The organism is Nonomuraea mangrovi (assembly GCF_042681425.1).
Taxonomy (GTDB): Bacteria; Actinomycetota; Actinomycetes; order Streptosporangiales; family Streptosporangiaceae; genus Nonomuraea; species Nonomuraea mangrovi.
This window is the reverse complement of sequence record NZ_JBHUFV010000061.1, coordinates 334,891-559,700: the sequence shown is the minus strand read 5'-3', so window position 1 is coordinate 559,700 and position 224,810 is coordinate 334,891. Positions and strand designations below refer to the sequence as shown.

General features: G+C 70.9%; 214 protein-coding genes and 3 riboswitches (1 of these 217 running past the window's edge). Of the genes, 132 read left to right on the top strand and 82 right to left on the bottom strand.

Annotated features, from left to right (window positions below):
* Positions 1-92: 92 nt before the first annotated feature.
* On the top strand, positions 93-740 hold the full coding sequence (locus ACFSKW_RS41575) for a nitroreductase family protein (RefSeq protein WP_379579638.1): 648 nt from the start codon (positions 93-95) through the stop codon (positions 738-740).
* Position 741: 1 nt separating this feature from the next.
* Here ACFSKW_RS41575 and ACFSKW_RS41570 read toward each other — a convergent pair whose 3' ends face one another.
* Complete coding sequence (locus tag ACFSKW_RS41570) at positions 742-987, bottom strand: sulfurtransferase TusA family protein (protein ID WP_379579636.1); 246 nt, start codon at positions 985-987, stop codon at positions 742-744.
* Positions 988-1,051: 64 nt separating this feature from the next.
* Positions 1,052-2,185 (bottom strand): cysteine desulfurase family protein, encoded by a 1,134-nt coding sequence (locus ACFSKW_RS41565; protein WP_379579634.1) that lies wholly within the window; start codon positions 2,183-2,185, stop codon positions 1,052-1,054.
* 197 nt (positions 2,186-2,382) lie between these two features.
* On the opposite strand from ACFSKW_RS41565, the gene ctaC reads away from it, so the two are divergent.
* The 4 genes from ctaC (at position 2,383) to ACFSKW_RS41545 (ending at position 6,518) form a co-directional block, all read left to right on the top strand.
* Entirely contained in the window at positions 2,383-3,141 is a 759-nt protein-coding gene (ctaC, locus tag ACFSKW_RS41560; protein ID WP_379579631.1) for an aa3-type cytochrome oxidase subunit II, read from the top strand.
* On the top strand, positions 3,138-4,796 hold the full coding sequence (gene ctaD, locus ACFSKW_RS41555; RefSeq protein ID WP_379579629.1) for an aa3-type cytochrome oxidase subunit I: 1,659 nt from the start codon (positions 3,138-3,140) through the stop codon (positions 4,794-4,796). The genes ctaC and ctaD overlap by 4 nt, the downstream gene beginning before the upstream one ends.
* Positions 4,793-5,188 carry a cytochrome c oxidase subunit 4 gene (locus tag ACFSKW_RS41550; RefSeq protein WP_379579627.1) on the top strand — a complete coding sequence of 132 codons (396 nt, stop codon included), beginning with the start codon at positions 4,793-4,795 and terminating at the stop codon, positions 5,186-5,188. Before ctaD ends, ACFSKW_RS41550 begins: the two co-directional genes overlap by 4 nt.
* 145 nt (positions 5,189-5,333) lie before the next feature.
* Positions 5,334-6,518: a L,D-transpeptidase gene (locus ACFSKW_RS41545; protein ID WP_379580262.1), complete on the top strand. Its 1,185-nt coding sequence runs from the start codon at positions 5,334-5,336 to the stop codon at positions 6,516-6,518.
* Between the two features lie 21 nt (positions 6,519-6,539).
* Here the strand turns inward: ACFSKW_RS41545 and ACFSKW_RS41540 are convergent, their stop codons facing one another.
* Positions 6,540-7,232 (bottom strand): sensor histidine kinase, encoded by a 693-nt coding sequence (locus ACFSKW_RS41540; RefSeq protein ID WP_379579625.1) that lies wholly within the window; start codon positions 7,230-7,232, stop codon positions 6,540-6,542.
* Between the two features lie 214 nt (positions 7,233-7,446).
* Between ACFSKW_RS41540 and ACFSKW_RS41535 the strand changes: the two genes are divergently transcribed.
* The gene (locus tag ACFSKW_RS41535; protein WP_379579623.1) at positions 7,447-7,983 is read left to right on the top strand and encodes a TlpA family protein disulfide reductase; all 537 of its coding nucleotides are present in this window, start codon (positions 7,447-7,449) and stop codon (positions 7,981-7,983) included.
* A gap of 30 nt (positions 7,984-8,013) precedes the next feature.
* Complete coding sequence (locus ACFSKW_RS41530; RefSeq protein WP_379579621.1) at positions 8,014-8,862, top strand: cytochrome c biogenesis CcdA family protein; 849 nt, start codon at positions 8,014-8,016, stop codon at positions 8,860-8,862.
* A gap of 55 nt (positions 8,863-8,917) precedes the next feature.
* On the opposite strand, the gene ACFSKW_RS41525 is transcribed toward ACFSKW_RS41530, so the two are convergent.
* From ACFSKW_RS41525 to ACFSKW_RS41515, 3 genes are all read right to left on the bottom strand, one after another.
* Positions 8,918-9,145, bottom strand: coding sequence for a hypothetical protein (locus tag ACFSKW_RS41525; RefSeq protein WP_379579619.1), 228 nt, complete (start codon positions 9,143-9,145; stop codon positions 8,918-8,920).
* A 438-nt stretch (positions 9,146-9,583) separates the two neighbouring features.
* A complete protein-coding gene (trpD, locus tag ACFSKW_RS41520) occupies positions 9,584-10,630 on the bottom strand; it encodes an anthranilate phosphoribosyltransferase (RefSeq protein ID WP_379579618.1) in 1,047 nt (348 codons plus the stop codon).
* A 7-nt stretch (positions 10,631-10,637) separates the two neighbouring features.
* Positions 10,638-11,036 (bottom strand): hypothetical protein, encoded by a 399-nt coding sequence (locus ACFSKW_RS41515; RefSeq protein ID WP_358124718.1) that lies wholly within the window; start codon positions 11,034-11,036, stop codon positions 10,638-10,640.
* A 188-nt stretch (positions 11,037-11,224) separates the two neighbouring features.
* Here ACFSKW_RS41515 and ctaE point away from each other — a divergent pair, with 188 nt between their 5' ends.
* Genes ctaE through qcrB form a run of 4 tightly spaced genes read left to right on the top strand, consistent with a single transcriptional unit; the run spans position 11,225 to position 15,420 of the window.
* A complete protein-coding gene (gene ctaE, locus ACFSKW_RS41510) occupies positions 11,225-11,839 on the top strand; it encodes an aa3-type cytochrome oxidase subunit III (protein WP_379579616.1) in 615 nt (204 codons plus the stop codon).
* Positions 11,840-11,855: 16 nt separating this feature from the next.
* Positions 11,856-12,665: a cytochrome bc1 complex diheme cytochrome c subunit gene (qcrC, locus tag ACFSKW_RS41505; protein ID WP_379579614.1), complete on the top strand. Its 810-nt coding sequence runs from the start codon at positions 11,856-11,858 to the stop codon at positions 12,663-12,665.
* Complete coding sequence (gene qcrA / locus ACFSKW_RS41500) at positions 12,662-13,771, top strand: cytochrome bc1 complex Rieske iron-sulfur subunit (protein ID WP_379579612.1); 1,110 nt, start codon at positions 12,662-12,664, stop codon at positions 13,769-13,771. Before qcrC ends, qcrA begins: the two co-directional genes overlap by 4 nt.
* Positions 13,768-15,420, top strand: coding sequence for a cytochrome bc1 complex cytochrome b subunit (qcrB, locus tag ACFSKW_RS41495; RefSeq protein WP_379579610.1), 1,653 nt, complete (start codon positions 13,768-13,770; stop codon positions 15,418-15,420). Before qcrA ends, qcrB begins: the two co-directional genes overlap by 4 nt.
* A gap of 158 nt (positions 15,421-15,578) precedes the next feature.
* Here qcrB and ACFSKW_RS41490 read toward each other — a convergent pair whose 3' ends face one another.
* The 3 genes from ACFSKW_RS41490 to ACFSKW_RS41480 form a co-directional block, all read right to left on the bottom strand.
* A complete protein-coding gene (locus ACFSKW_RS41490; protein ID WP_379579608.1) occupies positions 15,579-15,701 on the bottom strand; it encodes a hypothetical protein in 123 nt (40 codons plus the stop codon).
* 402 nt (positions 15,702-16,103) lie between these two features.
* A complete protein-coding gene (locus ACFSKW_RS41485) occupies positions 16,104-16,391 on the bottom strand; it encodes an Lrp/AsnC family transcriptional regulator (protein ID WP_358123825.1) in 288 nt (95 codons plus the stop codon).
* 17 nt (positions 16,392-16,408) lie between these two features.
* Entirely contained in the window at positions 16,409-18,145 is a 1,737-nt protein-coding gene (locus ACFSKW_RS41480; protein ID WP_379579606.1) for a DEDD exonuclease domain-containing protein, read from the bottom strand.
* A 128-nt stretch (positions 18,146-18,273) separates the two neighbouring features.
* Here ACFSKW_RS41480 and ACFSKW_RS41475 point away from each other — a divergent pair, with 128 nt between their 5' ends.
* The 3 genes from ACFSKW_RS41475 to ACFSKW_RS41465 are packed head-to-tail and all read left to right on the top strand — an operon-like array spanning position 18,274 to position 22,809.
* Positions 18,274-19,797 carry a serine/threonine-protein kinase gene (locus tag ACFSKW_RS41475; protein ID WP_379579605.1) on the top strand — a complete coding sequence of 508 codons (1,524 nt, stop codon included), beginning with the start codon at positions 18,274-18,276 and terminating at the stop codon, positions 19,795-19,797.
* Positions 19,798-19,810: 13 nt separating this feature from the next.
* Positions 19,811-21,229 (top strand): serine/threonine-protein kinase, encoded by a 1,419-nt coding sequence (locus ACFSKW_RS41470; RefSeq protein ID WP_379579603.1) that lies wholly within the window; start codon positions 19,811-19,813, stop codon positions 21,227-21,229.
* A 44-nt stretch (positions 21,230-21,273) separates the two neighbouring features.
* A complete protein-coding gene (locus ACFSKW_RS41465) occupies positions 21,274-22,809 on the top strand; it encodes a hypothetical protein (protein WP_379579601.1) in 1,536 nt (511 codons plus the stop codon).
* A gap of 147 nt (positions 22,810-22,956) precedes the next feature.
* Here the strand turns inward: ACFSKW_RS41465 and ACFSKW_RS41460 are convergent, their stop codons facing one another.
* From ACFSKW_RS41460 to ACFSKW_RS41450, 3 genes are read right to left on the bottom strand one after another with little or no spacing between them, the layout of a single operon-like run.
* On the bottom strand, positions 22,957-24,846 hold the full coding sequence (locus ACFSKW_RS41460; RefSeq protein WP_379579599.1) for a PH domain-containing protein: 1,890 nt from the start codon (positions 24,844-24,846) through the stop codon (positions 22,957-22,959).
* A complete protein-coding gene (locus ACFSKW_RS41455) occupies positions 24,843-25,334 on the bottom strand; it encodes a PH domain-containing protein (protein ID WP_379579597.1) in 492 nt (163 codons plus the stop codon). Before ACFSKW_RS41455 ends, ACFSKW_RS41460 begins: the two co-directional genes overlap by 4 nt.
* A 3-nt stretch (positions 25,335-25,337) precedes the next feature.
* A complete protein-coding gene (locus ACFSKW_RS41450) occupies positions 25,338-25,562 on the bottom strand; it encodes a hypothetical protein (RefSeq protein ID WP_379579595.1) in 225 nt (74 codons plus the stop codon).
* A gap of 111 nt (positions 25,563-25,673) precedes the next feature.
* Here ACFSKW_RS41450 and ACFSKW_RS41445 point away from each other — a divergent pair, with 111 nt between their 5' ends.
* Together ACFSKW_RS41445 and ACFSKW_RS41440 are read left to right on the top strand one after the other, a co-directional pair.
* Positions 25,674-26,840, top strand: a complete 1,167-nt coding sequence (locus ACFSKW_RS41445) for a sensor histidine kinase (protein ID WP_379579593.1) — start codon at positions 25,674-25,676, stop codon at positions 26,838-26,840.
* Positions 26,837-27,487 (top strand): response regulator, encoded by a 651-nt coding sequence (locus ACFSKW_RS41440; RefSeq protein ID WP_379579591.1) that lies wholly within the window; start codon positions 26,837-26,839, stop codon positions 27,485-27,487. The genes ACFSKW_RS41445 and ACFSKW_RS41440 overlap by 4 nt, the downstream gene beginning before the upstream one ends.
* Here ACFSKW_RS41440 and ACFSKW_RS41435 read toward each other — a convergent pair.
* Positions 27,482-28,510, bottom strand: a complete 1,029-nt coding sequence (locus ACFSKW_RS41435; RefSeq protein WP_379579589.1) for a phosphotransferase family protein — start codon at positions 28,508-28,510, stop codon at positions 27,482-27,484. The two genes, ACFSKW_RS41440 and ACFSKW_RS41435, sit on opposite strands and share 6 nt — an antisense overlap.
* A gap of 180 nt (positions 28,511-28,690) precedes the next feature.
* Here ACFSKW_RS41435 and ACFSKW_RS41430 point away from each other — a divergent pair, with 180 nt between their 5' ends.
* On the top strand, positions 28,691-29,956 hold the full coding sequence (locus ACFSKW_RS41430; RefSeq protein WP_379579587.1) for an NYN domain-containing protein: 1,266 nt from the start codon (positions 28,691-28,693) through the stop codon (positions 29,954-29,956).
* Between the two features lie 107 nt (positions 29,957-30,063).
* Positions 30,064-31,014, top strand: coding sequence for a C40 family peptidase (locus tag ACFSKW_RS41425; protein WP_379579585.1), 951 nt, complete (start codon positions 30,064-30,066; stop codon positions 31,012-31,014).
* Here the strand turns inward: ACFSKW_RS41425 and ACFSKW_RS41420 are convergent.
* Positions 30,978-31,883 (bottom strand): LysR family transcriptional regulator, encoded by a 906-nt coding sequence (locus ACFSKW_RS41420; RefSeq protein WP_379579583.1) that lies wholly within the window; start codon positions 31,881-31,883, stop codon positions 30,978-30,980. The genes ACFSKW_RS41425 and ACFSKW_RS41420 overlap by 37 nt on opposite strands.
* A 343-nt stretch (positions 31,884-32,226) precedes the next feature.
* Positions 32,227-32,369, top strand: a riboswitch (cyclic di-AMP (ydaO/yuaA leader).
* A gap of 130 nt (positions 32,370-32,499) precedes the next feature.
* Here ACFSKW_RS41420 and ACFSKW_RS41415 point away from each other — a divergent pair.
* The 4 genes from ACFSKW_RS41415 (at position 32,500) to ACFSKW_RS41400 (ending at position 36,270) form a co-directional block, all read left to right on the top strand.
* Entirely contained in the window at positions 32,500-32,949 is a 450-nt protein-coding gene (locus ACFSKW_RS41415) for a C40 family peptidase (protein ID WP_379579581.1), read from the top strand.
* A gap of 69 nt (positions 32,950-33,018) precedes the next feature.
* The gene (locus tag ACFSKW_RS41410; protein WP_379579580.1) at positions 33,019-33,834 is read left to right on the top strand and encodes a hypothetical protein; all 816 of its coding nucleotides are present in this window, start codon (positions 33,019-33,021) and stop codon (positions 33,832-33,834) included.
* Entirely contained in the window at positions 33,831-35,054 is a 1,224-nt protein-coding gene (locus tag ACFSKW_RS41405) for a M48 family metallopeptidase (protein WP_379579578.1), read from the top strand. Before ACFSKW_RS41410 ends, ACFSKW_RS41405 begins: the two co-directional genes overlap by 4 nt.
* Before the next feature lie 127 nt (positions 35,055-35,181).
* Positions 35,182-36,270 carry a glycosyltransferase family 4 protein gene (locus ACFSKW_RS41400; protein ID WP_379579576.1) on the top strand — a complete coding sequence of 363 codons (1,089 nt, stop codon included), beginning with the start codon at positions 35,182-35,184 and terminating at the stop codon, positions 36,268-36,270.
* Between the two features lie 120 nt (positions 36,271-36,390).
* On the opposite strand, the gene ACFSKW_RS41395 is transcribed toward ACFSKW_RS41400, so the two are convergent.
* The gene (locus ACFSKW_RS41395) at positions 36,391-37,758 is read right to left on the bottom strand and encodes an FAD-binding oxidoreductase (protein ID WP_379579574.1); all 1,368 of its coding nucleotides are present in this window, start codon (positions 37,756-37,758) and stop codon (positions 36,391-36,393) included.
* Between the two features lie 160 nt (positions 37,759-37,918).
* On the opposite strand from ACFSKW_RS41395, the gene ACFSKW_RS41390 reads away from it, so the two are divergent.
* Entirely contained in the window at positions 37,919-38,641 is a 723-nt protein-coding gene (locus ACFSKW_RS41390) for a winged helix-turn-helix transcriptional regulator (protein WP_379579572.1), read from the top strand.
* Between the two features lie 710 nt (positions 38,642-39,351).
* On the opposite strand, the gene ACFSKW_RS41385 is transcribed toward ACFSKW_RS41390, so the two are convergent.
* From ACFSKW_RS41385 to ACFSKW_RS41360, 6 genes are all read right to left on the bottom strand, one after another.
* Positions 39,352-39,555: a hypothetical protein gene (locus ACFSKW_RS41385; RefSeq protein WP_379579570.1), complete on the bottom strand. Its 204-nt coding sequence runs from the start codon at positions 39,553-39,555 to the stop codon at positions 39,352-39,354.
* Entirely contained in the window at positions 39,552-40,346 is a 795-nt protein-coding gene (locus tag ACFSKW_RS41380; RefSeq protein ID WP_379579567.1) for a DUF4097 family beta strand repeat-containing protein, read from the bottom strand. The genes ACFSKW_RS41385 and ACFSKW_RS41380 overlap by 4 nt, the downstream gene beginning before the upstream one ends.
* 57 nt (positions 40,347-40,403) lie before the next feature.
* Positions 40,404-40,952 carry a toxin-antitoxin system HicB family antitoxin gene (locus ACFSKW_RS41375; protein WP_379579565.1) on the bottom strand — a complete coding sequence of 183 codons (549 nt, stop codon included), beginning with the start codon at positions 40,950-40,952 and terminating at the stop codon, positions 40,404-40,406.
* A 371-nt stretch (positions 40,953-41,323) separates the two neighbouring features.
* On the bottom strand, positions 41,324-42,238 hold the full coding sequence (locus tag ACFSKW_RS41370) for a carbohydrate ABC transporter permease (RefSeq protein WP_379579563.1): 915 nt from the start codon (positions 42,236-42,238) through the stop codon (positions 41,324-41,326).
* Entirely contained in the window at positions 42,235-43,101 is an 867-nt protein-coding gene (locus tag ACFSKW_RS41365) for a carbohydrate ABC transporter permease (RefSeq protein WP_379579561.1), read from the bottom strand. The genes ACFSKW_RS41370 and ACFSKW_RS41365 overlap by 4 nt, the downstream gene beginning before the upstream one ends.
* A complete protein-coding gene (locus ACFSKW_RS41360) occupies positions 43,101-44,387 on the bottom strand; it encodes an ABC transporter substrate-binding protein (protein WP_379579559.1) in 1,287 nt (428 codons plus the stop codon). The genes ACFSKW_RS41365 and ACFSKW_RS41360 overlap by 1 nt, the downstream gene beginning before the upstream one ends.
* A gap of 235 nt (positions 44,388-44,622) precedes the next feature.
* Here ACFSKW_RS41360 and ACFSKW_RS41355 point away from each other — a divergent pair, with 235 nt between their 5' ends.
* From ACFSKW_RS41355 to ACFSKW_RS41345, 3 genes are read left to right on the top strand one after another with little or no spacing between them, the layout of a single operon-like run.
* Positions 44,623-45,228: a PadR family transcriptional regulator gene (locus ACFSKW_RS41355; RefSeq protein WP_379579557.1), complete on the top strand. Its 606-nt coding sequence runs from the start codon at positions 44,623-44,625 to the stop codon at positions 45,226-45,228.
* Complete coding sequence (locus ACFSKW_RS41350) at positions 45,215-46,426, top strand: FAD-dependent oxidoreductase (protein WP_379579556.1); 1,212 nt, start codon at positions 45,215-45,217, stop codon at positions 46,424-46,426. Before ACFSKW_RS41355 ends, ACFSKW_RS41350 begins: the two co-directional genes overlap by 14 nt.
* 60 nt (positions 46,427-46,486) lie before the next feature.
* Positions 46,487-47,638, top strand: coding sequence for a serine hydrolase domain-containing protein (locus tag ACFSKW_RS41345; RefSeq protein WP_379579554.1), 1,152 nt, complete (start codon positions 46,487-46,489; stop codon positions 47,636-47,638).
* Positions 47,639-47,747: 109 nt separating this feature from the next.
* Here ACFSKW_RS41345 and ACFSKW_RS41340 read toward each other — a convergent pair whose 3' ends face one another.
* Entirely contained in the window at positions 47,748-49,502 is a 1,755-nt protein-coding gene (locus ACFSKW_RS41340) for an AMP-dependent synthetase/ligase (RefSeq protein ID WP_379579552.1), read from the bottom strand.
* Positions 49,503-49,670: 168 nt separating this feature from the next.
* On the opposite strand from ACFSKW_RS41340, the gene ACFSKW_RS41335 reads away from it, so the two are divergent.
* Genes ACFSKW_RS41335 through ACFSKW_RS41305 form a run of 7 tightly spaced genes read left to right on the top strand, consistent with a single transcriptional unit; the run spans position 49,671 to position 55,243 of the window.
* Positions 49,671-50,438: a metallophosphoesterase family protein gene (locus ACFSKW_RS41335; protein ID WP_379579550.1), complete on the top strand. Its 768-nt coding sequence runs from the start codon at positions 49,671-49,673 to the stop codon at positions 50,436-50,438.
* Between the two features lie 21 nt (positions 50,439-50,459).
* Entirely contained in the window at positions 50,460-50,897 is a 438-nt protein-coding gene (locus ACFSKW_RS41330; protein WP_379579548.1) for an SRPBCC family protein, read from the top strand.
* Positions 50,894-52,057, top strand: a complete 1,164-nt coding sequence (locus tag ACFSKW_RS41325; RefSeq protein WP_379579546.1) for an ArsA family ATPase — start codon at positions 50,894-50,896, stop codon at positions 52,055-52,057. Before ACFSKW_RS41330 ends, ACFSKW_RS41325 begins: the two co-directional genes overlap by 4 nt.
* Positions 52,050-52,442 carry a hypothetical protein gene (locus ACFSKW_RS41320; RefSeq protein ID WP_379579544.1) on the top strand — a complete coding sequence of 131 codons (393 nt, stop codon included), beginning with the start codon at positions 52,050-52,052 and terminating at the stop codon, positions 52,440-52,442. Before ACFSKW_RS41325 ends, ACFSKW_RS41320 begins: the two co-directional genes overlap by 8 nt.
* Positions 52,443-52,471: 29 nt before the next feature.
* Complete coding sequence (locus ACFSKW_RS41315) at positions 52,472-53,404, top strand: ROK family glucokinase (protein WP_379579541.1); 933 nt, start codon at positions 52,472-52,474, stop codon at positions 53,402-53,404.
* Positions 53,405-53,413: 9 nt separating this feature from the next.
* Positions 53,414-54,106 carry an endonuclease/exonuclease/phosphatase family protein gene (locus ACFSKW_RS41310; RefSeq protein ID WP_379579539.1) on the top strand — a complete coding sequence of 231 codons (693 nt, stop codon included), beginning with the start codon at positions 53,414-53,416 and terminating at the stop codon, positions 54,104-54,106.
* A gap of 36 nt (positions 54,107-54,142) precedes the next feature.
* On the top strand, positions 54,143-55,243 hold the full coding sequence (locus ACFSKW_RS41305) for a hypothetical protein (protein ID WP_379579537.1): 1,101 nt from the start codon (positions 54,143-54,145) through the stop codon (positions 55,241-55,243).
* Here ACFSKW_RS41305 and ACFSKW_RS41300 read toward each other — a convergent pair.
* Positions 55,236-55,688 carry a hypothetical protein gene (locus tag ACFSKW_RS41300; RefSeq protein ID WP_379579535.1) on the bottom strand — a complete coding sequence of 151 codons (453 nt, stop codon included), beginning with the start codon at positions 55,686-55,688 and terminating at the stop codon, positions 55,236-55,238. The two genes, ACFSKW_RS41305 and ACFSKW_RS41300, sit on opposite strands and share 8 nt — an antisense overlap.
* A gap of 42 nt (positions 55,689-55,730) precedes the next feature.
* Positions 55,731-56,489, bottom strand: coding sequence for an alpha/beta hydrolase (locus tag ACFSKW_RS41295; protein WP_379579533.1), 759 nt, complete (start codon positions 56,487-56,489; stop codon positions 55,731-55,733).
* A gap of 200 nt (positions 56,490-56,689) precedes the next feature.
* Here ACFSKW_RS41295 and ACFSKW_RS41290 point away from each other — a divergent pair, with 200 nt between their 5' ends.
* Positions 56,690-57,391 carry a lysophospholipid acyltransferase family protein gene (locus ACFSKW_RS41290; protein ID WP_379579531.1) on the top strand — a complete coding sequence of 234 codons (702 nt, stop codon included), beginning with the start codon at positions 56,690-56,692 and terminating at the stop codon, positions 57,389-57,391.
* 38 nt (positions 57,392-57,429) lie between these two features.
* Here the strand turns inward: ACFSKW_RS41290 and ACFSKW_RS41285 are convergent, their stop codons facing one another.
* A complete protein-coding gene (locus ACFSKW_RS41285; protein WP_379579530.1) occupies positions 57,430-58,341 on the bottom strand; it encodes a LysR family transcriptional regulator in 912 nt (303 codons plus the stop codon).
* 93 nt (positions 58,342-58,434) lie between these two features.
* Between ACFSKW_RS41285 and ACFSKW_RS41280 the strand changes: the two genes are divergently transcribed.
* The gene (locus tag ACFSKW_RS41280; RefSeq protein ID WP_379579529.1) at positions 58,435-59,784 is read left to right on the top strand and encodes an MFS transporter; all 1,350 of its coding nucleotides are present in this window, start codon (positions 58,435-58,437) and stop codon (positions 59,782-59,784) included.
* Here ACFSKW_RS41280 and mmuM read toward each other — a convergent pair.
* The 3 genes from mmuM to ACFSKW_RS41265 form a co-directional block, all read right to left on the bottom strand.
* On the bottom strand, positions 59,717-60,583 hold the full coding sequence (mmuM, locus tag ACFSKW_RS41275; RefSeq protein ID WP_379579527.1) for a homocysteine S-methyltransferase: 867 nt from the start codon (positions 60,581-60,583) through the stop codon (positions 59,717-59,719). The two genes, ACFSKW_RS41280 and mmuM, sit on opposite strands and share 68 nt — an antisense overlap.
* 191 nt (positions 60,584-60,774) lie before the next feature.
* Entirely contained in the window at positions 60,775-63,333 is a 2,559-nt protein-coding gene (locus ACFSKW_RS41270; protein WP_379579525.1) for a VIT domain-containing protein, read from the bottom strand.
* Positions 63,330-64,241, bottom strand: coding sequence for a helix-turn-helix domain-containing protein (locus ACFSKW_RS41265; protein ID WP_379579523.1), 912 nt, complete (start codon positions 64,239-64,241; stop codon positions 63,330-63,332). Before ACFSKW_RS41265 ends, ACFSKW_RS41270 begins: the two co-directional genes overlap by 4 nt.
* A gap of 113 nt (positions 64,242-64,354) precedes the next feature.
* On the opposite strand from ACFSKW_RS41265, the gene ACFSKW_RS41260 reads away from it, so the two are divergent.
* Positions 64,355-64,822 carry a Dps family protein gene (locus tag ACFSKW_RS41260; RefSeq protein WP_379579521.1) on the top strand — a complete coding sequence of 156 codons (468 nt, stop codon included), beginning with the start codon at positions 64,355-64,357 and terminating at the stop codon, positions 64,820-64,822.
* Positions 64,823-64,830: 8 nt separating this feature from the next.
* Here the strand turns inward: ACFSKW_RS41260 and ACFSKW_RS41255 are convergent, their stop codons facing one another.
* Positions 64,831-67,533, bottom strand: a complete 2,703-nt coding sequence (locus ACFSKW_RS41255) for a KAP family P-loop NTPase fold protein (protein ID WP_379579519.1) — start codon at positions 67,531-67,533, stop codon at positions 64,831-64,833.
* 140 nt (positions 67,534-67,673) lie between these two features.
* Between ACFSKW_RS41255 and ACFSKW_RS41250 the strand changes: the two genes are divergently transcribed.
* Positions 67,674-68,771, top strand: a complete 1,098-nt coding sequence (locus ACFSKW_RS41250; protein ID WP_379579517.1) for an alkaline phosphatase PhoX — start codon at positions 67,674-67,676, stop codon at positions 68,769-68,771.
* On the opposite strand, the gene ACFSKW_RS41245 is transcribed toward ACFSKW_RS41250, so the two are convergent.
* Positions 68,753-69,331 (bottom strand): TetR/AcrR family transcriptional regulator, encoded by a 579-nt coding sequence (locus tag ACFSKW_RS41245; protein ID WP_379579515.1) that lies wholly within the window; start codon positions 69,329-69,331, stop codon positions 68,753-68,755. The genes ACFSKW_RS41250 and ACFSKW_RS41245 overlap by 19 nt on opposite strands.
* Positions 69,332-69,340: 9 nt before the next feature.
* Positions 69,341-69,970, bottom strand: coding sequence for a GNAT family N-acetyltransferase (locus ACFSKW_RS41240; protein WP_379579513.1), 630 nt, complete (start codon positions 69,968-69,970; stop codon positions 69,341-69,343).
* Between the two features lie 27 nt (positions 69,971-69,997).
* Between ACFSKW_RS41240 and ACFSKW_RS41235 the strand changes: the two genes are divergently transcribed.
* Complete coding sequence (locus ACFSKW_RS41235) at positions 69,998-70,357, top strand: YciI family protein (RefSeq protein WP_379579511.1); 360 nt, start codon at positions 69,998-70,000, stop codon at positions 70,355-70,357.
* Positions 70,354-71,529: an RNA polymerase sigma factor gene (locus ACFSKW_RS41230; protein WP_379579509.1), complete on the top strand. Its 1,176-nt coding sequence runs from the start codon at positions 70,354-70,356 to the stop codon at positions 71,527-71,529. The genes ACFSKW_RS41235 and ACFSKW_RS41230 overlap by 4 nt, the downstream gene beginning before the upstream one ends.
* Positions 71,530-71,559: 30 nt before the next feature.
* On the opposite strand, the gene ACFSKW_RS41225 is transcribed toward ACFSKW_RS41230, so the two are convergent.
* On the bottom strand, positions 71,560-72,483 hold the full coding sequence (locus ACFSKW_RS41225; protein ID WP_379579507.1) for a bifunctional helix-turn-helix transcriptional regulator/GNAT family N-acetyltransferase: 924 nt from the start codon (positions 72,481-72,483) through the stop codon (positions 71,560-71,562).
* A gap of 31 nt (positions 72,484-72,514) precedes the next feature.
* On the opposite strand from ACFSKW_RS41225, the gene ACFSKW_RS41220 reads away from it, so the two are divergent.
* Positions 72,515-73,441 carry a lactonase family protein gene (locus tag ACFSKW_RS41220; protein WP_379579505.1) on the top strand — a complete coding sequence of 309 codons (927 nt, stop codon included), beginning with the start codon at positions 72,515-72,517 and terminating at the stop codon, positions 73,439-73,441.
* On the opposite strand, the gene ACFSKW_RS41215 is transcribed toward ACFSKW_RS41220, so the two are convergent.
* Both ACFSKW_RS41215 and glpK read right to left on the bottom strand, forming a co-directional pair.
* Positions 73,438-74,142 (bottom strand): Clp protease N-terminal domain-containing protein, encoded by a 705-nt coding sequence (locus ACFSKW_RS41215; protein ID WP_379579503.1) that lies wholly within the window; start codon positions 74,140-74,142, stop codon positions 73,438-73,440. The two genes, ACFSKW_RS41220 and ACFSKW_RS41215, sit on opposite strands and share 4 nt — an antisense overlap.
* A gap of 31 nt (positions 74,143-74,173) precedes the next feature.
* Positions 74,174-75,628, bottom strand: coding sequence for a glycerol kinase GlpK (gene glpK, locus ACFSKW_RS41210; protein WP_379579501.1), 1,455 nt, complete (start codon positions 75,626-75,628; stop codon positions 74,174-74,176).
* A gap of 121 nt (positions 75,629-75,749) precedes the next feature.
* Between glpK and ACFSKW_RS41205 the strand changes: the two genes are divergently transcribed.
* Positions 75,750-76,775, top strand: coding sequence for a 6-phosphofructokinase (locus ACFSKW_RS41205; protein ID WP_379579499.1), 1,026 nt, complete (start codon positions 75,750-75,752; stop codon positions 76,773-76,775).
* Between the two features lie 181 nt (positions 76,776-76,956).
* Here the strand turns inward: ACFSKW_RS41205 and ACFSKW_RS41200 are convergent, their stop codons facing one another.
* Positions 76,957-77,991 carry an MHYT domain-containing protein gene (locus ACFSKW_RS41200; RefSeq protein WP_379579497.1) on the bottom strand — a complete coding sequence of 345 codons (1,035 nt, stop codon included), beginning with the start codon at positions 77,989-77,991 and terminating at the stop codon, positions 76,957-76,959.
* A 115-nt stretch (positions 77,992-78,106) separates the two neighbouring features.
* Here ACFSKW_RS41200 and macS point away from each other — a divergent pair, with 115 nt between their 5' ends.
* The 3 genes from macS to thiI all read left to right on the top strand — a co-directional run bounded on the left by macS (position 78,107) and on the right by thiI (position 81,543).
* Complete coding sequence (gene macS, locus ACFSKW_RS41195; protein WP_379579495.1) at positions 78,107-79,207, top strand: MacS family sensor histidine kinase; 1,101 nt, start codon at positions 78,107-78,109, stop codon at positions 79,205-79,207.
* Positions 79,208-79,238: 31 nt separating this feature from the next.
* Positions 79,239-79,874: a response regulator gene (locus ACFSKW_RS41190; RefSeq protein ID WP_379579493.1), complete on the top strand. Its 636-nt coding sequence runs from the start codon at positions 79,239-79,241 to the stop codon at positions 79,872-79,874.
* Between the two features lie 472 nt (positions 79,875-80,346).
* Complete coding sequence (gene thiI / locus ACFSKW_RS41185; protein ID WP_379579491.1) at positions 80,347-81,543, top strand: tRNA uracil 4-sulfurtransferase ThiI; 1,197 nt, start codon at positions 80,347-80,349, stop codon at positions 81,541-81,543.
* A 36-nt stretch (positions 81,544-81,579) separates the two neighbouring features.
* Here the strand turns inward: thiI and ACFSKW_RS41180 are convergent, their stop codons facing one another.
* Both ACFSKW_RS41180 and ACFSKW_RS41175 read right to left on the bottom strand, forming a co-directional pair.
* Positions 81,580-82,701, bottom strand: coding sequence for a hypothetical protein (locus ACFSKW_RS41180; protein WP_379579489.1), 1,122 nt, complete (start codon positions 82,699-82,701; stop codon positions 81,580-81,582).
* Entirely contained in the window at positions 82,694-83,299 is a 606-nt protein-coding gene (locus ACFSKW_RS41175) for an RNA polymerase sigma factor (protein ID WP_379579488.1), read from the bottom strand. Before ACFSKW_RS41175 ends, ACFSKW_RS41180 begins: the two co-directional genes overlap by 8 nt.
* Before the next feature lie 457 nt (positions 83,300-83,756).
* On the opposite strand from ACFSKW_RS41175, the gene ACFSKW_RS41170 reads away from it, so the two are divergent.
* Entirely contained in the window at positions 83,757-85,100 is a 1,344-nt protein-coding gene (locus ACFSKW_RS41170) for an MFS transporter (RefSeq protein ID WP_379579487.1), read from the top strand.
* Positions 85,101-85,116: 16 nt separating this feature from the next.
* Here the strand turns inward: ACFSKW_RS41170 and ACFSKW_RS41165 are convergent, their stop codons facing one another.
* Together ACFSKW_RS41165 and aroF are read right to left on the bottom strand one after the other, a co-directional pair.
* Complete coding sequence (locus ACFSKW_RS41165) at positions 85,117-85,407, bottom strand: YiaA/YiaB family inner membrane protein (RefSeq protein WP_379579485.1); 291 nt, start codon at positions 85,405-85,407, stop codon at positions 85,117-85,119.
* A 126-nt stretch (positions 85,408-85,533) separates the two neighbouring features.
* Positions 85,534-86,568: a 3-deoxy-7-phosphoheptulonate synthase gene (gene aroF, locus ACFSKW_RS41160; RefSeq protein ID WP_379579483.1), complete on the bottom strand. Its 1,035-nt coding sequence runs from the start codon at positions 86,566-86,568 to the stop codon at positions 85,534-85,536.
* A 218-nt stretch (positions 86,569-86,786) separates the two neighbouring features.
* Between aroF and ACFSKW_RS41155 the strand changes: the two genes are divergently transcribed.
* The 5 genes from ACFSKW_RS41155 to ACFSKW_RS41135 all read left to right on the top strand — a co-directional run bounded on the left by ACFSKW_RS41155 (position 86,787) and on the right by ACFSKW_RS41135 (position 91,235).
* Positions 86,787-87,419, top strand: a complete 633-nt coding sequence (locus ACFSKW_RS41155) for a molybdopterin-dependent oxidoreductase (protein ID WP_379579481.1) — start codon at positions 86,787-86,789, stop codon at positions 87,417-87,419.
* Positions 87,420-87,472: 53 nt separating this feature from the next.
* Entirely contained in the window at positions 87,473-88,609 is a 1,137-nt protein-coding gene (locus ACFSKW_RS41150; protein ID WP_379579479.1) for a sensor histidine kinase, read from the top strand.
* 66 nt (positions 88,610-88,675) lie between these two features.
* Positions 88,676-89,413 carry a LytR/AlgR family response regulator transcription factor gene (locus ACFSKW_RS41145; protein WP_379579477.1) on the top strand — a complete coding sequence of 246 codons (738 nt, stop codon included), beginning with the start codon at positions 88,676-88,678 and terminating at the stop codon, positions 89,411-89,413.
* Positions 89,410-89,700 carry a hypothetical protein gene (locus ACFSKW_RS41140; protein ID WP_379579476.1) on the top strand — a complete coding sequence of 97 codons (291 nt, stop codon included), beginning with the start codon at positions 89,410-89,412 and terminating at the stop codon, positions 89,698-89,700. Before ACFSKW_RS41145 ends, ACFSKW_RS41140 begins: the two co-directional genes overlap by 4 nt.
* Positions 89,697-91,235, top strand: a complete 1,539-nt coding sequence (locus ACFSKW_RS41135) for a sodium:solute symporter family transporter (RefSeq protein ID WP_379579474.1) — start codon at positions 89,697-89,699, stop codon at positions 91,233-91,235. The genes ACFSKW_RS41140 and ACFSKW_RS41135 overlap by 4 nt, the downstream gene beginning before the upstream one ends.
* 320 nt (positions 91,236-91,555) lie before the next feature.
* Here ACFSKW_RS41135 and ACFSKW_RS41130 read toward each other — a convergent pair whose 3' ends face one another.
* The 3 genes from ACFSKW_RS41130 to ACFSKW_RS41120 are packed head-to-tail and all read right to left on the bottom strand — an operon-like array spanning position 91,556 to position 95,510.
* Positions 91,556-92,395 (bottom strand): deoxyribonuclease IV, encoded by an 840-nt coding sequence (locus ACFSKW_RS41130; RefSeq protein WP_379579473.1) that lies wholly within the window; start codon positions 92,393-92,395, stop codon positions 91,556-91,558.
* 44 nt (positions 92,396-92,439) lie between these two features.
* The gene (locus ACFSKW_RS41125) at positions 92,440-93,924 is read right to left on the bottom strand and encodes a beta-N-acetylhexosaminidase (protein WP_379579471.1); all 1,485 of its coding nucleotides are present in this window, start codon (positions 93,922-93,924) and stop codon (positions 92,440-92,442) included.
* Positions 93,925-93,962: 38 nt separating this feature from the next.
* Entirely contained in the window at positions 93,963-95,510 is a 1,548-nt protein-coding gene (locus ACFSKW_RS41120; protein WP_379579469.1) for a PucR family transcriptional regulator, read from the bottom strand.
* A 133-nt stretch (positions 95,511-95,643) separates the two neighbouring features.
* Here ACFSKW_RS41120 and uraD point away from each other — a divergent pair, with 133 nt between their 5' ends.
* The 9 genes from uraD (at position 95,644) to ACFSKW_RS41075 (ending at position 104,897) form a co-directional block, all read left to right on the top strand.
* On the top strand, positions 95,644-96,117 hold the full coding sequence (gene uraD, locus ACFSKW_RS41115; protein WP_379579467.1) for a 2-oxo-4-hydroxy-4-carboxy-5-ureidoimidazoline decarboxylase: 474 nt from the start codon (positions 95,644-95,646) through the stop codon (positions 96,115-96,117).
* On the top strand, positions 96,114-96,413 hold the full coding sequence (gene uraH / locus ACFSKW_RS41110) for a hydroxyisourate hydrolase (protein WP_379579465.1): 300 nt from the start codon (positions 96,114-96,116) through the stop codon (positions 96,411-96,413). The genes uraD and uraH overlap by 4 nt, the downstream gene beginning before the upstream one ends.
* Entirely contained in the window at positions 96,414-97,277 is an 864-nt protein-coding gene (gene pucL / locus ACFSKW_RS41105) for a factor-independent urate hydroxylase (protein WP_379579463.1), read from the top strand.
* A gap of 3 nt (positions 97,278-97,280) precedes the next feature.
* Entirely contained in the window at positions 97,281-98,141 is an 861-nt protein-coding gene (locus ACFSKW_RS41100) for an FAD binding domain-containing protein (protein WP_379579461.1), read from the top strand.
* Positions 98,141-98,614: a (2Fe-2S)-binding protein gene (locus ACFSKW_RS41095; RefSeq protein WP_379580259.1), complete on the top strand. Its 474-nt coding sequence runs from the start codon at positions 98,141-98,143 to the stop codon at positions 98,612-98,614. The genes ACFSKW_RS41100 and ACFSKW_RS41095 overlap by 1 nt, the downstream gene beginning before the upstream one ends.
* Positions 98,615-98,616: 2 nt before the next feature.
* The gene (locus ACFSKW_RS41090; RefSeq protein WP_379580257.1) at positions 98,617-99,999 is read left to right on the top strand and encodes an 8-oxoguanine deaminase; all 1,383 of its coding nucleotides are present in this window, start codon (positions 98,617-98,619) and stop codon (positions 99,997-99,999) included.
* Positions 99,996-102,317 (top strand): xanthine dehydrogenase family protein molybdopterin-binding subunit, encoded by a 2,322-nt coding sequence (locus ACFSKW_RS41085; RefSeq protein ID WP_379579459.1) that lies wholly within the window; start codon positions 99,996-99,998, stop codon positions 102,315-102,317. The genes ACFSKW_RS41090 and ACFSKW_RS41085 overlap by 4 nt, the downstream gene beginning before the upstream one ends.
* A gap of 106 nt (positions 102,318-102,423) precedes the next feature.
* Positions 102,424-103,821: an NCS2 family permease gene (locus ACFSKW_RS41080; protein ID WP_379579457.1), complete on the top strand. Its 1,398-nt coding sequence runs from the start codon at positions 102,424-102,426 to the stop codon at positions 103,819-103,821.
* Positions 103,821-104,897 (top strand): XdhC family protein, encoded by a 1,077-nt coding sequence (locus ACFSKW_RS41075; protein WP_379579455.1) that lies wholly within the window; start codon positions 103,821-103,823, stop codon positions 104,895-104,897. Before ACFSKW_RS41080 ends, ACFSKW_RS41075 begins: the two co-directional genes overlap by 1 nt.
* On the opposite strand, the gene ACFSKW_RS41070 is transcribed toward ACFSKW_RS41075, so the two are convergent.
* On the bottom strand, positions 104,894-106,042 hold the full coding sequence (locus ACFSKW_RS41070) for a winged helix DNA-binding domain-containing protein (protein WP_379579453.1): 1,149 nt from the start codon (positions 106,040-106,042) through the stop codon (positions 104,894-104,896). The genes ACFSKW_RS41075 and ACFSKW_RS41070 overlap by 4 nt on opposite strands.
* Positions 106,043-106,216: 174 nt before the next feature.
* Here ACFSKW_RS41070 and ACFSKW_RS41065 point away from each other — a divergent pair, with 174 nt between their 5' ends.
* From ACFSKW_RS41065 to alc, 7 genes are all read left to right on the top strand, one after another.
* A complete protein-coding gene (locus ACFSKW_RS41065; RefSeq protein ID WP_358123664.1) occupies positions 106,217-106,579 on the top strand; it encodes an allophanate hydrolase-related protein in 363 nt (120 codons plus the stop codon).
* Positions 106,576-107,343, top strand: a complete 768-nt coding sequence (locus ACFSKW_RS41060) for a TIM barrel protein (RefSeq protein ID WP_379579450.1) — start codon at positions 106,576-106,578, stop codon at positions 107,341-107,343. Before ACFSKW_RS41065 ends, ACFSKW_RS41060 begins: the two co-directional genes overlap by 4 nt.
* The gene (locus ACFSKW_RS41055) at positions 107,340-108,164 is read left to right on the top strand and encodes an NAD(P)-dependent oxidoreductase (protein ID WP_379579449.1); all 825 of its coding nucleotides are present in this window, start codon (positions 107,340-107,342) and stop codon (positions 108,162-108,164) included. Before ACFSKW_RS41060 ends, ACFSKW_RS41055 begins: the two co-directional genes overlap by 4 nt.
* Positions 108,165-108,166: 2 nt before the next feature.
* A complete protein-coding gene (gene gcl, locus ACFSKW_RS41050; protein WP_379580255.1) occupies positions 108,167-109,864 on the top strand; it encodes a glyoxylate carboligase in 1,698 nt (565 codons plus the stop codon).
* Between the two features lie 93 nt (positions 109,865-109,957).
* A complete protein-coding gene (locus ACFSKW_RS41045; protein WP_379579447.1) occupies positions 109,958-111,133 on the top strand; it encodes a glycerate kinase in 1,176 nt (391 codons plus the stop codon).
* Positions 111,134-111,161: 28 nt separating this feature from the next.
* Positions 111,162-112,466 (top strand): allantoinase AllB, encoded by a 1,305-nt coding sequence (allB, locus tag ACFSKW_RS41040; protein WP_379579445.1) that lies wholly within the window; start codon positions 111,162-111,164, stop codon positions 112,464-112,466.
* Positions 112,467-112,521: 55 nt separating this feature from the next.
* Complete coding sequence (gene alc, locus ACFSKW_RS41035) at positions 112,522-113,469, top strand: allantoicase (protein WP_379579443.1); 948 nt, start codon at positions 112,522-112,524, stop codon at positions 113,467-113,469.
* 70 nt (positions 113,470-113,539) lie between these two features.
* Here the strand turns inward: alc and ACFSKW_RS41030 are convergent, their stop codons facing one another.
* From ACFSKW_RS41030 to thiO, 6 genes are all read right to left on the bottom strand, one after another.
* Entirely contained in the window at positions 113,540-114,415 is an 876-nt protein-coding gene (locus ACFSKW_RS41030; RefSeq protein WP_379579441.1) for a CAP domain-containing protein, read from the bottom strand.
* Positions 114,416-114,577: 162 nt separating this feature from the next.
* Complete coding sequence (locus tag ACFSKW_RS41025) at positions 114,578-115,804, bottom strand: hypothetical protein (protein ID WP_379579439.1); 1,227 nt, start codon at positions 115,802-115,804, stop codon at positions 114,578-114,580.
* Positions 115,805-115,845: 41 nt separating this feature from the next.
* The gene (pknB, locus tag ACFSKW_RS41020) at positions 115,846-117,798 is read right to left on the bottom strand and encodes a Stk1 family PASTA domain-containing Ser/Thr kinase (protein WP_379579437.1); all 1,953 of its coding nucleotides are present in this window, start codon (positions 117,796-117,798) and stop codon (positions 115,846-115,848) included.
* Between the two features lie 333 nt (positions 117,799-118,131).
* Positions 118,132-118,887 (bottom strand): thiazole synthase, encoded by a 756-nt coding sequence (locus ACFSKW_RS41015; protein ID WP_379579435.1) that lies wholly within the window; start codon positions 118,885-118,887, stop codon positions 118,132-118,134.
* Positions 118,880-119,080 carry a sulfur carrier protein ThiS gene (gene thiS, locus ACFSKW_RS41010; protein WP_379579433.1) on the bottom strand — a complete coding sequence of 67 codons (201 nt, stop codon included), beginning with the start codon at positions 119,078-119,080 and terminating at the stop codon, positions 118,880-118,882. The genes ACFSKW_RS41015 and thiS overlap by 8 nt, the downstream gene beginning before the upstream one ends.
* Complete coding sequence (gene thiO / locus ACFSKW_RS41005) at positions 119,080-120,192, bottom strand: glycine oxidase ThiO (RefSeq protein WP_379579431.1); 1,113 nt, start codon at positions 120,190-120,192, stop codon at positions 119,080-119,082. Before thiO ends, thiS begins: the two co-directional genes overlap by 1 nt.
* Positions 120,181-120,296, bottom strand: a riboswitch (TPP riboswitch). Its footprint overlaps the gene before it by 12 nt.
* A gap of 57 nt (positions 120,297-120,353) precedes the next feature.
* Between thiO and ACFSKW_RS41000 the strand changes: the two genes are divergently transcribed.
* From ACFSKW_RS41000 to thiE, 3 genes are read left to right on the top strand one after another with little or no spacing between them, the layout of a single operon-like run.
* Positions 120,354-121,523 (top strand): NAD(P)/FAD-dependent oxidoreductase, encoded by a 1,170-nt coding sequence (locus ACFSKW_RS41000; protein ID WP_379579429.1) that lies wholly within the window; start codon positions 120,354-120,356, stop codon positions 121,521-121,523.
* Between the two features lie 30 nt (positions 121,524-121,553).
* Positions 121,554-121,928 carry an Rv2175c family DNA-binding protein gene (locus ACFSKW_RS40995; protein WP_379579427.1) on the top strand — a complete coding sequence of 125 codons (375 nt, stop codon included), beginning with the start codon at positions 121,554-121,556 and terminating at the stop codon, positions 121,926-121,928.
* Entirely contained in the window at positions 121,906-122,538 is a 633-nt protein-coding gene (gene thiE / locus ACFSKW_RS40990; protein WP_379579425.1) for a thiamine phosphate synthase, read from the top strand. Before ACFSKW_RS40995 ends, thiE begins: the two co-directional genes overlap by 23 nt.
* Before the next feature lie 9 nt (positions 122,539-122,547).
* Here thiE and ACFSKW_RS40985 read toward each other — a convergent pair whose 3' ends face one another.
* Positions 122,548-123,594, bottom strand: coding sequence for a polyprenyl synthetase family protein (locus ACFSKW_RS40985; protein ID WP_379579423.1), 1,047 nt, complete (start codon positions 123,592-123,594; stop codon positions 122,548-122,550).
* A 98-nt stretch (positions 123,595-123,692) separates the two neighbouring features.
* Between ACFSKW_RS40985 and metF the strand changes: the two genes are divergently transcribed.
* A complete protein-coding gene (gene metF / locus ACFSKW_RS40980) occupies positions 123,693-124,613 on the top strand; it encodes a methylenetetrahydrofolate reductase [NAD(P)H] (RefSeq protein WP_379579421.1) in 921 nt (306 codons plus the stop codon).
* A gap of 36 nt (positions 124,614-124,649) precedes the next feature.
* Here the strand turns inward: metF and ACFSKW_RS40975 are convergent, their stop codons facing one another.
* Both ACFSKW_RS40975 and ACFSKW_RS40970 read right to left on the bottom strand, forming a co-directional pair.
* A complete protein-coding gene (locus ACFSKW_RS40975) occupies positions 124,650-125,195 on the bottom strand; it encodes a GNAT family N-acetyltransferase (protein WP_379579419.1) in 546 nt (181 codons plus the stop codon).
* On the bottom strand, positions 125,192-125,671 hold the full coding sequence (locus ACFSKW_RS40970) for a YbaK/EbsC family protein (protein WP_379579417.1): 480 nt from the start codon (positions 125,669-125,671) through the stop codon (positions 125,192-125,194). Before ACFSKW_RS40970 ends, ACFSKW_RS40975 begins: the two co-directional genes overlap by 4 nt.
* Positions 125,672-125,768: 97 nt before the next feature.
* Here ACFSKW_RS40970 and ACFSKW_RS40965 point away from each other — a divergent pair, with 97 nt between their 5' ends.
* Positions 125,769-126,584 carry a L,D-transpeptidase family protein gene (locus ACFSKW_RS40965; protein ID WP_379579415.1) on the top strand — a complete coding sequence of 272 codons (816 nt, stop codon included), beginning with the start codon at positions 125,769-125,771 and terminating at the stop codon, positions 126,582-126,584.
* Between the two features lie 388 nt (positions 126,585-126,972).
* Here ACFSKW_RS40965 and ACFSKW_RS40960 read toward each other — a convergent pair whose 3' ends face one another.
* Positions 126,973-127,599: a TetR/AcrR family transcriptional regulator gene (locus tag ACFSKW_RS40960; protein ID WP_379579413.1), complete on the bottom strand. Its 627-nt coding sequence runs from the start codon at positions 127,597-127,599 to the stop codon at positions 126,973-126,975.
* Positions 127,600-127,679: 80 nt separating this feature from the next.
* Between ACFSKW_RS40960 and ACFSKW_RS40955 the strand changes: the two genes are divergently transcribed.
* The 3 genes from ACFSKW_RS40955 (at position 127,680) to ACFSKW_RS40945 (ending at position 129,939) form a co-directional block, all read left to right on the top strand.
* A complete protein-coding gene (locus tag ACFSKW_RS40955) occupies positions 127,680-128,843 on the top strand; it encodes a cytochrome P450 (protein ID WP_379579411.1) in 1,164 nt (387 codons plus the stop codon).
* Entirely contained in the window at positions 128,840-129,043 is a 204-nt protein-coding gene (locus tag ACFSKW_RS40950; RefSeq protein ID WP_379579409.1) for a ferredoxin, read from the top strand. Before ACFSKW_RS40955 ends, ACFSKW_RS40950 begins: the two co-directional genes overlap by 4 nt.
* Positions 129,044-129,492: 449 nt before the next feature.
* Positions 129,493-129,939 (top strand): SAV_6107 family HEPN domain-containing protein, encoded by a 447-nt coding sequence (locus ACFSKW_RS40945; RefSeq protein ID WP_379579407.1) that lies wholly within the window; start codon positions 129,493-129,495, stop codon positions 129,937-129,939.
* A 676-nt stretch (positions 129,940-130,615) separates the two neighbouring features.
* Here the strand turns inward: ACFSKW_RS40945 and ACFSKW_RS40940 are convergent.
* Complete coding sequence (locus tag ACFSKW_RS40940; protein WP_379579405.1) at positions 130,616-130,999, bottom strand: MerR family transcriptional regulator; 384 nt, start codon at positions 130,997-130,999, stop codon at positions 130,616-130,618.
* 51 nt (positions 131,000-131,050) lie between these two features.
* On the opposite strand from ACFSKW_RS40940, the gene ACFSKW_RS40935 reads away from it, so the two are divergent.
* Positions 131,051-131,866: an MBL fold metallo-hydrolase gene (locus ACFSKW_RS40935; protein ID WP_379579403.1), complete on the top strand. Its 816-nt coding sequence runs from the start codon at positions 131,051-131,053 to the stop codon at positions 131,864-131,866.
* A gap of 227 nt (positions 131,867-132,093) precedes the next feature.
* Here ACFSKW_RS40935 and bldD read toward each other — a convergent pair whose 3' ends face one another.
* The 8 genes from bldD to ACFSKW_RS40895 all read right to left on the bottom strand — a co-directional run bounded on the left by bldD (position 132,094) and on the right by ACFSKW_RS40895 (position 140,108).
* Positions 132,094-132,588 carry a transcriptional regulator BldD gene (gene bldD, locus ACFSKW_RS40930; RefSeq protein ID WP_026214021.1) on the bottom strand — a complete coding sequence of 165 codons (495 nt, stop codon included), beginning with the start codon at positions 132,586-132,588 and terminating at the stop codon, positions 132,094-132,096.
* A gap of 264 nt (positions 132,589-132,852) precedes the next feature.
* The gene (locus ACFSKW_RS40925) at positions 132,853-133,737 is read right to left on the bottom strand and encodes a universal stress protein (protein ID WP_379579401.1); all 885 of its coding nucleotides are present in this window, start codon (positions 133,735-133,737) and stop codon (positions 132,853-132,855) included.
* Positions 133,734-135,155, bottom strand: coding sequence for an amino acid permease (locus tag ACFSKW_RS40920; protein ID WP_379579399.1), 1,422 nt, complete (start codon positions 135,153-135,155; stop codon positions 133,734-133,736). Before ACFSKW_RS40920 ends, ACFSKW_RS40925 begins: the two co-directional genes overlap by 4 nt.
* A gap of 10 nt (positions 135,156-135,165) precedes the next feature.
* Positions 135,166-136,101, bottom strand: a complete 936-nt coding sequence (gene arcC / locus ACFSKW_RS40915) for a carbamate kinase (RefSeq protein WP_379579397.1) — start codon at positions 136,099-136,101, stop codon at positions 135,166-135,168.
* Between the two features lies 1 nt (position 136,102).
* A complete protein-coding gene (gene argF / locus ACFSKW_RS40910; protein ID WP_379579395.1) occupies positions 136,103-137,107 on the bottom strand; it encodes an ornithine carbamoyltransferase in 1,005 nt (334 codons plus the stop codon).
* Positions 137,108-137,109: 2 nt separating this feature from the next.
* Positions 137,110-138,339 carry an arginine deiminase gene (locus ACFSKW_RS40905; protein ID WP_379579393.1) on the bottom strand — a complete coding sequence of 410 codons (1,230 nt, stop codon included), beginning with the start codon at positions 138,337-138,339 and terminating at the stop codon, positions 137,110-137,112.
* Between the two features lie 16 nt (positions 138,340-138,355).
* Positions 138,356-139,753: an amino acid permease gene (locus ACFSKW_RS40900; RefSeq protein ID WP_379579391.1), complete on the bottom strand. Its 1,398-nt coding sequence runs from the start codon at positions 139,751-139,753 to the stop codon at positions 138,356-138,358.
* Between the two features lie 118 nt (positions 139,754-139,871).
* Complete coding sequence (locus ACFSKW_RS40895; protein ID WP_379579389.1) at positions 139,872-140,108, bottom strand: DUF3040 domain-containing protein; 237 nt, start codon at positions 140,106-140,108, stop codon at positions 139,872-139,874.
* A 234-nt stretch (positions 140,109-140,342) separates the two neighbouring features.
* On the opposite strand from ACFSKW_RS40895, the gene pyrR reads away from it, so the two are divergent.
* From pyrR to ACFSKW_RS40795, 20 genes are all read left to right on the top strand, one after another.
* On the top strand, positions 140,343-140,876 hold the full coding sequence (gene pyrR / locus ACFSKW_RS40890) for a bifunctional pyr operon transcriptional regulator/uracil phosphoribosyltransferase PyrR (RefSeq protein WP_379579387.1): 534 nt from the start codon (positions 140,343-140,345) through the stop codon (positions 140,874-140,876).
* Positions 140,873-141,787: an aspartate carbamoyltransferase catalytic subunit gene (locus ACFSKW_RS40885; RefSeq protein ID WP_379579385.1), complete on the top strand. Its 915-nt coding sequence runs from the start codon at positions 140,873-140,875 to the stop codon at positions 141,785-141,787. Before pyrR ends, ACFSKW_RS40885 begins: the two co-directional genes overlap by 4 nt.
* Positions 141,787-143,085 carry a dihydroorotase gene (locus ACFSKW_RS40880; protein WP_379579383.1) on the top strand — a complete coding sequence of 433 codons (1,299 nt, stop codon included), beginning with the start codon at positions 141,787-141,789 and terminating at the stop codon, positions 143,083-143,085. Before ACFSKW_RS40885 ends, ACFSKW_RS40880 begins: the two co-directional genes overlap by 1 nt.
* On the top strand, positions 143,082-144,185 hold the full coding sequence (gene carA / locus ACFSKW_RS40875) for a glutamine-hydrolyzing carbamoyl-phosphate synthase small subunit (protein ID WP_379579381.1): 1,104 nt from the start codon (positions 143,082-143,084) through the stop codon (positions 144,183-144,185). Before ACFSKW_RS40880 ends, carA begins: the two co-directional genes overlap by 4 nt.
* A gap of 135 nt (positions 144,186-144,320) precedes the next feature.
* The gene (carB, locus tag ACFSKW_RS40870; protein ID WP_379579379.1) at positions 144,321-147,608 is read left to right on the top strand and encodes a carbamoyl-phosphate synthase large subunit; all 3,288 of its coding nucleotides are present in this window, start codon (positions 144,321-144,323) and stop codon (positions 147,606-147,608) included.
* A 6-nt stretch (positions 147,609-147,614) separates the two neighbouring features.
* On the top strand, positions 147,615-148,481 hold the full coding sequence (locus tag ACFSKW_RS40865) for a dihydroorotate dehydrogenase electron transfer subunit (RefSeq protein ID WP_379580253.1): 867 nt from the start codon (positions 147,615-147,617) through the stop codon (positions 148,479-148,481).
* The gene (locus ACFSKW_RS40860) at positions 148,471-149,448 is read left to right on the top strand and encodes a dihydroorotate dehydrogenase (RefSeq protein WP_379579377.1); all 978 of its coding nucleotides are present in this window, start codon (positions 148,471-148,473) and stop codon (positions 149,446-149,448) included. The genes ACFSKW_RS40865 and ACFSKW_RS40860 overlap by 11 nt, the downstream gene beginning before the upstream one ends.
* The gene (pyrF, locus tag ACFSKW_RS40855) at positions 149,445-150,134 is read left to right on the top strand and encodes an orotidine-5'-phosphate decarboxylase (protein ID WP_379579375.1); all 690 of its coding nucleotides are present in this window, start codon (positions 149,445-149,447) and stop codon (positions 150,132-150,134) included. Before ACFSKW_RS40860 ends, pyrF begins: the two co-directional genes overlap by 4 nt.
* A gap of 571 nt (positions 150,135-150,705) precedes the next feature.
* Positions 150,706-151,029, top strand: coding sequence for an integration host factor, actinobacterial type (gene mihF, locus ACFSKW_RS40850; RefSeq protein ID WP_183658973.1), 324 nt, complete (start codon positions 150,706-150,708; stop codon positions 151,027-151,029).
* A gap of 139 nt (positions 151,030-151,168) precedes the next feature.
* On the top strand, positions 151,169-151,705 hold the full coding sequence (gene gmk, locus ACFSKW_RS40845) for a guanylate kinase (protein WP_379579373.1): 537 nt from the start codon (positions 151,169-151,171) through the stop codon (positions 151,703-151,705).
* Positions 151,706-151,729: 24 nt separating this feature from the next.
* On the top strand, positions 151,730-151,999 hold the full coding sequence (rpoZ, locus tag ACFSKW_RS40840; RefSeq protein WP_358123574.1) for a DNA-directed RNA polymerase subunit omega: 270 nt from the start codon (positions 151,730-151,732) through the stop codon (positions 151,997-151,999).
* A 7-nt stretch (positions 152,000-152,006) separates the two neighbouring features.
* Positions 152,007-153,209, top strand: coding sequence for a bifunctional phosphopantothenoylcysteine decarboxylase/phosphopantothenate--cysteine ligase CoaBC (coaBC, locus tag ACFSKW_RS40835; protein WP_379579371.1), 1,203 nt, complete (start codon positions 152,007-152,009; stop codon positions 153,207-153,209).
* A gap of 213 nt (positions 153,210-153,422) precedes the next feature.
* The gene (locus ACFSKW_RS40830; RefSeq protein WP_379579369.1) at positions 153,423-153,791 is read left to right on the top strand and encodes a hypothetical protein; all 369 of its coding nucleotides are present in this window, start codon (positions 153,423-153,425) and stop codon (positions 153,789-153,791) included.
* Between the two features lie 129 nt (positions 153,792-153,920).
* Positions 153,921-155,108: a methionine adenosyltransferase gene (gene metK / locus ACFSKW_RS40825; protein ID WP_379579367.1), complete on the top strand. Its 1,188-nt coding sequence runs from the start codon at positions 153,921-153,923 to the stop codon at positions 155,106-155,108.
* 118 nt (positions 155,109-155,226) lie between these two features.
* The gene (locus ACFSKW_RS40820; RefSeq protein WP_379579365.1) at positions 155,227-157,287 is read left to right on the top strand and encodes a primosomal protein N'; all 2,061 of its coding nucleotides are present in this window, start codon (positions 155,227-155,229) and stop codon (positions 157,285-157,287) included.
* 49 nt (positions 157,288-157,336) lie between these two features.
* Entirely contained in the window at positions 157,337-158,935 is a 1,599-nt protein-coding gene (locus ACFSKW_RS40815; RefSeq protein ID WP_379579364.1) for a hypothetical protein, read from the top strand.
* A 23-nt stretch (positions 158,936-158,958) separates the two neighbouring features.
* Positions 158,959-160,278, top strand: coding sequence for a hypothetical protein (locus ACFSKW_RS40810; RefSeq protein WP_379579362.1), 1,320 nt, complete (start codon positions 158,959-158,961; stop codon positions 160,276-160,278).
* 195 nt (positions 160,279-160,473) lie between these two features.
* Entirely contained in the window at positions 160,474-161,022 is a 549-nt protein-coding gene (gene def, locus ACFSKW_RS40805) for a peptide deformylase (RefSeq protein WP_183658990.1), read from the top strand.
* Positions 161,023-161,024: 2 nt separating this feature from the next.
* Positions 161,025-161,957, top strand: a complete 933-nt coding sequence (gene fmt, locus ACFSKW_RS40800) for a methionyl-tRNA formyltransferase (RefSeq protein ID WP_379579360.1) — start codon at positions 161,025-161,027, stop codon at positions 161,955-161,957.
* On the top strand, positions 161,957-163,441 hold the full coding sequence (locus tag ACFSKW_RS40795; protein WP_379579358.1) for an RsmB/NOP family class I SAM-dependent RNA methyltransferase: 1,485 nt from the start codon (positions 161,957-161,959) through the stop codon (positions 163,439-163,441). Before fmt ends, ACFSKW_RS40795 begins: the two co-directional genes overlap by 1 nt.
* Before the next feature lie 5 nt (positions 163,442-163,446).
* Here ACFSKW_RS40795 and ACFSKW_RS40790 read toward each other — a convergent pair whose 3' ends face one another.
* Complete coding sequence (locus tag ACFSKW_RS40790) at positions 163,447-163,863, bottom strand: VOC family protein (protein WP_379579356.1); 417 nt, start codon at positions 163,861-163,863, stop codon at positions 163,447-163,449.
* A 95-nt stretch (positions 163,864-163,958) separates the two neighbouring features.
* Between ACFSKW_RS40790 and ACFSKW_RS40785 the strand changes: the two genes are divergently transcribed.
* Positions 163,959-164,930, top strand: coding sequence for a helix-turn-helix transcriptional regulator (locus tag ACFSKW_RS40785; RefSeq protein WP_379579354.1), 972 nt, complete (start codon positions 163,959-163,961; stop codon positions 164,928-164,930).
* Between the two features lie 48 nt (positions 164,931-164,978).
* Entirely contained in the window at positions 164,979-165,641 is a 663-nt protein-coding gene (gene rpe / locus ACFSKW_RS40780; protein ID WP_379579352.1) for a ribulose-phosphate 3-epimerase, read from the top strand.
* A 122-nt stretch (positions 165,642-165,763) separates the two neighbouring features.
* Here the strand turns inward: rpe and ACFSKW_RS40775 are convergent, their stop codons facing one another.
* From ACFSKW_RS40775 to ACFSKW_RS40755, 5 genes are read right to left on the bottom strand one after another with little or no spacing between them, the layout of a single operon-like run.
* On the bottom strand, positions 165,764-166,765 hold the full coding sequence (locus ACFSKW_RS40775; protein ID WP_379579351.1) for an ABC transporter ATP-binding protein: 1,002 nt from the start codon (positions 166,763-166,765) through the stop codon (positions 165,764-165,766).
* The gene (locus tag ACFSKW_RS40770) at positions 166,762-167,742 is read right to left on the bottom strand and encodes an ABC transporter ATP-binding protein (protein WP_379579349.1); all 981 of its coding nucleotides are present in this window, start codon (positions 167,740-167,742) and stop codon (positions 166,762-166,764) included. The genes ACFSKW_RS40775 and ACFSKW_RS40770 overlap by 4 nt, the downstream gene beginning before the upstream one ends.
* Positions 167,743-167,753: 11 nt before the next feature.
* Positions 167,754-168,734, bottom strand: a complete 981-nt coding sequence (locus ACFSKW_RS40765; protein ID WP_379579347.1) for an ABC transporter permease — start codon at positions 168,732-168,734, stop codon at positions 167,754-167,756.
* A 54-nt stretch (positions 168,735-168,788) separates the two neighbouring features.
* Positions 168,789-170,561 carry an ABC transporter substrate-binding protein gene (locus ACFSKW_RS40760; RefSeq protein WP_379579345.1) on the bottom strand — a complete coding sequence of 591 codons (1,773 nt, stop codon included), beginning with the start codon at positions 170,559-170,561 and terminating at the stop codon, positions 168,789-168,791.
* 7 nt (positions 170,562-170,568) lie between these two features.
* The gene (locus ACFSKW_RS40755; RefSeq protein WP_379579343.1) at positions 170,569-171,561 is read right to left on the bottom strand and encodes an ABC transporter permease; all 993 of its coding nucleotides are present in this window, start codon (positions 171,559-171,561) and stop codon (positions 170,569-170,571) included.
* Positions 171,562-171,808: 247 nt separating this feature from the next.
* Between ACFSKW_RS40755 and ACFSKW_RS40750 the strand changes: the two genes are divergently transcribed.
* The 7 genes from ACFSKW_RS40750 to ACFSKW_RS40720 all read left to right on the top strand — a co-directional run bounded on the left by ACFSKW_RS40750 (position 171,809) and on the right by ACFSKW_RS40720 (position 177,727).
* Positions 171,809-172,618, top strand: coding sequence for an oxygenase MpaB family protein (locus ACFSKW_RS40750; RefSeq protein WP_379579341.1), 810 nt, complete (start codon positions 171,809-171,811; stop codon positions 172,616-172,618).
* Positions 172,619-172,872: 254 nt separating this feature from the next.
* Positions 172,873-173,003, top strand: a riboswitch (FMN riboswitch).
* 106 nt (positions 173,004-173,109) lie between these two features.
* Positions 173,110-174,354, top strand: coding sequence for a bifunctional diaminohydroxyphosphoribosylaminopyrimidine deaminase/5-amino-6-(5-phosphoribosylamino)uracil reductase RibD (gene ribD, locus ACFSKW_RS40745; RefSeq protein ID WP_379579339.1), 1,245 nt, complete (start codon positions 173,110-173,112; stop codon positions 174,352-174,354).
* Positions 174,354-174,944, top strand: coding sequence for a riboflavin synthase (locus ACFSKW_RS40740; protein WP_379579336.1), 591 nt, complete (start codon positions 174,354-174,356; stop codon positions 174,942-174,944). Before ribD ends, ACFSKW_RS40740 begins: the two co-directional genes overlap by 1 nt.
* The gene (gene pnuC, locus ACFSKW_RS40735) at positions 174,941-175,570 is read left to right on the top strand and encodes a nicotinamide riboside transporter PnuC (RefSeq protein ID WP_379579334.1); all 630 of its coding nucleotides are present in this window, start codon (positions 174,941-174,943) and stop codon (positions 175,568-175,570) included. Before ACFSKW_RS40740 ends, pnuC begins: the two co-directional genes overlap by 4 nt.
* On the top strand, positions 175,567-176,769 hold the full coding sequence (locus tag ACFSKW_RS40730) for a bifunctional 3,4-dihydroxy-2-butanone-4-phosphate synthase/GTP cyclohydrolase II (RefSeq protein WP_379579332.1): 1,203 nt from the start codon (positions 175,567-175,569) through the stop codon (positions 176,767-176,769). The genes pnuC and ACFSKW_RS40730 overlap by 4 nt, the downstream gene beginning before the upstream one ends.
* On the top strand, positions 176,766-177,233 hold the full coding sequence (gene ribH / locus ACFSKW_RS40725; protein ID WP_379579330.1) for a 6,7-dimethyl-8-ribityllumazine synthase: 468 nt from the start codon (positions 176,766-176,768) through the stop codon (positions 177,231-177,233). Before ACFSKW_RS40730 ends, ribH begins: the two co-directional genes overlap by 4 nt.
* 44 nt (positions 177,234-177,277) lie before the next feature.
* Positions 177,278-177,727, top strand: coding sequence for a PH domain-containing protein (locus ACFSKW_RS40720; protein ID WP_379579328.1), 450 nt, complete (start codon positions 177,278-177,280; stop codon positions 177,725-177,727).
* A 92-nt stretch (positions 177,728-177,819) separates the two neighbouring features.
* Here ACFSKW_RS40720 and ACFSKW_RS40715 read toward each other — a convergent pair whose 3' ends face one another.
* The 4 genes from ACFSKW_RS40715 to ACFSKW_RS40700 all read right to left on the bottom strand — a co-directional run bounded on the left by ACFSKW_RS40715 (position 177,820) and on the right by ACFSKW_RS40700 (position 183,203).
* Positions 177,820-179,280, bottom strand: coding sequence for a hypothetical protein (locus ACFSKW_RS40715; protein ID WP_379579326.1), 1,461 nt, complete (start codon positions 179,278-179,280; stop codon positions 177,820-177,822).
* 155 nt (positions 179,281-179,435) lie between these two features.
* Entirely contained in the window at positions 179,436-180,725 is a 1,290-nt protein-coding gene (locus ACFSKW_RS40710; protein ID WP_379579324.1) for a dicarboxylate/amino acid:cation symporter, read from the bottom strand.
* Between the two features lie 94 nt (positions 180,726-180,819).
* Positions 180,820-180,882, bottom strand: coding sequence for a putative leader peptide (locus ACFSKW_RS40705; RefSeq protein ID WP_350655493.1), 63 nt, complete (start codon positions 180,880-180,882; stop codon positions 180,820-180,822).
* A 212-nt stretch (positions 180,883-181,094) separates the two neighbouring features.
* Entirely contained in the window at positions 181,095-183,203 is a 2,109-nt protein-coding gene (locus ACFSKW_RS40700) for a glycosyltransferase family 4 protein (RefSeq protein WP_379579322.1), read from the bottom strand.
* 285 nt (positions 183,204-183,488) lie between these two features.
* On the opposite strand from ACFSKW_RS40700, the gene ACFSKW_RS40695 reads away from it, so the two are divergent.
* On the top strand, positions 183,489-184,808 hold the full coding sequence (locus ACFSKW_RS40695) for a ricin-type beta-trefoil lectin domain protein (protein WP_379579320.1): 1,320 nt from the start codon (positions 183,489-183,491) through the stop codon (positions 184,806-184,808).
* On the opposite strand, the gene ACFSKW_RS40690 is transcribed toward ACFSKW_RS40695, so the two are convergent.
* Positions 184,805-185,845, bottom strand: coding sequence for an LLM class F420-dependent oxidoreductase (locus ACFSKW_RS40690; RefSeq protein WP_379579318.1), 1,041 nt, complete (start codon positions 185,843-185,845; stop codon positions 184,805-184,807). The genes ACFSKW_RS40695 and ACFSKW_RS40690 overlap by 4 nt on opposite strands.
* Before the next feature lie 104 nt (positions 185,846-185,949).
* Between ACFSKW_RS40690 and ACFSKW_RS40685 the strand changes: the two genes are divergently transcribed.
* Positions 185,950-186,837, top strand: coding sequence for an endonuclease/exonuclease/phosphatase family protein (locus tag ACFSKW_RS40685; RefSeq protein ID WP_379579316.1), 888 nt, complete (start codon positions 185,950-185,952; stop codon positions 186,835-186,837).
* A gap of 88 nt (positions 186,838-186,925) precedes the next feature.
* Here the strand turns inward: ACFSKW_RS40685 and ACFSKW_RS40680 are convergent, their stop codons facing one another.
* Genes ACFSKW_RS40680 through ACFSKW_RS40665 form a run of 4 tightly spaced genes read right to left on the bottom strand, consistent with a single transcriptional unit; the run spans position 186,926 to position 190,493 of the window.
* A complete protein-coding gene (locus ACFSKW_RS40680; protein ID WP_379579314.1) occupies positions 186,926-187,486 on the bottom strand; it encodes a nucleotidyltransferase family protein in 561 nt (186 codons plus the stop codon).
* Positions 187,486-188,574, bottom strand: coding sequence for an XdhC family protein (locus ACFSKW_RS40675; RefSeq protein ID WP_379579312.1), 1,089 nt, complete (start codon positions 188,572-188,574; stop codon positions 187,486-187,488). The genes ACFSKW_RS40680 and ACFSKW_RS40675 overlap by 1 nt, the downstream gene beginning before the upstream one ends.
* Positions 188,555-189,634, bottom strand: coding sequence for a vWA domain-containing protein (locus ACFSKW_RS40670; protein WP_379579310.1), 1,080 nt, complete (start codon positions 189,632-189,634; stop codon positions 188,555-188,557). Before ACFSKW_RS40670 ends, ACFSKW_RS40675 begins: the two co-directional genes overlap by 20 nt.
* Positions 189,627-190,493, bottom strand: a complete 867-nt coding sequence (locus tag ACFSKW_RS40665; RefSeq protein WP_379579308.1) for an AAA family ATPase — start codon at positions 190,491-190,493, stop codon at positions 189,627-189,629. The genes ACFSKW_RS40670 and ACFSKW_RS40665 overlap by 8 nt, the downstream gene beginning before the upstream one ends.
* Before the next feature lie 276 nt (positions 190,494-190,769).
* On the opposite strand from ACFSKW_RS40665, the gene ACFSKW_RS40660 reads away from it, so the two are divergent.
* The gene (locus ACFSKW_RS40660; RefSeq protein WP_379579306.1) at positions 190,770-191,567 is read left to right on the top strand and encodes an SAM-dependent methyltransferase; all 798 of its coding nucleotides are present in this window, start codon (positions 190,770-190,772) and stop codon (positions 191,565-191,567) included.
* Positions 191,568-191,623: 56 nt separating this feature from the next.
* On the opposite strand, the gene ACFSKW_RS40655 is transcribed toward ACFSKW_RS40660, so the two are convergent.
* Complete coding sequence (locus ACFSKW_RS40655) at positions 191,624-193,396, bottom strand: glycoside hydrolase family 9 protein (protein WP_379579304.1); 1,773 nt, start codon at positions 193,394-193,396, stop codon at positions 191,624-191,626.
* Between the two features lie 84 nt (positions 193,397-193,480).
* Here ACFSKW_RS40655 and ACFSKW_RS40650 point away from each other — a divergent pair, with 84 nt between their 5' ends.
* The 4 genes from ACFSKW_RS40650 to ACFSKW_RS40635 all read left to right on the top strand — a co-directional run bounded on the left by ACFSKW_RS40650 (position 193,481) and on the right by ACFSKW_RS40635 (position 195,987).
* Complete coding sequence (locus tag ACFSKW_RS40650; RefSeq protein ID WP_379579302.1) at positions 193,481-194,512, top strand: M24 family metallopeptidase; 1,032 nt, start codon at positions 193,481-193,483, stop codon at positions 194,510-194,512.
* Between the two features lie 25 nt (positions 194,513-194,537).
* Positions 194,538-195,098: an elongation factor P gene (gene efp / locus ACFSKW_RS40645; RefSeq protein ID WP_379579300.1), complete on the top strand. Its 561-nt coding sequence runs from the start codon at positions 194,538-194,540 to the stop codon at positions 195,096-195,098.
* Positions 195,099-195,509 (top strand): transcription antitermination factor NusB, encoded by a 411-nt coding sequence (gene nusB / locus ACFSKW_RS40640; RefSeq protein ID WP_379579298.1) that lies wholly within the window; start codon positions 195,099-195,101, stop codon positions 195,507-195,509.
* A gap of 139 nt (positions 195,510-195,648) precedes the next feature.
* The gene (locus ACFSKW_RS40635) at positions 195,649-195,987 is read left to right on the top strand and encodes an MmcQ/YjbR family DNA-binding protein (protein ID WP_379579296.1); all 339 of its coding nucleotides are present in this window, start codon (positions 195,649-195,651) and stop codon (positions 195,985-195,987) included.
* Here the strand turns inward: ACFSKW_RS40635 and ACFSKW_RS40630 are convergent.
* Complete coding sequence (locus ACFSKW_RS40630) at positions 195,984-196,895, bottom strand: cation diffusion facilitator family transporter (RefSeq protein WP_379579294.1); 912 nt, start codon at positions 196,893-196,895, stop codon at positions 195,984-195,986. The genes ACFSKW_RS40635 and ACFSKW_RS40630 overlap by 4 nt on opposite strands.
* Before the next feature lie 177 nt (positions 196,896-197,072).
* Here ACFSKW_RS40630 and ACFSKW_RS40625 point away from each other — a divergent pair, with 177 nt between their 5' ends.
* From ACFSKW_RS40625 to ACFSKW_RS40615, 3 genes are all read left to right on the top strand, one after another.
* On the top strand, positions 197,073-197,828 hold the full coding sequence (locus ACFSKW_RS40625; RefSeq protein WP_379579292.1) for a methyltransferase: 756 nt from the start codon (positions 197,073-197,075) through the stop codon (positions 197,826-197,828).
* A gap of 98 nt (positions 197,829-197,926) precedes the next feature.
* Complete coding sequence (gene dinB / locus ACFSKW_RS40620) at positions 197,927-199,168, top strand: DNA polymerase IV (protein ID WP_379579290.1); 1,242 nt, start codon at positions 197,927-197,929, stop codon at positions 199,166-199,168.
* Between the two features lie 205 nt (positions 199,169-199,373).
* Entirely contained in the window at positions 199,374-199,775 is a 402-nt protein-coding gene (locus tag ACFSKW_RS40615; RefSeq protein ID WP_379579288.1) for a DUF3040 domain-containing protein, read from the top strand.
* A 54-nt stretch (positions 199,776-199,829) separates the two neighbouring features.
* Here ACFSKW_RS40615 and ACFSKW_RS40610 read toward each other — a convergent pair whose 3' ends face one another.
* The 3 genes from ACFSKW_RS40610 to ACFSKW_RS40600 are packed head-to-tail and all read right to left on the bottom strand — an operon-like array spanning position 199,830 to position 204,462.
* On the bottom strand, positions 199,830-202,238 hold the full coding sequence (locus ACFSKW_RS40610) for a transglutaminase TgpA family protein (RefSeq protein ID WP_379579286.1): 2,409 nt from the start codon (positions 202,236-202,238) through the stop codon (positions 199,830-199,832).
* The gene (locus ACFSKW_RS40605) at positions 202,235-203,485 is read right to left on the bottom strand and encodes a DUF58 domain-containing protein (protein ID WP_379580251.1); all 1,251 of its coding nucleotides are present in this window, start codon (positions 203,483-203,485) and stop codon (positions 202,235-202,237) included. Before ACFSKW_RS40605 ends, ACFSKW_RS40610 begins: the two co-directional genes overlap by 4 nt.
* On the bottom strand, positions 203,485-204,462 hold the full coding sequence (locus ACFSKW_RS40600) for an AAA family ATPase (RefSeq protein WP_379579284.1): 978 nt from the start codon (positions 204,460-204,462) through the stop codon (positions 203,485-203,487). The genes ACFSKW_RS40605 and ACFSKW_RS40600 overlap by 1 nt, the downstream gene beginning before the upstream one ends.
* Before the next feature lie 462 nt (positions 204,463-204,924).
* On the opposite strand from ACFSKW_RS40600, the gene mraZ reads away from it, so the two are divergent.
* The 18 genes from mraZ to ACFSKW_RS40510 all read left to right on the top strand — a co-directional run.
* On the top strand, positions 204,925-205,356 hold the full coding sequence (gene mraZ, locus ACFSKW_RS40595; RefSeq protein ID WP_379579282.1) for a division/cell wall cluster transcriptional repressor MraZ: 432 nt from the start codon (positions 204,925-204,927) through the stop codon (positions 205,354-205,356).
* Between the two features lie 279 nt (positions 205,357-205,635).
* Complete coding sequence (gene rsmH / locus ACFSKW_RS40590; RefSeq protein WP_379579280.1) at positions 205,636-206,565, top strand: 16S rRNA (cytosine(1402)-N(4))-methyltransferase RsmH; 930 nt, start codon at positions 205,636-205,638, stop codon at positions 206,563-206,565.
* Entirely contained in the window at positions 206,552-207,049 is a 498-nt protein-coding gene (gene ftsL, locus ACFSKW_RS40585) for a cell division protein FtsL (protein WP_379579278.1), read from the top strand. The genes rsmH and ftsL overlap by 14 nt, the downstream gene beginning before the upstream one ends.
* A gap of 632 nt (positions 207,050-207,681) precedes the next feature.
* On the top strand, positions 207,682-209,424 hold the full coding sequence (locus ACFSKW_RS40580; RefSeq protein WP_431893281.1) for a peptidoglycan D,D-transpeptidase FtsI family protein: 1,743 nt from the start codon (positions 207,682-207,684) through the stop codon (positions 209,422-209,424).
* Between the two features lie 40 nt (positions 209,425-209,464).
* The gene (locus tag ACFSKW_RS40575) at positions 209,465-210,997 is read left to right on the top strand and encodes a UDP-N-acetylmuramoyl-L-alanyl-D-glutamate--2,6-diaminopimelate ligase (protein ID WP_379579274.1); all 1,533 of its coding nucleotides are present in this window, start codon (positions 209,465-209,467) and stop codon (positions 210,995-210,997) included.
* Complete coding sequence (locus tag ACFSKW_RS40570; RefSeq protein WP_379579272.1) at positions 210,994-212,406, top strand: UDP-N-acetylmuramoyl-tripeptide--D-alanyl-D-alanine ligase; 1,413 nt, start codon at positions 210,994-210,996, stop codon at positions 212,404-212,406. Before ACFSKW_RS40575 ends, ACFSKW_RS40570 begins: the two co-directional genes overlap by 4 nt.
* A complete protein-coding gene (gene mraY / locus ACFSKW_RS40565) occupies positions 212,403-213,461 on the top strand; it encodes a phospho-N-acetylmuramoyl-pentapeptide-transferase (protein WP_379579270.1) in 1,059 nt (352 codons plus the stop codon). The genes ACFSKW_RS40570 and mraY overlap by 4 nt, the downstream gene beginning before the upstream one ends.
* The gene (gene murD, locus ACFSKW_RS40560) at positions 213,458-214,816 is read left to right on the top strand and encodes a UDP-N-acetylmuramoyl-L-alanine--D-glutamate ligase (protein ID WP_379579268.1); all 1,359 of its coding nucleotides are present in this window, start codon (positions 213,458-213,460) and stop codon (positions 214,814-214,816) included. Before mraY ends, murD begins: the two co-directional genes overlap by 4 nt.
* A complete protein-coding gene (ftsW, locus tag ACFSKW_RS40555) occupies positions 214,813-216,129 on the top strand; it encodes a putative lipid II flippase FtsW (protein WP_379579266.1) in 1,317 nt (438 codons plus the stop codon). Before murD ends, ftsW begins: the two co-directional genes overlap by 4 nt.
* 35 nt (positions 216,130-216,164) lie before the next feature.
* Positions 216,165-217,250: an undecaprenyldiphospho-muramoylpentapeptide beta-N-acetylglucosaminyltransferase gene (murG, locus tag ACFSKW_RS40550; RefSeq protein ID WP_379579264.1), complete on the top strand. Its 1,086-nt coding sequence runs from the start codon at positions 216,165-216,167 to the stop codon at positions 217,248-217,250.
* Entirely contained in the window at positions 217,247-218,653 is a 1,407-nt protein-coding gene (gene murC, locus ACFSKW_RS40545) for a UDP-N-acetylmuramate--L-alanine ligase (protein WP_379579262.1), read from the top strand. Before murG ends, murC begins: the two co-directional genes overlap by 4 nt.
* Positions 218,650-219,312 carry a cell division protein FtsQ/DivIB gene (locus ACFSKW_RS40540; protein ID WP_379579260.1) on the top strand — a complete coding sequence of 221 codons (663 nt, stop codon included), beginning with the start codon at positions 218,650-218,652 and terminating at the stop codon, positions 219,310-219,312. Before murC ends, ACFSKW_RS40540 begins: the two co-directional genes overlap by 4 nt.
* Before the next feature lie 194 nt (positions 219,313-219,506).
* Positions 219,507-220,925 (top strand): cell division protein FtsZ, encoded by a 1,419-nt coding sequence (gene ftsZ / locus ACFSKW_RS40535; protein WP_379579258.1) that lies wholly within the window; start codon positions 219,507-219,509, stop codon positions 220,923-220,925.
* Positions 220,926-221,083: 158 nt separating this feature from the next.
* Positions 221,084-221,785 (top strand): YggS family pyridoxal phosphate-dependent enzyme, encoded by a 702-nt coding sequence (locus ACFSKW_RS40530; protein WP_379579256.1) that lies wholly within the window; start codon positions 221,084-221,086, stop codon positions 221,783-221,785.
* Positions 221,786-221,942: 157 nt separating this feature from the next.
* Positions 221,943-222,446, top strand: a complete 504-nt coding sequence (locus ACFSKW_RS40525; RefSeq protein WP_379579254.1) for a cell division protein SepF — start codon at positions 221,943-221,945, stop codon at positions 222,444-222,446.
* Between the two features lie 80 nt (positions 222,447-222,526).
* Positions 222,527-222,811, top strand: coding sequence for a YggT family protein (locus ACFSKW_RS40520; RefSeq protein ID WP_183659086.1), 285 nt, complete (start codon positions 222,527-222,529; stop codon positions 222,809-222,811).
* Positions 222,812-222,866: 55 nt separating this feature from the next.
* Entirely contained in the window at positions 222,867-223,739 is an 873-nt protein-coding gene (locus ACFSKW_RS40515) for a DivIVA domain-containing protein (protein ID WP_379579252.1), read from the top strand.
* Between the two features lie 57 nt (positions 223,740-223,796).
* Positions 223,797-224,810, top strand: partial view of a hypothetical protein gene (locus ACFSKW_RS40510; protein WP_379579250.1) — the 5' portion only. The gene runs 912 nt beyond the window's last position; 1,014 of the gene's 1,926 nt are visible here — the first part of the coding sequence; the start codon lies at positions 223,797-223,799; its stop codon lies off the right edge, out of view.

The following is a 224,810-nucleotide window of genomic DNA, read 5'->3' as shown; positions in this document are numbered from 1 at the left end:
CTCCTTATTCTGCAGGGTCAGCCTACCACTCTTTGTTTGACATCAGATCGTCTGTTCTCATACGTTCTGGCTAGAGATTGTCTGATGACAAGATGGAGTTCGCGATGACACCCGACGAGCTGCTGTCCACCACCCGCGCCGTGCGCAAGCGTCTCGATCTCACCAGGCCGGTGCCTCGCGAGCTGATCGAGGAATGCGTCGACCTGGCCACCCAGGCGCCGACCGGGCGTAACCGCCAGCGCTGGCACTTCCTGGTCGTCACGGACGAGGAGCGGCGGGCGCTCGTGGGAGACCTCTTCCGGCGCGCGCTCGAGACCGGAGGCGGGCGCCCGGTCAACGAGCGGGACCTGCGCCGCATGTACGCGCACCCCGGTTCCATGGAGCGCATCTCAGACGGGCTGCGCCACCTCTATGACAACATCCACCGCGTCCCCGCGTTCGTCATCCCCGCGGTGGAGGGGCGCACCGACGGCGCCTCGGCACTCGACCAGTCCATGACGTGGGGATCGATCCTGCCCGCCGTGTGGAGCTTCATGCTCGCCGCCAGGGCCAGGGGGCTCGGCACCGTGTGGACCACCGCCCACGCACCGCTCGAACGGGAGCTGGCGGCGGTGCTCGGCGTGCCGTACGACGAGGTGATGCTGGCCGCGTTCGTGCCCCTGGCGTTCACGATCGGCACGGACTTCAGGCCGGCGCGCAGGATCCCACGCGAGGAGGTCCTGCACTGGGAGCGCTGGTAGGTCAGTAGTTGCGCCGGACGTGGATCTCCCAGCCGCCCCCCGGCAGCTCGTAGGTGCCCACGTGCGGGTGCGACTTGAGCCTGCACCAGGCGGGCACGTCGGTGTAGGCGGCGGGGTCGTCGGCGAGGACGGCGACGATGGCGTTCAGCGGCACGAAGTTGATCTGCTCGGCGAGCATGATGATCGGGATCGGGCACTTCTTGCCGAGTGCGTCGATGGTCAGAGTCGGCTGAGCTGCGACGGTCACGAGGCCCCCTTCGTCGGTCTCATGACCACCGTGCCGCGTCTCTGGACGACCTCAACGAGCCTGGTCATACGACCCCTGCGTCTTGACGGATCCGGCGCACCGTCTCGGGGAGGACGGCGAGAAACCTGTCCACCTCGGCCGCGGAAGCGCCCCTGGGCAGCGATACCCGGACGTTTCCATGCGTAAGCACGCCCATCGCCTCCAAAACATGCGATGGACGAAGCGTACTAGCCGTGCACGAACTACCGGAGGATACCGCGAAACCCGCCTTGTCCAGTTCGGTCAGCAGCGCCTCTCCGTCGACGTACAGGCAGGAGAAGGTGACGATGTGCGGCGCCCTGTCGACGGGGTCGCCGATCACCTCCACGTCGGGGACGAGCTGGGGGACCCGCTCCCTGATCGTGTCGATGAGCGCGGACAGCCGGGCGTTCTCCTGTGCCGCCTCCTCCCTCATCGCCTTCAGCGCGGCCGCGGCGGCGACGATCGAGGGGATGTTCTCGAACCCCGGCACCCTGCGGCGCTCGCGCTCGTCCTCCGGCAGGAAGGAGCGGAAGCGCGTGCCCTTCCTGACCGCCAGCACCCCCACCCCCGCAGGACCGCCCCACTTGTGCGCGCTCGCCGTCAGCACCGACCAGCCCTGCGGCACCGGCAGCCGGCCCGCGCTCTGGGCGGCGTCGACCAGCAGCGGAACCCCGTGCTCCCGGCACGCCGCGGCCGCCTCGGCGACCGGCTGCAGAGTGCCGACCTCGTGGTTGGCCGTCTGGAGGCAGGCCAGCGCGGTGCCCTCGGCCGAGACGGCCGTCGTGAAGGCGCCGAGATCCACCCGTCCCGCCAGGTCGACGCCCACGCTGGTGACCGTGCCGCCCTCGGCCTCGTGCACCGCGGCGGCGTGCAGGACGCTGGAGTGCTCCACCGCGCTGGTGACGAGGTGACGCCCTGCCCTTCGCCTGCCGTGTAGGGTGCCGAGCACGCCGAGATGCACGGCCTGGGTGCCGGAAGAGGTGAACGAGACCTCGTCCGGCCTGGCACCGAGCGCCTCGGCCACCTCCGTGCGCGCCTGTTCGAGAAGCAGGTGAGCACGGCGGGCCTGGCCGTACAACCGCGCGGGGTCGGCCCAGCCCGCGTCCAGGGTCGCGATGAGCGCCTCACGCGCCCGGGGATGCAGGGGCTCGGTCGATGCCGCGTCGAAGTAAGGCACATCGAGACATTAACGGGGGTGAGCGGGGAGCCGACCACCCCCCACGCTAATGTGTCTGCAATCAGCTGTGCATATGGAAATACGAGCGCCCAGGAGAGACTCCTGGGCTTCATCTGTGGGGTAGGCGATCCGTGAGTCCGACCCGCCGTACTGAGCGGCGTCCGTTGGGCCGGCGCAGAGTGTCGAGCGCCGCCGGTTTGGCGTTGCTGCTGGCCTCCGCGACGGCCTGTGCAAATGACGTGCCCGAGGCCAACTGGTCGCGTGGACTCCTTCCCGAGGGGGTCACCGAGCAGGCTGACGTCGTCACGAACTTGTGGAATGGGGCCTGGATCGCGGCGCTGGCCACGGGACTCGTCGTCATCGTCCTGATCATCTGGGCGTGCATCTTCCATCGCAAGCGAAAGAGCTCGGCCGAGCTTCCTCCGCAGGTTCGCTACAACCTGCCGATCGAGATCCTCTACACGGTCGTGCCGCTCGTCATGGTCTCGGTGTTCTTCTTCTTCACCGCGCGCGACGAGACGAAGCTCATGAGCGTCTCGGCGCAGCCCGACGTGACGGTCCACGTGGAGGGCTTCCAGTGGAGCTGGCGGTTCACCACCGACGCCGGTGGCAAGACCGCCAAGGTCGTCGGCATGCCGGTCAGCGACTACAAGGCCCCCCAGTCGCCCGAGCTGGTGCTTCCCGTGAACAAGAAGGTCCTGTTCAAGCTGGACGCCGACGACGTGATCCACTCGTTCTGGGTTCCCGCCTTCATGTTCAAGCGTGACGTGATCCCCGGCATCTCCGGCGAGAAGAACAAGTTCGAGATCACCACACTGAACAAGCCGGGCGTCTACGCGGGCCGCTGCGCCGAGCTGTGCGGCGTCGACCACAGCCGCATGCTCTTCAGGGTCAAGCTCGTTTCGCAGGCTGAGTTCGACCAGTACATGACGACCCAGGCTGGGAGAGCCCAGTGACCGCCATCCAAGCACCCTCAGTCACGGCGCAGCCGACCCGTAAGGGCCTGGTGATCGCGAAGTGGCTGTCCTCCACCGATCACAAGATCATCGGGCACCTGTACCTGATCACGTCGTTCGTGTTCTTCCTCATCGGCGGCGTGATGGCGCTCATCATGCGAGCCGAGCTGGCCCAGCCGGGGCTGCAGGTCACCACGAACGAGCAGTTCAACCAGCTGTTCACCATGCACGGCACGATCATGCTGCTGATGTTCGCGACGCCGCTGTTCGCCGGCTTCGCCAACGAGCTCATGCCGCTGCAGATCGGCGCGCCCGACGTGGCGTTCCCCCGCCTCAACATGGTCAGCTACTGGCTCTACCTGTTCGGCAGCATCATCGCGGTCAGCGGCTTCCTGACCCCGAACGGCGCAGCGAGCTTCGGCTGGTTCGCCTACACCCCGCTGTCGAACGCGATCAGCTCGCCCGGCGTCGGCGGCGACCTGTGGATCATGGGTCTGGCCCTGTCCGGTCTGGGCACCATCCTCGGCTCGGTGAACTTCATCACCACGATCATCTGCATGCGCGCGCCCGGCATGACGATGTTCCGGATGCCGATGTTCACCTGGAACATCCTGCTCACCAGCATGCTCGTGCTGATGGCCTTCCCTGTGCTGGCCGCCGCGCTGCTGGCGCTGGAGGCCGACCGCAAGCTCGGCACGCACATCTTCGCCCCCGAGACCGGTGGCGCGATGCTGTGGCAGCACCTGTTCTGGTTCTTCGGCCACCCCGAGGTCTACATCATCGCGCTGCCGTTCTTCGGCATCGTGACCGAGATCATCCCGGTCTTCAGCCGCAAGCCGATCTTCGGTTACATCAGCCTCGTGGCCGCCACCATCTCGATCGCCGGTCTGTCGATCACCGTGTGGGCGCACCACATGTTCGCCACCGGCCAGGTCCTGCTGCCGTTCTTCTCGTTCATGACGTTCCTCATCGCGGTGCCGACGGGCGTGAAGTTCTTCAACTGGATCGGCACCATGTGGCGAGGCCATCTGAGCTTCGAGTCGCCGATGCTGTTCTCGGTGGGCTTCCTGATCACCTTCCTCCTCGGCGGTCTGACCGGCGTCATCCTGGCCTCCCCGCCGCTGGACTTCCAGATCAGCGACAGCTACTTCGTCGTCGCCCACTTCCACTACGTGGTCTTCGGCACCGTCGTGTTCGCGATGTTCGCGGGCTTCTACTTCTGGTGGCCCAAGTTCACCGGCCGGATGCTCAACGACAAGCTGGGCAAGGTCCACTTCTGGCTGCTGTTCATCGGCTTCCACACCACGTTCCTCGTGCAGCACTGGCTGGGCATGGTGGGCTTCCCCCGGCGCTACGCCGACTACGCGCCGACCGACGGCTTCACCGACCTGAACATGATCTCGTCGGTGGGCGCCTTCATCCTCGGCGCCTCGACGCTGCCGTTCTTCTACAACGTCTGGAAGACCTGGCGCAGCGCGCCGAAGGTCACCGTCGACGACCCCTGGGGCTACGGCGGCTCGCTCGAGTGGGCGACCTCCTGCCCGCCGCCGCGGCACAACTTCACCTCGCTGCCGCGCATCAGGTCCGAGCGCCCCGCGTTCGACCTCCACTACCCGCACGTGTCGGCCAAGCCCGAGGAGGTTGAGGCCCGATGAAGGTTCAGGGTTGGCTGTTCCTGCTCTGCGGACTGTTCTTCGCGGGCGTGGACGTCGTCTACTGGTTCTGGTCCAAGGAGCCGGTCGGCACCACGGCCATGGCCATCTCCGTCGGCTTCGCGTTCATGATCGGCTACTACCTGATGTTCACGGCTCGTCGCATCGGCGACCAGCCGGAGGACAACAAGACGGCCGAGATCAGCGACGGCGCCGGTGAGATCGGATTCTTCAGCCCGAGCAGCTGGTGGCCGCTGTTCGTCTGCCTCGCGGCGGCGTTCGCGTTCGTCGGTTTCGTGATCGGCCTGTGGATGTTCCTGATCGGCGTCTTCCTGGTGATCATGGCGATGGTCGGATTCGTCTTCCAGTACTACCGGGGCAACTTCTCTCACTGACCCCACCCCATACCGAAGCGGGTGCCCTGTCCGAGGGCGCCCGCTTTTGGCGTTTTTTACTTCCCGCCGAATGTGGCGAAACGATCACCGAGGGTAGTAAGGGGACGTTAGGGGTTCGAAGAAGAGGAGAGTACCCGTGGGGCGGATGACCCAAGGTTCGGCTGGAGCGCTTGCCCTCGCCGTACTCACAGCGTGTTCGGCGGGGACGCCCGTGGGGATCGCCTCGCCCAGCGCGGGGCCACCACCCGCCAGCGTGGCGATCATCCCCGCGGACAAGACGGGCAACGTGCCCACCGACCAGACGGTCCTGGTCTCCGCGCGCGGCGGCACGCTCAGGAGCGTCAGCATCACCGGCGCGTCCGGCGGCCTGACCGGCGAGCTCAGCGCCGACCGGACGCAGTGGCGCAGCAAGCGCTATGCCCGGCCCGGCACCTCCTACACCGTCACCGCGCTCGTCGCCAACTCCGCGGGCCAGACGACCAAGACCACCAGCACCTTCACCACGGTCAAGGCGACCAGCTCCTTCAGCATCGAGCAGCTGGCGCCCCACAAGTACGACACGGGCCTCACCGTCGGCGTCGGCATGCCCATCATGATCACCTTCGACAAGGACATCACGGACCGCGTGTCCGTCGAGCGCAACCTCGTCGTCAAGACCTCCAAGCCGGTCGAGGGCGCCTGGCACTGGTTCGACTCGAGGCACGTGGACTTCAGGCCGAAGGTCTACTGGCCCGCGCGCACCAAGGTGCGTCTCGAGGCGCGCCTGACGGGCGTGCGGGGCGGCGCCGGCATGTACGGCAAGCGCGACCACACCCTCGACTTCACCATCGGCAGGGAGCAGATCACCTCCGGCACCACCGGCAATCACCACCTGAAGGTGAAGCGGGACGGCAAGGTCATCAGGAACATGCCGATGAGCGCCGGCCAGGGAGGGGTGTGGAAGTACCACACGACCTCCGGCATCCACCTGGCGATGTCCAGGGAGCCGGTGACGGTCATGACCTCGCCGGGGATCGGCCCAGGACAGGCCGGCTACTACCAGCTGACCGTCTACAACACCGTGAGGATCTCCAACTCGGGCGAGTACGTGCACAGCGCGCCATGGTCGGTCGGGTCGCAGGGCTACGCCAACGTGAGCCACGGCTGCGTGAACATCAGCCCGACGAACGCGTCGTGGTTCATCAAGAACACGCTGATCGGCGACCCGATCATCATCACGGGCTCGCCACGGCCACTGGAGCCGACCAACGGGTGGGGGCACTGGCAGGAGAACTGGAAGGAGTGGCTCAAGTGGAGCTCGCTGAAGTCCTCCACCACCGAGGCGCTGTAGCCGCCGTCCGCCGCCGGCGGGTCAGCGGAGGGGGAGGCGCGCGTGCACCGCGCCTCCTTCGATCGTGACGGTGCCGCCCACGAGGGCGGCCCGCTCGCGCATCAGCCAGCCCTCAGGCCTGGAAGGGCCGTCACCGCTCACCAGGACCTCCAGGAAGCCCTGTCGCCACCTCAGGGTCACACTGGCCCTGGAAGCGCCCTCGGCGTCTCTGAGGGCCTCCTGGACGATGCGAAAAGCGGACAACTCCACCCCAGGGGCGGCCGGCACCGGTGTGCCGTCCTGGGTGAAGTCCACCTGGAGACCGCCCGTGCGGGCCTCGTGGAGCAGGTCGGGCAGGTCGTCGAGGAGGGGCTGCGGGGTTCGCGAAGGCGGGACGCCCGTGACCGCGCTCAGGATGCCCAGCATGCGCTGGAGCTCGCCGAGCGCCTGGCGGCCCGACTCCTCCGCGTCCCTGAGGGTGTCGGCGGCCCTGCGGGGGTCCTTGCCCATGGTCATCCTGCCCGCGCCGATGCCGAGGGTCATGACACTCACCCGATGCGCCACGACCTCGTGCAGCTCCTGGACGATCAGGACGCGCCTCAGGGTCTCCTCCCGAGCCGTCCGCTCGGCGGCCAGGTCGGCCGTCACGCGGGCGCGGAGCCGGAGCAGGAGCAGGACGGTCGGGCACAGGACTACCGTGGTCACGGCGGCCAGCCATGACAGGAGAGGCGGCATGGCCCGGAGCGTAGGCGCGGGCTGCCCGGTACGCATCCGCTTGGCGGCGGATCTCCACTCCGCCCCCGAGCGTAGGGCCCCGGCGCTGCCCGCTGCCTGCCACGACGGCCGGCGCGGGCACTTTTCTGCCCCGGAGCCGCTGCCCGCTCACGGCCGCTCTCGTCGTGGGTGCCGCCGCCCGTTCGGCAGGAGGGGCCGGGGTTATGCTGGAGCGATGGTGGGGACCCGTACGGCGGCGGTCCTCATGATCGCCGCGTTGCTGACGGCCGCGTGCGGAGTGCAGGGGGAGGGCTCAGCCGGCGCGCTTCGCGGCAAGCCGTTGTCCTCCGCCGCCACCGCGAGCGTTCCCGACGCGCTGAGGTTCACCGCCAGGACCCTGGACGGCAAGGAGTTCAAGGGCGAGAGCCTGGCGGGAAAGCACGTGGTCTTCTGGTTCTGGGCGCCGTGGTGCGTCGACTGCCACGACGAGGCGCCGGCGGTCAGGGCGGCCTCGGCCAAGTTCCGTGACGTCGCCTTCATCGGTGTCGCGGGCCTCGACACCGAGGCGGCGATGAAGGAGTTCGTCCAGCGCACCCGCACCGGCACCATCGTGCAGCTGTCCGACGACAAGGGCGTGGTCTGGACCAAGCTGGGGGTCAGCGAGCAGTCCACCTTCGTGTTCATGAGGCCGGACGGCTCGAACAGGATGGAATGGGGGCCGCTCACCACCCAGGAGCTGAGCGGTTATGTCCAGCAGTTGCTCGCCGGCTAGCCCGACGCCCCCGCCGGGACCCCGACGGTGGTGAGCGCCGACCTGCCGCTCGCGCTGGCGCTCACCGCGGGCACCCTGGCCGCGTTCAACCCGTGCGGTTTCGCGCTGCTGCCCGCCTACCTGACCATGCTCCTCGCCGACGACACGGGCGCTCCCTCCGGCGCCGTGCCGCGGGCGCTCAAACTCTCGGCCGCGATGACGGGCGGGTTCGTCACCGTCTTCGGCCTCGCCGGTCTGGTCCTCACGCCGCTGGCCGTATCCGTGGGGGAGTACCTGCCCTGGCTGACGATCGTGATCGGCGTCGCCCTCGCCGCCATGGGGCTGTGGCTGCTGAGCGGCAGAGAACTGTCGCCGCGCACGCCGAGGCTCGCCGCAGGCCGTCCGGCGATGTCGGTGCGGTCGCTGTACGGGTACGGGCTGTCCTACGCGGTGGCCTCGCTGTCGTGCACGATCGGCCCGTTCCTCGCCGTCGTCTCCGCCGCCCTGGTCGGCGGCGGGGTGCTCGGCGGGCTGGCGGTCTTCGTGGCCTACGCGGTCGGCATGGGGCTGGTCGTCGCCCTGCTGTCGCTGGCCGTCGCGCTGGCCAGAGGCGCGGTCGTGGGACGGCTGCGGCGGATCCTGCCGTACGTCTCACGGATCGGCGGCGGGCTGCTCCTGCTCGCCGGGCTGTACGTCGCCTACTACGGCTGGTACCAGCTGCGCGTCTTCGCGGGCGCCTCGACCCGCGATCCGATCGTCGGCGTCATGAGAGCCGTGCAGCGCACGGTGGCGGGATGGGTCGCGGTCATGGGCGCGGGCTGGATCGCCCTCGTGCTGGCCGTGGCCTTGGCCGCCGCGTTCGGGCTGTGGCGGAGCCGTACCGGATCACGCGGGAGATGAGCGCGGCACGCCCGGGAGAACCGGCGGCCTCGCGAGTCGGAGAGCCGACCGTTGTTCACATGAGGTGGTGGATGTGGGTGACCGCCCAGAACAGGACCGCGGCCACGAGCCCCACCTTGAGCAGCGTGCGAACGCCCCGCCACGCGTCCTTGCGCATGCCCGGCAGGGCCGCCTTGGTGCCCCGCCACCTCCGCCACAGGTCCAGCATCTGCTGAAAGCGGCGGCCGACGATGTACGCGGCGAACGCCACGACGATGAACAACACCACTCGTCCGTCTGTCACGTATGGCTCCCGTTGGTGAGAGGTCACCGTCCGGCCCGTCGACCAGACCCGGGCGGCTGTCACTCCTGGGAACCTCGGGGGGCACGAGCGAACGTGGAACTCACCTGACCCATCGTCATCAGGGCCACCAAACGTTACCGACCGCTATGGATTCGTGACTCACTGTAGATCGCTACTGGTGGGCGGCTCGGCCGCCGACCTGTCCGTGGGCGGCCCTCCAGGACGCACACCGAAGCCGGCCGCCGAGCGCACGCTCGGGGAGGGCGGCTCGCCCCCGAGGGCCGGCCGTAACCGCCTGGACGCGGGCGTGCCCGGTCGTCGGAGCGGTCCCAGTGTCGGGCCGCGCGGAAGCCGTCTCTGCGCCTGGCGGAGACCGGCGCTCTCGTGCGGAGCCGCGAAGTCGGGTCGCGCCGGTGCTCTCCGGTGACGGGGGAGCGGTCAGGCGGGGCTGAGGGTGCGGCTGACCTCGATCCACCGGTCGAGCGTCTCCGCGGCGCGACCGGAGTCGACCGCCTGTACGGCACGCGCGTACCCGTCGATCATCGCCGAGTCGAGGTCGTCGCCCGGGCCGTCGGCCGCCACCAGCGCCGCCGCCGCGTTGAGCAGTACCGCGTCGCGCACGGGACCGCTCTTCCCGCGCAGCAGGTCGTGCACCGCCTGCGCGTTGAAGGCCACGTCGCCGCCGCGCAGCGCGCCGACCTCGGCGCGCGGGATGCCCAGCACCGCGGGGTCGAAGACGGTCTGCGTCGCCGTGCCCTCGCGTACCACCCACACCGTCGAGGTGGTGGCGATGGTCAGTTCGTCGAGTCCGTCGTCGCCGCGGAAGACCAGCGCGGAGACGCCGCGCTCGGCGAAGACGCCGGCCAGGACGGGCAGCATGCGGGCGTCGTAGACGCCGATGGCCTGCGCGGAAGGCCGGGCCGGGTTGGTCAGGGGGCCGAGGAAGTTGAAGATCGTCGGGATGCCCAGTTCCTTGCGCGGCGGCCCGGCGAAGCGCAGCGCGGGGTGGTAGACGGGCGCGAAGCAGAACGCGATGCCGGCCTCGGCCGCCACTCGCGCGGTCGACTCGGGCGGCAGGTCGAGCCTGATGCCGAGGTACTCCAGGACGTCGGCCGCGCCGCAGGAAGAGGAGGCGGCCCTGTTGCCGTGCTTGACCACGCGCGCACCGGCGGCCGCGGCGACGATGGCCGCCATCGTGGAGACGTTGACCGTGTGGGCGCGGTCGCCTCCCGTGCCGACGATGTCGAGGACGGGCCCTTCCACCTTCAGCGGGGTCGCGAGCTCCAGCATCGTCCGCGCCAGGCCCGTCACCTCGGCGACGGTCTCGCCCTTGGCGCGAAGCGCGACCGCGAACCCGGCGATCTGCGCGGGGGTGGCGGAGCCCGACATGATCTCCCGCATCGCCCACGCCGTCTCGTCGGCGGTCAGGTGTTCCCCCGCCAGGAGGGCTGACAGCAGCGCGGGCCAGGTGGTGCGAGCGTCCATGGCGAACCTACTTCGCGTTGAGTCGGGTGGCGGAGCGCTGGCGCATGAGGGTGGCGACGGCGTCGGCCACGGCGATCGGCTCCAGCGGCTGCGGGACGACGGCGTCGGCGCGCGACCAGTTGGCCAGCCAGCGGTCGTCCTTGCGGGCGACCAGCAGCAGGATCGGCGGGCAGTCGTAGACCTCGTCCTTGGCCTGCTTGCTGACACCCATGCCGCCCGCGGGCTGGGTCTCGCCGTCGAGCACGGCCACGTCGATCGTGCCGGAGTCGAGCAACTGCAGGACCTTGGGCTGGGTGGCGCACTCCACGATCTCCACCAGCGGGACGTCGGCTGCGGGACGGCGCCCGATGGCCTGCCGTACCTGGTCGCGGGTCCTGGCGTCGTCGCTGTAGACGAGGACCCTCATGGTGTCGTCGGTGCTCACGGTCGCAGCTCACTATCGGTGGTAGCAGTATGGTCACCTGGGATCGTACCGGTGCCTTCAGGCGGAAACCCAGGCCGCCGGGCGTTTTGCACTAATTGTCCCAGGCTGTGGGCGTGTTCGGGTCCACTAACGGGGGGTCGTGCGGCGACCCGACCACCAGAGCCGCAATAATGCTGCCCGTGGCGACAGCATCCGCAATTACGACGACGACGGCTCACTCGTCCCGCCGGCCGAATCTGGTCAGCGTGGGGACGATCGTGTGGCTGTCCTCTGAGCTCATGTTCTTCGCGGCGCTGTTCGCGATGTACTTCACCATCCGGTCAGTGAGTCTCGGCGAGGGCAAGGCCTGGCCCGAGGCAGAGCTGAACATTCCGTTCTCTACGGTCAACACGATCATTCTGGTCCTGTCGAGTGTGACGTGTCAGCTTGGCGTGTGGGCCGCGGAAAAGGGTCAGGTCGGCAAGCTCCGCTTCTGGTACCTCGTCAGCTTCCTCATGGGCGCCGTCTTCGTCGGCGGCCAGATCTACGAGTACATGCAGCTCGCCCACGAGGGTGCGACGCTTTCCGCGAACGCCTACACCTCGGTGTTCTATCTGACCACGGGCTTCCACGGCCTCCACGTGACCGGTGGACTGATCGCGTTCCTGTTCATGCTGGGACGCACGTACGCCGCGAAGCGCTTCACACATGAGCAGGCGACCAGCGCGATCGTCGTGTCCTACTACTGGCACTTCGTTGACGTTGTCTGGATCGGCCTTTTCGCGACCATCTACATCATCCAGTAAGGAAACGGGGATCTCTGTGACTAGGATCACCGCTCGGCGGCGGCATCCGCTCGCGAGATACGCCGTCCTGCTTTTCGCGTTGGCGCTGGTCGGGGGGGTGTACACCCTCATCACGCCGGCCAGCAGGCCGGCTGACGCCGCTCTGGCGTCCGGCAAGGCCGACGACGTCGCCGAAGGCAAGAGCCTGTTCCAGGCGCACTGCTCGAGCTGCCACGGCCTCAACGCCGAGGGGACAGCCTCCGGACCCACGCTCGTCGGCGTGGGCGCGGCGGCGGTCGACTTCCAGGTGAGCAGCGGCCGCATGCCCGCGGCCAACCCTGGCGCCCAGGCACCGCGCAAGCCCACCCCCGAGTGGGTCAACGAGGACACCACCCGCCAGCTGGCCGCCTACGTGCAGTCGCTCGGCGGCGGACCCGTCGTCCCCGACAAGAACGCGGTCGACCCCGCGCAGGGCGACGTGGCCAGGGGCGGTGAGCTCTTCCGCGCCAACTGCATCCAGTGCCACAACTGGACCGGTGCCGGCGGCGCTCTCACCCAGGGCAAGTACGCGCCGAACCTGAACGAGGCGACGCCCACGCAGATCTACGAGGCGATGGCCACCGGCCCGCAGGCGATGCCGGTCTTCAACGACTCCACGATCACGCCCAAGGAGAAGCGCGACATGATCGCGTACATCACCGATGTGCGCGAGCAGAAGGACCCCGGAGGCTTCGGTCTCGGCCGCATCGGCCCGGTCACCGAGGGCCTCGTGGCGTGGCTCGTGGGCATCAGCGCCCTCGTACTGGCCGCCATCTGGATCACCGCTAAGAAGCGACAGGCGTCATGACAGACAACGGACATGAGATCGAGCAGCCGGACGAGCGCGTCCCCAAGCGCGTCATCGGCACTCCTCCGCACGGCAAGACGTTGATCCCGGCGGAGCAGAAGCCGGACGACGTGGAGGTTCCCGGCGTCTACTACCCCGACGAGGGCAAGGCCCGCAAGGGCGAGAGGATCGTGGCGCTCTGCTTCACGGTCACCTTCATCGCCGCCCTCGTGTTCATCGTCAACTACGTGGTCTTCCAGGTGGGCGACGTCGACAGCACGGCGGTCTCCAACCTGGCACTCGGCGCGCCGCTGACGGTGGCGCTGCTCGGCCTCGCGGCCGGCATCGTGGTCTGGGTCCGCCAGGTCATGCCGAAGTACACGCTGGTCCAGGAGCGCCACGCGATGGCCTCCGACGGCGAGACCAGGAACTACGTCTCCGAGACGTTCCTGCAGGGTGCCAAGGAGAGCGGCTTCGTCAAGCGGCCGCTGCTGCGCCGTACGCTGCTGCTGGCCTCGGCCCCCCTGGGGCTGATCCCGCTGGTGCTGCTGCGCGACCTCGACAACTCCAAGATGCCCGCCTCCGCCTTCCACAAGGAGCTCCGCCACACGGTGTGGGGCACCAAGAACAAGGAGGGCAAGCCGCTCAAGCTCGTCGTCGAGGGCACGGGTCAGCCGATCCGCGCCGCCGACTTCAACTCGCCCGGCGGCATCCTGTCGGTGGTCCCCGAGGGCTACGAGCACGACCTCAACGCCCTGGCGAAGGCCACGCTGATCCTGATCAAGTTCCGCCCCGAGGAGATCAAGTCGGGCGTGAACCTGAACTGGACCCACGACGGCATCGTCGCCTACTCCAAGATCTGCACGCACGTCGGCTGCCCCGCCGCCCTCTACGAGCAGACCACGCACCACATCCTGTGCCCCTGCCACCAGTCGACGTTCGACGCCGCTGACGGTGCCAAGGTCATCTTCGGCCCGGCCGCGAGGCCGCTGCCGCAGCTGCCCATCGCGGTCGACGAGCAGGGCTACCTCATCGCCAAGGGAGACTTCGCGGTGCCCGTCGGCCCCAGCTTCTGGGAGCGCGGCGACGCCGAGGCGAAGGTCCGGTCCGAGGGAGGCCACGCATGAGCGAGCTGACGACGGTTCCCAAGGCCATCGGCGGCCCCTCGACCTACCTCGACGACCGGCTCGGCGCGGGCAGCTTCCTCCAGCGCAACCTGCGCAAGGTCTTCCCCGACCACTGGTCGTTCCTGCTCGGCGAGATCGCGCTCTACTCGTTCGTCATCCTGCTGCTGAGCGGCACGTTCCTGACGTTCTTCTTCAAACCCAGCATGATGCACGTCGTCTACGACGGCTCGTACGAGCCGCTCAAGGGCGTCATGATGTCGGAGGCCTACGCCTCCGCGCTGGAGATCAGCTTCGAGGTCCGCGGCGGCCTGCTCATGCGGCAGATCCACCACTGGGCCGCCCTGCTGTTCGTGGCCGGCATGATGGTGCACATGCTCCGCGTGTTCTTCACGGGTGCATACCGCAAGCCGCGCGAGCTCAACTGGGTGATCGGTGTCCTGCTGCTGACGCTGGCGCTGGCCGAGGGCCTGACCGGCTACTCGCTGCCGGACGACCTGCTGTCCGGCGCGGGCCTGCGCATCACCGAGGGCGTGGCGATCTCGCTGCCGCTGGTCGGCACCTACATCACCTTCTTCCTGTTCGGCGGTGAGTACCCGGGCGAGGACGTCATCTCCCGGTTCTACTCGCTGCACATCCTGCTGATCCCCGGCATCCTGCTGGCGCTGATCTCGGCGCACATGGTGCTCATGTGGGTGCAGAAGCACACCCAGATGCCCGGCAAGGGTCGCGACAACCACAACGTGGTCGGCGCGCCGTTCTACCCCGCGTTCATGCTCAAGGCCGGGGCGTACTTCCTGTTCACCTTCGCGATGGTCGCGGGACTGGCGACGTTCGCGCAGATCAACCCGATCTGGGCGTTCGGCCCCTACACCCCCGCCGACATCTCGGCCGGCTCGCAGCCCGACTTCTACATGGGCTTCCTCGAAGGCTCCCTGCGGTTGATGCCGCCATGGGAGATCAACATCTTCGGGTCCAGCGAGTTCGGCACGCTGCCGTTGAGCGTGATCATCCCGGCGCTCGTGCCGATGGGCATCGTGATGACAGGACTGGCGCTGTACCCGTTCCTGGAGCGGTGGATCACCGGCGACAACCGCGAGCACCACATCGCCGACCGTCCCCGCAACAACCCGCACCGCACCTCGATCGGCATGGCCGCCATCACGTTCTACGGCGTGCTGTGGCTGCTCGGCGCGAACGACGAACTGTCGGCCAACTTCTACATCAGCCTGAACTGGACGACCTACATCGGCCGCGTGGCGGTGATCATCGGTCCGGTGATCGCCTACATCATCACCTACCGCATCTGCCTGGGCCTGCAGCGTTCCGACGCCGCCGTCATCGGGCACGGCGTGGAGTCGGGTGTGATCAAGCGGCTGCCGCACGGCGAGTTCATCGAGATCCACACGCCGCCGGCGGAGGACATCGAGGCGCACATGCGGGGCAAGGAGGCCATCCAGCAGGTCGACGTCGACGTCGACAGCGAGGGCATCCCGCCCAAGGGCATGCGCGGCCCGCTGGGCAAGCTGCGCGGGCGGATGTCGAAGGCGTACGGCGGGGAGAAGATCCCGCTGGACGACGGTCACGGCCACGGTCACGGCGACGAGCACGCCGAGATCACCAGCGGCGACGACCGCAGCCTGACGCACTAGCTCCCAAGCGAAACGCCCCGGCCCGGACACCATCCGTCCGAGCCGGGGCGTTTCCGCGTCCCCGGCGACCTTTCTCACGGGACGGCAGGCCCTGCGGTCGGTCTTCGAGGTGGGCGTCTTCGTGGAAGGCCGAAGGTGGTCCCGGGCGAGTGCGGTCGTCAGGTCCCGATGTGGTCGTTGGCGGGCGTCCTGGTGAGGCCGACGGCGGTCTCGGGCGGACGCCTTCCCGTCATGCCCGGGTGGTCCAGGGCGGGCGTGGACCCGGCCTGTACGGCAGGCACGCCAAGCCGCCACCCCCGTCACGGGGCGGGCGTCTGTCCAGGGATACGCGTCACCGAGCGCGCGTGGCGGGGGAGGGCGACGGACAGGGCCTCACGGGCGACGTGACGGCGGCCCGCCGGAGTCCTGCTGGAGTGGCGTGATGGACGGGCCCCGGCCCCGCGCCCCGCGGTGGGCCGAACCCGGCTTGCCGTAGGGGCCGATGGCCCCGGGCGGAAACGGATGGCCCTGCGGTAGGCGGATGGCCCGGCGGAAGTTGGATGGTCCCGCGGAAGTTGGATGGTGCCGTGGAGTACGGACGGCGGAAGGACGCGGATCCGGCTCAGGGGCGATGGGCCCCGCGGGAGACCGGCGGCCCCGGAGGGCCGGCGGGGGCCCGAAGACGGGTGCCGAGGGGCGCCGGGTCAGTCGGATTCGGTGAGGCCGATGGAGAAGGCGGCGTCGAGGTCGTGCTTGGAGTACGTGCGGAACGCGATGTGCGTCGAGGTGTTGAGCACGCCCGGCACCTTGTTGAGCCGGCCGGGGATGACCTCGGCGATCTGCTCGTAGGCGGCGACGCGCACCATGGCCATCAGGTCGTATTCGCCGGTGATCGAGTAGACCTCGCTGACGCCGTCGATCTCGGCGATCGTCTGCGCGATCTCCGGGATCCGGTCCACCTCGGCGTTGATGTGAACGATTGCCGTGACCATGCCCCAACTGTATCGGGTTACCGCAATGGCCGTCCCTCGCGCCTGCTGCGGTGGTCGAGGCGCTGGTAGGCCAGGTCGATGCGGGCCTTGTGGCGGGCGGCGCCGTGCGCGGGCAACGCCCACTCGCCGTCGACCTCGACCAGCCGCACGCCCGGCCCCTCCAGCCACCGCAGGATGCACTCGGTCTCCTCGGCGCTGGCGGCGGGGATGGGACCGGCGCCGGGAGCGACGGTTTCGGAGGTGGCGACGAGCGCCTCGACGAAGGGGGTGGGGTGGGCGCCGCGTGGCATGTGGCCGGCGGCGGCGAGCCTGCCGTACCGGACGACGTGGATCTCCCATCCGCCGTCGAAGGCGGGGCTGGCGGCCACCATCTGCGGGATGCGGGTCAGGGAGGTGAGGCGCTGCATGCGGGCGGCGGTGCGGACGTAGGCGGCGAGCCGGTCACGGTCGACGGACGCCTCCTCGTAGCGCTGCTCGACGGACAGGCGCTCCATGCGGGCCTCGAGGGCGGCGAAGACGAGGGAGACGTCGGTGGCCATGGCCTTGCGGGCGCTGTCGACGTGGAGGGAGTAGTCGGCGGGCGTCTCCTTGCCCTCGCAGGGGGCGCCGCACCTGCCCATCTCGTGCAGCACGCAGGCGGGTCGCCAGGTCCTGAGGGTGAGGCGTTCGGTGCACTGGCGCAGCGGCACGGCCTCGTGGAGGGCGGTGCGGGCGTCGTCGGCGGCCTTGGCGCTGGTGAAGGGGCCGAGATAGGCGGCGCCGTCGTCCTTCAGCTCGCGGACGATGGACAGCCGGGGGAAGGCCTCGTCGGTCAGCTTGAGCCAGACGACCTTCTCGGGGAAGCGGGACCTGCGGTTGTAGCGGGGCTTGGTGCCGCCGATCAGGCGCAGCTCCCTGACCTCGGCCTCCAGCGGGGTGGCGCAGACGATGTGGCGGACCTGCTCGGCGATGCCGATCATCTCGCGGATGCGGGGCCTGGTCTCGCTCGCGGTGAAGTAGGAGCGGACGCGGTTGCGCAGGTTGGTGGACTTGCCGATGTAGAGGACCTCGCCGCGGGCGTCCTCGAACAGGTAGACGCCTGGGGCGTGGGGCACCGTCTCGGCGAGGTGGCGCTTGCGCTGCTGCTCGGGCGTGGGGGCGCGGACGAACGACTTGAGCTCTTCGAGCGTGTGCACCTGGAACGAGCCGGCGCGGGCGATCAGGCCGTGGAGGACGTCGACGGTCGCCCTGGCGTCCTGCAGGGCCCGGTGGCACGGTTCGACGGGGCTGTGGAAGAACCTGGCGAGCGTGGAGAGCTTGGCGTTGGGGATCTCGTCGCGGGTCAGGACCCTGCGCGCCAGGTCGACGGTGTCGACGACCGGGTTGACGGGCGGAGGGTAGCCCTGCGCGGCGCAGGCGGCCTTGATGAAGCCGGTGTCGAAGGCGGCGTTGTGGGCGACCAGCGTGGCGCCGGAGATGAACTCGAGAAAGCTGGGCAGCACCGACTCGACGCGCGGGGCCGCCATCACCATCGAGTCGGTGATGCCGGTCAGCACGGAGATGAACGGCGGGATCGGTCCACCGGGGTCCACGAGGGTGGCGAACTCGCCGATCACCTCGCCCGCGCGCACCTTGACCGCGCCGATCTCGGTGATCGCGTGCTCGTGCGCCGAGCCGCCGGTGGTCTCCAGGTCGAAAACGACGAAGGTGACCTCGCTCAGCGGGGTGCCGAGCTCGTCGAGAGTGCCTTGAACCGCGTCCACGTCCAAGACCATAGAGACGTCGACCGACAGTTATTCGGGCGACCCGGCGAAGACCGGGCTGACCTGCGGGCCTCAGGTGAGGGGTCGCGGGCGAGGCGGCCGGACCTCACGGGGGGAGATTATTCGTTACTCTCCCCTTTATGTCCGGGGGACGACTCGCCGGCCGCTACACCCTGATCAGGCCGCTGGGCAGCGGCGGGATGGGCAAGGTCTGGCTGGCCAGAGACGAGATGCTTGACCGCGAGGTGGCGGTCAAGGAGCTCACGCTGCCCGAAGGCCTCGACGAGCAGGGCAGGGCCGAGGCCGTCGCGAGGGCGGTGCGGGAGGCGCAGGCCACCGCGCAGCTGCGCCATCCCGGCGTGGTGGCGCTCCACGACGTCATCGTCGAGTACGGCAGGCCATGGCTGATCATGGAGCTGCTGCGCGGCCGTACGCTCGGCGAGGCCATCACGCAGGAGGGCGCGCTGCCGCCCGCGACGGTCGCCAGGATCGGCGCGGACGTGCTGGAGGCGCTGACCGCCGCCCATTCGCGCGGCCTGCAGCACCGCGACGTCAAGCCGGGCAACGTCTTCCTCACCGACAGCGGGCGGGTCGTGCTGACCGACTTCGGCATCGCCAGGCAGGAGGGCCAGGCGACGCTGACCCAGGCCGGCCTGATGATCGGCTCGCCGGGATTCATCGCGCCCGAGCGTCTGGAAGGGGAGGCCGGTGGGCCGCCGAGTGACCTGTGGTCGCTGGGCGCGACGCTGTTCGCCGCGGCTGAGGGCGTCTCCGCCTACGAGGGCACGGCGATGGAGCGCATCCAGGCGACGCTGACCATGCCGCCCAGGCCTCCGCACCGTTCGGGCCCGCTGGCACCCGTGCTGAGCGCGATGATGGCCAGGCATCCCGCCGCGCGTCCCGACCCGTGGAGCACCGTCCACGCGCTGCGCCAGGTCGCCGTGGGCCAGTCCGCTCCGCCGCTGGCGCGCCAGGACCCGACCGTCCCCGGCGTGATCGCGCGGCCGCGGTCGCGGCGCCGGTGGTGGCTGTGGCTCGTCCCCGCGGGCGCCGTGGTCGTCGCGGGCGCGGTCGCCGCGGCCCTGGTGTTCTCGCGGGGCGGTACGGCCGCGCCCACCGCGTTCACGCTTCCCGTCGACATGTGCGGGCTGCTGACCCCCTCCCAGGTCGGTGAGGTGCTCGGCACGGGCCAGCCGCCCAAGGGCGTGCAGAGCGTCGCGGACAGCGACGACAGGCTCGGCGTGTCCTGCGACTGGACGGTCAGCGGCAGGGGAGTGTCGGTGGTGGCGCAGCGCGACTCCGACACCCCGCAGCCGTGGTCGATGACCACCGAGTCGGCGCGCAGGCTGATGGAGAGCCAGCGGGTGTGGATCGGCAAGTACCAGGAGCTGCAGTGGTCGTGGAAGGAGATCGGCGCGAAGGGGCCGTTCACCGCCAAGGTCAGCAAGGCCCAGCCGCTGCAGGGCGTCGGTGAGGAGGGCTACACCTACGAGCTGAGCGCCCAGGGCAGGGTCCACACCGCCGTGGTGATGTACCGCGTGGCCAACCTGGTGATCCAGGTGGAGTTCACCACGCTGGCGAGCAGGCCCACAGACGACCAGGTCAAGCGGACCGCGCTCACTGTCGCCCGGCAGAGCGAGCAGGCGCTGCGGAGCGGGGGCTAGCGACGTGGAGTACGTGCTCGCCGGTCGGTACCGGCTGGCCGAACGGCTCGGCGAGGGCGGTGCGGGCACCGTGTGGCGCGCCCGCGACGAACGGCTCGGCCGCGACGTCGCCGTCAAGCAGGTCCGCATCCCCCAGCAGCTCGACGCGGCGGGGCGGGCGGCCTTCGTCGAGCAGGCCATCCACGAGGCCCGGTCGGCGGGCAGGCTGCGCGACCCGTCGATCGTCATGGTCCACGACGTGGTGCTCGACCAGGGGCTGCCCTGGATCATCATGGATCTGGCGACGGGGCGCTCCCTCGACAAGATCATCAAGGAGAGCGGGCCGCTGCCGCCGCACATCGTGGCCCGCATCGGCCTCCAGGTGCTGTCGGCGCTGGAAGTGGCGCACGCGCACGGGATCCTCCACCAGGACGTCAAGCCCGCCAACATCCTGCTCGACGCCGACGGCAGCGCCATGCTCACCGACTTCGGCGTGGCGGCTCCCGTGGGCGGCGTCGGCGGAGGGGGCTCGCCCGGCTACATGCCGCCCGAACGGCTGAACGGCCTGCCCGCGGGCCCCGCCTCCGACCTGTTCTCGCTGGGCGCCAGCCTCTACACCGCGGTCGAGGGCCGCGCGCCCTTCCACAGGGAGATGCAGGCGGCGGTGGCCGCCGCCGTCCTGCTGCACGATCCGCCGCCGCCGGAGCGGGCGGGCAGGGAACTGGGCAGGCTGATCCTCGACCTGCTGGCCAAGCAGCCCGAACGGCGGCCGCATCCGCGGGAGGCGCGGCAGCGGCTCACCGGCTCGACGAACACCACGCCCGTCGCCTTCCGCCCTCGTCGCAGATGGAAGCTGCCCGCCGCGCTGGCGGTCGCGGCGGTGGCCGTCGTGGGCGGCGTGACCTACGCCTTCGCCGTACCGGGGGAGGGGGATCAGGGCAGATTCGCCGACCTGCCCGACGCCTGCACGCTGCTCACCGACGCCCAGGCCGGCGCCCTGCTGGGCGGCGGCGATGTGCGCAGGGACAAGCCGATGCCGGGCAGGTGCGCGTGGCAGGTCTGGAAGGGGTCGCGCGCCGACCGCTCGATCAGCCTGCGGCTGGCCGTGCACCGGCCGCAGGGCGGCCACGACGGGCCGCAGGTGGCGAAGCTGGTGTTCGACAACGACCGGTCGGCCGCCGCCTCCTCCGACGGCTCGATCTTCAGGAAGTCCACCTACAAGATCAGGGACGTCCAGAGCGTGGGAGAGGCCGCCTTCGCCCAGGACTCGTACGAGATCTACCAGATAGGCACGGGCGACACGGGCCAGGCGCGGTACCGCGTGGCGCTGCGCGACAGCAACCTCACCGCGGAGGTCGTCTACCACACCCTGGAGGTGAAGGGCGTGGACGCGGCGGGGCAGCGGGTGGCGGTGGAGGCGGCGCGGCAGGTCACATCCTCGCTTCGAGGTTGACCAGTGCAAGTCAATTGCAATCACAGCGGCTAGCATCCATGCCCATGTCTTGGAGTCAGGACGATCCCCCTCCCACCAACCCGTACCGTGCACCGGACTGGCAGTTCCAGCAGGTGCCGACCATGCCGTCGGCGCCGCCGCCCCCACCGCCGAAGCGCCGCTCGTGGGTGCTGCCGACAGTGGCGGCAGGGGCCGCGGTCGTGCTGATCGCCGCAGGCGCGGGCGCCTTCCTCCTGTACGCCAGGCCCACCGCCGCCGACCAGCCCGCCACGCCCACCTCCAAGGCCACCCCCGTCGAGACGGCTTCGCCCTCCGACGTCCCGTCCGCGGCACCTGCGCTGGACGTCTGCGCCATGCTCCCCGCCGCGGAGACCGAGCGCCTGGTGCCCGCGGCGACCGTGGACAAGCGCTCTCGCGACGCCGACCACGCCGTCTACTCCTCCTGCGACTGGACCAACCGCCGCATCTCCTACGGCGAGTTCTGGCGCAGCCGCGAGATCAAGGTCTCCATCGCCCAGCACAAGCCCGACGGGCCGAAGACCGGCAGAACGCAGGCGCAGCAGTCGCACGACGCGGAGCGCGGCTTCTTCGCCTACAAGGCGAACAATCCGAAGAAGGACGACGCCAAACCAGGGGAGAAGGACTACTACTCGCCCGTCAAGGAGTACGCAGGGGTGGGCGACGGCGCTTTCGGCCAGTACACGTGGCGGCGCGACAAGCTGCTCTGGTACTCCTTCGGCGAGGGCAGGGCTCGCGTCGACGACCTGATCATCGAGGTGCGCTACGAGGCCAGCCAGCAGCGCAAGGACACCAAGATCCTCTCGAACGAGAGCACGCAGTCCGTCAGCGAGGAGAACGCGCTGCGCGAGGTCGGCATCCTGCTGACCCATCTGGCCAAGTCCGCCGCGGAGTGGAAGCGGGCCCACCCGGATCAGCTCGCCAAGGCCGAGCCGAGCTCGTCGCCGTCCGGGCCCCCCAAGCCGACGCCGTCCTCCACGCCCACGGTGGTGGCTCAGCTGCCCCCGGCGTGCAAGCGGATGTCGCCCGCGATGACGAAGCTCGTTCCCGGCGCCACCGAGCGCGCCAGGGCCAACGATGTCGCGGGCGTGAAGGAGAGCGAGTGCCGCTGGCTCAACCTGAACGCGTCCGCAGGTGAGGGCAGGCGCAGGATCCGCAGCGCGCTCCTCACGATCCAGGTGTTCAGCAACCGCGCGGGCGCGGGCGATCCGACCGCCGCGCTGAGCCGCTTCTCCACCAAGATCGGCAACGCCAGGTCGACGGAGGGAAGCTCGTTCGGCGGCGTCACCTGGGGCAAGATCGAGAAGGTGAAGGGGCTCGGCGACGACGCCTACATCCAGTACTGGGTCGACAAGAAGAACGCCGTGTTCAACGGCAGCGCCGACGTCGTGGTCAGGCTCGGCCCCACGGTCATCCATGCCTCGTTCGCGGGGGCGGACCTCGGGGCCGACGAGCCGACCAACTCGCCCAAGGTCAAGGTGCTGGGCGAGAAGGAGGCCCGTGACGGCGCCATGATCATCGCGAAGGAGATCCTCGCCTCGCTCGCCCAGCCGGGGTCGTAGGGAGACTCGCTCGTCCGGCTGGGGTTGTGGGGAGACTCGCTCGTCCAGCGGGGTCGTAGGAGAACGGACGGGGCCGGGCGGGCCCGCCGTCGACGGCGGCCGGCCCGCTCCTCGACGGCGACAGGGCTGACCGCCGCCGTCGGCGGGTCAGCCCTGTCGGCGCGTGCCGGTGCTCTGGACGAGGAACGGGCCCAGCAGCCCCGGCACGGCACGGGCCGCCAGGTCGAGCCCCTCGGCGGTGCCCACGTCGAGCACGTCGTAGTGGCCGTCGCCCGCCGCGGTCGTGGCGGCCACGGTGATGAGTCCGAGGCGGCGCTGGAAGAAGGACTGCCTGATCCGCCAGCCGACGATGCCGCCCGTGTCGAGCGCGACCGTGGTGCGCCCCGCCGAACCCGCCCTGGTGAGCAGGTGGCCGCCGCTGAGCCGGTGCCCGAGCCCCCTGTAGGCGTCGGCGGCCAGGGCCAGGGCGGCGGGGAGGGCCAGGGCGGGCAGCGCCCACGCGGCGAGCGGGATCCAGCCGGTCAGCCACTCGGTGATTCCCATGGCGGCGGCGAGCACGGCGACCATGAGGAGCGCCTGACGCGTGCGCCGCCCTCTGGCCGCTCGCGGGTGGGGCGCCAACTGCCCCCACCCCACCTCTCCCACGGCCTCCCCAGGGACGGAGGCCGCGTGCCCACGGCTTCCATCGCTCCCAGGGCTCCCCAAGCTCCCAGGGCTCCCCACGCTCCCAGGGCTCTCAGGGCTCCCAAGGCGAGTATGAGCACTATGGCCTGACGCAGACGCAGACGCAGACGCGGACGCAGGCGTTGGCGTCGGCGCGAGAGCCGGCGCTGGTGTGGGGTGGGTGGCAGGAGCCGGGGTGGACGCGGCGTGCAGGACGTGGGAGGCGACGCGGAAGGCCTCCGCGCGGGGGACCGGCGGGGTCAGCGCGGACACCTCCTCGCTCTCCTGCCCCTCGGCCTTGCGCAGCCCGACCGCCACCACTCTGACCTTGGCGCCCCCGCCCAGCCTCAGCAGCAGCGGCTCGGCCACCGTCACGCCGCGCAGCCTGCGTGTCTCCATGGTGAGCGAGCGGGTGGTGAGCAGCCCTCTGCGGACCCGCAGCGTCCTGGCCTCCTGCTCCAGGCGATAGTTCCCCCACGACTCGGCGAACAGGCCCACCGCGCCGACGAGCCCGACCAGCAGGCTGACGGCCAGGACGACCGGTATCGCGACCCACGGGTTGCCGACCAGCCACTCCCAGGCCACCTTGGCGGCCGAGGTGCTGAACAGGTCGATGCCGACCACGTCGAGCACCTTCTTGATCGCCCCGATCGCGATCGCGCCGCCGACGAACACCCAGATGGACAGCGGCGCGTACCTGATCCAGCTCCACCGCAGCGTGGCCACGGCCTGCCCGCTCTCCTCGTGCTCGGCGCCGGCCGCGAAAGGCGGGCCGGGCGCGGCGAGCGTGGAAGGCCCGGCGAGCGTGGAAGGCGCGGAGGGCACGGTGAGCGTGGAAGGCGCGGCGAGCGCGGGCGAAAAGGCGGCATGGCCGGGCGTGGCCGCACCCGCCCCCGTCAGGAGGGTGCGGCGCAGCGCCTCGGCGTCGGGCGCGGCCATCGCGTTCAGGGTGAGCTCGGTGTGCTCGCCCGTGGTGTGCTCGCCGGTGCCGACCTTGACGACGGCCAGGCCCAGTGCCCGCCGTACGACATCGGCCTTGACGTCGACGCTGCGCACGCGGTCACGGGGGATCGAGCGGTGCTGGCGCACCAGGATCCCCGCCCGCAGTTCGAGCCGGTCGGGGGTGAGCCTGAAGCGGGTGGTGCGCAGCCGGGCCACCCCGTAGACGTAGCCGGCGACCAGCACCAGGGCCACGGTGCCCGCTGCACAGGCGATGACCAGCTCGCGGGCGATGTCCTTATCGAGGAGGAAGCGCGTCAGGGCGAACGCGGCGGGCGCGGCGACCGTCGTGGACAGGGCCGCGTTGGCGAGGGGGATCCTATGGTGCAGCGTGCTCCACCTGACGCCGCTCTCGGTCCCCTGGTGGGTGGTCACGTGGCGTCTCCCAGTGTGGCCTGCGTGATCGCGGTGAGCCTGGCGGCCAGTTCCGCGGCGAGCTCGTGGTCCAGCCCCTCGATCTTGATGGCGCCGGCGGCGGACGCGGTCGTCACCGTGACGTCGGCGAGCCCGAACATCCGCTGCACGGGGCCGCGCGCGGTGTCGACCGTCTGGATGCGTGACATCGGCGCCACCCTCCAGGTGTGGGTGATCCAGCCTGAGCGGACGTAGACGGCCTCGTCGGTGATCTCCCATCGCTGGACCCGGTAGTAGGCGCGCGGCGCGACCGCGGCCAGCAGCACGCAGGCCAGCGAGACGGCCACGGCCGCTGTGCCGAGCGCGACCGGGTGCGGCGTGAAGAACCAGTACGCCACGGCGATGGCCACCACCAGGGGAAGGGCCAGCATGAACGCCTGCACGGTCCACCAGGTGGCGGCGCGGGGGTCGGCCAGATTGCGGGGTGGGCGAAGGGCGAGCTCGGCCATGGTTCAGCTCGTCTCCTTCTTCTTCATGGAGTTGGCCGCCGCCAGCAGCGCGAAACCGAGGACGCCGAGCGCGATGCCGGCGAACACCTCGTAGCCGTCGAGGAACGGCAGGCGGTTGATGATCAGGAAGTCGTGCGCCCAGCCCCACCAGCCGAGGACGGTGTTGATCACACCGCCGACGCCCTGGATGAGGAGCACGGTTCCGACCACTTCGACGATTCCCTTCATGCCGTCAAGCCTCCGGCTCGGACGGGGGCCGGGGCGTCGGCCGGAGGTTGAGAACGGCATCGACTTTGGTCGCTGTCGTCGTGCCGAAGGGAGCACCTAACGTGAGGGACCATGAAGTTGGAGTACCGGTGGCTGCTGCCTTCGGTCCTGCTCGGCGATCCCGACGAGGGACGGCCTGTGCGCCGCTCGACGCGAGACTGGATCGTCGACATCGTCGTCTTCGTGGCCGCCTGCGGGCTGGCGGTGCTGACGCTGCCCGACCTGGACGGCCTGGCCAGGCCGTTGCGGATCAGCGAGCAGGTGTTCGGCGCGCTCGCGTGCGCGTCGGTGTGGCTGCGCCGCCGGTGGCCGGTCACGCTGTCCGTCGTGCTGACGCTGCTGTCGGCCGTCTTCGTCATGGTGGGGGGCGGGGCGGCGTTGGCGCTGTTCACCGTCGCCGTGCACCGCCCCTTCAAGATCTCCGGCATCGTCCTCGGGCTCAACCTCCTCACGGTCTTCCCGCTGGCCTGGTGGCGGCCCGACGAGCTCGGTCCCCTGTGGACGGCGGGCGTCATGGTCCTGATCGTGCTGCTGGTGTTCGGCTGGGGGATCGTGGTCAGGTCGAGGCGGCAGCTGGTCTACTCGCTCAGGGAGCAGGCGAAGGTGGCGGGGCGCGAGGCCAGACGGCTCGAACGTGAGCGCATCGCCCGCGAGATGCACGACGTGCTTGCCCACCGGATCTCCATCCTCAGCCTGCACGCGGGCGCGCTGGAGTTCAGGCCCGACGCGCCGGCCGAGCAGATCGCCAAGGCGGCGGGCGCGATCAGGGAGAGCGCCCACCAGGCGCTGCAGGATCTGCGCGAGGTCATCGGCGTGCTGCGCCAGCCTGGCGAGCAGGGGGAGCTCCTGCCCGAGCGGCCGCAGCCCACGCTGGCAGACCTGCCGAGCCTGGTGGAGGAGTCGCGGGAAGCGGGCATGGAAGTGGAGCTCCGGCTGGACGTCGAGCAGGCGCCGGAGAGCCTCGGCCGCAACGCCTACCGGATCGTCCAGGAGGCGCTCACCAACGCCCGCAAGCACGCCCCTGGCGCACTCGTCAGGGTCGGTATGGAGGGCGGGCGGGGCGAGGGGCTGACCATCGCGGTGCGCAACAAGATCGGCTGGCCGTCCGCCATCCCGGGCACGGGCACGGGTCTGATCGGGCTGGCCGAGCGGGCCGAGCTGGCGGGCGGACGGCTGGAGCATCGCCGTACCCCTGAGGGTGATTTCGTTCTGGAAGCATGGTTGCCGTGGCAGACATGAAGATTCGCGTGCTGATCGTCGACGACGACGCGCTCGTCAGGGCGGGGCTGTCGATGATCCTCGGCGGCACGGGCGACATCGAGGTGGTGGGAGAGGCCGCCGACGGAGACCAGGTGCCGAAGATGGTCGCCCAGCACCGCCCCGACGTGGTGCTCATGGACATCCGCATGCCGCGCGTCGACGGGCTGTCGGCGACGGAGGTGCTGCGCGCCACGACGGGCTCGCCCGAGGTGGTGGTGCTGACCACCTTCCACGCCGACGCGCAGGTGCTGCGGGCGCTGCGGGCCGGCGCGGCGGGGTTCCTGCTGAAGGACATCCCGCCCGCGGACCTGGTCGCCGCCATCCGCAGGGTCGCGTCGGGCGAGCCGATCCTGTCGCCCGCCGTCACCAGACAGCTCATCTCGCACGTGGCCGACGGCGGGGCGGGCGGGCGCAGGGACTCCGCGCGCGTCCTGCTGGCACGGCTGAGCGAGCGCGAGCGCGAGGTGGCGGTGGCGGTCGGGCAGGGCAGGTCCAACGCCGAGATCGGCGGCGAGCTCTACATGAGTGTCGCGACCGTCAAGGCGCACGTCTCGCGCATCCTGACCAAGCTGGGCCTCAACAACAGGGTGCAGATCGCGCTGCTGGTCCACGACTCGGAGTCATGACAGCATCCGCTCCAGCAGGGCGCGGTGCAGTATCAGGTCGTCGGGGTCGTCGGGCGCGGGCTGCTCGCCGAAGTGGATACGGCGCTGCCAGACACGGGCCATGACGATCCCGTGCCTGAGCGCGGCGTACGCCTCGTAGAAGTCCATGTCGCGCGGCTGGTGGCCGGTAAGGTCGCGGTAGACGGCGCAGACGTCGGCGCGGCGCATGAAGTCCGGCAGTCCCCGCAGTTCGAACACCTCGGCGAGATCCTGGAAGAAGCGGTGCAGGAAGATCATCCAGGCCAGGTCGAGCTCACGCGGACCCACCGCCGCCATCTCCCAGTCGAGCACCGCCACAGGGGTGTAGTCCCTGTACATGACGTTCCCGATCCTGGCGTCGCCCCAGGTGAGCACGTCGGGACCTGGCTCGTCCGGCCAGTGGTCCTCCAGCCAGTCGAAGGCCCGCTCCAGCAGCGGGATGCGCGTCGGCCCGCGCATCCACTCGTAGTAGGCGCGCTGGGCGTCGACGTGGGCCCGCAGCCCGCGCCCGCCGAGCGGCGCCAGCTCGGCGTCGCTGAACTCGGTGCCGTGCAATCTCGCGGCGACGGCGACCGTGGCGTCCTGCAGCCGCCGCCGGTCGCCGGGCTCGGCCTCCAGCAGCCAGCCCTCGAAGGTGTACGGCGGCACGTCGGGCGGCACCTCGCCCTCCTCCCGCTCCATCACGAAGAACGGCGTGCCGAGCGGCTCGGCCGACGGTTCGAACCGCAGGGTCCTCGGCGCGGGCACCCCCGCCCGCTCCCTGGCCAGCCGCATCACCTCGAACTGCGTGCCGAGGTCGTAGGTGGGGAAGACGGGCACCGCCTCGTGGGCGGGCGCGAGGCGGGCCACGCACCTGCTCGTCCCCGCGGTGAAGAACAGCGTCTCGCTGGACATCCCGTTGGCGGACGGGCGCGACAGCTGGGAGACGTCGTCGCCCAGCCAGGCGCTCAGCCGCTCGCGCAGGTCATCGAGATCCCTGGTGGAGGTACGCATCGGCTCGGTCACGCCCCTGTCGTACATCTCCAACCAAGCGCTTGTCCATATGTGAGTCACGACACGGACATGTGCGTGACAGCCTTACCCTTGGTGAGTAGGACAATCGCGAAGGGTCAGTTGAGAGGCAGTGGGATGAGCTCAGCCGGTGAAGGCCTGTCTCGTCCACTCCCTGAGCAGGTGCGGCTCAACGTGGTGGATTTGGCGGCGCAGCTGCTCGGCACGATGCCGGCCACTGCCGTCCCACCGCCGCTGCGCGGCATCGCGAAGTTCGACCCGCGCAAACGCGCCAAACTCGGTAGCGCCCCCATCGCCGCCCAGCTGGAGAACGACAAGAAGTTCCGCGAGGCCGTCGCCGAGTCGATCGAGAAGGGCTGGCCCGAACTGGTCGCGTCGCTGGCCGAGGGCAATGCGCCACCCGCCGCTGACCCCGTGCTGGTCGCGGCGGCAGCCTATCTGACCAGGCCGCCCGGGTGGGCGGAAATGGTGGAGATGGCGCGAGTCGACCTGGAGCAGTCGGCGGTCGCGGCCGAGGGCTCGGCCCAGGAGGCGACGGTCACGCGGCTGCGCGAGCAGCTGGCCGCCCAGAAGACCGCCGCGAAGGAAGAGAGCGAACGGCTGCGCGAGCAGCTCAAGGCATCCAGGGCCGAGAACTCCGACCTGCGCCGCAAGCTCCACGACGCCAGGGAGCGGCTCAAAGCCGCCGACCGGCGCGCCGACGAGATGGCGCATGCCGCTGAGGAGGCCAAGCTGGCCGCGTCCACGGCGGGCAGCGCCGGCGAGTCGGAGCTGCGACGGTTGAAGGAGCGCCTGGCCGACGTCGAGCGGCAGCTCGAAGCCTCACGCAGGGCCGCCCGCGAGGGCCGCAGCGTCGAGGACAGCAGGATCAGAGTGCTGCTCGACGCCCTCCAGGACGCCTCCGCGGGGCTGCGCAGGGAGCTGGCCCTGCCCACCACGATCAGCAGGCCCGCCGACTCGGTCGCCGCCGTCGCCCCCGGCGTGCCCACCGTGCGGGGAGTGCCCGCCAGAGCGCTGGCCGACGACGACCCGCAGCTGCTCGACCAGCTGCTGGCACTGCCGCAGGTGCACCTGATCATCGACGGCTACAACGTGACCAAGACCGGGTACGGCACGCTCACGCTCGCCGACCAGCGCAACCGGCTGATGACCGGCCTCGGCGGCCTGGTCGCGCAGACCAGGGTCGAGGTGACCGTGGTCTTCGACGGCGCGGAGCTCAACGCGCCGGTGCAGGTCGTCGCGCCGCGCGGGGTGCGGGTGATGTTCAGCGCGCCCGGCGAGATCGCCGACGACCTGATCCGCCAGCTCGTCAGGGCCGAGCCGCAGGGCAGGGCGATCGCGGTGGTCTCCTCCGACCGCGAGGTGGCCGAGTCGGTGCGCAGGATGGGCGCGCGCCCCGTGCAGTCGGCGCTGCTCCTGCGCCGTCTTGGCCGGGCCTAGGTCACAAATTGGGCGACATTTTGAGCTGCTAGGCGACGCTTCTGTACTATTTCGCCCCAGGCGTGATCACTGGGAGGCGTGTCGCTGTGAGGTTTGGCCGGGTACCGGTGGCTGCGGGTCTCGTGATCGGGGCTCTTCTCCTGCCTCTGGACGGCGCGGTCGCCGATCCCAAACCGACGATCGCGCAGGCGAAGGCCAAGCTCGAGAAGCTCAACGACAAGGCCGACAAGGTCGTCGACAAGTACAACACCGCCACCGAGAAGTACAAGAAGGCCAAGAAGACCTTCACCGGCCTCAACAACCGGTACAAGAGCAAGGTGGCCAAGGTGGCCGGCCTGCGGGCCGAGGTCGTCGGCATGGCGGTCAACGCCTACCAGGGCGCCGACATGACCTCGTGGACCACGATGCTGAGCGACGCCGACCCCACGGCGACCCTCGGCAGCATGGCGCTCATGGACCAGATGACGAACGAGCGGGCGCAGGTGCTCGCCGTCTTCGACCAGGAGAACCGCCAGCTCAAGGCCGACAAGGAGCAGGCCAAGGGCGCGCTCACCGAGGCGGACAAGCTGCGCGACGAGGTCAAGTCGGAGAAGGACAAGGTCCTCGAGCTGATCAAGGAGCAGGAGAAGCTGCTGCGAAAGCTCGGCGCCTACAAGGTCGGCAACCCGAACAGCACCGGCATCAAGTACACCGGTTCGGCCTCCGGCAACGCGGCCTCCGTGCTCAGCTTCGCCTTCGCCCAGGTCGGCAAGCCCTACCAGTACGGCGGGACCGGGCCCGGCGGCTGGGACTGCTCGGGCCTGACCCAGGCCTCGTGGCGGGCGGGCGGCGTGTCGCTGCCGCGGACGACGTGGGAGCAGTGGGCGTGGGGCGCCAAGCGCAGGGTCTCGCTCGACGCCCTGCAGCCCGGCGACCTGATCTTCAGCGAGGGCCTCGGGCACGTGAGCATCTACGCGGGCGACGGCAAGATCGTGCACGCCCCCCAGACGGGTGACGTGGTGAAGGTCGTCCCCCTGTCCGCCTACGGCAGGCGGCTCGTCGGCGCCATCCGCCCGTAGGCCTCGCCCATCTCGCGCAACACCTCCAGATAGGCGCTCACCGCGGGCGGGCGTCCACGCGCAGGCAGGAAGACGGCGCTGATCCGCCTGGCGGGCAGCCGCGGCGAGGGCTCCACCAGCCTAATGTCGGCGCGTACGGCCCTGCCCGCGATCGACGGGTAGAGCATCACCCCGACCCCCGCCGCCACCAGGCCCTGGCGGCCGTTCCAGTCGTCGCACAGGTGGCTGATCCTCGGCGCGCGGCCCATCGCGGCCGCCAGCTCCGCGATGGGGCCCAGGCAGTCGGGGTGGGTGCCGTCGATCCACGGCTCGTCGGCCAGGTCGGCCAGCCGTACGCGCTCGGCCGCCGCCAGCGGGTGCTCGGCGGGCAGGGCGACCAGCAGCTCGTCCTCGAACAGGTCGAGCACCTCGAGCCCGGGTTCGGGAGCGGCGTCCCATGAGGTGCGCAGGTCGACGTCGATCGCGCCTTCCATCAAGCCCTCCCCGCCGACGGTGAGGGAGAGTTCGACGGCGGGGCGGGCAGCGGCGAAACGGCGGAAGCTCTCGGGGACGAACCTGGTGGCCGCGCTGGGGAAGGCCGCGACCCTGACCGTGCCGGCCTCGGCCGTGGTGAAGGCCCGCAACCTGGTCTCGAACAGGCTCATCCCGTTGAGCACGGCCTCGGCCTGCTCGATGGCCGCCAGGCCCGCCTCGGTGGGCTGGACGCCTCTCGGACGGCGGTGGAAGAGCGTGACGCCGGTGCGGCGTTCGAGGGTGGCGATCTGTCTCGAGACGGCCGGCTGGGTCATCGACAGGGCCTCGGCCGCTCCCGAGAAGGAGCCGCGCCGTCCGACCTCCAGCAGCACGCGAAGCGACCACGTATCAAGCATGCCGAGAGCTTATGGGTAGGGCGTAAGCCCTCGCTTCCGGCTCATGTTACTGGTGTGACATATGTGACAAATGGGACCTGACAAGTCGTCATTGGTACAAGTGTGACAAGGGTCACTTTCGCCCGACGAAGGGCTCTGTGGAGCAGCGGATCCGGTCCTGACAAGTGCCGGTCGGTGATCTTGACATCTTTACTTCGGCTTTGCCTGCCGTTGGGCATCCAGGTACCTTCTCGCATCGCGGCGACCAAGCCATGGCGCCGGCAACGTCCACCGGCCCGCGAAGTGGCCGGTGTGCGCGCAAAAGATCCGCTGGTCGCCGCGCCGAGGCCGCTGAGAGGCGTGCGCGGTCGACCTGCCGAATCCGTGCGGCATGGAGCACGGAGCCGGGGACCCACGTACCTGGGGTGAATCCGGCCTTCGGGCCGGAAGGGCGACTTCCACGCCCGAACCCGTCAGCTAACCCGGTAGGCATTCGTGGAAGTCCCGAGGAGACGTTCTGTCTACCCCCTTGAAGAAAACCCGTCTGTCCTGCCTTGCCCTGAGTGGCGTCGTGGCGGCGATGGGAGGAGTCGTCCTCCACGCACCCACGGCACAGGCGACCGTGACCGCTGAGGCGGTGAGCACCCTGAAGACGGTGAGCACCGCGCAGACGGCCGCGGCGTCGACGTCCAAGGCGAAGCAGCAGACCAAGGCCGCTCGGCAGAAGGTGAAGGCCGCCAAGGCCGTCGCCATGGCGAAGAAGCAGGTCGGCGACCCGTATCGCTTCGGCGGCACGGGACCGGGTGCCTTCGACTGCTCAGGACTGGTCCAGTACGCCTGGGCCAAGGCCGGCATCAAGATCCCGCGCGTGACGTACAGCCAGTACTCGCGCATCAGGAAGAAGGTCACATGGAGCAACCTCAAGCCAGGTGACCTGATGTTCTTCCGCGGGAAAGGCCACGTGGGCATGTTCGTCGGCCACGGCCGGATGATCCACTCGCCGAGCACAGGCAAGACCGTGCGGATCGAGAAGCTCAGCGGCTGGCGCAAGGCCTCCTTCGCCGGCGCGGTCCGCCCCGGCGCCTAGCCGGACGTCCAGAACCCCGTCCACCCCCCTCGGACGGGGTTCTGGCCTGTCCGGGCTAGCATCGCAGCCGTGGTGACCCGCAGAACGCTGCTGGCGGCCGCGCTGGCCTGCCCCGCGATCTGCACGGTGGCGGGGTCGGCGGGGCGTCGGCTGCCGCCCGAGGCCAGAGGGCTGTGGGCGGCCGGCGTCACCGTGGCGTACGGCACGCGCTCGCTCGTCGTGGGCCACGACGCCGAGGCCGCGCTCCTCCGCGACCTCGCCTCCAGAGCCGACGCGGCCGCGCTCACCGTCTCCGCCGTCCTGCGGCGCGCCGTACGGCCGTTGGTGCTGGTGCCCAGGACCTCCGCGGAGGCCGCCGCGCTCGCGGGCACGGGAGCCGTGGAAGGACTGGCCGCGCTGGCCTCGCAGGGACGGGTGATCGTCCTGCCCGGCGCGTTCGCGCGGCTGACGCCCGTCGGCCGCGACGTCGTCCTCGCCCACGAGCTCACCCACGTGGCCGCCGGCACCGAAGGACGGCCCGTGTGGCTGCGGGAGGGCTTCGCCGACTACGTCGGCTACCTGCGCTCGGGCCTCCCCACGCGGGTGGCGGCGGCGGAGCTGGCGGCCGAGGCGCGCGCGGGACTGCTCCCTTCCGCGCTGCCCGCCGACGCCGACTTCGCGCCGGGCTCGCCGCGGCTCGCGCAGGTCTACCAGGAGGCGTGGCTGGCCTGCCGGCTGGTCGCCACCGTGTACGGCGAGCATGCGCTCGTCGACCTCTACCATCGGGCTGCCGGACAGGATCTCGACCACGCGCTGGAGCCGCTGGGCCTGTCGGTCCGCGCGCTCGTCACGCGTTGGCGGGAGTATGTCCGGGACGAGCTGACCGGCGCGAAGGGAAACGGATGAGGCGGCTGGACCGGCAGGCGGGCATCGCGCTGGTGGTGCTCGGGGCGGCGATCCTCGCGGTCGTGGCGTTCACCACGCCGTGGGACCTCCTGCGGGGGGCGCCCTCCGTACCGCCCGATCCCGCGCGGGACTTCACCGCCGCCGAGATCGCCCGAGCCCGAGCCTTCGACGCGGCCACCAGCGTGCCGGCCTACCTGTCACTCGGGCTGACCGTCGTGTTCGCGGGACTGCTCGTGGCCACGCCACTCGGCGCGCGCCTGCTCGGCAGGCTCAGAGGGCCGTGGTGGCTGCGCGTCGTCCTCGGTGTCGTCGTGCTGACCGCCGTCGTCGAGCTGCTGCGCTGGCCGCTCGGCATGTGGTTCGAGACCGAGCTGCGCGCCTTCGGGCTCTCCACCCAGAACTGGGGGAGCTGGACGGGTGACAGGTTGAAGTCCATCGGCGTGCGCGTCGTGCTGCTGTCCGTCATGGTGCTGGCGATCGTCGGCCTGGCCAGGCGCTTCAAGCGGTGGTGGGTGCCCGCGGCCGCCGGTGCGTTCGTGCTGACGGTGGGGGCCTCCTTCATCTACCCCGTCGTCTTCGAGCCGCTCTTCAACGACTTCACCCCGATGCCCGCGGGACAGCCGCGCACCCGGCTGCTCGGCCTGGCCGAGCGGGCCGACGTGCCCGTCGAGGATGTGCTCGTCGCCGACGCCTCCCGCAGGACCACCGCGCTCAACGCCTACGTGTCCGGGTTCGGCGCGACGCGCAGGATCGTCGTCTACGACACGCTGCTTGCCGCGCCGGAGAAGGAGGTGGAGCTGATCATCGCGCACGAGCTGGGACACGCCAAGTACAACGACGTGCTCCACGGCACGCTGGTGGGCGGGCTCGGCGCGGCCTTCGGGGCGGTGCTGCTGTTCTGTGTGGCCCCGCTGTGGCGGCGGCCGCTCTCGGATCCGCTGGCGGTGGGCGCCGTCATGGGATTCCTCTCGCTGGCGACCGTGCTGTCGGGGCCTGCCCAGAACGTCGTCAGCCGTCACGTCGAGGCCAGAGCCGACCTGCACGCGCTCGACCTCACCCGTGACCCTGAGACGTTCATCTCCATGCAAAAGCGGCTTGCCATTACCAACATTTCGGACTTGTCGCCGGATGTCGTGGAATATGTGCTCTATGCCTCGCACCCGACCGCACCACAGCGCATCGCCATGGCCCGCTCATGGGAGCTCATGAACATCCCGTGAGCACGGGCCTGCCCATGACCGCGGCCCGTCCCGCGATCATGGCTCTCTCCGTGGCCGCGGCCCGTCCCGCGACCACGGCCCTCCCTGTGACCGCGGCCCGTCCCGCGACCACGGTCCGGGGGCGCCCATGACCCGGGTCCTCATCGTCACGAACGACTTCCCGCCCCGGCCGGGCGGCATCCAGTCGTTCGTGCACGGGCTCGCGCTCCGGACCCCCTCCGTCCTCGTCTACGCCTCACGATGGCGCGGCTGCGAGGAGTTCGACCGGCGGCAGCCGTACCCCGTCGTCAGGCATCCCACCTCGCTCATGCTCCCCACGGTGGCCGCGGCGCGAAGGGCGGCAGGGCTCGTGGCCGACCATCGCGCCGACACCGTCGTCTTCGGCGCGGCTGCCCCGCTCGGGCTCCTCGCGCCCCGACTGCGCGCCGCGGGCGCGCGCAGGATCGTCATGCTCACCCACGGGCACGAGTCCTCGCCGCTGTTCCGCCCGCTGATGCGGCGGATCGGTGACCACGCGGACGTGGTGACCTACCTGGGGTCCTACACCCACGCCAGGCTCGCGGGCGTGGTGCCCGCCGCCAAGCTCGTCCGGCTCGCGCCGGGCGTCGACCCGGTCCTCTTCCACCCGTCGGTGGAGGCCGCCGACCTGCGACGCTCGCTCGGGCTCGACGGCAGGCCGGTCGCGGTGTGCGTGTCGAGGCTCGTCCCCCGCAAAGGGCAGGACCAGCTGATCAGGGCGTGGCCTCTGGTGCTGCGGGCCGTCCCCTCCGCGGTGCTCCTCATCGTCGGCGGCGGGCCCGACCGCCGGCGCCTCATCCGCATGGCGGCGCCCCTCGGCCAGTCGGTACGGTTCACCGGGATCGTGCCTTCTTCGCTGCTTCCTTCGTACTACGCGGTGGGCGACGTCTTCGCCATGCCGTGCAGGACACGGCTCGGCGGGATCGACGTCGAGGGGCTGGGGATCGTGTTCCTCGAGGCGTCCGCGACCGGGCTGCCCGTCGTCGCGGGGGCGTCCGGCGGGGCTCCCGACGCGGTACGGCACGGCGAGACCGGGCTCGTCGTGGACGGCAGGTCGGTGGACGAGGTGGCGGGCGCGCTGATCGACCTGCTGGCGGATCCCGAACGGGCACGGAAGATGGGCGAGCGGGGCAGGGAGTGGGTGTCGGGCGAATGGGACTGGGAGCACGTCGCCGCCCGCTTCCACACCCTCCTGTGACCGCGTGCGCGATGCCGCCGGCCCTCATGCCGCTCACGGTGAACCACGGGCCTCCTGGGCACGCCGTCTGAGGGCAACCGAGACCGACCGGCTGCCCTCAGCATCGCCGCCGGCCACCGCTCAACCGGGGTGGATGTTCTTGTTGTGGTGGAAGGCGTTGTCGGGGTCGTACTTGGCCTTGACCTCGGCGAGTCGCCGGTAGGTGTGATCGCCGTAGGCTTCCCGCACGCGGCTTGAGTCGTCGTCGGAATCCAGGAAGTTGACGTAGACGCCGGCGCGGTGCGGCTGAAGGGCCTCAAGGAACCCCCGGGCCCAGGCGGTCTCGGCCGCGGCCCGCTCCCCGGACTCGTCGGGGAGCCACACGGCGTCGATGACGATGTTGCGTTCCACGTCGCGACCGGTGTAGGCGGTAGCGTCGTCGGGGACCCGTGCGACGGCGCCGCCCATGTGGAACATCGCCGCGTATGTCCGGGGTGAGCCTGCGGTGTAGGCGTGATCGGCGATGGTGTCGATGGCCCCGTCGGAGAGGCCCGCGAGGTTCGTGGCCTTCCAGTAGTAGTGCCACCCGTGGGGGACGGAGTCGTCCAGGCCGCTCTGGTGGGCCACGTATGGGGTGGGGGCGAGCAGGTCCACGAGCGGCGTCCCGAACCGCCGCAGGGCCCGCACCGCACGTTCGCCGTCCTCGACGGCGCCGGCGTAGCAGCAGGCGACGGCGAGGGCCGGCCGATAGTGCAGGCCCTCGGGGATGACCGGCAGCGGGGGGACGGTGCCGAGCCTGACGACGGTGCCGAGCTCGTCGGGCGCCGCGGCGGTGAAGTCCCGGTAGAAGCGCAGCACGTCGGCGGTGTCGTCGGCCGCCCAGAAGACCGGTCCGGCCATCACGGTCGGGCCGACGGGGTGCAGCGCGAAGCGGAACGAGGTGACGACACCGAAGTTGCCGCCGCCGCCTCGCAGCGCCCAGAACAGATCAGGGTGTTCGTCCGCGGACGCCCGGACGATGCCGCCCTCGGCGGTGACCACCTCGGCGGCCAGCAGGTTGTCGACGGCGAGCCCGTGTTTGCGCATGAGGAAGCCGATGCCGCCGCCGAGCGTGAGCCCGGCGACCCCGGTGTGGCTCACGATGCCGCCGGTAGTGGCCAGACCGTGGGTCTGCGTCTCATGGTCGACGTCGCCCCACAGAGCGCCACCCTGGACCCGAGCTGTGCGGCCGGCGGGGTCGACCCACACGGCCCGCATCGCCGAGAGGTCGATGACGATCCCGTCGTCGCACGCCGCGGTGCCGGCCACGTTGTGACCCCCGCCCCGGACGGCGATCTCCAGGTCGTGGTCGCGGGCGAAGCGCATGGCCGCGGCCACGTCGGCGGTCCCGCCGCATCGTGCGATCACCCGGGGGCGCCGGTCGACGGCACCGTTCCACACGGCTCGGGCGGTGTCGTAGTCGGTGTGGTCAGCGGTGATGAGCCGGCCCCGGAATCCATCGATCTTCATCGCGGTTGCCTCCTTCTTGCTCAAGCGGCCGACTTGCTCAATAGTCGGTGTCGTCATCGGTCCTCCTCTCGCGACAGCTCCATCGCACCACCGTGGACCGAGGCAGTGAAGTCAACAATCTGGACTTCACAGCCGAAAGCGGACGTTCGACACTGGTGTCATGCGGACGTATGGCCAGTACTGCCCCATCGCCCGTGGGGCCGAGATCTTCGCCGAGCGCTGGACGCCACTGATCATCCGCAACCTGCACCTGGGCTGCGGAAGTTTCGGTGAGATCCTGGCGGGCGCGCCGGGGCTCTCTCGTACCCTGCTCTCGCAACGGCTCAAGCAGCTCGAACGGTTCGGCATCGTCGAGTCGGTGCTCAAGCCCGCAGGGCGCGGGCGCCATTACGAGCTCACGCCCGCGGGTCATGACCTTTTCAAGGTCTGCGTGTCGCTCGGCGAATGGGGTGCCGCCTGGCTCGAGATCGCCCCCGAGCACCTCGATCCCTTCGTGGCTCTGTGGTCGATGTGCAACGCGCTCCGCAGGGACCGGCTCCCGGATCGACGCGTCGTCATCCGCTTCGACTTCGTCGGCCGCCGGCACCGCGAGCGGTTCTGGCTGCTGATCGAGCACGGAGACACCGAGATCTGCAAGGTGTACCCCGGCATCGATGAGGACCTCTACATCACGGCGGAAGCCGAAGCCTTCGTCAAATGGCATGCCGGCCAACTCTCCTGGGCCGAAGCCACCGGTGACCGCCGCATCCAACTCCACGGCCCCGCGTGGCTCGTACGAGCCTTCCCCACCTGGAACGCCCGCAGCATGTTCGCCCGCATCAAGCCGGTCTCCCATACCGTGGCGAGCTCGGCGGGCTCCATGGCGGTGTCAGGCTGGCGGTGACCGGCCTGATCCTTCTCCAGCCTGATCGGCCCGACAGGCGTCAGCCCGTGGCCTCGGCTTCCACGTCGGCGTCGTCTTCGGCAGCGGTCAGCGGTAGTCGGACGGGCAGGCCGGACGTGGCCCGCCCTCGGGCGTTACGCGTTGCCGAGCCTGTTCGTCGAGCCGGCGAGGGTCCGTCACGGTGATGTCGAGCAGCCGGCCCTTGCCGTAAGGGTGGTTGCCGACGGTCTCGGGGTCGTGGATGGCCGAGGCGCACTTCCGCTCACCGGCGTGCGGAGCTCGATGACACCGTCGACCCACTCGACGTTGCCGATCACCGCATTGACCTTGTGGGTCGCGCCCGGCTTGGGCAGCTCGATGAGCTGGGGGAACGCTCAGCTCGGCGTCGGAGGTTGCGCCGAGCGCCGGGCTCGTCCCAGGGCTTCCGGTCCGGAGCACGCGCTTGGACGAGGCCTTCCTCACCCGCTGCGGCCTGCGAAGACGTTCCGCTGTGGGGCTCATCGCGCACCCGGGCGGCGGGCCGGGCGGGGCGGTGGCGCTCACCGGAGGAGTGGTGCCGCTTGTCGGGAAGGGGCGGTGCCGCTCACCGGAGGGGTGGTGCCGCTGGTCGGGAAGGGGCGGTGCCGTTCACCGGAGGAGTGATGACGCTCAGCGGGGGGCGGTGAGGCCCGGCAGGGCTGCTGACGCTCACCGGGAGGGCGCGGTGAGGGTCAGCGGGAGGGGGAGGGGTGGGCGTGGGTCGGGCGGGATGAGTCGATGGAGTCGGCCAGGCGGTGCAGGCCGAGCGCCAGCGCGTGACGGACGGCGCCCCGGTGGCCTGGGCGACGCGGACGCAGGACGGCCATGCGCTCGGCCTCCGCGACGCGGTCGCGGTGCACGGACTCGGCGTACAGCTGGAACAGCTGGTCGTTCATCGGGAACCCTCCGCCCTGACGATGGAGATGTCGCCGCTCAGCGTGCGCGCGCGCACCTCGACGGTGCCGACACCCTCGGCCGGCTCGCCTGACTGCCGCAGCTCGGACTTGACCCGCCCGGACAGCGACGAGACGTCGAGCCAGGCGGCGGACCCTTCGGCGATCGCGATCGTGACGTCACCGGAGGCGGTCTTCGCGGTCACGTTGCCGCGCCCGATGCTCCTGACGACGAGGTCGCCCGACGCGCTACGGCTGCCGACGTCGCCGCCCGCGTGACCGATGACGGTGTCGCCGGAGGCGGTGACGACCGTCGTGGTGCCGTGGACCGCGCCGAGCCGGACGGCCCCCGAGGTGGCGTCGATGACCGCCTCGCCGTCGATGACGTCACAACTGACGTCGCCCGAGGCGGCCTTGACGTCGAACCTGGCCGCGTGCTCCACGGTGACGTCACCGGAGGCGCACTTGACCCTGACCTCGCCCAGCTGCCCTGTGGTCGTGACGTCGGCCGCGGCCGTGGTCGCGCGCAGGTCGGAGCCGGTGGGCAGGGAGATGGTGACGTCGAGCGCGGGCGTCCTCCTGAGTCGTGGACTCTCGGGAGCCTTGACGGTGATCATCCCGTCGGCGTGCTCGACGAGGACGTTCTGGGCGTACTCGACGTCGGACGCGCTGCGGGGGTCGGCCGGCCGTACCTCGACGTCGGTGTCATCGCGTTCGGACGCGATGACGCGGAGCCGGCCCGCGGGGAAGTCGACGCGGACGGAGACGGGCTCGGGCGTGGGAAAGACAGGCATGACGGAACTCCATCGGTGTTCGGAGAGTGAGAAGAGAAAGAGAAAGAGAGGAGAGCGTCAGCTCACCCAGCCGCTGATACGGCGGCCGACGGTGGGTGGACGGCTCTGCGACGAGGGCTCGGACGCCGCGCCGGACACTGCGCCGGACAGTGCCTTGACCAGCCACGCGTTGACCGAGACGCCCGAGGTGGCCGCGGCCCGCTCGATGCGGGCCTTGAGCGCCTCGGGCAGGCGGAGCGTCATCCTGGCCGTGCCCTGGTCGGCGTCACCCGGCGGGACGGGCGGCTCGGGCGGCGCGGGTGGAAAAGGCGGGTAGGGCGCGCCGGGCGGCGTGGGAGCGCCAGACGGGCCCGCGTGCCAGGTGCTCGGCATGGTCACCACGAACTCCGGCTGCCTGCCGCGGATGCGCACGTCGACGACACCAGGTTCGATCTCCCTGGTCAACTCGTCAGCGGCCTCGGAGAGCACCTCGATCAGGGTGAGCCGCAGCGCCGAATCGAGCAGCCCGGTGAGCCGGTCGGCCGTGGCGCGGGCCTCGGGGCCCGCGGCCTCGGCCGCGTCGCCGAACTCGCGTCGCAGGTTCTCGATGTACTGCGTCAGATCCATGATGTCATCATGGCATCAAGGTGACGTCACCGCAAGAGGGGTGACGTCAAGGAGTGTGGCCTTCGTCGTCGAGGTAGTCGCGCCCCGAGCGTTCAGGCGTCCAGCCGGGCAGCCTGACGGCCTTGTCGCTGGAGATCCCGAGGCGTCGACGCGGGCGTGCGGGCGCACCTCGACCGCGTCGCCGTACCACCGGGAGGCCGGAGCGCGCGGGTCGCGGCCACCGGCGTTGTCGGGGGAGGTGTCGGACCCGGCTGACGCACCGCAGGTCGGAGCCGCGCACACCCCTTCCTTTCGTACGGCCCTGCCCCCGGGAGACCCGGGGGCCAGGCGCCGGGGCGGGCTCGACGGCCTCCATGGGAGAGGTGGTCCGGTCAGCCCTTCGTGGAGCCCAGGGTGAGACCGGAGACGAACTGCTTGTGCAGCAGCTGGAAGACGATCAACGTCGGCAGCGCCACCAGCAGCGACCCCGCGGCCAGCAGGTTGTAGTCGGTGAAGAACTGCCCGCGTAGGTTGTTCAGCGCCGACGTCACCGGCAGCTTGTCGCCCGATGACATCAGCACCAGCGCCCACAGGAAGTCGTTGTACATCCAGGTGAACTGCAGCGTCGACAACGCCGCGAGCGCGGGACGGCACAGCGGGAGCGTCAGCTGCCAGTACCGCCGCCACACGCTCGCCCCGTCCACGAGCGCCGCCTCGGAGATCTCCTCGGGGATGGTCCGCATGAAGTTGGCCAGCACGAACACGCAGAACCCGAACTGGAACGCCACGTGCACGAGGATCAGCCCGAGATACGAGTCGTACAGCGACAGCGAGTCGGACAGCCACCACGGCAGTGGGATCAGCGTGTACAGCGTGTACAGCGGTGTGATCAGCACCTGTGGCGGCAGCAGGTTGCCCGCCGTGAACACCACCAGCAGCACCTTGCGCCCGGGGATGCGCAGCCGCGCGATGGCGAAGGCGGTGAAGGAGGCCATCAGCAGCGTGAGGATCACGCCGGGCACGACGATGATGAGCGTGTTGAGGTAGTACTTCGGCAGGTCGGCCTGGTCCCACGCCTGCGTGTAGTAGTCGAGCGTGAGCGTGCGCGGCAGCGAGAGGTAGCCGAGCTCCGCCGTCTCCTCGTACGGCCGCAGCGAGGCGTAGACGGCCAGCAGCAGCGGCAGCAGCCAGCCCAGCGCCACCAGCCCGAGGAAGGCGTGCAGCAGCACGCGCAGCGGGCGGAAGGGGCGCCTGGCCGGCCCGCGTCCGGGTTCGACGGCGGCGGGGCGGGCGGCGGTCAGCGTCACCTGTGGTCCTCCTTGAACAGCTGCGTCAGGTAGGTGACGATGAACCCCATCGAGATCACCAGCAGGATCACCGCGATGGCCGAGCCGAACCCGATCCTGCTCGCCTCGCCCACGATGTTCTCGGTGACCAGCACCGACAGCAGTTCGAGCCCGTTCCTGCCCTTGTTGACGGCGTAGACGATGTCGAAGGCGCGCAAGGCCTCGATCACCGTGATCACCAGCACGATGACGTTGATCGGCCGAAGGGTCGGGAACACGACGCGGAAGAAGGACTGCGCCTCGTTGGCCCCGTCGATCGCCGCGGCCTCCTTCAGCGCGGGGTCGACCGCCTTCAGCCCGGCCAGGTAAATGATCATCACGTAACCGACATGCCGCCAGGCCGCGGCGATCATGATGACCCAGATGTTGATGCTGCTGTCGCCGAGCCAGTCGGTGGTCAGCCCGGTCACCGCGTTCAGCACGCCGTAGTCGGAGGAGTAGACGAGCTGCGCGATGAAGCCGACGACGGCCAGCGACAGCACGACGGGCAGGTAGAGCGCGCTCTGGTAGACCCGCGACAGCCGCAGCCGCCGGTCGAGCAGCACCGCGCAGAACAGCCCGAACGGCGTCGCGATCAGGCCGAGGAAGCCCAGCCACAGCACGTTGTTGCGGACCGCCGACCAGAACGGCGGGTACTCGCCCGCCAGGTCTCCGTAGTTGCGCGTCCCGATCCAGCGCAGCTCGGAGATGCCGTTCCAGTCGGTGCCCGACAGCGCGATCGAGGCCAGCGTGGGTCCCCAGATGAGAGCCACGTTGACCAGGATGGCCGTCCCGAGCCCGAGGCTCAGGACGGCGACGTCCCTGCGGGAGTAGCGGCGGCTCATCAACGGAAGATGTTGGCCTTCTGCGCCTCGATGTCCTTGAGCAGCGAGTCGATGTCGTCGGGCTTGCCGACGAACCGCTGCAGCGCGGGGATCATCACGGTCGAGGCGAAGTCGGGCCTGGTGTCGCGGTCGAGGAACTGGGCGATGTGCGTGGCCTGCGAGACCAGCTCGGCGCCGCGTTTCTGCAGCGCGCTGTAGCCGCTGGTGTCGGCCTTGGAGCTGGAGGCCAGCGTGCCGGGGTCGAGCTTGGTGGCCGCGTTCTGGGAGGTCGCCTGGGCGAAGTGCTTGAGCAGCGCCTTGGCTCCGTCCACGTTCTTGGCCTTGGCCGAGATCATGTAGCCGTCGATGGGCGCGTCGATGGAGTCGGTGCCGAACTGCGGGTTGATCTCGGGGAAGGTGAAGAAGTCGATGTCGTCGCGATCGGCTTCGGGGAACTGCTGTGCGACGAACATGCCCAGCAGGTACATGCCGGTCTTCTTCTGGGCGAGCGACTGCCCGGCCTCCTGCCAGGTACGGCCCAGCGCCGCGGGCTGGTGGAACTCCATGAGGCCCCGCCAGGTGTCGAAGACCTGCCTGACCTTCGGGTCGGTCCACGCCTCCTTGCCCGCCATGAGCGAGATGTGGAAGTCGTAGCCGTTCGTTCGCATGTTGAGGATGTCGAAGGTGCCCATCGCCGGCCAGCCGTCCTTGTCGGCGAAGGCGATCGGGATGAGCCCGTCGGTCTTCATCTTCCTGGCCAGCGCGGTTAACTCGTCCAGCGTCTTGGGCGGCTGGTATCCCTTCTCCTCCCACAGGCTCTTGCGATAGAAGACCGCCCATGGGTAGTAGGTGAACGGGACGAAGTACTGCTTGCCGTCCGAGCCGGTCGAGGCCGCCTTGAACGCGGGGGTGTAGTCCGCGCCGATCTCCTGCCACACGTCCGAGATGTCGGTGGCGAGCCCTTGCTCGGCGAAGAACTGCATGCGGTAACCGGCGAACCAGGTGAACACGTCGTCGGGCGTGCCCTTCAGGTAGCGGTTGATGTTCTCCTGGAAGGTGTTGTGGTCGACCGTGTTGATCCTGACGTCGGCCTGCGTGAAGGCCTTGATCACGGTTTCGAGTGATTTCTTGGGAATCTCGTCGGACGCGTTGGATCCGATGGTGATCGTGCCGCGCGCCGCGGAGCCGCTCGCGCCGGGGGTTCGTCGATCGTTGGGGTTGCCGCATCCCGCGAGGATCGCGGGGACTCCGAAGGCCGCTGCGCCGAGCAGCAGGTTTCGGCGGGTGATCGGCAGTCGTTGGGTCATGGTGGGTTCCTCCTTGACCGACCCTCAGATTCCCCCGATATCCCGCAAATCTCCACAGAATCAGCACGAATGTCAACGTAACTTTCCTAACGATTACAGGGGTCGGCCCGCGCGAATGGCGGGCTCCGGCCGGGCGCTCGGGGTCGGCGCGGGCGTGATCGGGGGAGAACTGATCAATTGATAGTTGACATCAACTAGCCGGATATGGATAGTTGATATCAACTAAGGAGGTGCGGTGGATAACCGTCGCAAGGTGTCCAACCCGTTGGCGTTGGCGGTGCTGGCGTTCCTGTTGATGGAGCCGATGCATCCGTACGAGCTCGGGCGGCGGCTGCAGGAGACCGACAAGGACCGCAGCTTCAAGTACAACAGGGGCTCGCTGTACATGGTGGTCAAGCAGCTGGCGAAGGCGGGCTTCATCGTCGAGCGGGAGACGGTGCGCGACACCGAGCGGCCCGAGCGCACGCTCTACGCGCTCACCGACGAGGGCAGGCACGAGCTCTACGACTGGCTGCGCGAACTGGTCGCCATGCCCGCCGAGGAGTATCCGAACTTCGGGGCCGCGCTCTCCCTGCTCAGCGTCCTCAACCCCACCGAGGCGGTCGACCTGCTGCGACGGCGCACGGCCGCGCTCGAGGCGCGGACGCTCGAGATCCGCGAAGGCGTGCGCGCGGCGACCGACGGCGGCGTCGCGTGGGTCTTCCTCGTCGAGGAGGAGTATCGGCTCGCCGTTCTGGAGGCCGAGCTCCGCTTCGTCACCCGGCTCATCGAGTCGCTCCAGCAACCCGACTACATCACGACATGGCACACGGTCTTCGGGAGTCAGCATGACAGCGATTAGGACAGCGTTGGTGATCGGCGGCGGCATCGCCGGGCCCGTGACCGCGATGGCACTGCGCCGCGCGGGCATCGAGGCGAGCGTCTACGAGGCGTACACGGGCAGCGCGGACGGCATCGGCGGCACGCTCACCATCGCTCCGAACGGGCTCGACGCGTTACGGGTCGTCGGAGCCGACACGCCCGTCAAGGCCGTGGGGCAGCCCGTGACGCGCACGGTGATCACCGACGGTGCCGGCAGGCGCATCGGCGAGTTCTCCGGGCTGGCCGACCTCGAGCCCAGCCAGGCGATGTGGCGCTCCGACCTGTACCGCGCGGTGCACGAGCACGCCGTCGCCTCGGGCGTCCCCATCGAGCACGGCAGGCGCCTGGTCGATGCCGAGGAGAGCCCCACCGGCGTCACCGCCAGGTTCGCCGACGGGGGCAGCGCGACCGCCGACATCCTCGTCGGCGCCGACGGCATCAACTCCGTCGTCCGCACGCTCATCGACCCTGCCGCGCCGGGCCCGCGCCACGTCCCCCTCCTCAACTTCGGCGGCCTGGCCGACATCGCGCTGCCCGCGCGCACCGACGCCGCCTCCTTCGTCTTCGGCAGGCGCGGCTTCCTCGGCTACTGGGTGCAGCCCGACGGCAGGACCGCCTGGTTCGCCAACCTCCCCCACGAGGCGCCGATGACGGCGGCCCAGGCGAGGCAGGTGCCCGCGGGCGAGTGGCTGCGCAGGCTGCGCGAGATCTACGCCCACGACGTGCCTGGACCTGATCTGCTGCGCCACACCGGCGAAGAGGCGCTGGTCACGCTCGGCACGGTCGCGATCATGCCGAGCGTGCCGCGCTGGCACAGCGACAGGATGGTGCTGGTCGGCGACTCCGTCCACGCGCCGTCGCCCAGCTCGGGGCAGGGCGCGTCACTGGCGGCCGAGAGCGCGGTCCAGCTCGCCCGTTGCCTGCGCGACCTGCCCGACGCGCCCAGCGCCTTCTCCGCCTACGTACGGCTGCGCCGCGACAGGGTCGAGAAGGTCGCCGCCAGGGCGTCCAGGACCAACAACAGCAAGGCGCTCGGGCCGTTCGCCATCGCGATGATGCGCCTGATGATGCCGTTGGCGACGCGCACCTTCCTCGCCCCCGAGCGCGCCCTCGGTCCTGAGCAACGCCACCACGTGGAGTGGGACACCCCGGTCCCCGCCCTCGCCGCCGCGCTGTAGGCGTCTTGAAGGCGGTGGGCGCTATCCCTTGGGGAAAGGCCCTCTGCTCAGGAGACCCTGATGAACCAGCATCCGCAGGACGGGGCAGGCCGCGCGATGACCGCTCGCGCCAGGCGATTCGTGACGCTCGCCCTCGCGGCGGCGATGGCGATCGGCATGTCCCCGGCGGCCCACGCCGGTGCCCGGCAGTCCACCCTCCCGCGGTCCGCCGTCCAGGGATCCACCGTCCAGGGATCCACCGTCCAGGGATCCACCGTCCAGGGATCCACCGTCCAGGACCGCGTCAACGCCGCCCTTCGCGCATGGATGCCCGCCAACGGGGTCGGCAACGCCGGCCTCGCCGTGATGCGCGACAACGAACTCGTCGGTTCCTACGGCTACAACGAGATGTCGGCCGAGACGCCCACCCCCGTGGCCTCGCTGTCGAAGTCGATCACAGCGGTGTGCGTCATGTCGCTCATCGACGACGGCAGGCTCCGGTTCAACACGCCGCTCTACTCGCTGCCCCCGAGCTTCAGGAAGATGACCGGGCGATGGGCGAGCAGGGCGGTCGGGAACATCACCGTCGAACAGTTGCTGCGGCACACGAGCAGGATCACCTTCGATCCCTCCCAGGCCGGACTGGCCGGCATCCCCAACGCCGCCTCCTCCGACAGGATCCTCGTCCGCCGCGCGCTGGCGCAGCCGCTCAGCACCATGCCCAGGAGCGAGGTCTACAACAACATCAACTACGCCGTTCTCGGGCTCGTCATCCAGGCGGTCACGCGCGAGCCCTACGAGTCCTACTGCCGCCGCATGGCGCTGGCTCCGCGGGGCGCCGCCCAGGCCAGGATCGGCGCAGGCATCCGCGCCATGGGCGCCTTCGGCGGCTGGGAGATCTCGGCGGTCGACTACGCGATGTTCGCCCGCGCCTACGACCCCCGCTCCCGGCTGCTGAGCCCGGCGGCGCACCGGTTCATCGACGCCCTGTCCAACCCGCGCAAGCCGACCGCGTCGCTGGGGATGTTCGTGGTGCGCACGTCGTCGGGCCGCAACCTCTTCCATCACGGTAGCTGGCAGTCGTCGGCGACCACCCCGCGGCAGTTCAGCTCCTTCTTCGCCATGTGGGACAACGGGATCTCGGTGGTCGTCACCTATGACAGGAACCTGACGGACGCCGCCCGCGGGGCGCTCGACGACACGCTGCGCCAGGCGGCCTACAGCCGGGGCTAGCCGCCCGCGGCGGCGTGACCCGCGGCACGCGGGGCGATGGCGGCCGACGTGACCCGAGGCCGATCCCGCCGGCGCTCGCGAAGAGCGCCGGCGGCGGAGGCCGTCGCCGTCACCTGGTGTACAGGGCGTCGATGTCGGAGGCGAAGTCCCGCATCACCAGGTTGCGCTTGACCTTGAGAGTCGGCGTCAGGTGGCCGCTCTCCTCCGTGAGGTCCGCGTCGAGGATGACGAACTTCTTGATCTGCTCGGCCTTGGACACGCTCCCGTTGGCCGCGTCGACCGCCGACTGGACCTCCGCCAGCACCGCGGTGTCCTGCTTGGCCTGCTTGGCGGACAGCCCGCGCTGAGCCAGCGCCTCGGGGTCGAGCGTGATGAGGGCCGCCGCGAACGGGCGGCCGTCGCCGACGATCATGGCCTGGGAGATCAGCGGGTGCGCCCTGATCGCGTCCTCCAGCGGCGCGGGCGCGATGTTCTTGCCCGCGGCCGTGACCAGCAGCTCCTTCTTGCGCCCGGTGATCAGCACGTACCCGTCGCCGTCCAGCTCGCCGACGTCGCCCGTGTGGTACCAGCCGTCGGAGTCGATCGCGGCCGCGGTGGCCTCGTCGTTGTTCCAGTAGCCGTGGAAGACGTGGCGGCCCCTGGTGAGGATCTCGCCGTCCTCGTCGATCCTGACGCTCGCGCCGGGGATCGGCTTGCCGACGGTGCCGATCTTGTTGGCGCCCGGCATGTTGACGGAGATGGGCGCGGTGGTCTCCGTCAGGCCGTACCCCTCGAACACCTCGATGCCCACGCCGGTGAAGAAGTGGCCGAGCCGCTCGCCGAGCGCGCCGCCGCCGGAGACGGCCGCGGTCAGGCGGCCGCCGGTGGCCTGACGGAGCTTGCCGTACACGAGCTTGTCGAAGAGCTTGTGTCGCAGGCGGAGGCCGAGCGGCGCGCCGCCGGCGGCCTCAGCCTTGCTGTAGGCGATGGCCACGTCGGCCGCGCGGGCGAAGATCTTGCCCTTGCCGCCGGAGATGGCCTTCTGCTCCGCGCCGTTGTAGACCTTCTCGAAGACCCTGGGCACGCCCAGCAGGAACGTCGGCCGGAAGGCGGCCAGGTCGGGCGCGACGTTCTTCATGTTCGGGGTGTGGGCGAGGACGGTGCCCGTCTCGACGAGCACGATCTGGATCACCCTGGCGAACACGTGGGCCAGCGGCAGGAACAGCAGCGCCGCCCTGCCAGGCTCGTCGAACAGCTGCTCCAGCGGCCCGCGGGCCACGTTGATCGAGGTGAACAGCAGATTGTCGTGGGTGAGCCTGCAGCCCTTCGGCCTGCCCGTGGTGCCCGAGGTGTAGATGATCGTCGCGAGGTCGCCGCCCGCCCTGCAGGTACGGCGGGCCTCGAGCGTCTCGTCGGTGACGTCAGGACCGGTGAGCTCGGCGATCTGCTCCACCCGCCAGACGTTCTCCAGCTCGGGCCGCGCCGTCTTGACGGTCTCCTCGTGGGCGTCGAGCTCGACGAAGGCGGCCTTGGCGCCGCTGTCGGACAGGATCCACGCGACCTGGTCGGTGGAGGAGGTCTCGTAGACCGGCACGCTGACCGCGCCGGCCGCCCAGATGGCGTAGTCGATGACGGTCCACTCGTAGCGCGTGCGCGACATCAGCGCGATGCGGTCGCCCGGCTCGATGCCCGCGGCGATGAGGCCCTTGGCGAGCGCGGCGACCTCGTCACGGAACTCGCGAGCGGTGACCGCCGGCCAGCTCTCGCCGGCCTTCCTGCGCATCACGACCGCCCCAGGCTCCTGCTCGCCCCTCCGGAAGACCGTGTCGGTGCAGTTGGCGGTTAGCGGGACATCCACCAGGACGGGGACGCTGTACTCGCGCACGGATCACTCCTCCGGGTGCACGCTACTGGGACGACCGAGGACGCTACCGCGTTAAGTTACGCGTGGGTAGCCTCGTCACACAGGCGTTATCTAGGGCGTTCATCACGCTAGCAGCCAACGGGCGCTGTGCCGCACGAGCCACGAGGCCCCGCCGTTAGGGTGTGCCGTATGCGGGTGCATGTCGTGAGCGATGTCCACGGAAGCGTCGACGCGCTGGCCCGCGCGGGCGACGGCGCCGACGCGCTGATCTGCCTGGGCGACCTCATCCTGTTCATCGACTACGACGACCACGCGCAGGGCATCTTCCCCGAACTGTTCGGCGCGCGGAACGCGGCCGAGTTCATCGCCTTGCGCACCGCCAAGCGGTTCGACGAGGCCAGGGAGATGTCGGCGAAGCTGTGGGCGGGACTCGGCGGCGACCCGCGCGAGCACATCGAGCGGATCGTCAGGGACCAGTACGCGCGGCTGTTCGAGGCGATGCCGACGCCTGCCTACCTCACCTACGGCAACGTCGACCTGCCCAGGCTGTGGGGTGACTACCTCAAGCCAGGGCTCCAGGTGCTCGACGGTCAGACCGTGGAGATCGGCGGGCTCACGTTCGGGTTCGTCGGCGGCGGGCTTCGCACCCCGTACCGCACGCCGTACGAGATCTCCGACGAGGAGTTCGCCGCCAAGGTGGAGGCGGTAGGCGAGGTGGACGTCCTGTGCTGTCACATCCCGCCCGCGGTGCCCGAACTGCTCTACGACGTGGTGGCCAGGCGTTACGAGCGGGGCAGCGAGGCGACGCTGGAGGCGATCAGGCGGACCCAGCCCCGCTATGCGCTGTTCGGCCACGTGCACCAGCCGCTCTACGCGCGTACCAGGATCGGCAGGACAGAGTGCGTGAACGTCGGTCATTTCCGTGGAAAGGGCGTCCCGTACGTCCTCGAATGGTGACCCGACCGGTACCTTTGTCGCATGGCTGATCGCACCACGTCGAGCATCACCATCGACGCCGACCGCTCCCGCGTGATGACCGTCGTCGCCGACTTCCCCGCCTATCCCGAATGGGCAGGTCAGGTGAAGTCGGCCGAGGTTCTGAGCACGAACGGCGCCGGCCGTCCGCAGACCGTGCGCTTCGTGCTCGACGCGGGGGTGATCAGCGACACCTACACCCTCGGCTACGAATGGATCGACGACGAGAGCGTCAGCTGGCAGGTCGTCGAGTCCGGCACCATGGTGCGCGAGCTCAAGGGGAGCTACACCTTCGCCGACCGGGGCAGCGCCACCGAGGTGACCTACGAGCTCGCGGTCGACCTGAAGGTCCCGATGATCGGCATGATCAAGCGCAAGGCCGAGAAGGTCATCGTCGACACGGCGCTCAAGGGCCTGAAGAAGCGTGTCGAAGGCCGATGAGAGTCCTGCTCTTCACCGGTAAGGGCGGCGTCGGGAAGACCACGGTGGCCGCGGCGACGGCGACCCTGGCCGCGCGGCGCGGGCTGAAGACACTGGTCGTCTCCACCGACACCGCGCACTCGCTGGCCGACGCGCTCGACGTCAGCGTGGGCGACCAGCCGGTGGAGATCGAGCCGGGCCTGCACCTCCACCAGGTCGACACCCAGAAGTCGCTCGAACGCCACTGGGGAGAGCTGCAGGACTACGCGAGAGGGCTGTTCTCCGAGCTGGGCCTCGACGCGATCACCTCGGAGGAGATCACCGTCCTGCCGGGCGCCGAGGAGGTCATCGCGCTGCTGGAGCTGCGCGAGCAGGCGCACTCGGGCCGCTGGGACGTCATCGTCGTCGACTGCGCGCCGACCGCCGAGACGCTTCGCCTGCTGGCCCTGCCCGAGGCGCTCGACTGGCACGTCTCACGCCTGCTGCCCGTCGGGCGCAGGCTGATGAAGGTCGTCGCCCCGTTCGTGCGCAGCCTCGCCCACGTCAGCACGCCGGGCGAGGAGGTCGTGAGCGCCGGCGAGCGCTTCCACCGCGGTCTCATGGAGGTGCGCGAGCTGCTCACGGGCGAGTCCGCCTCCGTCCGTCTCGTGCTGACGCCGGAGTCGGTGGTGCTGGCCGAGGCCAGGCGCACGCTCACCTCTCTCAACCTGTACGGCTACCGCGTCGACGCCGTGATCGCCAACCGCGTCTTCCCCGCCGACGGCGCCGACGAGTGGCGCTCCCAGTGGGTGAAGGCGCAGTCGAAGCTGCTGGCCGAGGCCGAGGAGTCGTTCGCTCCGCTGCCCGTCCACGTCGTGCCCTACCTGCCTGGCGAGCCCGTCGGCGCCGCCGCGCTGGCCGAGGTGGGCGAAGGCATCTACGCCGGCGGCGATCCCTTCGCCGATCCCGACGTCGATCCGCCGCTGGCCTTCGACGGGCACGAGCTGTCGCTGGCCCTGCCGGGAGCCGACAAGAACGAGGTCGACCTGGCCCGCAAGGGCGACGAGCTGATCGTCACGGCCGGGCCGTACCGCAGGATCCTGGCCCTGCCCACCGCGCTGGCCCGCAGGAACATCAGCGGCGCCGTGCTCCGTGACGGCCGCCTCCGGGTACGGTTCGTGACAGGAGGGCGAGATGACTGAGAGCAATGACAGAGATCCCATCGGCACGGTCGCCGAGGAGGCGCGCAAGCTGTTCGACGCGCTGCAGGGGCGCGCGACCCGCCAGGTGGGCAAGACGGTGATCAATTCGTTCACCGGCGGCGGTGGCGGGCGCGAGCGGGACGTGTGGGGCGAGGCCGTGGCCGAGCACCCCGAAGGCGAGTACATCTGCCGCGCGTGCCCGGTCTGCAGGGCCATCGCCGCGCAGAAGGAGTCGGGGTCAGACGTGACCGGGCACCTGATGGCCGCGGGCGGCGAGCTGTTCGCCGCCTTCCGCCAGGCGGTCGACGCGCTGAGCCGTCCGAGTTCCCCCCGAAGGCCCCGCGAGGAGCGGCACGAGGACGTGGAGCACATCGACCTGGGCTGAGGAGCCCCGGAAGAAAGGTTGGGACGGACATGCTGACGATCGGCGTGGACATCGGCGGCACGAAGGTCGCCGCGGGCGTGGTGGACGAGAACGGCGCCATCATCGAGAACGCCTTGCGGCCGACCCCCGCCGACCGGCCCGACCAGGTGGCCGCGACGGTGGCCGACGTCGTCAAAGAGCTGGCGAAGGGCAAGGAGATCGAGGCGGTCGGCGTCGGCGCGGCCGGATTCGTCGACGAGACCCGCTCCGTCGTCCGCTTCGCGCCCAACCTGGCCTGGCGCGAGGAGCCGCTCCAGAAGAAGATCACCGAGCTGATCGGCCTGCCCGTGATCGTGGAGAACGACGCCAACGCCATGGCGTGGGCCGAGGCCCGCTTCGGCGCGGGCAGGGGCGAGAGCCACCTCGTCTGCATCACCGTCGGCACCGGCATCGGCGGCGGCATCGTCATCGACGGTCAGCTCTACCGCGGCCGTTGGGGCATGGGCGCCGAGCTTGGCCACATGCAGGTCGTGCCCGAGGGCAGGCTCTGCGGGTGTGGGAACCTCGGCTGCTGGGAGCAGTACGCCAGCGGCAACGCCCTCGTCCGCGAGACCCGCGAGATCGTCGCCGACCAGCCGGAGCGGGCCGCCGTCCTGCTCGGCCTGTCAGGGGGCACGGTCGAGGGCGAGGAGATCACCGAGGCCGCGAGGCAGGGAGACGAGGCCTCGCTGGCGGCCTTCACCGCGATGGCCGACTGGCTGGCCCAGGGCATGGCCGACCTGGCCGCGGTCCTCGACCCTGGGCTCTTCATCGTCGGCGGCGGCGTGTCCAGGGCGGCCGACCTGTTCCTCGACAGGACCCGCGAGACGTTCGGGCGCGTGCTGACCGGCAGGGGCCACCGGCCCGTCGCCGGGATCAAGCTCGCCGAACTCGGCGCTTCCGCCGGGCTCGTAGGCGCTGCGGATCTGGCGCGCAGGCGTTAAATTCACGGAGTGACCATCACGGTCGGCACCTACAACGTGCGCGGCATGAAGGATGACGTCGCCGCGCTTGCCAGGGTCATCAGGGCCATGAGCCCTGACGTGCTGTGCGTGCAGGAGGCGCCGCGGCTGCTGTGCTGGCGGCGCCGCCGCATGGAGCTGGCCGAGTCCGCGGGCATGCGCGTGGCCGCGGGCGGCAGGCTCGGCGGTGTCGCCATCCTGCTCGCCCCCGGGGTACGGCTGCTGCACAGCGAGAGCCACGTCTTAAAGATCTTCTTAGGTTTGGAGATCAGGGCGGTGGCCATCGCGGTCGTCGAGGTCGAAGGCGCGCGCTTCGCCGTCGCCTCGATCCACCTCGACCTCGACGAGGCGGCCAGGCTCCACCATGCCACCGAGGCCGTCGCCATGATCGAGCAGGTCGCGGCGAGGTTCGACGCGGCGATCGTGCTGGCGGGCGACATCAACGAGCAGGACGACAAGACCACCTGGCGGTACATCGCGGCCAGACTGAGCGACTGCTACCCGAGGGCGCCACGAGGTAATGGTTTGACCTTCAGGGCCGCCCGCCCCGACAGGCGCATCGACGCGATCTTCGCCACCCAGGGGCTCCAGGTGGCCTGGTGCGGCGGTGCCGACGCCGATCCCGCCGACCTGGTCGCCGCCACCGATCACCTTCCGGTGGTCGCCAGGCTTGTACGGGCCTAGTCCGCGTCGCGTCATCGGTGGCCGTACCATTTGGTCATGACCCGTCGCCTTCGGCGGCGTGCGCTGTTCCTGTGCGTGGCCACCATAGTCTCCGGCCTGCCCGTCGTGAGCGCCGCGCACGCCGAGCCCGTCCGCACGCCGATCGAGGCGTGGCAGCGTTCGACGAGCGTGCGTCTCAGTGCCGACAGTTCACTGACCGACGTGGACGCCGTCTCCGCGAACGAGGTGTGGGCGGTCGGCCAGCAGCAGATCTGGGACGTGTGGGAGAACCGCGGCGCCGTCGGCCGGTGGAACGGCACAGGGTGGAGCGAGGTGCCCATCCGCGACGCGACGGGCGCGGGGCCGCTGCGCAGCGTGTCGGCGGTCTCGGCAGGCCAGGTGTGGACGGTCGGCGACGGCCACGACGGCCTGCCGTACCTCGGCAGGGGCGACGCGAGCGGTTTCGACAGGGTCAGGGTGCCCGGCATGCGGGCGGGCGACTGGTTCGGCGGCATCGACGCGCGCGCGGGCAGGGTCGTCGCGGCGGGCAGCCGCGACGGCAAGGGCCTGCTGCTGACCGGGCAGGACGGCAAGTGGACCTTCCACCAGATCGAGGAGAAGGGCTCCCTCTACGCGGTCGCCGGCTCCTTCGCGGTCGGTGACACCGGCAAGGCGCCGCTGATCATGCGGTACGCCGAGGGCGAGTGGACCTCGATGGAGCTGCCCTCGATCCCCGGCGGCTACCTGCGCGACGTCTACATCGACAGCGCCAAGCGGGCGGTGGCGGTGGGCGGCGTCTACGGGGACCTCGGCGTGTCCGAGCCGCTCGCCCTCGTGTGGAACGGCAAGCGCTGGACGCGCGCCGAACTGCCGGAGTCACGCGCCAGGTTGTACGGCGTGACCGGCGACGGCAAGGGCCGCTTCTGGGTCTCCGGCTACGACCCCGACCACGACGGCGAGGCGTTCCTGCTGCGCAACGAGAAGAAGCAGTGGGAGGTCATCCGCGGCGGCCCCGAGAAGACCAGGGGCAGTGTGCGGTTGCAGGCCGTGACGTACCTGCCCGGCAAGGGCGGCGTGTGGGCCGTCGGCCACGTCGTGGACGCGGCCGAACGCTACAGCGACGTCGTGGAGTCGTTCGGCCGCTCGTCGGCTAAATGACCGCGCCGTCGTCCCAGCCGGAGTCGTTGGGTGGGCCGTCCCCCATGCGGACCACGAGCGCCACGAAGCCGCCGATGAAGGCGGCCACCGCGGTGAACAGTGCCCAGCCCTGCATGTCCCAGCCACTCATGGCCGCCACCAGCAGGTAGGCGGGGCCACCGAACAGCGCCACCCACGCCACCTTGGTGGCCAGGTCGACCTTGGGCAGGGGAGGGGGCGGCTCGGGCACGAAATGGCCCTCCTCCTCCTCCTCCTCGTCGACGAGGGGCGTCTCGTCGACGTCCTCGGGCTCGGAGGCCTTGATCACTCGGCGGGTCGGCTCGGGCTCCTGTTCGGCGGGGGACAGGTTCTCGCTGTCGGGCCAGGGCTGATCGGCGGAGTCGGGCTCGTTGTAGGACGCGACGATCTGACGCCAGACCTCGTCCTCGTCACTCTGCGGCGTCACGTCACATCCTTCACGAAGATCGCACTTTCCCCCCGGTAGCGATCAGTCTCTCTGCAAGGGTACCGAGGCGTGTGTCCTGATGAAGTCCAGGCTCCCGGCAAAGATCCTGTCGGCGTCGTTGTCCAGAGTCGCAACATGGTAGCTATCGGGGAGCTCCTCCACCGTCACTCCGGCGACCCGCTCACGCAGGATCGCCACGCTTGTGGGTTTGACCACGTGGTCCTCCGGGCTGTGGAAGACCAGTACCGGCGCGTCGAGCGTCCCGAGGTCGGCCTGGACGAGCGACCACAGCCATGGCAGCGACGCCGCCGCCTTGACGGGGGTGCGCGCGTAGGCCAGTTCGACCGCTCCCGGCTTCTTGATGTCGTTGGCCACGCCGGGAACCGACGCGATGAACCATTTCAGCACCGGCGCGAGGCGCAGCAGCGGCACGTCGTTGGCGATCGATGGGTTGACCACGATCACGCCCTTCACGCCGGCCCCGTGCACCTCCGCCAGCCTTAACGCCATGCAGCCGCCCAGCGAGAGCCCGGCCACGAACACCTCCGCGCACCTGCCGCGCAGGTCCTCGAAGGACTTCTCGAGCTCGGCGTACCAGTCCTCCCACCGGGTGTGGCTCATCTCCTGCCAGGTGGTGCCGTGTCCCGGGAGCCTGGGCAGGGCCACGCTGAGACCGTGCGCCGCGAGGTACTCCCCCCACGGGCGCAAGGACTGGGGCGTGCCGGTGAAGCCGTGACACAGCAACACCCCGACCTGTCCGGCCTCGTGGTGGTACGGCTCGGCACCTGGCATGACCGGCATAACCGCTCCTCGCCGGGAAATCATCCCTGCACGCTCAACACTGCCTGCACAATCAACGCTGTCATAAGTCAACGCTGTTATTGAGCCCCGATTTGCCCGATCGTCGCATGATATGGGGGAGTTGCGCGAGTAGTGGTGTAGGAGCTTCGCCTCCGAGATGCGAAGATGATTACCGACTGTTCCGAGGAAGAGGTGGCCAGGTGTTCTATTGGATGGTGAAGGCCATCTTGTCGCCGTTCCTGCATCTGGTCTTCAGGCCGTGGGCCGAGGGCCTCGACAACGTGCCGCGCCAGGGTCCTGTCATCCTCGCCGGCAACCATCTGTCCTTCGCCGACCACTTCTTCGGCGCGCTCCACCTGCCCCGCAAGGTGATCTCGCTCGGCAAATCCGACTACTTCACCGGAAGCGGCGTCAAGGGCTTCTTCACCCGGCTGTTCTTCAGCGGCGTCGGCACCGTTCCGATCGACCGCTCCGGCGGCAAGGCCAGCGAGGCGGCGCTGCGCACCGGCAAGCGCATCTTGGCCGAGGGCCACGTGCTCGGCATCTACCCCGAGGGCACCCGCTCGCCCGACGGCCGCCTCTACAAGGGCAAGACGGGCGTGGCGAGGCTGGCGCTGGAGTCGCGGGCCCCGGTCATCCCGTGGGCGATGGTCAACACCTACGAGATGATGCCGCCAGGACGGCCGCTGCCCAAGCTCGGTATCAGGCCAGGCGTACGCTTCGGCAAGCCGCTCGACTTCTCCCGGTACTACGGGATGGAGGACGACCGCCTGGTGCTCAGGGCCGTCACCGACGAGATCATGTACGCGCTGATGGAGCTGTCCGGCCAGGAGTACGTCGACAAGTACGCCGCCAGCGCGCGCGTCGAGATGGAGCGGGCGGCCAGGGCGGCCCAGAACTGATCACGGCTGATCGGCTCCGGCCGGTCGCCACGGGCTGATCACCACGCCGGTTGCTCGGCGAACACCTGCCTGACCGTGGCGCGCAGCCACGCGTGCGCTGCGTCCGCGTCGTGCCGCGGGTGCCAGGCCTGTGAGATCTCCATCGTGGGCAGCTCCAGCGGGATCTCGAACGTCACCAGGCCGAGGGCCGCCACCGCCTCGGGAGCCTGCCAGGCGCCCACCATCCCCACCAGATCGGTCTCCCGCAGGACGATCAGCGACTGGGTGAAGGCGGGCACCGTGCCCACCACCCTGCGCCGCAGCCCCAGCTCGCCCAGCGCCCTGTCGATCGGCCCGGCCAGCCGTCCTCTCCGGGTGACCAGGAGATGGTCGGCGTCGGCGTAGCGCTCGGGCGTGATCGGCCCTTCGAGCAGGGGGTGCCCCGCTCGCACCAGGCCGACGGGCCGGTCGACGGCCAGGGGCTCGACCCTGGTCTCCGGCGCGGCATCCTGGATGACCGTCACCTCCAGGTCCGCCAGCCCGTCGCGCAGCGCCCTGACGTCGGTCTGGCCCTCGGGAACGAAGCGCAGGGTCACGCCGGGGGCCTGCCGTACCGTGCGGGTGAGGAGCGGGGCGGCGATCGCCGCGATGACCGCGTCGGAGGCCAGGATCGCGAAGTCACGCCTCAGCGTGGCGAGGTCGGGTTCGGCGGGCGAGGCGAACACCCTGCGCGCCGCCTCCACCAGCGACCGCACCTCCGCCTGTACGGCCAGCGCGCGCGGCGTCGGGACCATCGCCCGCCCCGACCTGACCAGGATCGGGTCGCCCATCGCCCTGCGGATGCGGCCGAGCGTGCGGCTCATCGCGGGCTCGGACAGGCGCAGGCGCAACGCCGCCCCCGAGACGCTGCCCTCCTCCAGGAGCGCGTCGAGAGCGATCAGCAGGTCGAGCGATGGTTGCGTCTGACGCATACATACCTTGCCAAAGATGCATTTGAAGTCAGGTCACTCTCGATCCTACGGTGAGGCTGCTTCCCGTTCCCACCTGTTCCGAAGGGTTCCCGCATGCCCGAAAGATCAAGGATCCTGGCCGTCATGGCGGCCTCGGTCGTCCTGGCGGTCTCCCTGGTGGCCGCCGTCAACCTGGCCATCCCCACCCTCGCCGCCAGCGCGCTCCGACCGAGCCCCTCGCAGCTGGTATGGATCGTCGACGCCTACGTCATCGTCTTCGCCTGCCTGCTCATCCCCGCGGGCGCGGCGGGCGACCGCTTCGGGCGCAAGGGTGTGCTCATCACCGGCCTCGCCGTGTTCGCGCTCGGCAGCCTGGCCGCCGCGCTCGCCCCGGCCACCGGGGTGCTCATCGCCGCCCGGGCGCTCAGCGGCGCGGGCGCTGCGCTCGTCATGCCCGCCTCGCTCTCGCTCACCGTCGGCGTCCACCCGCCGGAGGAACGCGGCAAGGCCATCGCCACCTGGACCGCCGCCACCGGCGTCGCGGGCGTCCTCGGCAACGTGGGCGGCGGGCTCGTCATGCAGTACCTGCCGTGGCAGGCGCTGTTCCTGATCCCCGTGCCGATCGCAGGGCTGCTCGCGCTCCTCACCGCCAGGCTCGCGCCCCGGCTGCCCCGCCACCACGCCGACCTCGACCTGCCGGGTGCCGCCCTGCTGATCGCAGGCTCCGTCGCGCTGCTGTTCGGCGTCATCGAGGGGCCCTCGCACGGCTGGACCAGCGCCCCCGTGCTCGGCGCCTTCGCCTTCGCCGCCGTCCTGCTCGCGGGCTTCGTCGCCCACCAGTTCCGTACGGCGGGGCCGCTGCTCGACCCGCGCCTGTTCGCCAGGACGGGACTGCGTGCGGGAACGCTCGGCGTCGCGGTGCTCTTCTTCGGGCTGTTCGCGCTGTTCTTCGTCAACGCCCGCTACCTGCAGGAGGTCATGGGCTTCTCGCCGCTGCTCACCGGGCTCGCGATCCTGCCGCTCACGGTGCCGATGATCGTGCTGTCGCGGCTGTCGGCGCGCTTCGACCAGCGCAGGGCGGTCCTGGCGGGCCTCGCGCTGGTGCTCGCCGGGCTGGTGGCGCTGTCGTTCGCGGGCGCGGGCACGCCGTACGTGCTCTACGCCGTCGGGCCCACACTCATGGGCGCAGGCATGGGGCTCAGCCTCCCGCACCTTTCGCACACCGCCGTGGCCGCGCTGCCGCCCGAGCGGGCCGGGCTCGGCTCCGGCCTCACCAGCGCCGCCCGCGAGCTGGGCAGCGCCGTCGGCGTCGCCGTCATGGGGACCGCCCTGGCCACCAGAGGCATGAGCGCCGGCTACCTCGTCGTCGCGGTCGTCGTGCTCGCCGGTGGGCTGCTCACCCTGCGCTGGCTTCGCGCACCCGCTTCACGTGCTCAGGCGTCGTACGGCAGCAGCCGCCGATGAACGACGCGCCCAGATCCCGCCACTGCCTGGCGGCGTCGCCGTACTCGACGGGGTCGGCGAACCCGCGCCAGCGCTGGGCCTCGGCGTCCCAGGTCTCACCCGAGTTCGGGTAGGCGACGACCGTGAACCCGGCCAGCTCGCGGATCAGCCCCGAGATGTGCGACGGCGAGGTGCAGTTGACGCCCACCGCGAGGACCTGCGGGTTGTCCGCGAACAGGGCCGCGGCCCGCCTGATCGGGGTGCCGTCGTTGAGATGCCTGTCGTCCCTGCAGGAGAAGGCGATCCACGCCTTCACCTCCGGAGTCTCCTCCAGGAGGCGGCTGATTGCCTTGGCCTCGGCGAACGACGGGATGGTCTCGCAGGCCAGCAGGTCCGCCTCCGATCCCGCGAGGATCTCCCACCGGGGACGGTGCCAGTCGGCCAGCCCGTCCTCGTCGAGGTCGTAGTCGCCGGTGTACTCCGCGCCGTTGGCCAGGTATGCGCCGTAGGGACCGACGCTGGCGGCGACCAGCCCGCCGCCTGCCTCGTCCCTGGCCTGAACGGCGAGCGTGACGGAGAGGGCGATGAGGTCGGCGGCCTCCTGCTCGGACATGCCGCGCTTGACGAAGCCAGGGATCGAGGCCTGGTAGCTGGCGGTGGTCGCCACCTGCGCGCCCGCCGCGAAGTAGTCGGCGTGGACCCGGCGGATGAGGGCGGGATCTTCCAGCAGCAGGCGGGCCGACCAGAGCTCGTCGCGCAGGTCGGCGCCCAGCGCTTCGAGGTGAGTGGCGAGACCGCCATCCAGGACAAGTGTGCTCACACCATCACTTTATGCTCTCTTCTCCAGCCGTTTTCCCGCCCTCGACCCGAGGTGCCCTCGTTCAAGGCGCGCGTTCGGATCCCTCGGGTGGGTGCATCCTCGTGGGGCAGGGGCCTTCGGGCCCCGGCGCCCTCGACCCGATGTCCGTTCGGGCTTCTTCCGGAGGATGCACCCTTGTCGCCGGGTGGAGGTCAGCCCCGCTTCCAGAACGGGCGAGGGCGGGTGGTGCCGCCGGCGGAGTCGCCCACGAGCCTGGTCAGGACCTCTACGGCGCGAGCCCACAGGGCGTCCGCGTCGGTGCCGGGGTCCTCGGCCGTCTCCAGCTCGGTGGCCAGCGCCGACAGTTCGGCGTGACCGCCGAGGTAGGCGGCCAGCGCGGCCAGGCGGCTGCCCAGGTCGGCCAGGTAGAGCCGGCGGTCGACGAGGACCGTCTTCAGCCGTTCGAGTTCGGCCCCCAGTTGTGGCCTCACCAGGTCGAGCTCGTGCCTGACCGGCGGCGGCTGCGGGGCGCTCCTTCCGCGGCCGAGCCCGGCCGCCCTGCCGAAGGACGGGCGGCGGCCCGCAGGCCCGGTGATACCGGCCCCACCGGGGCCGCCGCGGGACTGCTCCTGCTCCATCCAGTCGACGCTCGCCTGGCCGTCCTGCGTCCCGCCTCCGCCGAAGCCCGCGGTCCCGCCGAGCGGGGCGGGGGCGCCGGGCTCGGGGAGGCTGCGCGGCACGCCAGGGCCGGCCGGACGGCGCGGGGCCGGCGGCGGTGGCGCCGAGGGAGCGGCGGCGGCCATGGCGGTGAACATCATGCCGGACGCCGAGGGCGGCATGGCGGGCATCTCCCACCCGCTGGGCGGCTCGACGGGCTGGATCACGCGATGCTCGGGCGTGCCGTCGGCGACCTGGTGGGTGTCGATCGCCACATAGGCGGTGAAACGGCACAGCACACCGTACGCGAGCGACGTCTCCACGATCCCGGACTCGAGGTCGTGCTCGCCCATGGCGTAGCGGTCCTCGAGGTCGCGCAGGTGCGCGCGGGCCCAGATCGCGCGGATGGCGGGGTTGTCCACCACGGTGCCCGGGACGGTCTGCTCCCACGGCGTGCCGCCCGCGAGACCGTGGACGGTGACGGAGGAGCCTTCGCGGTGGCGCCCCGACACCGTCAGCGGCACGCCAGGGAAGATCGAGCCCAGGTGGGTGACGGTGCCGGTCTCGACGTCGAGGCCCTTCAGCGACAGGTCGGTGACCAGCGGGGCCCCGATCCTGCGGTGGATCTGCTCCATGGCCGCGTCGAGGCGGTCCTCCGACTCGACCAGTTCGCATCGGCCCGCGCCGAGGCCGGCCAGCCTGCCGAGGAAGCCCGCGTTGACGGCCCTGTCGATGCCGACGACGTGCACCCGCATGGCCGAGAGCGCTCCTCCGGCCTGCTCGAGGATCTGGTCCTCGTTGCCGACCTGGCCGTCGGTGACCAGCACGACGATCCGGTCGCGGGCGCCCTGCTCCCCGGCCGGCCCCGTGGACTGCCCTGTGGCCTGTCCCGTGTCCGGGCTCGTGCCCGAGCCGGCGGTGGCCGGGCTCGTGGGGGAGGGCGAGGCGCCGGCCGTCGAACGAGAGGCCGTGGGCGGCGACGGGTGGGCGAGCAGGGCGACGGCCTGTAGCAGCGGGGCGAGCAGTTCGGTGCCGCCACGGGCATCGACCCTGGCCAGGTGCTCGACCGCGCGATAGCGGTTGCGGTCGGTCGCCTCGCGCAGCCCCTCGAACGCCTGCTCCACCACGGAGTCGAAGGCGAGCACAGCGAACCTGTCGTCGGACGTCAGCGTGTCGACGATGCGGGCCGCCGCGCGCCTGGCCGCCACCATCTTCCAGCCGGTCATACTGCCCGAGCGGTCGAGCAGCAGCACCACGTCGCGCGGCGCGCGCCGCTCCTGCAGCGCGGGCGGCAGCACGGTCAGGTTGAAGGTGCCCTCGCCGTCGAGCAGCAGCGCCGTCGACGCCTCGAAGCCCATGCGGAGGATGAAGTCGCGGTCGAGGCGTTCGCCGGGCTGCAACTCCACGGTGGTGCCCTCGCGCTGGACGACGTGCAGGCTGGAGGCGAGCTCACGCAGCTCGAGGCCCGCGGGGTCGACGTCGGCGCGCAGCGACAGCCGTACCGGATGGGGGAAGCCGGGCAGCAGCACCGGCGGGGTGATGCGGGAGGCGTCGGGGACGGCTCCGGTGTCGGGGGCCACGCCGCCACCCGCGGGGGCGCCGTCGAGAGGGTCGCCGGGGATGTAGCGCGGCGCCACGACCAGGGGGAAGCGGAAGGTGGCAGCGCCGTCCTCGTACGGGAGCGGCTGGCTCAGCGTGAGGCGCACGGTGACCCGCTCGCCCGGCAGGATGTTGCCGACGGTGATCGTGAAGACGTCGGGCCTGTCCTCCTCGGCGAGCGCGGCCCGCCTGCCCTCGCTCAGCGCCCTGTCGTAGTCGGCCCTGGCCTGGCCGCGCTCCTTGAGCACGCCCTCGATCACCCGGTCGTCGGCCTCCATCGTGAACGCGGTCACGGCCGCCCTGTCGGGAAGCGGGAAGACGTAGGTCGCCTCCAGCGTCACGTCGAACGGGTTGCGGAAAGCCTGCGTCACCTCCACGCCCGCGATCAGGCCCGAGATCCGCGCGGCGATGTCGACGCTCTCCAGGGGCAGGTTGCCGCGCTCGGTCCGCAGCGCGCCCATGCCTGCCTCGGGGACCGGCAGGCACTCGGTCGGGTCCAGCGAGATGATCTTCATATCGCGCTCCCTTCGTGAAGGCGGCGCTCTTCGAGCACCGCGAGAAGCGGTCCGGCGGCGGCGAGGACTGCCTCGAGGTCGGCTTCTGACGGGGTACGGCCGGCGCCGTCGATGAGCAGCGTCACGCCTTCGGCCAGCCGTACGCCGTGGACGGGCCACGAGCGCGGAGCCGACTCCGGAGCCCGCGCCCAGAATCTCACCTTGGCCCCTTCGCCCGGCCACACGGTGTCAGGCGCGGAGGGCGGCGTCGTGGAGGCGGGGGCGGGCGGGATCGAGCCGGGGGCGGGCGGGGCGGGCTCGGCGGCGGGTGACGGCGGTGCGGCAGGGGAGAGGGAGGGGCCGGGGGAAGGGGCCGCCTGCCCGTCGAGGTGAGACGGCGGCCCGGCGTGCGGGGACACGGCGTGTGGGGACTCCGCGTGTGGGGACTCCGCGTGTGGGGACTCCGCGTGTGGGGACTCCGCGTGTGGGGACTCCGCGTGTGGGGACTCCGCGTGTGGGGACTCCGCGTGTGGGGACTCCGCGTGTAGGGACTCGGCCTGCGGGGATATGGCGGGCGGCGACGGGGCGGGCGGCGACGGGTCCGCGGTGGGCGGGGGGACGGGGAGGCGGGCGGCGTGGGCGAGCATCGCGTCGGTGGCGCCCGTCAGGGCGGCCTGGATCTCCGCGATGGACGCGCCGTCGGCCTGCATGCGCTTGATGGCCACCAGTTGCAGCAGATGGCGGCGGCCGTAGAGGGCCACCCTGCCGCGCCTGGTGAGCGGCGGGTCGAGGAGCCCGATCGTGGCGTACCACCTGATCAGCCGTTCGCTCGGCACTTCGCGCACCCGCCCGTTGACCTGCTGGCCCGACGTGCGCAACTCGCCGGCCGCGTGCCGCGCCAGCTCGCCGATCGTCCAGGTCTCGCTCATACTGCAACGATGACACTGTCATCATTGCAGTGTCAAGGCCGGGGAAGATTCGGCTGGTGATGTTGGTTGTTTCAGACAGAACCTCATGTGTCGAGCGACGGGAGGACAACCTCATGGCCACGATCACCGGAGCGCTGTCGGGTGACGCGCGGAAGATCGTCGCGGAGGCCCTGCAGGGGGCGCTGGTCGACCTGATCGATCTGTCTCTGGTGGCCAAGCAGGCGCACTGGAACGTGATCGGCGCGCACTTCCGCCCGCTGCATCTGCAGCTGGACGAGCTGGTGGCGGTGGCGCGCGAGCACGCCGACACCGTCGCGGAGAGGGCCGTCGCGCTGGGGATCAACCCTGATGGGCGTGCGGCCACGATCTCCGGATCGACGAAGGTGCAGCAGCCCGAGCACGGGTGGATCGAGGACGGCAAGGTCGTCGCCACCTTCACCGACATCCTCGAAGGCGTCATCAGGAGGATGCGCGACCGGGTCGCCGCGACCGACGAGCCCGACCCCGTCACCCAGGACCTGCTCATCGCCGTCACTCAGGACATCGAGAAGCAGCACTGGATGTTCCAGGCCCAGCGGTAGAGGCGCGGCTACAGCAGGTCGGTGGCGAGCGCGGCGATCGGCGGACGCGTGGCGAGCAGGAGGCGCAGCGACTCCTCCGCCGCCCCATGCGTGGCGACGTCCGCCTCCATGAGCGCGCGAAGCCATGCGTCGCCGTCGCCGCGCAGCGCCGCCCGTTCCAGCCGGTCGAGTACGGTCGCGCCCGGATGCGCCTCTCTGGAAAGGGTCGACAGCAGGTGCGGCCATCCGGCGGTGAGCGCCGCCAGTTTGGCCACCGCCGCGTCCGGCGTCCGCGGCGCCCCGGCCAGCTGCCGCCGGTAGGTGACGAACGAGTAGAAGCGGAACACGTTGAGGTACCGCTTCACCTCGCGCGGGTTGCGCAGGTCCAGCCACGGCAGCGTCGCCTCGATGGCGTGGAAGGCGTTCTCGTCGCTGTAGAGGTCGCCGAAGACGCGGTCGGCGGCGCGCCGTACCTCTTCCGGGCGGGCGCCGAGGGCGGCCTCCGCGCGGCGGACGCTGTGCTCCAGCGTCGCCGAGGTGGGCGACAGCTTCCTGATGGCCGCCTCGACCCTGTCGACCTCCTCCTCCCGCGCCGGTTCCGCGGGCGGCGGCGCGTCGCCCGACGGCATGCCGAGCAGGACGCGCAGGTAGTGGGGCAACCGGTCGTCGTCCAGCTGGGGAACGCTCAGAGGCAGCTGCACGATCTTCTCGAGGAAGCGCCAGCCGACGCCCTCGGGCAGCCGCAGCCCCCGGTAGGCGCTCTCGACGTGAGCGGCCACCACGTCGGGCTCCATCGCCAGCACGAACACGCAGTTGGGGAACTCGCCCGCGAGGAACAGGTTGATCGCCTCGATGACCTGCCCCACCGTCCCGGACGAACAGCGGTCGAGGTCGTCGACGAACACCACGAGCGGGCGTTCGGGCGTGGCCACCAGGTCGAGCACGTTGCGCATGTCGGTCTGCACCAGGTGCAGGAAGCCTGCCTTGCCGCGGTAGTCGTGCTCGTAGCCGAGCCCGAGCGGGTCGGGCGGGCGCATCAGGCCGCTGAAGCTGCCGCCCGCCGACTCGCCGAAGAACCTGGCGATCCGCTGTGTCCCCGTGGCCACCGCGGTCACCGCCCCCGCCGCCCCGATCGCCGCGGCCGACCCCTTCAACCAGGGCAGCAGTTGTTCGGCCGCGAGCGACGCGCCCGACAGCAGCAGCGTTCCCGCCAGGCCGATCCCTACGGGCACGAGCCTGGTGAGCGCCAGCTGGTAGGCCTGGCGGCGGACGGACTCCCTGTCGACACGGCCGAGGTTCAGCTCCAGCCAGAACCGCTCGCGCTCGGTAGGGGAAAGGCGCTGGGTGACCTGGGTGATGATCTCGTGGGCGAGCCCCGCCCACACCTGCTCCCCGTCCTGATACATCCAGGGGTTGAACCAGACGGTGGGCCGCCAGTCGCCGTCGGCGTCGGGGACCGCCCTGTCCTCGCGCGAGGTGACCGCACGCCGTACCCGATCGAGGATCTCGGCGTTGGTGACCTGGCCGCGCTCGCGGCGCGGAGGGCGCAGGCGGACCGGGCTCTCGCCCGTCGCGCCCGGGTCGAGCAGCTCCTGCACCATCCGCATGAGCGAGGTCTTGCCGACGCCCCACGGGCCCTTCACGCCGATCGTCAGCGGCGGCTGGGTGTCGGGGTGGCGGATGAAGGCGGCCATCGCCTCGGCGTACACGCGGTGCCCGAGCCGGTCGTCGAGCGTCCACCTGTCCGGTGTCAGCCGTGCCCTCGGCCGTACGGCGGTGCGGCGGGCGCGCAAGCGCCGCAGGCTCCACGCCAGCCGTTCGGACTCCTCCCGCGTCAGCAGCGACCTGCCGAACTCGCGCACCGCCTCGTGCGGCGCAGGCGCCAGACCCCACCTCACGAGCTCGTCCAGGCCTTCGCGGGCGTCCAGCAGCTCGGCGTGGTCGGCCGTCAGTTCCTCGGCGGAGCCGAGCAGCGCGACCACGGGCAGCAGCCGCCGCGCCTGCTCGCTCAGGTGCAGGTCGTGGACACGTGCGACGATCTCCGCCGCCGACTCGGGCACCTCGCGCTCGCCCGCCGCCCTCAGCAGCGCCGCCGTCTGCCCCAGTGCCGCCTCTCCCTCGGGACGGCCCGCGCTGACCGCCACGTCCTCGATGTCGCCGTGGCTGAACATGATCGCGCGCAGGTCCGAGCCGAGCCCCTCGTAGCCCTCCTTCGCCATGGCGTACAGGTCCGACACTGTCACCGTCCCGCGCCGCGACAGCAGCCCCTCGGCCAGCAGCCCGCTCAGCGAGGGGGCGGGCCCTGGACGTTCGGCGCGGGTGCCCAGCGAGGCCGTCAGGGCGGCGGCCGCCACCGGCGGGTCGCCCGGCACGTCGAGCCGCGCGTGGCCGGGCTCGCCGGGGCCGCTGTGCAGAACCCAGCCGAAGTCGACCACCAGCAGCAGCGCGGCGGCGCACGAGTCACCGAGCCGCCGGGCGAACTCGGAGATCAGTCCCGTGAACGCGCTCGGCACCCACGCCGAGCCTGCGGGCCAGCGGACCAGCAGCAGTTCGCCGGGCTCGGCCGACTGGAGGAACGCCGCGAGGGCGGGGAACGGCGCCTCCGCCTCGCCGGTCGCCACCTCGAACCCGCACAGCCGCAGCGCGTGCGCGAGCCTGCGCGAGGGCTCGCCGTCCAGGTAGACCAGCGCCCTGCGCCCTTTGATCCTGGGAGCGAGCTGCACGGGTGTCATGTCCAGAATGCTGGGGCTCCGGATCAGTGGTCGGCGCAGGGTTTGCGCAGAGTTTGACGGCGAGATCCCTTTCCATTCATGTCATTCCGATCCACTGGGTAAGGGCTTGGGCCTAGCGTGGCAACTGACAGGGAGGCCCTATGTTGCGCAGAACTCTCCTCCGCACGGGCGCCGTCGTCGTGGGCTCGCTGTGGCTCGGCTCGTCGAAGGCGGACGCCTCCGTCGGCCCGTACGGCGCGCTCCAGAAGCCGAACGCCGACGGTCTCGCGCTGCCCAAGGGCTTCACGGGCCGGGTGGTCGCCCGCTCGGGCCGCAAGGTGGCGGGGCTGACCTGGCACGCCGCGCCCGACGGCGGCGCGTGCTTCCCCGACGGCAAGGGCTGGATCTACGTGTCCAACTCCGAGATCCCGCTGCTCGGTGGCGCGTCCGCGCTCAGGTTCGGGCCCGAAGGATCCGTCCGCGACGCGTACAGGATCCTGTCGGGCACCAACCTCAACTGCGCAGGCGGCGCCACCCCGTGGAACACCTGGCTGTCGTGCGAGGAGATCCTCAGAGGCCGCGTCTTCGAGTGCGACCCGTACGGCTCCCGCGCCGCCCGCCCCCGCCTGGCCATGGGCCGTTTCAAGCACGAGGCCGCCGCCTGCGACCCCGACAGGCAGGTCGTCTACCTGACGGAGGACGAGCCCGACGGCTGCTTCTACCGGTTCAGGCCACGCGACTGGGGCGACCTGACGGAGGGCACGCTCGACGTGCTGACCACCTCGGGTGCCTGGCGGCGCGTCCCCTCGCCCGCCGCGCTCACCAGGGCCACCCGCCACCAGGTCGACGACGCCAGGCACTTCGACGGGGGCGAGGGCTGCCACTACATGAACGGCGTCTGCTACTTCACCACCAAGGGCGACGGCAAGGTCTGGGCCTACGACGCCGCCGCGGGCAGCCTGGAGGCGCTGTCGACCGTGCGGGGCGCCGACAACGTCACCGGTACGGGCGCGGGGCAGCTGTTCGTCGCCGAGGACGGCGGCAACATGGAGATCAGCCTGGTCAGCCCGTCAGGAGGGGTCTCACCGTTCCTGCGCCTGTCGGGCCACGACCGTTCGGAGCTGACGGGGCCCGCGTTCTCCCCCGACGGCAGCCGGCTCTACTTCTCCTCCCAGCGCGGCAGGAAGGGTGACTCGGGCGGCCTCGACGGGCACACCTTCGAGGTGACGGGCCCCTTCGCTCAGGCGCCGGACAGATAGCCCGTCAGCGCCACCTTCAGCTCCCGTGTCAGCTCCGGCGAGTTGTGCGGGACGACGGCCTTGACCATGGAGACGGCCATCGTGCCCATGAGCAGCGCCCGGTCGCGGTCGAGCAGGGGGGAACGGCGGACCAGCAGCTCGGCGACCTGTTCGGCGATCGCCGCGTGCAGGCGTTGCGAGGCCGCCGCGAGCCTGTCGCCCGTCGCCGAGCCGTACAGCAGGGCCCAGTAGGCGGGCGAGCGGCCCTTGAACGCCACGCTCTCGTCCACGAAGGCCGCCACCATGGCCTCCAGCGGCACCTCCGGGGTGACGGAGGCCAGCCGCTCGGCCCAGAACTCGCGGCGCTCGTCGGTGTAGCGGGCGACCAGGCCGTCGAGGATCTCGTCCTTGTTGCGGAAGAACTGGTACAGCGAGCCGGGGGACATGCCCGCCCGCGCCGCGACCTGGTTCGTGGTCAGGTCGGGGTAGCCGACCTCCGCGATGACCTGTTCGGCCGCGTCGAGGATTTCGGCCATGCGCTTGAGGCCGCGGGCCTGGCGGCGTACCGGACGGTCGGACATGCGAGCAGTTTACCGAGTTTCGTCGGCCACGAGCAGGGCCTCGGCGCCCACGGGTGCGAACCCGGCGGCCAGGAAGGCCCGCAGGCTGGCCGCGTTGCCCGGCGCGATCTGTGCCCACAGCGGCTCGTCGCACAGCCCGCGCGCCGCCGAGGCCAGTCGCCTGCCCACGCCCCGCCCCCTGTGCTCGGGGCCGACCTCCACCGACACCTCCCAGCGTCCCGCGACGCCCCTGCCGATCGTCAGCACGCCCTCCTCGCAGGCCCACACCTGGACGGCGTCGCGATGGCTCATGGCCCGCGCCACCCGGGGATGGTCGCCGCCGGTGATCTCGGCGAGCCAGGAGGGCCGCGGTCCCGCGAGGGGCCGGGCGAGGACGAGCACGTCGATGTTGTCCACCGTCCGTCCCGTCTCCAGCTCCAGCGCTCGCAGGAACGGCGGGTTCAGCGGCGCGGACAGGTCGCCGACCGGGAGCCTGTCCCGCAACCAGCCGTGGTCGAGGTCGGCGAAGACCACGCTGTGCCCGGTGAAGGCGATCACGCCCATGTCACGTGGGCTGGGCTGGGGCACGATCGTCACCGTTCCGTCGGCCTCCGGCGCCTTCCCCGCCGCCACGTCGGACAGCAGCTCGGCCAGCGTCATGGGGGTTCCTCCTACTAATCTCGACGAATGAAGTATCTGATCCTGATCTACAGCAATCCGAGGACCAGGGAGCTGTGGGGCCGGTTTTCCGACGAGGAGCGGGCCGAGGGATGGAAGGCGTACGCCGCGCTCAACGAGGAGCTCGCCGCCTCCGGAGAGCTGATCGTGACGGAGGCGCTCGCCGACGCCTCCCAGGGCAGGCGCGTCCACGTGCACGAGGGGAGGACGACGACCAGCGACGGGCCCTTCGCCGAGGTCAAGGAGCACCTGGCCGGGTTCTACCTGGTCGAGTGCGACAGCTTCGAGCGCGCGGTCGAGCGGGCGTCGCAGGTGCCGGAGGCGGCCTTCGGCCTGGTCGAGGTACGGCCGGTGATGGAGCTGCGGTGAGCTTCGAGACTCTGCTGCGCGAGCTGGCGCCGCAGGTGCTGGGCGCGCTCGTGCGCCGCTACGGCGACTTCGACTCCTGCGAGGACGCCGTGCAGGAGGCGCTGCTCGCGGCGCACGTCCAGTGGCCCGAGGAGGGTGAGCCGCGCGATCCGAAGGGCTGGCTGATCACGGTCGCCTCCCGGCGCAGGATCGAGCTGTGGCGCAACGAGACGGCCCGCCGCCGCAGGGAGGAGAGCGCCGCCGCGCTGGAGGTGCGGGCCGAGCCCGCGCTCGACGACACGCTCACCCTGCTGCAGATGTGCTGCCATCCGGCGCTGACGAGCGACTCGCAGGTGGCGCTGACCCTCAGGGCGGTGGGCGGGCTGACGACCGCCGAGATCGCCAGGGCGTTCCTGGTCCCCGAGCCGACCGTGGCGCAGCGGATCAGCAGGGCCAAGCAGCGGATCAGGGCGAGCGGGTCGTCGTTCTCGCCGCCCTCCGGGCGCGTCACCGCGGTGCTGGAGGTGCTGTACCTGATCTTCAACGAGGGTTACACCGCCGGCGCGGGCCCCCTGCTGAACAGGGTCGAGCTGAGCGGAGAGGCGATCAGGCTGGCCAGGCAGCTGCACGCGCGGTTGCCCGCCGACGGTGAGGTGGCGGGGTTGCTGGCGCTGATGCTGCTCACCGACGCGCGCAGGCCCGCAAGGACACGGGCCGACGGGACGCTGGTGCCGCTCGCCGAGCAGGACCGCGGGCTGTGGGACGCGGCGCTGATCGAGGAGGGGACGGCGCTGCTGACCAGGACGCTGTCGGGGGCGCCCGTCGGGCCGTACCAGGTGCAGGCGGCGATCGCGGCGGTGCACGACGAGGCGGCGAGCGCAGGCGACACCGACTGGCGGCAGATCCTCGGGCTGTACGACCTGCTGCGGGCCCTCGCACCAGGGCCGATGGTCACGCTCAGCCGGATCGTGGCCCTGGCGATGGTGTCGGGTCCTTCGGAGGGGCTGGCGGAGCTGGCGACGGCCGAGGGCGACCCCGCGCTGGCGGGGCACCACCGGGTGCACGCGGTCCGCGCGCACCTGCTGGAACTGGCAGGGGACAGGGAGACGGCGCGCGTCCATTACGAGCTGGCGGCGAGGACGACGCTGAGCGTCCCCGAACGGCGCTACCTCGAATCCCGCGCGGCCCGGTAGATCCGGCGTGCCCGACCCGGCTGCTCCGGGTCAGAGGTCGCGGGACCAGACCTGCTCGACGACGTCCACCCCGTTCTCGACCGACTTCTCCTCCGTGTCCAGCGTGAACCCCGCCGCCTGGTAGATCCTTCGAGCGCTCACCAGGGAGTCCCTGGTCCACAGCATGATCCGCTTGTATCCCGACTCCCGCGCGTGCCGCAGGCACTCCTCCACCAGCCGCCGGCCCAGGCCGAGCCCCCGCGCCGAAGGCTCCACCAGCAGCATCCGCAGCTGCGCCGTGGTCTCGTCCTTGTGCATGCAGAACACCGATCCGACGGGAGCCCCGTCGATCTCCGCGATCCACCCCGCGTCCTTCTCCGGGTCGTACTCGCCGACGATCCGCGCCACGAGCTTCTCGAACTCGAGGCCCCAGCCGTAGTCCTTGCCGTAGAGCGTGCCGTGCCGCCACACGACCCACCCGAGGTCGCCCGTGCGCGGAGGTCTGATGACGTACGGCACGCGCGCGGGCGACGAGGCCTTGTCGAGCACCGTCCTGATCGACGACATCCCCTCGGTCAGCCGCGACTGCTCCTGCTCGCTCAGCCCGTCGAGCAGCGCGCCGATCTGCTCGCTCTGTCGCAGATCGAGCCGGGCGAAGGTGGCGGCCCCCGCCTCGGTGAGGCGGACGACCTGCTTGCGCGCGTCGGTCGAGCAGCGCTCCTTGGCGAGGAGGCCGTCGCTCTCGAACCTGGTCAGGATCCTGCTGAGGTATCCGGCGTCGAGGTCGAGCATCCGCCGCAGCTCGCCCGCCTCCAGCACGAGCCCTTCGGCGTTGGCCAGCTCGAACAGCACCCTCACCTCCGTCAGCGAGTAGGGCGAATCGAGCATGCCGATCTGCAGGACGCCGATCACCTTGGTGTAGAAGCGATTGAAGGCCCTGATCTCGGAGATCCTTGCCTCGGTCAACGAGTTCATTGACATAGTCAAGCATGAAAGGATGTCTGCTGTGAAGCACCTCTTCATCGGTGGATACGGCCCCGACATTCTCACGGCGAGCCAGGAACTGGAGGTGGTCGCGCGGACCGGCGCCGTCAAGGCCTCCTTCCTCGCGGCCCACCCCACGCTGCCCGTGCTGTACGCCGTGGGGGAGGACGACAGCGGCACCCTGGCCGCCTACGCGGTGACCGGCGGCGAGCTGTCCCTCCTGGGCGAGCGGTCGAGCGAGGGGAGCCAGCCGTGTCACCTGGCCGTGCATCCCGGCGGAGAGCTGCTGGCCGTGGCCAACTACGGCGACGGCGTCGTCAGCCTGCACGGGCTCGACGAGGCCGGCGCGTTCGCCGGCGACCCCATCGTGCTCGCGCACCAGGGCTCGGGCCCGGTATGGGAACGGCAGGAGCGGCCCCACGCCCACCAGGCCGTCTTCCACGAGGACGTGCTCCACGTCTGCGACCTGGGCACCGACGAGATCCGCCGGTACACGCTCGACGGCCGGGCCCTGGAGTTCGTCAAGCTGCCCGCCGGGATGGGCCCCCGCCACCTGGTCTTCTCGGGCGGCCGTTGCCACGTGGCGGGCGAACTCGACGCCACGGTCCGCACCTACGACCGCGACTGGAACGAGCTGGCGGCCGCGGCCGCCAGCGAGGAGCCGGGCACGAACTACCCCTCGCACATCGACGTGGCGGGCGACTACGTCTACGTCGGCAACCGCGGTCCCGACACGATCTCCGTGCTCCGCGCGTCGGACCTGGCGATGGTGGCGGAGGTGCCCAGCGGCGCCGCATGGCCCAGGCACTTCGCCATCGACGGCACCACCATGTACGTGGCCAACCAGACCGGCGACGCGGTCACGCTGCTGGCCCTGCGCGGGGGAGTGCCCCAGCCGACGGACGTCAGGATCGACGCCGTCGCGCCCGCGTGCGTGCTGCCGCGCTAGCTCTTGCCGAGATAGCCGGACAGCAGCCGCTTGAGCTCCTTCTCCGTCTCCTCCTTCGTCACGCCCAGGCCGGTGAGCGCCTCCACCGCGGAGCCCTCCTCGAGTGAGAGGACCCCGAGCAGGATGTGCTCGGTGCCCACGTAGTTGTGGCCGAGCCGCAGCGCCTCGCGCAGGGTGAGCTCGAGCGCCTTGGTGGCCTGGGCGGAGAAGGCGATCACGTCGCCGCCTCCCGGCCCCGCGGGGACGATCACCGCCTCCCGCACGGCCGACGGCTCCGCGCCGAGCGTGACCATGATCTTGGCGGCGAGCCCCTCGGGCTCGTGCAGGAGGCCGAGGACGAGGTGTCCTACCTCGATCTGGTCGTTCCCGCCGTCGCGGGCCTCCGACTGGGCCTCGACGACCACGTGGCGGGCGCGCTCGGTGAAGCGGGCGTAGTTGCGCAGGTCCTCGGCGAGGGTCGGGCCGTCCTTCGAGACGAACCGCTTCTGTGCGGCCTGCTTGGACACGCCCATGCTGCGGCCGATCTCCGTCCACGAGGCGCCCGAGTGGCGGGCCTGGTCGACGAAGTGGCCGATGAGGTGGTCGGCCACGTCGCCGAGGTGTTCTCCGAGGGTGACCGCGTCGGAGAGCTGGGCGAGGGTGTCGCCCCCGCGGGTCTTGATCGCTGAGATCAGGTCGTCGAGCCTGACGGTGTTCTCCATGCGTCAACCATAAGTTGACGACCCATCGACGTCAACCGCGAGTTGACGTTCGTCTCACGGCGTCGCGCCACCGCTCGTACGCGGCGTCGTCCCGCTGGCCGGGCTCGAAGCGCCGCTCCAGCCGCCACGTCTTGCGCAGCTCGTCCGTCGACTCCCACACGCCCGAGCCGAGGCCCGCAAGGAAGGCCGCGCCCAGGGCTGTCGTCTCCTGGACCACAGGACGCTCGACAGGGACGCCGAGCTGGTCGGCCTGGAACTGCATGAGGAGATCGTTGGAACTGGCGCCGCCGTCGGCCTTCAACGCGGCGACCTCGGGCATCGTCTCCACCACGTCGCGCACCTCGAAGGCGATCGCCTCCAGCGTCGCGCGCACCAGATGGGCTCGGGTCGTGCCGCGGGTGATGCCGGTGATCGTGCCGCGCGCGTCGGGGTCCCAGTGCGGAGCGCCGAGACCGGTCAGCGCGGGGACGAACACCACGCCGCCGCTGTCGGGGACCGTGCGGGCCACCGCCTCCGACTCGGGCGCGGTGCTGATCAGGCCGAGGCCGTCGCGCAGCCACTGCACGGCCGCCCCCGTCACGAAGATCGCGCCCTCGACGGCGTAGGTGCGCTCGCCGGAGGGCGTCTGCCAGGCGACCGTCGACAGCAGGCCCGCGGCCGGGCGGACGATCTCCGCGCCCGTGTTGACCAGGAGGAACGAGCCGGTGCCGTAGGTGCACTTCACCTCGCCCGCCCCGAAGCACGTCTGCCCGAACAGCGCCGCCTGCTGGTCGCCCGCCATCCCGGTGATGGGCAGGTCGAGCCCGAGGAAGGCCGCGGGGTCCGTCCTGCCGATCTCGCCGTGGTTGGGCACGATCTCCGGCAGGGCGTGCGAGGGGACGCCGAACAGCTCGCACAGCTCCTCCTCCCACGTGCCCGAGGCCAGGCCGTACAGGAGCGTGCGGGAGGCGTTGGACGGGTCGGTCACGTGCCGCGCGCCCGCCGTCAGCCTGGCGACGACGTAGGAGTCGACGGTGCCGACCACGGTGTTGCCCGACGTGACCCCCTCCCACACGCGCGGGTCGTGAGAGGCCAGCCATGTCAGTTTGGTCGCGGTGAAGTAGGGGTCGAGGCGCAACCCGGTCAGGTCGGACACCCGGGGTTCATGACCCGCCTCGCGCAGCCGCGCGCAGATCTCGGCCGTCCGCCTGTCCTGCCAGACGATCGCGCGGCGCGGCGCGGCCAGCGTCCGCCGGTCCCACAGGACCGCCGTCTCCCGCTGGTTGGTGAGGCCGACACAGGTGGGCGCCGCCGAGGCCCCCTCCAGCGCCGTACGGCAGGCCGCGAGCGTCGCCTGCCAGATCTCCTCCGGCGCGTGCTCGACCCATCCCGGATGGGGGAAATGCTGGGCGAACTCCTCGTACCCCCGCGAGTCGATCCGCCCCTCGTCGGTGACGACCAGCGCGGTCACACCGGTCGTGCCTGCGTCTATCGCCAAAACGCTCACGACGCCTACCTTTTGGTCTAGACCATTGTCGGTGCCAGGGGGCACAATGCGTTGCGTCGGCGATACGCCGATCGCACCGCCCCATTAGTTTGGCCGTGAACCCCATCGGGAGGAACCCGCCATGCGTATTGGAGTGCTCACCGGAGGTGGAGACTGCCCCGGTCTGAACGCTGTGATCAGGGCTGTTGTTCGCAAGGGTGTCAGCGTTTACGGACACGAGTTCGTCGGATTCAGAGACGGCTGGCGTGGCCCCCTCGAGGGTGACACCATGCCGCTCGACATTCAGGCCGTGCGAGGAATCCTGCCGCGTGGCGGCACGATACTCGGCTCGTCCCGGACCAACCCGATCAAGATCGAGGGTGGAGTCGACCGGATCAAGGAGAATCTCGCGGCCGGCGGGATCGACGCGTTGATCGCCATCGGTGGAGAGGACACCCTCGGTGTCGCCCGCCAGTTGTACGACCGTGACGTCCACGTGGTCGGCGTGCCCAAGACCATCGACAACGATCTGTCGGGCACCGACTACACCTTCGGCTTCGACACCGCCGTCAACATCGCCACGGAGGCCATCGACCGGCTCCACACCACCGCCGAGTCCCACCACAGGGCGCTCATCTGCGAGGTCATGGGCCGCCACGCGGGCTGGATCGCGCTGCACGCGGGCATGGCGGGCGGCGCCAACGTCATCCTCATCCCCGAGAAGCCGTTCGACATCGACCGCGTCTGCGAGTACGTCGAGTCGCGCTTCCGCACCCGCTACTCGCCGATCATCGTGGTCGCCGAGGGCGCCCACCCGGTCGAGGGGCAGATGGAGCTGCAGGCGGGCGAGCTCGACTCCTTCGGCCACGTACGGCTCGGCGGCATCGGCGAGGTGCTGGCCAAGGAGATCGAGAAGCGCACCGGCAAGGAGGCCCGCACGACCGTGCTCGGCCACATCCAGCGCGGCGGCACGCCGACCGCGTTCGACAGGGTGCTGGCCACCAGGTTCGGGCTGCAGGCGATCGACGCGGTCCACGCCGGCGACTTCGGCAAGATGGTGGCGCTGCGCGGCACCGACATCGTGCGCGTCGGGCTCGACGAGGCCACCTCGGAGCTGAAGACCGTGCCGGCCGAGCGCTACGAGGAGGCCGAGGTCTTCTTCGGTTAAGCCGATTGCAAGTGGCGGGCCGTACCTTGAGGGCAGAGCGGGAGACCGCTCCATTCCCCTCCAGGTACGGCTTGCGCCCTGACTGTCGCGGCCCGATGTAAGGGGCGCAGGCCGTACCCTTGGAGCCCGGTTCGGCGACCGCGCCTCAGGCGTGTGCTGGAGCGTGCCTGCCGGAGAGATCTCAGCCCTGCTGATAGGGGTAGGGCCGGGACTGGGGCCGGCCCTGCGGGGCGCGGGCCCTCCTGGGGTCGGGCCGACCTCCCTGTGGCCTCCCGTACTCGGGGCCACCGTACTCAGGACTCCCGTACTCGGGGCCGCCGTAGGCGGGGCCACCGCGTTGGGGCCTTCCCTGGCCGGGACGGGGCTGGGCCGGCATCGGAGTGCGCGCCTGCGCGGGCGGACCCGCAGGGACGTTCGCGGGCGCGCGCAGGGTCTGCGCGCGTTCGGCCGCCAGACGGCGCATCTCGAGGCGGGCCATCAGCTCGGCGTCCTCCTGGAGCTCTCTCTGCGAGGGAGACAGGATGACCATCAGCAGCATGGTCAGCGTGATGAGGCTGACCACCGTCATCAACGGCACGAGGAACGACAGCGCGTCCGCGCCGCCCACGTGCCCCTGCTCGCCGTGTACCTGGACGCTCATCGCGAACATGCCGGTGTAGTGCATGCCGCACACGGCCACGCCCATGATCAGGGCGGCGCCGGTGATCGCCACCGCGCGCCTGACCCGCAGCGTGAACCACAGCGCGACCGTCGCGGCGACGACCGCGATCACGACGGAGGCCGCCACGATCGTCGGATCGTAGGAGACGTGGGCCGACATGTTCATCGCGTACATGCCCATGTAGTGCATCGCGGCGACGCCCAGTCCGGTGAGCAGCCCGCCGCCGAGCAGCGCGAGCACCTTGGCGCGGCCATAGGCCACCAGGAAGAGCCCGGCACCGACGAAGACGACGGCCACCAGCGCGGACGCGACGGTGAGGGGCACGTCGTACCTGATCTCGGTGCCCTCGACGTCGAAGCCCATCATCGCGATGAAGTGCATGACCCAGATGCCGGTGCCGCCGATGGAGATGGCGGCGCCGACGAGCCACCGGGCACGCGAGGCCCCGGTCGAGGCATGGGCCTGGGCGGTGAGCCGCAGTCCGAGCATCGACCCCATGCACGACATCACGTACGCGAGGATCGGCGTGAGCGGACCCTGGGTGAAATGATTCATGTTGTGACAATCCTTGCCATAGGGATCTCCGGGATTGTGGCAGCGGACCTGTCCTATTTGCATGGATAGTTCAACTATCTGTCAGACGATCCTGTCGGAAACGTGAGAATGTCTCATGGACTTCGCCTTCTGGCGGGCGATCGCGGTGTTCAGAATCGCGTCGCTCGTCTACGCGACGGTGCTGATGGTCCAGCACGAAGGCTTCGCCCATCCGGTCGCGGGGTGGACGGTCATCGCGGTCATGGCGCTGTGGACCGCGGCCGCCACCTTCTGCTACTCCGTCGACGCCGTGCGCGGGTGGCCGCTGCTGGTCATCGACATGCTCGTGGCGGTGGCGTGCCTGCTGGCCACGCCGTACGTGCAGGGAGAGTTCCAGGGTGAGCTGGGCAGCATGCCGGTGCCCGCGATCTGGGTCGCCGGACCCGTCCTGGCATGGGCCGTGTACGGCGGGCGCCGCCTCGGCGGGGTGGCGGCGGCGATCGTGGCGGGCGCCGACCTCTGGGTACGCGTGAACGGTCCCGGCACCCCCATCCTGATCAACGGCGCGGTCCTGCTCTTCATGGCGGGCATCGTCGTCGGGCACGTGGCACGCCTGGCCATCCGCGCGGAGGAACGCATGCAGCGGGCCGTCGAGATGGAGGCCGCACAGCGCGAACGCGAACGCCTGGCCCGCGGGATCCACGACTCGGTGCTCCAGGTGCTCGCCCTGGTCAAACGGCGGGGGCAGGAGATGGGCGGCGAGGCGGCCGAACTCGGCAGGCTCGCCGGAGAGCAGGAGGCGGCGCTGCGCGAACTCGTCACGGTGCGGGCCGCCCCCACGGGGTCGGCCGACCTGCGGGCGCTGCTCATGAGACTCGGATCCACCCAGGTGACGGTGTCGACCCCGGCCACGCCGCTCGTCATGCCCACCGCGACGGCCGAGGAGACGGCCGCCGCCGTACGGGCGGCCCTCGACAACGTCCGCGCGCACTGCGGTGAGCAGGCGAGGGCCTGGGTGTTCGCCGAGCAGGGCGACGGCGAGGTGACCGTCAGCGTCAGGGACGAGGGGCCGGGCATCGCCGAAGGGCGGCTGGAACGGGCGCACGCCGACGGGCGGCTCGGGGTGGCCCAGTCCATCAAGGGACGCGTCGCCGATCTCGGCGGCCGGGTGTCGATCCTCTCCGCGCCCGGCGAGGGCACCGAGGTGGAGATCACCGTGCCCGCACCCCTCCACTAGCGGATTCGCCCGAAGTCCCTAGAGTTGCGGCATGGTGCGGGTGATGGTGGTCGACGACCATCCCATGTGGCGAGACGCGGTGGCCAGGGATCTGACCGAGGCCGGCTACGAGGTCGTCGCGACCGTGGGCGAGGGACGGCAGGCGCTGCGGGTGGCTCAGGCGGTCAGGCCTGACGTCGTCGTGCTCGACCTGCACCTGCCCGACATGTCCGGCGCGCAGGTCGCCGGCGGGCTGCCCGGCGTGAAGATCCTGGTGCTGTCGGCCAGCGCCGAACAGGAGGACGTGCTGGAGGCGGTCAAGGCGGGCGCCGCCGGCTACCTGGTGAAGTCGGCCGGCAGGGAGGAGTTCCTCGACGCGGTCGCGCGGACCGCCGCGGGCGACGCCGTCTTCACCCCGGGGCTCGCCGGGCTGGTGCTGGGGGAGTACCGCAGACTGGCGACCCGGCCGCAGGCCCAGCCCGAAGGGCCCCGGTTGACCGACCGGGAGACGGAGGTGCTGCGGCTGGTGGCGAAGGGGCTGTCCTACAGGCAGATCGCCGACCGGCTCGGACTCAGCCACCGGACCGTGCAGAACCACGTCCAGAACACGCTCAACAAGCTCCAACTGCACAACCGCGTGGAACTGGTCCGCTACGCGATCGAACAGGGCCTCGACGAAGACCCCTGACACCCCCAAGGCCGCACTCTCCATGGCCCTCGCCGTTCCCGGACCATCCCCTCGACCTCCCCGCGCCTTCCGGGCCCCGCGACGTCCGGGCCCCGCGACGTCCGGGCCCCGTGCCTTCCGGGCCCCGTGCCTTCCGGGCCCGGCGCCCTGACCCTCGGAGGCGCGCCTTTCCGACGCGGATGTCGTGTTCCCGCTTCCTGCGGGCGTGTCCCGAATCCCGCGCTCTGCGTCCTGCATCCCGTCGCCCGCGTCCGGCGTCCCATCCCGGCGTCCCATGCCCGGCGTCCCATGCCCGGCGTCCTATGCCGGTGCCTCATGCCTCATGCCCGGTATCGGGCGCCGGTGGGAGGTGAAACCCGCCGGACCGGCAAGAGACCGGGCGGGGCTCGCCGCTCCCAGGCGGACTAAACTCAATGGGTCGCGGCGTTGGAGATGGCGCTGTGTTTCCACATTCCTCCCGGAGGTTCCCGCCATGACGATGTCCGCCCTGGGCGAGCCGTGCGTTCTGCTCAAGCTGGGGGAGATCGTCCTGAAAGGCAAGAACCGCGAGCTGTTCGAGCGCAGGCTCGTCGGCAACATCCGCGCCGCCCTGAAGGACTTCGACCTCAAGACCGAGGTGCGCCAGCGCCACGGCGTCATCGCGATCTTCCTGCCTGAGGGCACCTCCGTCGAGGTGGCCGACCAGGTCGCCGAGCGGGTGACCGACGTGCCCGGCCTGGTGTGGATCCACCGCGCGTGGCGCGTGGCCAAGGACCCCGACACCGTCGTCAAGGCCGCGCTGGAGCTGATCAAGGACCGCGACGAGGTCAAGCGGGGTGCCACGTTCGCCGTACGCTCCCGCCGCCGCGACAAGCGCTTCCCGCTGCGCTCCAACGAGCTCGACCGCCTGGTCGGCGGCACCATCAACGACACCTACGGGCTGCCGGTCGACCTGAAGCGCCCCGAGCTGACGGTCTTCATCGAGGTCGACCGCGACGAGGTCTTCGTCTTCACCGACGGGCTGCCGGGCCAGGGCGGTCTGCCCGTCGGCAGCAGCGGCAGGGCCCTGGTGCTGATGTCGGGCGGCATCGACTCGCCCGTGGCGGCCTACCGCATGATGCGACGCGGGCTCCACGTCGACTTCCTGCACTTCTCGGGAATCCCCTTCACGACCTCCGAGTCGATCTACAAGGCCTACGCGCTCGTCCGCAAGCTCGACCGCTTCCAGGGCAAGTCGCGCCTGTGGGTCGTGCCGTTCGGGAAGGCGCAGCAGTCGATCAGGACCTCGGGCCAGGACAGGCTCGCGGTGATCGCGCAGCGGCGGCTCATGCTGAAGACGGCCGAGGAGGTCGCGCACCGCATCAGAGCGGGAGCGCTCGTCACCGGCGACGCGCTCGGCCAGGTGTCCTCGCAGACGCTCCAGAACATCACCGCCCAGGACAACGCGGTCGACCTGCCGATCCTCCGGCCCCTGATCGGCTGGGACAAGACGGAGATCATGGCCGAGGCGCGGCGCATCGGCACGCTGGAGATCTCCGAACTGCCCGACGAGGACTGCTGCACGCTGCTGGCCCCCAAGCGCGCCGAGACCCGAGCCAAGATCGAGGATCTGAAGCTGATCGAGAAGCGCCTCGACGCCGAGGAGCTGGCGGTGCAGCTGGCGGACTCGATCCAGGAGTACACCCTCTGACGGCACGGACCCTCACGACGGGGCGCTTCCGACTCGTCAGCGGCGCTCGCCGGGCTTGTCGACGATCACGGCCTTGAGCAGGCTGTCCCAGCCGACGATCTGGCCCTTCTTCACGGGGACGCCGCCTCCGTCGTGGTCCCGGGTGGCGATGGTGCGGTATCCCATGTACTCGTAGGTCTTGGGGTCGATGAAGATCTCCTCGCGCAGGTAACCCCTCTGGACGCGGTAGAGGGTGACGCACGATCGCTTGGCCAGGTCCGTGGACCGGGCCTCGTACCGCACGCCGGGGATCTTCGCCATGGCGCCGTACATGGCGGCGCGGAGCCTGGACGGCAGCACGGCATCGCGCATCCCCTGCGCGATCTGCTGGAACGCCCACGTGTTCCGTTGCCCGGCGGTCAGGGGAGGCGACGCCTCCTCGGCGATCGCCGTCGCCTCCTCAGACGTCTTCCCCTTCCTCATGGCCAGCACCTTAGCCCTCGCGAAGGTGTCGGCACGCCTCTTGGCGTCCTCGGCGTCGACCTGCTCGTAGACGCGGGCGAGCAACGCGGAGGGCTCGGTCGGCAGCGAGAACAGCCATGGGTAGGCCACCTCGAACTCCGAGCCTTCGATCACCTCCAGCTTGCCGTTCTCCTTGACGGCGAACTTCTTGTCGTCCACCCGGCGCCACATCTCATGGGTCTTCGTCCTCTTCGGGGAGCCGAACAGCCCTTCACCGCCGTCCCCTTGAGTCTGGGCGTACCGGTTCTTCACGTACGCCCATTGCGTGGGCTTGGGCGTGGCCTCGGAGTCGCCCGCGGCCACCACCGCCGCGTTGTTGGCCAGGTCCTCCGCGTTGGCGACCGGGCGCAACTCGACCGGGCTCAACTCGAGCGGGCGCGGCTCGAGACGCGGGCTGGGCAGCCGTTCCACGGGTCGGTCCCTGTCCACTCCGGGACCGGCCACCGCGACCGCCGCCACCAGCGTGAGAGTGGCCGCGCCGGCCAGGCCGAGCCCCCACGCGGGCCGGGCACGGCGGGCGGCCGAAAGCCATGAGGTGTTCCTGACCGGAGCCTGGCGGATGTGGGCGGTCAGCCGGGAACGGGCCGCGGCGATGCTCTCCGGAGGAGGATCCGCCAGCGCGTCGTGACGATCGCGCAACTGCTGCAGCTCATCCATGGTCCACTACCTCCTGTGCCGTGGGGCCCAATGTCTTGCGGAGCTTGCGTCTGGCCCGGTTGACCCGGGAGCCGACGGTGCCGATCGGGATGGCGAGGGCGCGCGCCACCTCGGCGTAACTGAGCTGGGCGCAGGCGACGAGCAGCAACGCGTCACGGTCTCCCTTGGACAGCCCCGCCAGACCCCGCGCCAACGCGGGGCTCAGCTGCTCGGCGGCCACCTGGTCCGCCACCCGGCCGGCGTGGTCGCCGACGTCGTCCCTGGTCACCGAGCGGCCGAGGGCGCGATAGAACCGGATCTCGCTCCGGCGGTGCCTGCCGATCAGGTTGGTGACGATCCCGTAGAGCCAGGCCCGGGCCTCGGGGCAGGTCAGGTCGTAGCGGTCCCGCTGGTCGAAGGCGGCGAGAAACGTCTCGGCGGCGACGTCGTCAGCGGCACTGGGCCCGAGCCTGGCCGCCGCGTACCGGCGGATCGAGGTGAAGTACCGATCGAAGATCATCGAGAACCACTCGGGCTCGTGGCGCGACTTCTCGATGATCGACGCGTCGGTCGCCCCCTCGGCATCCGTGTCGGAGGGGTAGGGGTCAGGGTCATGCATCCGGCGCCTTTCTCGAGAAGTGATCAGCGCTGATTGCCCGAACCTCAGAATCTTCTTCGCACTTTCGACGATGAAATGTGGGATCTGGCCAGATTTCATGATCGAGGCGAGACAGGTCCGAGCCGGGAGTCGGGCCGCCGTTTAACCGCTTTCGCGATGGACGGCCGACGGCTAGCCTTCCGAACAGCGAAGGACTCCGAGGAGCTGAGATGGTCGGTCAACCGAGCGCGCGTTGACGTCGTAGGTCACGTTCGACCTGTCATCGCGTGCTGCCTCTGACATGCGGCACAGCGAGCCTTTCCCTGCCTGATTCGCCGGAGCGCCTGTCGTCGCGCGCCGGGCGGCGGGCACCGTCCTCGGCAGCTCAAGGAATCCCTGTGCCATCCGTTTCTCTCGCCGTGCTCGCACGGCGTCGCATCGCGTTCCTCGACCCTCTGACGTGCGGACGAGGTCCGCGATGAACGCGGCCGACTCCGTCCGGCCGGCTCCGCCGAGCCTGTGGCGGGACAGCGACTTCCGCCGGCTCTGGGTCGGTCAGACCGCCTCGCAGCTCGGGGCGCAGGCCGCCCAGGTAACCCTGCCGCTCGTCGCCGTGGTGGCACTCGACGCCGGCGCCGACCAACTCGGCGTCCTCCGCGCGGTGGAGCAGGCGCCGATCCTGCTGTTCTCGCTCTTCGTCGGCGTGTGGGTGGACCGCCGGCGACCCCGGGAGGTGATGGTGCTGGCGGACTTCGGCAGGGCTGTGGCGTTGGCCGCGATCCCCGTCGCCTCTCTCCTCGGCCTGCTCGGCATTCCCGCGCTGCTCGTCGTCGCCTTTCTCGTCGGCGTTCTCACGGTGTTCTTCGACGTGGCCTACCAGGCCTCACTCGTGGAACTGGTGAAGCGAGACCAGCTGGCGCAGGGCAACAGCGCGCTCGAGGGCAGCAGGTCCGCCGCGCAGGTCGGCGGACCCGCGCTCGGTGGCGCGATGGTGTCGCTGCTTTCCGCTCCGGCAGCCATCATGGCGAGCGCGTTCTTCTTCACGGTGTCGTTCCTGTCGATCAGGCGAATCCGTCCACGCGAGTCGCCACCTCAGCGGGCCGAACGGCCCGCCCGGATGTGGCGGCAGCTCCACGAAGGGCTCCGCCTCGTCGCCGGCGACACCTCGTTGCGGGCGGTGGGTGCCTGCTCGGCGATCTTCCAGTTCTTCTTCGCGGCCCTGATGACCGTCTACCTGCTCTTCCTGCCACGCACACTGCACCTGTCCGGTGCGGCCGTCGGCCTGGCGCTCGCGGCGATGGGTCCGGGCGCGCTGGTGGGATCGCTGCTGTCGGCCAGGCTGCCGAGGAGATTCGGCTACGGCGTCGTGCTGGTGTCTTCAGCGGCGCTCGCCGACGGTGTGATGCTGTGTGTGCCCGCACTGCACGGCTCCTCCGCCGTCACGATCCCCTTGCTCATGGCGATCAACTTCGTGTTCGGCGTCTTCAGCCAGCTGGTCAACGTCAACGTCATGGCCGTACGGCAGGCCATCACGCCCCTTCGGATGCAGGGCCGGGTCGTCGCGACCATCAACGTCGTGGGGATGGGACTGACCCCGCTCGGTTCGCTGCTCGGCGGCTGTCTGGCCGGCCAGTGGGGGTTGCGTACCAGTTTGCTGGTGACGGCCGCCGGTCTGTCCCTGTCCCCGTTGTTCATGGCCCTGTCCCCCCTCGCGCGCCTGGGGAAGACCCTTCCGGCAGTACACCGAGCCGCCGGACGTCACGCCGGCGAGGGGGAGTCCGGGTTCCCCGAAGGGCCGGCCGGAGCAGCGAGGCGCGCCTGAGCGAAGGTTCGTGCCTTCAGGGGTTGTCGACCTTGAAGGGGTCGTGCTCGGCGAGAAGTTTGTCGAGGCGGGCCTGGTCGACGCGGTTGGTGACCGCGCTGAGCTCCTGGCGGTCGCGCACCACCTTGGCCAGCGTGAACGCCGAGGTGATCACGTACAGGACGCCGACCGTGAGGAAGGCCCTGATCCATCCGGAGACCGGAAGGTAGGCCACGCCGATCGCCACGGCGGCCACCGACAAGCCGAAGGAGAGGACCGACTGGATGTAGTAGGCGGTTGTCTGGGTGGGCTGGATCGGTTTGTTCATGGCTCGATGATGAAGTTCCGTGAACGCCGACACATGCGGAGAACTACTTAGTTACTCGTGAGTACGGCAGGCGGTTCGTGGCGCGCCCGCCGTACCAGCCCGGAGCCCATCGACCCTCGGATCGGGTCAGACCGCGAGTGCGTCGCCGACGACGCCCCTGCCCATCAGCCCGGGGAACGTCCGCATGATCGTGGCGAGCTCGCGCAGGTCGCCGTCGACCAGGGCCTGCGGGCCGTCGCACAGGGCCTGCTCGGGGTGCGGGTGCACGTCCACGATGACGCCGTCGGCGCCCACCGCGATGGCGGCGCGGGTCAGCGGCAGCACCAGGTCACGGCGGCCGCCCGAGTGGGACGGGTCGATGATGACCGGCAGGTGCGACAGCCGCTGGGCGACGGGGACGGCCGACACGTCGAGGGTGTTGCGGGTGGCGGTCTCGAAGGTGCGGATGCCGCGCTCGCACAGCACGATGTCGAGGTTGCCGCGCTGGGCGATGTACTCGGCGGCCATGAGCCACTCCTCGATGGTGGCGTTCATGCCGCGCTTGAGCATAACGGGCCTGCCCGCCGCGCCGACGGCCTGCAGCAGCGCGAAGTTCTGCGCGTTGCGGGTGCCGACCTGCAGCATGTCGGCGTAGGAGGCGACGAGATCGACGTCGTGAGCGTCCACGACCTCGGTCACGATCGGCAGGCCGGTCTCCTCGCGCACGTCGGCGAGGATGCGCAGGCCCTTCTCGCCGAGCCCCTGGAAGGCGTAGGGAGAGGTGCGCGGCTTGTAGGCGCCGCCTCGCAGCAGGGTCGCGCCCGCGGCCTTGGCCATCTGGGCCGCCTCGAGCGTCTGCTGCGGCGTCTCGACCGCGCAGGGGCCGGCGATGAGCGTCACGCTGTCGGGCCCGATGGGCACCCCGCCCACGTGCACGGTGGACCGGTCGGGATGGTTCTCCCTGCTCACCAGCTTGTACGGCGTCGACACCCGCATGACGTCGCGCACCCCGCTCATGCCGCGCAGATTGACGGCACTGAGCTGCGTGACGTCGCCCACGAGCCCGATGATCGTCCGCTGCACGCCCCTGCTGACGAACGCCTCCACCCCTGCCGCCTGCACGAGGCCGACCACTGCCTCGACGTCGCCCTGCGTCGCCTCGGAACCCATCACGATGACCATGAATCTCTCCTTGAAAACGACGAAGGCCCCGGGTCCTGACGGACCCGGGGCCTTCGTTTCGCCTGTGAGCTAGCGCATCACCAGATGGCGAACGGTCCGATCGGGTCCGTCGCCATACCAAAACAGGAAGGTGATGTGCATAGTGCGCCAATAGTAGCGCACGGCGGAGACCTGGCAAGCAGGCACCGAGTCGGACCCGCTCCCGGAAGGATGGGAGGATGGCCTTGAACACAGTCGGCGAGGGAGTGATCGTGGAAGAGTCGCGCCTGCCCCCAGGCCAGTACATTCCACGCGGCCGACCCGTCATCCACTACGGCAGGGTTCCGCGTTTCAAGCGGGAGACCTGGGACTTCCGCGTCTTCGGCGCGACGGCGTCGGGCGAGGAGCACCGGTTCACCTGGGAGGACTTCGAGCGGCTGCCGCGGGCTTCGGTCCTGGCCGACTTCCACTGTGTGACGAAGTTCTCCCTCATGGGCAACGAGTGGGCGGGCGTGACGCCGCAGACCATCATGGCGGCCGCGCCGCCGGTCGGTGGCGTCCACCACGTGATGATCTGGGCGGAGTACGGCTACAGCGCCAATCTCCGGATGTCCGACCTGACGGCCCCCGGCACGCTGTTCGCCATGGAGCTGGACGAGAAGCCGCTGGCGCCCGAGCGGGGCTTTCCGCTGCGCATCGTCGTCCCGCACCTGTACGCGTGGAAGAGCGTGAAGTGGGTGCGAGCGGTGGAGTACCTGACGGAGGACAGGCGCGGCTTCTGGGAGGAGCGCGGCTACCACAACGTGGCCGACCCCTGGAAGGAGCAGCGCTACTCCTACCAGGAGGAGCCGGGCGAGGGCCCGCCTCCCTAGATCTCGCACCGTTCCCACCCGGACACGGTGCGTTGTTGGCTACCGTTGCGCGCATGTCGACCACCGCTTGCGTGGTTCTGGCCGCCTTCGCGTTCGTCGCGGGGTTCGCCCTGGCCAGACGGCGTCCCGCGCTACCCGAGGGTGGCTGGAAGGACGAGGCCACCTTCACGACGCTGCACATCGCGGCGATGGCGGCGCCCTCGCTGCGGACGGGGCTGACGAGGGAGTCGGCACGCAAGGCCGTACGGCATCTGCGGGCCCTGCTCGGCACCTCGGCTGTCGCGATCACCTCGACCGACGCCGCGCTGGCCTGCGACGGAGCGTGCCCCGAGGAGGTGCTCGCGCACGCGCGCACGTCGCTGGCCTCGGGGCGGCCGCACGTGTTCGCGGGCGAGCCGAACGGCGCGGTCGTGGTGCCGCTGACCGTCGAGGGCAGAGTGGTGGGCGCGCTGGCGGCCTACGACGAGGAGCTGAGCGCGGCGCTGGTGCGCACGGTCACCGAGGTGGCCAGGTGGGTCTCCGGGCAGCTGGAGCTGGCCGAGCTCGACTCCTCCAGGCGGCGCGCGATGGAGGCGGAACTGCGCGCGTTGCGCGCCCAGATCTCCCCGCACTTCGTCTACAACGCGCTGACCACGATCGCCTCGTTCGTCAGGACCGACCCGTGCAGGGCCCGCGAACTCATCCTCGACTTCGCCGACTTCTCCCGCTACGCGCTGCGCAGGGCGCGGGACTTCACGACCCTCGCCGACGAGCTGACCTGCGTGGACCGCTACCTGCTGCTGGAGCGGGCCCGCTTCGGCGACCGGCTGCGCTTCAGCGTGCAGGTGGCGCCCGAGGTGCTGCCGGTGCCGGTGCCGTTCCTGTGCCTGCAGCCGCTGGTGGAGAACGCCATCAAGCACGGCATGGGCGGGCGTGACGGCACGGGCGAGGTCAGGGTGGTGGTCCGCGACGCGGGGCCCGAGGCGCACATCACGGTCGAGGACAACGGCATGGGCATGGAGCCCGAGCGCGCCCGCGAGGTGCTCGACGACGACCCGCGCCGCAGGGGCGGCGGCATCGGCCTGGCCAACGTCGACGTCAGGATGCGGCAGATCTACGGCGAGGGTTACGGCCTGGTCGTGGAGACCGCCGTGGGCGCCGGCACCAAGGTGAGGATGCGTGTGCCCAAGGCCCGCCATAGCTCTTTGTAGTCAATTCTTTACCCTACGCTGGCGTGTCGCTTGTGACCTGTGTGTTCTTGAGGCACCGTGGAAAGCATGCTACGTGTTCTGGCCGTCGACGACGAGGTGCCCGCCTTGGAGGAGCTGGCCTACCTGCTCCGTCAGGACGCCAGGGTCGAGCACGTCGTGACCGCCTCCGACGGTGTCACGGCGCTGCAGGACATGGTGCAGATGATCGGCGGGGGAGAGCGGCTCGACGGCGTCTTCCTCGACATCCGCATGCCGGGGCTCGACGGGCTCGACCTGGCCAGGCTGGTCGGCGGGTTCCCGAGCCCGCCCAGGCTGGTGTTCGTCACCGCCCACGACGACTGCGCGGTGCAGGCCTTCGAGCTGGAGGCGGTCGACTACCTCCTCAAGCCGGTGCGCGCCGAGCGGCTCGCCGAGGCGGTGCGCAGGCTGGAGGCGGCCGCCGCCCCGCCGTCCGAACACGGGCCGGACGACGTCATCCCCGTCGAGCTCGGCGGCGTCACCAGGTTCGTGCCGCAGCAGGCGGTGTGGTTCGCCGAGGCGAAGGGCGACTACGTGCGCCTGCACACGCCCGACGGCGGATACCTGGTGCGCATGTCGCTGGCCGCGCTGGAGCGCAGGTGGGCGGACGCGGGCTTCATCAGGGTGCACCGCAGCACGCTGGTGTCCGCACGCCATGTCAGCGAGCTGCGCTTCGAGGGCGGCAGGGTGCTGCTGACGGTCGGCAGGGAGACGCTGCCGGTCAGCCGCCGCCATACCAGGCAGGTCAGGGAGCAGCTGGTGCGACAGTTCAAGACGCTCACATGAACGCCAGGCGGGTGGTCGTGCCCAGGAGGCCGGCCGCCGTGCAGCGGGCCCCTGTCCCGCTCGGGCTCGACGGGCCCGACAGCGACGCGGAGGTCAGGGCGCTCATGGGTAGGCAGGCCAGGCACGCGCTGGTCACGGTGGCCGCGGTGGCAGCCGTGCTGGTCGCCCTGCCGCTGCTGACGGCCGAGGGCGACTGGCTGCTGGTGACGCTGGCCGTCCAGCCGCTGTGGGTGGTGCTGGCCGTCTTCCAGCTCAGACGGGCGGAACGCGCGGAACGCGAGCCGTGAGCAGCACCGTCGCCGCGTCGGCGGCCGGCATCGCGTTCGTGGTCATCATCTCGGTGATCGTCGGCGCGGTACGGCCGCGGCGCTACGCGACGGTGTCGGAGTTCTACGTGGCGGCGAGGGCCGTGGGGCCGTGGTGGAACGGCGCGGCGATCAGCGCGGAGTTCACCTCGGCCGTGGCCTGCCTGGGACTGGCCGGGTTGATCGCCACGCACGGCGCGCCCGCGCTGTGGTTCCCGGTGGGCGCCGCGGCGGGCTATGTCGTCATCCTCGCCCTGGTGGTGGCGCCGCTGCGCCGCTCGGGCACCTACACGCTGCCCGACTTCGCGCAGTGGCGGCTCGGGTCGGCGGCGCTGCGCAGGTTCGCCACCTGCTACGTGCTGGCGATCGGGCTGCTCTACCTCGTCGCGCAGCTCCACTCGGCGGGGGTGGTGCTGCACCTGCTGACCGGGCTGCCGCCGTGGACGGGCTGGCTGTCGGTGACGCTCGTGTCCGTCTTCGTCACGCTCGCGGGCGGGATGGGCAGCGTGACCAGCGTTCAGGCGGTGCAGTACTGGCTCAAGCTCGTCGTGTTCACCGGGGTCGCGCTCGTGCTGTGGTGCGCGTGGCGGTGCGCGGTCGAGGCGGGCCCGCTGGAGGTGGCGGGGTTCGCCGCGCCGTACGGAGACCTGCTGGCGGGCTCGGGCGACCCTTCGCTGCCGGGCGTGCTGACCGTGCTGCTGGCCTGCGCGCTGGGCACCATGGGACTGCCGCACATCATCGTCCGCGTCTACACCAATCGCGACGGGCCCAGCGCGCGGCGTTCGATCTTGGCCACCCAGGTGCTGCTCGGCCTGTTCTTCCTGGTGCCGCCGCTGTACGGCATTCTCGGCCGCGTCCACGTGCCCGACGCCCAGGACGAGGAGGTCGTGCTGCTGCTGCCCGGCGCGATGCTGCCGGGCCCCGCGGGCGACGTGCTGACCGGGCTGCTGGCGGCAGGGGCGTTCGCGGCCTTCCTGGCCACCTCCTGCGGGGTGCTGGCCGCTGTGGGCGGCGCGGTGTCGGCCTGCGTGACGCGGGCGGGGGTGAGCGCCTTCCGCCTCGCCACGGCCGGCGTGGCGTTGACGACGCTGGCGCTGACCTCGCTCACCACCCCCGGCAGTTCCGTGCTGGGCGTGCTGCTCGGATTCAGCCTCTCGGCGGCGACCTTCTGCCCGTTGCTGCTGCTCGGCATCTGGTGGCGGCGGCTGACCGCCGTGGGGGCGGCCGCGGGGTTCGCGGTGGGCGGCGGGCTCACCGCCGTGCTGGCCGCCGGTGAGGCGACGGGCGTGAAACTGGGGTTGGTGTCCGAGTATCCTGCGACCTTCGCCGTGCCGCTCGCCTTCGTCGCGATGGTGGTGATTTCCCTGGTCACGCCGGGTCGGGTGCCTATGGGTGTGGATCGGATGATGGCCAGGATGCACCTGCCGGAAGAGGCCGCGAGCGCCTCCGGCGACCGCTCGTCGCTTGAGGACGGCCGCTCGTCAGTGCGGCACTCTCCGTACGTCGATGACTACTGACCGTTCAGCGAGCTGTTCTTGAAGAGGGTTTCACGTTCAAGATCGCATCCGTAGTGTTTCCGCATCGGAGAGCCACTCCGTCGCATCGGGGGGACGAGCCGCGCGGCTCACACAGGCCTGATGCGCGGTTCCGCTGGTGACCAGCTGGTCACCGAAACGGTGGTCGGGCCCTTTACCGGGGGGTAGGGCCCGCCCGCCGAGGACGTGAAGGGGCGCCCGCTGTAGCTGCGTGCCGGACCGCGATCCGGCCATACGGGGGCGGCCGGGTCGCGCGAGCGGCGCCCCTTTACGCCACCTCCGAGCCGACGGCGCCGCCGGGCTCAGGCGTCGCGCAGCTTGCGCAGCAGCTCGATGTCCTCGCGGTGCTTGTCGGCCTTGCCCGGCGTCTCGATGCAGATCGACACGCCGGCCACCACCGGGTGGCGCATCAGGTCGGCGAACGGCTGGGCGCCGATGTGACCCGCCCCGATGTTCTCGTGCCGGTCCTTCTTCGACCCGCACACGTCCTTGGAGTCGTTGGCGTGGATCAGCCTCAGCCGGCCGGGCGCGACCCGGTGGAGCGTGTCGAAGGTGTCCCTGACCCCGTCGGCGGTGGTCAGGTCGTGGCCGGCCGCGAAGGCGTGGCAGGTGTCGAGGCAGACGGTGGCCTTGGGATGCCACTCGAGCGCCGCCAGGTAGGGCTCCAGGTCCTGGACGGTTGCGCACAACATCGCGCCCTGTCCCGCCATCGGCTCCAGCAGCAGGTCGGGCCCGTCGTCCGGGATCTCCTCCAGCAGCGGCAGCAGGTGCTCGTGGAGCTGGCGCAGCGCGTCGTCACGCGACTGGGTGACCGCGGAGCCCGTGTGCACGACCACGCCCTTGGACCGCGTCGCCAGCGCGCGCGCCAGCGAGTGGCGCGTGATGGCCACCGAACTGGCCAGCGTCTCGGGATTCGGTGAGCCGAAGTTCACCAGGTAGGGCGTGTGAATGAAGGACTCGACGCCCGACGCGGCGAACTTCGCGTCCTCCTCGGGTTTGCCCTCCGTCAGCGCCCAGCCACGCGGGTTCGTGACGAACACCTGGACCATCTCGGCGCCGATCTCGGCCATGTACTTCAGGCCGCCCGTCGCCAGGCCGCCGGTGACGGAGACGTGTCCGCCGATGAGAGATGTAGGGCTCATGATGTGGCCAGTCTAGGCGCTCGAGGTGACATCCCAGGTGGCGATCACTCCCAGGTGATCTCCGGCGAGCGGTAGTAGTTCACCGACTGGGCGCTCCACCGGGGGCCGTGGCCGGCCAGCCGTCCCTTGTAGTCCTCCCACGAGCGGCCGGAGGAGGGCGACCAGCCGATCTCGGCGATGCCCGGCAGGCGTGGGTAGGCCATGTACTCCAGCGCGTCGGGCGTCTCCAATGTCTCGGTCCACAGCGGGGCCTCGACCCCCAGGACGTCCTTCTCGGCCACGCCCGCGAGGAGCGTGGCGGGGTCCCACTCGTAGCTGTCGGCGACCTCGACGAGTCCGGCCCAGTCCAGGCCGTACTCGGTGTCCTGGGTGTACTTCATGTCCAGGTAGGAGCGGTCGGCGGGGGACATGACGAGCTTGGCGCCCCTGGCCACGGCGGCCACGGCGCGTTCGGCCTCGCGCGGGTTCCAGTGCTGCGCCACCGCGCCGGAGGTGATCTCGGCCCAGCCCATGAGGCGCTTGCCGTACTTGTCGACGACCCGCTGGGCGCGCGCGACGAACTTCTCGTAGTCGGCGGGATCGGTGCTGTGCGCCTCGTCGCCGCCCAGGTTGAGGTACGGCCCGGGCGTCAGCTCCGCCATCTCGCGCACGACGTCGTCGAGGAAGCGGTAGGTGACCTCCTTGCCCACACACAGCGAGCTGAAGCCCACCTCCCTGCCCCTGTACGGCTCCCGCGCCCTGCCGTCGCAGTTCAGCTCGGCGTAGGCGGCCAGGGCGGCGTTGGTGTGCCCCGGCGTGTCGATCTCGGGGACGACGGTGACGAACCGCTCGGCGGCGTAGCGCACGATCTCGCGGTAGTCGTCCTGGGTGTAGAAGCCGTCGGTGGCCAGGCGCGGCCAGCTCTTGATCTCGATACGCCAGCCCTGGTCGTCGGTGAGGTGCAGGTGCAGGTGGTTGACCTTGTAGGCGACGGCCAGGTCGATGTAGCGCTTGACCTGCTCGACGGTGAAGAAGTGGCGGGCCACGTCGAGCATGACGCCGCGATAGGCGAAGCGCGGCCTGTCCTCGATGCTGAGGCCCGCGATCGTCCACGGGCCTGGCTGCTCGCCGGCGCTCTCGACCTTGGCGGGCAGGAGCTGGCGGAGCGTCTGGACGCCGCGGAAGAGTCCCTCGGGGGTGGAGGCGGCCAGCCGTACCATGCCGGGGGTGACGTCCAGCGTGTAGCCCTCCGGGCCGAGGTCGCGCCCGCTCGCCTCCTCCAGCGTGATCTCCGCCTCCTGCCGGACCACGGGCAGCGCGTAGCCGGTGGAGCGGCGCAGCAGCCGGGCCAGCTCCTCGGCGACGGGCGCGGCCCCCGCCGCGCGCAGGCCGATCCGCGCGCCGGCCTCCAGGGAGAACGTGCCCTCGGCCATCCGCACGGAGGCGGGCAGGGGGATCAGGGGCGGACCCTTCGGCTCCGGCACATCGGATGCGCACGCGGTGGCGAGAGTGGACGCCGTCATCAGCGCGGCAAGTCGGCGGTGCGGCAACGGACGCTCCAATTGTAAGGTTTCTTTACATATATCACCTATTGCAGGCGGAGGGCGAGGAAGAAGTCCACCCTGTCCTCCAGGCGCGACAGGTCCCTTCCCGTCAGGTCCTGGATGCGCTGGATGCGGTAGCGCAGGGTGTTGACGTGGACGTGGAGCAGCTCCGAGCACTTGGTCCACGAGCCCGAGCACTGGAGGAAGGCCTCCAGGGTGCGGACCAGGTCGGCCTTGTGCACCTGGTCGTAGGAGCGCAGCGGGTCGAGCAGGCGGACCCTGAACATGTGGCGCACGTCGTCGGGCACCGAGGCCAGCAGCAGGACGTGGGTCGCCAGCTCGTCCTGCCCGACGACCGCGTCGGGCTCCGGCTTGCCCTCGGCCATGCGACGGGCGTACCTGGCCTCCTCGACCGCGCCGCGCAGCCCCTCGACCCCGGCGATCCCGCTGACGCCCACGGTCAGCCTGCCGCCCGCGAGTCCGGGCGCGAGCTCGTGCACGGCGGTGCGGACGCGCCCGGCGAGCTCCCGGTCGGCCGAAGGGACGAGCGCGATCGTCTCCTCGCCGACGACTCCGATCGCGAGCGGCGTAAGCGCGCGGGCCGTCCCCTGCGGCGGTCCCGCGCCGCTGGAGACGGCCGCGTGCAGGATCTCCTTGACGACCGCGCGCAGCTCGGCGGGGCGCAGGGCGCCGTGCGCGGCGGCCGCCAGAACGACGTAGCCCGGCGCCCCCGCCAGCCCCGTGACCTCCAGCCTGGGCAGGATGTCGCTGGGCTTGCCCTCGGTGAACACCAGGCGGACCAGCTCCTGGGCGATGCGTCCCTCGGGGCTGAGCCGGTCGTCCAGGCGGATCCGCTCCAGGGCGGCGACCGCCGCGAGCTCGCCCGCCAGCGCCTGCCGCTCCTCCGGCCAGTCGGTGAAGCAGCCCTCGACCGCGACGAACCAGTCGGCCACCCTTGAGGTGGTCTGCTCGTCCACAGGGAAGATCGAGTAGCCGTTCCTGGAGCAGGGCAGCCGCTTGACGGTGAGGAACGTCCTGGCCATGGCCATGGCCGTGTCGTGGTCCAGCGGACTGGAGCCCGCCACCAGGCGCCCCGAGGGCGTGAGGACCCAGCAGCGCATGCCCAGATCCCGCCCGATCATCTCCAGGACGGGGTCGAGCCCCGCCCCCGAGACGAGCTGGCGGTGCCGGTCGAGGACCGCGGTCACGTCAGAGGCGCGGGCCGTCGACAGGTGGCGCACGATGTGCTCGGTCACCTCGGCGAACGACAACGCCTGCGGCACGTGGAAGAGCGGCATCCGGTGCCTGCGGCAGGCGTCGACCAGGTCGGCCGGCAGATCGCCGCTGCGCGCCTCGCAGGCGCCGAGCCCCGAGGCGCCGGCCCTGGCAAGCGCCCTGACGAAGGTCTCGCTGTCGGCGGGCGCGCGCCGCCAGATCAACCCGGTGAGGACCAGCTCGCCGCCGCTGAGATAGCGCCCGGGATCGAGCAGGTCGGTGGTGACGACCCACCTGATGGGCCGCTCCAGATCGTCGTGGCCTGCCACGACCGACAGGCCCAGTTCAGGCATGTCGAGCAACGCGTTGAGCCGCATGCATTCGGAGGGTAACCGATGGGTGAACAGGACGTGCATTGGAGCATGACACGAAAAGACCAGGCCAACCCCCCTCGCACTTCGGAGTTCTTGCTGCTGGACCGGGGACATCAGCCCTGTGTGTACTCATGACATGCCCAACCTCAACGCACTCAGCGCCGACGAGGCGGAGAAGGAGCTGCTGGCCTGCTGCGCCTCCCGCGCCTTCGCCCGCGAGGTGGCCGCGCTGCGTCCGTACCAGGACCTGGCCGCGCTGACCGCCGCCGCCGACGCCGCCGTGCGCGCCCTTGCCTGGCCCGACGTCGAGGAGGCGCTCGCGGCCCACCCGAGGATCGGGGAGCGGGCCGAGGGCGCCGACCGCGAGTCCGCCTGGAGCAGGCAGGAGCAGTCGGGCGTCGAGGACCACCTGCGCCAGGCGCTGGCCGAGGGCAACCGCGCCTACGAGGAGAGGTTCGGCCACGTCTACCTCATCTGCGCCACAGGACTGTCGGGCGAGCAGATGCTCGCCCGCCTGAAGGAACGTCTGGCCAACGACCCCGGCACCGAGCGCGCGGTCGTACGCGACGAACTGGCCAAGATCACCAACCTGAGGGTGGCGAAGATATGAGCTTCTCGACACACGTGCTCGACGCGGTCACGGGACGGCCCGCCGTGGGCGTCGAGGTACGGCTGGAGCACCAGGGACAGGTCGTGGCGCAGGGCCGCACGGACGACGACGGCCGGATCAAGGGCTGGAACCCGGAAGCGGGCGTGCACCGCGTGGTGTTCGACACCGGTTCCTACCTGCGCGACACCTTCTACCCGGAGGTCGTCATCACCTTCACCGTCGCCGACCCCGCCGAGCACTACCACGTCCCCCTACTCCTCAGCCCGTTCGCCTACTCCACCTACAGAGGGAGCTAGATGTCAGTCATCCTCGGACCCAACCGGTACGGCAAGGCCGAGACCAGGCTCGTCCGTGTCGTCCGTGACGGCGAGGTCCACCATCTCAAGGACATCAACGTCAGCAGCTCCCTGTCGGGTGAGATGGAGTCGGTCCACCTGACCGGCAGCAACGCCGCCGTACTGCCGACCGACACGCAGAAGAACACCGCCTACGCCTTCGCCAAGAAGTACGGCGTCGACCAGATCGAGGACTTCGCCCTCCTGCTGGCCAGGCACTTCGTCGACTCCCAGCCGACCATCCACCACGCGAGGGTGGAGATCGAGGAGTACGGGTGGGAGCGCATCAGCGGCGGTCACTCCTTCGTGCGCAGCGGCAGGGAGGTGCGCACCTGCGTCGTGCACTACGACCGCGACGGCCGCACGAGCGTGGTCTCCGGCCTGAAGGACCTGGTGGTGCTCAACTCCACCGACTCGGAGTTCCACGGCTACATCGTCGACGAGTACACCACCCTGCAGCCGACCGGCGACAGGATCCTCGCCACCGCGGTGGCCGCCCAGTGGCGGCACGCCTCGGCCACGGGCGAGTTCGGCAAGTCCTACGCCGACGTGCGGCAGGCCCTTCTCGACGCCTTCGCGGAGACGTACAGCCTCTCGCTGCAGCAGACGCTGTACGCCATGGGCCGGCGAGTGCTGGAGACCCGCCAGGAGGTGTGCGAGATCCGCTTCGCGATGCCGAACAAGCACCACTTCCTCGTGGACCTGGCGCCGTTCGGCCTGGACAACGACAACGAGGTCTTCTACGCCGCCGACCGGCCCTACGGCCTGATCGAGGGCGGCGTCCTGCGTGAGGACGCGCCCGACGCGGCGTTCGCCTGGGAGTGAGACATGGACTTTCTGCGGCCCACGACATGGGCGGAGGCGCTGGCGGCCAAGGCCGACCAGCCGGAGGCGGTACCCATCCAGGGCGGCACCGACGTGATGGTCGAGATCAACTTCGACGTGCACAGGCCCGTGTCCCTGCTGGACCTGAACCAGGTGGCCGAGCTCCAGACGATCGAGCTCGTCGACGGCGTGTACAGGGTCGGCGCGGGCGTGCCGTACGTGCGGATCATCGAGGAGTTGCTCGGCGCGCTGCCGGGCCTCGCGCAGGCGTCGCGGACGGTCGGCTCGCCGCAGATCCGCAACCGCGGGTCGGTCGGCGGCAACCTCGGCGCCGCCTCGCCGGCGGGTGACAGCCATCCGCCTCTGCTGGCGGGCGACGCCGTGATCGAGGTGGAGTCGCGCGACGGCGGGGTCAGGCTGATCCCCGCCTCCGAGTTCTACCTCGGGGTCAAGCGCAGCGCGCTGCGCCCCGACGAGCTGATCAGGGCCTTCCACATGAAGACCGCCGAAGGGCCGCAGTACTTCTCCAAGGTCGGCACGCGCAACGCCATGGTGATCGCGGTGTGCTCGTTCGCGGTGGCGCTGCACCCGTCGGAGCGACGCGTCGGCACCGGGATCGGCTCGGCCGCCCCGACGCCCCGCAGGGCGCTGGAGGCCGAGGAGTTCATGGCGGGCGAGCTGGACTGGGACGCCCGCCTCGACCCCGCCGTGCTCAAGCGGTTCGGCGAGCTGTGCGCGGCGGCGGCCTCGCCGATCGACGACGTGCGCGGCACGGCCGACTACCGCAGGCACGCGATCGCGGTCATGGCCCGCAGGACCCTGACGTGGGCCTGGAACGACTACAGGAAAGCGAGGGCCGCGTGATGCGCGTGAACTTCACCGTCAACGGCCGCACCGAGGCCGTCGACGACGTGTGGGAGGGCGAGAGCCTGCTCTACGTGTTGCGCGAGCGGGTGGGCCTGCCGGGCTCGAAGAACGCCTGCGAGCAGGGCGAATGCGGCTCTTGCACGGTCTACCTCGACGGCACGCCCGTCTGCTCGTGCCTGGTCGCGGCAGGCCAGGTCGAAGGGCGGGAGGTCCGCACGGTCGAGGGGCTCGCCGACGGCGACAGGCTCGACCCCGTGCAGGAGGCCTTCGTCGAGTGCGGCGCCGTGCAGTGCGGCTTCTGCACGCCCGGCCTGATCGTCCAGGCGCACGACCTCATCCAGCACAACGACCGGCCGTCCGACGCGGAGATCCGCGAGGCGCTGGCCGGCAACCTGTGCAGGTGCACCGGCTACGAGAAGATCCTCGACGCCGTACGGCTGGCCGCCGCCAGGAAGGCGGCACTGCGTTGATCATCGAGAACGTCCGCATCGCGCCGGTCGTGGGCCCCGAGATCGAGTCGGGGTTCATCAGGATCGAGGGCGACACCATCGTCGAGGTCGGCAGGGGAAGGCCCGCGGCGCCGCCGGAGGGCGGCGACCATGAGCGGATCGACGGCAGCGGCTGCCTGGCCACGCCCGGCCTGGTCAACACCCACCACCACCTCTACCAGTGGGCCTCGCAGGGCCTCGCGCAGGACGCGACGCTGTTCGAGTGGCTGGTGTCGCTCTACCAGGTGTGGGCGGCGATGGACGCCGAGGTCGTGCACGGCGCGGCCACGGCGGGGCTCGGCTGGCTGGCCCTGTCCGGCTGCACGACCTCCTCCGACCACCACTACGTCTTCCCCAAGGGCCGCGGCGACCTGTTCGGCGCCGAGGTCGAGGCCGCTCGCGCGGTCGGGATCAGGTTCCATCCGGCGCGCGGATCCATGGACAGGGGCCAGTCGCAGGGCGGCCTCCCGCCGGACGTCGTGGTGGAGAAGCTCGACGAGATCCTCGACGCCACGCAGGAGGCGATCGACACCTACCACGACCCCTCCTTCTCCTCGAAGCTGCGGGTCGCGGTGGCGCCCTGCTCGCCCTTCTCCGTCAGCGCCGAGCTGATGACCGAGGCCGCCTCCCTCGCCAGGGCCGCGAACGTGCGCCTGCACACCCACCTGGCCGAGACCCTCGACGAGGACGAGCACTGCATGGAGCAGTTCGGGATGCGGCCCGTCGACTACATGGAGAAGCTCGGCTGGCTCGGCTCCGACGTGTGGTTCGCGCACGCGGTGCACCTCAGCGACGGCGACATCGAGAAGTTCGCCCGCACCGGCACGGGCTCGGCGCACTGCCCCTCGTCCAACGGCCGGCTCGGCGCGGGGATCGCCCGCGTGTCGGAGATGCTGGCCCGCGGCGCCAACGTGGGTCTCGGCGTCGACGGCAACGCCTCCTCCGAGCTGACCACGATGGCGGGCGAGATGCGGCAGGCGCTGCTGTTCCAGCGCGCCCGCTACGGCCCCACCGCGCTCACCGCCAGGCAGGCGCTGGAGACGGCCACGCTCGGCGGCGCGCGCAACCTCGGCAGGCAGGACGAACTCGGCTCGCTCGAGCGGGGCAAGCTCGCCGACATCGCGCTGTGGCGCGTGGACGGCGCGTTCGGCTCCGCCGTCACCGACCCCGTGTGCCAGCTGGTCTTCGGCACCAGGCAACCGCCGCTGGCCAGGCTGCTGGTCGGCGGGGAGACGGTCGTCGAGGACGACGAGCTGCGCACGGTGCCCCAGGACGCGGCCGGACGCGCGGGGGCCGACGCCCACCGCAGGCTGCTGCGCCTGGCGTCCGAGCAGGGATTCAGCGCAGCCAAGGAGGTTCACGCGTGACCGGCTCCCGACAGAGCACACCGCTGAGAGCACCGCACGAGATCGCCGTGCCCGGTCAGGGCGGGGTGGGCGACAGCCCGCTGCGGCCCGACGGCACGCTCAAGGTCAAAGGGGAGTTCGCCTACTCCTCCGACCTGTGGATCGACGGGATGCTGTGGGGCGCGACGCTGCGCAGCCCCCATCCCCGCGCGCGCATCGTGTCCATCGACACCTCGGCGGCCCTCGCCCACCCGGGCGTGCACGCCGTGCTCACCGAGCAGGACGTGCCGGGGCGCAAGCACTTCGGACTCGACCTCACCTGGGACCAGCCGGTCCTGGCCATCGGCGAGGTCCGCCACCAGGGCGAGCCGATCGCGCTGGTGGCCGCCGACCATCCCGAGATCGCCCGCAGGGCACTGGAGAAGATCGCGATCGAGTGGGAGGTGCTCGACCCGCTCATCGACGCCCGCAGGGCAGCCTTCGACCCCGACTATCCGCAGGTACAGGACCGGCCCAACCCCGCCAGGCACCAGCCGGTGCGGATGGGCGACGTCGAGTCGGCCAGGGCCACGGCGCAGGTCGTGGTCACCGGCTCCTTCGAGGTCGGCATCCAGGACCAGGCCTTCCTCGGGCCCGAGTCGGGGCTGGCCGTACCGGCCGACGACGGCGGGGTGGACCTCTACGTCGCCACCCAGTGGATGCACAACGACCTCAAGCAGATCGGGCCCTGTCTCGGGCTGCCCGAGTCCAAGATCCGGATGACGCTGTCGGGCGTGGGAGGGGCGTTCGGCGGTCGCGAGGACCTGTCGATGCAGATCCACGCCGCGATGCTGGCCATGCGGACGAGACGGCCCGTCAAGATGGTCTACAACAGGCACGAGTCGTTCTTCGGCCACGTGCACAGGCACCCGGCCGAGATGCGCTACGAGTACGGGGCCACCAGGGACGGCAGGATCGTCTACGCGGACGTGGAGATCCTGCTCGACGGCGGCGCCTACACCTCGGCCACGCTCAACGTCGTCGGCAACGCCGCCTCCCTGGGCGTCGGGCCCTACGACATTCCCAACGTCAAGATCGACGCGTACGGCGTCTACACCAACAACCCGCCTTGCGGCGCGATGCGCGGTTTCGGCGCGGTGCAGGCGTGCTTCGCCTACGAGTCGATGATGGACAGGCTCGCCGCCGCCTGCGGCCTCGACCCCGTCACGGTCAGGCAGCGCAACGCCGCCGGCCAGGGCACCAGGCTGGCCACCGGGCAGGTGCTGTGGGCGCCGCTGCCCATGGCCGAGATGCTGGAGCAGGCCCGCACCCTGCCGCTGCCCGCCGGCCTCGACGCCGGGGACATCAGGAACCTGCCGGGAGGCGCGTCGCAGACCACCCACGGCGAGGGCGTCGTGCGCGGCGTCGGCTACGGCGTCGGGCTGAAGAACATCTGCTTCTCCGAGGGGTACGACGACTACTCCACCGCCAGGGTCCGCCTGGAGGTCGTCGGGGGAGAGGCCACCGCGCTGGTGCACACCGCGGCGGCCGAGGTGGGACAGGGACTGGTCACCGTCGAGGCCCAGATCGCTCGCACCGAGCTGGGCATCGAGAGGGTCGTCATCCACCCCGCCGACAACCAGGTGGGCGACGCGGGATCGAGCTCCGCCTCCCGCCAGACGTACATGACGGGCGGCGCGGTCAAGGCGGCCTGCGAGGCCGTGCGCGACCGGCTGTTCGAACGGCTGGAGCACGACGACCTGTCACTCGTCGGCGGCAAGGTCGTCTCCGCGAGCGCCGGCGTGATCGCCTCCATCGAGGAGATCCTCGGCGACGAGGCCATCGAGGAGACCCGCGAGTACCACCACGAGCCGACCACCGGCATGGACAAGGCGACCGGGCAGGGCGACTCGCACACCCAGCTCGCCTTGTGCGTCCACCGCGCGGTGGTCGACGTGGACGTCGAGCTCGGCCTGGTGAAGGTCGTCGAGCTGGCGGCCGTCCAGGACGTCGGCCGGATCATCAACAGGCTCTCGCTCGAAGGCCAGATCCACGGCGGCAGCGCCCAGGGCCTCGGCCTCGCGGTGATGGAGGAGATCGTGGTGCGCGACGGCAAGGTGCGCAACCCGTCCTTCACCGACTACCTCATCCCGACCATCCAGGACATGCCGCCGATGCGGCTGGAGATCCTCGAGAACGCCGACCCGCGCGCGCCGTACGGGCTGCGCGGGGCCGGAGAGCCACCCACGCTCTCCTCCACGCCCGCGATCGTCGCGGCCATCCGCGACGCCACGGGTCTCGCACTCAACCGGGTGCCGGTCCGCCCCGAGCACATCACGCTCGGCGCAGCAGTGAGTTGATCAACAGGGGCCGCCCCGTCTGCGGCGGTCCCACAACCACACCCCCCGCGGCGCGGCCTGTCATGCCGTGCCGTAGGTCGACCATGCCCTGAGGAGGGCCCCGACCATGACCCAGCTGAAGCCCAAGCCCGTCACAGGCGACTTCTTCGAACTGGCCGCCAGGGGCACCACGGTAGGCAGAGAGGTGCGCGGCGGCATCACGACGTTCGTGGCCGTCGCCTACATCGTCCTGCTCATCCCGATCATCCTGAGCGGCGCCAAGGACGTGACCGGCGCCACGATGACGATCCCGCAGCTCACCACCGCCGTCACGCTGTCGGCGGCGCTCACCACCATCCTGATGGGCCTGGTCGGCAACGCGCCCTTCGCCCTGGCCTCCGGCCTGGGCGTGGCACCCGTCGTGGCCTTCCAGGCGGCCCCGCACATGACCTGGGCGCAGGCGATGGGCCTGGTCGTCCTGGAGGGCGTGGTCATCGTGATCCTCGCCCTCACCGGGGTCAGGCAGCTCATCATGGACGCCATCCCGACCCCCATCAAGCACGCCATCGGCGTCGGCATCGGCATGTTCATCGCCCTGATCGGGCTGGTGGACGCGGGGTTCGTCGGCAAGGGCGCGGGCACGCCCGTGACCCTCGGCGTCGGCGGTCACCTGGCCGGCTGGCCGATCGTGGTCTTCTGCGCCGGGCTCCTGCTCACCATCGCCCTGTTCGTCAGGAAGGTGCCCGGCGCGCTGCTCATCGGCATCGTCGTCGCGACGGTCTTCGCCATCGTCGTCAACGCGGCCGTACCGGGACTCAAGTGGGGCGTGGTCACCCCCGCGATGCCCTCGCAGATCATCGCCACACCCGACTTCGGGCTGCTGTTCGGCGTCGACCTGTTCGGCGGGTTCGGCTCCGCGGGCTTCCTCACCGCGACCGTCGTGCTGTTCACGCTCGTCCTGTCCGGATTCTTCGACGCGATGGGCACCATCCTCGGCGTCGGCGAGGAGGCGGGCATGGCCGACTCCCAGGGCCGCATCCAGGGCATCGGCAAGATCCTGACGATCGACGGCCTCGGCGCCGTCATCGGCGGCGGCACAGGGGCCTCGGCGAACACCGTCGTCGTCGAGTCGGCCGCCGGGGTGGGGGAGGGCGCTCGCACCGGCCTCGCCAGCCTCGTCACGGGGGCGCTGTTCGCCGCGGCCATGTTCCTCACGCCCCTGGCCGCGGTCGTGCCCGCACAGGCGGCGGCACCCGCGCTGGTGCTGGTCGGCGCCCTTATGATGACCGCGGCCCGCAAGATCGAGTGGGACTCCCTCGACCTGGCGATCCCCGCGTTCCTGACGATCGCGCTGATGCCCTTCACCTACTCCATCACCAACGGCGTAGGCGCGGGCGTCATCGCCTACACCGTCATCAAGGCCGCCCGCGGCCGCTTCGACGAGATCCACTGGCTGCTCTGGGTGATCAGCGCCATCTTCGTCGGGTACTTCGGCATCGGCTTCATCGAGAGCCTCATCGGCTGATGTTCGAACTCCTGGAGGAGCTGAAGGCCTGGGCCGCCTCGGGCAGGCCGTTCGCCGTCGCCTCCGTCGTCTCGACCACCGGCAGCGCCCCCCGCCCCGCGGGCGCGGCGCTGGCGGTGTCGGCCGACGGGGAGGCCATCGGGAGCGTGTCAGGCGGCTGCGTCGAGGGCGCGGTCTACGAACTGTGCCTGGAGGTCGCCGCCGGCGGCGTCCCCGTCCGCCAGACGTTCGGCTACAGCGATGACGACGCCTTCGCGGTCGGCCTGACCTGCGGCGGCGTCATCGAGGTGCTCGTCTGGCCGAGCCCCCGCTTCCTCGAGCCCGTACGGCAGGGCGAGCGCGTCGCGGTGGCCAGGGCGTTCGGCGATACGGCCGGCGCCGTCGTCGTGTGGCCCGACCGCCACGAAGGCGGCATGGGCGACGACGAACTCGACGCGGTCGTCGTCGCCGAGACCAGAGCCATGCTGGAGGCGGGGCTGACCGGCGTCCGCGAGGTCGGCTGCGGCGAGCGGCGCGTGGAGCTGTTCGTCGAGTCGCACACCCCGCCGCCGCGCCTGCTCATCTTCGGCGCCATCGACTTCGCCGCCGCGCTCACCAGGGCGGGCCGCCTGCTCGGCTACCACGTCACCGTGTGCGACGCCCGGCCCGTCTTCGCCACCCGCCGGCGTTTCCCCGAGGCGCACGAGGTGGTCGTGGACTGGCCGCACCGGTACCTGGCCGGGACCGAGGTCGACTCCCGCACGGTCATCGCCGTTCTCACCCACGACGCGAAGTTCGACGTGCCGCTGCTGGAGGTGGCGCTGCGGACGGGAGCGGCGTACGTGGGGGCGATGGGCTCACGCCGTACGCACAGGGACAGGATGCGGAGACTGCGCGAGCAGGGGCTGACCGAGGAGGAACTCGGCGGGCTGCGCTCGCCCATCGGCCTCGACCTCGGCGCGCGCACGCCTGAGGAGACCGCGGTGTCGATCGTGGCGGAGATCGTCGCCGCCCGGCGCGGCGGCAGCGGCGTGCCGCTGTCGCAGACGGGCGGGCCCATCCACAGGTTCACCGGCGACCGGCTGGTGGACGCCTAGCGCAGCGACCGTTCGAGGGGCGTCCTGAAGCGCGGCGTCACCGTCATCCCGTCCAGCCAGGCCCCGACGCCCGCCGCCGCGCGCTCGACGGCCTGGCGGGCGTCCGCGCCGACGTCCTCCAGCAGCCGCCACACCACCTCGCCGTCCGCCCGCTGGCCCCACCCGCCGACGACAGCGCCGTTCCACCACACGGTGGGGCCGACGTTGCCCGATCGGTCGAACAGCTCGGCTCGATGCGCCTGCGGCAGGTACCAGTCGCGCTGCTGCCAGCCCATCGGCGTCGGGTCGAGCGCCGGCAGGAAGGCCGCCCACGGCTCGGACTCGACCGCCTCGACGTCGTCCGGCAGGACGTAGCCGATCGGACCGTCCTCCAACTCGACCTCGACGGCGCCCACCGCCCCCAGCGCCTTGCGCACGTCGCCGAGCGACCAGCCGGTCCACCACTTCAGGTCGCCCTCGGTGCCGGGGCCGTAGGCCGCCAGCCACCTGCGCACCAGCTCGGCCTGCGCGTCCCGCACGGCCATCGGCGGCATCTCGGGCGCAGGCGCCCACCGATGCTGCCCGCTGATCCACGAGCCCGAGGGCCTGCCCTGCCGGACGATCAGGCCCTCGGCCGCCATCAGGAACAGCAGCCTGGTACCCACCCCCTGCCTGGCCTCGTACGGCTTGCCCGCCGCGTAGACGAGCTGCTCGCGCAGCTCCGGAACGACAGTTCCCAGCGTGGCCGCCGTCGCCTCGCCGTGCTCGCGCAGCGCCTCCAGCACCTTGGCCTCGACCCGAGAGATCCACTCACCGTCGAAGCCGCCGCCCTCCTCGAAGTGCCGGGTGAGCAGCCTGCGCTCCCTCACCGCGACGGCGAGGGTGCTGGAGTGGTGGACGACCGGAGCGAGGCCGCGCGGCACCACGAAGATCGTGCGCCGCATGCCGGTCATCCTGACCAGCGTCCTGTCCTCGTACAGGGCCCGCTCCACGGGCTCGGGGCCCTTCACGCCCGCCCGCGCCGCCGCCGACAGGAACACCGTGGCGGGGTCGGTGCCGTGCAGCGCCACCACGGCCTGCGCCGCCTCCTCGACGCTGCCGCCCCGCTCGGCCAGCAGGTGCCTGACGCCGAGGCGGGCGCGGCGCTGTGCGGTACTCATGCGCATGCTCGGAGCATAGAGGTTGGACCAACGCACAATCCGGGCGCGTTCCCCGCCCCGCAGCTTCGGACGTCCTGCCGGTAGACCCGGCGGAGGGCGGGTGTGTCTACTGGTTGGCACACCAGGTACCGCGCTGCCGACGGCAGAACTACGGGCCTCTCCCCACGAGAGGAGCCTGCGATGGCCCTGATGTTCCTCAACGGCGGCGCGATGCGAGGCGGGCCGCTGCACCACCTCCTCGACGGCGCGCCGCTCGTCGCACAGACCGAGACGGCGCCCAAGTACCGGTTCTACTCGGTCGGCGGGCGCTGCCCCGCGCTGGTGCCCGTCGCGCACGGCGGCGCCGCCATCGCGGGCGAGCTGTACGACGTGGACATGGACGTCCTGCGGGACCGCCTGCTGCCGGCCGAGCCGCCCGAGCTGGAGCTCGGGGTGATCGAGCTGGCCGACGGCGGCTCGTCGCTGGCGATGCTGCTGCGCAAGCCGGTCACCTCGCACGTGCCGCTCATCGACATCACCTCGCAAGGAAGGTGGGTTTCGTGAGGTTCGACGTCAACTGCTCGATCCTGTTCACCCAGCTCCCACTGCTCGAACGCCCTGCCGCCGCCAAGGCCGCAGGCTTCGACGCGGTGGAGTTCTGGTGGCCCTTCGACAAGGCCGTGCCCGGCGACAGGGAGGTGGACGCCTTCATCGACGCGATCAGGAACGCGGGCGTGCGGCTCGTCGGCCTGAACTTCGTCGACGACATCCCCGAAGGCGGACGCGGCCTCGTGGGACGCCCTGGCGACGTGGCGAGGTTCAGGGACAACATCGACGTCGCGGTAGGAATCGCCGGACGGCTCGGCTGCCTGGCGCTCAACGCCCTGTACGGCAACAACGGCGAGAGCGAACCGGCGCTGGAGAACCTCGCGCTGGCCGCCCGCAAGGCCGCGGCCGTCGACGCCGTCGTGCTCGTCGAGGCGCTCAACGTCTACGAGTCGCCGTCCTACCCGCTGGTCTCCGTCAAGGCCGCCACCGACGTGATCGAGGCGGTCGGGCAGCCGAACGTGCGCTTCCTGTGCGACCTCTACCACCTGGCGCGCATGGGCGAGGACCTGCCCTCCGCGCTCGCGCACCCGCTGACGGGACACGTGCAGATCGCCGACAACCCCGGCCGCGGCCGCCCAGGCACCGGATCCCTGCCCCTGGCCGAGCTGCTCGACGGCTACGAGGGCTGGGTCGGCCTGGAGTACAAGGACCCCGACCTCGACTTCGGGTGGGTCTCGAAGTGGTCGGCCCCCACACACGAACAGGAGCTCGTCACGTGAGGATTGGATTCATCGGGCTCGGGATCATGGGGTTGCCCATGGCCGAGCACCTGGTCAAGGCGGGACACGAGGTCGTGGGCTACGACGTCGTGCCGCGGCCGTTCCCGACCGCGGCGAGCATCGCCGAGGCGGTCAGGGAGGCGGAGGTCGTCATCACGATGCTCCCCGCCGACCCGCAGGTCGAGGCCGTGTTCCCCGAGATCGCCGCGAACGCCCCGCAGGACGCGCTCTACATCGACTTCTCCACCATCACGCCGCAAACCTCGCGCAAGCTGGCCGAGCAGTGGAAGCGCACGCTCGACGCCCCCGTCTCCGGCGGCGAGAAGGGCGCGGTCGACGGCGTCCTTTCCATCATGGTCGGCGGAGCGGAGAGCGACTTCGAGGCGGCCAGGCCGATCTTCGAGGCCGTGGGCAAGACCTTCAGGCTCGTCGGCGGCCCTGGCGCGGGACAGTTCGTCAAGGCCGCCAACCAGCTCGTCGTCGGCGGCACCTACGCGCTGGTCGCCGAGGCCATCGTGCTGATGGAGGCGGCAGGCGTCGACGCCGCCGCCGGGCTCGACGTGCTCGCGGGAGGGCTGGCCGCCAGCCGCATCCTCGACCTCAAGCGCGAATCGATGCTGGCCCGCAGCTTCCAGCCGGGCTTCCGCATCGACCTGCACCACAAGGACATGGGCATCATCCTCGACGCCGCTCGCACCGCCGAGGTCGCGCTACCCATGTCCGCGCTCACCGCGCAGCTCATCGCGGCCGCCCGCGCGCAGGGGCACGGCTCGCTCGACCATTCCGCCCTGCTCCTGGTGATCGAAAGGCTCAGCCGATGAAGATGCCCGCGATGAACGCGGTCGTGGAGGTCCTCAAGTCCGAGGGCGTCGACGTCGCCTTCGGCTGCCCGGGCGCGGCGATCCTGCCGCTGTACAAGGCGATGGAGGAGCTCGGCGGCATCGAGCACCTCGTCGTCAGGCACGAGGAGGGCGCCACCCACATGGCCGACGGCTGGGCCCGCACGAACGGCCGCGTCGGCGTGGCCATCGGCACCTCGGGCCCGGCCGGCACCAACATGATCACCGGTCTCTACACGGCGTTCGCCGACTCCATCCCGATCGTCTGCATCACCGGGCAGGCCGCCTCCACCAAGCTGCATCAGGAGGCCTTCCAGGCGGTGGACATCGTCGCCATCGCCACGCCCGTCACCAAGTGGGCCGTGCAGATCAAGGAGGCGGGACAGGCGCCGTGGATCTTCCGCGAGGCCTTCCGCGTCGCCCGCTCGGGCCGTCCGGGCCCCGTGCTGATCGACATCCCCGTCGACGTGGCCCGCCAGCTCATCGAGTACGACCCCGCCATCGACGCGCCGCTGCCCGTCGCCGCCGTCGAGCCGCACCTGCCCCGCGTCGAGAAGGCGCTGGACCTGCTGCTGGCCGCCGAGCGCCCGCTGCTGCTGTCGGGCGGCGGCGTCATCGGCGCCGACGCCTCCGCCGAACTGGTGGAGCTGGCCGAGCTGCTGCAGGTGCCCGTGCAGGTCACACTCATGGGCAAGGGTTCCATCCCCGACGACCACCCGCTGCACAGCGGGATGACCGGCATCCAGACCTCCCAGAGGTACGGCAACGCCTCCTTCCTCGAATCGGACCTCGTGCTCGCCCTCGGCTCCCGCTTCGGCGACCGCCACACCGGCACGCTCGACGTCTACAGGGGCGAGCGCACGTTCATCCACGTCGACATCGAGCCGACCCAGCTCGGCAGGGTCTTCGAGCCCGACCTCGGCATCGTCTCCGACACCCGGCTGTTCCTGCGGGCGATGATCGACCTGGCGAAGGCGCGAGGGGTCAGCCGTGCGCCAGGACCGTGGGTCGAGCGTGTGCGGGAGCTGCGCAGGACGCTCACCAGGCGCGAGGACTTCGACGACATCCCCGTCAAGGCACCCCGCGTCTACAAGGAGATCAACGACTTCTTCGACGAGGACACCTACTTCGTCACCGCCATCGGGCTCTACCAGATCTGGGGCGGTCAGCACCAGAAGGCCTTCAAGCCGCGCCGCTACCAGGTGTGCGGGCAGGCCGGGCCGCTCGGCTGGGAGATCCCCGCGGCGATCGGCGTCAAGAAGGCGGCCCCGGACGCGCAGGTGGTCGGGGTGGTCGGCGACTACGGCTTCCAGTACCTGGTGGAGGAGCTCGCCGTCGCGGCGCAGTACGACGTGCCGTTCGTGCTCGTCATGCTGAACAACGAGTATCTCGGCCTGATCAGGCAGGCGTCGCTGCCGTACGAGATGAACTACCAGGTGGACATCCACTTCGACGAGTACGGCACCGACAACGTCAAGATCATGGAGGCGTACGGCTGCTCGGGTGTGCGCGTCTTCGACCCCGCGGAGATCCGCTCCTCGCTGGAGTGGGCGACCAAGGAGGCCACGCGCACGTCGCGGCCGGTGCTCGTGGAGGTCATGATCGAGCGGGAGGCCAACACCCCGCACGGGCTGTCCATCGACGCGGTGCGCGAGTTCGAGCCGCTTCCCGCCGAAGTGTGATGATGGGTCATCGCAGGCACGCCCTCCTGCCCGCTCGCACCGGGCAGGAAGGCGTGCCAGCCCATTCTTCATCATCGGCCTGGGAGTGTCGCAGTGGTTGAGCATGTTCTTGTCGCCCCTGACAAGTTCAAGGGGTCGCTGACGGCGGCCGAGGTCGCCGCCAGGGTGTCGGCAGGGCTGGGCGTCCCCACCGTCGAGCTGCCGGTCGCCGACGGCGGCGACGGCACCGTCGACGCCGCCGTGGCCTGCGGTTTCACCCGCGTGACCCTGAACGTGACGGGGCCGACGGGCACGCAGGTCCCGGCCTCCTACGCCTGGCTCCCCACCGCTGCCGCCCACGCCGACGCCGATCCCTATCCCGTCGCCGTCATCGAGCTGGCCGAGGCCTCGGGGCTGCGCAAACTCCCCGGTGACGCCGAGCCGCTGACGGCCACGAGCAGGGGCACCGGCGAGCTCGTCGCCGACGCGGTACGGCGCGGCGCCCGCAGGATCGTGCTCGGGCTCGGCGGCAGCGCCTCCACCGACGGAGGAGCGGGGATGGTCCAGGCGCTGGGCGCACGCCTGCTCGACGCCGAGGGTGACGAGCTGGCCAGGGGCGGGGCGGCGCTGCGGGACCTGGCCAAGATTGACATTTCTGGATTTATCGACATTTCTGGGGTGGAGTTCGTCGTCGCCAGCGACGTCGACAACCCCCTGCTCGGCCCGCACGGCGCCGCCGCCGTCTACGGCCCGCAGAAGGGCGCCACCCCCGACGAGGTCGTCCTGCTCGAAGGCGCGCTCGGCCGGCTGGCCGCCGTCGCCACCCAGACGCACGGCCTGCTCGGCGCGGTCGAGCACGACGGCACCCCCCGCCCGATGGGCGTGGCGGGGGCGCCGGGCGCCGGCGCGGCCGGAGGGGTGGGCTTCGCCGCGCTCGCCTTCCTGCACGCCGAGATCCGCCCTGGCATCGAGTACCTGCTCGAGCTCCTCGGCTTCGACGACCAGGTCCAGGGCGCGCGGCTGGTCATCACCGGCGAGGGCTCGCTCGACGAGCAGTCGCTGCGCGGCAAGGCCCCCGTCGGCGTCGCCCAGGCCGCGGCGAAGGCGGGCGTTCCCGTGATCGCCGTCTGCGGTCGCCGTACGCTCACCGACGAGGCGCTCCGGGCGACCGGCATCGAGGCGGCCTACGCGCTCACCGACATCGAGCCCGACCCCGCCCGCTGCATGGCCGAGGCGGGTCCCCTCCTCGAACGTCTGGCCGCCCGCGTCGCCGCCGACAGGCTGAGCTGATGCGCACCCCTTCGAGGAAAGGCAGGAGATGAGCGAATACGAGCTGGTCGTCCGATCCCGCGTGGCGGTCACGCCCGAGGGCGAGCGCCCCGCGGCCGTGGCGGTGCGCGAGGGGAAGATCGCGGCCGTGCACGCCTACGACGCCGCCCTCGACGCGGGGCAGGACGTCGACCTCGGCGACCTGGCTCTGCTGCCCGGCCTGGTCGACACCCACGTGCACGTCAACGAGCCGGGCCGTACCCACTGGGAGGGGTTCGCCTCCGCCACACGCGCGGCCGCCGCGGGCGGGGTGACGACGATCGTCGACATGCCGCTCAACTCGTTGCCGCCCACCGTGACCGCCGCCGCGCTCACCGCGAAGCAGGAGGCCGCCGCCGGCCAGTGTTACGTGGACGTCGGCTTCTGGGGCGGCGCGATCCCCGGCAACCTCGACGACCTGCGCCCCCTGCACGAGCGGGGCGTCTACGGCTTCAAGTGCTTCCTCTCACCGTCCGGGGTGGAGGAGTTCCCTCCGCTGACCCCCGACGAGGTACGGCAGGCGCTCAAGGTCATCGCCGAGTTCGACGGGCTCATGGTCGTCCACGCGGAGGACCCGTCACTGCTGCTGGAGCCCGCGGGGCCGACCTACCCCGAGTTCCTGGACTCGCGGCCGGGCGCCTCGGAGCGGCGCGCGGTCGAGCAGGCGATCGAGCTGTCCAGGCAGACCGGCGTCCGCGTCCACATCCTGCACGTCTCCAGCGCCGACTGCCTGGAGCCGCTGGCGGCGGCCCGTCGTGGCGGCGTGCGCGTCTCGGCGGAGACCTGCCCGCACTACCTCACGCTCACCGCCGAGCAGGTGCCCGACGGCGACACCGCCTTCAAGTGCTGCCCGCCCATCCGCTCTGCCGAGAACCGTGACCGACTCTGGGCGGGGCTCGCCGACGGCGTGCTGAGCTGCGTCGTGTCCGACCACTCGCCGTCCACCGCCGACCTCAAGCTGCCCGACTTCGCGGCCGCGTGGGGCGGCATCGCCTCGCTCCAGCTCGGCCTGCCGGCGATCTGGACCGAGGCCGCGACCCGCGGGCACGGCCTGGCCGACGTGGTGCGCTGGATGTCGGCCAATCCCGCCGCGCTGGCGGGCATCCGCGGCAAGGGCGGGCTCGTCCCGGGCGCCGACGCCGACCTGGTCGCCTTCGACCCCGCCGCCGACCTGCCCGTCGACGCCGCCGCCCTCCATCACAAGAACCCCGTCACGCCGTACCACGGACGCACGCTCAAGGGCGCCGTCCGCACCACGTGGCTGCGCGGCGTCCCCGTGGACGTCACCGCGCCGCCCCGTGGCGTCTTCCTCTGACCCGCCACCAGCCCTCTGACCCGCCATCGAGACCGACCAGGAGAGAGCGAACCGCATGCCCGACTTCACCACCCTTCCCGACCTGGCCCTGCGCACCGTCGGCGGCTCGGTCGTGGCCGCCAACGACGAGTCGTTCGCCGAGAAGGAGAGCCTCATCAGGCCCGGCCGTCCCGGTTTCAAGGCCGAGACGTTCGGCAACAAGGGCCAGGTGTACGACGGGTGGGAGACCCGCCGCCGTCGTGAGCCCGGCCACGACTGGGCGATCGTGCGCCTGGGCATGCCCGGCGTGATCCGCGGCGTGGTGATCGACACGGCGTGGTTCAAGGGCAACTACCCGCCCCACGCCTCCGTCGAGGCCTGCGCGATGGACGGCTATCCGAGCCCCGCCGAGCTGGCCGCGGCCGACTGGGTTCAGATCGTCCCCAAGGTCGATCTGAAGGGCGACGCCGAGCACGCCTTCGAGGTGTCGGACGAGCACCGCTACACCCATGTCAGGCTCAACATGTTCCCCGACGGCGGCATCGCCCGTCTGCGTGTGCACGGAGAGGTCCGCCCCGACCTGTCGGTGTACGAGGGGCTGGGGCTCGACCTGGCGGCGCTGGCCAACGGCGCGGTCGTCACCGCCTGCTCCAACGAGTTCTACTCCGCGCCCAACAACGTCCTGGCTCCTGGCCTGGCCAGGCACCAGGCGGAGGGGTGGGAGACCGCCCGCAGGCGCGACGAGGGCAACGACTGGCTCGTCATCCGCCTCGCGACGCTCGGCGTGATCAGGCTGGTCGAGATCGACACCACCAACCTGCTGTTCAACGCGCCGGGCGCGGTGTCGCTGAAGGGCAGCGTGGACGGCGAGACGTGGTTCGAGCTGCTGCCCACGACCCGGCTGCAGCCCGACACCCCGCACCGCTTCCGGCTGGAGGACGCGCCCGCTGCGGCGTACGTGCGGGTCGACATCTACCCCGACGGCGGCCTGGCCCGCGTCCGCCTCCTCGGCACACCGGCCTAGCGCGGAGGCGCGGGCCCGCATCCGGCCCCAGGGCGCAGGCCCGCGTCCGGCCTCCAGGGTGGCGGGCGGGTCAGCGATGGGCGGCGAGGACGAGCGTCCAGTAGTCGCCCGCGGGGGCGTAGCCCACGCCGATGTGGGTGAGGTCGCAGTTCATGATGTTCGCGTTGTCGCTCGGGTGGTCCAGCCAGGACTTCACCACGTCGGCGGGGGTGGGCAGACCCCTGGCGATGTTCTCGCCCCAGGGGCCGAGCGGGGAGAATCCCGCCTCCTCCATGCGGTTGGCGGCACCGCGATCGTCAGGAGAGGCGTGGCTGAAGTAGTTCTTGGCCGACATGTCCGCCGCGTGCCTCATCGCGGCGAAGCGCAGCCGCGTGTCGGGAGCGAGCGGCCTGCACCCCCCGGCGGCACGCGCCTCGTTGGTCAGCCTGACGACCTCGTTCTCCATCCCCACGGCGTCGAGCGAGCCGATGTCGTACAGGGTCCGCCAGCGGCCGCATTCGCCGACGGACTCGCCGTCGGGGTCGTACTGGCACACCCGAACCCGCACCCCCTTCACACCCTGCACCTCGAAACCGTCGGCAGCGGGCGTGGAGCCGCCGCAGTGGCGGGCCTGGTGGACCTCGCTCCATCGGGCGTTGCCCTTGAGTGCCTGGAACACCACGTACGCGCACTCGCCGCCTGCCTCGGCGGAGGTGCCGTCCAGATCGTAGAGGGAGAAGGTGACCTGCGCGGTGGTGTCGTCGCCGTTCGAGGTCCTGATGGAGAGCGTGCCGCGAGCCCTGGCGAGGGAGTTCCCCGACTGGGCGGGCCCCCAGGGCACGGCGCGGTCGGCCACGCTCGTGCCGGGTGGGACGGCGGTCGAGGCACCGGCGGTGGCGGGTGCCGTCGGCGCCAGCACCCCGATGACCGCGACCGCGACCAGTCCTGGCGCGCACTTCCTGGTCATGATGTCTCCAGCAGCCCCCTCGCTCCGGCCTCCCCGCCGGACCTCGGGCCGGGAGAGCAGAGCCAACCTGTGCCGCTTTTGGTCATCGTACAACGCGCGGTACAAGTCCTAGCAGGTCACAGGCATGAGGCTCGGATCACGCGACGTGGCGGGGGCGGCGTCTCAAGGGCTGAGCCTGGCCCGGTGGTGCGGCGGCAGGTCGAGCCTGCGCAGCGACAGCAGGGACTCGCCGGGCCGCCACGCGACCACGAAGGAGGCGTAGTCGAACTCGGCGGGCATGACCTTGCCTGTGGTGACGAAGTCGCCCGCCAGGACCAGCCGGCCGTCGCGGGTCCACGCCATCGAGGTCGACTTGATCGACGCGGGCACCGGCATCGAGGGCAACCGCGTCCACGTCCGCGTGCCCAGGTCCAGCACCTGCACGTCGAGGTACTGGCGGGGCCCTGGCCAGGCGGGGTCGGCGAACCAGAGCGCGATCCGCCGCCCGTCAGGGCTCACCTCGGCCGTGGAGGGGGTGCCCTCGGTGTCAGGAGCCGGCAGCGGCGTGCGCCGGGCGGCCTCCGGCTCGACCAGCGCCGGGTCAGGCTGCGAGCCTTTCGAGACCAGGACGAGGTCGCGGGTGACGGCGTGCACCCTCTGCTCGGCGAAGACCTCCTGGCCCGTGGCCCTGTCGAGCAGCAGGGCGCGCTCCTGCTCGGCGAACGACAGCAGTCCCTGTGGGGTGTCCTGGGCGGGGGCCCGCGAGCAGGCGACCCGCAGTGCCCTGCCTCGCTCGCGGCCGCGGAAGTCGAGCGGGCGCAGGCGGCACTCGTCGGCCCTGACCCGTTGGAGCGTCCACACGCCCTTGCCGTCGGCGGCGGCGAACGCGAAGAGCGCCGTACCGCCGAGCGGGCGGGCCCGGTCGCCGGTCAGCAGGAACAGGCGGCCTCCGGCGTCGGCGTCGTCCGGGGTGGACATGACGAGCTCGCGCGAGCCCGCGGTGAAGGCCCAGGTCCGCTCGCCGTACGGCAGGCCGCGCACGCGGGTGCGGACGCGCGAGTCCACGTCGAGCCTGAAGACCTCGCCCTCGCCGGTGACCAGCAGGCGCAGCCCGCTGCCCGGCTCCAGCGGACGCCCCGAGACGGGCGGCATGGGGTCGCCGGGACCGTGGCGGGCGGTCTCCGCCGCCGCGCCGCGGCCGGGAACCGCCTCCTGGGTGGGCTGCGCGGCCTGGGTGGCCTGGGTGTTCTGGTTGGCCTGCGTGCTCTGAGCGGCCTGTGTGCCCTGAGCGGCCTGGGTGGAAGTACCGGAGCGCGGGGCGGTCGCGGAGGTGCCGCCCGCCGGGGTGCACCCCGCGACGGCGGCCAGAAGGGCGACCAGGGCGGCGGGCAGGGCCGCAGTGAGTCTCACACCCCGGTCTACCGTCTCAGGCCGGAGAACGTTCCGGCCGCTCAGCGCCAGATCGTCACCGTGGTGTTGGCGGGGCGCTCCTCCCCGGCCAGCGGACGCTGGAAGCGCACCTGCTCGCCGTTCGTCAGATTGCGCACCCTCACCCGGTAGCCCTGCTGCTGCAGCTCCGTCGTCGCGTCCCGCACGCTCTTGAACACGACGTTCGGGACGATCCTGAACTCGGTCTGGTCCTCGGCCTGGCTGTTGTTCTTGCCGAACCAGTCCATCCAGCCGCCACCGCAGCGCGAGACCGTGACGCTGGTCATCGTGCCGGGGTCGACCTCGGCCTTCGGCCTGGGGTTCTGCGAGATGACCTGGCACGGCTCGGCGTCGTCGTCGACCTCGTTGACCTGTACCTGGAAGCCCTGCTCGGTGAGGAACTGGGCGGCCTCGTCCTTGGACATGCCGCTGACGTCGGGCATCACCAGCCCCGCGCTCAGCACCAGGTTGACGCGGGTGCCCTCCTTGACGCTGTCGCCGATACTCGGCCTGGTCTGCGTCACGAGACCGCGCTGCACCTTCGGGTTGGCGACCTTGGTCACCTTGCCGACCTTGAGGCCCTGCTCGGCCAGCTTGACCGCCGCGCTGTTCTGGTCGAGACCCTCGAGGTTGGGCACGGTCACCCGCTTGGCGCCGAGCGAGGGCACGATCGTGATCGTCTGGCCGATCTCCACCTCGGTCTTGGAGGCGGGGTCGGTGCTCAGCACCTTGCCCTCCTCCATCTTCTCGTCGTACTGCCCCTGCGCCACCTTCACCACGAAGCCGTTCTTGGCGGCCTCGCTCTTGGCGACGGCGATGCTCCGCCCGACGAGGTCGGGCACGATCGCGTACTTGTTCTGCGCGAAGTACCAGCCGGTCAGGCCGACCGCGACCACCATCAGCGCGGCCAGCGTCACCAGGAACCAGTTGGGCCTGAACCCGCTCCGGGCGCGCCTGTGCGCGGGCGGCTCGCCGCCCTGCCCCGCGGGCGCGGTCAGCACCTCGGCGCGGGGCGCCACCAGCGTCGGGTTCGGCGCGGCCACCTTCGGCTGGGAGGGCTGCTGCGGATGCGGCTGCGAGGCGTTGGGCATGAAGTGCTGGCCCGTCGAGTACGGCGGGCTCGACTCCCTCGGCACCATCCTGTGCGCGTCGACGGCCGCCACCAGCATCGCGGAGGCGTCGGCCGGACGGTCCTGCGGATCGCGCGCGGTCGCCTGGGCCACCAGCGTGTCGATCAGCGGTGGCACCTCGGGGATCAGCGAGGAGGGCGGCGGGACGGTGTCGTGAACGTGCCGGTAGGCGACCGACATCGGCGTCTCGCCGTCGTACGGCTGGCGGCCGGTCACGAGCTCGAACAGCATGATGCCGGCGGCGTAGACGTCGCTGCGGACGTCGGCTCCTCCGGTGGTCACCTGCTCGGGCGACATGTAGCCGATCGTGCCGATCATCATGCCCGTGCGCGTCTGGTTCGTCGCCTCGATGGCCCTGGCAAGGCCGAAGTCGACGACCTTGACCCTGCCGTCGTCGGTCAGCAGGACGTTCTCCGGCTTCATGTCACGGTGGACCATGCCCTGCTGGTGGGCGGCGCCGAGCGCGGCCAGCACCGGGATCATGATCTCCAGCGCCTCGCGGGCGGGCAGCCTGCCCCGCGCCCGCAGCACGTCGCGCAGCGTCTTGCCGGGCACGTACTCCATCGACAGGTACACCACGTCGCCGTCGGTACCCTGGTCGAAGACGTGCACCACATTGGGGTGCGAGAGGCTGGCCACCGACTTGGCCTCGCCGATGAACCTGCGCACGAACGCCGGGTCCTCGGCCAGCGAGGAGTGCATGACCTTCAGCGCGACCGTGCGGTCGAGCCGGATGTCGAGCGCAAGGTAGACCGTCGCCATCCCGCCCCGGGCGATCCGGGACTCGATGCGATAGCGCCCGTCGAGCAGTCGCCCTACCAGGGGGTCCGCGATCGTCGTGTCCACCCCGCAGAGTTTACGGGCGATTCGCCCCCGGCAGGGCCCGACAATCCCAAACCGATGCCCGTTTGATTCATGATCTTGAACAGGCCTGTGGGACGTGCGGGTGGCCGTCTGGCCGGGGTTTCCCGGGGTGTCGCGCGTGCCGGCGGACGGGGCTTCTCCGCCTCTCGTCGGCAACCCCCGGACGGGCGCACCGCCGCGCCTGCCATCCCCGCCGGCCCGCGGGGCAGAGGGAGGGGACGGCGCGGTCTTCTCGAGGAGACCGGCGGCCGGCGGGGCTTCCGGAGGGAGCAGGAGGGCCGTGCTCTGAAAGATCGCCGGGGTCGGAGGGCGGGGTCAGAGGGTGGTCGGGGAGGACGCCTCGGCGTAGCGGCGGCGGGGGATGCGGCCCGCCTGGCGGGCCAGCCGTCCCGCCTGCACCGCGGCGCGCATCGCCGATGCCATCAGCTCGGGCCGCTGCGCCCGGGTGACCGCCGTCGCCAGCAGCACGGCGTCGCAGCCGAGCTCCATCGCCAGCGCCGCGTCGCTCGCCGTGCCGATGCCCGCGTCGAGGATCACCGGCACCGAGGCGGCCTCCACGATCAGCTCGATGTTGTGCGGGTTGCGGATGCCGAGCCCCGAGCCGATCGGCGCGCCCAGCGGCATCACCGCCGCGCACCCGGCCTGCTCCAGCCGCCGCGCCAGCGCCGGGTCGTCCCCGATGTACGGCAGGACCACGAACCCGTCGGCCACCAGCCGCTCGGCCGCGTCGAACGTCTCGATCGGATCGGGCAGCAGCGTCCGCTCGTCGTTGATGACCTCGAGCTTGACCCAGTTCGTGCCCAGCGCCTCGCGGGCCAGCCGCGCCGTCAGCACCGCCTCACCCGCCGTGAAGCACCCCGCGGTGTTCGGCAGGACCTTGATCTGGCGCGAGCGCAGCACGTCGAGGACCGAGCCCCTGGCGCCGGGGTCGAGGCGGCGCATGGCGACGGTGGTCAGCTCGGTGCCGGAGGCGACCAGCGCCTGGTCGAGCACCTCGAGGGAGGGCGCGCCTCCGGTGCCCATGATGAGCCTGGAGGAGAACTTCTCTCCGGCGATGATCAGCTCATCCACCCTGCACCGCCGTGAGGATCTCGATCCTGTCGCGGTCGGCCAGCGCCGTGGTCGCCCACGTACCCCTGGTGACCACCTCGTCGTTGACCGCCACGGCCACGCCCGTGGTCTGGGACGTCAGCCGCTGGACGGCCTGGGCCACGGTGGTGCCGTCGGGCACGTCGTGCGCGGCCCCGTTGATCGTCACGTGCATCAGATACTTCCTTGTCCGGCTGTCTGGAACCGCTGCGGCGAGCACAGGGCGGCCAGGTCGCCCTCCTCGCCCTGGAGGAGCGCGGTGGTGAGAGGGGACAGCAGCACGCCGCCCCTGTGGTGTCCGGTGGCCAGGGTGAGGCCGGGGCCGTACGGGCCGATGAGCGGCAGGTTGTCGGGGGTGCACGGCCGCAGGCCCGCCTCGATGTCGGCCACCTGCAGCTCGGTGACGCCGGGGACCAGTTCCCTCGCGTCGCGCAGCAGCTCGTACAGGCCGCCGGCCGTCACCCGGGTGTCGAAGCCGAGCTCTTCCTGGGTGGCGCCGACGACCAGCTCGCCGTCACCGCGCGGCACCAGGTAGACGGGCGAGCCGTGGACCATGCCGCGCACGCATCTGCCCAGCAGAGGGGAGGGCGAGCGCAGGCGCATGATCTGGCCCTTGACAGGGCGCACGGGCAGGCCGGCCAGGCCGCCGCTCCACGCGCCCGCCGCCAGCACGACCCGGTCGCCGAGCACGACGTCGCCGGCGCCCGTCTTCTCGTCAGGGGCCAGCCGTACGCCCACCACGGCCGTGCCGTCGCGGACCAGCTCTGTCACGCGCCGCCGTTCCACAGGGACGCCGGACCGCTCCAGGGCGGCCAGCAGGGCCGCGGTGACGCGCCTGGGGTCCACCCACGCGTCGCCCTCGGCGAGCACGCCACCTCTGACCGACGGCGCCAGCATCGGCTCCAGGCGGCGGCACTCGCGCCCCGTCAGCCGCCGCACCGGCAGCCCGAGCTTGTCCATGAACGCCGCCAGCTCCTCGAGCGCCGCCATGTCGTCGGAGCCGAAGGCGAGGTCCATGGTGCCCTGCGTGCGGTAGTCGAGGGCGAGCCCGCTGTCGGCCTCCAGTTCGGCGGCGAAGGCGGGCCAGCGTTCGAGGGCCGCCAGCCCCAGCCTGAGCAGCGGCTCCTCGGTGTAGGACACCTCGCTGACCGGGGCCAGCATGCCGGCGGCCGCGTGAGAGGCGCCCGAGGCCGGGGCCGGGTCGATCACCGTGACCCGGGCGCCCGAGCGGGCCAGACGCCAGGCGACGGACAGGCCCACCACGCCGCCGCCCACGATCAGATCCATCTCGCTCCCTTCGCCGGCATGATCCGGATCAGGTGTCTTGCGGTCGAAGGCCCTTCGAAGCCTTCCTCTCAGCCCGGTACGGCCGGACTCCCGCGCGTCTTCTCCGAACAAGCCTACTCATGGCCCGGACCCTGGTCGCCGGCGGTGGATTGGTTAAGGTCATGAGCGTGAATCATGTCGTGGTTGTGGGCGCGGGACTGGCAGGCATACGCAGCGTCGAGGCCCTCAGGTCTCGCGGATTCAGCGGCAGGATCACGCTGATCGGGGAGGAGCGGCACCGGCCCTACGACCGTCCGCCCCTGTCGAAGGCCGTGCTGCTCGGCACCGCCGACTCCAGCTTCGTCGACTCCGATCTCGACGCCATGGACGTGGAGCACAGGCCGGGGGTGTCGGCCAAGGGGCTGCGCGACGGCGTGGTGGAGACGACCGAGGGCGAGATCTCCTACGACGGCCTGGTCATCGCCACAGGAGCCGAGCCGATCAGGCTCCACGGCGAGGGCCGCCAGCACGTGCTGCGCACCCTCGACGACGCCCTGACCCTGCGCGCCCTGCTGGTCGAGAACGCCAAGGTCACGATCATCGGGGCGAGCTGGATCGGCGCCGAGGTGGCCACGGCCGCGCGCAGGGCGGGCTGCGAGATCACGGTCCTGGAGGCGGGTCCCACGCCGCTCTCGCACGTGGTCGGCCGCGAGGTGGGCGCCGACACCATCCCCTGGTACGAGGGGATGGACCTACGGCTCGACACCATGGTCGCCTCCGTCGACGAGGGAGGGGTGTCGCTGGTCAACGGCGGTTTCATCGAGGCCGACGTGGTGGTGGCGGGCATCGGCGTCCGCCCGGCGGTCGAGTGGCTCGCGGGCTCCGACATCGACCTGCACAACGGGGTCGTCACCGACGAGCACCTGAGGACCTCCCTGCCGAACGTCGTCGCCGTCGGCGACTGCGCCGCGTGGTGGTCGCGCCGCTTCCACACCAGACTGCGGGTGGAGCACTGGGACACCGCGCTCAACGCCCCCGAGGTCGCCGTGGCGACGCTGCTGGGCGACGACGCCGTGTACGATCCGGTCCCGTACTTCTGGTCGGAGCAGTTCGGCCACATGGTGCAGTACGCGGGCCACCACGCGGGCGCGCGCCTGCTGCGCCGTGGCGATCCCACGGCGGCCAAGTGGTCGGTCTGCTGGTTGACAGACGAAGACAGGCTCGCGGGGGTGCTGACGGTCAACAAGCCCCGCGACCTCGTCCAGGGCCGGAGGATCATCGAGTCAGGGCAGCGCATGGACCCCCTCAGACTGGAAGATCCCGAGGTCGCGATACGTGACTGTGTAGTTTGAAGATGGATGCGATGTGGTAGTGGTGGATTCGTGACGCTTTCTGTTGCGCAGATAGACCGGGAAACGGACCAGCTCGTGGGTGAGTGGCTGACGCTCCCCGAAGTGGCCGACCGCCTCGACCTCACGATCGGGCGGGCCAAGCAGCTCCTGAAGGACCACAAGCTCCTCGGCGTACGGCGGGGCTCCGGCGGCCCTCAGGTCCCAGCGGTGTTCCTCGACGGCAAGGACGTGGTGAAGGGCCTGTCCGGCACGCTCATGCTCCTGCTGGACGCGGGTTACGACGACGTCGAGGCGATGCGCTGGCTGTTCACTCCCGACGAGTCCCTGCCCGGCTCGCCCATCGACGCGATCAAGGCCGGTCGCCACACCGAGGTCAAGCGGCGTGCCCAGGCGCTCGGTTTCTGAGGCCAGGCTCTACCTCTGCACCGACGGCAGGAGGGAGCGCGGCGACCTGGCCGACTTCCTCGACGCGGTGCTGAGCAACGGGGTCGACATCGTCCAGCTCAGGGAGAAGGGCCTGGAGGCGCGCGAGGAGCTCGCGCTGCTCGAGGTCTTCCGCGACGCGTGCGACCGCCACGGCAAGCTCATGGCGGTCAACGACAGGGCGGACCTCGCCTTCGCGGCCAGGCCCGACATCCTCCACCTCGGCCAGGACGACCTGCCGGTGACCGTCGCGCGGGAGATTCTCGGCGACGACATCCTCATCGGCAGGTCCACCCATGCGGCGGGGGAGGCCTCCGCCGCCGCCGTCGAGGAGGGCGTCGACTACTACTGCTGCGGTCCGATCTGGCCCACCCCGACGAAACCGGGACGGCCGGCGCCCGGCCCCGACCTGCTCAGGTACGCGGCGACGCTCGGTGACCGTCCATGGTTCGGCATCGGCGGCATCGACCTCGACAACCTGGACGAGGTCAGGTCCTACGGCGTGAGCCGCGTCGTGGTCGTCAGGGCGATCACCGAGGCCGACGACCCGGGGGCGGCCGCCGCCGAGTTCGCCAAGCGGCTGGCGTCGTAGCGGGGCCGCTCAGGTCTTGCGCGTGGTGGCGGCCACCGCCAGCTCGGCCAGCGCCGCACGGGCCTCGGCGGTGATCGGCGCGTCGTCGAGCGAGGTCAGTGCCTCCTCCAGGTACGTGCCGATCATCTCCTCGCACGCCTTGAGCGCGCCGCTGCCCTCGATGATGCCGCGCAGCTCGGCCACCCCCTCCGCGTCGAGGTCGGGGTCGCCGAGCAGCCTGCGGACGGTCGCGGCGTCCTCGGGGGTCGCCGAGGCCAGGGTGCGGGCGATGAGCATGGTGCGCTTGCCCTCGCGCAGGTCGTCACCGGCGGGCTTGCCGGTCTCGACGGGGTCGCCGAACACGCCGAGGATGTCGTCGCGCAGCTGGAAGGCGATGCCGACGCGGTTGCCGTACTCCACGCACAGCTCGTCGATCCACGGCGCGTTCCCGCCCGCGGCCAGCGTGAGGCCGAGCCTGAGGGGCTGCTCCACCGAGTACTTGCCGCTCTTGTAGAGCGCCACCCGCAAGGCCGACTCGAAGGTGTTCTCGCCGTGCGCCTGCTCCAGCAGGTCGAGGTACTGCCCGCACATCAGCTCGGTGCGCATGTGGTCGTGGTAGGGCTGGGTGGCGTTCAGGTGGGGCAGCCCGCATGAGCGCCACATCTCGCCCGACCAGATCAGCAGCAGGTTGCCCAGCAGGATCGCCGCGCCCTCGCCGAACTGCTCGGCCGAGCCGTACCAGTCGCTCTTCTCGTGCAGGCGCTGGAAGCGGCGGTGCGCCGAGGGCATGCCCCTGCGCAGGTCGCTCTTGTCCATCACGTCGTCGTGCACCAGGGCGCTGGCCTGCAGCAGCTCCAGCGAGGCCGCCGCGACGAAGATGCCCGGCTCGTCGGAGCCGCCCGCCGCGCGCCATCCCCAGTAGCAGAACGCGGGACGCAGCCGCTTGCCGCCCGCGAGCAGTTCCCTGGCCGCGTTGAGCAAGGGGACGAGGTCCGGGCCGTTGACGATGGGGCGTTGCCGGTCGAGGAACTCCCCGAGGGACCGATCAACCTCGGTGCGGAGGGTGTCCATGCTCATGCCATGAGAGTAACGGGCTGTAGCCAACGTTTCGATCTCCCGCTCCCGTCATATGGACGTGGCGACGGCGCCCGCATCCGTACCGGTAGCCTTGGATTATGGCTCTGGGTCGACCCTCCGTCCTTCCCGATCGCGTCCCCACGGTCCGCGATCTCCTCGCCTCTGGCGGCCGTTCCTTCTCCTTCGAGTTCTTCCCGCCGAAGAACGAGGAGGGCGAGCGCCAGCTCTGGCGGTCCATCAGGGAGCTGGAGGCGCTGCGGCCGACGTTCGTGTCCGTGACCTACGGCGCGGGCGGCTCCACCAGGGACCGCACGGTCGACATCGTGGAGCGGCTGGCCCATGAGACCACGCTCACCCCTGTGGCGCACTTCACCGCGGTCAACCACTCCATCCGTGAGCTCCGCCACCTCGTCGGGCGCTTCGCCGACGCGGGGGTGCGCAACATCCTGGCCGTCAGGGGCGACCCGCCCGGCGACCCCAACGGCGAGTGGATCCAGCACCCCGAAGGCGTGCTCTACGCCGAGGAGCTGGTCAAGCTGATCCGCCAGGCGGGTGACTTCTGCGTCGGCGTCGCGGCCTTCCCGTACAAGCATCCGCGCTCGCCGTCCATCGAGAGCGACACCGCGCACTTCGTCAGGAAGTGCGCGGCGGGCGCCGACTACGCGATCACCCAGATGTTCTTCCAGGCCGACGACTACCTCAGGCTCAGGGACAGGGTGGCCGCGAGCGGCTGCGACACCCCGATCATCCCGTGCATCATGCCCGTCACGAAGATGAGCACGATCGCCAGGTCGGAGCAGCTGTCGGGCGCGCCGTTCCCGCCGGATGTCGCCGCCCGCTTCGAGGCCGTGGCCGACGACCCCGCCGCGGTCAGGCGGCTGGGCATCGACCACGGGGCAGAGTTGTGCCAGCGGCTGCTCGACGAGGGCGCGCCCGGCATCCACTTCATCACCTTCAACAGGTCGAGCGCGACGCGTGAGGTCTTCCAGCTGATCCAGCCCGCCGCCCTGTCCGCCTGACCGGGCCTGCCGCAGGGCCCGGCTCCCCGTAGCCGGTCAGGGGAGGGGCAGGGGCGTGCCCGCGATGGCGTAGTGCTCGTGGCCCCCGGGGAAGACGAACCGGGTGAGCAGGTCGGTGAAGCCGAGCGCCCGGTAGAGATGCCTGGCGGCGGTCGGCTGGTCGTGCGTCGACAGGACGGCCGAGCGCTCGGGCCGCCCCTCGCACAGGGCGTGGACGAGCGCCCTGCCGATGCCCTTGCCCTGGTAGTCGGGGTGGACGTGGATCTCGGCCAGTTCCAGCGAGTCGCCGAGCCACGCGTCGGCCACCGCGACGCCCGATCTCTCACGCAGCGCGCGGTAGACGACGTCGTGCCACCACTGTCCTGCCTGGCCGTGGAAGCCGTAGGCGAAGGCGACGGCCCTGCCGTCGGGCGGCGCGGCGAACAGGCAGCGGAAGGCGGGGTTGGCGCCGTGCCCCCGCATGATCGCCCGCCGGCCCGCGATCTGGTCCGCCGGCGGGTTCATGGCGGCCGTGTAGATGCCCATCACCGTGTCGAGCCGCTCGGTGAACTCCGCAGGTCCCGTACCGCGGATCTCGATCACTCGACCTCGACCGCCGTGCCGTCGGTGATGCGCAGGAGTTCGTCGAACGTCGTGGGGAAGACGGTGTGCGGGTGCCCGCCCGCGGCCCACACCTCGTGGTGCTTGTCCAGCCACGTGTCGACGAACGTGCGGATGGGGGCGGGATGCCCGACGGGCGCGACACCGCCGATGGGCTGCCCTGTCGCCTCGCGGACGAACTCGGGAGCGGCCCTGCGCACCCGCTGAACCCCCGCCGTGCGGGCGATCAGCTCGACGTCCACGCGGTGCGCGCCGCTGGTCAGGACGAGCAGGGGCGCGCCGTCGGCGTCGAAGATCAGGCTGTTGGCGATGGCGCCGACCTCGCAACCCAGCTGGCCGGCCGCCGCGGTGGCCGTGGGCGCCGATTCCGGCAGGACCACGATCTCCCCGGTGGCGCCCAGCTCACGCAGGGCCGATGCCACGCGAACAGCGTTCGGGTGCAAGAACTTTTCGGGCATGCGCCCACTCTAAACAGATTGACCCAAGAATTGCCGGTACATGGTGGTGCGCTAGGGTCCTTTGATTCGATTGTTAATCATTTGAGGGGATGGATGCATGGGAGCTCGACGCCAGCTCGGCCTGGCTGCTCTCTTGACGGTGGGCACCGTCGTTCTCTCAGCGTGCGGCTCGGCTGTCCCGCAGGAGACGCGGCCCGCCGCCGCGGTCGCGCGCATCGACTCGCCCGTCACCGCGGCGGGCGCGGTCGCGCAGGTGGAGAAGGTCGTCACCGCGCCTGACAAGACGCTGAAGCTCGGCTCGAAGGGCGCTGCGGTCGTGTGGCTGCAGAAGCGGCTCAAGCAGCTCAGCTACATGCCGGGCAAGCCCGACGGCAGGTACGGAGGCACCACCCTCGCCGCCGTGTGGGCGTTCCAGAAGGTCAACGGGATCAGGCCGACCAGCACCATCGGCAAGCGCACATGGGCCGCGCTGGAGAACCCGAGGTCGCCGCAGATCCTGGTCAAGAACGGCAAGCCCACCAGGGTCGAGGTCAACCTGGCCAAGCAGATCATGGTCTACTACGTCGACGACCAGGTGAAGCTGATCTCCCACACCTCGTCGGGCAGCGGCGTGCCGTACTGCGAGACGGCCGTGTGGCAGGGCAAGTCGCAGCGCTTCTGCGGGTCGGCGAGCACGCCGGCGGGCGACTTCAGGACGACGTGGCGGGCGTCGGGCTGGCACAAGTCGTACCTGGGCCAGCTCTACAACCCGATCTTCTTCAACGGCGGCATCGCCTTCCACGGGGCGCTGTCGGTTCCGCTGTACCCGGCCTCCCACGGCTGCGTGCGACTGCCGATGAACGTGGCCGAGGTGCTGCCGGGGATGCTCGGCAAGGGCGTGCCCGTGCACGTCCGCGGCCGCTTCAAGCGCTAGCCGTACGGCACGCCGGTCCGGCGTCCGCGTCCGCTTCTGCGCGGGGCGCGCGTCCTCCCGGGGCGCGCGCCCTCCAGGCTCCCGGTTCCCGCCGTCGCTGTGCTCGTTGCTGTCATGGCTCCAGTAGGCCGTCACGTCCACGCAGGGGAGCCGCCAGGCGATCCTGAGCACCCTGGCGACGGCGGGCCTCACCAGGACCTCCAGGATGCCCTCCGGGCTCTCCCTGACGTCCCATGTGAGCACGGAGGCGGCCTCGATGAGGAACTGCCCCGCGGGGGATCTCCGTCGTGCGGACCTCGCCGCAGGCCCGGTCGTGCGGCTGCCGGATCTGGATGGTCGTCAAGGGCGTCCTTCCCAGAGCGTGAAGAGCTGGGACGCGAAGGGCGGGTCATGCGGTCGCTCTCGCCGGGCGGCCGAGCGCGTCGAGCCCGCCGGCCACGACCTGGGCGGCCCTGCGCACCGCCGTCCACGCCTCCGCGTACGGCTCGCCCTTCGCCAGGCTCATGACGGCGGCCAGCTTGGCCGCGCCGACCATCGCCCCCACGGCCGCCGCGGCCGACACGGGGTCGAGCTCGTCCGGATAGGCCGCGCACAGCGCCTCGGCAACCCGCCGCTGGCTGTCGAACAGCAGGTGGAGCGCCCTCGCCTGGAGCGCGGGCACCGTCATCACCAGCCGGAAGCGCTCGGCCGCCAGCCGGGAGGCGAACTCGTCCTCCCAGGTCGCGCCCGCTTCGACCACCCGCAGCAGCAGTTGCGCGACCGACTCGCCCTCCTGCCTGTGGCCGACCATGGCGAGGGTCCTGCCGAGACGCTCGTCGGCGTCGAAGAAGACGACCTCCTCCTTGGAGGCGAAGTAGCTGAAGAACGTGCGCGTCGACACCTCGGCCGAGGCGGCGATCTCGGCGAGCGTGGTCTGCTCGAACCCCTTCTCGGCGAACAGCCGCATCGCGCCCTCGACGAGAGCGCGCCGGGTCTTGGCCTTTTTGCGCGCTCTAAGCCCTGCCTCGTCCGTCATGGAACTAATGTACTGCACTGATTGAATTTTTGCATTCGATGATGTTTTCTGGAGGTGTCGATCTCACGAAGGAGTGCGGAATGACCTACCCGATGACCCGGCAGCGCACGTTCGACCCGCCCGACGAGCTGTTCGGCGACCCCGCGCCGGTGCGGCCGCTGACGTTCGCGGACGGGCACGAGGGCTGGCTCGTGACCGGACACGCGGCCGGCCGCGCGATGCTGGCCGATCCCCGCTTCAGCACCGACCCCCGGCGGCTGCATCCGCTCCTCATGTCGCGCAGGCTGCCGGAGAGCGACGTGCCGGCGGGGTTCTTCCTTCGGATGGACGCGCCCGAACACACGCACTACCGCAGGCTCCTCACCGGGCAGTTCACCGTACGCAGGATGAACCTGCTCAGGGCCCGCATCGAGGAGATCGCCGCGGACTGCCTCGACGAGATGGAACGCCAGGGTCCGCCCGCCGACCTGGTGCGCTCCTTCGCGCTGCCGATCCCCTCGCTGGTCATCTGCGAGCTGCTCGGCGTGCCGTACGAGGACAGGGAGCAGTTCCAGCGCGACTCGTCGCGGTTGCTCCGGCTGGAGAGCTCCCCCGAGGAACTGGCGGCCGCGGTCAGCGACCTGATCAAGTACTTCTACACCCTCATCGCGCGCAAGCGTGCCGAGCCGGAGAACGACATGCTCACCGGACTCGTCGCCAGTGGAGAGCTGAACGACGACGAGATCGCCGGCATGGGCTTCCTGCTGCTGGTGGCGGGGCACGAGACGACCGCCAACATGCTCGGGCTCGGCACGTTCGCGCTGCTCCAGAACCCCGACCAGCTCGCGATCGTCCGCGACGACGCCTCCGTGATCGACAACGCGGTGGAGGAACTGCTCCGCTACCTGTCGATCATCCACTTCGGCCCGACGAGGACCGCCATGGAGGACGTCGTCGTCGCGGGCACGCTGATCAAGGCGGGGGACTGCGTCGCGCTGTCCATCCCCGCCGCGAACCGCGACACCGCGCGCTACCCCGACCCCGCCGTCCTGGACGTACGGCGGCCCGCGAGCGGCCACCTGACCTTCGGTCACGGCATCCACCAGTGTCTCGGACAGCAACTGGCCAGGATCGAGATGCGGGTCGCCTACCCCGCCCTGCTCAAGCGCTTCCCTTCGCTCCGGTTGGCGGTCCCCGCCGACGAGGTGCCGATGCGCACGGACATGAGCATCTACGGCGTCCACTCCCTGGAGGTGGCCTGGTGAGGATCAACGCCGACAGGGGCGTGTGCATCGGCGCCGGCATGTGCGTGCTGACCGCGCCGCTGGTGTTCGACCAGGACGAGGACGAGGGCCTGGTCGTGTTGAAGGTCGCCGAGGTGCCACCAGAGGCCGAGGCCGCGGTCGCCCGCGCGCTCACGCTCTGCCCGTCCGGCGCCATCACCCGCGCGGACGAGGCACGCTGACCTCCCCGACGACGTGACCCGCGTCGTCGGGCCGTCGGGCGACACGCCCTGGGGTGACGTTCCCTCGCGGACGGCCGTGCCCTTGTCATGCCTCGCGCTCTCCGTCGCCGCCTTCGCAGGTCAAGCCGATTGATCGAACCTGTGTTCGCGATTCGGTTGACATTCATGGTCATCGAAATTATGTTCGACGGAGTGACGTGAGGCTCGCGGCTCACGTCGAAGAGCCTGGTCGCGGGTTCCCGCTACCCCCATGCGGGGCCCGCGGTCGGGTTCCACGGGCGAAGGGCGCGTCCTCGTCGTCGGCGGAGACGAGTGGGCGCGCGCTGGCCGGACGGGGAGAGGGGAAGCTCCTCGTCCGGCCGCCCGGCGGAAATGTCGGTGGGGTCTGCAAGTGTTGGCTTCACCGGCGGAAACGCCGGGGCCGCCAAGACCCCTCAAAGGAGGCTGGCATGACGACAAGGCTCAGCGACACGCACGGGCCCCGCCTGTCGCCCGCAGTCAGGGCGCATCTCACCGACTCACGCACCTGCCTGGCCGACGCCGTGACGGCCCGCACCCCCGCCACCCGCTACGTCGCCGCACACCTCGCCGCCCTGCGCGCGGCGGCGGCCATCCTGGCCGCGCGTCCGCGCCCGATGGAGGGCCGCAGGCGCAGGCTGCGCAGCGCGTGGGAGCTGCTGCCCGAGGCCGAGCCCAGGCTCGCCGAGTGGGCGGCCTACTTCTCGATCAGCGCCGCCAAGCGTGCCGCCGCGGAGGCCGGCATGGTGCGCGGCGTGACCATGGCCGACGCCGACGAGCTCCTGGCCGAGGCGGAGACGTTCGTCGCCACGGTCGAGGAGATCCTCGGCGTCCCCGGGCAGCCCGCCCTTCCCGTCAACGTTCCCCTGGCGGGCTGAGGGCCCGTCTCCCCGTCTCCCCTTTTCCCCTGGCCCAGGTTCACGGCCGGTCGTCTCGTTCTCGTCGGTGGGAGGACGAAGCGCCCGCCCGGCAGGCCGTCCGGCTCGATCCCTCCGCGAGCCGGACTCCCCCTTCTCCTCACTCCGTTCCTCGCGTCGCGTTGTTCCTCGCGTCGCCTGGCCGAACCCCCGGTGTCTTCCGCCAGAACGGATGCCGGGGCCGAGAAACGTTCAGCACCAGGGCGACCGCCGCCCGGGCGTAGGCCGCCGGGCCGACGAACGGCGTTCCCGGATGCGGGGTGGCCCGTGGGTGGAATCGACCGCAACCCTTGCATCCGGCCGCCGGGCTGTCGGCCGGCGCAAGATGAGCGGCTGGATGTGATTGCTGCGGCGACAGGTCGTCGGGCGCTGACATCGGCTGGCGTTCCCTGATGCGGGGCGGCCTGCGGGCGGGATCGACCGCGACCCCTATGCCTGGCCGCCGTGGTCGCCGACGGGCCCACGATCGTGGACGGTGGCTCCTGGGGGCTCGCGGCCAGGCGCCGCTGGTCGTGCCGGCCTCCACGGTCAGGGCGGGCTCGCGGCCCGGCTCGGTGGGTGGTGTCCGGCGTCGGCTCGGCTGTACGGCGCGGGCGACGGGTCGGCGCCGCAGCCGCTCAGGCACCCGCCGGTCGGCTCAGCCGGTTCCCCGTACCACCTGCTTGAACTCCGGGCACGCGATGAGCGGGTCGTGCGTGCAGGAGGCCGCGTGGCGCAGGCTGTCGCGCATCCTGGTGAGCTGGGCGATGCGGTCGTCCAGCTCGCTCGCCTTCTCCGCCATCCGCTCGCGCAGCGCGTCGTCGGACGGCTTGGCGTGCAGCAGCCGGCCGATCTCCGTCAACGTGAACCCCGCGCTCCTCGCACAGGCGATCAGCGCCAGCCGGCTGAGCGTCTCCGGCTCGTACGTCCGCCTGATCCCGTTACGCCCGGTCGCGCTGATCAGTCCCTTGCGCTCGTAGAACCGCAGCGCGGAGGCCGCGAGACCCGACCGCTGGGCCACCTCGCCGATGTCGAGCAGCATCCGTGACGCCCCCTTGACTTGAACCGCGCTTCAAGTCGCAGTGTAGGGGGCATGACGAAAGTTCACCATCTGAACCTGGCCTCCATGCGCACCGTCGACCCCACCTACGAAGGACTCGAACCGGCCCCCGCCGTCAGCCACGCGCTGCTGGTCGAGACCGATGCCCATGGCCTCGTCCTGGTCGAGACCGGCCTCGGGGTCGACTCGGTCGAACAGCCTGGCCAGGTCCTCGATCCCGAGTGGGTCGAGCTGGTCACCCCCAGGCTCGACAGGGCCGAGACCGCGCTGCGCCGGCTGGCCGACCTCGGCCACGACCCCGCCGACGTGCGCCACATCGTGCTGACCCACCTCGACGTCGACCACGCGGGAGGGCTGCCCGACTTCCCCGAAGCCAGCGTGCACGTCATGGAGGCCGAGCACGCGGCGGCGATGGCAGAGGGACCGAGCCGCCGCTACCGTCCCGCCCACTGGTGGCACGGGCCCAACTGGCAGCTGTACGGCGCGGACGCGGGGGAGGAGTGGTTCGGCTTCGCCGGGGCCCAGCCGTTGCGCGGACTCTCGCAGGACTTCCTCCTGGTGCCGCTGGGCGGGCACACGGCAGGACACGCGGCCGTCGCCGTCAGGAACGGGGACGGATGGTTCCTGCACGCGGGCGACGCGTACTTCTACCACAAGGAGATCGACCCGGCCGACCCCGCGTCGCACCCGCTGTTCGACTTCGTGCAGCTGGACTCGCAGGTGGACGCCGAACTGCGGGTGGCCAACCAGGAGCGGCTGCGCGAGCTGGTGCGTGACCATTCCGACGAGGTGCGGGTGTTCTCCGCGCACGACCCGTGGGAGTTCGCCCGCCTCAGCGGATCCGCCTGACCTTGCGTTCGGAGGCGAACTCCTCGCCCGGCAGCCGCAGGAGACCCGCAGCCGCAGGAGACCCGCCGCAGGAGACTCGCCGCCACAGAAGACCCCGGCCGCCGCAGGTGATCCCGGCCGCCGCAGGATACGGGGTGCCCCTGCGGGACGGCCGGTGCCACGAGACGACGAAAGAGGCGCTTCCCGGGAGATCCAGGGAAGCGCCCCACCCGCGCCTACAAGAGCCTTCAGAAGGACTCGACGGCCCTGCGGGCCTCCGCGTCCAGCACACCCCAGCTGATGAGCTCCTCGGTCAGCTCACTGGGCGACTTGTCATAGATGACGGCAAGCGAACGCAGGTCCTCCTGCCGGATGGAAAGGACCTTGCCGTTGTAGTCTCCACGCTGGCTCTGGATGGTGGCCGCGTAGCGCGCCAGAGCACCCGCCTTCTCCTTGGGCAGCGTCGCCAGGCGCTCCAGGTCGATCACAAGCTTCGGCGTGGGCCCGAGCGGGCTGGGTGCCGCACCCCCGGGCAGCAGTTCCGAGACCGGCACGCCGTAGAAATCGGCAAGCTCGGCAAGCTTCTGCACCGTGACCGCCCTGTCGCCACGCTCGTAGGAACCCACGACGACGGCTTTCCAGCGTCCACGCGACTTCTCTTCGACTCCATGCAGGGACAGGCCCTGCTGGGTGCGGATGGCGCGGAGTCGTGCACCCAGCGACTTGGCGTACTCAGACGGCATCGTGTGGCCCCCCGGCTCTTGTATGTGCTGCTCTCAGTAGATTGTGCTCCCTTGCGACGATTGCCCGGACCACCGGGGGGTGGGTGCCGTACAGGCACCTTCGGTAGCCGAGCCACTGGGGTTTACCCCAGAACGCCGCGAGGTGTGGTTACGGACAGTGACGGTAAAGCTGTGGACGCCTAAGGTCAAGCTGATTGGAAAAAAGATGCCGAATCCGGTCCGGGAGGGTCCGCCTCAAACATCACTGATGTCCCTTGCGTAACACTACTTCGTCACTGTTTGCCGAGAGCCCGAAGGCTGTCTGGGCAGAACGAGGACAGGACGCGGCGCCGCCCTTATGATCTTGACCGATGTGTCGCCGAGGAAGACCCGCCGCAGGGGTCCAGAACCGCTGGAGGCCAGGACGATCAGCTCGCCGTCCAGCCAGTCCGTCCCGCCCATGGCCTGGGCGACGTTCCTGCCCTCCAACGTCTCGACCGCCACTTCGGGCCGCCGGCTCGAAGCCGCCCGCTCCAGGTCGGTCATGGCCTGGGCGCGCAGGCCCTCCAGCATGTCCTGTTCGATCCTGGCCCGGCTCGCGCCGACCACCAGCGTCACCAGGCGCAGCGGCACGGCCAGCGTGACGGCGGTGGCCGCGGCGACCGCCAGAGCCGCGTCACAGGAAGGGGCGCGCCGGTAGGCCACGGTCAGCCGTTCGATGCGCGCCGGCGGATTCTCCGCGTAGCCCTTCGGCGTCAGCAGCACCGGCACAGGGGAGGCGTGCAGGAGCTGGTCGGCGGTGCTGCCGAGGGAGATGCGCGCCTTGGCTCCTCGCGGCCCTGAGCCGATCACGATGACGTCGGCGCCGATCTCGCGCGCCACCTCGACCAGGCCGCGGCCGCTGCCCCTGTGGAAGTGGGAGACGAATGCCGCGTGCTCGCCCACCCGCTTGCGCGCCTCCTCGAAGCCCGCCTCGACCTGCTCCAAGAGGTAGGCCCGCCATGCGCTCTCGTCGGCCCTGCCGGGGCCGGGCGTGCTCCAGGGCGGGGGCTGGATCGTGGCGACGCTCAGGCGCGCTCCCGCCTGCGCGGACAGCAGTTCGGCGAGCATCAGGCCGTCGTGGCCCCGGGAGTCGGGCAGGAATCCGGCGAGGACGTGCTCGAGCTTCATCGGACGCTCCCGGTGTTGAGCCGCGAATGCCTGTAGCCGTAGATGATGTAGGCCACCAGGCCGACGCCCGTCCACAGCAGGAACGCGACCCAGGTGGCCCAGGCCAGCTGGGACATGAGGAGCAGGCAGAAGATCACGCCGAGGACCGGCGTGGCGGGGAACAGCGGCGTGCGGAAGCTGCGCGGCAGGTCGGGTCTGGTACGGCGGAGCACCAGCACGCCGACGTTGACGATGGCGAAGGCGAACAGCGTGCCGATGCTGGTGGCCTCGGCCAGCTGCCCGAGCGGCACGAAACCGGCGAGCACGGCGACGAACAGGCAGACGATGAGGGTGTTGGCGACGGGCACCTGGCGGCGCGGGTTGACCTTCTCGAAGATCTTGGGAATCAGCCCGTCGCGCGACATCGCGAACAGGATGCGGGTCTGGCCGTACAGCACGGTGATGACGACGCTGGCGATCGCGATGACCGCGCCGAAGGAGACGATCAGCCCAGGCCAGGTGGCTCCGGTGGCCAGGTCGACGATGAGCGCCAGGCTGGCCTCGGTGTTGTCGGGGTCGAAGTCGGTCCACGGCATGGCGCCGATCGCCGCCACGGCGACCAGGACATAGATCACCGTGACGATGACCAGCGACAGGATGATCGCCAGCGGCAGGTCCCGCCTGGGATTCTTGGCCTCCTCGCCTGCGGTCGAGGCGGCGTCGAAGCCGATGTAGGAGAAGAAGACCTGGGAGGCGGCGGCGGTGATGCCGGCGATGCCCAGCGGGGCGAAGGGGGTGAAGTTGCCCGCGTTGAAGGCGGTGAAGGCGACCACGCAGAAGAAGAGGAGCACCGCGACCTTGATGTACACGAAGATCGTGTTCGCGGTGGCCGACTCCGAGGTGCCACGCAGCAGCAGCCAGGTGGCCAGCGCGACGATCGCGATGGCCGTGAGATTGATCACCCCGCCCTGCATCGGGCCGTGGATGATCGAGGCCGGCAGCGCCCAGCCGAAGGCGCCTTCGAGGAAGGTGTTGAGGTACTCGCCCCATCCCACCGCCACGGCCGCCACGGAGACCGCGTACTCCAGCATCAGGCACCAGCCGCACACCCACGCCACGAGCTCGCCGAGCGTGGCGTAGGCATAGGAGTAGGACGAGCCCGACACGGGGATCGTCCCGGCCAGTTCGGCGTAGGACAGCGCCGAGAACAGCGCCGTGATGGCGGCGAGCACGAAGGACAGCACCACCGCGGGTCCTGCCTTCGGCACCGCCTGGCCGAGGATGACGAAGATCCCCGTGCCCAGCGTGGCGCCGACGCTGAACAGCGTCAGCTGCCACAGGGACATGGTGCGGCGAAGCTCGCCGCCCTCTCCATGTCCGGCCTCCGCCACGATCTGGTCGGTGGGCTTGGTGCGGAACAGCCGTTCGGCCAGCGCCACGGGCTCCTCCTTACAGTGTGCTGGACAGCGGCCAGGTGGCGTTGGGCGTGACGATGGTGCCCGCCCTGCCGTCCAGGATCTCCAGGGCCTGGTCCAGCTTCCCGATCGCGGCCATGTCACCCGTCGTCTCCACGAACCTGCAGACCGCCTCCGCCTTCGGGCCCATGGACCCGGCGGGGAAGTCGATCGAACGCAGTTCGTGCGGCGTGGTGTGGCCGATCTCGGTCTGCTGGGGGGTGCCGAAGTCGCGCATGACACGCGGCACGTCGGTCAGGATGAGGAAGGCGTCGCATTCCAGGGCCTCGGCGAGCAGCGAGCCCGTCAGGTCCTTGTCGATGACGGCCTCCACGCCCGACAGGCGGCCGTTCTCGTCGCGGATGACGGGCACGCCGCCGCCGCCCGCGCACACGACGGTGACGCCGTCGCGCACCAGTTTGCGGATCAGCCGCGTCTCGACCACGCGCTGCGGTTTGGGCGAGGGCACGACGCGACGCCAGTACTGGCCGTCCTGCTTGACGGTCCAGCCGTACTCCGCGGCCAGCTTCTCCGCCTCCGCCTGCTCGTAGACCTGGCCGACGAACTTGGTCGGGTTGTCGAAGGCGGGGTCGACGGCCGACACCAGGGTCTGGGTGACGTGCGCGATCACCTGCCGGCCCGGCAGCGCGTTCTGCAACGCCTGCTGCATCCAGTAGCCGATCATGCCCTGGGTCTCGGCGCCCAGCGTGTCGAACGGGTAGGGCTTGGTCAGGTTGGGGTCGTTGGCGCTCTCCACCGCCAGCAGGCCCACCTGCGGGCCGTTCCCGTGGGTGATGATCAGCTCGTGCCGCTCGGCCACCTTGGCGAGCGTCTTGACCGCCACGGCCACGTTCGCCTGCTGGACGTCGGCGTCCGGTCTCTCCCCGCGTCGCAGGAGCGCGTTGCCCCCCAGCGCGACCAGCACCTTCACGTCAGCCCCCCAGCGTCGCGACCATGACGGCCTTGATGGTGTGCAGGCGGTTCTCGGCCTGGTCGAAGACGATCGAGCGAGGCGACTCGAAGACGCTCTCGGTGATCTCCAGCGCGTCGAGCCCGGTCTTCTCGTAGATCTCCTCGCCGACCTTGGTCTCCCTGTTGTGGAAGGCCGGCAGGCAGTGCATCACCTTGACGCCGTCGTTCCCCGTCGCCTTCACGACCTCGTCGTTGATCTGGTACGGCCTGAGCAGCTTGATCCGCTCGTCCCACACCTGTTTCGGCTCGCCCATCGACACCCACACGTCGGTGTAGAGGAAGTCGACGCCCTTGACGCCCTTGCCGACGTCGTCGGTGATCGTCAGCGTGGCGCCCGTCTGCTTGGCCAGGTCCTTGGCGGGCTTGACGACCATCTCGGTGTCGGGCTGCAGCGCCCTGGGCGCGACGAGCCGTACGTCCATGCCCAGCATCGCCCCCGTGACCAGCAGCGAGTTGCCCATGTTGTTGCGGGCGTCGCCGAGGTAGGCGAAGGAGACGTCGTGCAGCGGCTTGTCGCTGTGCTCCCGCATGGTGAGCATGTCGGCGAGCATCTGGGTGGGGTGCCACTCGTCGGTCAGGCCGTTCCAGACGGGCACGCCCGCGTAGGCGGCCAGTTCCTCGACGTACTCCTGTTCGAAGCCCCTGTACTCGATGCCGTCGAACATCCTGCCCAGCACGCGGGCGGTGTCCTTGACCGACTCCTTGTGGCCCATCTGCGAGCCCGCCGGGTCGAGGTAGGTGACGTGCGCGCCCTGGTCGTGCGCGGCGACCTCGAAGGCGCAGCGGGTGCGGGTCGAGGTCTTCTCGAAGATCAGCGCGATGTTCCTGCCCTTGAGCCGCGGCTGTTCGGTGCCCGCGTACTTGGCCCGCTTGAGCTCGGCGGAGAGCCCGAGCAGGAACCCGAACTCCGCGGGCGTGAAGTCGAGCTCCTTGAGGAAGCTGCGGTTGCGCAGGTTGAAGCTCATGGTCAGATGCCCCCCCTCTCGAGTGGGCAGCTCATGCAGCGGGGCCCGCCCCTGCCGCGGCCCAGCTCGCTGCCGCGGATGGTGATGACCTCGACGCCGTGGTCGCGCAGGAAGTTGTTGGTGGTGGTGTTGCGCTCGTAGGCGACGACCACGCCGGGCTCGATGGCCAGCACGTTGCACCCGTCGTCCCACTGCTCGCGCTCGGCGGCGTAGACGTCCTGGGTCGCGGTGAGGACCTTGATGTCGTCGAGGTCGATCGCCCTGGCGATCGCCCTGTGCATGTCCTCGGGCGGGTGGTCGGTGACCTTGAGCTCCTTCTCGTTGTCACCGGGCTCGATCGTGTAGGAGGGCAGCATCCCCAGGCCCGCGTACTTGACGAACACGCCCACGTCCACATTGGTCATGACCGTGTCGAGGTGCATGAACGCGCGCGCCTTCGGCATGTTGAGCGCGACGATCCTCTTCGCGCCGCCCCTGGCGAACAGGTTGCGCGCGAGCATCTCGACCGCCTGCGGCTGGGTGCGCTCGCTCATCCCGATGAGTACCGCGCCGCGGCCGATGACCAGGACGTCGCCGCCCTCCATGGTGGCGGGCGCGACCTTGGTGCCCGGCATCCACACGTGGAACGAGCCCGCCTGGGTGGCGAAGGTCGGATGGTAGGTGTAGATGGCCTCGAAGTTGATCGTCTCGGCCTGCCTGGCCTTCTTCTTCATCGCGTTGATCGACACCCCGTTGTAGATCCAGCAGGAGGTGTCGCGGGTGAACAGGTGGTTGGGCAGGGGAGGCAGGACGAAGTCCATGTCGTCCAGCACGTGGAAGGCGACGCTCTTCGGGTCGGCGCCGCGCTCCATGATCTCGGACTTGGTGATGCCGCCGGTGAGGAACTGCTGCAGGTCCTTGGAAGGGAGCGAGTCGAGGGTGTTGCGGATGGCGTCGGTGGCCAGCGGGCCGTGCCAGCGCTCGTCCACGACGTGGTCGAGGATGTGCTTGCGCGCCTCGGGGATGTCGAGCGTCTCGCGCAGGAGGTCGGCCAGCATGTGAACCCTGATGCCCCGGTCGCGCAGCGTCCGCTGCCATTCCTCGTGCTCCTCCACCGCGCGCTGCACCCACAGCACGTCGTCGAAGAGGAACTCGTCCTTGTTCGTCGGGGTGAGCCGCTTCAGCGCCAGATCGGGCCGGTGAAGCATCACCTGGGAGAGCCTGCCCACCTCGGAATCGACATGAAAGGTCATAACCTGTGTTCCTTTCCTAGACCTTGGGGCCGTACTCGCCGCGCCGGGCCTTCACCCAGATGTAGACGGGCACGCCGACCAGGAGCATCAGCGTGCCGCCGAGCACGGCCTCGGGGCCGGAGCCGTAGGCCATCCAGAACGCGAACACCAGCGCGATGACGGCGATGACGCTGTCGCGGGCCAGCCGTCCCTTGTGGACCGCCCGTTCGCCCGTCACCAGCCAGAACAGCTGTGCGCATGCGGAGAAGAAGTAGGGGATGACGGTGGTGAAGGAGGCCAGCAGCACGATCGTGTTGAAGGCGTTCGCCGAGGCGTAGGCGACCAGCAGCATCAGAGAGGTCAGGACGCTGCCGACCAGGATGCCGGGGACGGGCGCCCCGCGGCGCGACTCCCTGGCGAAGAAGGCGGGGAACATGCCGTCCCTGGCGGCGGCCTTGGGCATCTCGGCCACCAGCATGGTCCAGCCGTTGAGCGCGCCGATGCCGGAGACGATGGCGCAGAAGGCCATGAGGATCCCGCCCGCCGAGCCGCCGAACATGTTGTTGATCGCGTCGGCGAACGGGGCCGACGACTGCACCAGCGTGGCGTACGGCACGGTGCCCATGACCGCCACGGTGCTCAGCATGTACAGGAAGGCGCAGGCGAGCACGCCGATGACGCTGGCGCGGCCGATGATGCGGACCGGGTCCTTGACCTTCTCGGCGGCGATGGAGACGCTCTCCACGCCCGAGTAGATGAACAGCGCCACCGCGCCGGCCAGCGAGATGGCGCCGAGGGCGCTGTCGTCTGTGGCGTTGAAGGGGCCGAAGTTGGCGCCCTGGACGAAGAACAGGCCGACGACCGCGACGAACAGCAGGGGCGCGAACTTCAGGACCGTGGTGACGAGTTGGAAGGCGGCCATGTTCCTGGCGCCCATCATGTTGACCACCGCGGGGATCCAGAGCCCGACCAGCGCGATGACGATCGCCGCCGTGGCGCCGCCCCAGTCGAGGCCGAAGACCCCCGTGGCCGCGAACTGCACGTACCCGACCCACGCGACGGCGATGGCGGCGTTGCCGATCCACGCCGTCAGCCAGAACGACCAGGCGTTCCAGAAGCCGACGAACTCGCCGAAGGCGTCGCGCGCGTAGGCGTAGGGGCCGCCGCCCGCGGGGATGCGCGCGCCCAGCCTGCCGAAGACCATGGCCATCGCGATGGCGCCGACGGTCACCGCGCCCATCGCGACCAGGCTGACCGTGCCGAAGGCGGCCAGGGCGGCGGGCAGCAGGAAGATCCCGGTGCCGACCACGTTCCCGATGACCAGGGCGATGGCCGCGCCGAGGCCGAGGCTGCGCCCCGGTCCCTCGGTGACACCGGCAGGCTCGGAGCGGACCGTGTCGACGCCGCCGCCGGCCGGATGCCGCGGTCCTCCCATAGCGCCCCCCGACGCCGAAATCCCCCGATGTCCTATGACCTTGGGGGACCTCCCCTTTGCGAGGTGCGCTAAAACGCCCAGCTCAGGCGCATCACGGGCAGGCGGGGGAGGGAGGCGCTCAGGTGCGCGAGTTGCCCGAGAGGAGCAGCACGACGGCGAAGACGGCGAGGCAGACCGCGATGAGCGCGACGGGCCACGCTTCCCAGCGACCCTTGGAGCGCTCGGCGGTGATGCGCTCGGCGGTCACCCGACCGCGGCCGTGCTCGGAGAAGCCGCGCGCCAGCGCGGGCTCCTCCGCGGCGAACTGACGCGCGATGGCGTCGAGGATCTGGCGCTCGCGTGCCGACAGGGACATGCCGGGACCTCCCGAGAAAGACTTGGAGGAGGTTTTATCTCTTTTGTCCGGATTTTCCAAATCGTTCAGCCGGCCTTGGGCGGCTCGGCCCCTGGCCCGCCCCTCGCGGAGCCCGCCACCACCCGTGGGAGCGCACCCCGCGCGTCGTGGCTGGTGGCTGCTGGTAATGTGGCTGCGACCCAACACCCTTTTAAGCCCCGTCCTGTGAGGCGGGAAAGGTGGTGAGCTACACCCATGTCCGAACCCAGGGCCGTTCTCGAAGGCCCGGACATCCACCGGGCGCTGACCCGCATAGCGCACGAGATCCTCGAGCGCACCAAGGGCGCCGACGGCGTCGTCCTCCTCGGCATCCCCACCCGCGGCGCCACTCTCGCGGCCCGGCTCGCCGAGCGCATCGAGCAGTTCGAAGACGTGAAGGTTCCCGTCGGCTCGATCGACATCACCATGTACCGCGACGACCTCAGGCTCAGGCCCGCGCGCCCGCTCGGCCGTACCGACCTGCCGGCCGACGGCATCGACGACAAGCTCGTCGTCCTGGTCGACGACGTCCTCTTCTCCGGACGTTCGGTCCGCGCCGCGCTCGACGCCCTCAACGACCTCGGCAGGCCCACGGCCGTGCAACTGGCCATCCTGGTCGACAGGGGTCACCGCGAACTGCCCATCAGGGCCGACTACGTGGGCAAGAACCTCCCGACCGCCAAGAGCGAGAAGGTCAAGGTCTACCTGGAGGAGACCGACGGGCGCGACGCAGTGGAGTTGATCAAGTGAACAGGCACCTCATCTCGGCGGCCGACCTGACCAAGGACGACGCCCTGCTGATCCTCGACACCGCCGAGGAACTGGCCCGCGTCTCGGAACGCTCCATCAAGAAGCTCCCGACGCTGCGCGGCCGTACGGTGGTCAACCTCTTCTTCGAGGACTCCACCCGCACCCGCATCTCCTTCGAGGCCGCGGCCAAGCGCCTGTCGGCCGACGTCATCAACTTCTCCGCCAAGGGCTCCAGCGTCTCCAAGGGCGAGTCGCTGAAGGACACGGCGCTGACCCTGGAGGCGATGGGCGCCGACGCCGTCGTCATCCGCCACGGCGCCTCAGGCGCGCCGCACCGCCTGGCCAACTGGGTGCGCGGCAGCGTCGTCAACGCGGGCGACGGCACCCACGAGCACCCCACGCAGGCGCTGCTCGACGCCTTCTCGATGCGCCGCCGCCTCGGCTCCCTCGAAGGGCGCAAGGTCACCATCGTCGGCGACGTCCTGCACAGCCGCGTGGCCCGCTCCAACGTGCTGCTGCTGGCCACCCTCGGCGCCGACGTGACGCTGGTCGCGCCGCCGACCCTGGTGCCGGTCTCCGTCGGCACCTGGCCGTGCGAGGTGTCCTACGACCTCGACGCCGTCCTGCCCAAGTCCGACGTCGTCATGATGCTCCGCGTGCAGAAGGAGCGGATGAACGCCGCCTACTTCCCCAGCGAGCGCGAGTACTCCCGCCGCTACGGGCTCGACCGCGACAGGTTCGCGAAGATGCCCGACGAGGCGATCGTCATGCACCCGGGCCCGATGAACAGGGGCATGGAGATCGCGGCCGAGGTGGCCGACTCGCCGCGCTCGACGATCGTCGAGCAGGTCGCCAACGGAGTGACCATCCGCATGGCCGTCCTGTACCTGCTGCTCGGGGGAGAGATCTGATGCTGATCAAGAACGTTCGCATCCTCGGCGGCGACCCCGTCGACATCACGGTGGTCAACGGCCTCATCGCCGAGATCGCCCCGGGCTCCTCGCCGAGCGCCGCGACGTCCGAAGTCGTCGACGGGAGGGGCGCGATCGCGCTGCCCGGCCTGGTCGACCTGCACACCCACCTGCGCGAGCCGGGTCGCGAGGACGCCGAGACCGTGCAGACGGGCACCCAGTCGGCCGCCCGCGGCGGCTACACCGCCGTCCACGCCATGGCCAACACCATGCCCGTCGCCGACACCGCGGGCGTCGTCGAGCAGGTCTGGCGGCTCGGCCAGGAGTTCGGCCACTGCGACGTGCAGCCCGTCGGCGCCGTCACCGTCGGCCTGGAGGGCAGGCAGCTGGCAGAGCTCGGCGCGATGGCCGACTCCGCCGCCCGCGTGCGCGTCTTCTCCGACGACGGCAAGTGCGTCGACGACGCCGTGCTGATGCGCAGGGCCCTGGAGTACGTCAAGGCCTTCGACGGCGTCGTCGCCCAGCACGCCCAGGAGCCCAAGCTCACCAAGGACGCCCAGATGAACGAGGGCGTCATCTCCGGCAGGCTCGGCCTGGCGGGCTGGCCCGCGGTGGCCGAGGAGGCGATCATCGCCCGCGACTGCCTGCTGGCCGCGCACGTCGGCTCGCGCCTGCACGTCTGCCACGTGTCCACGGCGGGCTCGGTCGAGATCATCCGCTGGGCCAAGTCCAAGGGCTGGAACGTCACCGCCGAGGTGACCCCCCACCACCTGCTGCTCACCGACGAACTCGTCGAGAACTCGCCCAACGGCTCCTACAACCCCATCTACAAGGTCAACCCGCCGCTGCGCACCAGCGACGACGTCCACGCCCTGCGCGCGGCACTGGCCGACGGCACCATCGACGTCGTGGCCACCGACCACGCGCCGCACCCGGTCGAGGACAAGGAGACCGAGTGGGCCGCCGCGGCCATGGGCATGGTCGGCCTGGAGACCGCGCTCAGCGTCGTCCAGGAGGCCATGGTCGACACGGGCCTGCTCGACTGGGCGGGCGTGGCCGAGCGCATGTCCGCCGCCCCCGCGCGCATCGGCCGCCTGCCCGGCCACGGCCAGGCGCTCGAGGTCGGCGCCCCCGCCAACATCGTTCTCTACGACCCCACCGCGCGCGCCGAGGTGGACCCCTCCGCCTTCGCCTCCAAGAGCCGCAACACCCCCTACGAGGGCATGACCCTCCCCGGCAGGGTGCTGGCGACGTTCCTGCGCGGCAGGCCAACCGTTCTCGAAGGGAAGCTCGCTTGAGTAACGTCGCCGTCCTCGTACTGGAAGATGGCCGTGTCTTCCACGGAACCTCGTACGGCGCCGAGGGGGAGACGTTCGGCGAGATGGTCTTCAACACCGGCATGACCGGCTACCAGGAGACCCTCACCGACCCGTCCTACCACCGCCAGATCGTCGCGATGACCGCCCCGCACATCGGCAACACGGGCGTCAACGACGAGGACCCCGAGTCCTCGCGCGTCTGGGTCGCGGGCTACGTCGTGCGCGAACCCTCCCGCGTGGTCTCCAACTGGCGGGCGAACCGCTCCCTCGACGACTACCTCAGGGAGCAGGGCGTCGTCGGCATCGCGATCTCCGGCACCCGCGCGCTGACCCGCCACCTGCGGGAGCGCGGCGCCATGCGCGCGGGCATCTTCACCGCTCCGTCCGAGCCGGTCGAGGCCCTCGTCGAGCGCGTACGGCAGCAGCCGCCCATGGAGGGCGCCGACCTGGCCGCCGAGGTGGCCACGGCCGAGCCGTACGTCGTCGAGGCCGTCGGCGAGAAGCGCTTCACCGTCGCGGCCGTCGACCTCGGCATCAAGGGCATGACCCCGCACCGCATGGCCGAGCGCGGCTGCGAGGTGCACGTCCTGCCCGCCACGGCGACCTTCGACGACATCAGAGCCGTCGGCCCCGACGGCGTCTTCTTCTCCAACGGCCCGGGTGACCCCGCCACGGCCGACGTGACGACGCTCAGGCAGGTGCTGGAGTCGGGGATCCCGTTCTTCGGCATCTGCTTCGGCAACCAGCTGTTCGGCAGGGCGCTGGGCCTGCCCACCTACAAGCTCCGCTACGGCCACCGCGGCGTGAACCAGCCGGTCCAGGACGTGCGCACGGGCAAGGTGGAGATCTCGGCGCACAACCACGGCTTCGCGGTGGAGGCCCCGCTGGACGGGCCCTTCGACACGCCGTACGGCCGCGCCGAGGTCAGCCACGTCAACCTCAACGACCGCTGCGTGGAAGGCCTGCGCCTGCTCGACGGGCGCGCCTTCAGCGTGCAGTACCACCCGGAGGCCGCCGCCGGCCCCCACGACGCCGCCTACCTGTTCGACGAGTTCTGTTCGTTGATGGCGGCGTCGTGAAGGCAGGACGCCGCGCAGCGCCCCACTCAACCCATGTTCGACGAGTTCTGTTCGTTGATGGCGGCGTCGTGAAAGCACGACGCCGCGCAGCGCCCACTCAACCCATGTTCGACGAGTTCTGTGAGGTCATGAGCCGTGCCCAAGCGTGAGGACATCAGGTCGATCCTGGTCATCGGCTCGGGACCGATCGTCATCGGGCAGGCGTGCGAGTTCGACTATTCGGGCACCCAGGCCTGCCGCGTGCTGCGGGCAGAGGGCTTCAGGGTGATCCTGGTCAACAGCAACCCTGCCACGATCATGACGGACCCCGAGTTCGCCGACGCCACCTACGTCGAGCCGATCACCCCCGAGTTCGTCGAGAAGATCATCGCAAAGGAGCGGCCCGACGCGCTGCTGCCCACCCTGGGCGGGCAGACCGCGCTCAACACGGCGGTCGCCCTCCACGAGGCGGGCGTCCTGGAGCGCTACGCGGTCGAGCTGATCGGCGCCGACTTCGACGCCATCCAGGCGGGCGAGAACCGCGAGCGGTTCAAGGAGATCGTCGCCAAGGTCGCCCGCGAGCACGGCCTCAACGCCGAGTCCGCCAAGTCGATCATCTGCCACACCATGGACGAGTGCCTGGCCGCCTCGGACGAGCTCGGCTACCCGCTGGTCGTGCGGCCCTCGTTCACGATGGGCGGCGTCGGCTCCGGCTTCGCCTACGACGAGAGCGACCTGCGCCGCATCGCCGGCGCGGGCCTCGACGCCAGCCCCACCACCGAGGTGCTCCTGGAGGAGTCGATCCTCGGCTGGAAGGAGTACGAGCTGGAGGTCATGCGCGACAAGGCCGACAACGTCGTCATCGTCTGCTCCATCGAGAACATCGACCCGATGGGCGTGCACACCGGCGACAGCGTCACCGTGGCCCCCGCGCTGACCCTGACCGACCGCGAGTACCAGAACATGCGTGACGTCGCGATCGCGGTCATCCGCGAGGTCGGCGTCGACACCGGCGGCTGCAACATCCAGTTCGCGGTCAACCCGCGCTCCGGCCGCATGATCGTCATCGAGATGAACCCGCGCGTGTCGCGCTCGTCCGCCCTGGCCTCCAAGGCGACCGGCTTCCCGATCGCCAAGATCGCGGCGAAGCTGGCGATCGGCTACACGCTCGACGAGATCCCGAACGACATCACCAAGGTGACGCCGGCCTCCTTCGAGCCGACCCTCGACTACATCGTGGTCAAGGTGCCGAGGTTCGCCTTCGAGAAGTTCCGCGGCGCCGACCAGACGCTCACCACGCACATGAAGTCGGTGGGCGAGGCCATGGCGATCGGCCGCTCCTTCCCCGAGGCGCTGCAGAAGGCGCTGCGCTCGCTGGAGAAGAAGGGCTCGTCCTTCTCGTGGGCGGGGCCGCTCGAGCCGAAGCGGGAGCTGCTCGACGAGTGCCGCACGCCCCACGACGGCAGGCTGCGCACCATGCAGCAGGCGATCAGGGCGGGCGCGACGGCCGAGGAGCTGTTCGAGGCGACCAGCGTCGACCCGTGGTTCATCGACCAGCTCATGCTGCTGGACGAGGAGGCCCGCGCGCTCGGCGAGGCCGCCGAGCTCACGAGGGAGGCGCTGGAGCGAGCCAAGCACCACGGCTTCTCCGACGCGCAGATCGGCGAGATCCGCGGTATGAGCGAGTCGCGGGTGCGCGACCTGCGCCACGCGCTCGGCCTGCGCCCCGTCTACAACACCGTCGACACGTGCGCGGCCGAGTTCGCCGCCAGGACGCCCTACCTCTACTCGACCCACGACGAGGAGAGCGAGGTCCCTTACGGCGAGCGCCCCAAGGTCCTCATCCTCGGCAGCGGGCCCAACCGCATCGGCCAGGGCATCGAGTTCGACTACGCCTGCGTGCACGCCTCCTTCGAGCTGTCCAGGGCGGGATTCGAGACCGTCATGGTCAACTGCAACCCCGAGACGGTCTCGACCGACTACGACACCTCCGACCGGCTCTACTTCGAGCCGCTCACGCTGGAGGACGTCCTCGAGGTCGTCCACGCCGAGCAGCAGACGGGCCCCGTGGCGGGCGTCATCGTCCAGCTCGGCGGTCAGACGCCGCTGGGGCTCGCGCAGGCGCTGAAGGACGCGGGCGTGCCCGTCGTCGGCACCTCGCCCGAGTCCATCCACCTGGCCGAGGAGCGCGGCGCGTTCGGCCGCGTGCTGGCCGAGGCCGGCCTGCCCGCTCCCAAGCACGGCACGGCGCTGACCGTCACCGAGGCACTGGGCATCGCCGAGGAGATCGGCTACCCGGTCCTCGTCCGGCCCTCCTACGTCCTCGGCGGCGCGGGCATGGCCATCGTCTACGACGACGAGACGCTCGGCACCTACATGGCGGCCCAGGAGGGCGGCCACCCCGTGCTGATCGACAAGTTCCTCGACGAGTCCATCGAGATCGACGTCGACGCGCTGTTCGACGGCGAGGAGCTCTACCTCGGCGGCGTCATGGAGCACATCGAGGAGGCGGGGATCCACTCGGGCGACTCGGCCTGCGCCCTGCCGCCCATCACGCTCGGCGGCAACGACATCAAGCGCATCCGCGCGGCCACCGAGGGCATCGCCAGGGGAGTCGGGGTCCGCGGCCTGCTCAACGTGCAGTACGCCATGTCGGCGGGCGTCCTGTACGTCCTGGAGGCCAACCCACGGGCCAGCCGTACGGTGCCGTTCGTCTCCAAGGCGACGGCGGTGCCGCTGGCGAAGGCGGCGGCCCGCGTCATGATGGGCGCGACCGTGGCCGAGCTGCGGGCGGAGGGCATGCTGCCCGAGACGGGCGACGGCGGCACGCTGCCGCTGGACGCCTCGATCGCGGTCAAGGAGGCGGTGCTCCCGTTCAACCGCTTCCGCGGCGTCGACACCGTGCTCGGCCCCGAGATGCGCTCGACCGGCGAGGTCATGGGCATCGACGAGTTCTTCGGCATCGCCTACGCCAAGTCGCAGGCCGGGGCCTACGGCGAGCTGCCCACCAAGGGCAGGGCCTTCGTCTCCGTCGCCAACAGGGACAAGCGCTCGATGATCTTCCCGGTGCGCGCTCTCGCCGACCTCGGCTTCGAGATTCTCGCCACGGAGGGCACCGCCGAGGTGCTGCGCCGTAACGGAGTCCATGCCAAGATCGTGCGAAAGCAGAGCGAGGGAACGGGACCCGACGGTGAGCCGACGATCGTGCAGCGCATCCTGGACGGTGAGGTGGACCTGATCGTCAACACGCCGTTCGGCAGCCCCGGCCAGTCGGGGCCGCGCCTCGACGGCTACGACATCCGCACCGCCGCCGTCCTGCGCGGCATCCCGTGCATCACGACGGTCCAGGGACTCGCCGCGGCCGCCGCGGGCATCCAGGCCATCGTGCGGGGCGATGTGGGCGTACGGTCCCTTCAGGAACACGCACGAGCCCTGCGGGGGTGATCAGGTCTGGCCGGGACTCCGGTGCAGGTGACTGGCACGGTGCTGACCACGCGCCGGGTCGACGCCTACCATGCGCTGACCGTGGTGGCGCCGGGCGTCGCCGAGCGGTTCCGTCCAGGCCACTTCGTCTCGGTCGCCGTCGGGGGGCCGCGCACCTCGATGGTGACCAGGCGCGCCCTGTCCATCCATGACGTCAAGCCCGACTACGGCGGCACGGTCGAACTCGTCTTCACCGCCTCGGGCCCCGGCACGTCGTGGCTGGCGGAGCGGCGCGCCCGCGACACGCTCGACCTGGTGGGGCCGCTGGGGCGGCCGTTCCCGCTGCCCCGCGACCCCGCGGTCTGCGTGCTCGTCGGCGACGAGTACGGCGCGGCCCCGCTGTTCCCGCTGGCCGACGCGCTGATGGAACGCGGCTGCCGCATCGACTTCGTGCTCGGCGCGGCCTCGGCCGACCGGGTGTTCGGCGCGATGCGGGCCCGCAGGATGTCGGAGACCACCACGCTCACCACCGAGGACGGCTCGCTCGGGCTGCGCGGCAAGGTGACCGACGTGCTGCCGTCGGTCATCGCCGACACGCGCGCCGACGCCATCTACGCCTGCGGGCCGATGGAGTCGCTGCGCCAGGTCACCGCGGTGGCGATCGAGTTCGACATCCCCGTCCAGGTGGCGGTGGAGGAGGCCATGGCCTGCGGCATCGGGATCTGCATGACCTGTGTGCTGCCTGTCATCGGCGACGACGGCGTGACCAGGATGGTGCGCGCCTGCGCCGAGGGTCCTGTCTTCAGGGGGGAACGCGTGCGGTTCGAGGACGTGGGAACGATCCCGTTCGACGCGCTCGGCGCCCCCGGCGGTGGAGCTCGACATGTCGGTTGACATGCGGACGTTCCTGGCGCACGTCGAGCTCGCCAACCCCGTCACCACCGCGGCGGGCTGCGCGGGCTCGGGCCGCGAGCTGGCCCAGTTCTTCGACCTGCACCGCCTCGGCGCGCTGGTCACCCGGTCGATCACGATGGCGCCGAGGGCGGGCAGGCCCACCCCGCGCATGGCCGAGACGCCCTCGGGCATGCTCAACGCCGTGGGTCTCCAGGGGCCTGGCATCGACGCCTTCCTCGAACGCGAGCTGCCGTGGCTGGCCCAGCGCGGCATCAGGACCGTCGTGTCGATCGGCGGCGGCACGGTGGCCGAGTACGCGGCGCTGGCGCGCAGGCTCACCGACGCGCCCGGCGTGACCGCGATCGAGGTCAACCTCGCCTGCCCCAACATCGAGGACCGCGGGCGCGTGTTCGCCCGCGACGGAGGGGCCGCGGCCGAGGTGATCGCGTCGGTGCGCTCGGTCATGCGCTACGACGTGCCCGTCGTCGCCAAGCTGTCACCTGACGTGGCCGACGTCGTGGCCGTCGCCCGCGCCTGCGTCGACGCGGGGGCCGACGCTCTTTCCATGATCAACAACCCGCTCGGCATGACCATCGACATCGACGCGCTCAAGCCGTCGCTCGCCGCGGGCACCGGGGGGCTGTCGGGTCCCGCGATCCTGCCGCTGGCCGTACGGTGCGTCTGGCAGGTCCACGCCGCCATCCCCGGCGTGCCCATCATCGGCGTCGGCGGCGTGATGAGCGGTCACGACGCCCTCCAACTCGTCCTCGCGGGTGCCTGCGTGGTCGGGGTGGGCACGGCGCTGTTCCACGACCCCTACGCCTGCCTGCGCATCGAGCGCGAGCTCGAGGAGCTGTTGCAGGCCAGGGGCTTTCACCGCCTCGCCGACGCCGTCGGCCTGGCACACCGGCCACCGGGCAGCGCCGCCCGGCACCTGCTCGTCGACTCCGAGGAGAGTTCCCTGTGACGCCCGCACCCATCGCCGTCGCCCTGGACGCACCTGACCTGGAGACCGCGGCCCGCTGGGCTTCGCTGGTGACCCCGCACGTGAGCACGGTCAAGGTGGGCCTGGAGCTCTATCTGCGCTACGGGCCCGACGTGATCGCCTCCGTCCAGGGGGCCAGCGGCGTGAAGGTCTTCCTCGACCTGAAGCTCCACGACATCCCGAACACCGTGGCGGGCGCCACGAGGGCCGTGGCGCGGCTCAGGCCGGCCATCCTGACCGTCCACGCCTCCGGGGGCCCCGCGATGATCCAGGCGGCCGTGGAGGCCGCTCCGCACACCGAGATCGCGGCCGTCACCGTGCTCACCTCGCTGTCGGCCGCGGACCTGGCCGCCATCGGGGTCGGGGGCTCGCCCGAGGACGCCGTGCGGCGGCTGGCGGTGATGTCGGTGGAGGCGGGCGCCAAGGCGCTGGTGTGCTCGCCTCGCGAGGTCGCCGGCGTGCGGGCGGCCGTGGGGCCCGGCATCACGCTGATCACCCCCGGGGTGCGGCCCGCCGGAGCCGACAGCCAGGACCAGGCGCGGGTGGCCACGCCCGAGCAGGCTCTCGCCGACGGCGCGGACCTGCTCGTCATCGGCCGCCCGATCACGGGCTCGGCCGACCCCGGCGCGACGGCCGCCTCGATCGCCGCCTCACTCCGTCGCTCATGATCATCTCTGGGTACGGCACGCCGGGTCAAGCCCCCTGTTGATCACCGGTGCCCGCCCGTCCCTCACGCGTGCTCCAGCGGGACTCGGGCGGGCTCTGGAGACGTCGCACCGCGTGGCCCTCAGGGCGCGTAGGCCCCGAAGGGCCCGCCTGCCACGCGAGCCACTCATGACGCGTCCGTCACAGCCGTTTCGGCGCGTCCTGAGCCGCTCAGGCCGTTCCTGACGCGCCGTGCGGGCGATCACGGGAGCGGACGGCGTTGTCCGAAACCCCTGTCCCGCCGCCGAATCCGAGCCTCGGCTGTCCGTAAACCCCCTCCCCGCGCGGGCCTGCGAGGCCTCTCCCGGGCCGGTTTCTGTGATCATGATCGCATTCCTGTCAACCCGGTTGACGAATGGCGAGAAGCGCGAAGTGAGGGCATTTTGATCGGCACAGCGTAGTTATTCGAACACACGGAGTGAAGAAGTGGATTTTATGGTGAGAGAAACGGCGCTTGACGTTGCTAACGACGCCTTGACCAGCTAGTTTCCCATCCCGTCCGAGTACATCGACAGAAATTCGAGGTGACCCGGCGTGGCTCTTCCTCCCCTGACCCCTGAGCAGCGCGCCGCAGCCCTTGAGAAGGCTGCCAAGGCCCGTAAAGAGCGTGCCGAGGTCAAGAACCGACTCAAGCACGGCGCGGTTTCTCTGGCTGAGGTGCTCAAGGATGGGCAGACCGACGACGTCATCGGCAAGATGAAGGTGTCGGCTCTGTTGGAGTCGCTCCCCGGCGTGGGCAAGGTCCGCGCCAAGCAGCTGATGGAGCGGCACGCTATTGCCGAGTCCCGCCGCGTGCGGGGTCTCGGCGCGAACCAGAGGGCTGCCCTCGAGCGCGAGTTCGGTGGCAACGAGGGCTAACCTCGGTACCACACGAAAGCGCAGGTTCGACGGGGGTAACGAAGTGACCGACAGGTCCTGGTCCGATGGTGAAGGCACGGATCGCGGTGGTTTCGTTCCCCCTGGTGGCAACGCGCACCAGCACGGTGCCACCAGGCGGTTGACGGTCCTGTCAGGGCCGTCAGGCGTCGGCAAGTCCACGGTCGTCGCCGAGCTCCGGCGGGCACACCCCGAGGTGTGGCTGTCGGTCTCGGTGACCACCAGGAAGCCCCGCCCCGGCGAGACGCACGGGGTCGAGTACTTCTTCGCCGGCAACGACGAGTTCGACGGGCTCGTCGAGTCGGGCGAGCTGCTGGAGTGGGCCGAGTTCGCGGGCAACAGGTACGGCACGCCGAGGCAGGCCGTGCTCGACAAGCTCGCGGCCGGGGTGCCCACGGTGCTGGAGATCGATCTCCAGGGTGCCAGGCAGGTGCGCGAGAGCATGCCGGAGGCGCTGCTGGTCTTCCTGGCCCCCCCGTCGTGGGAGGAGCTGGAGAAGCGCCTTCGAGGGCGCGGCACCGAACCCGAGGACGTCATCGCCCGCCGGCTCGAGGCCGGGCGCGTCGAGATGGCGGCCGAGAAGGAGTTCGATACCACGCTGGTGAACACGAACGTCCAGGACGTATGCCACAGGCTGATAGCCTTGATGACCGCATAGCATTCCGACGAGAGGTCTGACAACGTGGCAGGCATTGCCCCGACGACCGAGGGCATCACCAACCCCTCGATCGACTCGCTGCTCGACATCGTCGACAGCAAGTACTCCCTGGTCATCATGGGTGCCAAGCGCGCCCGCCAGATCAACGCCTACTACTCCCAGCTCGGCGAGGGCCTGCTGGAGTACGTCGGCCCCCTGGTCGAGACCCACGCGCAGGAGAAGCCGCTGTCCATCGCGCTCCGCGAGGTCGCCGACGGTCTCCTCAACGCCGAGCCCATCGAAGGCGCGGTCTGACCCTTCCATGAGGGTCGTCCTGGGCGTCAGCGCGGGCATCGCCGCCTACAAGGCCTGCGAGCTCCTGCGCCTGTTCACCGAGTCGGGCCACGAGGTGCGGGTCGTTCCGACCCGCGACGCGCTGCGGTTCGTGGGCGAGCCCACGTGGGCGGCGCTGTCAGGGCACCCGGTGGCCACCGACGTGTGGGACGACGTGCACGAGGTGCCCCACGTACGGCTCGGCCAGCGCGCCGACCTCGTCGTGGTCGCGCCCGCGACGGCCGACGTCCTCGCCAGGGCCGCCCACGGCCTGGCGGGCGACCTGCTGACCAACACGCTGCTCACGGCCAGGTGTCCCGTGGTGTTCGCGCCCGCGATGCACACCGAGATGTGGGAGCACGCGGCCACCAGGGCCAACGTGGCCACCCTCCGCGAGCGGGGATCCATCGTCATCGACCCCGCCGTCGGCCGCCTCACGGGCGCCGACACGGGTCCAGGCCGGCTGCCGGACCCCGAAGAGATCTTCGAGATCTGCCTCCGCGTCATGGCGGGCCGCCCTCGCGACCTGGCGGGACGCAAGGTCGTCATCTCGGCGGGCGGCACCCGCGAGGCTCTCGACCCGGTCCGCTACCTCGGCAACCGCTCCTCGGGGCTGCAGGGATACGCCCTGGCCCGCACGGCGGTCGCGCGCGGCGCCGAGGTGACGCTCGTGGCGGCCAACGTGTCGCTCGGCGACCCGGCGGGCGCCAAGGTCATCAGGGTCGAGTCCGCGGTGGAGCTGCGCGACGCCGTGCTGTCGGCCGCCGCCGACGCCGACGCGGTCGTCATGGCGGCGGCCGTGGCCGACTTCAGGCCCGCCGTGCGCCACGACTCGAAGATCAAGAAGACCTCGGGCGAGCCGGAGCCGATCGAGCTGGTCAAGAATCCCGACATCCTCGCCGAGCTGGGCGAGCGGCGGCGCGCGGGCGCTTTCGCCCCCGCGCGTCCTGCGGTGATCGCGGGCTTCGCGGCCGAGACCGACGACGTGCTCGCCAACGGCAAGGCCAAGCTCGCCCGCAAGGGATGCGACCTGCTGGTGGTCAACCAGGTGGGGGAGGGGCTGGCCTTCGGCACCCCCGACAACGCCGCGACGATCCTGGCCGCGGACGGATCCCAGGTCGAGGTGCCACGCGGGCCCAAGGAGGACCTCGCCGACGCCGTGTGGGACCTGGTCGCCGCCCGCCTGTCCTGAGCACCGCCCGCCCGTGACGGTCGCGGCCCGCCCGATCGGCGAGCCCGAGATCGCCGTGGCGGCACTCCGGCCCCTGCGCGTCCCGAGCGGGCCGGTTCACAGGGGAGATCAGGCGGTCGGGAAAGGCCGGGTTCCGGCATGGCCCGTTACCTGATCAACTGTTGCGGCACCCCGCCTGCCTGCGGATACTGAGGGTCGGCGAGGGGGGATGGGATGCCGGTGACGTCGGCTGTCAGGGATCGCTGCAGGGCTCTGCTGCGCCAGGGGGAGGAGATCCGCTATGTCTTTCCCGCGCTGTCGATCGGCCCGCCCGGCGTCGCGAACTTCCTGATCGTCGTCACCGACAGGTCCGTCTCCGTCCTGGCCACCAGGATGCTCAGGAGCGACCGCCCTGTCGCGCTCTACGCCGCCTTCCCCCGCGCCACGAGGCTCGGGCCGATCACCATGGCGCCCAGCCCCGTCATCCAGCTCGGTGAGATGTTCTTCGAGTTCGACGAGGAGTACGCCGCCGTCGTCGCCGCGGCCGACGCCGAGGTGTTCGAGCCCGACACTCTGCCCCTCGATCCGCTCCCTCACCTCTGACAAGGGGCAGAATGGGAGCAGTTTCGCGGGGCGCGGGCATGTGGGGCTACACTTCGGCGATGGCCCTGGCGTGTCTCTACCGCCCGAGCCGTACATCCGTCAGCAGCCGCTGCATGAGGAGCCACTGAGTTGTCACGTCGCCTGTTCACCTCCGAGTCGGTCACCGAAGGCCACCCGGACAAGATCGCCGACCAGATCAGTGACGCGATTCTCGACGCCATGCTCAAGGACGACCCCAAGTCCAGGGTCGCCGTCGAGACGCTGATCACTACCGGCCAGGTCCACGTCGCAGGCGAGGTGACGACCGAGACCTACGTCGACATCGCCGGCGTCATCCGCGAGAAGATCCTTGAGATCGGCTACGACGCCTCCCACAAGGGCTTCGACGGCGCCTCCTGCGGTGTGTCGGCCTCCATCGGCGCCCAGTCGCCCGACATCGCCCAGGGTGTCGACGACGCCTACGAGCACCGCGTCGAGGGTGACGTCGACGAGCTCGACCGCCAGGGCGCCGGCGACCAGGGCCTGATGTTCGGCTACGCCTGCCGTGAGACGCCCGAGCTGATGCCGCTGCCGATCACGCTCGCGCACAAGCTCGCCCGCCGCCTTTCCGAGGTGCGCAAGTCCGGCCTGGTGCCCTACCTGCGTCCCGACGGCAAGACCCAGGTCACGATCGAGTACGACGGCGACAAGCCGGTCCGTCTCGACACCGTCGTCGTCTCCACCCAGCACGCGGCGGAGATCGACCTCAAGGAGATGCTGACGCCCGACATCAAGGAGCACGTGGTCGACCACGTCCTCGCCGGGATCGACATCGACATCGAGGGCTACCGCCTGCTGGTCAACCCGACCGGCAGGTTCGAGATCGGCGGCCCGATGGGCGACGCAGGCCTCACCGGACGCAAGATCATCGTCGACACCTACGGCGGCATGGCCCGCCACGGCGGCGGCGCCTTCTCCGGCAAGGACCCGTCCAAGGTCGACCGCTCGGCCGCCTACGCGATGCGCTGGGTCGCCAAGAACATCGTCGCCGCGGGTCTCGCCGACCGTGCCGAGGTCCAGGTCGCCTACGCCATCGGCAAGGCCGAGCCCGTGGGTGTCTTCGTGGAGACCTTCGGCACCGAGAAGGTGGCCGTGGAGAAGATCCAGGAGGCCGTGACCAAGGTGTTCGACCTGCGTCCCGCCGCGATCATCCGCGACCTCGACCTGCTGCGCCCGATCTACTCCGAGACCGCCGCCTACGGCCACTTCGGCCGTGAGGGCTTCTCGTGGGAGTCGACCGACCGCGCGCCCGCGCTGCGCGAAGCCGCCGGTCTCTGACCGCTCGCCTGACGACGATGCCGCACTCCGGAAGGGGTGCGGCATCGTCGTCGCATGGCCGGGTCCCGTGCCGTCCGCAGCCGTCCGGCGGGCGCCGCGCATCTGGTAGACGTAGTCTGTGACCGACTCCGACGACGCCCTCCTGCCCCTTGAGGCCGTGCGCCCCGCGGAGTCGGCCAGGCGGGACCTCGGCGCGCCTGTGGCGGCCGCTGAGCTCCCCGTGGCCAGGATCGTCGTCGACAGTCCGCTGCCGCATCTCGACCGGCCCTTCGACTATCTGGTGCCCGAGGCCATGGACGGCGACGCCGTGCCCGGCGTGCGGGTGCGCGTGCGGTTCGCGGGGAAGCTGGTGGACGGATTCCTGCTGGAGCGCGTGTCGGGCAGCGAGCACGAGGGGCGGCTCACGGCCCTCGAACGGGTCGTGTCGCCCGAGCCCGTGCTGACGCCCGAGATCGCCGGGCTGGCCCGCGCCGTCGCCGACCGCTACGCAGGAACGCTGGCCGACGTGCTGCGCCTGGCGGTCCCCCCGAGGCACGCCCGCGTCGAGGCGGAGAAACGCGACCCCGTCGCCGAGGGCGAGGGCGGCGGCGACGGCGCATGGGACGCCTACCCGATGGGCGCCTCCTTCCTCGACGCCCTGAAGAACGGCAGGTCGCCCAGGGCGGTGTGGGGCGCGCTGCCGGGCAACACGAGCTGGGCCCGCCCCGTCGCCGAGGCCGTCAGGGCGACGCTGGACGGCGGCAGGGGCGCCGTGGTCGTCGTCCCCGACGGCAGGGACGTCACGTTCGCCGACCAGGCGCTGTCCGAGGCGCTCGGCCCCGGCAGGCACGTCGCCCTCACCGCCGACCTCGGTCCAGCCGAGCGCTACCGCCGGTGGTTGCGCGCGCTGCGCGGCCAGGTCAGGGCCGTCGTCGGTACGAGGGCGGCGATGTTCGCGCCCGTGGAGAAGCTCGGACTCGTCGTCATCTGGGACGACGGCGACGACCTGCACGCCGAACGGCTCGCCCCCTACCCGCACGCCAGAGAGGTGCTCGCCCTCCGCGCGCACAGGGCGGGGGCGGGCATGCTCATCGGCGGCCACTCCCGTACGGCGGAGGCCACCCAGCTCATCGCCTCGAAGTGGGCCAGACCGATCGTGGCGGACAGGCAGGCCATCAGGGCGGTCGCGCCGAGGGTCAGGCCCGCGGGGGAGGACGGCGAGCTGGCCAAGGACCAGGCGGCCCGCGCGGCCAGGCTGCCCAGCCTCGCGTGGCGGGCCCTGCAGCAGGGGCTGGAGGAGGGCCCCGTGCTCGTGCAGGTGCCCAGGCGCGGCTACCTTCCCTCGCTGGCCTGCCGCACGTGCAGGGCGGCCGCCAGGTGCGAGCACCCGCCGACCCGCGCGACGATCACCGGTGAGCAGCTGTGCCACGGGCCGCTCGCGCTGCGTGGCGGGCACGCGGCGCCGTACTGCAAGTGGTGCGGGCGGATCGCGGGCGACTGGCGGTGTCCTTCGTGCGGCGACGGCAGGATCCGCGCGTCCGTGGTGGGCGCCCGGCGCACCGCCGAGGAACTGGGCCGCGCCTTTCCCTCGGTGCCGGTGAAGACCTCGGGGCGCGACGGCGTGCTGGCCACGGTCGGGCCGGGTCGCGCGCTCGTGGTGGCCACGCCCGGCGCCGAGCCCTTCGCCGAGGGCGGCTACACGGCCGCGGTGCTGCTCGACGGCTGGGCGATGCTCGGCAGGGCCGACCTGCGGGCAGGGGAGGAGGCCGTCCGGCGCTGGATGAACGCCGCCGCGCTGCTGCGTCCGGCCGCGGAGCTGGTGGTGCTGGCCGATGCCGCGATGCCGGCCGTCCAGGCGCTGCTGCGCTGGGACCCGATCACGCACGCCGAGCGCGAGCTGGCCGACCGGCGGGAGCTGGGGTTCCCTCCGGCGGTGCGCATGGCGACCCTGACCGGCGCGCCCTCGGCGGTCAGGGAGATGCTCGGCGAGGTGAGGCTGCCGCAGGAGGCGCAGGTCCTCGGCCCCGTACCGGTGGACACGCGGCGCGCCGAGGGCGAGCAGGAGCGCGCCATGATCCGCGTGCCGCGATCGCTGGGGCCGCAGTTGGCCATCGCGTTGAAAGGGGCCACGGGGGTGCGTGCGGCGCGTAAGGCGCAGGATGTCGTGAGGGTAAGTGTTGACCCTCTCGACCTGATATAGCCTCTTTCCCCGATTCGCGTGCGCGTAAGTCGTCCGTTAGCGTCGCCCTGTGTCGATCGAATGGGTGAACCGAGCCATCGACGATCTGCGCGCCTGGGGTCGGGCGCACGAAGTCGACGTGGACGCGGACGAGATCCGTCTGCTCTGCGACTACGCCAGCGACTATCTCAACGTGACCGAGCTCGGCGAGTTCACTCCCGCCACCTTCGACGAGCTGCTGCTGTCGATCTACCCGCGTAAGGTCATCGCGCCGCCGGAGAGCGCGCAGGAGACCGTCGCGGCCTCGCGCACGCTCGTCGACTTCCTGCTCGACCTCGGTGAGATCTCCGAGGACGGCGCGCGGGAGATGCGCGCCACCCTGGCGCGGATCGAGCCCGAGATGGCCACCGCGCTGGCCGACCCCGCCAACTTCGGCATGGCCAAGAGCCTGTTCAGCTCGATCGGGCCCGAGTCGCTCGAACAGGCGGTCGCCATTCCCGCGGGTGAGCTGCCCGAGCTGGGGGAGGCGCCGTGCGACTGCCCCGCGTGCGCGCCGCTGCCCGCCGTACGGCTGGCGCCGAGGGCGGAGCTGGAGGCGGCCGTCGAGGCCGTGCCGATACTGGCCGACGCGCGGCGGCTGCGCGCGTGGGTGGCCGAGCGCGGCTCCACGCCCACCGCGAAGGGGCGGCTGCGGGCCAGGGACGCCGCGGCCGCGCCCCTGCCGTACGCCGGGCTGCTGTGGGACCTGGGTCGCCTGCCGGGCTCCGACGATCCGCTGGAGTCGTGGGCGCGCACGGTGGAGTTCCTGCTGGAGAAGGACACCGGCGGCCAGGTCACCGGCTCCGCCGAGCTCGACGAGGAGCTCTACGACCTGTTCGACATGCTCTACCGCCTGCAGACGCCCGCCCCGGTGAGCGTGGTCGCCGAGTACCTTCAGGAGCTCACCGAATACAGCGGCGTCGACGTCGAGACGGCTCTCGACCGGCTGGCCCACTGCGGGCTGCTGGGGCGTGCCGACGACGCCGTCACGCTCACCCCGCTCGCCTGTTACGGCATGCGCCGCCGCTACCTCGCCCACGGCCTCGACGCGCCGGAGGCGGAGGACCTCGCGGAGGCCGACGCGATGGGCCTGATCGAGGGCCTGCTGTCCGGCATCCCCACCGAGCTGGCCGAGGAGGACATCCAGCGCTGGCTGGAGCGCAGGAGCGCGGCGGAGGCCGCGGCCGAGCTGCTGTCGGCCGCCGGGGGCGCGCCCGCGGTGGCGCGCGGCATCGCGGTCACCATCGTCGACAGGCTCGACTCCGCCGCCGAGAGCGCGGTCAGGGCCTGCCTGGATGACCAGGAGCTGCGCCCGCACGCCATACACTGGCTGACCGCCCGCGGACTGCCCGCGCCTCCGCTCACCCAGGAGGAGCTGCTGTGGGTGAGCGTCGACATGCTCGCCCTCGCCATGCCCGCCGCGGAGGAGGATCCCGAGATCTTCGCCGAGAACATCGCGGCCTCGGGACCGCCCGCCCACGTGATCGAGGAAATGTGGCGGGTCGACCACCCCGACGTGGTCGAGGTGCTCGAACTGCTCGGGCGCTCCATCCCCGACGGCACCCTCGCCAAGGCCGCGAGGAAGGCCGCTTTCAAGGCCCGCTCCCGTGCGATCGGTACCTCCCTGTGACGGCTGTGCAGTAAGTTTCGTGAGTGGCAAACAACGTCTTCGACCTCACCGAGCTGCGCAAGCCCCCTCCGATCGAGGACAAGCACGTCGAAGGCCTGGTCTTCCCGCCGGTCGCGCTGGCGCCCGACGCCGACCTGGCCAGGGCCGTGCCGGGAGTGCCGCTGGTCGCCGACGCCCTGCGCCTGACGGCGTGGACGGGCACCCGCCCCGTCACCGAGCACGGCCTGCTGCGCGCCGCCGACGCCGAGGCGGCCGTCGCCGAGCTCGGCCTGGTGGCCGGGCGGCTGCGCCTGCTGTGGGTGGTCGCGGTCAACACCCAACTGCTGCAGATCATGAGGGGGACGGCGAGCCGCGGCCCGCTCCCGCACCAGCTGTCCGTCGAGGCGACGCTGGAGTTCTGGGACGGCGTGGTGATGGACGTCCTCGACAGGGCCGAAGAGGGGCTCAGCGGGTCCGCCGTGGTCGACGAGCACCTGGCCGAGACGCTGGCCACCATCTACTCCGTGCGCACCGGCGTGGCCGCCGCCACCCTGGCCAAGGGCATCCTCCAGTCCCATGAGGTGGCATGCGACCCCGGCGCGGTGGAGCTTCGCCGTCTGGCCGCGGCCCTGCCGGCCGAGCTCTTCGACGCGCTGGCGCTGCTCGAGTACTGCGGGCTGGTCGAGCAGACCACCACGGGCCATTTCAGGCTCACCCCGCTCGGGGTGTGGGCGGTCCGCCGCGACCTGCTGCGCGAGGGCCACGACGCGCCGACGGCGGCCGAGGTCGAGGTCTACTCCGACTACGCGGCGGCCGAGCTGGTCGAGGCGATGATCACCGGTGTGGTCACCCCGAGCGTGGTCGCCCACTGGCTGGAGCGCCGCTCGCCGGAGTCTGCCGCCCACGAGCTGGTCCAGGTCGCCGCGTCAGGAACGGCGGGCCAGCGCGGCGCGGTCGGCACCATCCTGGAGGAGCTCGGTCCCGAGGCCGAGCTGCCCGTCCGCAAGGCCCTCGACGAGCCGCTCATGTGGCGCTACGCCGCCTCGTGGCTGCACATCCGCGACCTGGCCGCGCCCCCGCTCAACCCCGGCGACCACACCTGGATCGCGATCGACTCCCTTGCCGCGCTGCTCTACTTCGCCGACGCGCCGGGCGCGATGGGCTCCTTCGACGTGCTGGAGGCAGGCGAGGAGCTGGTACGCCTGGTCGGCGAGATGGCCACGGTCGACCACCCCGACACGATCGCCGTGCTCGACCTGCTGGCCGACCACCACGGCGACCAGGCGGTGGCCAAGGCGGCCAGGAAGGCGGCGATGAAGGCCCGGTCGGCGAGGGCGATGGCGACCGGCGACGAGCCAGGCTAGGCGACGGCCGCCGGCATGTGGGCAACCCCGCCAGGAGCCCCAGGCCCGCCCCCGTGCGGCGTCCCGCCTGCGACCGGGGTCCGCGCCCCTGTGGGCGTCCGGCCTGCGAGAGGGTGGCCGGGGGTTCTCCGGGGAGGGTTGGCGTTTCTCCCCAGTAAACTGGGGTGATCCCATCGATGCGAAACGGAGTACCCCTTGTCCATTCAGTCGATCCGGCTGTTCGGTGACCCGGTGCTGCGCACCCCGGCGGCCCCGGTCGTCGACTTCGACAAGGAGCTGCGCAAGCTGGTCAAGGACCTCACCGACACGATGATGGACGCGCCGGGGGCGGGTCTTGCCGCCCCGCAGATCGGCGTCGGCCTGCGCGTGTTCACCTACTACGTCGACGACCAGCTCGGACACCTGATCAACCCGGACCTCGACCTGTCGGCCGACCTCGACGAGGAGGGCGAGGAGGGCTGCCTGTCCTTCCCCGGGCTGTCGTTCCCGACGCCGCGCGCCATCCGGGCGGTCGCCAAGGGATTCAACATGCACGGCGAGCCCGTCGTGCTCGAAGGCACCGACCTGATGGCCAGGTGCTTCCAGCACGAGACCGACCACCTCGACGGCATCCTGTTCATCGACAGGATGGACCCCAAGCAGCGCAAGCTGGCGATGAAGGCCATCCGCGAGGCCGAGTGGAGCGGGCTGTCGGCCCCCACCGTCAAGTTCTCACCCCACGCCACGGGCGGGAGGGCCCTCTGACGATGCGCCTGGTCTTCGCTGGCACCCCCGAGACCGCGCTGCCCTCGCTGCGCGCCCTGATCGACTCGCCGCGCCACGAGGTGGTGGCCGTGGTCACGCGCCCGGACGCCCGCGCGGGCCGAGGCCGCGCGCTGCACCCGAGCCCCGTGGCCGACCTGGCCGCCGCCGAGGGCATCGAAGTGCTGCGGCCCGCCAAGGTGAGCGACCCCGCGTTCCTCGACCGGCTGAACGAACTGGCGCCCGACTGCTGCCCCGTCGTCGCCTACGGGGCGTTGCTGCCGCAGGCCGCGCTCGACATCCCGCACCACGGCTGGGTCAACCTGCACTTCTCGCTGCTGCCCGCGTGGCGGGGGGCGGCGCCCGTGCAGCACGCCGTCCTGCACGGCGACGAGATCACCGGTGCGGCCACCTTCCAGATCGTGAAGGAGCTCGACGCGGGCCCCGTGTACGGGGTGGTCACCGAGGAGATCAAGGGCACCGACACCAGCGGCGAACTGCTCGCCAGGCTGGCCGAGTCGGGGGCGGGGCTGCTGGCGGCCACCCTCGACGGGATCGAGGACGGCACGCTCGAAGCGCGGCCCCAGCCGCTCGACGGGGTGTCGGTCGCGCCGAAGCTCACCGTGGACGACGCCAGGATCGACTGGAGCGCGCCCGCGATGCGCGTGGACAGGCTGGTGCGGGCCTGCACGCCCAACCCCGGCCCATGGACGACCTTCCGCGAGCACCGGATCAAACTCGGCCCGGTACGGCTCGCGGCCGAGGCCGAGCGGCTGGCGCCAGGCGAGCTCGTGGTGGCGGGCAAGAACAGCGTGCTGGTCGGCACCGGCACCCACCCGGTGGAGCTGGGCGAGGTGCAGCCGCAGGGCAAGCGGCTCATGACGGCCGGCGAGTGGGCGCGCGGCGTGCGCGTCACGCCGGCGGATCGGCTGCTCTGATGGCCGAGCGGGGCGCGTCCTCAGGCGGCGGCTCGCGCCGCGGGGGCTTCTCGGGCGGCCGGGGTTCTTCGGGCGGGCGGCCTTCCCCTGGTGGCCGGGCCAGGAAGCCCGCGCGTGACGAGGCGCGCAACGCCGCCTACGACCTGCTGAGAGCGGTCGACGAGCGCGACGCCTACGCCAACCTGCTCATGCCGCGCCTGCTGCGCGAGCGAGGGCTGAAGGGCAGGGACGCGGCTCTGGCGACCGAGCTGGCCTACGGCACGCTGCGCGGCCTCGGCGGCTACGACGCGATCATCGCGATGTGCGGCGACCGGGAGCCCGACCCCGCCGTCCTCGACGCGCTGCGCCTGGGCGCCCACCAGCTGCTCAAGATGCGCGTTCCCCCGCACGCCGCCGTCGGCACCACCGTCGACCTGGTACGGCTGCGCATCGGCACCGGCGCCTCCCGCTTCGCCAACGCCGTCCTCCGCAAGATCGCCTCCAGGACGCTCGACGAGTGGATCGCGATCGTCGCGCCTCCCGCCGGCAGCGACCTCGTCGGCCACCTGGCGATCGCCCACAGCCACCCCCGCTGGATCGTCAGCGCTTTCCGCGACGCGCTCGGTCGTGACGCAGAGGAGACGGCCGACCTCCTGGCCGCCGACAACGCCAGGCCCGTGGTGACGCTCGTGGCCAGGCCGGGGCGCAGCTCCGTCGAGGAGCTCGAGGAGGCGGGCGCCGAGCCAGGCCGCTACTCGCCCTACGCGGCGTACCTGCCGGAGGGTGACCCCGGGCAGATCCTCGCGGTGGCCGAGACCCGCGCCGCCGTACAGGACGAGGCGAGCCAGCTCGTCGCGCTCGCGCTCACCAGGGTGCCCGTCGACGGGCCCGACGACCGGTGGCTCGACATGTGCGCGGGCCCTGGCGGCAAGGCGGGCCTGCTCGACGCGATCGCCACGCACGGCGACCTCGCGGCGGGCAAGAGCGGGGAGGCGGCGTTCGCGTTCGCAGGCGGGGCCAGGATGCTGGCCGCCGACGTGCAGTACCACAGGGCCCGCCTGGTCTGGCAGACCACCAGGCAGGCCGCGGTGATCACCGCCGACGGCACCGAGCCCGCCTGGCGGCCCGGCTCCTTCGACCGTGTGATGCTCGACGCGCCCTGCACGGGGCTCGGCGCGCTGCGCCGCCGTCCCGAGGCCAGGTGGCGGCGCGACCCGGCGAGCGTGGCCGAGCTGGGCGCGCTGCAGCGCCACCTGCTCGGGACCGCTCTGGATTCGCTCCGGCCCGGTGGAGTCGCCGCCTACGTCACCTGCTCGCCGCATCTGGCCGAGACCCAGGTGGTGGTGGCGGACGTGCTCAGGCGCCGCGACGACGTCGAGCAGCTCGACGCCCGCGCCTTCCTGCCGGGGATCGACGGGCTCGGGGAAGGCCCGCACGCGCAGTTCTGGCCGCACCGTCACGGCACCGACGCCATGTTCCTGGCCCTGCTGCGCAGGCGGGCCTGATCCCGCTACTTCTGCATCGAGCTCAGCACCGACAGGTAGTGCTGGTTGTACATGAGGCCGAGGACGTTGCCGAACGGGTCGACGACCGACGCCGTGACGAACCCCGGCCCTCTTGTGACCACCGGCTGATACTCCTTCGCGCCCATGGAGAGCAGCTTCTCCATGGCCGCGTGGACGTCGTCGACGTGCCAGTAGACGACCGCGCCGCCCGGCTCCCCGGGGGCGCCCTCGGGGGCGTAGCCGCTGTGGATCAGGCCGAACTCGTGCTGGTAGTCGCCGACGCGGAACTCGACGTAGGCGAGGTTGCCGTCGGGGCCCGACCGCTCGAAGTAGGGCTCGATGCCGAACACCTCGGCGTACCACCGCGTGGCGGCCCGCATGTCGTCGGCCCAGAAGCTGGTGGTGGTGAGGCCTCGCAGCATGGGTGGCTCCTTCGTGTTCTCGGTGAGTGACAATCTTCATTCTTCTCCTCAAAGTGCTCATCAAATGAGCACTTTCTTTTGCGAGACTGTGGTTCATGCGAGCCGACCGTCTGGTGGCCGCCCTGCTGCTGATGCAGTCGCGGGGCAGGATCACCGCCACCGAGCTGGCCGAGGAGCTCGAAGTCTCCGTGGCCACCGCCAGGCGTGACCTGGAAGCGTTGTCGGCTGCGGGCATCCCCGTCTACCCGCAGCCGGGCAGGGGCGGCGGCTGGTCGCTGCTCGGCGGGGCCCGCACCGACCTCAGCGGGCTGACCGCGCCCGAGGCCCAGGCGCTGTTCCTGCTCGTCGGACCGGCGGCGGCCATCGCCCCCGAGGTCAAATCGGCGCTGCGCAAGCTCGTGCGAGCGCTGCCACAGACGTTCAGGGCCGAGGCCGAGGCCGCGGCGAGCGCCGTCGTGATCGACCCCGCCCGATGGGGCGAGCACGGCCGGCGGCGGCCCGAGCTGGTGGACATCCTGCAGAACGCCACCGTCCGCAGGCTGAAGGTCCGCCTGTCCTACACCGGCAGAGGCAAGGGACGCACCGAACGACTCGTCGACCCGTGGGGCCTGGTCGACAAGGACGACATCTGGTACCTGGTGGCGGGCACCGACGACGGACAGCGCACCTTCAGGGTCGACAGGATCATCGCGGCCGACGTGACCGACCTGCCGGCCGGGCGGCCCGCCGGCTTCGACCTGTCGCAGGCGTGGGGGCGGGTGGTCGACGAGGTGGAGCAGCACCGCTCGCAGCTGTCGGCCACCGTGCTCATCCAGGCGCGTTTCGTGCCCGTCCTGCGTGACCAGTTCGGACGGCACTGCGACGTGGTGGCGACGCTCGACGACGGGCGGGCGCGCGTCAGGGTCGCCGCGCCGACCCCGCTCATGATCGCCCAGTACCTCGCGGGCTGGGGCGCGCTCGTCGAGGTCGTGGACTCGCCTCCGGTGCGCGCCGAGCTCGCCAGGCTCGGCGCCGAGCTGGTAAAGCTGCACGGCCCGCCGGAGACCGGGGGGCAGGGTGTTCACTGAAGCCGGGTGCGGGCTCGGCGGCAGGCGTTCACTACACTCGGGGCCATCATGGCCGCTCAGATCTCTCCCAGCATCCTGTCCGCGGACTTCGCCCGTCTCGCCGACGAGGCCGCCCGCGTGCCCAACGCCGACTGGCTGCACGTGGACGTCATGGACAACCACTTCGTGCCGAATCTCACCCTCGGTCTGCCCGTCGTCGAGGCACTGCTCAAGGCCACCTCGACGCCGATCGACTGCCACCTGATGATCACCGACCCGGACAGGTGGGCGCCCGCCTACGCCGAGGCGGGCGCGGGAAGCGTCACCATCCACGCCGAGGCGGCCAAGGCGCCGGTGCGCACGCTGCGCCAGATCCGCTCCGCGGGAGCCCGCGCCGGGTTCGCGCTCAACCCCGCGACGGACGTCGAGCCGTACGCGGACCTGCTCGGCGAGATCGACATGCTGCTGCTGATGACGGTCGAGCCGGGGTTCGGCGGGCAGAAGTTCCTCGACATGGTGCTGCCGAAGATCCGCAGGGCGCGCTCGCTGGTCGAGCGGCACGGCGGCCAGATCTGGCTGCAGGTCGACGGCGGCGTCACGGCCGACACGATCGAGCGCTGTGCCGAGGCGGGCGCCGACGTGTTCGTGGCCGGCAGCGCCGTCTACGGCGCGGCCGACCCCGCCTCGGCGATCGACAGGCTCAGGGAACTGGCCACCCCCCACACCGGCTGACGCCAGGCTCCCGGGGCGTCGGAGGGCGGCGGGAGCGGTTCACGCTCTCCCGTCCTGCCGTCCGTCCGGCGCCGGGCCCGGGCGGGGCGGCCGGGGAGTGGCCCCGCATGGGCGCGGGCTCCTCAGGCGGCCGGACTGCCGGGCGGCGGTTCGGGGAAGTGGCAGGCGGTGAGGTGGCCCTCGCCGTTGCCGGGCAGCCGGACCAGCGGCGGTTCCTCGACCGCGCACGTGGGCTGGGCCTTCCAGCAGCGGGTCCTGAACCGGCAGCCTGACGGCGGGTCGATCGGCGAGGGGACGTCGCCCCGCAACCGGATCCGCTCCCTCGGGGCGCCGTCCACCTCCACCTCGGGCACCGCCGACAGCAGGGCGTGGGTGTAGGGGTGGCGTGGCCGCTCGTAGAGCGACGTCCTGTCCGCGATCTCCACGATCTTGCCGAGGTACATCACCGCCACCCGCTGCGAGAAGTGCCGCACCACCGCAAGATCGTGCGCGATGAACAGGAACGCGATCCCCAGTTCCCGCTGCAACCGCCGCAGCAGGTTGACGACCTGGGCCTGGATGGAGACGTCCAGCGCCGAGACCGGCTCGTCCGCGACGATCAGCCGAGGCTCCAGCGCCAGCGCGCGGGCGATGCCGATCCGCTGCCGCTGGCCGCCGGAGAACTCGTGCGGGAACCTGTTGACGTGCTCGGGGTTGAGCCCGACGGTCTCCAGCAGTTCGCGGACCTTGGCGTCCCGCGTGCCCGGCGAGTGGAGATCGTTGATGTCCATGGGGCCGCGCACGATCGAGCCGACCGTGTGCCTGGGGTTGAGCGACGCGTACGGATCCTGGAAGATCATCTGAATGTCCGGCCTGATCGGTTTCAGCGCACGCCGTCCCGCGTGGCTGATGTCGCGGCCGTCGTAGACGACCCGGCCGTCCGTCGGCTCCAGCAGCCTGGCCGCCAGCCGTCCCGCGGTCGACTTGCCGCACCCCGACTCGCCGACCAGGCCGAGCGTCTGCCCCGCCTGGATCGACAGGTCGATGCCGTCCACCGCGTGCACCTGGCCGACCTGCCGCCTGACCAGGAAGCCGCCCTTGACGGGGAAGTGCTTGCGCAGCCCCGACAGCTCCAGCAGCGTCATGGGCGGACCTCCTGCTTCTGCTTCGAGGTGAGGTAGCAGGCGTCGCTGTGCCCGCGGGGCGGGGAGAGCTCAGGCCGTTCGCCCGAGCACACCCGCGGTCCGGCCAGCGGGGCGAAGTCGCAGCGGGGGTGGAAGGGACAGCCCGGTGGCACGTTGATCAGGCTGGGCGGCGTGCCGCGCACCGGCACGAGTTCCTCGGTCACCGGGCGGCGCAGGCTCGGCATCGACCCGAGCAGACCCCAGGTGTAGGGGTGGCGGGGGTCGTGCAGAACCTCGCGGACCGTGCCGCGCTCGATGGCCCTGCCCGCGTACATCACCAGCACGTGATGAGCGGTGCTCGCCACCACGCCCAGGTCGTGGGTGATGAGGATGATGGCGCTGCCGGTCTGCTCCTGCAGGTCGCGCAGCAGGTCGAGGATCTGCGCCTGCACGGTCACGTCCAGCGCGGTGGTCGGCTCGTCGGCGATGAGCAGCGCCGGATCGCAGACCAGCGCCATGGCGATCGTCGCACGCTGCCGCATGCCGCCGGAGAACTGGTGCGGGAACTCCCGCGCCCGGGTCCTCGGCTGCGGGATGCCGACCCGGTCGAGCATCTCGACGGCCCGCTCCCAGGCGGCGGACCTGGAGGCGCCCCTGTGCCTGCGGTAGACCTCGGCGATCTGCGCCCCCACCGTGTGGTACGGCGAGAGCGACGTCAGCGGGTCCTGGAAGATCATGGCGATCTCGTTGCCGCGCAGCCGCTCCATCGTCGAGCGGGGCGCGCCCAGCAGGTCGCGGCCCTGGAAGACGATCCGGCCGGAGACACGCGAGGTCTGCGGGTCGTGCAGGCCGAGCACGGCCAGGTTCGTCACCGACTTGCCCGAGCCGGACTCGCCGACGACGCCCAGCGTGGTGCCCCGCTCCACGTCGAAGGACAGGCCGTCGACGGCGTGGACGACGCCGTCCTCGGTGTGGAAGTCCACGGTGAGATCGCGCACGTGGAGGAACACTAGGTCAGCCTCACCCTCGGGTCGATGACGGCGTAGAGGGCGTCGACCACGGCGTTCATGACCACGATCGCGCCCGCGGCGACCAGCACGGTGGCCATCAGCATCGGCAGGTCGGAGTAGGTGACGGCGCGGACCGACAGGCGGCCGATGCCCTGCAGGCCGAACGTGGTCTCGGTGATGATCGCACCGCCGATGAGCGTGCCGAGGTCGACGCCGAAGATGGTGACGACAGGGATGAGCGTGCCGCGCAGCGCGAAGCGCAGGACGACCGTACGGCCCGGCATGCCCTTGGCGCGGGCCGTACGGACGAAGTCCTCGCCCAGGTTCTCCACCATCGTCGAGCGGGTCATCCGCGTGTAGTTGGCGGTGAAGATGATCGCCAGCACCACCCAGGGCAGCAGCAGTCCCTGCGCCCATGCCAGCGGGTTCTGGGTGATCGGGGTGTAGCTCGGGACGGGAAGCAGCTTGCCCTGGTAGACCAGGAAATACAGGGCGAGCGTGCCGATGAAGTAGATCTGCACCGAGGCGCCGATCAGCGAGGCCACACTGGCGATCTTGTCGAGGGGCCGGCCGTGACGCAGCGCGGCGAGGATGCCGGTGCCGACGCCGAAGGTCAGGAAGATCGCCGCCGCGCCGACCGTCAGCGAGATCGTGACGGGCAGCCGATCGATGATCGTCTCGAACACCGGGGCGCGGTTGACGAAGGAGTAGCCGAGGCACGGGGCGGGACAGTGGCCGAGCCCGGGGAAGTCGCGCCCGGCGAAGACGCCGCCGAGCCAGGTGACGAACTGCACCACGACCGGCTGGTCCAGGCCGAGGTTGTGCCTGGCGAGCGCGAGCAGTTCGGGCGGGCAGACCTTGCCGCAGGCCAGGCTCGCGGGGTCGGAGGGCAGGGCGAAGAACAGGAAGAACGTCACCGCCGAGATGATCACCAGCGTGACCAGGGTCGTGATGGAGCGGCGGACGAGGAATCGGAGCACGGGGATCTCCTGCGGCGGGCGGGCCCCGGGCGCGGGAGCGCCCGGGGCGTGGCGCTACGGCTTCACGAAGATGGTGTTGGGAGAGACGATCCACTGCTGCGGGTCGATCTCCGCGCCGCCGACCTTGGAGCCGTGCAGCATCGTCGCTATGCGGTTCTCGGCGACGACCAGCGGCGTGATCGTCTCCTGGATCTTCTTGTCGAGGGCCATCCACGCGGCGTTCTGGGCGTCGATGTCGGGCATATCGGAGATCTTCTTCATCTCGGTCTTGAGCGCCGGATCGTTCAGGTGGGAGTAGTTCGGCGCGCCGTCGGCGACGGGGCCGAAGATGACGGGCAGGACCGTCGAGCCCGAGGCCCAGTCGGCGCCCCAGCCTCCCCAGTACAGGTCGAAGTCGTTCTTCACCAGGCCGATGGAGTCGTAGTAGGTCTTGCGGTCCATGGGCTTGGTGACGACCTTGATGCCCGCCTTCTCCAGCGCGTTCTTGATCGCGACCGTCACCCGCTCCTGCAGGGGGGTCTGGTTGTAGGCGTAGACGATGGTCGGCGTGGGATCGCTCGACTCGGCCAGCAACTGCTTGGCCTTCTCGATGTCACCCTCGGGCTTGGCGCCCTTGCCGAACACGTCATAGGACTGGTAGCCGACCGTGGTGTTCTCGTTGAGGATCGTCGTCGGCAGTGCCGCCGCCTGCGGCCCTCCCTCGATCTGCTGGATCTGCCTGGCCGGCCACGCGTGGTTGATCGCCTGCCGGATCTTGACGTCCTTCACCCTGTCGAGATTGAAGTAGTAGTAGTTGCCGTAGGGCGACGGGCTGATCATCCGCCTCGAGGCCAGGCTCTGGTCGCCCAGCACCTGCTGCAGGCGCTCGGGCGGGGTGATCGCGTAGAAGGTGAACGCCTGCTGGTCGGCCCCCGCGTCGGCGACCAGCCGGTCGGTGATCTGCAACGGCTCCTGGCCGAACTCCAGCTTCCACCCGTCGGGGTAGGCGCCCCTGATCGGGTCGGTGGCGGGATCCCACTGGGGGTTGCGGGCCAGCTCGTAGGACTTGTCGACGACGTGGGACTTGATGATGTACGGCCCGCTCGCCACGGGCTCCTTGTCGTACTGCTCCTTGGTGTCCTTGGCCTTGGGCACGATGCCGTACCCGGCCATGGCGAAGGCGTAGTTGGCGTCGGCGTGCGGTGACGTGAACTTGAAGACGACCGTCTTGTCGTCGGGCGTCTCGATGGCGTCGAGCTCCTTGCCGCCGTAGGGCCCTTCGTAGGCCGCGCGGTGGTCCACCTGGGTCAGCCACTGCTGGATGTAGGTCGGCCCCTGGGTGATGAAGGGGGCGAACATCCGCTCGATCGTCCACTTCACGTCCGCCGAGGTGATCGGCGCGCCGTCCTGCCACTTCACGCCGTCCTTCAGGGTGAAGGTCCAGGTCCTGCCGCCGTCGGAGGCGGTGCCCGCGTCGGTGGCCAGGTCGCCGACGAGCTTGTAGTCGCCCTTGGCCACCCGCTTGTAGCCGGTCAGTCCGCGATGGATGAGCAGGCCGAAGTTGGCCTCGGTGTTGACATAGATCTGGGCGGGGTCGAGATGGGAGAAGTCGTCCCTGTCGATCATTGTGACGGTGCCGCCCTTGACGACGCCTTCGGGCTCGATGGCAGGGCCCTTGGAGTCGTCCGCGGTCCCGACCGAGATCGTCGGCGGGGTGTAGGCGGCGGCCGGGGGCGCCGTCTGCTGGCTCGTCCCCGGTGGGGGAGCGCCCTGGTTGCCCGGCGCGCAGGCGCCGGTGAGCGCCAGGGCCGCGGCGGCGAGTACGGCGATGGCCGTGCGGACGGACATGTCTCTCCTATCGTTTGATCTTCGGGTCGAAGGCGTCGCGGACCGAGTCGCCGAGCAGGTTGAAGGCGACCACGAACGCCAGCAGCGCGACGCCTGGGAAGACGAGGTAGGTGATGTCGTTCTGGTAGACCTCCGTGCCGCGCAGGAACATGCGGCCCCAGTCGGGGATCGGCTCGATCATGCCGACGCCCAGGAACGACAGCGCCGCCTCGGCCGTCACCAGGGCGGGCAGCAGCAGCGTCGACTGGATGAGGATCGGCGTCCACAGGTTGGGAAGCAGTTCCCTGAACACCACCCTGGCGGGCGAGGCCCCCGTCACCCTGGCCGCCTCGACGAACTCCCGCTCCCTCAGCGTCAGCACCTGCCCGCGCAGCAGCCTGGCCAGCCCCGCCCAGCCGAACGCGGTCAGGACGACGACAAGTGTCACCGCGCGCAGCCACACGGGTGTCTGCTCGTCGGGCCTGACGAAGAGGTTCTCCACGACCGGCATGAACGCGATCGTGAACAGCACGGCGGGAAAGGACAGCACGATGTCGATCACCCTGCCGATGAGCGAGTCGACCCGTCCTCCCGCGTATCCCGCGACGATCCCGAGCACCACTCCGAGCAGCGAGGTCAGCAGCGTGGCCACCACCGCGATCAGCAGGGAGGTCCTGATGCCGTAGACGAGCTGGGTGAACACGTCACGGCCGAGACCGGGCTCGATCCCGAACCAGAATGCCGAACTCACGCCCCCGTTCGGCTGCACCGGATAACCGAAGTCGTTGAGCAGTCCGGGGCTTTCCTGGCCATAAAGCGTGTACGGGTCCCTGCCGTACACGAGTGAAATGAGCGGCGCCGAGACGGCGACGAGGAAGAAGAAGGCGACGACCAGCGCGGCGGCGACGCCGGTGCGGTCGCGTTTGAAGCGCAGCCACATCAACTGGCCCGGCGACCGGCCCACGGCCTGGGGTATCGGGGTCATGGCGGCGGCGTCGAGCGCCTGGGTCGGGATGGTCATGGGGGTGCTCCCGGATCTTTGTGCCTCGTTCGCACGTTCGCAGCAGCGACCCGGATAAATCAATGCCCGCGCCTTCTTTAACGATTCTGTCGAACAACGTGGACGTATTCGAGGCGCTATTTCCCGTTGCCGCACCGGCGAATTGGAGCGACAATCGGCGGCGTGTGGGACGGCTCGTCACGGAATCGCGACACGAACCCGACGAACCCCAGACATAGGATCATGGTTGTGGGGTAATTAAACACTTATGGAGGATCACGGGCTGTTCGGGCCGCAATCGGTGACCTGGCGGGTGATGGGGGAGCCCATCCTGCTGGTGGGCGGCTTCCGCGCCCTGCTCATGCAGGGCCTGCATCCCAGGGCGATGCGCGGAGTGCTGCAGAACTCCGCGCTCATGGACCCCGCCGAGTCGTGGTCGCGTTTCCTGCGCACCACCGAGTTCGTCAGGGTCCGCACGTACGGCACGCGGGCCGAGGTCGCCCGCGCGGGAGCGAGGGTCAGGAAGATCCACGCCACGTTGACGGCGCTCGACCCCGACACCGGCGAGCGCTTCCGTCTCGACGAGCCCGAGGCGTTGCGCTGGGTGCACGTCGGCGAGGTCGACTCCTACCTGTCGGTGGCCCGCAGGGCGGGGGTGCGGCTGACCGACGACGAGGCCGACAGGTTCGTCGCCGAATGGCGGTCGGCGGCCGAGGTGGTCGGGCTGTCGCCCGCGGACGTGCCGGGGTCGGTGGCGGAACTGCGCGACTACATCGGCGCCGCGCGGCCGGGGCTGCGTTTCGTGCCGGAGGCGGCCCACCCGCTGCGGATGTCGCTCAACGCGCCGCTGCCGCTGTACCTCGCGCCGTTGAAGCCGATGCTGCCCGCGCTCACGCTGCTGGCGTTCGCGACGCTGCCGCGGTGGGCCCGGCGGCTGTACGGGCTGCCGGCGACGCCGGTGGGCGATCTGTGGGCGACCGCGTCGCTGCGGGCGCTCCACACTGGGATCGGGTTCGTGCCGGCTCAGGTCCGCTACGCCCCCGCCGCCCGCCGCGCCCGCCGCCTCATGGCGGCGTGACGCCTGTCCGGCGGCGCCGGGTCGTGGCGGCCCGGCATCCGGGCGTCCGTGTGGTGCGCCGGGCGTGGTGGCGTGATGTCCGGACGGTCTGTAGGGCCCGCCGGGCCTGGCGGGCCCTCCGGCGCGTGGCGCCGCCCTCCGAAGAGACGCTGCTCGGGCGGCGGCGGGGCACTGACCAAGCGTTTGTTTGGGTTTGTTGGCGGGGGTGGTCGCGCCGGGCTTTTCGGGCATGGCACACTGGACGAGAACAGAGCTAGCGTGCTCCGGGGTCGGTGAAAATCCGAACCGGCGGTGACAGTCCGCGACCCGGCCGATGCCATCGGCCGGTTGACTCGGTGAAATTCCGGGACCGACGGTGAAAGTCCGGATGGGAGGAAGCGCGCGGGTGTCCGGTGTCCAACCGGGCGCCTCTGTGGTGCATGCGTCGCAGCACCCTGTCATCCCCGGGGCCCGCCGTAGCTGAGAGCTACTGGCGAGTAGGAGGTCCGGGGGTGGACGAACCCGCCCAGTCAAGGCCGGGCATTGCCGTACCCGAAATCCCCGAGAGCGACGACGCCCTGCACATGGCCAGGGCCGTCAGGCTGGCCGCGATGGGACGCGGCACCACCAGCCCCAACCCGGTCGTCGGCTGCGTCATCGTCGACGCGTCGGGAGCGCACGCGGGAGAGGGCTTCCACGCCTACGCGGGCGGACCGCACGCGGAGGTCGTGGCACTGAGCGAGGCGGGTGAGCGCGCCAGGGGCGGCACCGCCTACGTGACGCTCGAGCCGTGCGCCCACACCGGACGCACGGGCCCCTGCTCGGAGGCGTTGCTGAAGGCGGGGATCGCCAGGGTGGTGATCGCCGTTCCCGACCCCAACCCGCAGGCCGCGGGCGGGGCGGAGCAGCTGCGCGCGCACGGGGTCGGGGTCGAGGTCGGGCTGCTGGCCGAGAAGGCCGAGCGCGGCAACGCCGAGTGGCTCACGTTCATCCGCAAGGGCCGGCCCCACGTGACGTGGAAGTTCGCCGCCACGCTCGACGGAAGGTCGGCGGCGGAGGACGGCACGAGCCAGTGGATCACCTCGCCCGAGGCGCGGGCGGACGTCCACCGGTTGCGGGCGGAGTCCGACGCGATCATCGCGGGGATCGGCACCGTGCTGGCCGACGACCCCCGCCTCACCGCCCGCCCCGCCCCGCTTTCACCACCCAGGCCCGGTGCGACGTCATCCGAGCCCGGCGGGGTGTCCGGGGCGGCGTTCTCCGGCCCCGGAGCCTCCCGTCTGGCGGCTCGCGGCCTGGGCCCCTCGGGGCGCGCGGTACGGCAGCCGCTGCGGGTGGTCGTCGACACCGACGCGCGCACCCCCGCGCACGCCGGCGTCCTGTCCGCGGAGGCGCCCACCCTCGTCGCCGTCGCCGAGGACGCCGACACCGGCCTCCAGGTCCCCGTCCTGCGCCTGCCGCGGTCCCCACAAGGCGGCCTCGACCTGCACACCCTGCTGGCCGAGCTGGCCCGCATGGAAGTCGTCAGCGTGTTCCTGGAAGGCGGCGCGACCCTCGCTGGTTCCTTCATGAGGGAAGGGCTGGTCGACCGTGTCATCGCCTACGTGGCGCCCGCGCTCCTCGGTTCGGGGAGCGCCGCGCTCGGACAGGCGGGCGTGCGGACGATCGCCGACACCCACCGGCTGGTCTTCGAGGAAGTAACCCCCATCGGGACGGACCTGCGGATCACCGCCCGCCCCGCGACTGAGGAGAACTGATGTTCACCGGAATTGTGGAAGAACTGGGCGAGATCGTGGCGGTCGAGCACCAGGGCGACGCGGCGAGGCTGTCGGTGCGCGGCAAGGTCGTCACCTCCGACGCTAAGCACGGCGACTCGATCGCGGTCAACGGCGTGTGCCTGACGGTCGTCGACGTCGAGGACGACGTGTTCACCGTCGACGTGATGAGGGAGACGCTCAGGAGAAGCTCGCTCAGGAGCGTGGAGAGCGGCGCGCGGGTCAACCTGGAGCGGGCAGTACGGGCCGACCAGCGCCTTGGCGGGCACATCGTGCAGGGCCACGTCGACGGCACCGGCGTCCTGCTGTCGCGCGAGCCCGGCGAACGATGGGACGACGTGCGGTTCTCGCTGCCGGAGGAGCTGAACAGGTACGTGGCGGAGAAGGGCTCGATCGCCGTTGACGGCATCAGCCTGACCGTCACCACCGTGGACGAGGAGAGCTTCGGCGTCAGCCTCATCCCGACCACGCTCGAACTGACGACGCTGGGCGACAGGGCCGAGGGCGACCTGGTCAACCTCGAGGTGGACGTGATCGCGAAGTACGTCGAGAAGCTGGTGGTGACCAAGTGAGCGGCGACTTCACCGTCTTCGGCACGCCCGTCTACTGGACGGACCTGATCGGCAACATCGCCGCCCTGGCGACCGTGGTGCTGGCGATGCGCAGGTCGATGTGGACGTGGCCGGTGCAGCTCACCGGCGCGGTGCTGCTGTTCATCGCCTCCGTCAACGCCCACATCACAGGAAACGCGCTCAAGCAGGTGCTGTTCGGCGCGCTGGCCGTCTACGGCTGGTACAAGTGGACCAAGGGCAGGCGCGACGACGGCGGTCTGGAGGTCAGGCCCGCCACCGTGGTGGAGCGCTCGACGCTGATCGGCACCATGCTGGCCGGCACGGTCGTGGTCGCGCTGCTGTTCACGTGGCTCAACTCGATGGGCCTGAACATCTCGTGGGCGCCGTGGCCCGACGCCTACATCTTCGTCGGCTCGGCGGTGGCCACGTTCGCGCAGGGCAGGGCGCTGATCGACTTCTGGTGGATCTGGGTCCTGGTCGACCTGGTCGGCGTGCCGCTGGCGTTCACCTCGGGCCTGGTGGTCTCGGGCGCGGTCTACGCGATCTTCCTCGTGCTGGTCCTGCTCGGCTTCCGCAGCTGGCTGAAGCAGTACAGGTCGGCGAAGACGGCGGCGGTGCCGGCATGAGCATCCTCTTCGACTCGGTCGAGCGGGCCGTCCACGACATCCGCGAGGGCAGGCCCGTCGTGGTCGTCGACGACGAGAACCGCGAGAACGAGGGCGACATCATCTTCGCCGCCGCGAAGGCCACGCCGGAGCTGCTGACCTTCACCATTCGCCACACCAGCGGCGTCATCTGCGTGCCGATGGAGGGCAAGGAGCTCGACCGGCTGGGCCTGCCGCTCATGGTGGTCCAGAACAAGGAGCGGATGCGGACCGCGTACACCATCAGCGTCGACGCCCGCGACGGCGTCACCACCGGCATCTCCGCCGCGGACCGGGCCAGGACCATCCGGACGCTGGCCGACTCCGCCACCGAGCCACAGGAGCTGGTACGGCCGGGCCACATCTTCCCGCTGCGCTACCACGAGGGCGGCGTCCTGGCCAGGCGGGGCCACACGGAGGCCGCCGTCGACCTGGCCCGCATGGCGGGGCTCAGCTCCGCGGGCGTGCTGGCCGAGATCGTCAACGACGACGGCACCATGGCCAGGCTGCCGGAGCTGCGCGCCTTCGCCGACCGGCACGATCTCGCGCTCATCTCCATCGAGCAGCTCGTCGACCACCGGCGGCGCACCGAGAGCATGGTCACGAGGGTCGCCGAGACCAGGCTGCCCAACACGCACGGCATGTGGCGCGCCTACGGCTACGCCAGCGCCCTCGACGGCGGCGAGCATGTCGCCCTGGTGCTCGGCGAGCTGGGCGACGGCGAGAACGTCCTGGTCCGCGCCCACTCCGAGTGCCTGACCGGCGACGTGTTCGGCTCGCTGCGCTGCGACTGCGGCGTGCAGCTCGACCAGGCGATGGCGGCCATCGCGAAGGAGGGCCGCGGTGTGGTCGTTTACCTGCGCGGACACGAGGGCAGGGGCATCGGCCTGCTGGCCAAGCTCAGGGCCTACAGCCTGCAGGACAACGGCAGCGACACCGTCGACGCCAACCTGGAGCTCGGCCTGCCCGTCGACGCGAGAGAGTTCTCCAACGCCGGGCAGATGCTGGCCGACCTCGGCGTCAAGTCGGTCAGGCTGCTCACCAACAACCCGGCCAAGCTGCGCGGCATGGACGGCTACGGCATCAAGGTGCTGGGCCGCGAGCCGCTGCCGGCGGCCGAGAACCCGTACAACGAGAGCTACCTGAGGGCCAAGCGCGAGCGATTGGGGCACGAGCTGTGAGCGGAGAGGGCAGGCCGACGGCGACGTCGGTCGACGCGGAAGGGCTGAGCGTCGGCATCGTGGCGGCCAGCTGGCACGGGAAGATCACCGACCAGCTGGTCGCGCGGGCCGTACAGGCCGCCCAGGACAGCGGCGCGAACGCCACGGTGGTGCGCGTGGCGGGCTCGCTGGAGATCCCGGTCGTGGCCCAGGCCATGGCCAGGAGGCACGACGCGGTGGTGGCGCTCGGCGCGGTGATCCGCGGCGAGACGGCCCACTTCGACTACGTCTGCGACTCGGTGACGGCGGGACTCACCAGGATCTCGCTCGACGAGGAGACGCCCGTCGGCAACGGCGTCCTCACCTGCGACACCCTCGACCAGGCGCTCGCCAGGAGCGGGCTGCCCGACAGCCTCGAGGACAAGGGCTACGAGTCCACGGTCGCGGCGCTGGAGACGGCGCTGCTGCTGCGCGGGCTGCGATAGTTTTCCATGGTCGACTGAACCCCTCCCAACCAGCGAGAGCCGAGATGCCAGAGCAAGTCAACCCCCCGTCCCTGCCCCTCACCTGGCGGCCGGTCAGGGCGAGATACGTTGCCTACGGCTTCGCGGCTCTCATCGTCGTCGGCGCGATCGTGATGGCGCTGCTGATCTCGGAGCCCTTCAAGCTCCCCGACAAGATCATGATCGTCGCCTTCGGGTGCGCGGTCGCGTGGGTGCTGCACCGCCTCGGCAGGGTCAGGGTCGAGGCGGACGAGGAGGGCATCACCCTCGTCAACGCGCTGCGCACCCACCGCTACACCTGGCCCGAGGTGCTCGACGTCACGCTGCTCGAAGGCGACCCGTGGCCGAAGATCGACTTCTCCGACGGGATGACGGTGGGCGCGATGGGCATCCAGGGCAGCGAGAAGGCCCGCGCCCGCCGCGCCACCGCCGAGCTCGAGTCCCTCATCAGGGCCAAGGGCGAGGCCAGCGAGTAGGCGGGCCGGTCAGCCCACGAGGTGGGCGGGCCAGGCCCGCCGGCGCAGGGAAGAGGAGGCAGGCCCGCCGGCCCAACGAGCGGGCCGGCCGGTCAGTCCAGGGCCCACGCCTTCTCCGCGGCCAGGACCCTGGCGACCTCGGCCGGTACGGCGTCGCGGACCTCGACGACGCCGTTCTCCTCACGCAGCACGGTCACGATACCGGTCACCAGCCGACGCCTGCGGAGCACGTCCTGAGCCCGCACCTCCCGTTCGGCGGTGAGCGTCTCGGGCTCCCTGGGCGCGCCGGGCGCCGCGGGCTCGGACGTCGCGCTCTCCGCGACGGCCCCGCCGGGTGCGGCGGTCCCGGTCGCCGTGCTGCCGTTGTGCTCGGCCCTGGTGCGGCCGGTCCCGAAGGACTCCGCCTGAGCCCCTTCGGCAGGGGAGCGTCCTGTCTCGGCGCGCCCCGTCCCGGAGTGCCCTGTCACGGTGCGCGCGGGCTCGAAGTGGGCTGTCCCCGGTGTCGCGGACTCGGGGCGGCCGGTGGCGGCCATCGCCGAGCCGAAGGCGGCGGCGTGCTCCCGGCCGGCGTGCTCACGGTCCACGCTGTCCTGGCCGGCGTGCTCCAGGCCGGTGACCCGCCCTGCTGCCTCCCCCTCCGTGAGGGACGCCGGCCCGCTCTCCGTGAGGGAGACCGGACCGCTCTCCGGGAGGGAGGCCGGACCGCTCTCCGCGAGGGAGACCGGATCGGCGGGCGGGACGATCGGCCGCCACTGCCACAGCCGGTAGCTCAGTCCCGGGTGCGGGCGCTCCACCAGCTCGCCGAACGAGAGCTGGAAGGTGGGCAGCCCGTCAGGGTTCAGCCTCCTGGCGATGGCCACCGAGCTGCGCAGCTCGTTGAGGTAGCGGCTTCGGTTGCCCTCGTCGGTGTCGAGCAGCCAGGTCGGCGGGCGCGTCATCAGCCGCGTCCGCAGGTCACCGAGCAGCTCGGCCAGCCTGACCTCGTGCTCATGGTCGAGCGGCCAGTCCTCCTCCGCCTTCGGCGGGGCGGGCGGCGCGGGCGGCTCCGCCGAGCCGAGCACTCTGGTCGAGACCCAGTCGCCCAGCGCCGAGCGCGCCTCGGCCGTCTCCACCGGCTTGGCGTCCGCGTCGATGCCGTCGGGACGCAGGTGCAGGGCCGGGTCGAACACGTCCCTGATGGGCCAGAAGCGCAGCAGCCGCTCGGCGTTGTGCGCGTACAGGTGCAGGCCGTACTCGAAGAAGGCGGGGCCGATCAGCACGCTGCGCCCCGACGCGGCGGACATGTACGGCGTGACGGCCACGACCCCGGTCTCCGCGACGCACCGGGCGTCGGCCACGAGCTTGCCGTGTCCCTCCCACGGGGGCGGCGGGGCGTCCCACACCTCCACCCTGACGCGGCTGTGCTCGGCACTCGCGTACAGGTAGACCTGACGGTCGAGCTCGGCCAGGTGGACCCGGGTGTCGACGCCCTGGAGCCCGCTCACGCCACGGAGCATGAACTGCCCGTAGGTGATGGGGACCTCATCGTCCATGGTGTCCAGCAGGTGGGCCATGCGCGTACTCCGGATTCACAGATAGGGGTTGTGTGAATGTACCGGAATTCAGCCAGTTTGGCCTGCGTGGACCCCTTCCTGGAACACACCTGGAACACGAGAAGACGGGGCGGCCCCTGCGCGGGCCGCCCCGTCTTCTCCTTCGGATGAGGACGTCAGGCGATCGCGGGCTCGCCCGAGGGGCGCGGCGCGCTCACCGGAGCCTCGTCGAGCGGCTGCGGGGAAGCGTTGAGCACCGCCTCGTCGAGACGGCCCTCGCCGCGGGCGACCAGGACCGGGACCACGATCTGCCCGGCGACGTTGGTCGCCGTGCGGATCATGTCCAGGATCGGGTCGATGGCCAGCAGCAGGCCGACGCCCTCGAGCGGCAGGCCCAGCGTGCTCAGCGTCAGCGTGAGCATGACGGTCGCGCCGGTCAGACCGGCCGTCGCGGCCGAGCCGACCACGGAGACGAACGCGATCAGCAGGTACTCGCCCACCCCCAGCGGGACGTTGAAGACCTGCGCCACGAAGATCGCCGCCAGCGCCGGGTAGATCGAGGCGCAGCCGTCCATCTTGGTGGTCGCGCCGAACGGCACGGCGAAGGAGGCGTAGTCGCGGTCGACACCCAGACGCTCGATCGTGACCTTCTGCGTCAGCGGCAGCGTGCCCACCGACGAGCGGGAGACGAACGCGAGCTCGATCGCGGGCCACGCGTTGCGGAAGAACGTGATCGGGCTGACCTTGCCGACCACCGCCAGCAGCGTCGGGTAGACGGCCAGCAGGACGATGAAGCAGCCGACGTAGACGCCGAGGCTGAACTTGGCCAGCGGCGCGAGCAGGTCCCACCCGTACGTGGCGACCGACTTGCCGATCAGGCCCGCGGTTCCGATGGGGGCCAGGCGGATGACCCACCACAGCGCCTTCTGGACCAGTTCGAGGATCGAGCGGCTGAAGGTGAGGAACGGCTCGGCCTTCTCACCGATCGCCATGGCCGCCGCGCCGAGGACGATCCCCAGGAAGACGATCTGGAGGACGTTGAGCTCGGTGAACGCCGTGACGATGTTCGTCGGGATGATGCCGGTGAGGAAGTCGACCCAGGTGCCGACGCTCTCAGGCGCCTTGGCGCCCGCCGTGCTCAGGTTGACGCCCTGGCCGGGGTTGAGGATCAGGCCGAGGGCGATGCCGACGATGACGGCGATCAGCCCCGTGGTCAGGAACCAGAACAGCGTCTTGCTCGCCAGCCTGGCCGCGCCGTTGACGTTGCGGAGGTTGGCGACACTGACCACCACGGCGGTGAACACCAGCGGCGGCACTGCCAGCTTGAGCAGCTGGACGAAGATTTTTCCGACTTCGGTGAGGGTGGTGGCCAGCCAGGTCAGGTCCCAGATGCGGGCGGCGAATCCGAGCGCCACGCCCACGACCAGGCCCAGCAGCAACTGCAGGGAGAAAGAGAATCTCTTCACGATGAGGAAGGCTCCGAAAGACGGCATGCCGCAGCAGGCATGCGAAAGGGGGGTGGGTGAGGGATCGGGCGATCGAGCGCTCGTCAGAGCGCGATCAGCGACAGAGGGAGCCGGTCAGACGACAGAGATCGATGTGCAGCCGCTCGACGAGCCACACAGACAGGACGGAAAACCTCACAGGATCAGTCAACCGTGGTGAATCGGACGGTATTCCGACTGTAAGAGTGATCTAGCTCACAAATCAAGACTTTTGCGTCCTGCCGAACGATCATCGCGGTAGTGCGATGAGGCGGCACGGGCCGCGACCGGGCGCTCTGGAGGCGCCGGCGTTGTCGGAGGCGCGGCTCCAGGGGCGCTGGGCCCGTTCGCTCAGTCCGCCTCGACGGTGCTGATGTGGATCGACAGTTCGTTGGAGGACGTGTACGACGCGCGGGCCATGACGTCGCCGACGGAGTGCCCAGGGTGACGGTCCACCGCCTTCCGGTCGGCGATGTCGTCGCAGAGGCGGCCCAGCCTCAAGGGAGCGTCCTGCTCTCCTGGGCACAGGTACAGATCCCACACCTCCTGGTCCCGCTCGCGCGCCGACGCCAACCGGTCGTAGGGCACCGAGCAGCTGAAGCGCCCGTCGAGGTGGGCCTGAGCGGGCAGGACGATCTGGCCGCCGCCCACCCCTTCGGCCCCTTCCTCCGCGCCGCGCCGCCGGGCGAGCAGGGCCAGCGGGCCATAGGGCAGGTTCACCAGCAGTCCGTGGACGGTGAGCCTGGTAGGGGAGGACACGAGGTCGGTGACTTCGGCGTGCCTGTCCCGGGCGTGGACGGCGATCGACAGGTCGCCGTTCTCGGTGGCGTACGGCGTCCACGTCTCCAGCGGACGGTTGAGATCGGGCGAGGCGTTCACCAGGATGCGGGTGTCGCACATCCCCGAGGCGAGCCGGCGCAGCCGCTGACCGGGCCTGGCCACGTGCACGTCCCAGCGTCCCTCGGCGAGACGGTGCAGCCCGCGTTGGAGTGAGGCCTCGCCCGAGGGGGTCAGCGGCACCTCGATCGCGGTGTCCGTGCCGTGCCGCCGCAGCTTCAGCGACCACCCCGCGGCGGTCCTGCCCGCGGGCCAGGAGCCGCGGTCGAGGCGGATCGTCAGGCCGCCGTCCGCGCGTACGAGGCAGTGGGCGGCGATCGGCGCCCTGGCCACGCGCGGCCGCTTCGTCGCCCTCCGAGGCAGCAGCACCCGCACGCCGGAGCGCGCGAGCGCCGCCAGCCGGTCCATGAAGGCGAGCCGGTCGAGGAAGACGGGCCTGCCGGGACCGATGAGGAGGGCGAGCGGGCCCCTGCGGCGCGACCACAGGTGGTCGGTGAACAGGTGCTCGTACCGCAGCGCGACCACCGAGGGGTCGAACCGCCGCGCGTTGGCGAGCGCCGCCGCGCCCATCGAGCGGCGCAGCGGCTCGTCGTCGATCAGCCGCAGCAGGCCGTCGGCCAGCGCCGACGGCGTCGCCTCCCGCACCAGCAGCCCATCGACGCCGTCATCGATGATCTCGCCGGGGCCGAAGGGGCAGTCGACGCTGACGACGGGGACGCCGCACCGCATGGCCTCCACGATGGTCATGCCGAACGACTCCAGCTTGGACGACACCGCCGCGATCGAGCCCTTGACCCACTCCGTCTCGATGGGCGAGCGCGGGCCCATCAGGAGGGCGCGGCCGTTGAGGCCGAGTTCGTCGATCAGCTCCTGCAGCCTCGGGGCCTCCTTGCCCCTGCCGTACAGGCGCAGGCTCCACCCGGGGCGCTGGGCGGCCACCTTGGCGAAGGCCTCGATCAGCAGCTCGTACCGCTTGACGGGCGTCAGCCGCCCGGCCGCGACGATCGTCCGGGTGTCGAGCGTGGACGGCTCGACCGCCGGCTCGGGGACGCCGTTGGGGATCGAGACGACCGTCGTCCCGCCGAGCGGCATCTTGGCCCGGTACACGGCCGCGTCGCCGTCCGACATGGTCACCAGGATGTCGAGCGCGGGACAGTGCTCGCGCAGCTCGGCCAGCAGCGCGGGGCCCTGCCCGTCGTGGATCAGGTGTTCCTGGCCGACCTTGAGGTAGCGGCGCGTGCCGTACCTGGACAGGTAGACGATCAGCCCTGGCCGGGTGGCGACGACCACGTCGGCGTCGCAGGCGGCCAGGTAGGAGGCCATGCGCTCGTCCGTCAGCCGGGAGCACCGGTCGTAGCCCTTGAGCTCACCCTTGGCGTAGTCGGCCGACGGCTGCGAGTGGCGCGGGTCCTTGCCGTCGAAGTACGGCGAGCCGGGACGCAGGTCCACCAGATCGCGCACGGTGACGCGGGGGTCGACGGCGAAGGCGGGCTCGTCCGCGGTGCGCAGCAGGCTGGCGATCTCCACCTGGTGCCGCTCGGCCAGCGCCGCGGTGAGGTTGACGGTCGACCGGATCGTCCCGCCGATGCCATACAGATTCTGGATCAGAAAGACGATCTTCATCGGTTCTCCATCACCACTGAGCCGCTGCGAGCCGATCTTGGGGTAAGGGCGATGCCCATCGTGCCCGGCTCCCGTGGCGGCGACACGGCGGCGGGGGAAGGCGTGACCCCGTCTTGGCGAGGCTTTGACGTTTCGGCGTGCCGCCGTACGCACACCGGTAGGCAAGAACTTGCCCAGGCGCCGGAAAGTCGCCGAGCGAAGGGGGCGCCGACGGGACAATCTGACGGTCACCGAGAGTGCACGCGGTGTGACGTCTTGGTCGCCGCGCAGGAGAAGGGCCACGTCGTGAAGAGTGTTGTGACAGCGCTGTTGAGCTGCTGGGTCCTGCTGGTGGGACTCATCGTGGCCCCCGTCCATGCGACGGTGTGCGCGCGGACCACGCTCGTCTCTGTCGCGCACCAGGACGACGACCTGCTGTTCGTCAACCCCGCCCTCAGCGACGACTACGACGCCGGAACCTGCCTGCGGGTGGTCTACCTGACGGCAGGCGACGCGGGGCGCACGGCCGACTACGTGCGAGAGAGGGAGAACGGGGTCCGTGCGGCCTACGCCTTCATGGCCGGGGCGTCCAACGCCTGGCGGCGCTCCGACATCGACGGGATCAGGGCCTTCTCCCTGGACCGCCCTCCGGCCGGTCGCGGCGAGATCCAGCTGCTGTTCGTCGGCCTGCCCGACGGCTTCCCCAGGGGCAGGGGGAGCTCGGCCCAGGGCAGGCAGAGCCTGCTCAAGCTGTTCCGTGGCGGCATCGACCGGATCTCCACGGTGGACGGCTCGGCGCGCTACGACGAGCGCACGCTGGTGGCGACCCTGCAGAAGCTGATCGAGCGCTTCGAACCCGACACCATCCGCACGATGGACCACCAGAGCACCCGCCTCGGCTTCAGCCTGGACGAGCCGGTGGATCACAGCGACCACGCGGTGACGGCGCGCTACACGCTGCTGGCCGCACGCCGCGCCATGGCCGCCACGCCGGGCCTGCGGCCCGCCATCGTCTTCTACCGGGGATACGGCATCTCGGCGCTGCCCGAGAACCTCACCCCTGGCGAGAGCGCGCGCAAGAGCGCGATCTTCGCGGAGTACGTCAGGTGGGTGGGCTGTGAACAGGCGGTGTGCCCGTCCGCACCCGCCACCTTGGCGGCAGGTGACCAGAACTGGGTCTCCAGGCAGTACCGGCGGGAGATCCCCGCTCCCGCCCCCGGCACGATCGTGTCATGGATGGGCGCCACCGGCGCGCCCAACGACGACGCCTCCACCGCGCGCTGCCTGGAGGCCGGGCCGGGCGGCGCCGTAAGGACCCAGGCCTGTGACGGCACTCGCGCCCAGGGCTGGTACGTCAGCGGCGCCCGCCTGCGCAGCACCCTGAACGGAGGCTGCCTGTCGGCGGGCAGGGCGCCCGCGATCGCGGCCTGCGACGGAGGCAGGTCGCAGCGCTGGACCCTCGCCCCTGACGGGCGCATCCGCAACGCCGCCGGCTGCCTGCACCAGGACGACCTGCTCGACCGTCACGCCAGGCTGCGCGTCGCGGAGTGCGACGGGGGGCGGCCGGAGCAGCGATGGTTCCACGCGGTGGACCCACGCCGTGGCTCCACCCGGGCAGGAGGCTAGGCGGCCAGCTCCTTGACCTGCTCCAGCAGCCGGATCCGCTCCTCGTGGGTACGGCCGAGCGGCGTGACGTTCAGCGTGGTGACGCCCGATTCCTTCATGGCCTGCACGCGGTCGCGGACGAAGCCCTCCGAGCCGATGAGCGACATCCGCTCCAGCAGCTCCTGCGGGACCAGCGCCTCGGCCTCCTTCTTGTTGCCCGCCAGGTAGAGCTCCTGGATCTGCTCGGCCTCCTTCTCGTAGCCGTAGCGGCGGGCCAGCTCGTTGTAGAAGTTCTTGCCCTTGGCGCCCATGCCGCCGATGTACAGCGCCGCCATCGACCTGCCGAGCTCCAGCAGGCCGTCGCCGTCGTCGCCGATGTAGAGCGCCGCCTGCGCGATGACGTCCAGATCGCCCAGCGAGGCGTCGCGCCTGGCCCTGCCCGCGGCCAGCGAGGGCCCCCACACGTCGGCGGCCTTCTCCGGCATGTAGAAGATCGGCTCCCAGCCCTCGGCGATCTCGGCGGTCAGCTCCACGTTCTTCGGGCCGATCGCGGCCACCACGATCGGGATCCGCGGGCGCACGGGGTGGTTGATCAGCTTGAGCGGCTTGCCGAGCCCGGTGCCCTTGTCGGCGGGCAGCGGCAGCGTGTAGTGCTTGCCCTCGTAGGTGAGCCGCTCGCGCTCCCACACCTTGCGGCAGATCTCGATGACCTCGCGGGTACGGCCCAGCGGAGCGGTGTACGGCACGCCGTGGAAGCCCTCGATCACCTGCGGACCCGAGGCGCCGAGGCCCAGCGTGAACCGGCCGTCGGAGACGTAGTCCATGCCGGCCGCGGTCATCGCCAGCAGGGTCGGCGTGCGCGAGTAGATCGGCAGGATGCCGGAGGCGATCTCCAGCCGCTCGGTCTTGGCGGCGATGTAGCCCATCTGGCTCACGGCGTCGAAGGAGTAGGCCTCGGCCACGAAGACGATGTCGAGCCCGGCCTTCTCGTAGTCGGCCAGCTCGGCGACCGTCTCCTTGAAGCCGCCTGAGTAGTTGAGCGCCATCCCGATCCGCATGCCGAACTCCCTAGTAACCGAACTATGTTCGGCCTCAGGTTAGCGCTTCGCGTGTCGCCCGGCGAGCGCCTACCCTGGTCAACTCAGGGGGCGAGAGGAGCGGTGTGCTGAAGCGTGCGGTGATCGCGGGGGCGATTCTGATCGCGACGATGCTGGCGGGTCACCGCCTCATTCCAGCACTCGGGGGATTCACCCCCATATTGGAAAGTTTGCTGCCCTGGTTGGGGCTGGCCGTGCCGCTGCTGCTGCTTCTGGCGCTGCTGGCCCGCTCGGGGGGCGCCGCGATCGCGGTGTTGCTGCCGGCGCTGGTGTGGGCGGTGATGTTCGGCTCCGACGTGCTGCGCTCCTCACCGGGCGGCGACAGTGACCTTTCTGTCGCCACGGTCAACGTGGGCGTGCGCAACAACTCCTCCGGCACGGCGGTGCGCGGCATCGCCGACGGCATCGACCTGGTCGCCGCCCAAGAGCTGACACCCGGCGGGCCCGCGGCCAAGGCGCTCAACAAGATCTTCCGGTACCACCGCAACGTCAGCACGATCGGCCTGTGGAGCAGGTTCCCGCTGTCGCGGCCCGACTTCTTCGACGTGGGCCTCGGGTGGGAGCGCGCGCTCAGGACCGTGGCGAAGACGCCGTCGGGCGACGTCACCGTCTACGTCATGCACCTGGCCTCGGCCCGTCCCGGGCACACCGCGACGCGCGACAGGACGCTGGCGGAGGCGCGCAAGCTGATCGAGGACGACAGGAGCGAGCGGATCCTGCTGCTCGGCGACCTCAACACGGCGACGGACGACAGGGGGCTCGGCAACCTGGTGCCGCCGCTGCTGAACGCGCAGGAGGAGGCGGGGGAGGGCTTCGGGTTCACCTGGCCGTCGAGCTTCCCGATCACCCGGCCCGACCACATCCTCTACAAGGGGATGACGGCCACCCGCGCGGGCGTCGCGCCGGCGACGGGCAGCGACCACCGCGCCGCGACGGCCTCCTTCCGCTTCTGACGCGGGCGGGCGCCCTGCCCAGGGGCCCCGCGCAGAGGGCGGTCCTGGTCTGTCGGCTCGCGGGCTCAGGTCGTGATGCGCGGTCCGGTCAGTCGGCTCGCGGGATGAGGGCGGCCAGATCCTCGGGGGTGTCGATGTCGCGCGGGTCGCCAGGCACCTCGACCTCCGTCACCAGTTCGGGGTGGGCCCGCATGAAGGCCCGCGCCCCCACGTCCCCCACCGCCAGCTCCGCCACCCGCGCCACGTGCTCGACCGAGACCAGCACAGGATTGCGCCGCCGCCCGCCGTACGTGGCGACCGCGACCTCCGCCCCGCTGCCGATCAGCGCCCTGACCGCCGAGGGCTCCACGAACGGCTGGTCGACCAGCGCGATCACCACCCCGGAGGCGTCCGAGGGCAGCGCGTCCAGCCCGACCCTGAGCGAGGAGCCCATGCCGCTGCGCCAGTCGGGGTTGCGTACCACCACAGCGCCGCGCACCTGCACGGTCGCCGCTCCCAGCACGACGATCACCGGGTGGCAGCCGCCCTCGTGCAGCAGCCGTACCCCTCGGTCGACCAGCCGCTCGCCCTCGTACTCGACCAGCGCCTTGGGCGTGCCGAGCCGCGCCCCCTGCCCCGCGGCCAGCAGCAGGCCCACCACCTGAGTCATCAGACCTCCCTATGGATACGGCCGCCGGTCTCGCTGAGCGGACGCCCGCTCCCACCCCAGCGCAGTTGGATCAGCTCCGCCATCACCGACACGGCGGTCTCTTCCGGCGTGCGCGAGCCCAGGTCCAGCCCGATGGGGGAGCGCAGCCTGCTCAGCTCCTCCTCGTTCATGCCCGCCTCGCGCAGCCGGGCCAGCCGGTCGTCGTGGGTACGGCGGGAGCCCATCGCCCCCACGTAGGCCGCCTTGGTGCGCAGCGCCACCTCCAGCAACGGCACGTCGAACTTCGGGTCGTGGGTGAGCACGCAGATCACGGTCCGCTCGTCCACGTTCGTGGCCGCCAGGTAGTCGTGCGGCCATTTGACCACGACCTCGTCGGCGTCGGGGAAGCGCTTGGGCGTGGCGAAGACGGGCCTGGCGTCGCAGACGGTGACGTGGTAGCCGAGGAACTTGCCCATGCGCGCGACGGCGGCGGCGAAGTCGATGGCGCCGAAGACGAGCATGCGCGGCGGCGGCGCGAACGTCTGGACGAACACCGACAGGTCGTCCAGGCGGCGCTCGCCGTGCCCGCCGTAGTGCCTGACGCCGGTCAGGCCCTGGGCGAGCATGCCGCGCACATCGTCGTCGACGGCCTCGTCCAGCCGTTCGACGCCGAGCGAGCCGATGGCCCTGCCCGGCCAGATCACCCTGCGCGCGCCCACGGCGCCGGGCCCTGCGACGATGGTCGCGACGGCCACGGGTTCGTGCGCGGCGACCGAGGCGGCGATCTCGCCCAGCTCGGGATAGGTCTCGATGGAGACGGGCTCTACCAGGATGTCGATGATGCCGCCGCAGGTCAGGCCCACCGCGAAGGCGTCGTCGTCGCTCACGCCGTACCGCTGGAGCACGGGGGTCTCGATCTCGCTCGCCAGCTCGAACACCGCGCCCTCGACGCAGCCGCCCGACACGCTGCCCACCACCTCGTCGCCGCGCACCGCCATGGCCGCGCCCGGCGGCCTCGGGGCGCTGGAGAAGGTGCTCACCACCGTCGCCAGTCCGAACCGCAGCCCGGACTCCCACCACCGCATGATCTCAGGCAGGACGTCGCGCATGGGAAAGCCTCTCGCAGAGATCCTCATAGGCGGCCAGGCTGTGGCCGGCCACCAGGTCGTCGATGTACGGCAACGCGGCGCGCATCCCCCCTGTGAGCGGCTGGTAGTCCACGTGCCCCTTGTGCGGGTTGGCCCAGATCACCCGGTGCGCCTGTCGGGCCAGCCTGGCCATCTGCTCGCCGAGCAGCCCCGGATCGCCGCGCTCCCAGCCGTCGGAGGCGATGACCACGATGGCGCCGCGCACGCTCCTGCCGCCGAGCAGCTCCCGCAGTTCCTCGCCCAGCCTGGTGCCGCCGCTCCAGTCGGGGACGGCCTTCGAGACCTCCGCCAGAGCGGTGCCGGGATCGCGGTGGCGCAGCTCGACGGTGATGGGCGTCAACCTCGTGCCGACCGAGTAGACCTGCGTCGCCCGCGGTTCGGTCCTGACCAGCGCGTGCGCGAACCGCAGCAGCGTCTCGGAGTAGGGCGCCATGGAGCCGCTCACGTCGACCAGGAGCACCACCCTGCGCGGCCTGGTGGTGTGGCGCCGGTAGCGCAGCCGCGCCACCTCGCCCTTCCTGAGCGCCTCGCGGATGGTCCTGCGCTGGTCGAGCCTGCCCCTGTGCGCGGCCACCAGCCTGCGCGAGCGCCGCCGCTCCCTGTGGTCGCGCAGCATCGCCAGCAGGCTGTGCACCTCGGCGCGCTCGGCCTCTGTCAGCCCCGCCACGTCCCTGTGGCGCAGCACCTCGACCGGGCTGGCCGTCGCCGCCACCGACTCCGCGCCCTCGCCCGCCTCGCCCTCGCCGCCCGCGAGGTGCCTGATCACCGTTCTGGTGGCGGTTCGGCCCCGCGACGCCCTGTGGCCGCCGAAGTAGGCGGCGAAGCACCTGTCGTACCTGGACAGGTCGTCGGGCGTCGCGCAGAGCGTGAGACGGCCCGCCCAGTAGACGTCGTCCCTGCGGGTCACGTCGAGCTGGCCGAGCGCCTCGAGCAGGTTCTGGGTCCGCTCGTGGTCGGCGGCGACCCCCGCGGCCCGCAGCGTCCTGGCGAAGCCCGTCATGGTGGCGACCACGTCACGCACGGGCCAGCACCCCGCTCTTGAGCACGCTCTCCACGTCCTCCCTGTACTTCAGCGCCGCGCCGAGCGTGGCCGCGGCCAGGCCGGGGTCGAGGTCGCGGGCGCCGAGCGTGAGCAGCGCCTCGGTCCAGTCGAGCGTCTCGGCGATGCCGGGCGGCTTGACCAGGTCCTGGCCGCGCAGCCGCTCCGCCGTACGGGCGACCTGGCGGGCCAGCGCCTCGGTGCACTCCGGCAGCCTGCGCAGCAGGATCGCCACCTCCCTCTCGAAGCCGGGGTGTTCCAGCCAGTGGTAGAGGCAGCGGCGCTTGAGCGCGTCGTGCACCTCGCGGGTGCGGTTGGAGGTGACCACCACCACCGGCGGGCTCTCGGCCCTGATCGTGCCGAGTTCGGGGATGGAGATCGTGAAGTCCGACAGCACCTCCAGCAGGAACGCCTCGAACTCGTCGTCCGCCCTGTCGATCTCGTCGACGAGCAGGACCGAGGGCTGGGTCTCGACGGCCCTCAGCAGCGGACGGGCGATGAGGAAGCGCCGGTCGTAGATCTCGCCCTCGAGCCTGCTCGCGTCGGTGATCCCCGCGGCCTCGGCCGCCTTCAGGTGGAGGAGCTGCCGGGCGAAGTCCCAGTCGTAGAGGGCCTGGGCGGCGTCCAGCCCCTCGTAGCACTGCAGGCGGATGAGCGGGGCGTGCAGGAGTTCGGCCATCGTCTTGGCCAGCTCGGTCTTGCCGACGCCTGCCTCGCCCTCGAGGAACAGCGGACGCCCCATGCGCAGCGCCAGGAAGGCGGCCGTCGCCAGGCCCTCGTCGGCCAGATACGCGTGCTGGTCCAGCAATTCGACCAGTTTTTCGGGTGACTCGATGTTCATTGCGTTGATTGTCCGTCGCAGCACGCCCTCAGGCTAGGAACGGGCGTGCAGATTCTCTATGGATACCCAACCTTGGAGCCCTGGTGCCTGGACCGCCTGCCCCGTGAACGCCCCGCCGAACCTGGGGCTCGCCTCCCCGTCCGCCTTGACCCGGCCGCCCTGGGCGCGGGCCGCGGCCGTCACCGTTCTGGGGATATTTCGGCTTTCGTGAGGAGTGCCAGGAGTCATCGATTAGATTGATCATGACCAGACTGGGCCAAGCAGGGGGACTCTCCAGTGACCGACAGCTCACGGGGCAGGCTCGACAGGATCGACTCCAGCGTGCCGCATCCGGCCAGGGTGTGGGACTACTGGCTGGGCGGCAAGGACAACTACGAGGCCGACAGGGCCGTGGGCGACGAGATCCTCCAGGTCATGCCCGATCTCGTGGTCGTCGCCCGAGCCGACAGGCAGTTCCTCGGCCGGGCCGTGCGGCACCTGGTCGACGCGGGCGTCAGGCAGTTCCTCGACATCGGCACCGGCGTGCCCACCGCCGACAACACCCACCAGGTGGCGCAGCGGGCCGCGCCCGAGTCGCGCGTCGTCTACGTCGACAACGATCCGATCGTGCTCGCCCACGCCCGCGCCCTGCTCTACAGCACCCCCGAGGGCGCGACCGACTACCTCGACGCCGACCTGCGCGATCCCGAGACGATCCTGACGGGGGCGGCCAAGACACTCGACTTCTCCCGCCCGATGGCGCTGATGGTGCTCGGCGTGCTGGAGTTCGTGCCCGACGACGAGCAGGTCCGCGCCGCGCTGTCGACGCTCCTCGACGCCATGCCGTCGGGAAGCTACCTGGTCGTCTCGCACAGCGTCCACAGCGAGTCGATGGACGACGCCGCGGCCAAGTGGAACGCCAGCGGCGCGACCGAGATCAGGCTGCGCACTCCTGAGCAGCTGGAGGCGCTGTTCGAGGGGATGGAACAGGTCCGGCCCGGCGTGGTCTCGCTGCCGCGCTGGCATCCGGACGCGGCCACCGAGTACACCGACCGTGAGGTCCACCAGTACGGAGGGCTCGGCAGGAAGCCCTGAGTCCTGTACGGCGGAGCGGCGCCGCTCCGCCGCACAGGAGGAAGGGCTGGAGCGGGTCAGTCCCTGGCCATCAGCGTGAGCGCGTAGAGCGCGATCGCGGCGAAGTCGTCGGCGGGCTCGGAGGCCTGCCACGAGCGCACGTCGTCCACGAACCTGCTGCCCCTGCCGGTGAACTCCTGGTAGCGGTCCACCCCGTCGGCCGGGCACTTGGCCATCTCCTCGAAGTGGTCGCCGAGCCCGTCGTCGAACAGCGAGGCCGCGTTCGGCCCGTTGACGACCGCTCCGGTCGCGGGGCGGCCGGTCAGGTTGGAGATCTGGTAGTGCGGGCAGGCGATCGAGTTGTCGCCGACGCCCTGGACGAATGACACGCCCCACGGGTTCGCGCCGAAGGCCCACCCGCGCTGCCAGGTGCCGAAGGCGTCGTAGGAACGGTCGCCGGAGACCGAGCGGTAGAGCCTGGAGGTGGCGGCGAGGCCGAAGGCGTGCGGCACCGCGTCGAAGGCGTCGTAGAGCGCTCCCGCCCTGAACGGATCCTTCGCCGCCCTGGACGCGCCGATCTCCAGCTGCGCCTTGAGGTCGGCGAGCAGCGCGCCCTTGATGGACGCGCCCGCCCTGATCAGGTCGGCGTGCGCGAGGGCACTGACGTCGTAGAGGTTCAGGGTGTCGCCGGTGTCGTTGGCGATGTACTCGCTCGCCCAGTGCTGGGCCTGCTCCAGCCATTGGGCGGCCCTGGAGTCGCCGAGCCGCTGGGCGGCCAGCGCCAGCTCCGCGCCGCCCAGTTCCATGTCGTCGCGCCAGACGCTCTCGGGGTAGAAGGCGTGCGGCAGCGAGGTCACCAGCTGCCCCACGTCGGTGGTCTTGGCCATCGCGTAGATCTCGGCGGCCTGGTCGAGCCAGGCCTGCGCCCGCCGCCTGTCCGGCTCGACCTGCGCGGCCAGGGCGAAGGCCGCCGCCGTACGGCCGGCGAGGTTGGGGCTGATCGGCTGGCCGGGTGCCGCCGCCCTGAAGACGGGACGGTTGCGGATGTACTTCTCGGCGGAGGAGTCGTCGGCCTCGGGCAGGCGCCAGATGTCGTGGTCGCCGACGAATGTGCCCTCGGCGTTGCCCGCTCCGATCCCGACCTGGATGTAGAGGGTCTTGGTCGTCCCGTCCCACATCTTGTCCAGGTACTTGAGGCCGTGGAGCGACTCCGACCTCAGGCGCGGGTCGACGTGCGTCCCTCCGTCCCTTCGCGCGGCCCACATCAGCGTGTCGACGTAGGCCAGGATGTGGGTGAACTTCAGGTAGTCGCCCGCGTCGAACCAGCCGCCCTCGACGTCGACGGGGCCGCCGGCCCTGGTCAGTTCGCCCTTGATCTGGTCGGTGTCGGGCCCGGTGAAGGCGGGCCAGTCGTAGACGTGGGCCGCCCGGTCGTTGGCGTGCCGCCTGCCGCCGTCGCGCTGGCCGCCGAAGAACGTCATGATCTTCGAGGCGGGCAGCGCCAGCAGGGCGGAGGGCGCGATCGTGAACTCGGCGGAGGTGAGGCCGCCCGACCTGATCCGGTAGCTGCCGGGCTTCGTCAGCCTGGTGAGGTCGAGGTCGTAGACGTGGCCGTAGGCGGCGTTCCACGCGCCGAGGTCGCGGCCCGCCGTACCCTTCAGCACCTGCCTGCCCCGGTGGTCGTGCACGGTGAAGGAGGCGGGGCGCCCGCTGGTCATCAGGTAGGCGTGCTTGGCCTCGCCGGGCGCGAAGCCGACCTGGTCGACGCGGATGTGCCCGGCCGGCTGCCCGGTGGCGTGCATGCTGGGGGCTCCTGTCAGGGCGAGGGCGAGGGCTAAGACGATCCGCATCGGCTGCTCCACAAGTTAGTAAACCTTCCTAACCTTCAACTGGACCGTAGCTGGCGGCGACAAACGTGGTCAATACTTGGTGAAATGACCACCGATTTCGCCCAGCGCCGGGCCAACCTCGCCGCGCTGCTGGCGGGCGCCGACGCCATCCTCGTCACCAAGCCGGTCAACGTCCGCTACCTCACGGGGCTCGACAGCTCCAACGCCGCCGTCCTGGTCCGCGCGGACGGCACGGCGAGGCTCGCCACCGACTCCCGCTACATCGAGATGACCCGCGATCTGGGGATCGACGCCGTCGAGGCCTCCGACGTCGCGCGCGAGCTGGCCACGCCGGGCGTCGGCATCGAGGCCGCGCACATGACGGTGGCCGTCTTCAACAGGCTGGGAGAGGGCATCGTCCCCCTGGAGCCGCTGGTCGAGCGCCTGAGGGTGGTCAAGGACGACGACGAGATCGAGCTGCTGCGGACCGCGTGCGCCATCTCCGACCAGGCCTTCGCCGACATCTCGGCGGCCATCAGGCCCGGCGTGACCGAGCGCGAGATCGCCCGCGTCCTCGAGGCCCGCATGGTCGAGCTCGGCGCGGACAAGCCCGCCTTCGAGTCGATCGTGGCCGGCGGCGAGAACGGCTCGATACCCCACCACTCGCCGACCGACCGCGAGCTGCGCGCGGGCGACCTGGTCACCCTCGACTTCGGCGCCCAGTACCGCGGCTATCACGCCGACATGACCCGCACCGTCGCCCTGGGCAGGATCGCGGACTGGCAGCGGGAGATCTACGACCTCGTCCGCGCCGCCCAGCGCGCCGGTCGCGAGGCGCTGCGCCCTGGCGCCGAGGCCGCAGGGATCGACGCGGCCTCACGCTCGGTGATCGAGCGGGCGGGACACGCCGAGCACTTCCGTCACGGCCTCGGCCACGGGGTCGGTCTGGAGATCCACGAGGAGCCGTTCCTGGGCCCGTCACGGACCGGTAGACTAGAGGATCGAGTTCCGATCACCGTCGAGCCCGGCGTCTACCTTCAGGGCAGGGGCGGGGTCCGTATCGAGGACACGCTCGTGACGCGTGAGGGCGGGGCGGAACTCCTGACGAAGACGACCAAGGAGCTGCTCGTCCTGTAAGAGCGGCCGCATCCGGGAGAAGCGAGTGGCGACGACCAACGACCTCAAGAACGGCATCGTGCTGAAGCTCGACGGCGGTGAGCTCTGGTCCGTTGTGGAGTTCCAGCACGTCAAGCCGGGCAAGGGCGGCGCGTTCGTGCGCACCAAGCTCAAGAACGTCCTCTCCGGCAAGGTCGTCGACAAGACCTTCAACGCCGGGGTGAAGGTCGACGTGGCCAACGTCGACAAGCGTGAGATGCAGTACTCCTACAAGGACGGCGACGACTTCGTCTTCATGGACACCGAGACCTACGACATGGTCAACGTGCCCGCCAAGACCGTCGGCGACGCCGCCAACTACATGCTGGAGAACACTCTGGCCACCATCGCCTTCAACGAGGGCGCCGCGCTCTACGTCGACCTGCCCGCCGCGGTCGAGCTGCTCATCGCCAACACCGAGCCCGGCCTGCAGGGCGACCGCTCCACCGGCGGCACCAAGCCCGCCACCCTGGAGACCGGCGCCGAGATCAAGGTGCCGCTGTTCATCACCACCGGTGAGAAGGTCAAGGTCGACACCCGCAGCGGCGAATACCTCGGCCGGGCCTGAGTGTCCGCGCGAGGCAAAGCACGCAGGCGGGCGCTCGACATCCTCTTCGAGGCCGAAGCGCGCGGCGAGGATCCGCTGAAGATCCTCGCCGAGCGGGTCGACCGGCGGGAGCCGCCGGTCAACGAGTACACCTCGGCGATCGTCGAGGGCGTGGCCAGGCACTCCCATCGCATCGACGAGCTCATCACGACCTACGCCGAGGGGTGGACGCTGGAGCGCATGCCCGCCGTCGACCGCAACCTGCTGCGCGGCGGGACGTACGAGCTGCTCTGGATGCCCGACGTGCCGGAGGGCGTGGTGATCAGCGAGTGGGTGCACCTGGCCTCCGAGCTGTCCACCGACGAGTCGCCCCAGTTCATCAACGGCCTTTTGGCCCGTTTCAAGCAGCTCAAGCCGAGCCTCACCCTCTGACCCCTCCAGGTCGCCCCGTACGGTCACCACGGCCACGCGCCCTCCCTGAGCGCGTCGCCCGGCCCCGTGACGTCTCCCGCCGCCCCCGTGAGTGGGCGGCGGGTGGATTCGGGGCGGCATGCGGTACAGGATGGGGGCCATGGTGACCGAGGACGACGTGCGGCGGATAGCGCTCGGGCTGCCGGAGACCGCCGAGCGCCCCATGTACGGCACGCCCGCCTTCTACGTCAAGGCCAAGTGGTTCGCGAGGATCAGGGAGGAGGGCGACGTCCTGGTCGTGCCGGTGGCCTCCGAGGAGCACAAGCGCGAGCTGATCGCCGCCGCGCCCGGCTCCTTCTTCACCCTCCCGCACTACGACGGCCACGCGGCCGTGCTGGTCCGCTTCACCGCGGTCGACGTCGGGGAGCTGGCCGAGCTGCTCACCGACGCGTGGCGGCTGCGCGCGCCCAAACGCGTCCTGGAGACCTTCGACGGCTAGGCGTGCCTGGCGCCCTCGTGTTCAGCGTGGCCGACGGGCTCGACCTGGATCGTGGAGTGCTCGACGTCGAACCTGCCCATCAGGATCTCGTGCAGCGCGTCGAGCAGGCGTCCGGTGTCCTGGAGGTCCGAGGCCTCCACGACCACGTGCGCGGACAGCACGGGCAGTCCGCTGGTCAGCGTCCACGCGTGCAGGTCGTGCACGTCGACCACGCGCTCGGCGGCCAGCATCAGCCTGCGCACCTCCCTGAGGTCCATCCCCTTCGGCGTGGCCTCGAGCAGCACGTCGATCGCCTCCCGCATGAGCCGCCACGCTCTCGGCAGGATCATCAGCGCCACGACGACGGAGGCGATCGGGTCGATGACCTGCAAGCCGGTCAGCTGGATGCCGATCGCCGCCACCACCACGGCGAGCGAACCCGTCAGGTCGCCCATGACCTCCAGGTAGGCGCCTCTGACGTTCAGCGACTCCTTCTGGCCGCGGTGCAGCAGCGCCAGTGAGATCCCGTTCACCACCAGTCCGGCGATCGCGATGACCAGCACCAGGTCGGCCGACACCGCCGGTGGCCGGAACAGGCGCCTGGAGGCCTCGCTGAACACCCAGATCGCGATTCCGAACAGGACGGCCGCGTTGACCACCGCGGCCAGGATCTCCAGACGGTAGTACCCGAAGGTCCTCCTGTCGGAGGCGGGCCTGGCGGCGAAGTGGGAGGCGATCAGCGCCATGAGGACACCGGTGATGTCGGTGGCCACGTGGAGCGAGTCGGAGATCAGCGCCAGGCTGCCCGCGACGATGCCGCCGATCACCTGCGCCACGAAGACGAGCGAGGTGATGGCGATGACAGCGATCATCCTCCCGCGGTGGCGCGCCGTCGCGCTCGCCTGGGCGTGGCCGTGTCCGGATCCCACCGTTACCTCCTCGTGATCTAGTATGCCCAGCCCGCGCGGGACGGCGTAGGCTGGCCCATGTCGCGGCGGCTTCGCAGGCGGGCATGGACGCCGCGCGCGGGGATCACGTGCAAGGACAGAACGCGTTCGGGGACACCGTCGTTCACGGGCGCGGCGAAACGAGGAGGCGAGCCGACGTTGCGTGCTGAGAGCATCACCAAGCAGGCGACCCCGGCGGTGCGCACCGCCGTCGTCTGGGACGCGCTGCGGGCGGTGCTGGCCGCGCGGGCGAAGGAGACGGGCCGTGAGCGGCTCGACATCGTCGACGCGGGTGGCGGCACGGGCGGCTTCGCCGTCCCGCTGGCCGAGCTGGGCCACGCGGTCACCGTCGTCGACCCGAGCCCCGACTCGCTGTTCGCGCTGGAGCGCAGGGCCGCCGAGCGCGGCGTCGGCGTGCGGGCGCTCCAGGGCGACGCCGCCGACCTCGGCGAGCTCCTGCCGCGCGACAGCGCCGACCTGGTGCTGTGCCACAGCGTGCTGGAGTACGTCGACGACCCGATCTCCGCGCTGACCGCCGTCGCGGGGCTGCTGCGCGCCGGCGGCGCCGTGAGCGTGCTGGCGGCCAACCCCGTCGCCAGCGCCATCCACCGCGCGGTCGCGGGCCACTTCGACGAGGCCAGGGCGGTCATGAACGACCCGATGGGGCGATGGGGCGACCGCGACCCCACGCCGCGCAGGTTCGCCGCGCAGACGCTGACCGAGCTTCTCTCGGCGACCGGGTTCGCGGTGGGCGAGATCCACGGGGTGCGGGTCTTCGCCGACCTGGTGCCCAGCCGCCTGATCGACGGTGAGCCCGGCGCGGCGGAGGCGCTGGTCGCCCTGGAGCAGGCCGCCGCCACCCATCCCGTCCTGCGCGACATCGCCACCCAACTCCACGTCCTGGGCCACAAGTGACCTCCCGCGGGCTCGTGTCCGGCGCGGGGGCCGCCGGAGGGCGAGGCGGGAGCGGCGCGGAGACGACTGTCGAACGCGCGTTCGGGTAGAATCACGTCGTGTCGCGCAAGCAGATCACCGGAGTCGGCCCCGTCGCCAGGATCGGGGCCGACGACAGCGCCTGCCCCATCCTCCACGTCGACATGGACGCCTTCTTCGCCAGCGTCGAGCTCCTCGAGCGTCCCGAGCTCAAGGGCCGCCCGGTGATCGTCGGCTCGCCCGCCGGCCGTGGCGTCGTCCTCAGCGCCACCTACGAGGCCAGGCGGTACGGCGTGCACTCGGCCATGCCGATGAGCAGGGCTCGCCGGATCTGCCCCCAGGCCACGATCATCCCGCCCAGCCACGGCAAGTACTCCGAGGTCTCCAGGGGCGTGATGGAGATCTTCCACTCGATCACCCCGCTCGTCGAGCCGATCGCCTCCGACGAGGCCTTCCTCGACGTCGGCGGCGCCAGGCGCAGGCTCGGCTCACCAGCCGACATCGCCGCCAGGATCCGCGCCGAGGTGCTGGAGCGCTTCGGCATCACCTGCTCGGTCGGCGTGGCCGGCAGCAAGTTCGTCGCCAAGCTGGCCTCCAAGCAGTGCAAGCCCGACGGCCTGCTCGTGGTCCCCGCCGACCGCGTGGTCGACTTCCTGCACCCGCTTCCCGTCAGCGCCCTGTGGGGCGTCGGCGAGCGCACCGAGCAGGCCCTGGTACGTCTCGGCATCCGGAGTGTGGGCGACCTGGCCAGGGTCCCGCTGACCACGCTGCAGCGCGAGCTCGGCCACGCGGCGGGCACCCACCTGGCCGCGCTGGCCTGGGGCAGGGACGAGCGTCCCGTGACCGCCCACGTGCCCGACAAGAGCATCGGCGCGGAGGAGACGTTCGCGGCGGACGTCGACGACCCAGAGGTGATCAAGCGCGAGCTCCTGCGCCTTGCCGAACGGGTCGCCGCCCGCGTGCGCGCGGGCGGCCACGTGGGCAGAACGGTGAGTGTGAAGCTGCGCCGCGCCGACTTCTCGACGATCACTCGTTCGCGGACGCTGCGGGAGCCGACGGACGTCGCGCAGGAGATCTACGCGACGGCCTGCGACCTCTACGCCGCCGCCGGGCTCGAACGGATCAGGCTGCGTCTGGTGGGCGTCAGGCTGGAGAATCTCAGGCCCGCCGATTCCGCCTCTCGCCAGCTCAGCCTCGGCGAGAAGGAGACAGGATGGCGGGAGGCCGAACGTGCGATGGACAAGGCGATCAGGAGGTTCGGCCCCGATGCGGTGGTCCCGGCTTCACTAGTCAGAGGACGGCTTGATGAAATGGAGACATGACGCCCGATGTCGCGACATCTCGGAGGTTGGGGGAGAATGGGCATGTCTAGAGCCATGACGTCACCTCCGGTTTGGTCTACGTTGGACGTTTTCTTTCGCCTACGTCTACAGCCTCGTATTCTGGGGATAACCGACCGCGAGGTCCGGACACCCCGTGTCGTCCGTTGCCGTCTTCCCCGAAATGGGGCCGTCCTTGGGAGGCGCCGTGCCGCTCTCTGAGCACGAGCAGCGCTTGCTCGACCAGATCGAGCAGGCCCTCTACGCCGAGGACCCGAAGTGGGCCAATACCGTTCGGATCAGTGATCCGCGCAGCCATTACAAGCGGCGCCTGGTCAAAGCCTCCATCGGCTTTGCGCTGGGCATCGTCCTGCTGATGGTCGGCGTCGTGATCAACCAGATCCCGCTCGGCGTCGGCGGTTTCGTGGTCATGCTCGCCGCGTGTCTGTGGGGTCTGTCCAGTTGGAAGCGCATGAACGGATTCGGCGGAGACTCCGGTGCGTCCGGGTCAGGCCCGAGAACGTCGGGCAAGGGCCAGCGCCGGGGCAACCGTGGATCGTTCATGGAGCGCATGGAAGAGCGTTGGCGCCGTCGCCACGACGAGCGCTGAGCCGATGGACACCGTGCGGCCGCTCCGCTGAGGGAGCGGCCGCGCAGTTCGGCGTCAGGTGTTTCTGCGTGCTGCCCTGTTCCAGAGCCTGATGTTCTCCAGCCGATCGAAACCGTCCAGGATCTTCTCTCCCAGGCCCCTGATCCGCAGCAGGGTCGAAGGCGGAAGCAGCGCGGCGCGCACCCGTCTGGTCCGCGACACGGTGGCCGCCAGGGCCCGCCGGACGGTCCGCAGCTCCCTCCTCATCGGGGCGATCTCCCCGGGGTCGCGCGCGAACAGCAGCCGCTCCACGGCCGAGGCGATCGTGCTGATCGCGGCCGCCGGCTCGGCGCCGAACTCGTGCTGCTGGGTGAGCCTGCGCGCCAGCGCCCTCGGCGTCTCGCTCGGCACCCGCGCCATCCCGTAGTCGCACAGCACGTCGTCGAGCTCGGCCCACGCGGCGGCCACCGAGGCGTCCACCTTCTCCGCCCTGGCCGTGACCTCGTCGGACGGCCCGGACACCTTCCAGGTCAGCGTCCGCACCCGGCGGTTCCTGATCACCAGCCGCACCAGAGCGGGGATGAGCAGGATCACCAGCAGTCCCGCCACCGCCAGCGCGATCGTGACCCACAGCGGGGCCGTCTCCACCGGCGTCACGGACCCGCTGTAGATGCCCTCGGGGTCGAGCTCCCTCAGCCTGTCCCTGCTGTTGGGCGCGCTGCTCGGGGTGTCGCCGCCGTCCGCCGCGCTCGTGCTCGGGTCACTGCTCGGGGTGGTCTCGGCGGGCCTGGGCAGCGAGTAGTCGGGGACGCGGGCGGTGCCCTGTCCCGCGCTGCCCGCCGGGGTCGGCTCGAAGGCGAGCCAGCCCACTCCCTCGAAGTAGAGCTCGGGCCAGGCGTGGGAGTCGTGGGTGCGGACCTCCCAGCGACCCTCGATCTTGGTGCCGCCCGTGTAGCCGATGGCGACCCTGGCGGGGATGCCGATCGATCTGGCCAGCACCGCCATCGCCGAGGCGAACTGCTCGCAGTACCCGGCCCTGGTCTGCTCCAGGAAGCTCCGCAGCGCGTCGGTGTCGTGGCCCTGTGTGGCGAGGCTGTAGGTGAAGCCGCCCGTGGTGGTGAAGAACCGCTGCAGGTTCACCGCCGCCTCGTACGGCGACTTGCTGTCCTTGACCACCCGCTGCGCCAGCTGCCTGATCTGCGGCGGCAGGTCGGGCAGCTTCAGGTAGCGCTCGGCGACCGCCGGGTCGACGGTCTTCGGCGCGGCGTCCAGCTGGTCGGCGCTCGCCTCGGGCTCGGTGCTGACCACCTGGTACCGCAGGCCGCCCGCCACGTCCCCGGAGGAGAAGACCATCAGCGAGTCGACGTCCGCGCGCCAGTCGCCCTCCGCCCGCACCAGCTGCGGTGGGTATGGCAGGGGCAGGAACTGCAGGGGCGTGATGTCCTCGCTGACCTGGATGTCGGTCTCGACCCGGGTGGTCTTCATCGACGAGGCCAGTCCAGGGGGAGGGGGCAGCGGGCCCTGGTCCACCCTGTTCTCCGGCCTGCCCTTCAACTCGTTCATCGTCCAGCGCCGGCCGTCGAAGACGTCGAGGGAGTAGATCCTGAGATAGCGAGGGGTGTCGTCGCTGCTGGTGTAGGAGAGAACGGTGTTGTTCTCGGGCAGCTGCAGCCGCCCCCTCAGGTCGGCGACCTGATCAGGGATGCTGATGGAGTTGCCCCTGCCCTTGCCCGAGCCGCCCACCCCGAACCCGAACAGCGGGTCGGGCTCGAGTGTCGGCAGCAGGGCCGGCAGCAGGACGGCCAGCGCGATCGCGGTGAACCCGATCCGCTTGCCCGACAGGCGCAGGCCGCGCGTGTCGGCCGACTCCTGGACGCCCTCGTCGGCGGCGCGGCTGCGCCGTACCAGGACCGCCCGTCCCCAATGACCCACCCGCTCGCGTCCGTCGGCGATCAGCAGGCTCGTGAAACCGAGCGCGCCGAGGATGAAGGCGGGCCAGCCGATCGGGTCGGGCAGCACCGCGGCGGGCACCGTGAACAGCGCCAGCAGCGGCAGGCCCGCGAGGGCGGCCCTGCGAAGCCTCGTGACGAACAGGTCGACGACGATCGCGATGAGGCCGACGCCGGCGGTGGTGAGCATGGCGATCGGCGGTTCGTCGGGAACCGGCGCGGCGTAGCGCTGGATGTCGGCGAAGCCGGTGGCCAGCAGTTTGAGCAGCGCCACCGCCGATTCCTTCGTCGGCACGACCAGCACCCACGCCTTGTCGCCCGCGTAGGCGGCGGTCAGGTAGACGCCCAGCGCCACGAGGCCGAGCAGCGGCGCCGCCCAGCCGGGCAGGGTGAGCCTGCTGGCGAGCACGCCCGCGGCGCTGACGGCGAGCACCGCGCCGAGCGAGCCCCACAACCACGCGCCGCCGTCGAACAGCGGGTAGAGCGTGAGCGAGACCGCGAGGGTGGCAACACCCGACCAGATGGGGAGCCTCATGCCGCACCTCCCACGGTGAACCGGTTCTTGACGCCGGCGGCCGGCCAGACCGTCGCCAGCGAGGTGCCCGCGGGCAGGGTGACGATCCGCCAGCCCGATCCCAAGAGGACCGCTTCGACCGCCTGCCTGCGGTCGGCCGAGCCGTACTCCCTGGCCTCCCAGCCCTCCACGTCCAGCAGGACGGCCACGCCCGTGGCGCTGCCGTGCCTGACCTTGGCCAGCTCCCTGGCGTCCTCGGCGTCCATGGCGCCGAGGACGGCGACGATCAGGCCGTCGCCTCCGCCCTGACGCAAAGCGGTGATGCCGAGCTCAAGGGACCTCGCGGGGCTGTTGCGCACCACCGCGAGGGTGTCGAGCAGCGACCAGCTCACGCCCGTGTCGCTCAGATGCTCGGGACCCTGGTCGGTGACCAGCCGCAGGCCCAGGCCTTCGCGGGCCAGGTGCAGGCCGATCGAGGCGGCGGCCGAGACGGCCACCTCGAAGGAGGAGCGGGGGCCCTCACCCCTGTGGGCGTGCCTGCGGGTGTCGAGCAGGAGCGCACCGCGGCTCTGCCACTGCTGCTCCTCGCGCCGCACCATCAGCTCGCCGTGGCGGGCGGTGGAGCGCCAGTGCACCCGTCGCAGGTCGTCGCCCTGCCGGTACTCGCGAGGGGCCACGTCGTCGTCGCCGGCCGCCGCCACGCTTCTGGTACGGCTGTCGCCTCCGCCGGTCCACTCGCCCGACAGCCGCACGTGGGGCAACGCCACCACGTGGGGCGTCACGACGAGCGTGTCGGCGATGGTGAAGGAGCGGGTCAGCTCGACCAGCCCGAACGGGTCGGTGATCCGTACCGACAGCGGGCCGATCGTGTAGCGGCCGCGCAGGTCGGACCTGACCCGGTAGTCGATCTCCCTGATGCCCTTCGACTCGACCCTGTCCAGCACGAACCTGGGCCTGGCGCCGAGCGCGTAGGGCACGGTGTCCTCGATGAGCAGCAGTCCCGTCGGCAGCCTGGTGACGTTCTCCAGCCGCAGCGTCACCGTCGCCTCGCCGCCCACCTCGATCCTCGGCGGGTCGAGGCGACGGGCGCAGCTCAGCCGGTAGCGGGTCCTGGCCACCACCAGCGCGGCCAGCAGCGGCAGCGCCATGATCAGCACGCCGATCCTGAGCAGGTCGTGCTCGCCCAGGAGCAGCGCCATCAGCAGCGCGGCCACGCCCGAGGCCAGGAACGACCTGCCCCTGGAGGTGAGCGCCCGCAGTCCCGCCATCACGACGCTCGAGTCTCCGGCACGGGCACTCGCCTGACGAGCTCGGTGACGACCTGCTCGGGCATCCTGCGCTGGCCCTGCGCCTCGATGCTGGGCAGCAGCCTGTGCGCGAGCACGGGGACGGCCAGCTCCTGCAGATCGTCGGGGATGACGTAGTCGCGGCCCGACAGCGCGGCGTGCGCCCTGGCCGCGCGCACGAGCTGCAGCGTGGACCTGGGCGAGGCGCCGAGCCGCAGGTCGGGGGAGTGGCGGGTGGCCACCACCAGGTCGATGGCGTACTTCTTGACCGGCTGGGAGACGTAGACGCCGCGGACGGCCTCGATGAGCGCTCTCACCTCGGCGGTCGTCGCGACCGGCTCCAGCTTGTCCAACGGCGAGGTGCCGCCGTGGACGTCCAGCATCTCCAGCTCGGCGGCGGGCTCGGGATAACCCATCGCCACCCGGGCGGTGAAGCGGTCGCGCTGGGCCTCGGGGAGGGGATAGGTGCCCTCCATCTCAATCGGGTTCTGGGTGGCGATCACCATGAAAGGGGCGTCGAGCTCGTAGGTGACGCCGTCCACCGTCACCTGGTGCTCCTCCATGCACTCCAGCAACGCCGACTGCGTCTTGGGGGAGGCGCGGTTGATCTCGTCGCCCACCACGATGTTGGCGAAGACGGGGCCGGGCTTGAACTCGAACTCGCGGGTCTGCTGGTTGTAGGCGCTCACCCCGGTGATGTCGCTCGGCAGAAGGTCGGGGGTGAACTGCACACGCCGGACAGGACAGTCGATCGACCGCGCCAGCGCCTTGGCCAGCATCGTCTTGCCAACACCGGGGACGTCCTCGATGAGAAGGTGTCCCTCCGCCAGCAGGACGGTCACGGTCAGCCGGACGGCATCGCTCTTGCCCTCGATCACCGACTCGATCGCCTGCCGAATGCGGTGCGCGGTGGAGACCAGCTCGTCGAGCTGGCGAGGGACGTCATGGGTTACTGCCACCAGGCCTCCATGAGAGAAGTGCAACGGCTCTCCCCAGCGCGAGGGTGCTTTTGGGGTGCCTTGCCATTCCTTTTCATTGTGCGTACGACCCTACGACGACGGGGGTCCTTGAGCGACTTTTGTGGATATTCGGGGAACAGCCACAGTGTTCAGGTGATCCGTCCGGTTCTTGTCGCATAGTGGTGCGAATCCAGTGACACGCTCCCTCCACTTTCCCCCACGCGATGCGCGACGCCGGGGTATTCACCGATCTTTCGGGCGTTCGACACGCCCGCGACGCCTGCCGCCCCGCCGCCGCCCCCCACCCCGCTCCACCGCTCTGACCTGCGAAAACGCGCGTGAAACGGCGTCCGAAGACGGTTCGAATCAGTTGACGGTGGGGAGAAGTGGAGTATGGTGGTGCGCAGTGGAGGGCAGGTGCACCAGCACTGAGCGCTTCACGAGGCACGGGAGGTGGGGCCGGTGTTCCTCGGCACCCATCAACCGCGTCTGGACGACAAGGGACGGCTGTTCCTGCCGGCTAAGTACCGTGAGGAGCTGGCGGAGGGTCTTGTGATCACCAAAGGCCAGGAGCGATGCCTCTACGTCTTTCCTGTGGGGGAGTTCCAGCGCATTACCGAGGCTCTCAGCACCGCCCCGGTCACCGCCAAGGCGGTCCGGGACTACAGCCGTGTCTTCTTCGCCAGCGCGTCCGACGAGACTCCGGACAAGCAGGGGCGCATCACGATTCCCCAGGCTCTGCGGGCTTACGCAGGGCTGGAGCGTGACTGCGTGGTCATCGGGGCCAACACCCGGCTGGAGATCTGGGAGCAGCGGGCCTGGGACACCTACCTGGCCGACCAGGAGCAGGCTTTCGCCGATCTCTCGGAGGAGGTGCTGCCAGGGATTCTCTGATCACAGCCGATCCGTCGGTGATGTCGTTCGGCGAGGTCTCCACCCGCAACCACTCGCCCGCCAGCTGATGCACCTTCCCCGGTGTCAGATGGCAGGCGTCCACGAAGCGGGTGCGGATGGGGACCTGGCCGGACGGCTACGGGTGGGGACCCATGAGCTGGGCACCGGGATCGAGCCTTTGGCGTCATCCGCGAGTATGGACGCATCCTTAGCAGGAGGGGGGTTTCAGTAATGCACGTAGAAGGCAACGCTGCGGGCACGGGTGGTCACGTTCCCGTGATGCTCGAGCGGGTTCTGGAGCTCCTCGCCCCCGCGCTGGCCGGGCCGGCGCCGGTGGTCGTCGACGCCAATCTCGGGCTCGGCGGGCACTCGGAGGCGCTGCTGGCCGCCCATCCGGCCCTCCATCTGATCGGCATCGACCGCGACCCTTTCGCGATCGACTTCTCCACGCGCAGGCTCGCGCCGTACGGCGAGCGGGTCACGCTGGTTCACGCCTCGTCCGACGAGATGACCTCGGTATTGGCGAGCGCGGGCCATCCCGTGGTCGACGGCGTCCTGTTCGACCTGGGCGTCTCCTCGCCCCAGCTGGACGAGGGCGAGAGGGGTTTCGCCTATTCCTACGACGCTCCGCTCGACATGCGGATGGACACCGAGCAGTCGCTCACGGCGGAGGAAGTGGTCAACACCTACTCCGCGGCCGAGTTGACCCGCATCCTTCGTGATTACGGAGAAGAAAGGTTCGCACCGCGTGTCGCAGGCCTCATTGTCAAGGAAAGGGCCAAGGAAGCCATAACGTCGACTAAGCGGCTCGCGGAGATCGTTCGCGCGGCGATTCCCGCCGCTACCCGACGTACCGGGGGCAACCCCGCTAAACGGACTTTTCAGGCGTTGCGTATCGAGGTCAACGCGGAACTGACCGCCTTCGAGGCGGCGCTTCCCGCCTCCCTCGACGCGCTGGCGCTCGGTGGGCGAGTCGTCGTGCTCTCCTACCACTCCCTCGAGGACCGGTTGACCAAGCAGGTCCTCGCGGCGCGAACCAGGGACACCAGCCCCCCAGGGTTGCCCGTCCCGTTGCCGGCTCACCAGCCGCGGTTCCGCCTCCTGACGAGGGGAGCAGAGCTCCCGACTGACGAAGAGCTCGCCCGCAATCCGCGGGCGGCCTCGGCCCGGCTCCGGGCGGCAGAGAGGATCCGTGTTGACGAGGACTGAGCAGGAGATCAGGCGGGGTGCGCCCGCCAGGGGCGGCGTGCCCAGGACCGCTCCGGCGAGGACCGGCGTGCGCAAGCAGGGCGCTCCGCACGAGACCAGCCCCGCCACCGAGCGGCCCGCCGTTGACCGGCCGATCGGTCAGCGGCCCGCCGCTGCGCAGGAGGGCAGCCCGATGCGGGTGCGCGTGCGGCGGCCGATGCCGCGCAAGCAGCGCGCTCCCTTCGTGCTGCTCGTCGTCGGCCTGCTGTGCGGAGGGCTGGTCAGCCTGCTGCTGCTCAACACCGTGCTCGCCCGCGACTCCTTCACCGCCAGCGAGCTGCGGGAGCAGATCGCCGAGATGCAGCAGCAGTCGAACGCCCTCGAGCGGGAGATCGAGAAGCAGGAGCAGCCCGCCGAGCTGGCCAAGAGGGCCGAGGGTCAGGGCCAGGGGCCGTACAACGAGATCAACACCATCGACCCGAACAAGGTGGGGCCGAACAGGTGAGGGAGACAGGCGGCCGGGGCCAGGGCCCCGGTCGTGGTGGTGGCGGCGCCGGCTCTCATGGAGGGCCCGGCGCCGTTCGTCGTACGCCGGGCGGTCCAGGACGGCCGGGGCGTCAGGGCGGAACGGGCTCGGGGCGGTCCGAGGGCCCGAGGGACGAGCCGCCGCGCCGCAACAGGGACGAGGACGCGGGGCGGTCCAGGCGCGACGACGGCGACGGCCGCGCGCGCAGGGAAGGACGTCCAGGGCCCGGCGACCGGCCGGGTTCCGAGGGCCGCCCGCCGTCCGACAGGCGAGCGGGTTCGGACCGGCGGCAGGACGCGGACGGGCCGTCCGCTCAGGAGAGCCGTCCCCGGCGTCCCGGCGGCGACGCCACCCGTTCCGCCGGGCAGGGCCGCGCGGACGACCCCTTCGACCTCCCACGCGGGTTGACAGGGGCGCCGTCGCAGGAAGGCAGGCGCGGCCGTTCCGACGCCACCGTGCCGGCCCCCAGGGGCGGCCAGCGCCACGACGCGCGTCCGCCGCGCAGCCAGTCGCAGGGCCAGTCGAAGGGCCCCTCCCAGAGCCAGGCCCCACCCCCGCGCAGACCGGTCCGCAGGCCCCCTCCTCCTCCCAGACCGCCGCGCCCGCCGCTGGTGCTGCGCCTCGGCAACCCCCGCAGGCGCATCAACATCGGCCTCATCGGCATGACCTTCATCCTGTCGATCTTCGCGGGGCGGCTCATCCAACTGCAGGGCCTCGACTCCAAGATCTACGAGGCCAAGGCCGCCGACCAGCGGGTGATCAGCGAGGTCATCCCGGCCAAGCGCGGCTCCATCACCGACGCGGGCGGCCACGCGCTGGCCGTGACGGTCGAGGCGCGCGAGATCGCGGTGGACCCCAGCAAGATCCCCGCCGACCAGCGGGCCAAGATGGCCGCGACCCTGGCCAAGGAGCTGGGCAAGCCCGAGGCCGACATCGCCGCGAAGCTGGCCAGGCTCACCTCGCGCTACGAACTCGTCGCCCGCGACGTCGACCCCGTCGTCGCCGACAGGGTGCTCGACCACGAACTGCCGACCGTGACCACGAAGAAGACCTACCGCAGGACCTATCCGGCGGGCGACCTCGCCGGCACGCTCATCGGGTTCGTCGGCAACGACGGCACCGGCCTCGAGGGCGTCGAGCAGATGCGCAACTCCCGCCTGGCGGGCCAGGACGGCAAGCAGAGCGTGGAGCAGGGCCGCGACGGCCAGCGCATCCCGATGACCCGCAGCCAGCGCCAGGCGCCGATCGCGGGCCGCGACGTGCGGCTGACCATCGACCGCGACATCCAGTGGGCAGCCCAGAAGGCCATCGCCCAGCAGGTGTCCGCCAGCGGCGCGCTGAGCGGCACCGTGATCGTGATGGACGTCAAGACCGCCCAGATCATCGCCATGGCCAACGCGCCCGAGCTCGACCTGAACAACTGGCAGAAGGCGCCCGACACCTCCTACGTCAACCGGGCGGTGTCCGAGGTCTTCGAGCCGGGAAGCACCAACAAGGTCATCACCGCGGCGGCCGCGATCGAGGCGGGGGCGGTACGGCCCGACACGACCTTCAGGGTGGCCGACCACATCAGGTGCGCCGACCAGATCCTGAAGGACTCCCACCCGCACAAGACCGAGACGATGACGTTCAAGAAGGTCGTGGAGACCTCCAGCAACGTCGGCACCATCCAGGCCGCCCGCAGGGTCGGCGACGAGCGGCTGTTCGCCATGCTGAAGAACTTCGGCTTCGGCACCAGGCCGGGTCTCGGCCTGCCGGGCGAGGAGGCGGGCCTGCTGCCCGACTACAAGAGCTGGTCGGGCACCCAGCGCTGCACCGTCGCCTACGGCCAGGGCGTGTCGGTGACCGCGCTGCAGACCGCCAGCGTCTACCAGGCCATCGCCAACGGAGGCGTCAGGGTCGAGCCGCGGATCGTGGCGGGCGAGACCGACGCGCACGGCCGGTTCGTCCCCGCCAAACCGGGAAAGCAGACCAGGGTGGTCAGCGGGCAGACCGCTCGGGAGATCGCCTCGATGCTGGAGGGGGCCGTCAGCGCCGAGGGCACGGGTACGCTGGCAGCCATACCCGGCTACCGGGTGGCGGGCAAGACAGGTACCGCGAACCGCTACGATCAGCAGTTGGGCCGTTACAACGGCTACACCGCCTCCTTCGTCGGTTTCGCCCCTGCGGACAAGCCTGAGCTCGTCGTTCTCGCGGTGGTGCAGAAGCCGTCCGAGGACATCTACGGCGGGCACGTCGCGGCCCCGGTGTTCAAGGACGTGATGACGTTCGCCATCAAGAGCAGGAAGATTCCGCCCACAGCCCCGACCGCTGCCCCGTCCGCGCCGCCCGCGCGGATCGGCACCGGACACTGAACAGGGAGGGTACGCTGCCGCCGTGCGTCCCCCGTCGTCTATGCGTCCTCAATCCAGCCCGCCCCGACCGCTGAGCGGGCTGGCGACCATGCTTGACGCTCCGTCAGGCAGCTCCCGCTCACCGCTGGCCGCGGTGACCGGCGTCACCATCGACTCCCGCCAGGTCGTGCAGGGAGACCTCTACGTCGCCCTGCCCGGCAGCGCCGCCCACGGCGCCGACTACTCCGCCCAGGCGATGGCGCGGGGCGCGGTGGCCGTCCTGACCGACCCCGCGGGCCGCGACGCCGCGGTGGCCACGGGCCTTCCCGTGCTGGTCGTCTCCGAGCCGCGCGCCCTGCTCGGGCAGATCTCCTCCTGGGTGTACGGCCAGCCCTCCCACGACATCTCCGTCCTCGGGGTGACCGGCACCAGCGGCAAGTCGACCACCACGTTCCTGCTGGAGGCGGGGCTGCGCGCGGCCGGCCACACCACGGGCCTGGTGGGCGGCGTCGAGATCCACGCGGGCGACCTGGTCATCCAGCCGAAGCTGACCACGCCTGAGGCCTCCGACCTGCACGGCCTGTTCGCCCTCATGCGCGAGCGCGGCGTCACGGCGGCGGCCATGGAGGTCTCCAGCCACGCCCTGGCGCTCGGCAGGGTCGACGGCGTCTACTACGACGTCGCGCTCTTCACCAACCTCTCCCAGGACCACCTCGACTTCCACAAGGACTTCGACGACTACTTCGCCACCAAGGTGAAGCTCTTCCAGCCGGAGTTCAGCAGGACGGGCGTGACCAACCTCGACGACCCCCACGGCCGCGAACTGCTCCACCTGGCCAAGATCCCGATGACCACGTTCTCGGCCACGGGCGAGCCCGGGGCCGACTGGCGCGCCCTCGACGTCAGGCTCGGCGCCGACGGCAGCGTCTTCAGGGTCGTCGGCCCCGGTGGCGTGGAGGAGGACGTCACGATCTCGCTGCCCGGCCCCTTCAACGTCGCCAACTCTCTCGGTGCGATCGTCACGCTCGTCGAGGCGGGCCTGCCGCTGCGCACCGCCGTCCACGGCGTCGGCACGATGACGGGCGTGCCGGGCAGGATGCAGCGCGTCACCTCCGCCGACGACGAGTTCCAGGCCGTGGTCGACTACGCGCACAAGCCGGGCGCGGTCGAGTCGGTCCTCACCTCGCTGCGGTCGGTGGCCTCCGGCAGGCTCACCGTCGTGCTCGGCTGCGGGGGCGACCGCGACACGGGCAAGCGCGCCCTGATGGGCGAGGCCGCCGCGAGGCTGGCTGATGTGGCGATTTTCACCAGCGACAACCCGCGCTCGGAGGACCCGCTGGCGATTCTGGCGGCGATGATGGACGGTGCGCTCCAGGTGCCGCGAGAGCGACGCGCCCACGTGATCGTCGAGCCCGACAGGGCTGCCGCGATCGGCATGGCGGTCGGCTCGGCCGAGCGCGGAGACGTGGTCGTCGTGGCCGGCAAGGGCCACGAGCAGGGCCAGTACATCTCAGGTGAGGTGATCCCCTTCGACGACAGGGCCGTGGTCGCGGAGGCGATCGACGCACGTAAGGAAAGCAGGAAGAACCTATGATCCCGATGCCACTGGCCAGGATCGCCGAGATCACCTCGGGCGCCCTGTCGGGCATGGCCGACCCGCGCGCGGTGGTGCGCGGCCCCGTCGTGATCGACTCGCGGGCCGTCGAGCCGGGATCCCTGTTCGTGGCGATCAAGGGCGCGCGCGTCGACGGCCACGACTTCGCCCCCCAGGCGATCAAGGCGGGGGCGGTGGCGGTGCTGAGCACCAGGCCGCTGGGGGTGCCCTCCGTCGTGGTGACCGACCCGGTGCGGGCGCTGGCCGACCTGGCGGGCGCCGTGGCCGAGTCGCTGCCCTCCGCCACGGTCATCGGCCTGACGGGGTCGGCGGGCAAGACCACCACCAAGGACCTGCTGGCCAGGCTCACCGCGCGCATCGGTCCCTCGATCGCGCCCGCCGGCAACCACAACAACGAGATCGGCCATCCGCTGACGGTGCTGAGGGCCGAGCACGACACCCGTTTCCTCGTCCTGGAGATGGGCGCCAGGCACGCGGGCCACATCGCCGACCTGGCCCGCATCGCCCCTCCGCGCATCGGCGTGGTCCTCAACGTCGGCACCGCGCACCTGGGTGTCTTCGGCGGCAAGGAGGCGATCGCCGAGGCCAAGGGCGAGCTGGTCGAGGCGCTGCCGGCCGACGGGGTGGCGGTGCTCAACGCCGACGACCCGCTGGTGCGCCGGATGGCCTCCAGGACCAGGGCCCGCGTCACCCTCTTCGGCCGCGCCGAGGACGCGGCGATCCGCGCCGAGGACGTCGCCGTCGACGAGCGGGGGCGCGCGTCGTTCACCCTGCGCACCCCCTCGGGCGGCGCCCACGTGGCGCTCAAGCTGTACGGCGCGCACGCCGTGGAGAACGCCCTGGCCGCGGCTGCCGCCGCCTACGAGCTCGGCCTGCCGCTGGCGACCATCGCGGACGAGCTGTCGCAGGCCGAGCCGCGAAGCAGGTGGCGCATGGAGGTCACCGACAGGGCCGACGGCGTCACCGTGATCAACGACGCCTACAACGCCAACCCCGACTCGATGCGCGCCGCCTTCGAGACGCTCGCCGTGCTGGGCAAGGACCGGCGTCGCTTCGCCGTCATCGCCTCCCTGCGCGAGCTGGGCGAGGAGAGCGAGACGCTGAACGTGGGCGTCGGCCGGATGGCGGGCGCGGCAGGGCTGACCGGGCTGATCGTGGTGGGCACCGAGGCCGAGCCCGTCCTGCGCGGCGCGTTCGCCGCGGCGGAGGAGCCACCGGGGCAGGGCTCGCCGGACGGGCCGCAGATCGTGCACGTGGCCGACGCCGAGGCGGCAGGGGAACTGCTGGCCGGCTGGCTACGGCCGGGCGACGCCGTGCTGGTGAAGGGGCCGCGCATGATGGATCTCCAGCGCACGGCCGAACTGGTCCTCGGGAGGGTCACCCAGTGACCAACATCATCATCGCCGGCGCGGTCGGCCTGATCCTTTCGATGCTCGGCACCCCGCTGGCGATCAGACTCTTCTCCAGGCGGGGCTACGGCCAGGAGGTCCGCGACGACGGCCCCGAGGCGCACCTCAGCAAGAAGGGCACGCCCACCATGGGCGGCACCGTCTTCGTGCTGGCCGCGCTGATCGCCTACGCCGCCTCCCACCTGGCCATGCTCGAACCGCCCACCATCTCGGGCCTGCTGGTGCTGTTCCTGATGACGGGCCTGGGAGCGGTGGGCTTCCTCGACGACTTCATCAAGATCTACAAGCAGCGCAGCCTGGGTCTGCGCAGCGGCGCCAAGGCGCTCGGCCAGCTCATCGTCGGCGCCGTCTTCGCGGTCCTGGTCGTGCGCTTCCCCAACGTCTACGGCATCACGCCGGCGCAGACGAAGATGTCCTTCCTGCGCGACTTCGGTCCCTCGATCGGCATCGTCCTGTTCACCGCGTGGGTCCTCATCATGATCGTCGGGTTCTCCAACGCGGTGAACCTGACCGACGGGCTCGACGGCCTGGCCTCCGGCGCCACCGCCACCGTGCTCGGCGCCTACGTGCTGATCGGCAACTGGCAGCTGCGCAACAACTGCATCGACAACCTCGGGCCCAACTGCTACTGGGTGCGCGACCCTCTCGACCTGGCGGTCGTGGCCGCCGCGGTGCTCGGCGGGCTCATCGGCTTCCTGTGGTGGAACGCCCCGCCCGCCCGCATCTTCATGGGCGACACCGGCTCGCTGGCGCTGGGCGGCGTGCTGGCCGGCCTGGCGATCACCACCCGCACCCAGTGGCTGCTGGTCATCCTGGCCGGGATGTGCGTCATCATCACGCTGTCGGTGATCATCCAGGTGGGCTTCTTCAAGATGACGGGCAAACGGGTCTTCCGCATGGCTCCGCTGCAGCATCACTTCGAGCTGAAAGGCTGGGCGGAGACCACGATCGTGATCAGGTTCTGGCTGATCGCAGGGCTGTGCGCGGCCGTGGGACTCGGACTGTTCTACGTGGAGTGGATGCCCAAGTCATGATCGTTGTAGCTGGACTCGGCGTGTCGGGCACCGCCGCGGCGCGGGTGCTCGCCGAACGCGGCGAGCGCGTGGTGGTGCTGGAGGCGGTCGAGGGCGAGCGGCAGCGAGTCGTGGCGCAGGAGCTCGCCAGGCTCGGCGTCGAGGTGCGCTTCGGCTCCATGGAACTGCCCGCCGGTGCCACCGAGCTGGTCACGACCGGATGGGCGCCGCACCACCCGCTGATCGCCGCCGCGCTCGAGGCGGGCGTCGAGGTGGTCGGCGAGGTGGAGCTGGCCTGGCGGCTGCGGCCCGAGCAGGCCGCGCCGTGGCTGGCCCTCACCGGCACCAACGGCAAGACGACCGTGGTGCGCATGCTGACCGCGATGCTGCTGGCCGCCGGGCGCAAGGCGCTGGCGGTGGGCAACGTCGGTGTACCGGTGGTGGAGGCGGTCGGCGGGCCGTACGACGTGCTCGCCGTGGAGCTGTCCAGCTTCCAGCTGCACTGGTCGAGCGGCCTGGCGCCGCACGCCGCCGCGATCCTCAACGTCGCGCCCGACCATCTCGACTGGCACGGCTCGCTCGACGAGTACGCCAGGGCCAAGGCCCGCATCTTCGAGAGGGCGGGCACGGTCGTCTACAACGCCGACGACCCGATCGCGGGCGCGCTCGCCGAGCCGTACACGGGGGCGGTGGGCTTCACCCTCCGGGTGCCGCGGCCCGGCCAGCTCGGCGTGGTGGAGGACCTGCTGGTCGACCGCGCCTTCGTCGCCGACCCCGTACGGCAGGCCGAGGAACTGGCCACGCTCGACGACGTGCGTCCCTTCGCGCCGCACAACGTCGCCAACGCCCTGGCCGCCGCCGCCCTGGCCCGCAGCGCAGGCGTGCCGCCCGAGGCCGTACGGCAGGGCCTGCGCGACTTCGTGCCCGATCCGCACCGCATGACCCACGTCGGCAGGGTCGCCGAGGTCGACTACGTCGACGACTCCAAGGCCACCAACCCCCACGCGGCCGCCGCCTCGCTGGCCGCCTACCCGTCGATCGTGTGGGTGGCAGGCGGCAGGCTCAAGGGCGCCGACGTGGACGACCTCGTCAGGCAGGCCGCGCCCCGGCTGCGCGCGGCGATCCTCATTGGCGTCGACAGGGCCGCGATCGCCGAAGCGCTCGCGCGACACGCGCCGAATGTCCCCGTGGTCGATCTCGCCGATCGCGACACTGGGGTGATGGACCGTGTCGTCACCGAAGCCGCCAGGCTCGCCGCGCCCGGAGATACCGTGCTGCTGGCCCCGGCCGCCGCCTCACTCGACATGTTCGCCAACTACCCGGCTCGGGGGGAGGCCTTCGCGCGCGCCGTAGGGAAGCTGGGGGAGCGTTCGTGAGCACCACGGCCGACAGTCCCGTCGAGCGCCCGACCAGCTGGACGAAGGAGCAGGCCGCCGCGCTGAAGGAGCTGCTGGACAAGCCGCTGACGACCTACTACTTGATCATCGGGTGCAGCGCGTTGCTGCTGGCGCTGGGGCTGATGATGGTGCTGTCGGCCTCCAGCATCGAGGCGCTGCAGAAGACCGGTGACCCGTTCTACTGGTTCGTCAAGCAGTCGATGTCGGCGGCGCTCGGCGTGCCGGTGATGTGGGTCTGCTCGCGGCTGCCGCACAGGTTCTTCAGGTGGGCGGGCTACCCGCTCGTGGCGCTGTCGATCATCGGTCTCGGCATCGTGATCTTCGCGGGCGAGTCGCAGCTCGGCGCGCAGCGCTGGATCGACATCGGCCCGATCTACCTGCAGCCGTCCGAGCCCGCCAAGCTGGGGCTCGCGCTGTGGGGAGCCGACCTGCTGGCCCGCAAGGCGCGCGGCGGCCGCATCGAGTGGCGGCAGCTGCTGATCCCGCTGCTGCCCGGCACCGCGATCCTGGCGGTCATGGTCATGCTCGGCCGCGACCTCGGCACCACACTCGTGCTGATGCTGATCTTCCTGTCGCTGCTGTGGGTGGTGGGCGCGCCGCTGAAGCTGTTCGGCGGCATCATCGGGATGATGACGGTCGCCACGGTCTTCATGATCACGACCGAGGGCTACAGGTCCGACCGCATCACCGGCTGGCTCGATCCGTGGGGCCACGCGCAGGGCGCGGGATACCAGGCCGTGCAGGGGCAGATCGCGATGGGCTCGGGCGGCTGGTTCGGGCTGGGACTCGGCAGCAGCAGGGGCAAGTGGAGCTGGATCCCCCACGCGGAGAGCGACTTCATCTTCTCCATCCTCGGCGAGGAGCTGGGGCTGATGGGCACGCTGTCGGTCATCGCGCTGTTCGGCCTGCTCGGCTACGCGGGCCTGCGGGTGGCGATGCGCGTCAACGACCCCTTCATCAGGCTGGCCTCCTCGGCGGTGGTCGCGTGGATCGCCGGGCAGGCCATCGTCAACATCGGCGCGGTGATCGGCGTGCTGCCCATCACCGGGATCCCGCTCCCGCTGGTCTCCTACGGAGGCTCGGCGCTGTTGCCGACGCTCGCCGCGCTTGGCATGTTGTTGTCATTCGCCAAACGCGAACCGGGCGCCAGGGAGGCTCTGGCCGCGCGTGGCCCCGGACCGGCCGCGAGGGCTCTAAGCTGGCTGGGCCTGGGGGGTGCGCAACGGGGCCGACCGAGACGACCAACAAGAACCGTGCCTACTGGACGAGTCGGGCCAGATGCGGAACGTTAAGGCGGCACGTTTCTCATCAGTAGGGAGTAACCGATATGAGGGTGGTCCTCGCCGGTGGCGGGACGGCCGGTCACATCGAGCCGGCTCTTGCCCTGGGTGACGCGCTGCGCAGGCTCGCGCCGGGCGTCGGCGTCACCTGCCTGGGCACCGAGCGGGGCCTGGAGACCACGCTGGTGCCGGCCAGGGGCTACGACCTGCAGCTGGTGCCCGCCGTACCACTCCCGAGGGCGCTCACGCCACAGTTGCTGACCGTCCCGGGACGGCTGGCCGGCGCCATCAACGCCGCCGCCGCCATCATGGACAAGGCCCAGGCCGACATCCTGGTCGGTTTCGGCGGCTACGTCGCCACTCCCGCCTACCTCGCGGCCAGGCGGCGGGGCCTGCCCATCGTCGTCCACGAGGCCAACGCCCGTCCGGGGCTGGCCAACAGGCTGGGCGCGCGGCTGACCGACCACGTCTTCACCGGGCATCCGCAGAGCGCCATCGCCAAGGCCGAGTACATCGGCATCCCGCTGCGCAGGCAGATCGTCGAGCTCGACAGGCTCTCGACGGGCGACAAGGCCCGCTCGTGGTTCGGGCTGCGCACCGACCTGCCGACCCTGCTGGTCTTCGGCGGCTCGCAGGGCGCCCGCTCGCTCAACCACGCGGCCCTGGCCGCGGGGCCCACCCTGCGCAGGGCGGGCGTGCAGGTGCTCCACGTGCTCGGCCCGAAGAACTCCCTGGAGCAGGAGCCCCCTCCCGGCGACCCGCAGTACGTCGTGCTGCCCTACGTCGACCGGATGGACCTGGCCTACGCGGCCGCCGACTTCGCGCTGTGCAGGAGCGGGGCGCTGACCTGCGCCGAGCTGACCGCCGTCGGCCTGCCGGCCGCCTACGTGCCGCTTCCGCACGGCAACGGGGAGCAGCGGCTCAACGCCGCCCCGATCGCGGAGAGCGGCGGCGGCCTCATGATCGACGACTCCGACCTTTCACCTGATTGGATCATCCAGAACGTGCTGCCCATCCTCCGCGACCCCGAGCGGGTCGCCACCATGTCGGAGGCCGCCGCCTCGATGGGGCGCAGGGACGCCGACGTCGCCCTCGCCCGCAAGGTGCTCGAGATCGCGGGAGGCCGCTCATGAGCCTGGTGCGACTGGTCGAGCCCGTGGCCGCCGAGGACCTCGGCAGGGTCCACTTCATCGGCATCGGCGGCGCCGGCATGTCGGGCATCGCCCGCATCCTGCTCAAGCGCGGCGTCCGCGTGTCGGGCAGCGACGCCCGCAGCTCCGACCTGGTGACGGAGCTGCGCGAGCTGGGCGCGAGCGTTCACATCGGGCACGCCGCCTCCCACATCAAGAACGTCGACACCGTGGTCGTCTCCACCGCCATCCGCGACTCCAATCCGGAGCTGGGCGAGGCGATCAAGCAGGGGCTGCGGATCATCCCGAGGGCCGCCGCGCTCGCCTCCGTCATGGCCGGGCGCACCGGCGTGGCCATCGCGGGCACGCACGGCAAGACCACGACCACCTCGATGCTCACGGTGGCGCTGCAGAAGTGCGGCACCGACCCGTCCTACTGCGTGGGCGGTCAGCTCGTCACGACGGGCCTCGGCGCCGACGAGGGCGCGGGCGAGGTGTTCGTGGCCGAGGCCGACGAGAGCGACGGCTCCTTCCTGATGCTCGCCCCGGACATCGCGGTCGTCACCAACGTCGAGGCCGACCACCTCGACAACTACGGCGATCCGAGGGCCGTCTACGACAGCTTCGCCCGTTTCGTCGAGCGCGTGCGCCGCACGCTGGTGCTGTGCGCCGACGATCCTGGCGCCGCGGCGCTGGCCGAGCCCGCGCGCGGGCTCGGGCTGAAGGTGGTCACCTACGGCGAGGCCGAGGGCGCCGACTACCGGATCGCGGACGTGCGGCCCGACGGCTTCGGCGTCGTCTTCGAGGTCGTGGGCAGGGGAGAGGTCAGGCTGTCGGTTCCCGGCGCCCACAACGCGCTCAACGCCACCTCGGTCATCGCCATGGCCGACGAGCTCGGCCTGCCGTTCGAGGAGATCAGGGAGGGCCTGTCGGCCTTCACAGGGGCCAAGCGGCGCTTCGAGGCCAAGGGCGAGGCGGGCGGGGTGGCCGTCTTCGACAGCTACGCCCACCACCCGACCGAACTGGCCGCCGACCTGCGGGCCGCGCGCGACGTGGTCGCCTCCTACTCGGGCGACGGCAGGGTGATCGCGGTCTTCCAGCCGCACCTCTACTCGCGCACCAGGTTCTTCGCCGACGAGTTCGGCGTGGCGCTCGGCCTCGCCGACGAGGCCGTGGTGCTCGACGTGTACGGCGCGCGCGAAGACCCCGAGCCGGGCGTCTCGGGCGCCATGGTGGCCTCCCGGGTGCCGCTGCCCGAGACCAGGGTGGCCTACGCCCCCGACAAGACGACGGTGCCCGCCCTGGTGGCCACGCTGGCCAAGCCGGGCGACGTGGTGCTCACCATGGGCGCGGGCGACGTGACCGAGCTGGGGCCGAAGATCGTGGCGGAGCTGTCCGCCAGGTGAAGGCGCGTCAGGCGTTCGTGGCCCTGCTCACCGCGTGCGTGGTGGGCACCACGGTGTGGCTGGTGTTCTTCTCCTCGGTCCTCGGGGTGCGGTCGGTGGAGATCGTGGGAAATCTCACAGTCCCCGCCGACCAGATCAAGAGGCAGGCCGCGGTGGCCGACCTGCATCCCCTGGCGACCGTCGATCTCGGCGAGGTCCAGGGCAGGGTGCTGGAGATCAGGCAGCTCGCCTCGGCGAAGGTCGAGCGGGCGTGGCCCAGCACGCTCAAGATCGAGGTGGTCGAGCGCAAGCCGGTCGCCGTCGTGCCGTACGGGGGCAAGGCGGCGCTGATCGATCGCAAGGGGTTCGTGACGGAGATGCGCGAGGTCGCGCCGCCCCAGCTGCCCGTCCTGCGGGTCGACAGGCCGGGGCCGGCCGACCCCACCACCGTGGCGGCGATCAAGGTCATCGGCGGACTGCCCGACAGCCTGCTGGCGCGCATCGACGAGGTGCGGGCCACCTCGCCCGAGGGCATCTCCTTCCGGCTCACCAACGGCCGCACGGTCGTCTGGGGAGGGGCCGACAGGGGCGCGGACAAGGTCCGCGTGCTCCAGGCGCTGCTCCGGCGCACGGCGACGGTCTATGACGTCAGTTCGCCCGACGTCGTGTCGATGAAATGAAAGGGTGGGCGCGAATGGGACGGCGTGCGACACGCCGGACGGGCTTGCGGCGCGGTTAGTTGACCCGCCCGGTAGGCGACTCCTACTGTCCGTATCAATCCTCAGGTTGACATAAATCTGAATCTCAACTTGAGGTTGAGAGTTTTTCGAACAGCATTGAAATGGCAAGTCAACGAGCGGAAAGGCCCCTCGTCGTGGCAGCACCGCAGAACTACCTCGCGGTCATCAAGGTCGTCGGCATTGGCGGCGGCGGAGTGAACGCCGTCAACCGGATGATCGAGGAGGGACTCAAGGGCGTCGAGTTCATCGCGATAAACACCGACGCCCAGGCGCTGCTGATGAGTGACGCCGACGTCAAACTCGACGTGGGCAGGGAGCTCACGCGCGGCCTCGGGGCCGGCGCCAATCCCGATGTGGGCCGCAAGGCGGCCGAGGACCACCGTGAGGAGATCGAGGAGGTCCTCAAGGGGGCCGACATGGTCTTCGTCACCGCGGGCGAGGGTGGCGGAACGGGCACGGGCGGCGCCCCTGTCGTGGCCAACATCGCCCGGTCGCTCGGCGCGCTGACCATCGGTGTGGTCACCAGGCCCTTCAGCTTCGAGGGCCGCCGCCGCGCCATGCAGGCCGAGGCGGGCATCGAGACCCTTCGCGACGAGGTCGACACCCTCATCGTGATCCCCAACGACAGGCTGCTGTCGATCTCGGACCGGCAGGTCAGCGTGCTGGACGCCTTCAAGGCGGCCGACCAGGTGCTGCTGTCCGGTGTCCAGGGCATCACCGACCTGATCACCACTCCCGGCCTGATCAACCTCGACTTCGCCGACGTGAAGTCGGTCATGTCGGGTGCTGGCTCGGCGCTGATGGGCATCGGTCACGCCCGCGGCGACGACCGGTCGGTCGCGGCCGCCGAGATGGCGGTCTCCAGCCCACTGCTGGAGGCCTCGATCGACGGCGCCCACGGCGTGCTGCTGTCGATCGCGGGCGGGTCCGACCTGGGCCTGTTCGAGATCAACGAGGCGGCACAGCTCGTCTCCAACGCCGCGGCGCCCGACGCGAACATCATCTTCGGAACGGTCATCGACGACGCTCTGGGCGACGAGGTGCGGGTCACCGTCATCGCCGCGGGCTTCGACGAGGTCGTCCCCGCCGACAAGCCGGCGCTGCAGCAGCCGCGCCAGCAGGCCAGGCCCGCGGCCTCCGCGGCGCCCTCGGCCTCCGCGGCGGCCCCGGTACGGCCGGCCCCCGCGCCCGCGCCGAGCGTGAAGGCCGAGCCGCCGCGCGTCGAGCCCCGCCCCGAGGTGAGGCCCGAGCCGCAGCGTCCGGAGTTCCGTCCTGAACCGCGCCCCGAGCCCCGTCTCGAGCCCCGTCTCGAGCCCCGTCCCGAGCCGAGGCCCGAGCCCGTGCGCGCGGTGGAGACCCCGCCGCCGGTGCCCGCCCCCGCGCCCGCGCCCGTGGAGGAGCCGGCCCCGCCGGTGTCGATCCCGCGCCCCGCGCCCGAGGTGGCCAACCCGCCGACCCCCATCTCCTCTCGCATGTCGGAGCCGCCCAGGCGGCCGCGCGTGGTGTTCGAGGAGCAGGAGGAAGAGCTGGACGTGCCCGACTTCCTGAAGTGAGATTCCTCACCCGGCAGGGCCGGGGAGGGATCACGCCCCCGCTGCGAGACTCATGGGTCGTCGCGGTGGGGGTTCGGTGCGTTCGGGCCCTGGTCACGGCCCGTCGCCCTTGACTCCGGTTCGCGGGAGCGGCGGGAACGGTGCACGATGGATGCCTTGTGGACGTAACACGCAAAACGCAGATAGCTGCCGGTCTGGCAGAGGTCGAGGCGCGCATCGCCGAGGCCTGCGCGGCCGCGGGCCGGGCCCGTGACGAGGTCACGCTCGTCGCGGTCACCAAGACCTACCCTGCCGAGGACGTCAGGATCCTGGCCGGGCTCGGCGTGCGGGAGATCGGCGAGAACCGCGACCAGGAGGCGTCCGTCAAGGCCCGCGAATGCGCGGACCTGCCGCTGACCTGGCACTTCGTCGGACAGCTGCAGACCAACAAGGTGCGCTCGGTCGCCGCGTACGCCGACGTCGTCCACTCCGTCGACCGGTCGAGGCTGGTCGCCGCGATCGGGCGCGAGGCCGTCAGGGCGGGCAGGCGGATCAGCTGCCTGGTGCAGGTCGCGCTGGACGACGATCCGGCAAGGGGCGGGGCCAGGGCGGCCGACGTTCCTGGACTGGCCGAGGAGATCGCCGCCACCGAGGGCGTGAGGCTCGGCGGCGTCATGGCCGTCGCCCCACTCGGTGAGGAACCGGGCAAGGCGTTCGCCAGGCTGCGGGATCTGGCGCTGGCCGTACAGGCCGGGCATCCTGGTGCGACCATAATCTCGGCGGGGATGAGCGGCGATCTGGCCCAAGCCATCGCGCACGGTGCGACACACGTGCGAGTCGGTACGGCGTTGCTCGGTCGTCGCAAGCTCTTCGTCAGGTAATGTCCCCTCCAGCGGACCTTGAGGTCCGCGAAAGAAGTAGAGGTCGATCAGCGGTGAGCTCCAAGGGGGTACGGCTACCGCCTCGGACCGGCCGCCGACGCGCAGCCAGGCGGAAGGCCCGAGCGAGTGCGACCATGAGCAGGAGGACGACGTAGCGATGGCCGGCGCGATGCGCAAGATGGCGGTCTACCTCGGTCTCGTGGAGGACGACCGCTACGAGAGGTACGAGGCCTACCCCGACGACGACTACGAGTACGAGGAGGAGTCGCGTCGGGCGGAGCAGGAGCGTCCCGCGGCGGCACACGACCGCGACGACGAAGGCGACGCCGGAGTGCCCGCGCCCAGACCGGCCACGACCATCGTGGAGCGCCGCACGACCGACCTGGCGCGCATCACGACGCTCCACCCTCGCACCTACAACGAGGCGCGCACGATAGGCGAGCACTTCCGCGACGGCACTCCTGTCATCATGAACCTGACAGAGATGGTTGACAGCGACGCCAAGCGGCTTGTCGATTTCGCGGCAGGTCTGGTCTTTGGCCTACACGGGAGCATCGAACGTGTTACCAACAAGGTGTTCCTGTTGTCCCCAGCCAATGTCGAGGTGACCGCCGAGGACAAGGCCCGAATCGCGGAACGCGGATTCTTCAACCAGAGTTAGAGTCTCTGTATGTCTATCGACCCGACCCAGGTCTCGCCGAGACCGGGAGGGGCACCTAGAAGTGGAGGCGCGGCCGGACCGTGGGGATCGTAGGCGAGATCTTGGTCGTTGTCCTGTCTCTGTATCTGGTGTTGCTCATCGGCAGAATGATCTTTGAGACGGTGCAGGCGTTCGCTCGGCAGTGGCGGCCTTCGGGATTCGTTCTCGTGCTCGCCGAAGCCACATACACCGCAACCGACCCACCTCTCAAGTTTCTCCGCCGTTTCATTCCTCCCCTCCGGTTGGGTACGGTGGCCTTTGACCTAAGCTTCACAGTGCTCTTCATTGTGGTCTTGGTCATGATCCAACTCGTGTCCGCGCTGTAGTGATCGGGTACCGTCCCTCCGGACAGACTCCAAGCGCGCCAAGGAGACCAAAAAGATGCCGCTGACGCCCGCTGATGTGCGGAACAAGCAATTCAGTACGACCCGGTTGCGACCGGGCTACGACGAGGAAGAGGTGGATGCCTTCCTCGACGAAGTCGAGGCTGAGCTTGACCGCCTGATCCAAGAGAACGAGGAGCTCCGCGCCAAGCTGGCCGAGTGCCTGCGTGGCAAGGTGCCGGGCGGCATGAGCATGCCGATGGCCTCCGCGCCTGTCCAGGAGCAGCCCAAGCCGGAGATGATGGCGCCCCCGCAGCCCGAGCCGATGCAGGCGCCCCCGCCCCCGCAGCCGGTCCCCGTTGCCATGAACATGCCTCCGGCCGAGGACAACATGGACACCGCGGCCCGCGTGCTCGCCCTGGCGCAGCAGACCGCCGACCAGGCGATCGCCGACGCCCGTCGCGAGGCCGACGAGACCGTCACCCGCGCCCGCCGCGAGGCCGACGACATCCTCACCAAGGCTCGCCGTCAGGCCGAGCAGGTCATCGGCGACGCGCGCGCCCGCGCCGAGACGCTGGAGCGCGACGCGCAGGAGCGTCACCGTCAGGCGATGGGCTCCCTCGTCCAGACCCGCGACGAGCTCGAGCGCAAGGTCGAGGAGCTGCGCAGCTTCGAGCGCGAGTACCGCAGCAGGCTCAAGCTCTACCTGGAGAACCAGCTCGCCGAGCTGAACGTCTCCGCGGAGGGCGGCAGCGGTGGCTTCCCCGTCATCCCCAGCGGTCCGATGGGTGGCGCCCCCGCCATGACCCACGCGGTTCCGCAGGCGGGACAGCAGCCCCTGCCCGGTCCCGCCAACCCGTTCGGTGGCGACCAGTCGCAGCACCAGGGCGCCTTCCAGGGTGCCGACGGCCCGCACAACGATCGCCGCTAACGCCGGTAAGGTAGCGGGTCAGGTTCGTTTCTGATCCGTCACTCGAAAGAGCCCCCTGTGATCCTCATCAGCGCCGGTCTGGTGCTCGCGGCGGTTGTGTTGCTGATCGCGGGCTTCGTCATGGCTGAACCGTTCTTGATCATGTGGTCGATCGTGGTCAGCGTGCTGTCCGCGCTCTTCCTCGTGATCGGGGCGTTCCTGCGGCGTCATGAGCTCTTCCCCGGCGGCGGTGGTGCCGGGGCGCAGGCTCCGCAGGCGAACGCTCCGACGGTCACCCCCACGGCGGTCACGCCCGCGGGGGCGGCCACGGGGCCGACGATGCCGCAGCAGCAGCCCAGACCTCTCGCCCCTGCCCAGCCGGTCCCCTCGGGGGGCAGGCCGCAGCAGGGGGTCGCCCACGGGGCGCCGCCTCGACCCGCGCCCGCCGTGGCGGGGGCGCCGAGGGGGATCTCCCCTGACGCGATCGTCCTGGTGATTCCGGGACGCAAGCGCTACCACGTGGCGGGTTGCCGCCAGCTCAGTGGGCGGGAGCACGAGGAGCTCACCTTCGAGGAGGCGCGCGAGGAGGGCTTCACGCCCTGCACCACGTGCCTGCCCGACGCCGCGCTCGGAGGGCGGCAGGTTCCTCCTGCCGCCGAGCCGCGGCAGGGCCAGCCCGCGGGCCGCGCTCCCTACGCGGCCACCCAGCCCCCCAGGGACACCGCCCCCACAGGGCGTCCCCCCGTCTCCGCCTCTCCCGCCCCGTCCGCCGGCCCGCAGGCCGCGCACGGCGCCGAGGCGGCGTCCCGCACCGACCCGCGCCCCCCAGCGGGCGTGCCGGGCAAGCCTCCTGTGTCCCGGCCCGATGAAGGCGTCAATCCCGGCGACGCCAAGACCGACGGCGTCAAGACCGACAGCGCGAAGACCGACGGCGCGAAGAACGACGGTGCGAAGACCGACGGCGTCAAGACCGACGGCGTCAAGACCGACGGCGTCAAGACCGACGGCGTCAAGACCGACGGTGCGAAGACCGACGGGGCCAAGACCACCGGACGACCCGAAGGCGCCACGACCGGTGAGCGGCCCGAGGGC

What these genes read in the sequence shown, in the direction of transcription:
- ACFSKW_RS41475 (WP_379579605.1), top strand. Translation starts at nt 18,274, where the DNA reads ATGTCCGGGGGACGACTCGCCGGCCGCTACACCCTGATCAGGCCGCTG.
- ACFSKW_RS41325 (WP_379579546.1), top strand. Translation starts at nt 50,894, where the DNA reads ATGAGAGTCCTGCTCTTCACCGGTAAGGGCGGCGTCGGGAAGACCACG.
- ACFSKW_RS40900 (WP_379579391.1), bottom strand. Translation starts at nt 139,753, where the DNA reads ATGGGAGGACCGCGGCATCCGGCCGGCGGCGGCGTCGACACGGTCCGC.
- ACFSKW_RS41345 (WP_379579554.1), top strand. Translation starts at nt 46,487, where the DNA reads ATGAACCAGCATCCGCAGGACGGGGCAGGCCGCGCGATGACCGCTCGC.
- ACFSKW_RS41265 (WP_379579523.1), bottom strand. Translation starts at nt 64,241, where the DNA reads ATGAGCGAGACCTGGACGATCGGCGAGCTGGCGCGGCACGCGGCCGGC.
- ACFSKW_RS40720 (WP_379579328.1), top strand. Translation starts at nt 177,278, where the DNA reads ATGCCAGAGCAAGTCAACCCCCCGTCCCTGCCCCTCACCTGGCGGCCG.
- ACFSKW_RS41165 (WP_379579485.1), bottom strand. Translation starts at nt 85,407, where the DNA reads ATGAACAAACCGATCCAGCCCACCCAGACAACCGCCTACTACATCCAG.
- ACFSKW_RS40575 (WP_379579274.1), top strand. Translation starts at nt 209,465, where the DNA reads ATGCGTCCTCAATCCAGCCCGCCCCGACCGCTGAGCGGGCTGGCGACC.
- ACFSKW_RS41250 (WP_379579517.1), top strand. Translation starts at nt 67,674, where the DNA reads ATGTTGCGCAGAACTCTCCTCCGCACGGGCGCCGTCGTCGTGGGCTCG.
- trpD (WP_379579618.1), bottom strand. Translation starts at nt 10,630, where the DNA reads ATGGACGCTCGCACCACCTGGCCCGCGCTGCTGTCAGCCCTCCTGGCG.
- ACFSKW_RS40935 (WP_379579403.1), top strand. Translation starts at nt 131,051, where the DNA reads ATGACGAAAGTTCACCATCTGAACCTGGCCTCCATGCGCACCGTCGAC.
- ACFSKW_RS41420 (WP_379579583.1), bottom strand. Translation starts at nt 31,883, where the DNA reads ATGCTTGATACGTGGTCGCTTCGCGTGCTGCTGGAGGTCGGACGGCGC.
- ACFSKW_RS41315 (WP_379579541.1), top strand. Translation starts at nt 52,472, where the DNA reads ATGCTGACGATCGGCGTGGACATCGGCGGCACGAAGGTCGCCGCGGGC.
- alc (WP_379579443.1), top strand. Translation starts at nt 112,522, where the DNA reads ATGCCCGACTTCACCACCCTTCCCGACCTGGCCCTGCGCACCGTCGGC.
- ACFSKW_RS41070 (WP_379579453.1), bottom strand. Translation starts at nt 106,042, where the DNA reads ATGCGCATGAGTACCGCACAGCGCCGCGCCCGCCTCGGCGTCAGGCAC.
- ACFSKW_RS41350 (WP_379579556.1), top strand. Translation starts at nt 45,215, where the DNA reads ATGACAGCGATTAGGACAGCGTTGGTGATCGGCGGCGGCATCGCCGGG.
- ACFSKW_RS41170 (WP_379579487.1), top strand. Translation starts at nt 83,757, where the DNA reads ATGAACGCGGCCGACTCCGTCCGGCCGGCTCCGCCGAGCCTGTGGCGG.
- ACFSKW_RS41545 (WP_379580262.1), top strand. Translation starts at nt 5,334, where the DNA reads ATGACCCAAGGTTCGGCTGGAGCGCTTGCCCTCGCCGTACTCACAGCG.
- ACFSKW_RS41455 (WP_379579597.1), bottom strand. Translation starts at nt 25,334, where the DNA reads ATGGCCGAGCTCGCCCTTCGCCCACCCCGCAATCTGGCCGACCCCCGC.
- allB (WP_379579445.1), top strand. Translation starts at nt 111,162, where the DNA reads ATGAGCGAATACGAGCTGGTCGTCCGATCCCGCGTGGCGGTCACGCCC.
- bldD (WP_026214021.1), bottom strand. Translation starts at nt 132,588, where the DNA reads ATGCCGTCTGAGTACGCCAAGTCGCTGGGTGCACGACTCCGCGCCATC.
- ACFSKW_RS41240 (WP_379579513.1), bottom strand. Translation starts at nt 69,970, where the DNA reads ATGACGCTGGCCGAGCTGCTGTCCGACGTGGCGGCGGGGAAGGCGCCG.
- ACFSKW_RS41175 (WP_379579488.1), bottom strand. Translation starts at nt 83,299, where the DNA reads ATGCATGACCCTGACCCCTACCCCTCCGACACGGATGCCGAGGGGGCG.
- ACFSKW_RS40605 (WP_379580251.1), bottom strand. Translation starts at nt 203,485, where the DNA reads ATGGCGGGACTGCGGGCGCTCACCTCCAGGGGCAGGTCGTTCCTGGCC.
- ACFSKW_RS40860 (WP_379579377.1), top strand. Translation starts at nt 148,471, where the DNA reads ATGTCGGTTGACATGCGGACGTTCCTGGCGCACGTCGAGCTCGCCAAC.
- ACFSKW_RS40570 (WP_379579272.1), top strand. Translation starts at nt 210,994, where the DNA reads ATGATCCCGATGCCACTGGCCAGGATCGCCGAGATCACCTCGGGCGCC.
- ACFSKW_RS40925 (WP_379579401.1), bottom strand. Translation starts at nt 133,737, where the DNA reads ATGAAGCTCGAGCACGTCCTCGCCGGATTCCTGCCCGACTCCCGGGGC.
- ACFSKW_RS41200 (WP_379579497.1), bottom strand. Translation starts at nt 77,991, where the DNA reads ATGAATCATTTCACCCAGGGTCCGCTCACGCCGATCCTCGCGTACGTG.
- aroF (WP_379579483.1), bottom strand. Translation starts at nt 86,568, where the DNA reads ATGGTCATCGTGATGGGTTCCGAGGCGACGCAGGGCGACGTCGAGGCA.
- coaBC (WP_379579371.1), top strand. Translation starts at nt 152,007, where the DNA reads ATGAGGGTCGTCCTGGGCGTCAGCGCGGGCATCGCCGCCTACAAGGCC.
- ACFSKW_RS41080 (WP_379579457.1), top strand. Translation starts at nt 102,424, where the DNA reads ATGACCCAGCTGAAGCCCAAGCCCGTCACAGGCGACTTCTTCGAACTG.
- ACFSKW_RS41145 (WP_379579477.1), top strand. Translation starts at nt 88,676, where the DNA reads ATGCTACGTGTTCTGGCCGTCGACGACGAGGTGCCCGCCTTGGAGGAG.
- ACFSKW_RS40985 (WP_379579423.1), bottom strand. Translation starts at nt 123,594, where the DNA reads ATGAGCATGGACACCCTCCGCACCGAGGTTGATCGGTCCCTCGGGGAG.
- rpe (WP_379579352.1), top strand. Translation starts at nt 164,979, where the DNA reads ATGGCCGCTCAGATCTCTCCCAGCATCCTGTCCGCGGACTTCGCCCGT.
- ACFSKW_RS40945 (WP_379579407.1), top strand. Translation starts at nt 129,493, where the DNA reads ATGACGACAAGGCTCAGCGACACGCACGGGCCCCGCCTGTCGCCCGCA.
- pucL (WP_379579463.1), top strand. Translation starts at nt 96,414, where the DNA reads ATGTCAGTCATCCTCGGACCCAACCGGTACGGCAAGGCCGAGACCAGG.
- ACFSKW_RS41390 (WP_379579572.1), top strand. Translation starts at nt 37,919, where the DNA reads ATGCGGACGTATGGCCAGTACTGCCCCATCGCCCGTGGGGCCGAGATC.
- ACFSKW_RS41095 (WP_379580259.1), top strand. Translation starts at nt 98,141, where the DNA reads ATGCGCGTGAACTTCACCGTCAACGGCCGCACCGAGGCCGTCGACGAC.
- ACFSKW_RS40665 (WP_379579308.1), bottom strand. Translation starts at nt 190,493, where the DNA reads ATGAACATCGAGTCACCCGAAAAACTGGTCGAATTGCTGGACCAGCAC.
- ACFSKW_RS41245 (WP_379579515.1), bottom strand. Translation starts at nt 69,331, where the DNA reads ATGTCCGACCGTCCGGTACGCCGCCAGGCCCGCGGCCTCAAGCGCATG.
- murD (WP_379579268.1), top strand. Translation starts at nt 213,458, where the DNA reads ATGATCGTTGTAGCTGGACTCGGCGTGTCGGGCACCGCCGCGGCGCGG.
- ACFSKW_RS40790 (WP_379579356.1), bottom strand. Translation starts at nt 163,863, where the DNA reads ATGCTGCGAGGCCTCACCACCACCAGCTTCTGGGCCGACGACATGCGG.
- ACFSKW_RS40715 (WP_379579326.1), bottom strand. Translation starts at nt 179,280, where the DNA reads ATGGCCCACCTGCTGGACACCATGGACGATGAGGTCCCCATCACCTAC.
- ACFSKW_RS41335 (WP_379579550.1), top strand. Translation starts at nt 49,671, where the DNA reads ATGCGGGTGCATGTCGTGAGCGATGTCCACGGAAGCGTCGACGCGCTG.
- ACFSKW_RS40970 (WP_379579417.1), bottom strand. Translation starts at nt 125,671, where the DNA reads ATGCCCGAAAAGTTCTTGCACCCGAACGCTGTTCGCGTGGCATCGGCC.
- ACFSKW_RS41445 (WP_379579593.1), top strand. Translation starts at nt 25,674, where the DNA reads ATGAAGTTGGAGTACCGGTGGCTGCTGCCTTCGGTCCTGCTCGGCGAT.
- ACFSKW_RS41405 (WP_379579578.1), top strand. Translation starts at nt 33,831, where the DNA reads ATGAGGCGGCTGGACCGGCAGGCGGGCATCGCGCTGGTGGTGCTCGGG.
- murG (WP_379579264.1), top strand. Translation starts at nt 216,165, where the DNA reads ATGAGGGTGGTCCTCGCCGGTGGCGGGACGGCCGGTCACATCGAGCCG.
- ACFSKW_RS40525 (WP_379579254.1), top strand. Translation starts at nt 221,943, where the DNA reads ATGGCCGGCGCGATGCGCAAGATGGCGGTCTACCTCGGTCTCGTGGAG.
- qcrA (WP_379579612.1), top strand. Translation starts at nt 12,662, where the DNA reads ATGACAGACAACGGACATGAGATCGAGCAGCCGGACGAGCGCGTCCCC.
- ACFSKW_RS40680 (WP_379579314.1), bottom strand. Translation starts at nt 187,486, where the DNA reads ATGACTCAGGTGGTGGGCCTGCTGCTGGCCGCGGGGCAGGGGGCGCGG.
- macS (WP_379579495.1), top strand. Translation starts at nt 78,107, where the DNA reads ATGGACTTCGCCTTCTGGCGGGCGATCGCGGTGTTCAGAATCGCGTCG.
- ACFSKW_RS41100 (WP_379579461.1), top strand. Translation starts at nt 97,281, where the DNA reads ATGGACTTTCTGCGGCCCACGACATGGGCGGAGGCGCTGGCGGCCAAG.
- qcrB (WP_379579610.1), top strand. Translation starts at nt 13,768, where the DNA reads ATGAGCGAGCTGACGACGGTTCCCAAGGCCATCGGCGGCCCCTCGACC.
- ACFSKW_RS41465 (WP_379579601.1), top strand. Translation starts at nt 21,274, where the DNA reads ATGTCTTGGAGTCAGGACGATCCCCCTCCCACCAACCCGTACCGTGCA.
- ACFSKW_RS40700 (WP_379579322.1), bottom strand. Translation starts at nt 183,203, where the DNA reads ATGAAGATCGTCTTTCTGATCCAGAATCTGTATGGCATCGGCGGGACG.
- ACFSKW_RS41065 (WP_358123664.1), top strand. Translation starts at nt 106,217, where the DNA reads ATGGCCCTGATGTTCCTCAACGGCGGCGCGATGCGAGGCGGGCCGCTG.
- ACFSKW_RS40940 (WP_379579405.1), bottom strand. Translation starts at nt 130,999, where the DNA reads ATGCTGCTCGACATCGGCGAGGTGGCCCAGCGGTCGGGTCTCGCGGCC.
- ACFSKW_RS41235 (WP_379579511.1), top strand. Translation starts at nt 69,998, where the DNA reads ATGAAGTATCTGATCCTGATCTACAGCAATCCGAGGACCAGGGAGCTG.
- ACFSKW_RS41000 (WP_379579429.1), top strand. Translation starts at nt 120,354, where the DNA reads ATGAGCGTGAATCATGTCGTGGTTGTGGGCGCGGGACTGGCAGGCATA.
- ACFSKW_RS41395 (WP_379579574.1), bottom strand. Translation starts at nt 37,758, where the DNA reads ATGAAGATCGATGGATTCCGGGGCCGGCTCATCACCGCTGACCACACC.
- ACFSKW_RS41295 (WP_379579533.1), bottom strand. Translation starts at nt 56,489, where the DNA reads ATGCCGGTCATGCCAGGTGCCGAGCCGTACCACCACGAGGCCGGACAG.
- ACFSKW_RS40830 (WP_379579369.1), top strand. Translation starts at nt 153,423, where the DNA reads ATGCCGGTGACGTCGGCTGTCAGGGATCGCTGCAGGGCTCTGCTGCGC.
- argF (WP_379579395.1), bottom strand. Translation starts at nt 137,107, where the DNA reads ATGAGCTTCAACCTGCGCAACCGCAGCTTCCTCAAGGAGCTCGACTTC.
- ACFSKW_RS40610 (WP_379579286.1), bottom strand. Translation starts at nt 202,238, where the DNA reads ATGAGGCTCCCCATCTGGTCGGGTGTTGCCACCCTCGCGGTCTCGCTC.
- rsmH (WP_379579280.1), top strand. Translation starts at nt 205,636, where the DNA reads ATGCTCGAGCGGGTTCTGGAGCTCCTCGCCCCCGCGCTGGCCGGGCCG.
- ACFSKW_RS41260 (WP_379579521.1), top strand. Translation starts at nt 64,355, where the DNA reads ATGGCCACGATCACCGGAGCGCTGTCGGGTGACGCGCGGAAGATCGTC.
- ACFSKW_RS41450 (WP_379579595.1), bottom strand. Translation starts at nt 25,562, where the DNA reads ATGAAGGGAATCGTCGAAGTGGTCGGAACCGTGCTCCTCATCCAGGGC.
- ACFSKW_RS41305 (WP_379579537.1), top strand. Translation starts at nt 54,143, where the DNA reads ATGACCCGTCGCCTTCGGCGGCGTGCGCTGTTCCTGTGCGTGGCCACC.
- ACFSKW_RS40755 (WP_379579343.1), bottom strand. Translation starts at nt 171,561, where the DNA reads ATGACCATCCCGACCCAGGCGCTCGACGCCGCCGCCATGACCCCGATA.
- ACFSKW_RS41075 (WP_379579455.1), top strand. Translation starts at nt 103,821, where the DNA reads ATGTTCGAACTCCTGGAGGAGCTGAAGGCCTGGGCCGCCTCGGGCAGG.
- ACFSKW_RS41440 (WP_379579591.1), top strand. Translation starts at nt 26,837, where the DNA reads ATGAAGATTCGCGTGCTGATCGTCGACGACGACGCGCTCGTCAGGGCG.
- ACFSKW_RS41320 (WP_379579544.1), top strand. Translation starts at nt 52,050, where the DNA reads ATGACTGAGAGCAATGACAGAGATCCCATCGGCACGGTCGCCGAGGAG.
- ACFSKW_RS40750 (WP_379579341.1), top strand. Translation starts at nt 171,809, where the DNA reads ATGGAGGATCACGGGCTGTTCGGGCCGCAATCGGTGACCTGGCGGGTG.
- ACFSKW_RS40895 (WP_379579389.1), bottom strand. Translation starts at nt 140,108, where the DNA reads ATGTCCCTGTCGGCACGCGAGCGCCAGATCCTCGACGCCATCGCGCGT.
- ACFSKW_RS41375 (WP_379579565.1), bottom strand. Translation starts at nt 40,952, where the DNA reads ATGGATCTGACGCAGTACATCGAGAACCTGCGACGCGAGTTCGGCGAC.
- ACFSKW_RS41120 (WP_379579469.1), bottom strand. Translation starts at nt 95,510, where the DNA reads ATGCGGCTCAACGCGTTGCTCGACATGCCTGAACTGGGCCTGTCGGTC.
- ACFSKW_RS40785 (WP_379579354.1), top strand. Translation starts at nt 163,959, where the DNA reads ATGCGAGCCGACCGTCTGGTGGCCGCCCTGCTGCTGATGCAGTCGCGG.
- ACFSKW_RS40880 (WP_379579383.1), top strand. Translation starts at nt 141,787, where the DNA reads ATGCTGATCAAGAACGTTCGCATCCTCGGCGGCGACCCCGTCGACATC.
- thiO (WP_379579431.1), bottom strand. Translation starts at nt 120,192, where the DNA reads ATGGATCTGATCGTGGGCGGCGGCGTGGTGGGCCTGTCCGTCGCCTGG.
- ACFSKW_RS41540 (WP_379579625.1), bottom strand. Translation starts at nt 7,232, where the DNA reads ATGCCGCCTCTCCTGTCATGGCTGGCCGCCGTGACCACGGTAGTCCTG.
- ACFSKW_RS41205 (WP_379579499.1), top strand. Translation starts at nt 75,750, where the DNA reads ATGCGTATTGGAGTGCTCACCGGAGGTGGAGACTGCCCCGGTCTGAAC.
- ACFSKW_RS41130 (WP_379579473.1), bottom strand. Translation starts at nt 92,395, where the DNA reads ATGAGCCCTACATCTCTCATCGGCGGACACGTCTCCGTCACCGGCGGC.
- ACFSKW_RS41550 (WP_379579627.1), top strand. Translation starts at nt 4,793, where the DNA reads ATGAAGGTTCAGGGTTGGCTGTTCCTGCTCTGCGGACTGTTCTTCGCG.
- uraH (WP_379579465.1), top strand. Translation starts at nt 96,114, where the DNA reads ATGAGCTTCTCGACACACGTGCTCGACGCGGTCACGGGACGGCCCGCC.
- uraD (WP_379579467.1), top strand. Translation starts at nt 95,644, where the DNA reads ATGCCCAACCTCAACGCACTCAGCGCCGACGAGGCGGAGAAGGAGCTG.
- pyrR (WP_379579387.1), top strand. Translation starts at nt 140,343, where the DNA reads ATGTCCGAACCCAGGGCCGTTCTCGAAGGCCCGGACATCCACCGGGCG.
- ACFSKW_RS41270 (WP_379579525.1), bottom strand. Translation starts at nt 63,333, where the DNA reads ATGAAGATCATCTCGCTGGACCCGACCGAGTGCCTGCCGGTCCCCGAG.
- ACFSKW_RS40905 (WP_379579393.1), bottom strand. Translation starts at nt 138,339, where the DNA reads ATGACCTTTCATGTCGATTCCGAGGTGGGCAGGCTCTCCCAGGTGATG.
- ACFSKW_RS40690 (WP_379579318.1), bottom strand. Translation starts at nt 185,845, where the DNA reads ATGCGGATCGGGATGGCGCTCAACTACTCAGGCGGCTTCAAGGAGACG.
- gcl (WP_379580255.1), top strand. Translation starts at nt 108,167, where the DNA reads ATGCCCGCGATGAACGCGGTCGTGGAGGTCCTCAAGTCCGAGGGCGTC.
- thiS (WP_379579433.1), bottom strand. Translation starts at nt 119,080, where the DNA reads ATGCACGTGACGATCAACGGGGCCGCGCACGACGTGCCCGACGGCACC.
- ACFSKW_RS40675 (WP_379579312.1), bottom strand. Translation starts at nt 188,574, where the DNA reads ATGCGCGACGTCCTGCCTGAGATCATGCGGTGGTGGGAGTCCGGGCTG.
- ACFSKW_RS41400 (WP_379579576.1), top strand. Translation starts at nt 35,182, where the DNA reads ATGACCCGGGTCCTCATCGTCACGAACGACTTCCCGCCCCGGCCGGGC.
- fmt (WP_379579360.1), top strand. Translation starts at nt 161,025, where the DNA reads ATGCGCCTGGTCTTCGCTGGCACCCCCGAGACCGCGCTGCCCTCGCTG.
- ACFSKW_RS41330 (WP_379579548.1), top strand. Translation starts at nt 50,460, where the DNA reads ATGGCTGATCGCACCACGTCGAGCATCACCATCGACGCCGACCGCTCC.
- ACFSKW_RS40515 (WP_379579252.1), top strand. Translation starts at nt 222,867, where the DNA reads ATGCCGCTGACGCCCGCTGATGTGCGGAACAAGCAATTCAGTACGACC.
- ACFSKW_RS41485 (WP_358123825.1), bottom strand. Translation starts at nt 16,391, where the DNA reads ATGGTCACGGCAATCGTTCACATCAACGCCGAGGTGGACCGGATCCCG.
- ACFSKW_RS40635 (WP_379579296.1), top strand. Translation starts at nt 195,649, where the DNA reads ATGGTGACCGAGGACGACGTGCGGCGGATAGCGCTCGGGCTGCCGGAG.
- metF (WP_379579421.1), top strand. Translation starts at nt 123,693, where the DNA reads ATGGCTCTGGGTCGACCCTCCGTCCTTCCCGATCGCGTCCCCACGGTC.
- ACFSKW_RS41385 (WP_379579570.1), bottom strand. Translation starts at nt 39,555, where the DNA reads ATGAACGACCAGCTGTTCCAGCTGTACGCCGAGTCCGTGCACCGCGAC.
- ACFSKW_RS40740 (WP_379579336.1), top strand. Translation starts at nt 174,354, where the DNA reads ATGTTCACCGGAATTGTGGAAGAACTGGGCGAGATCGTGGCGGTCGAG.
- ACFSKW_RS41380 (WP_379579567.1), bottom strand. Translation starts at nt 40,346, where the DNA reads ATGCCTGTCTTTCCCACGCCCGAGCCCGTCTCCGTCCGCGTCGACTTC.
- ACFSKW_RS41255 (WP_379579519.1), bottom strand. Translation starts at nt 67,533, where the DNA reads ATGACACCCGTGCAGCTCGCTCCCAGGATCAAAGGGCGCAGGGCGCTG.
- ACFSKW_RS41225 (WP_379579507.1), bottom strand. Translation starts at nt 72,483, where the DNA reads ATGAACTCGTTGACCGAGGCAAGGATCTCCGAGATCAGGGCCTTCAAT.
- ACFSKW_RS40760 (WP_379579345.1), bottom strand. Translation starts at nt 170,561, where the DNA reads ATGTCCGTCCGCACGGCCATCGCCGTACTCGCCGCCGCGGCCCTGGCG.
- ACFSKW_RS41480 (WP_379579606.1), bottom strand. Translation starts at nt 18,145, where the DNA reads ATGGTCTTGGACGTGGACGCGGTTCAAGGCACTCTCGACGAGCTCGGC.
- ACFSKW_RS41285 (WP_379579530.1), bottom strand. Translation starts at nt 58,341, where the DNA reads ATGCGTCAGACGCAACCATCGCTCGACCTGCTGATCGCTCTCGACGCG.
- ACFSKW_RS41575 (WP_379579638.1), top strand. Translation starts at nt 93, where the DNA reads ATGGAGTTCGCGATGACACCCGACGAGCTGCTGTCCACCACCCGCGCC.
- ACFSKW_RS41030 (WP_379579441.1), bottom strand. Translation starts at nt 114,415, where the DNA reads ATGACCAGGAAGTGCGCGCCAGGACTGGTCGCGGTCGCGGTCATCGGG.
- ACFSKW_RS41155 (WP_379579481.1), top strand. Translation starts at nt 86,787, where the DNA reads ATGGCCTTGAACACAGTCGGCGAGGGAGTGATCGTGGAAGAGTCGCGC.
- ACFSKW_RS41215 (WP_379579503.1), bottom strand. Translation starts at nt 74,142, where the DNA reads ATGGAGAACACCGTCAGGCTCGACGACCTGATCTCAGCGATCAAGACC.
- ACFSKW_RS40775 (WP_379579351.1), bottom strand. Translation starts at nt 166,765, where the DNA reads ATGACGCTGCTGGAGCTGTCGGGGCTGCGCAAGCACTTCCCCGTCAAG.
- ACFSKW_RS41190 (WP_379579493.1), top strand. Translation starts at nt 79,239, where the DNA reads ATGGTGCGGGTGATGGTGGTCGACGACCATCCCATGTGGCGAGACGCG.
- ACFSKW_RS40965 (WP_379579415.1), top strand. Translation starts at nt 125,769, where the DNA reads ATGGGAGCTCGACGCCAGCTCGGCCTGGCTGCTCTCTTGACGGTGGGC.
- ACFSKW_RS40730 (WP_379579332.1), top strand. Translation starts at nt 175,567, where the DNA reads ATGAGCATCCTCTTCGACTCGGTCGAGCGGGCCGTCCACGACATCCGC.
- ACFSKW_RS41180 (WP_379579489.1), bottom strand. Translation starts at nt 82,701, where the DNA reads ATGGATGAGCTGCAGCAGTTGCGCGATCGTCACGACGCGCTGGCGGAT.
- ACFSKW_RS41515 (WP_358124718.1), bottom strand. Translation starts at nt 11,036, where the DNA reads ATGAGGGTCCTCGTCTACAGCGACGACGCCAGGACCCGCGACCAGGTA.
- ACFSKW_RS41150 (WP_379579479.1), top strand. Translation starts at nt 87,473, where the DNA reads ATGTCGACCACCGCTTGCGTGGTTCTGGCCGCCTTCGCGTTCGTCGCG.
- ACFSKW_RS40960 (WP_379579413.1), bottom strand. Translation starts at nt 127,599, where the DNA reads ATGACGGACGAGGCAGGGCTTAGAGCGCGCAAAAAGGCCAAGACCCGG.
- ACFSKW_RS41365 (WP_379579561.1), bottom strand. Translation starts at nt 43,101, where the DNA reads ATGAGCCGCCGCTACTCCCGCAGGGACGTCGCCGTCCTGAGCCTCGGG.
- murC (WP_379579262.1), top strand. Translation starts at nt 217,247, where the DNA reads ATGAGCCTGGTGCGACTGGTCGAGCCCGTGGCCGCCGAGGACCTCGGC.
- ACFSKW_RS41280 (WP_379579529.1), top strand. Translation starts at nt 58,435, where the DNA reads ATGCCCGAAAGATCAAGGATCCTGGCCGTCATGGCGGCCTCGGTCGTC.
- ACFSKW_RS40795 (WP_379579358.1), top strand. Translation starts at nt 161,957, where the DNA reads ATGGCCGAGCGGGGCGCGTCCTCAGGCGGCGGCTCGCGCCGCGGGGGC.
- ACFSKW_RS41360 (WP_379579559.1), bottom strand. Translation starts at nt 44,387, where the DNA reads ATGACCCAACGACTGCCGATCACCCGCCGAAACCTGCTGCTCGGCGCA.
- ctaE (WP_379579616.1), top strand. Translation starts at nt 11,225, where the DNA reads ATGCTGCCCGTGGCGACAGCATCCGCAATTACGACGACGACGGCTCAC.
- ACFSKW_RS41140 (WP_379579476.1), top strand. Translation starts at nt 89,410, where the DNA reads ATGAACGCCAGGCGGGTGGTCGTGCCCAGGAGGCCGGCCGCCGTGCAG.
- ACFSKW_RS41535 (WP_379579623.1), top strand. Translation starts at nt 7,447, where the DNA reads ATGGTGGGGACCCGTACGGCGGCGGTCCTCATGATCGCCGCGTTGCTG.
- ACFSKW_RS40655 (WP_379579304.1), bottom strand. Translation starts at nt 193,396, where the DNA reads ATGCGGATCGTCTTAGCCCTCGCCCTCGCCCTGACAGGAGCCCCCAGC.
- ACFSKW_RS40955 (WP_379579411.1), top strand. Translation starts at nt 127,680, where the DNA reads ATGACCTACCCGATGACCCGGCAGCGCACGTTCGACCCGCCCGACGAG.
- thiI (WP_379579491.1), top strand. Translation starts at nt 80,347, where the DNA reads ATGACGATGTCCGCCCTGGGCGAGCCGTGCGTTCTGCTCAAGCTGGGG.
- ACFSKW_RS40650 (WP_379579302.1), top strand. Translation starts at nt 193,481, where the DNA reads ATGACCACCGATTTCGCCCAGCGCCGGGCCAACCTCGCCGCGCTGCTG.